The organism is Citrobacter sp. Cpo091 (assembly GCF_030332645.1).
Taxonomy (GTDB): Bacteria; Pseudomonadota; Gammaproteobacteria; order Enterobacterales; family Enterobacteriaceae; genus Citrobacter; species Citrobacter portucalensis.
The window spans coordinates 288,358-519,043 of record NZ_JAOWHL010000034.1; the positions used below are offsets into that span (position 1 = coordinate 288,358).

201 protein-coding genes, 1 tRNA gene, 1 other RNA gene, 2 pseudogenes and 1 other annotated feature (1 of these 206 cut by a window edge) are annotated in these 230,686 nt (G+C 52.3%); of the genes and pseudogenes, 98 read left to right on the forward strand and 107 right to left on the reverse strand.

The features are described 5' to 3' along the window. Positions 1-783 carry the 5' portion of a deaminated glutathione amidase gene (locus tag OGY04_RS12060; protein WP_008784083.1) on the reverse strand. The gene continues 6 nt to the left of window position 1, outside the view, so 783 of the gene's 789 nt are visible here — the first part of the coding sequence; the start codon lies at positions 781-783; the stop codon falls past the left edge of the window. Positions 784-873: 90 nt separating this feature from the next. Here OGY04_RS12060 and crcB point away from each other — a divergent pair, with 90 nt between their 5' ends. Continuing rightward, positions 874-1,257: a fluoride efflux transporter CrcB gene (gene crcB, locus OGY04_RS12065; RefSeq protein WP_286585329.1), complete on the forward strand. Its 384-nt coding sequence runs from the start codon at positions 874-876 to the stop codon at positions 1,255-1,257. 52 nt (positions 1,258-1,309) lie between these two features. Here the strand turns inward: crcB and cspE are convergent, their stop codons facing one another. Further along, entirely contained in the window at positions 1,310-1,519 is a 210-nt protein-coding gene (gene cspE / locus OGY04_RS12070) for a transcription antiterminator/RNA stability regulator CspE (RefSeq protein WP_000034825.1), read from the reverse strand. A 189-nt stretch (positions 1,520-1,708) separates the two neighbouring features. Further along, positions 1,709-2,272 (reverse strand): lipid IV(A) palmitoyltransferase PagP, encoded by a 564-nt coding sequence (gene pagP, locus OGY04_RS12075; protein WP_003831280.1) that lies wholly within the window; start codon positions 2,270-2,272, stop codon positions 1,709-1,711. A 462-nt stretch (positions 2,273-2,734) separates the two neighbouring features. Between pagP and dcuC the strand changes: the two genes are divergently transcribed. Continuing rightward, positions 2,735-4,120, forward strand: coding sequence for an anaerobic C4-dicarboxylate transporter DcuC (dcuC, locus tag OGY04_RS12080; protein ID WP_003022136.1), 1,386 nt, complete (start codon positions 2,735-2,737; stop codon positions 4,118-4,120). Positions 4,121-4,236: 116 nt separating this feature from the next. Here the strand turns inward: dcuC and dpiA are convergent, their stop codons facing one another. Both dpiA and dpiB read right to left on the reverse strand, forming a co-directional pair. Beyond that, positions 4,237-4,917: a two-component response regulator DpiA gene (gene dpiA, locus OGY04_RS12085; RefSeq protein ID WP_003831279.1), complete on the reverse strand. Its 681-nt coding sequence runs from the start codon at positions 4,915-4,917 to the stop codon at positions 4,237-4,239. Continuing rightward, a complete protein-coding gene (gene dpiB, locus OGY04_RS12090; RefSeq protein ID WP_008784080.1) occupies positions 4,886-6,547 on the reverse strand; it encodes a sensor histidine kinase DpiB in 1,662 nt (553 codons plus the stop codon). Before dpiB ends, dpiA begins: the two co-directional genes overlap by 32 nt. 391 nt (positions 6,548-6,938) lie before the next feature. Between dpiB and citC the strand changes: the two genes are divergently transcribed. From citC to rna, 8 genes are all read left to right on the forward strand, one after another. Beyond that, a complete protein-coding gene (gene citC, locus OGY04_RS12095; RefSeq protein WP_003831277.1) occupies positions 6,939-8,015 on the forward strand; it encodes a [citrate (pro-3S)-lyase] ligase in 1,077 nt (358 codons plus the stop codon). Then, positions 8,012-8,308: a citrate lyase acyl carrier protein gene (gene citD, locus OGY04_RS12100; RefSeq protein ID WP_003831276.1), complete on the forward strand. Its 297-nt coding sequence runs from the start codon at positions 8,012-8,014 to the stop codon at positions 8,306-8,308. The genes citC and citD overlap by 4 nt, the downstream gene beginning before the upstream one ends. Then, the gene (locus OGY04_RS12105) at positions 8,305-9,213 is read left to right on the forward strand and encodes an aldolase/citrate lyase family protein (RefSeq protein WP_003831275.1); all 909 of its coding nucleotides are present in this window, start codon (positions 8,305-8,307) and stop codon (positions 9,211-9,213) included. Before citD ends, OGY04_RS12105 begins: the two co-directional genes overlap by 4 nt. A gap of 9 nt (positions 9,214-9,222) precedes the next feature. Further along, on the forward strand, positions 9,223-10,755 hold the full coding sequence (gene citF / locus OGY04_RS12110) for a citrate lyase subunit alpha (protein ID WP_008784078.1): 1,533 nt from the start codon (positions 9,223-9,225) through the stop codon (positions 10,753-10,755). 3 nt (positions 10,756-10,758) lie between these two features. Beyond that, a complete protein-coding gene (gene citX / locus OGY04_RS12115; protein WP_234692203.1) occupies positions 10,759-11,313 on the forward strand; it encodes a citrate lyase holo-[acyl-carrier protein] synthase in 555 nt (184 codons plus the stop codon). Beyond that, positions 11,282-12,187, forward strand: coding sequence for a triphosphoribosyl-dephospho-CoA synthase CitG (citG, locus tag OGY04_RS12120; RefSeq protein ID WP_003831272.1), 906 nt, complete (start codon positions 11,282-11,284; stop codon positions 12,185-12,187). The genes citX and citG overlap by 32 nt, the downstream gene beginning before the upstream one ends. A 25-nt stretch (positions 12,188-12,212) precedes the next feature. After that, positions 12,213-13,676, forward strand: coding sequence for a citrate/succinate antiporter CitT (gene citT, locus OGY04_RS12125; protein WP_003831271.1), 1,464 nt, complete (start codon positions 12,213-12,215; stop codon positions 13,674-13,676). Positions 13,677-13,786: 110 nt separating this feature from the next. Continuing rightward, positions 13,787-14,593: a ribonuclease I gene (gene rna / locus OGY04_RS12130; protein ID WP_212024107.1), complete on the forward strand. Its 807-nt coding sequence runs from the start codon at positions 13,787-13,789 to the stop codon at positions 14,591-14,593. A 41-nt stretch (positions 14,594-14,634) separates the two neighbouring features. Here the strand turns inward: rna and OGY04_RS12135 are convergent, their stop codons facing one another. Beyond that, the gene (locus tag OGY04_RS12135; protein WP_032942675.1) at positions 14,635-15,258 is read right to left on the reverse strand and encodes a flavin reductase family protein; all 624 of its coding nucleotides are present in this window, start codon (positions 15,256-15,258) and stop codon (positions 14,635-14,637) included. Positions 15,259-15,354: 96 nt separating this feature from the next. Next, positions 15,355-16,185, reverse strand: coding sequence for an alpha/beta fold hydrolase (locus tag OGY04_RS12140; protein WP_234692202.1), 831 nt, complete (start codon positions 16,183-16,185; stop codon positions 15,355-15,357). A 275-nt stretch (positions 16,186-16,460) separates the two neighbouring features. Here OGY04_RS12140 and rnk point away from each other — a divergent pair, with 275 nt between their 5' ends. Further along, entirely contained in the window at positions 16,461-16,871 is a 411-nt protein-coding gene (gene rnk, locus OGY04_RS12145; protein WP_003831264.1) for a nucleoside diphosphate kinase regulator, read from the forward strand. A 183-nt stretch (positions 16,872-17,054) separates the two neighbouring features. Next, the gene (gene uspG / locus OGY04_RS12150; protein ID WP_003022101.1) at positions 17,055-17,483 is read left to right on the forward strand and encodes a universal stress protein UspG; all 429 of its coding nucleotides are present in this window, start codon (positions 17,055-17,057) and stop codon (positions 17,481-17,483) included. 69 nt (positions 17,484-17,552) lie between these two features. Here uspG and OGY04_RS12155 read toward each other — a convergent pair whose 3' ends face one another. The 6 genes from OGY04_RS12155 to ahpC form a co-directional block, all read right to left on the reverse strand. Continuing rightward, positions 17,553-18,320 carry a dimethyl sulfoxide reductase anchor subunit family protein gene (locus OGY04_RS12155; RefSeq protein ID WP_071445768.1) on the reverse strand — a complete coding sequence of 256 codons (768 nt, stop codon included), beginning with the start codon at positions 18,318-18,320 and terminating at the stop codon, positions 17,553-17,555. Beyond that, complete coding sequence (locus tag OGY04_RS12160) at positions 18,320-18,877, reverse strand: 4Fe-4S dicluster domain-containing protein (protein ID WP_008784074.1); 558 nt, start codon at positions 18,875-18,877, stop codon at positions 18,320-18,322. Before OGY04_RS12160 ends, OGY04_RS12155 begins: the two co-directional genes overlap by 1 nt. Continuing rightward, on the reverse strand, positions 18,874-21,144 hold the full coding sequence (locus OGY04_RS12165) for a molybdopterin-dependent oxidoreductase (protein ID WP_048235898.1): 2,271 nt from the start codon (positions 21,142-21,144) through the stop codon (positions 18,874-18,876). The genes OGY04_RS12160 and OGY04_RS12165 overlap by 4 nt, the downstream gene beginning before the upstream one ends. Further along, the gene (locus OGY04_RS12170; RefSeq protein ID WP_128611427.1) at positions 21,141-21,695 is read right to left on the reverse strand and encodes a TorD/DmsD family molecular chaperone; all 555 of its coding nucleotides are present in this window, start codon (positions 21,693-21,695) and stop codon (positions 21,141-21,143) included. Before OGY04_RS12170 ends, OGY04_RS12165 begins: the two co-directional genes overlap by 4 nt. 223 nt (positions 21,696-21,918) lie before the next feature. Continuing rightward, the gene (gene ahpF / locus OGY04_RS12175; protein WP_286585330.1) at positions 21,919-23,484 is read right to left on the reverse strand and encodes an alkyl hydroperoxide reductase subunit F; all 1,566 of its coding nucleotides are present in this window, start codon (positions 23,482-23,484) and stop codon (positions 21,919-21,921) included. 154 nt (positions 23,485-23,638) lie between these two features. Next, entirely contained in the window at positions 23,639-24,202 is a 564-nt protein-coding gene (ahpC, locus tag OGY04_RS12180) for an alkyl hydroperoxide reductase subunit C (protein ID WP_002894394.1), read from the reverse strand. Between the two features lie 374 nt (positions 24,203-24,576). On the opposite strand from ahpC, the gene dsbG reads away from it, so the two are divergent. From dsbG to OGY04_RS12200, 4 genes are all read left to right on the forward strand, one after another. Further along, positions 24,577-25,323 (forward strand): thiol:disulfide interchange protein DsbG, encoded by a 747-nt coding sequence (gene dsbG, locus OGY04_RS12185; RefSeq protein ID WP_048235899.1) that lies wholly within the window; start codon positions 24,577-24,579, stop codon positions 25,321-25,323. Positions 25,324-25,526: 203 nt separating this feature from the next. Further along, entirely contained in the window at positions 25,527-26,429 is a 903-nt protein-coding gene (gene citR / locus OGY04_RS12190) for a DNA-binding transcriptional repressor CitR (RefSeq protein WP_048235900.1), read from the forward strand. 165 nt (positions 26,430-26,594) lie between these two features. Next, positions 26,595-27,818 carry a phosphoadenosine phosphosulfate reductase gene (locus tag OGY04_RS12195; RefSeq protein WP_286585331.1) on the forward strand — a complete coding sequence of 408 codons (1,224 nt, stop codon included), beginning with the start codon at positions 26,595-26,597 and terminating at the stop codon, positions 27,816-27,818. Then, positions 27,803-28,420, forward strand: coding sequence for an IbrB-like domain-containing protein (locus tag OGY04_RS12200; RefSeq protein ID WP_032942666.1), 618 nt, complete (start codon positions 27,803-27,805; stop codon positions 28,418-28,420). The genes OGY04_RS12195 and OGY04_RS12200 overlap by 16 nt, the downstream gene beginning before the upstream one ends. Here OGY04_RS12200 and OGY04_RS12205 read toward each other — a convergent pair whose 3' ends face one another. Next, a complete protein-coding gene (locus OGY04_RS12205) occupies positions 28,421-29,581 on the reverse strand; it encodes a pyridoxal phosphate-dependent aminotransferase (RefSeq protein WP_128611424.1) in 1,161 nt (386 codons plus the stop codon). Between the two features lie 132 nt (positions 29,582-29,713). Here OGY04_RS12205 and OGY04_RS12210 point away from each other — a divergent pair, with 132 nt between their 5' ends. Further along, a complete protein-coding gene (locus tag OGY04_RS12210) occupies positions 29,714-30,802 on the forward strand; it encodes an oxidoreductase (protein WP_286585332.1) in 1,089 nt (362 codons plus the stop codon). Between the two features lie 111 nt (positions 30,803-30,913). Here OGY04_RS12210 and OGY04_RS12215 read toward each other — a convergent pair whose 3' ends face one another. From OGY04_RS12215 to entC, 7 genes are all read right to left on the reverse strand, one after another. After that, positions 30,914-31,111, reverse strand: coding sequence for a YbdD/YjiX family protein (locus OGY04_RS12215; RefSeq protein WP_003022064.1), 198 nt, complete (start codon positions 31,109-31,111; stop codon positions 30,914-30,916). 63 nt (positions 31,112-31,174) lie between these two features. Beyond that, positions 31,175-33,280 (reverse strand): pyruvate/proton symporter CstA, encoded by a 2,106-nt coding sequence (cstA, locus tag OGY04_RS12220; protein ID WP_008784063.1) that lies wholly within the window; start codon positions 33,278-33,280, stop codon positions 31,175-31,177. Between the two features lie 184 nt (positions 33,281-33,464). After that, positions 33,465-33,878, reverse strand: coding sequence for a proofreading thioesterase EntH (entH, locus tag OGY04_RS12225; RefSeq protein ID WP_003022055.1), 414 nt, complete (start codon positions 33,876-33,878; stop codon positions 33,465-33,467). 2 nt (positions 33,879-33,880) lie between these two features. Then, positions 33,881-34,636 carry a 2,3-dihydro-2,3-dihydroxybenzoate dehydrogenase EntA gene (gene entA / locus OGY04_RS12230; RefSeq protein ID WP_137377145.1) on the reverse strand — a complete coding sequence of 252 codons (756 nt, stop codon included), beginning with the start codon at positions 34,634-34,636 and terminating at the stop codon, positions 33,881-33,883. Further along, complete coding sequence (locus tag OGY04_RS12235) at positions 34,636-35,493, reverse strand: isochorismatase (protein WP_048226136.1); 858 nt, start codon at positions 35,491-35,493, stop codon at positions 34,636-34,638. The genes entA and OGY04_RS12235 overlap by 1 nt, the downstream gene beginning before the upstream one ends. Positions 35,494-35,506: 13 nt before the next feature. Beyond that, positions 35,507-37,117 (reverse strand): (2,3-dihydroxybenzoyl)adenylate synthase EntE, encoded by a 1,611-nt coding sequence (entE, locus tag OGY04_RS12240; protein WP_286585333.1) that lies wholly within the window; start codon positions 37,115-37,117, stop codon positions 35,507-35,509. Between the two features lie 31 nt (positions 37,118-37,148). Continuing rightward, positions 37,149-38,324, reverse strand: a complete 1,176-nt coding sequence (gene entC / locus OGY04_RS12245; RefSeq protein ID WP_048235908.1) for an isochorismate synthase EntC — start codon at positions 38,322-38,324, stop codon at positions 37,149-37,151. Positions 38,325-38,511: 187 nt separating this feature from the next. Here entC and fepB point away from each other — a divergent pair, with 187 nt between their 5' ends. Then, on the forward strand, positions 38,512-39,468 hold the full coding sequence (fepB, locus tag OGY04_RS12250) for a Fe2+-enterobactin ABC transporter substrate-binding protein (RefSeq protein ID WP_044699495.1): 957 nt from the start codon (positions 38,512-38,514) through the stop codon (positions 39,466-39,468). Between the two features lie 60 nt (positions 39,469-39,528). Here the strand turns inward: fepB and entS are convergent, their stop codons facing one another. Next, on the reverse strand, positions 39,529-40,764 hold the full coding sequence (gene entS, locus OGY04_RS12255; RefSeq protein ID WP_111465939.1) for an enterobactin transporter EntS: 1,236 nt from the start codon (positions 40,762-40,764) through the stop codon (positions 39,529-39,531). A gap of 109 nt (positions 40,765-40,873) precedes the next feature. Between entS and fepD the strand changes: the two genes are divergently transcribed. From fepD to fepC, 3 genes are read left to right on the forward strand one after another with little or no spacing between them, the layout of a single operon-like run. Beyond that, positions 40,874-41,881, forward strand: coding sequence for a Fe(3+)-siderophore ABC transporter permease (gene fepD, locus OGY04_RS12260; protein WP_032942654.1), 1,008 nt, complete (start codon positions 40,874-40,876; stop codon positions 41,879-41,881). After that, complete coding sequence (gene fepG / locus OGY04_RS12265) at positions 41,878-42,870, forward strand: iron-enterobactin ABC transporter permease (protein ID WP_008784056.1); 993 nt, start codon at positions 41,878-41,880, stop codon at positions 42,868-42,870. The genes fepD and fepG overlap by 4 nt, the downstream gene beginning before the upstream one ends. Beyond that, a complete protein-coding gene (gene fepC / locus OGY04_RS12270; RefSeq protein ID WP_286585334.1) occupies positions 42,867-43,664 on the forward strand; it encodes an iron-enterobactin ABC transporter ATP-binding protein in 798 nt (265 codons plus the stop codon). The genes fepG and fepC overlap by 4 nt, the downstream gene beginning before the upstream one ends. A gap of 46 nt (positions 43,665-43,710) precedes the next feature. Here fepC and wzz(fepE) read toward each other — a convergent pair whose 3' ends face one another. The 4 genes from wzz(fepE) to fes all read right to left on the reverse strand — a co-directional run bounded on the left by wzz(fepE) (position 43,711) and on the right by fes (position 50,427). Continuing rightward, positions 43,711-44,844 carry an LPS O-antigen length regulator Wzz(fepE) gene (gene wzz(fepE), locus OGY04_RS12275; protein WP_286585335.1) on the reverse strand — a complete coding sequence of 378 codons (1,134 nt, stop codon included), beginning with the start codon at positions 44,842-44,844 and terminating at the stop codon, positions 43,711-43,713. 229 nt (positions 44,845-45,073) lie between these two features. Then, complete coding sequence (gene entF / locus OGY04_RS12280; RefSeq protein WP_286585336.1) at positions 45,074-48,964, reverse strand: enterobactin non-ribosomal peptide synthetase EntF; 3,891 nt, start codon at positions 48,962-48,964, stop codon at positions 45,074-45,076. Then, on the reverse strand, positions 48,961-49,179 hold the full coding sequence (locus OGY04_RS12285; RefSeq protein ID WP_109421421.1) for an MbtH family protein: 219 nt from the start codon (positions 49,177-49,179) through the stop codon (positions 48,961-48,963). Before OGY04_RS12285 ends, entF begins: the two co-directional genes overlap by 4 nt. A gap of 30 nt (positions 49,180-49,209) precedes the next feature. Further along, the gene (gene fes, locus OGY04_RS12290; protein WP_286585337.1) at positions 49,210-50,427 is read right to left on the reverse strand and encodes an enterochelin esterase; all 1,218 of its coding nucleotides are present in this window, start codon (positions 50,425-50,427) and stop codon (positions 49,210-49,212) included. A 253-nt stretch (positions 50,428-50,680) separates the two neighbouring features. Between fes and OGY04_RS12295 the strand changes: the two genes are divergently transcribed. From OGY04_RS12295 to OGY04_RS12320, 6 genes are all read left to right on the forward strand, one after another. Further along, positions 50,681-52,975: a TonB-dependent siderophore receptor gene (locus OGY04_RS12295; protein WP_286585338.1), complete on the forward strand. Its 2,295-nt coding sequence runs from the start codon at positions 50,681-50,683 to the stop codon at positions 52,973-52,975. 50 nt (positions 52,976-53,025) lie between these two features. Next, positions 53,026-53,688: an enterobactin synthase subunit EntD gene (gene entD, locus OGY04_RS12300; protein ID WP_032942649.1), complete on the forward strand. Its 663-nt coding sequence runs from the start codon at positions 53,026-53,028 to the stop codon at positions 53,686-53,688. Positions 53,689-53,805: 117 nt separating this feature from the next. Beyond that, a complete protein-coding gene (locus OGY04_RS12305) occupies positions 53,806-54,747 on the forward strand; it encodes a D-ribose ABC transporter substrate-binding protein (protein ID WP_032942648.1) in 942 nt (313 codons plus the stop codon). 11 nt (positions 54,748-54,758) lie between these two features. Next, a complete protein-coding gene (locus tag OGY04_RS12310) occupies positions 54,759-55,367 on the forward strand; it encodes a DUF2291 family protein (protein WP_032942646.1) in 609 nt (202 codons plus the stop codon). Then, positions 55,367-56,893 (forward strand): sugar ABC transporter ATP-binding protein, encoded by a 1,527-nt coding sequence (locus OGY04_RS12315; RefSeq protein ID WP_172111171.1) that lies wholly within the window; start codon positions 55,367-55,369, stop codon positions 56,891-56,893. The genes OGY04_RS12310 and OGY04_RS12315 overlap by 1 nt, the downstream gene beginning before the upstream one ends. A gap of 1 nt (position 56,894) precedes the next feature. After that, a complete protein-coding gene (locus OGY04_RS12320; RefSeq protein ID WP_032942645.1) occupies positions 56,895-57,983 on the forward strand; it encodes an ABC transporter permease in 1,089 nt (362 codons plus the stop codon). A 97-nt stretch (positions 57,984-58,080) separates the two neighbouring features. On the opposite strand, the gene OGY04_RS12325 is transcribed toward OGY04_RS12320, so the two are convergent. Beyond that, complete coding sequence (locus OGY04_RS12325) at positions 58,081-59,427, reverse strand: glycoside-pentoside-hexuronide (GPH):cation symporter (RefSeq protein WP_286585339.1); 1,347 nt, start codon at positions 59,425-59,427, stop codon at positions 58,081-58,083. Between the two features lie 404 nt (positions 59,428-59,831). Here OGY04_RS12325 and OGY04_RS12330 point away from each other — a divergent pair, with 404 nt between their 5' ends. Next, positions 59,832-61,304, forward strand: a complete 1,473-nt coding sequence (locus tag OGY04_RS12330; RefSeq protein ID WP_286585340.1) for an apiosidase-like domain-containing protein — start codon at positions 59,832-59,834, stop codon at positions 61,302-61,304. A 49-nt stretch (positions 61,305-61,353) separates the two neighbouring features. Here the strand turns inward: OGY04_RS12330 and OGY04_RS12335 are convergent, their stop codons facing one another. After that, entirely contained in the window at positions 61,354-62,304 is a 951-nt protein-coding gene (locus OGY04_RS12335) for a sugar-binding transcriptional regulator (RefSeq protein ID WP_286585341.1), read from the reverse strand. A gap of 316 nt (positions 62,305-62,620) precedes the next feature. Between OGY04_RS12335 and OGY04_RS12340 the strand changes: the two genes are divergently transcribed. From OGY04_RS12340 to OGY04_RS12355, 4 genes are read left to right on the forward strand one after another with little or no spacing between them, the layout of a single operon-like run. Next, positions 62,621-63,451 (forward strand): transketolase, encoded by an 831-nt coding sequence (locus tag OGY04_RS12340; protein WP_286585342.1) that lies wholly within the window; start codon positions 62,621-62,623, stop codon positions 63,449-63,451. After that, on the forward strand, positions 63,444-64,400 hold the full coding sequence (locus OGY04_RS12345) for a transketolase family protein (RefSeq protein ID WP_103015065.1): 957 nt from the start codon (positions 63,444-63,446) through the stop codon (positions 64,398-64,400). The genes OGY04_RS12340 and OGY04_RS12345 overlap by 8 nt, the downstream gene beginning before the upstream one ends. Positions 64,401-64,426: 26 nt before the next feature. Then, entirely contained in the window at positions 64,427-65,845 is a 1,419-nt protein-coding gene (locus tag OGY04_RS12350) for an L-fucose/L-arabinose isomerase family protein (protein ID WP_032942637.1), read from the forward strand. Between the two features lie 32 nt (positions 65,846-65,877). After that, positions 65,878-67,386: an FGGY family carbohydrate kinase gene (locus OGY04_RS12355; protein ID WP_286585343.1), complete on the forward strand. Its 1,509-nt coding sequence runs from the start codon at positions 65,878-65,880 to the stop codon at positions 67,384-67,386. Between the two features lie 51 nt (positions 67,387-67,437). On the opposite strand, the gene OGY04_RS12360 is transcribed toward OGY04_RS12355, so the two are convergent. Together OGY04_RS12360 and OGY04_RS12365 are read right to left on the reverse strand one after the other, a co-directional pair. After that, positions 67,438-68,454 (reverse strand): alpha/beta hydrolase, encoded by a 1,017-nt coding sequence (locus OGY04_RS12360; RefSeq protein WP_353655330.1) that lies wholly within the window; start codon positions 68,452-68,454, stop codon positions 67,438-67,440. Further along, positions 68,446-69,135 (reverse strand): annotated as a pseudogene (locus OGY04_RS12365) (GNAT family N-acetyltransferase); the annotation flags it as partial. The gene OGY04_RS12360 and the pseudogene OGY04_RS12365, both read right to left, overlap by 9 nt. 142 nt (positions 69,136-69,277) lie before the next feature. Between OGY04_RS12365 and OGY04_RS12370 the strand changes: the two are divergent. Together OGY04_RS12370 and OGY04_RS12375 are read left to right on the forward strand one after the other, a co-directional pair. Further along, positions 69,278-70,396: a YbdK family carboxylate-amine ligase gene (locus tag OGY04_RS12370; RefSeq protein WP_234102647.1), complete on the forward strand. Its 1,119-nt coding sequence runs from the start codon at positions 69,278-69,280 to the stop codon at positions 70,394-70,396. Between the two features lie 67 nt (positions 70,397-70,463). Further along, the gene (locus tag OGY04_RS12375) at positions 70,464-70,712 is read left to right on the forward strand and encodes a DUF1158 domain-containing protein (protein WP_008784044.1); all 249 of its coding nucleotides are present in this window, start codon (positions 70,464-70,466) and stop codon (positions 70,710-70,712) included. Positions 70,713-70,733: 21 nt separating this feature from the next. Here the strand turns inward: OGY04_RS12375 and OGY04_RS12380 are convergent, their stop codons facing one another. Continuing rightward, positions 70,734-71,075, reverse strand: coding sequence for a RamA family antibiotic efflux transcriptional regulator (locus OGY04_RS12380; RefSeq protein ID WP_003021996.1), 342 nt, complete (start codon positions 71,073-71,075; stop codon positions 70,734-70,736). Positions 71,076-71,092: 17 nt separating this feature from the next. After that, complete coding sequence (locus tag OGY04_RS12385) at positions 71,093-72,205, reverse strand: MBL fold metallo-hydrolase (protein ID WP_008784042.1); 1,113 nt, start codon at positions 72,203-72,205, stop codon at positions 71,093-71,095. A gap of 190 nt (positions 72,206-72,395) precedes the next feature. Here OGY04_RS12385 and OGY04_RS12390 point away from each other — a divergent pair, with 190 nt between their 5' ends. The 4 genes from OGY04_RS12390 to OGY04_RS12405 all read left to right on the forward strand — a co-directional run bounded on the left by OGY04_RS12390 (position 72,396) and on the right by OGY04_RS12405 (position 75,428). Then, positions 72,396-72,977 (forward strand): TetR/AcrR family transcriptional regulator, encoded by a 582-nt coding sequence (locus OGY04_RS12390; protein ID WP_071445801.1) that lies wholly within the window; start codon positions 72,396-72,398, stop codon positions 72,975-72,977. Further along, positions 72,977-73,345 carry an MmcQ/YjbR family DNA-binding protein gene (locus OGY04_RS12395; protein ID WP_008784040.1) on the forward strand — a complete coding sequence of 123 codons (369 nt, stop codon included), beginning with the start codon at positions 72,977-72,979 and terminating at the stop codon, positions 73,343-73,345. Before OGY04_RS12390 ends, OGY04_RS12395 begins: the two co-directional genes overlap by 1 nt. A gap of 119 nt (positions 73,346-73,464) precedes the next feature. Continuing rightward, the gene (gene nfsB / locus OGY04_RS12400) at positions 73,465-74,118 is read left to right on the forward strand and encodes an oxygen-insensitive NAD(P)H nitroreductase (protein ID WP_003831162.1); all 654 of its coding nucleotides are present in this window, start codon (positions 73,465-73,467) and stop codon (positions 74,116-74,118) included. A 65-nt stretch (positions 74,119-74,183) separates the two neighbouring features. Then, on the forward strand, positions 74,184-75,428 hold the full coding sequence (locus OGY04_RS12405; protein ID WP_057066482.1) for a mechanosensitive ion channel family protein: 1,245 nt from the start codon (positions 74,184-74,186) through the stop codon (positions 75,426-75,428). Between the two features lie 3 nt (positions 75,429-75,431). On the opposite strand, the gene OGY04_RS12410 is transcribed toward OGY04_RS12405, so the two are convergent. From OGY04_RS12410 to OGY04_RS12435, 6 genes are all read right to left on the reverse strand, one after another. After that, entirely contained in the window at positions 75,432-76,412 is a 981-nt protein-coding gene (locus OGY04_RS12410; RefSeq protein ID WP_057066483.1) for a LacI family DNA-binding transcriptional regulator, read from the reverse strand. 77 nt (positions 76,413-76,489) lie between these two features. Continuing rightward, entirely contained in the window at positions 76,490-77,641 is a 1,152-nt protein-coding gene (locus tag OGY04_RS12415; protein WP_241176325.1) for a Gfo/Idh/MocA family protein, read from the reverse strand. Further along, entirely contained in the window at positions 77,638-78,666 is a 1,029-nt protein-coding gene (locus OGY04_RS12420; protein ID WP_057066485.1) for a sugar phosphate isomerase/epimerase family protein, read from the reverse strand. The genes OGY04_RS12415 and OGY04_RS12420 overlap by 4 nt, the downstream gene beginning before the upstream one ends. Before the next feature lie 15 nt (positions 78,667-78,681). Continuing rightward, complete coding sequence (locus tag OGY04_RS12425) at positions 78,682-79,923, reverse strand: MFS transporter (protein WP_286585344.1); 1,242 nt, start codon at positions 79,921-79,923, stop codon at positions 78,682-78,684. 180 nt (positions 79,924-80,103) lie between these two features. Then, complete coding sequence (pheP, locus tag OGY04_RS12430; RefSeq protein WP_008784036.1) at positions 80,104-81,498, reverse strand: phenylalanine transporter; 1,395 nt, start codon at positions 81,496-81,498, stop codon at positions 80,104-80,106. Positions 81,499-81,644: 146 nt separating this feature from the next. Continuing rightward, entirely contained in the window at positions 81,645-82,730 is a 1,086-nt protein-coding gene (locus OGY04_RS12435) for a YncE family protein (RefSeq protein WP_286585345.1), read from the reverse strand. 299 nt (positions 82,731-83,029) lie between these two features. Between OGY04_RS12435 and OGY04_RS12440 the strand changes: the two genes are divergently transcribed. From OGY04_RS12440 to OGY04_RS12450, 3 genes are all read left to right on the forward strand, one after another. Then, on the forward strand, positions 83,030-84,205 hold the full coding sequence (locus OGY04_RS12440) for a coiled-coil domain-containing protein (RefSeq protein ID WP_032942620.1): 1,176 nt from the start codon (positions 83,030-83,032) through the stop codon (positions 84,203-84,205). A gap of 617 nt (positions 84,206-84,822) precedes the next feature. Further along, the gene (locus OGY04_RS12445; RefSeq protein WP_286585346.1) at positions 84,823-85,401 is read left to right on the forward strand and encodes a helix-turn-helix transcriptional regulator; all 579 of its coding nucleotides are present in this window, start codon (positions 84,823-84,825) and stop codon (positions 85,399-85,401) included. A 197-nt stretch (positions 85,402-85,598) separates the two neighbouring features. Beyond that, positions 85,599-94,943 (forward strand): autotransporter outer membrane beta-barrel domain-containing protein, encoded by a 9,345-nt coding sequence (locus OGY04_RS12450; RefSeq protein ID WP_286585347.1) that lies wholly within the window; start codon positions 85,599-85,601, stop codon positions 94,941-94,943. A 144-nt stretch (positions 94,944-95,087) separates the two neighbouring features. Here the strand turns inward: OGY04_RS12450 and OGY04_RS12455 are convergent, their stop codons facing one another. The 6 genes from OGY04_RS12455 to rclA all read right to left on the reverse strand — a co-directional run bounded on the left by OGY04_RS12455 (position 95,088) and on the right by rclA (position 100,124). Next, entirely contained in the window at positions 95,088-95,855 is a 768-nt protein-coding gene (locus OGY04_RS12455; protein WP_003831149.1) for a putative bifunctional diguanylate cyclase/phosphodiesterase, read from the reverse strand. A gap of 100 nt (positions 95,856-95,955) precedes the next feature. Next, positions 95,956-96,537, reverse strand: coding sequence for a helix-turn-helix transcriptional regulator (locus OGY04_RS12460; RefSeq protein WP_003831148.1), 582 nt, complete (start codon positions 96,535-96,537; stop codon positions 95,956-95,958). A 21-nt stretch (positions 96,538-96,558) separates the two neighbouring features. Next, the gene (locus OGY04_RS12465; protein WP_103015057.1) at positions 96,559-97,254 is read right to left on the reverse strand and encodes a flagellar brake protein; all 696 of its coding nucleotides are present in this window, start codon (positions 97,252-97,254) and stop codon (positions 96,559-96,561) included. A gap of 570 nt (positions 97,255-97,824) precedes the next feature. Further along, positions 97,825-98,385 carry a reactive chlorine resistance membrane protein RclC gene (gene rclC / locus OGY04_RS12470; RefSeq protein WP_286585348.1) on the reverse strand — a complete coding sequence of 187 codons (561 nt, stop codon included), beginning with the start codon at positions 98,383-98,385 and terminating at the stop codon, positions 97,825-97,827. Between the two features lie 11 nt (positions 98,386-98,396). Beyond that, positions 98,397-98,627 carry a reactive chlorine resistance periplasmic protein RclB gene (gene rclB, locus OGY04_RS12475; RefSeq protein WP_048216347.1) on the reverse strand — a complete coding sequence of 77 codons (231 nt, stop codon included), beginning with the start codon at positions 98,625-98,627 and terminating at the stop codon, positions 98,397-98,399. 171 nt (positions 98,628-98,798) lie between these two features. Further along, on the reverse strand, positions 98,799-100,124 hold the full coding sequence (gene rclA, locus OGY04_RS12480) for a reactive chlorine resistance oxidoreductase RclA (RefSeq protein ID WP_111465958.1): 1,326 nt from the start codon (positions 100,122-100,124) through the stop codon (positions 98,799-98,801). 237 nt (positions 100,125-100,361) lie between these two features. On the opposite strand from rclA, the gene rclR reads away from it, so the two are divergent. After that, positions 100,362-101,216 (forward strand): reactive chlorine-specific transcriptional regulator RclR, encoded by an 855-nt coding sequence (gene rclR / locus OGY04_RS12485; protein ID WP_137377130.1) that lies wholly within the window; start codon positions 100,362-100,364, stop codon positions 101,214-101,216. 52 nt (positions 101,217-101,268) lie between these two features. Here rclR and OGY04_RS12490 read toward each other — a convergent pair whose 3' ends face one another. The 4 genes from OGY04_RS12490 to OGY04_RS12505 form a co-directional block, all read right to left on the reverse strand. Further along, positions 101,269-104,412, reverse strand: coding sequence for a CusA/CzcA family heavy metal efflux RND transporter (locus tag OGY04_RS12490; RefSeq protein WP_111465960.1), 3,144 nt, complete (start codon positions 104,410-104,412; stop codon positions 101,269-101,271). 11 nt (positions 104,413-104,423) lie between these two features. Continuing rightward, positions 104,424-105,716 carry an efflux RND transporter periplasmic adaptor subunit gene (locus OGY04_RS12495; RefSeq protein ID WP_008784024.1) on the reverse strand — a complete coding sequence of 431 codons (1,293 nt, stop codon included), beginning with the start codon at positions 105,714-105,716 and terminating at the stop codon, positions 104,424-104,426. A 76-nt stretch (positions 105,717-105,792) separates the two neighbouring features. Continuing rightward, positions 105,793-106,140, reverse strand: a complete 348-nt coding sequence (gene cusF, locus OGY04_RS12500) for a cation efflux system protein CusF (protein WP_048226186.1) — start codon at positions 106,138-106,140, stop codon at positions 105,793-105,795. Positions 106,141-106,172: 32 nt separating this feature from the next. Next, positions 106,173-107,555, reverse strand: a complete 1,383-nt coding sequence (locus OGY04_RS12505; RefSeq protein ID WP_100272806.1) for an efflux transporter outer membrane subunit — start codon at positions 107,553-107,555, stop codon at positions 106,173-106,175. 195 nt (positions 107,556-107,750) lie between these two features. On the opposite strand from OGY04_RS12505, the gene cusR reads away from it, so the two are divergent. The 5 genes from cusR to OGY04_RS12530 all read left to right on the forward strand — a co-directional run bounded on the left by cusR (position 107,751) and on the right by OGY04_RS12530 (position 112,090). Then, the gene (gene cusR / locus OGY04_RS12510) at positions 107,751-108,434 is read left to right on the forward strand and encodes a copper response regulator transcription factor CusR (RefSeq protein WP_003831137.1); all 684 of its coding nucleotides are present in this window, start codon (positions 107,751-107,753) and stop codon (positions 108,432-108,434) included. Further along, on the forward strand, positions 108,424-109,875 hold the full coding sequence (locus OGY04_RS12515; protein WP_286585349.1) for a Cu(+)/Ag(+) sensor histidine kinase: 1,452 nt from the start codon (positions 108,424-108,426) through the stop codon (positions 109,873-109,875). The genes cusR and OGY04_RS12515 overlap by 11 nt, the downstream gene beginning before the upstream one ends. 125 nt (positions 109,876-110,000) lie before the next feature. After that, on the forward strand, positions 110,001-110,327 hold the full coding sequence (locus OGY04_RS12520) for a PcoE/SilE family metal-binding protein (RefSeq protein WP_100272807.1): 327 nt from the start codon (positions 110,001-110,003) through the stop codon (positions 110,325-110,327). Positions 110,328-110,699: 372 nt separating this feature from the next. Next, positions 110,700-111,203 carry a hypothetical protein gene (locus OGY04_RS12525; RefSeq protein ID WP_286585350.1) on the forward strand — a complete coding sequence of 168 codons (504 nt, stop codon included), beginning with the start codon at positions 110,700-110,702 and terminating at the stop codon, positions 111,201-111,203. Between the two features lie 83 nt (positions 111,204-111,286). Then, the gene (locus tag OGY04_RS12530) at positions 111,287-112,090 is read left to right on the forward strand and encodes an MBL fold metallo-hydrolase (RefSeq protein WP_267457820.1); all 804 of its coding nucleotides are present in this window, start codon (positions 111,287-111,289) and stop codon (positions 112,088-112,090) included. A 69-nt stretch (positions 112,091-112,159) separates the two neighbouring features. Here OGY04_RS12530 and OGY04_RS12535 read toward each other — a convergent pair whose 3' ends face one another. Together OGY04_RS12535 and OGY04_RS12540 are read right to left on the reverse strand one after the other, a co-directional pair. Continuing rightward, complete coding sequence (locus OGY04_RS12535; RefSeq protein WP_286585351.1) at positions 112,160-114,604, reverse strand: trimethylamine-N-oxide reductase 2; 2,445 nt, start codon at positions 114,602-114,604, stop codon at positions 112,160-112,162. 20 nt (positions 114,605-114,624) lie between these two features. Next, positions 114,625-115,719 carry a NapC/NirT family cytochrome c gene (locus OGY04_RS12540; protein ID WP_048235934.1) on the reverse strand — a complete coding sequence of 365 codons (1,095 nt, stop codon included), beginning with the start codon at positions 115,717-115,719 and terminating at the stop codon, positions 114,625-114,627. A gap of 530 nt (positions 115,720-116,249) precedes the next feature. Between OGY04_RS12540 and uspF the strand changes: the two genes are divergently transcribed. After that, entirely contained in the window at positions 116,250-116,678 is a 429-nt protein-coding gene (gene uspF / locus OGY04_RS12545; RefSeq protein ID WP_003831130.1) for a universal stress protein UspF, read from the forward strand. A 55-nt stretch (positions 116,679-116,733) separates the two neighbouring features. On the opposite strand, the gene torD is transcribed toward uspF, so the two are convergent. The 3 genes from torD to torC are packed head-to-tail and all read right to left on the reverse strand — an operon-like array spanning position 116,734 to position 121,053. After that, complete coding sequence (torD, locus tag OGY04_RS12550; RefSeq protein ID WP_167820309.1) at positions 116,734-117,348, reverse strand: molecular chaperone TorD; 615 nt, start codon at positions 117,346-117,348, stop codon at positions 116,734-116,736. Next, positions 117,345-119,885: a trimethylamine-N-oxide reductase TorA gene (torA, locus tag OGY04_RS12555; protein WP_250671216.1), complete on the reverse strand. Its 2,541-nt coding sequence runs from the start codon at positions 119,883-119,885 to the stop codon at positions 117,345-117,347. The genes torD and torA overlap by 4 nt, the downstream gene beginning before the upstream one ends. Beyond that, the gene (gene torC / locus OGY04_RS12560) at positions 119,875-121,053 is read right to left on the reverse strand and encodes a pentaheme c-type cytochrome TorC (RefSeq protein WP_003831126.1); all 1,179 of its coding nucleotides are present in this window, start codon (positions 121,051-121,053) and stop codon (positions 119,875-119,877) included. The genes torA and torC overlap by 11 nt, the downstream gene beginning before the upstream one ends. 131 nt (positions 121,054-121,184) lie before the next feature. Here torC and torR point away from each other — a divergent pair, with 131 nt between their 5' ends. Continuing rightward, a complete protein-coding gene (torR, locus tag OGY04_RS12565; protein WP_020996565.1) occupies positions 121,185-121,877 on the forward strand; it encodes a two-component system response regulator TorR in 693 nt (230 codons plus the stop codon). Here torR and torT read toward each other — a convergent pair. After that, positions 121,850-122,881: a TMAO reductase system periplasmic protein TorT gene (gene torT / locus OGY04_RS12570; RefSeq protein WP_048214755.1), complete on the reverse strand. Its 1,032-nt coding sequence runs from the start codon at positions 122,879-122,881 to the stop codon at positions 121,850-121,852. The genes torR and torT overlap by 28 nt on opposite strands. Before the next feature lie 82 nt (positions 122,882-122,963). Here torT and torS point away from each other — a divergent pair, with 82 nt between their 5' ends. Further along, on the forward strand, positions 122,964-125,729 hold the full coding sequence (gene torS, locus OGY04_RS12575; RefSeq protein ID WP_286585352.1) for a TMAO reductase system sensor histidine kinase/response regulator TorS: 2,766 nt from the start codon (positions 122,964-122,966) through the stop codon (positions 125,727-125,729). A gap of 37 nt (positions 125,730-125,766) precedes the next feature. Here the strand turns inward: torS and OGY04_RS12580 are convergent. Together OGY04_RS12580 and OGY04_RS12585 are read right to left on the reverse strand one after the other, a co-directional pair. Next, a tRNA-Arg gene (locus OGY04_RS12580) sits at positions 125,767-125,843 on the reverse strand. Positions 125,844-125,882: 39 nt separating this feature from the next. After that, positions 125,883-126,062: a hypothetical protein gene (locus tag OGY04_RS12585; RefSeq protein WP_003831122.1), complete on the reverse strand. Its 180-nt coding sequence runs from the start codon at positions 126,060-126,062 to the stop codon at positions 125,883-125,885. Between the two features lie 34 nt (positions 126,063-126,096). Between OGY04_RS12585 and fimW the strand changes: the two genes are divergently transcribed. The 3 genes from fimW to fimZ all read left to right on the forward strand — a co-directional run bounded on the left by fimW (position 126,097) and on the right by fimZ (position 129,018). Next, on the forward strand, positions 126,097-126,690 hold the full coding sequence (gene fimW, locus OGY04_RS12590) for a fimbria biosynthesis transcriptional regulator FimW (RefSeq protein ID WP_008784010.1): 594 nt from the start codon (positions 126,097-126,099) through the stop codon (positions 126,688-126,690). Positions 126,691-127,076: 386 nt separating this feature from the next. Then, a complete protein-coding gene (fimY, locus tag OGY04_RS12595) occupies positions 127,077-127,799 on the forward strand; it encodes a fimbria biosynthesis regulator FimY (RefSeq protein WP_128612050.1) in 723 nt (240 codons plus the stop codon). 586 nt (positions 127,800-128,385) lie between these two features. Then, positions 128,386-129,018 (forward strand): fimbria biosynthesis transcriptional regulator FimZ, encoded by a 633-nt coding sequence (fimZ, locus tag OGY04_RS12600; protein WP_003831119.1) that lies wholly within the window; start codon positions 128,386-128,388, stop codon positions 129,016-129,018. A 49-nt stretch (positions 129,019-129,067) separates the two neighbouring features. On the opposite strand, the gene sfmF is transcribed toward fimZ, so the two are convergent. From sfmF to fimA, 6 genes are all read right to left on the reverse strand, one after another. Further along, a complete protein-coding gene (sfmF, locus tag OGY04_RS12605; RefSeq protein WP_187392937.1) occupies positions 129,068-129,562 on the reverse strand; it encodes a fimbria assembly protein in 495 nt (164 codons plus the stop codon). A gap of 34 nt (positions 129,563-129,596) precedes the next feature. Beyond that, complete coding sequence (gene fimH, locus OGY04_RS12610) at positions 129,597-130,604, reverse strand: type 1 fimbria D-mannose specific adhesin FimH (protein WP_048214757.1); 1,008 nt, start codon at positions 130,602-130,604, stop codon at positions 129,597-129,599. A 4-nt stretch (positions 130,605-130,608) separates the two neighbouring features. Next, positions 130,609-133,230: a fimbrial biogenesis usher protein gene (locus OGY04_RS12615; protein ID WP_057067808.1), complete on the reverse strand. Its 2,622-nt coding sequence runs from the start codon at positions 133,228-133,230 to the stop codon at positions 130,609-130,611. 7 nt (positions 133,231-133,237) lie between these two features. Then, on the reverse strand, positions 133,238-133,930 hold the full coding sequence (gene fimC / locus OGY04_RS12620; protein WP_008784004.1) for a type 1 fimbria chaperone FimC: 693 nt from the start codon (positions 133,928-133,930) through the stop codon (positions 133,238-133,240). Between the two features lie 41 nt (positions 133,931-133,971). Beyond that, entirely contained in the window at positions 133,972-134,505 is a 534-nt protein-coding gene (gene fimI, locus OGY04_RS12625) for a type 1 fimbrial protein subunit FimI (RefSeq protein ID WP_032942585.1), read from the reverse strand. A gap of 77 nt (positions 134,506-134,582) precedes the next feature. Then, a complete protein-coding gene (gene fimA / locus OGY04_RS12630) occupies positions 134,583-135,137 on the reverse strand; it encodes a type 1 fimbrial major subunit FimA (protein ID WP_032934356.1) in 555 nt (184 codons plus the stop codon). Between the two features lie 575 nt (positions 135,138-135,712). Between fimA and folD the strand changes: the two genes are divergently transcribed. From folD to OGY04_RS12645, 3 genes are all read left to right on the forward strand, one after another. Next, positions 135,713-136,579, forward strand: a complete 867-nt coding sequence (folD, locus tag OGY04_RS12635) for a bifunctional methylenetetrahydrofolate dehydrogenase/methenyltetrahydrofolate cyclohydrolase FolD (RefSeq protein ID WP_003831112.1) — start codon at positions 135,713-135,715, stop codon at positions 136,577-136,579. A 1-nt stretch (position 136,580) separates the two neighbouring features. Next, positions 136,581-136,793, forward strand: coding sequence for a ribosome-associated protein YbcJ (ybcJ, locus tag OGY04_RS12640; RefSeq protein WP_003831111.1), 213 nt, complete (start codon positions 136,581-136,583; stop codon positions 136,791-136,793). Between the two features lie 125 nt (positions 136,794-136,918). Further along, a complete protein-coding gene (locus OGY04_RS12645) occupies positions 136,919-137,443 on the forward strand; it encodes a metal-dependent hydrolase (RefSeq protein WP_057067804.1) in 525 nt (174 codons plus the stop codon). A gap of 77 nt (positions 137,444-137,520) precedes the next feature. On the opposite strand, the gene cysS is transcribed toward OGY04_RS12645, so the two are convergent. Further along, complete coding sequence (gene cysS / locus OGY04_RS12650; protein ID WP_003831109.1) at positions 137,521-138,906, reverse strand: cysteine--tRNA ligase; 1,386 nt, start codon at positions 138,904-138,906, stop codon at positions 137,521-137,523. Positions 138,907-139,079: 173 nt separating this feature from the next. On the opposite strand from cysS, the gene ppiB reads away from it, so the two are divergent. The 5 genes from ppiB to mnmH all read left to right on the forward strand — a co-directional run bounded on the left by ppiB (position 139,080) and on the right by mnmH (position 143,293). Beyond that, positions 139,080-139,574, forward strand: a complete 495-nt coding sequence (gene ppiB, locus OGY04_RS12655; RefSeq protein WP_003021875.1) for a peptidylprolyl isomerase B — start codon at positions 139,080-139,082, stop codon at positions 139,572-139,574. 2 nt (positions 139,575-139,576) lie between these two features. Then, a complete protein-coding gene (gene lpxH / locus OGY04_RS12660) occupies positions 139,577-140,299 on the forward strand; it encodes a UDP-2,3-diacylglucosamine diphosphatase (protein WP_286585354.1) in 723 nt (240 codons plus the stop codon). Positions 140,300-140,537: 238 nt separating this feature from the next. Next, complete coding sequence (purE, locus tag OGY04_RS12665; RefSeq protein ID WP_048226215.1) at positions 140,538-141,047, forward strand: 5-(carboxyamino)imidazole ribonucleotide mutase; 510 nt, start codon at positions 140,538-140,540, stop codon at positions 141,045-141,047. Then, positions 141,044-142,111, forward strand: coding sequence for a 5-(carboxyamino)imidazole ribonucleotide synthase (gene purK / locus OGY04_RS12670; protein WP_267446278.1), 1,068 nt, complete (start codon positions 141,044-141,046; stop codon positions 142,109-142,111). Before purE ends, purK begins: the two co-directional genes overlap by 4 nt. A 96-nt stretch (positions 142,112-142,207) precedes the next feature. Then, positions 142,208-143,293, forward strand: a complete 1,086-nt coding sequence (gene mnmH, locus OGY04_RS12675) for a tRNA 2-selenouridine(34) synthase MnmH (RefSeq protein ID WP_048214763.1) — start codon at positions 142,208-142,210, stop codon at positions 143,291-143,293. Here mnmH and OGY04_RS12680 read toward each other — a convergent pair whose 3' ends face one another. The 6 genes from OGY04_RS12680 to ybbA form a co-directional block, all read right to left on the reverse strand. Continuing rightward, on the reverse strand, positions 143,294-143,953 hold the full coding sequence (locus OGY04_RS12680) for a methionine ABC transporter permease (protein ID WP_003831085.1): 660 nt from the start codon (positions 143,951-143,953) through the stop codon (positions 143,294-143,296). It abuts the gene before it with no gap. Next, positions 143,946-144,962 (reverse strand): virulence-associated ABC transporter ATP-binding protein SfbB, encoded by a 1,017-nt coding sequence (gene sfbB / locus OGY04_RS12685; protein ID WP_032942581.1) that lies wholly within the window; start codon positions 144,960-144,962, stop codon positions 143,946-143,948. The genes OGY04_RS12680 and sfbB overlap by 8 nt, the downstream gene beginning before the upstream one ends. A 63-nt stretch (positions 144,963-145,025) precedes the next feature. After that, entirely contained in the window at positions 145,026-145,856 is an 831-nt protein-coding gene (locus OGY04_RS12690; RefSeq protein WP_048214765.1) for a MetQ/NlpA family ABC transporter substrate-binding protein, read from the reverse strand. Positions 145,857-146,117: 261 nt separating this feature from the next. After that, positions 146,118-147,251 carry a porin gene (locus OGY04_RS12695; protein ID WP_008783995.1) on the reverse strand — a complete coding sequence of 378 codons (1,134 nt, stop codon included), beginning with the start codon at positions 147,249-147,251 and terminating at the stop codon, positions 146,118-146,120. A gap of 186 nt (positions 147,252-147,437) precedes the next feature. Further along, entirely contained in the window at positions 147,438-149,852 is a 2,415-nt protein-coding gene (gene ybbP, locus OGY04_RS12700) for a putative ABC transporter permease subunit YbbP (protein ID WP_286585358.1), read from the reverse strand. Beyond that, positions 149,849-150,535 carry a putative ABC transporter ATP-binding protein YbbA gene (gene ybbA / locus OGY04_RS12705; RefSeq protein ID WP_008783992.1) on the reverse strand — a complete coding sequence of 229 codons (687 nt, stop codon included), beginning with the start codon at positions 150,533-150,535 and terminating at the stop codon, positions 149,849-149,851. Before ybbA ends, ybbP begins: the two co-directional genes overlap by 4 nt. Here ybbA and tesA point away from each other — a divergent pair. The 3 genes from tesA to OGY04_RS12720 are packed head-to-tail and all read left to right on the forward strand — an operon-like array spanning position 150,506 to position 152,841. Continuing rightward, positions 150,506-151,129 (forward strand): multifunctional acyl-CoA thioesterase I/protease I/lysophospholipase L1, encoded by a 624-nt coding sequence (tesA, locus tag OGY04_RS12710; protein ID WP_032932667.1) that lies wholly within the window; start codon positions 150,506-150,508, stop codon positions 151,127-151,129. The genes ybbA and tesA overlap by 30 nt on opposite strands. Positions 151,130-151,157: 28 nt before the next feature. Beyond that, positions 151,158-151,928, forward strand: coding sequence for an SDR family oxidoreductase (locus OGY04_RS12715; RefSeq protein ID WP_003835790.1), 771 nt, complete (start codon positions 151,158-151,160; stop codon positions 151,926-151,928). Positions 151,929-151,986: 58 nt separating this feature from the next. Further along, on the forward strand, positions 151,987-152,841 hold the full coding sequence (locus tag OGY04_RS12720) for a co-chaperone YbbN (protein ID WP_048226259.1): 855 nt from the start codon (positions 151,987-151,989) through the stop codon (positions 152,839-152,841). A gap of 105 nt (positions 152,842-152,946) precedes the next feature. Here the strand turns inward: OGY04_RS12720 and fetB are convergent, their stop codons facing one another. Beyond that, a complete protein-coding gene (gene fetB / locus OGY04_RS12725; protein WP_008783989.1) occupies positions 152,947-153,726 on the reverse strand; it encodes an iron efflux ABC transporter permease subunit FetB in 780 nt (259 codons plus the stop codon). After that, a complete protein-coding gene (gene fetA, locus OGY04_RS12730) occupies positions 153,713-154,390 on the reverse strand; it encodes an iron efflux ABC transporter ATP-binding subunit FetA (RefSeq protein WP_008783988.1) in 678 nt (225 codons plus the stop codon). The genes fetB and fetA overlap by 14 nt, the downstream gene beginning before the upstream one ends. A 258-nt stretch (positions 154,391-154,648) precedes the next feature. Here fetA and OGY04_RS12735 point away from each other — a divergent pair, with 258 nt between their 5' ends. From OGY04_RS12735 to OGY04_RS12750, 4 genes are read left to right on the forward strand one after another with little or no spacing between them, the layout of a single operon-like run. Continuing rightward, positions 154,649-155,566: an SPFH domain-containing protein gene (locus tag OGY04_RS12735; protein WP_003831073.1), complete on the forward strand. Its 918-nt coding sequence runs from the start codon at positions 154,649-154,651 to the stop codon at positions 155,564-155,566. Beyond that, complete coding sequence (locus OGY04_RS12740; RefSeq protein ID WP_032942572.1) at positions 155,563-156,021, forward strand: NfeD family protein; 459 nt, start codon at positions 155,563-155,565, stop codon at positions 156,019-156,021. The genes OGY04_RS12735 and OGY04_RS12740 overlap by 4 nt, the downstream gene beginning before the upstream one ends. Before the next feature lie 19 nt (positions 156,022-156,040). After that, a complete protein-coding gene (locus OGY04_RS12745; RefSeq protein WP_286585359.1) occupies positions 156,041-158,185 on the forward strand; it encodes a PA5441 family protein in 2,145 nt (714 codons plus the stop codon). Beyond that, entirely contained in the window at positions 158,155-158,871 is a 717-nt protein-coding gene (locus OGY04_RS12750) for a DUF3142 domain-containing protein (protein WP_079934839.1), read from the forward strand. Before OGY04_RS12745 ends, OGY04_RS12750 begins: the two co-directional genes overlap by 31 nt. Here the strand turns inward: OGY04_RS12750 and cueR are convergent. Continuing rightward, positions 158,868-159,278: a Cu(I)-responsive transcriptional regulator gene (cueR, locus tag OGY04_RS12755; RefSeq protein WP_008783984.1), complete on the reverse strand. Its 411-nt coding sequence runs from the start codon at positions 159,276-159,278 to the stop codon at positions 158,868-158,870. The genes OGY04_RS12750 and cueR overlap by 4 nt on opposite strands. 290 nt (positions 159,279-159,568) lie before the next feature. Between cueR and OGY04_RS12760 the strand changes: the two genes are divergently transcribed. The 10 genes from OGY04_RS12760 to ybaK all read left to right on the forward strand — a co-directional run bounded on the left by OGY04_RS12760 (position 159,569) and on the right by ybaK (position 171,115). Then, the gene (locus OGY04_RS12760; protein ID WP_286585360.1) at positions 159,569-161,713 is read left to right on the forward strand and encodes a TonB-dependent receptor plug domain-containing protein; all 2,145 of its coding nucleotides are present in this window, start codon (positions 159,569-159,571) and stop codon (positions 161,711-161,713) included. Positions 161,714-161,715: 2 nt separating this feature from the next. Then, on the forward strand, positions 161,716-162,540 hold the full coding sequence (locus OGY04_RS12765; protein ID WP_071445844.1) for a heme/hemin ABC transporter substrate-binding protein: 825 nt from the start codon (positions 161,716-161,718) through the stop codon (positions 162,538-162,540). An 18-nt stretch (positions 162,541-162,558) separates the two neighbouring features. Beyond that, positions 162,559-163,896 carry a heme anaerobic degradation radical SAM methyltransferase ChuW/HutW gene (gene hutW / locus OGY04_RS12770; RefSeq protein ID WP_008783980.1) on the forward strand — a complete coding sequence of 446 codons (1,338 nt, stop codon included), beginning with the start codon at positions 162,559-162,561 and terminating at the stop codon, positions 163,894-163,896. A 12-nt stretch (positions 163,897-163,908) separates the two neighbouring features. Beyond that, a complete protein-coding gene (gene hutX, locus OGY04_RS12775) occupies positions 163,909-164,403 on the forward strand; it encodes a heme utilization cystosolic carrier protein HutX (RefSeq protein WP_032942563.1) in 495 nt (164 codons plus the stop codon). Then, complete coding sequence (gene chuY, locus OGY04_RS12780) at positions 164,403-165,026, forward strand: anaerobilin reductase (RefSeq protein ID WP_286585361.1); 624 nt, start codon at positions 164,403-164,405, stop codon at positions 165,024-165,026. The genes hutX and chuY overlap by 1 nt, the downstream gene beginning before the upstream one ends. Before the next feature lie 51 nt (positions 165,027-165,077). Then, complete coding sequence (locus OGY04_RS12785; RefSeq protein ID WP_223121633.1) at positions 165,078-166,070, forward strand: FecCD family ABC transporter permease; 993 nt, start codon at positions 165,078-165,080, stop codon at positions 166,068-166,070. Further along, positions 166,067-166,837 (forward strand): heme ABC transporter ATP-binding protein, encoded by a 771-nt coding sequence (locus tag OGY04_RS12790; RefSeq protein ID WP_048235959.1) that lies wholly within the window; start codon positions 166,067-166,069, stop codon positions 166,835-166,837. The genes OGY04_RS12785 and OGY04_RS12790 overlap by 4 nt, the downstream gene beginning before the upstream one ends. 147 nt (positions 166,838-166,984) lie before the next feature. Beyond that, the gene (gene copA, locus OGY04_RS12795) at positions 166,985-169,486 is read left to right on the forward strand and encodes a copper-exporting P-type ATPase CopA (RefSeq protein ID WP_060682640.1); all 2,502 of its coding nucleotides are present in this window, start codon (positions 166,985-166,987) and stop codon (positions 169,484-169,486) included. Between the two features lie 153 nt (positions 169,487-169,639). Continuing rightward, entirely contained in the window at positions 169,640-170,434 is a 795-nt protein-coding gene (locus OGY04_RS12800) for a TraB/GumN family protein (RefSeq protein WP_060682642.1), read from the forward strand. 201 nt (positions 170,435-170,635) lie between these two features. Further along, positions 170,636-171,115, forward strand: coding sequence for a Cys-tRNA(Pro)/Cys-tRNA(Cys) deacylase YbaK (gene ybaK, locus OGY04_RS12805; RefSeq protein WP_003831056.1), 480 nt, complete (start codon positions 170,636-170,638; stop codon positions 171,113-171,115). A gap of 107 nt (positions 171,116-171,222) precedes the next feature. Here ybaK and ushA read toward each other — a convergent pair whose 3' ends face one another. Continuing rightward, positions 171,223-172,875, reverse strand: a complete 1,653-nt coding sequence (ushA, locus tag OGY04_RS12810) for a bifunctional UDP-sugar hydrolase/5'-nucleotidase UshA (RefSeq protein WP_057067773.1) — start codon at positions 172,873-172,875, stop codon at positions 171,223-171,225. 174 nt (positions 172,876-173,049) lie between these two features. On the opposite strand from ushA, the gene OGY04_RS12815 reads away from it, so the two are divergent. Both OGY04_RS12815 and ybaL read left to right on the forward strand, forming a co-directional pair. Further along, a complete protein-coding gene (locus tag OGY04_RS12815) occupies positions 173,050-174,270 on the forward strand; it encodes an MFS transporter (protein ID WP_286585362.1) in 1,221 nt (406 codons plus the stop codon). Between the two features lie 225 nt (positions 174,271-174,495). Continuing rightward, complete coding sequence (ybaL, locus tag OGY04_RS12820) at positions 174,496-176,175, forward strand: YbaL family putative K(+) efflux transporter (RefSeq protein WP_286585363.1); 1,680 nt, start codon at positions 174,496-174,498, stop codon at positions 176,173-176,175. A gap of 45 nt (positions 176,176-176,220) precedes the next feature. Here the strand turns inward: ybaL and gsk are convergent, their stop codons facing one another. Further along, positions 176,221-177,525, reverse strand: a complete 1,305-nt coding sequence (gene gsk / locus OGY04_RS12825; RefSeq protein ID WP_003021781.1) for an inosine/guanosine kinase — start codon at positions 177,523-177,525, stop codon at positions 176,221-176,223. Between the two features lie 152 nt (positions 177,526-177,677). Between gsk and aes the strand changes: the two genes are divergently transcribed. Beyond that, positions 177,678-178,637, forward strand: coding sequence for an acetyl esterase (aes, locus tag OGY04_RS12830; RefSeq protein WP_286585364.1), 960 nt, complete (start codon positions 177,678-177,680; stop codon positions 178,635-178,637). Here the strand turns inward: aes and hemH are convergent. The 8 genes from hemH to OGY04_RS12870 form a co-directional block, all read right to left on the reverse strand. Next, complete coding sequence (gene hemH, locus OGY04_RS12835; RefSeq protein WP_003831052.1) at positions 178,634-179,596, reverse strand: ferrochelatase; 963 nt, start codon at positions 179,594-179,596, stop codon at positions 178,634-178,636. The genes aes and hemH overlap by 4 nt on opposite strands. 163 nt (positions 179,597-179,759) lie before the next feature. Continuing rightward, positions 179,760-180,404: an adenylate kinase gene (gene adk, locus OGY04_RS12840; protein ID WP_003021773.1), complete on the reverse strand. Its 645-nt coding sequence runs from the start codon at positions 180,402-180,404 to the stop codon at positions 179,760-179,762. Positions 180,405-180,635: 231 nt separating this feature from the next. Continuing rightward, positions 180,636-182,510, reverse strand: coding sequence for a molecular chaperone HtpG (htpG, locus tag OGY04_RS12845; protein ID WP_032942554.1), 1,875 nt, complete (start codon positions 182,508-182,510; stop codon positions 180,636-180,638). A gap of 110 nt (positions 182,511-182,620) precedes the next feature. After that, a complete protein-coding gene (gene recR / locus OGY04_RS12850) occupies positions 182,621-183,226 on the reverse strand; it encodes a recombination mediator RecR (protein WP_003831050.1) in 606 nt (201 codons plus the stop codon). After that, positions 183,226-183,555, reverse strand: coding sequence for a YbaB/EbfC family nucleoid-associated protein (locus OGY04_RS12855; protein WP_003021764.1), 330 nt, complete (start codon positions 183,553-183,555; stop codon positions 183,226-183,228). The genes recR and OGY04_RS12855 overlap by 1 nt, the downstream gene beginning before the upstream one ends. A 57-nt stretch (positions 183,556-183,612) precedes the next feature. After that, positions 183,613-185,541, reverse strand: a complete 1,929-nt coding sequence (gene dnaX, locus OGY04_RS12860) for a DNA polymerase III subunit gamma/tau (protein WP_286585365.1) — start codon at positions 185,539-185,541, stop codon at positions 183,613-183,615. Then, positions 184,216-184,280 (reverse strand) — a sequence feature (DnaX frameshifting element). (Overlaps the previous gene by 65 nt.) A gap of 210 nt (positions 185,542-185,751) precedes the next feature. Then, positions 185,752-186,303: an adenine phosphoribosyltransferase gene (apt, locus tag OGY04_RS12865; RefSeq protein ID WP_003021759.1), complete on the reverse strand. Its 552-nt coding sequence runs from the start codon at positions 186,301-186,303 to the stop codon at positions 185,752-185,754. A 193-nt stretch (positions 186,304-186,496) separates the two neighbouring features. Then, a complete protein-coding gene (locus tag OGY04_RS12870) occupies positions 186,497-186,874 on the reverse strand; it encodes a DUF454 family protein (RefSeq protein ID WP_008783969.1) in 378 nt (125 codons plus the stop codon). 69 nt (positions 186,875-186,943) lie between these two features. Here OGY04_RS12870 and priC point away from each other — a divergent pair, with 69 nt between their 5' ends. Together priC and rsmS are read left to right on the forward strand one after the other, a co-directional pair. Further along, positions 186,944-187,471: a primosomal replication protein N'' gene (gene priC / locus OGY04_RS12875; RefSeq protein ID WP_008783968.1), complete on the forward strand. Its 528-nt coding sequence runs from the start codon at positions 186,944-186,946 to the stop codon at positions 187,469-187,471. A gap of 14 nt (positions 187,472-187,485) precedes the next feature. After that, entirely contained in the window at positions 187,486-187,647 is a 162-nt protein-coding gene (rsmS, locus tag OGY04_RS12880) for a pleiotropic regulatory protein RsmS (RefSeq protein WP_008783967.1), read from the forward strand. A gap of 75 nt (positions 187,648-187,722) precedes the next feature. Here the strand turns inward: rsmS and mscK are convergent, their stop codons facing one another. Then, a complete protein-coding gene (gene mscK / locus OGY04_RS12885; RefSeq protein ID WP_286585366.1) occupies positions 187,723-191,088 on the reverse strand; it encodes a mechanosensitive channel MscK in 3,366 nt (1,121 codons plus the stop codon). 128 nt (positions 191,089-191,216) lie between these two features. Further along, positions 191,217-191,867: a multidrug efflux transporter transcriptional repressor AcrR gene (gene acrR, locus OGY04_RS12890; RefSeq protein ID WP_003831045.1), complete on the reverse strand. Its 651-nt coding sequence runs from the start codon at positions 191,865-191,867 to the stop codon at positions 191,217-191,219. A 141-nt stretch (positions 191,868-192,008) separates the two neighbouring features. Here acrR and acrA point away from each other — a divergent pair, with 141 nt between their 5' ends. The 6 genes from acrA to OGY04_RS12920 all read left to right on the forward strand — a co-directional run bounded on the left by acrA (position 192,009) and on the right by OGY04_RS12920 (position 198,803). Beyond that, on the forward strand, positions 192,009-193,202 hold the full coding sequence (acrA, locus tag OGY04_RS12895; protein WP_003831044.1) for a multidrug efflux RND transporter periplasmic adaptor subunit AcrA: 1,194 nt from the start codon (positions 192,009-192,011) through the stop codon (positions 193,200-193,202). A 22-nt stretch (positions 193,203-193,224) separates the two neighbouring features. Continuing rightward, complete coding sequence (gene acrB, locus OGY04_RS12900; RefSeq protein WP_286585367.1) at positions 193,225-196,374, forward strand: efflux RND transporter permease AcrB; 3,150 nt, start codon at positions 193,225-193,227, stop codon at positions 196,372-196,374. Positions 196,375-196,862: 488 nt separating this feature from the next. Further along, positions 196,863-197,237 (forward strand): Hha toxicity modulator TomB, encoded by a 375-nt coding sequence (tomB, locus tag OGY04_RS12905; protein ID WP_003021733.1) that lies wholly within the window; start codon positions 196,863-196,865, stop codon positions 197,235-197,237. 27 nt (positions 197,238-197,264) lie between these two features. Next, the gene (hha, locus tag OGY04_RS12910; RefSeq protein WP_002892050.1) at positions 197,265-197,483 is read left to right on the forward strand and encodes a hemolysin expression-modulating protein Hha; all 219 of its coding nucleotides are present in this window, start codon (positions 197,265-197,267) and stop codon (positions 197,481-197,483) included. A gap of 181 nt (positions 197,484-197,664) precedes the next feature. After that, positions 197,665-198,216, forward strand: a complete 552-nt coding sequence (maa, locus tag OGY04_RS12915) for a maltose O-acetyltransferase (protein ID WP_003835924.1) — start codon at positions 197,665-197,667, stop codon at positions 198,214-198,216. Between the two features lie 116 nt (positions 198,217-198,332). Next, positions 198,333-198,803: a YlaC family protein gene (locus OGY04_RS12920; RefSeq protein ID WP_063941318.1), complete on the forward strand. Its 471-nt coding sequence runs from the start codon at positions 198,333-198,335 to the stop codon at positions 198,801-198,803. 78 nt (positions 198,804-198,881) lie between these two features. On the opposite strand, the gene ykgO is transcribed toward OGY04_RS12920, so the two are convergent. Both ykgO and OGY04_RS12930 read right to left on the reverse strand, forming a co-directional pair. Next, on the reverse strand, positions 198,882-199,022 hold the full coding sequence (ykgO, locus tag OGY04_RS12925; protein ID WP_005125190.1) for a type B 50S ribosomal protein L36: 141 nt from the start codon (positions 199,020-199,022) through the stop codon (positions 198,882-198,884). A gap of 1 nt (position 199,023) precedes the next feature. Beyond that, on the reverse strand, positions 199,024-199,284 hold the full coding sequence (locus OGY04_RS12930; protein ID WP_008783961.1) for a type B 50S ribosomal protein L31: 261 nt from the start codon (positions 199,282-199,284) through the stop codon (positions 199,024-199,026). A gap of 188 nt (positions 199,285-199,472) precedes the next feature. Here OGY04_RS12930 and pdeB point away from each other — a divergent pair, with 188 nt between their 5' ends. Beyond that, the gene (gene pdeB / locus OGY04_RS12935) at positions 199,473-201,026 is read left to right on the forward strand and encodes a cyclic di-3',5'-guanosine monophosphate phosphodiesterase PdeB (protein WP_286585368.1); all 1,554 of its coding nucleotides are present in this window, start codon (positions 199,473-199,475) and stop codon (positions 201,024-201,026) included. A gap of 51 nt (positions 201,027-201,077) precedes the next feature. On the opposite strand, the gene OGY04_RS12940 is transcribed toward pdeB, so the two are convergent. Continuing rightward, positions 201,078-201,431, reverse strand: a complete 354-nt coding sequence (locus OGY04_RS12940; protein WP_008783959.1) for a DUF1428 domain-containing protein — start codon at positions 201,429-201,431, stop codon at positions 201,078-201,080. Between the two features lie 64 nt (positions 201,432-201,495). Further along, positions 201,496-202,125, reverse strand: coding sequence for a membrane protein YczE (gene yczE / locus OGY04_RS12945; RefSeq protein WP_048214785.1), 630 nt, complete (start codon positions 202,123-202,125; stop codon positions 201,496-201,498). A gap of 87 nt (positions 202,126-202,212) precedes the next feature. Between yczE and yczR the strand changes: the two genes are divergently transcribed. Next, a complete protein-coding gene (yczR, locus tag OGY04_RS12950) occupies positions 202,213-203,640 on the forward strand; it encodes a MocR-like transcription factor YczR (RefSeq protein WP_286585369.1) in 1,428 nt (475 codons plus the stop codon). Positions 203,641-203,699: 59 nt separating this feature from the next. On the opposite strand, the gene OGY04_RS12955 is transcribed toward yczR, so the two are convergent. The 3 genes from OGY04_RS12955 to ffs all read right to left on the reverse strand — a co-directional run bounded on the left by OGY04_RS12955 (position 203,700) and on the right by ffs (position 204,461). Continuing rightward, complete coding sequence (locus tag OGY04_RS12955) at positions 203,700-203,918, reverse strand: hypothetical protein (RefSeq protein WP_048226283.1); 219 nt, start codon at positions 203,916-203,918, stop codon at positions 203,700-203,702. Continuing rightward, entirely contained in the window at positions 203,915-204,166 is a 252-nt protein-coding gene (locus OGY04_RS12960) for a hypothetical protein (protein WP_003831029.1), read from the reverse strand. Before OGY04_RS12960 ends, OGY04_RS12955 begins: the two co-directional genes overlap by 4 nt. 198 nt (positions 204,167-204,364) lie before the next feature. Next, positions 204,365-204,461, reverse strand: an RNA gene (gene ffs, locus OGY04_RS12965) — signal recognition particle sRNA small type. A gap of 84 nt (positions 204,462-204,545) precedes the next feature. Here ffs and OGY04_RS12970 point away from each other — a divergent pair. After that, positions 204,546-204,935 (forward strand): annotated as a pseudogene (locus OGY04_RS12970) (MGMT family protein). 31 nt (positions 204,936-204,966) lie between these two features. On the opposite strand, the gene OGY04_RS12975 reads toward OGY04_RS12970, so the two are convergent. Beyond that, the gene (locus tag OGY04_RS12975) at positions 204,967-205,536 is read right to left on the reverse strand and encodes a YbaY family lipoprotein (protein WP_008783955.1); all 570 of its coding nucleotides are present in this window, start codon (positions 205,534-205,536) and stop codon (positions 204,967-204,969) included. Between the two features lie 212 nt (positions 205,537-205,748). On the opposite strand from OGY04_RS12975, the gene tesB reads away from it, so the two are divergent. Then, the gene (gene tesB, locus OGY04_RS12980) at positions 205,749-206,609 is read left to right on the forward strand and encodes an acyl-CoA thioesterase II (protein ID WP_003831027.1); all 861 of its coding nucleotides are present in this window, start codon (positions 205,749-205,751) and stop codon (positions 206,607-206,609) included. Between the two features lie 50 nt (positions 206,610-206,659). Here tesB and amtB read toward each other — a convergent pair whose 3' ends face one another. The 5 genes from amtB to decR form a co-directional block, all read right to left on the reverse strand. Then, positions 206,660-207,946, reverse strand: a complete 1,287-nt coding sequence (gene amtB / locus OGY04_RS12985) for an ammonium transporter AmtB (protein WP_008783954.1) — start codon at positions 207,944-207,946, stop codon at positions 206,660-206,662. A gap of 31 nt (positions 207,947-207,977) precedes the next feature. Further along, complete coding sequence (gene glnK, locus OGY04_RS12990) at positions 207,978-208,316, reverse strand: P-II family nitrogen regulator (RefSeq protein WP_003021657.1); 339 nt, start codon at positions 208,314-208,316, stop codon at positions 207,978-207,980. 248 nt (positions 208,317-208,564) lie between these two features. Next, positions 208,565-210,343 carry a SmdB family multidrug efflux ABC transporter permease/ATP-binding protein gene (locus OGY04_RS12995; RefSeq protein ID WP_008783952.1) on the reverse strand — a complete coding sequence of 593 codons (1,779 nt, stop codon included), beginning with the start codon at positions 210,341-210,343 and terminating at the stop codon, positions 208,565-208,567. Then, the gene (locus OGY04_RS13000) at positions 210,336-212,108 is read right to left on the reverse strand and encodes a SmdA family multidrug ABC transporter permease/ATP-binding protein (protein ID WP_286585370.1); all 1,773 of its coding nucleotides are present in this window, start codon (positions 212,106-212,108) and stop codon (positions 210,336-210,338) included. Before OGY04_RS13000 ends, OGY04_RS12995 begins: the two co-directional genes overlap by 8 nt. Positions 212,109-212,152: 44 nt before the next feature. Then, positions 212,153-212,611, reverse strand: coding sequence for a DNA-binding transcriptional regulator DecR (gene decR / locus OGY04_RS13005; RefSeq protein WP_003831023.1), 459 nt, complete (start codon positions 212,609-212,611; stop codon positions 212,153-212,155). Positions 212,612-212,727: 116 nt separating this feature from the next. On the opposite strand from decR, the gene OGY04_RS13010 reads away from it, so the two are divergent. After that, a complete protein-coding gene (locus tag OGY04_RS13010) occupies positions 212,728-213,783 on the forward strand; it encodes a PLP-dependent cysteine synthase family protein (protein WP_286585371.1) in 1,056 nt (351 codons plus the stop codon). A 49-nt stretch (positions 213,784-213,832) separates the two neighbouring features. Here the strand turns inward: OGY04_RS13010 and cof are convergent, their stop codons facing one another. Beyond that, positions 213,833-214,651, reverse strand: coding sequence for an HMP-PP phosphatase (cof, locus tag OGY04_RS13015; RefSeq protein WP_048235970.1), 819 nt, complete (start codon positions 214,649-214,651; stop codon positions 213,833-213,835). Between the two features lie 144 nt (positions 214,652-214,795). On the opposite strand from cof, the gene OGY04_RS13020 reads away from it, so the two are divergent. After that, a complete protein-coding gene (locus OGY04_RS13020; protein ID WP_286585372.1) occupies positions 214,796-216,496 on the forward strand; it encodes an SgrR family transcriptional regulator in 1,701 nt (566 codons plus the stop codon). Positions 216,497-216,561: 65 nt separating this feature from the next. Continuing rightward, positions 216,562-217,257 carry a 7-cyano-7-deazaguanine synthase QueC gene (queC, locus tag OGY04_RS13025; RefSeq protein ID WP_286585373.1) on the forward strand — a complete coding sequence of 232 codons (696 nt, stop codon included), beginning with the start codon at positions 216,562-216,564 and terminating at the stop codon, positions 217,255-217,257. A 105-nt stretch (positions 217,258-217,362) separates the two neighbouring features. Here the strand turns inward: queC and fadM are convergent, their stop codons facing one another. The 9 genes from fadM to bolA all read right to left on the reverse strand — a co-directional run bounded on the left by fadM (position 217,363) and on the right by bolA (position 227,784). Next, positions 217,363-217,761 (reverse strand): long-chain acyl-CoA thioesterase FadM, encoded by a 399-nt coding sequence (fadM, locus tag OGY04_RS13030; RefSeq protein WP_003021636.1) that lies wholly within the window; start codon positions 217,759-217,761, stop codon positions 217,363-217,365. A 103-nt stretch (positions 217,762-217,864) separates the two neighbouring features. Continuing rightward, a complete protein-coding gene (locus OGY04_RS13035; protein WP_286585374.1) occupies positions 217,865-218,242 on the reverse strand; it encodes a helix-hairpin-helix domain-containing protein in 378 nt (125 codons plus the stop codon). Positions 218,243-218,388: 146 nt separating this feature from the next. Continuing rightward, the gene (gene ppiD, locus OGY04_RS13040) at positions 218,389-220,263 is read right to left on the reverse strand and encodes a peptidylprolyl isomerase (protein ID WP_003831016.1); all 1,875 of its coding nucleotides are present in this window, start codon (positions 220,261-220,263) and stop codon (positions 218,389-218,391) included. 268 nt (positions 220,264-220,531) lie between these two features. Further along, the gene (gene hupB, locus OGY04_RS13045) at positions 220,532-220,822 is read right to left on the reverse strand and encodes a nucleoid-associated protein HU-beta (protein ID WP_219352570.1); all 291 of its coding nucleotides are present in this window, start codon (positions 220,820-220,822) and stop codon (positions 220,532-220,534) included. 190 nt (positions 220,823-221,012) lie between these two features. Beyond that, positions 221,013-223,367, reverse strand: a complete 2,355-nt coding sequence (gene lon / locus OGY04_RS13050; protein WP_003831014.1) for an endopeptidase La — start codon at positions 223,365-223,367, stop codon at positions 221,013-221,015. Between the two features lie 184 nt (positions 223,368-223,551). Continuing rightward, positions 223,552-224,826 (reverse strand): ATP-dependent protease ATP-binding subunit ClpX, encoded by a 1,275-nt coding sequence (clpX, locus tag OGY04_RS13055; RefSeq protein WP_003831013.1) that lies wholly within the window; start codon positions 224,824-224,826, stop codon positions 223,552-223,554. A 126-nt stretch (positions 224,827-224,952) separates the two neighbouring features. Beyond that, positions 224,953-225,576, reverse strand: coding sequence for an ATP-dependent Clp endopeptidase proteolytic subunit ClpP (gene clpP, locus OGY04_RS13060; protein WP_003021624.1), 624 nt, complete (start codon positions 225,574-225,576; stop codon positions 224,953-224,955). Between the two features lie 247 nt (positions 225,577-225,823). After that, positions 225,824-227,122 (reverse strand): trigger factor, encoded by a 1,299-nt coding sequence (gene tig, locus OGY04_RS13065; RefSeq protein ID WP_003021622.1) that lies wholly within the window; start codon positions 227,120-227,122, stop codon positions 225,824-225,826. A gap of 344 nt (positions 227,123-227,466) precedes the next feature. Further along, the gene (bolA, locus tag OGY04_RS13070) at positions 227,467-227,784 is read right to left on the reverse strand and encodes a transcriptional regulator BolA (RefSeq protein WP_003021619.1); all 318 of its coding nucleotides are present in this window, start codon (positions 227,782-227,784) and stop codon (positions 227,467-227,469) included. Positions 227,785-228,090: 306 nt separating this feature from the next. Between bolA and OGY04_RS13075 the strand changes: the two genes are divergently transcribed. Together OGY04_RS13075 and ampG are read left to right on the forward strand one after the other, a co-directional pair. Then, positions 228,091-228,669 (forward strand): lipoprotein, encoded by a 579-nt coding sequence (locus OGY04_RS13075; RefSeq protein ID WP_016152050.1) that lies wholly within the window; start codon positions 228,091-228,093, stop codon positions 228,667-228,669. Between the two features lie 44 nt (positions 228,670-228,713). Then, complete coding sequence (gene ampG, locus OGY04_RS13080) at positions 228,714-230,189, forward strand: muropeptide MFS transporter AmpG (RefSeq protein ID WP_048214791.1); 1,476 nt, start codon at positions 228,714-228,716, stop codon at positions 230,187-230,189. The last annotated feature ends 497 nt before the right edge of the window (positions 230,190-230,686 follow it).

Here is a 230,686-nt window from a genome sequence, read left to right on the forward strand (position 1 = left end):
TAATTGCGGTGGAGCAAAGCGTCGGTTACTTAACACCGGGAGTTGTGCCCTAACCTGCCTCACCCGCTCGGCGGAAACCTCGGCCATAATTAGCGCGGGCGTTTCTGCCGCAGCAGCAATGGTCACACCAAAGGGGTCGATGACCCTGCTTTGGCCGATATTCTTGTTACCGCACTCTCCCGCCGCAATCAAGTAACACGTCGCGTCTAACGCTCTTGCCGCCAAAAGCGTAGCCCAGTGATGCTCTTTAAGCGATCCCCGAACCCAGGCTGCGGGTAAGACAAGAATTTCCGCTCCCTGCAATGCGTGCGCCAGCGCCAACTCAGGAAAGCGCAGATCATAACAGGTCATTAACCCTACTTTTAACCCGTCTACGTCCAGCAGCGGCGCTATGGCGTCCCCTGCATCCACATTTCGTGACTCCTGAATCGAAAAGGCATCATAGAGATGTAATTTAGCGTAATGGGCCACGACCTGACCTGCCCGTAGCGCCACCAGCATGTTAAACGCCCGGCCTGGCACAGAAGGAACATGAATCGTCAGGATTGTCGTCATCTCGTTTTGCGCGCTTTCTCGCAGCAAGCGCGTCAAAAATCCGCCCTCCAGCAGTTGAGCTGATTTCACTGACAGGTCTGGGTCCAGATCGTCACGGGCCAGAAGCGCCTCCGGTAATACCAACAGCGACGCCCCCTCCCCTGCAGCCTGTGACATCAAAAAGACGCAGGTTTCTGCATTTTTTTCCCATGAAGGTCCCACGGCAAATTGCCCTGCTGCAACGAACATATTCCCTCCAGAAAACATTGTTAGGCTCGCCAACCACGATTATTCAGCGTTACACTCATCCTATAGACAATCAAATAGCAGGATTATGCAGTGTTACAACTCCTTTTAGCGGTTTTTATCGGTGGTGGTACAGGTAGTGTAGCAAGATGGATGTTGAGCATGAGGTTTAACCCGCTACATCAGGCCATCCCATTCGGTACACTGGCTGCAAACTTACTTGGCGCATTTATCATTGGTATGGGTCTGGCGTGGTTTAATCGCATGACTAACATTGATCCAATGTGGAAGGTACTGATTACCACTGGCTTTTGCGGGGGACTAACAACGTTTTCCACTTTCTCAGCTGAGGTGGTGTTTTTGCTACAGGAAGGACGCTTTGGTTGGGCTATGGTGAATGTACTGGTTAATCTGTTGGGATCATTTGCGATGACCGCCCTGGCATTCTGGCTGGTTTCGGCCTCTCCCGCGCCCTGAAGCGAAAAAAAACCCGCAATTAAGCGGGTTTTGAATGCTTGCTGTCGTATGCTTACAGAGCGATTACGTTTGCAGCAGAAGGGCCTTTGGCACCGTTAGTGATTTCGAACTCTACACGCTGACCTTCAGCCAGAGTTTTAAAACCATTGGTCTGGATTGCAGAGAAGTGTACGAACACGTCTTTGCTGCCATCTTCCGGAGTAATGAAACCGAATCCTTTGGACTCATTAAACCACTTAACGTTACCTTTAATCTTAGACATCAAAATTACCTTTACATGAAAAATAGACACAAATGCTGTGTCGGGTATCAGTACAACAATTGTGGTGGACTTTGTCCAGTCGAACTTTATCAAAAAGTGATAAATGTCGCGTTATTTTTCAGTTAAAGTTAATATCGCACTGTTTTTAAAAGACTTTTTAATAATCCACCTGACAATACAGGTAGTCCATCAAAACTGGAAACGCATCCATGCAAAGTAGACGTTACCGTTGTTGTACGTTCCCGGAATGTAGGTCATCTGGAACGTTGCCGGACCATACCCTATCGATGCCAGCGGTAACAGCACGGGAACCGGAATGTAGTTCCAGTTATCGCGCGCGGTAAAACCAGCGGTAAAACCAAGTCCGGTATGGAAATTTTCATCTGCCAGCGGTCGCCAGGTTTTTTCCCAGCCATAACCACCAATAGGTTCCCATTTATTGTAGGAATCCTTAAAGGCCATTATATAAAGCCCGTGCCAGTTACCTTTATCATCCCAACGGGATTGACCAAAGCCCGCCCCCCATGGGCGTTCATTGTAGCGATCCGTTTTTTCTTTATCATAAGCAAAACGAGCATGCCAGGTAATAGCCGGCACGTACAGATCATAATGTTCTGGCTGCTGCCAGGTTTCACTGACGTTGTCTTTAAAAGTAGCGAACCAGCCTTTATCTTCAGCAGCGCCCTGGGGAATGAAAGCTAACTGAATAAAAAGAAATGAAAAAATGAGAAAATATCGTTTAGCGACAATCACAACTTAATTACCATCCTGGGATTTATTATTAATTGTAGCAAACCCAACCTTAATGTTAGCTTAACAAAAATGCGCAGCTAAAAAATCAGAATAATCCTCAGCCTATAATTTTTAAGATAATTATCCATGAGTTTATTGAGCCATCTAATAGGAACTATTTTCTCTTTATTGCCAATAAATTGTTCTTTCCTGCGAAAAAAGTTAAATATCATCACAATAAATTAACAATTAATATTCATCATTGCCACAAAACACACACATCAGCGCTGCGCTTCACAGTTTCTTATTGTGAGATTCTTTTTTAAACCGCGATGCTGAAAAAACGGCTTAACCATCGCTTGAATCCGTATTTTTATTGATTTTAATCAGCAAGAGTTATCGGTTTATTAGGCACATTCTGTCACCACTTTTTACTTTTTTTAGTTTTTTTACTTTCTGGGCAGCAATGCGACAGGGGAAACGATGTTGACATTTATTGAACTCCTTATTGGGGTTGTGGTTATTGTGGGTGTAGCGCGCTACATCATTAAAGGTTATTCCGCGACAGGCGTACTGTTTGTTGGTGGTCTGGTTTTGCTGATTATCAGTGCGCTGATGGGGCATAAAGTTTTGCCGTCCAGCGCGGCATCAACGGGCTATACGGCAACAGACATTGTTGAATATATTAAAATTTTGCTGATGAGCCGTGGTGGCGATCTCGGCATGATGATCATGATGCTGTGTGGTTTTGCCGCTTATATGACCCACATTGGCGCGAACGATATGGTCGTTAAGCTGGCCTCCAAGCCTCTGCAATACATCAACTCTCCTTACCTGCTAATGATTGCCGCCTATTTTGTCGCCTGCCTGATGTCACTGGCGGTTTCGTCAGCAACCGGTCTGGGCGTATTGCTGATGGCAACACTGTTCCCGGTCATGGTTAACGTTGGGATCAGCCGTGGCGCCGCAGCGGCCATTTGTGCCTCCCCTGCTGCAATTATTCTTTCACCAACATCCGGTGATGTGGTGCTGGCGGCAAAAGCTGCGGAAATGCCGCTGATCGATTTCGCCTTTAAAACCACGCTGCCAATTTCCATTGCCGCCATCATTGCTATGGCGATTGCCCACTTTTTCTGGCAGCGTTTTCTGGATAAAAAAGAGAACATTTCTCATGAAATGTTAGATGTGGCTGAAATCACCACGACTGCCCCGTCATTTTACGCCATTCTGCCGTTTACCCCGATTGTTGGCGTCCTGATTTTTGATGGTAAATGGGGTCCACAGCTGCATATCATTACGATTCTGGTACTGTGCATGCTCATCGCGGCTATTCTGGAGTTCGTACGTGGGTTCAATACCCAAAAGGTTTTCTCTGGTCTGGAAGTCGCTTACCGTGGCATGGCGGATGCCTTTGCTAACGTGGTGATGTTGTTAGTCGCTGCGGGTGTTTTTGCCCAGGGCCTGAGCACAATCGGCTTTATTCAGAGTCTGATTTCTATCGCTACCTCGTTTGGTTCGGCGAGCATTATTCTGATGATGGTGCTGGTGATCCTGACTATGCTGGCGGCAATGACTACGGGTTCCGGTAACGCCCCGTTCTATGCCTTCGTTGAGATGATCCCTAAGCTGGCGCATTCCTCCGGCATTAACCCAGCTTACCTTGTTATCCCGATGCTGCAGGCGTCAAACCTTGGACGCACAATCTCCCCGGTCTCCGGCGTGGTGGTTGCTGTTGCTGGTATGGCGAAGATTTCTCCGTTCGAAGTGGTGAAACGTACCTCGGTTCCGGTTCTGGTTGGGTTGTTGGTTGTGATTATCGCAACTGAAGTGATGGTACCAGGTTCTTCTTCAGCCGTCGTTGGCGGCTGATACTCAGAGAAATGTAGGCCGGATAAGGCATTCACGCCGCATCCGGCATTTCGATTGCAACGTTGCCGGATGTCGATGCTAAAGCATCTTATCCGGCCTACGTCAGAAATCAGCATTTAGCCGCCGTGATAGATACGCTGCGGCCTACCCACCTTACCGTGAATAATCTCCGCAATAATCAAATGACGGCTGGCACAGTACTCCAGGTAGCGTCTGGAAGTCGTTCGGCTGATGGTGAGCGCCTGGGCGATCGTTTCTGCTGTATGGTGTACCGTCGGATCGGCAAATAATTTCAACACTGCATTCAGTGTTAACGCATCAATCCCAGTCGGTAAATCCCCTTTCGGCTCGCCCCGCGCGTAGGCATTAAACATCTCATCTATCTGCTTTTGACTGGCGCTATCATTACCGGCCAACATGCGTCGCCGCTGTTGATAACGCGTCAGGGTCTGCCCCAGCCGCTCGTAGGCAATGGGTTTGACCAGGTAATCAAACGCGCCGCTGCGCACAGCTTCGGAGACTGTTTCCATGTCGCTGGCCGCCGTGGTAAACACCACACCGCCCGGATAACGCGCCTGGGTTAGCTCATGCAATAAGGTAATTCCCTTGCCGTCCGGCAAGTAGTTATCGAGCAGAATCAAACCGGGCTTAAAACGCTCAATCATCATCCTCGCCTGCGCAAGATTACCCGCCAGCCAAATCTGGCTGAAGCCGGGTATATGGCGGATATATTCAGCATGCATTTCCGCCAGTAGCGTTTCATCCTCAACGATCAATAGCGTTAATGGTTCCGTCATTGTTTTTTTTCACTTTCGGAAGAAATAAAGAAAATAAGGTGCCGCAGGGGGAGTTATCTTCGAGCGTAATCACCCCGTCACAGCGCCTCACATAACTAGCAATAAGATACAAACCGATGCCATGTTCACCTGGTTCATCGGTACGGGTGCTCACACCCTGTTCAAATATTTTTTCACGCAATGCTTCCGGCACACCGCATCCCTGATCGGCAACTTCGATGATCACGTCATCCCCTTCATCGCTCAAATAGAGTTCGACGACCTTGTTGCCTTGCTGGGTGCGCAAGCTCGCTTCAAATGCATTATCAAGCAGATTGCCAACAATTGCTGCAAACTCTGTGCTATCCAGCCCCTCGGGGAGTTGATGCAGTTGGCTGCCCGGAACAATAGTCATGGTGAGACCCAGTTCCCGCGCGCGCTGCACCTTGCCAAACAACAGACCGGCTACCTGACGATCGGCAAACGCGCCGCGCAGGCTGTCAATCAGTTGCTGTTGCGCCTGGGATTCTCCCTGCACCATGGCCAGAACCTTGTCATACTCTTTCATTTGCAGCAGACCATTGATGGTCGACATCCAGTTCAGGTGCTCATGACGCAGCGTCCTCAGGCTCTCTACATACTGTTTGATTTGCGTTAACTGCGCATTAAGAGTAGCAATTTCATCTTTACTACGAAAACTGATGATTGCCCCAAGCAGTTCGTCACCGGAGCGAATCGCCTCACGGTTGGCGATAACGCTCAGTCCATTAAAGTTGACCATCGCGTCCTGTCGTTTTTCCGCAATCTGTTGGGTGAAAAAGTCCGCTGGCTGAACCACCTCACTCACCGGTTTTCCAAGCCACTTTCTCCCAGGTGAAGACAGCCCCAGCATTTTCCTCGCACTGCGGTTTATTGCGGTGATATATCCATCAGGATCCACGGCAATCAATCCTTCATATACCGAACTGAACAACGCTTCCTGCTGACGTACCACACGCGCAATTTGTTTCGGTTCCATACCCAACATCTGCCGACGAATATGGGCAGCGAAAAACCAGGAGAGCAGCATAAGTACCAGCAACAGGAGGATAAACACGCCGGCCATCGGAAGTAAGAAGTCCGATCGCCAGCTATCGATTTTGCTGATCAGATAACCAATTGAGACTACGCCAATGATTTTGCCATCGTCATCAAAGATGGGCGTTTTAGCGCGCATTGCCATCCCGATGGACCCTTTACCGGTAATAAAGTAGCTCTCGCCTTTTTCCAGCGCACCGGGTTTGGTGAACTGCATCGGATAGCCAATCTTTTCCGGGTTCGGATGATATAGACGAATGGAGTTGGTATCCCCGATAACCACATAGTCGAAGTCAGTTCCGCTCTGCAGTTTGTCGGCAATCGTCGCCAACCGCTTGTAATCACGATGCTTAACCGCCGTGATGATACTGTCGTTAGAGGCGATGATTTTGGCCTGATTCATTGCCATATCGCGGACATGCGTTGCCAGATAATCTTCAAAGCTGGCGGTGAAGTATTGTGCCAGGGCGGCGATGATAAAAACAGAAACGACCAGAATGAGCAGAAAGATACGTAAAGGAAACGCCAGACTGCGGAAAAAAGGAAACCGTGTTTTATTTTTCTGTTCTGCCATCACATTTTTCCTCACCGACGTTAACTAAAACTAATTTCTCATTGTAGTTGTAATTAAAATGTTCTATTTACACGTTATGGTATAAAACAAGATCGTTGCAGATTCCCCACCTTAAATCAATTAAACAAATTAAAACCACACCTTATTTTAGGGTTAAATTAATTAAAAAACTTAAAACCATAAAACACATTAAAACCTTCTAACTTATTGTGAAATAAATCAAAAATTACCTCCAAAATACCCCTTACGATGTATGCAGCAGGGAAAAAAAGAAATACTCCGTAATAAAAAACCATTCCCTTCAATTGCAAACAAAACGTTATCAGGTTGCTAAACAGAGCAACAAAAACAGAAACCCAGTAACAAATATAGCATCGGGGCTCTATTCACTATGTTCGGTAATAATATATTCACGCAAGTTAAACGCTCAGAAAATAAAAAGATGGCGGCTATCGCGCAATTTCTGAAAGAGAATGATTTGAGCGTAGATACGACCGTCGAAGTATTTATCACCGTCACCCGTGACGACCGTCTGATTGCCTGCGGTGGTATCGCTGGGAATATTATTAAGTGTGTCGCAATCTGTGAATCTGTCCGCGGCGAGGGTTTAGCGCTGACGCTGGCGACTGAGTTAATCAACCTTGCCTATGAACGCCATTGTACGCACCTCTTCATCTATACCAAAACCGAGTACGAATCGCTGTTTAAACAGTGCGGTTTTTCTACGCTCACCAGCGTTCCCGGCATTATGGTATTGATGGAAAACAGCACCACACGTCTGAAACGCTACGCCGAATCACTGGCAAAACAGCGTCATGATGGGAAAAAAATTGGCTGTATCGTCATGAACGCCAACCCCTTCACCAACGGACACCGTTTTCTGATCCAACAGGCGGCCGCGCAATGTGACTGGCTGCATCTGTTTTTGGTGAAAGAAGATACCTCACGTTTTCCGTATGAAGACCGCCTGGATCTGGTGCTTAAAGGAACAAAAGACATTCCACGTTTAACCGTGCATCGCGGTTCGGAGTACATCATTTCCCGCGCCACGTTCCCGTGTTACTTCATCAAAGAACAGAGCGTTATTAACCACTGCTACACCGAAATAGACCTGAAAATCTTCCGCCAGTATCTGGCTCCGGCTCTCGGCGTCACGCACCGCTTCGTCGGTACTGAGCCGTATTGCACCGTCACCTCCCAGTATAACAACGACATGCGTTACTGGCTGGAGACCCCAACGCTTCCCGCCCCGCCGATTGAACTGGTGGAAATTGAGCGGCTGTGCTTCCAGGAGATGCCGATTTCCGCCTCCTGGGTGCGCAAGCTGCTGGTTAAAAAAGATCTCACGGCTATCGCATCCCTGGTCCCTGACGCCACGCTGCAGTATCTGCAAAGCATGGTTGAGCGAGCCTCATCGGGTGCGGCAGTCCGCCAAAATACCCCCGCATTAGCAACAGGTGAAAAATGAAAATAAACCAGGCAGCCGTCGCAGGCACACTCGAGTCCGGTGATGTGATGATTCGCATCGCCCCACTCGATTCGCAGGATATTGACCTGCAGGTTAACAGTAGCGTCGAAAAGCAGTTCGGTGATGCCATCCGGGCCACCATTCTGGACGTTCTGTCCCGCTACAACGTACGCGGCGTGCAATTGAATGTTGATGATAAAGGCGCACTGGACTGCATTTTACGTGCGCGACTGGAAGCACTACTGGCCCGCGCTGGCGGTATTCCGGCACTGCCATGGGAGGATTGCCAGTGATTTCCGAATCTTTGCAACAACGTAAAACTCGTACTCGCCGCAGCATGTTGTTCGTACCGGGCGCCAATGCCGCCATGGTCAGCAACTCGTTCATCTACCCGGCAGATGCACTGATGTTCGACCTGGAAGACTCCGTCGCGTTGCGTGAAAAAGATACCGCTCGCCGCATGGTGTACCACGCGCTGCAGCATCCGCTGTATCACGACGTTGAAACCATCGTGCGTGTAAACGCCCTCGACTCCGAATGGGGTATCAACGACCTTGAAGCCGTGGTACGTGGCGGTGCTGACATCGTACGTTTACCGAAGACCGATACCGCGCAGGATGTCATCGACATCGAAAGCGAAATTCTGCGTATCGAAAACGCCTGTGGCCGTGAGCCAGGCAGCACCGGTCTGTTAGCCGCCATCGAATCGCCGTTAGGCATTACCCGCGCGGTAGAAATTGCCCATGCTTCCGAACGTCTGATCGGTATTGCCCTGGGTGCGGAAGACTATGTACGTAACCTGCGCACTGAGCGCTCACCGGAAGGTACTGAACTGCTGTTTGCCCGCTGCTCTATTTTGCAGGCTGCACGTTCTGCCGGTATTCAGGCGTTCGACACCGTGTATTCCGATGCCAACAACGAAGCGGGTTTCCTGCACGAAGCCGCACATATCAAGCAACTGGGTTTTGACGGCAAATCGCTCATCAACCCGCGCCAGATCGAACTCCTGCACAACCTGTACGCCCCAACGCGCAAAGAACTGGCTCACGCCCGTCTGGTTGTGGAAGCCGCTGAAGCCGCTGCTCGCGAAGGTCGTGGCGTAGTTTCCCTGAACGGCAAAATGGTCGACAGCCCGGTTATCGAGCGCGCCCTTCTGGTTATCTCCCGTGCAGAACTTTCCGGCATTCGCGAAGAATAAGGCAAAAAAATGACGCAGAAAATCGAACAGTCTCAACGCCAGGATCGCGTGGCGACCTGGAGCCGTCATGCAGAAAGTGAGCTTTCCGCTTATCAGAGCACCGCAAAAGTAGAATTGCAGGCGCAAAAACCGCGCGACAAAAAGCTGTGCGCTAACCTGGAAGACGCTATTCGTCGTTCAGGTTTACAGGATGGTATGACTATCTCTTTCCACCACGCTTTTCGTGGTGGCGATCTGACGATTAACCTGGTGATGGACGCCATCGCCAATATGGGCTTTAAAAATCTGACGCTGGCCTCCAGCTCTCTGAGCGACTGCCATGCTCCACTGGTTGAGCACATCCGTCAGGGCGTGGTCAGCCGCATTTATACCTCCGGTCTGCGTGGTCCGCTGGCGGAAGAAATCTCACGTGGCCTGCTAGCCGAACCGGTACAAATTCACTCCCACGGTGGCCGTGTGCACCTGGTGCAAAGTGGCGAGCTCAGCATTGATGTGGCGTTCCTCGGCGTGCCGTCCTGCGACCAGTTTGGCAACGCCAACGGTTATACCGGTAAAGCGTGCTGCGGCTCACTGGGCTATGCCCGCGTAGACGCCGAAAACGCGAAACAGGTTGTCCTGCTGACTGAACAGCTGCTGACCTATCCGCATAACCCGGCCAGCATTACGCAGGATCAGGTAGATCTGATCGTGCAGATCGATCAGGTCGGCGATGCGGACAAAATTGGTGCCGATGCGACCCGCATGACCACCAACCCGCGTGAACTGTTAATCGCCCGTAGCGCGGCTGAGGTCATTGCTAATTCCGGCTACTTCAACGAAGGCTTCTCACTGCAGACAGGAACCGGCGGCGCCTCTCTGGCCGTTACGCGTTTCCTGGAAGACAAAATGCGCAGCCGCGATATCCGTGCCGACTTCGCGCTGGGCGGCATTACCGCTACCATCGTTGACCTGCACGAAAAAGGCCTGATTCGCAAACTGCTGGACGTTCAGAGTTTTGACCGTAACGCCGCAGAATCGCTGGCCCGCAATCCAAACCACATTGAGATCAGTGCCAACCAGTATGCCAACTGGGGCTCAAAAGGCGCATCCGTCGATCGTCTGGACGTCGTGGTGCTCAGCGCGCTGGAAGTTGATACCAGCTTCAACGTCAACGTACTGACCGGTTCTGACGGCGTACTGCGCGGCGCATCCGGTGGTCACTGCGATACCGCGGTTGCCGCTGCGCTGTCTATCATCGTCGCGCCGCTGGTTCGCGGACGCATCCCGACCCTGGTTGATAACGTGCTGACCTGCGTAACCCCAGGCTCCAGCGTTGACATTCTGGTCACTGACCACGGTATCGCCGTCAACCCTGCACGTCCGGAACTGGCAGAACGTCTGAAAGAAGCCGGTATGAAAGTGGTGTCCATTGAATGGCTGCGCGAACGTGCACAGCAGCTCACCGGTCAGCCACGCGCTATCGAATTCACTGACCGCGTGATTGCCGTTGTGCGTTACCGCGATGGTTCAGTGATTGACGTTGTGCATCAGGTGAAGGAATAAACCATGCACCTGCTCCCTGAAAACGCCACCCAACACGCGGTTTCCATTCCCGAGCTGCTAGCCAGCCGCGATGAGAGACAGGCAAGGCAACAGGAGTGGCTGACACGCCACTCTGCGCCGCTGGTCTCGTTTACCGTCGTCGCACCGGGACCGATTAAAGACAGCGAATTAACCCGTCGTATCTTTAATCACGGCGTAACCGCCTTGCTCGCGTTGGCGAAACAATCCACCTGGATTGTCAGGGAGCAAACAGCGCTGGTTTCTGCCAGCGGTCCAGAAGGTCTTTTGTCTATTGAGGCTCCGGCCCACGACCTCAAGCTCGCCACAATTGAACTTGAGCATTCACACCCGCTGGGACGGCTATGGGATATCGATGTCCTGACCCCTGAAGGGGAAATTCTGTCCCGGCGTCATTTCGCACTCCCTGCCCGCCGCTGTCTGCTGTGCGAGCAAAGTGCTGCCGACTGTGCGCGGGGTAAAACCCACGCGCTTTCCGACTTACTCACTCAGATGGAGGCACTGCTGCATGATGCCGATTCCCGCAACATCAACCAATAACGCAGTCCTTCCTCTGGATCTGCCTGATGCTTACGCAACGCTTGCGTGGCGCGCCATGTTGACTGAAGTCAACCTGTCGCCCAAACCCGGTCTGGTAGATCGTATTAACAACGGCGCGCATAAAGATATGGCGCTGGAAGATTTTCATCGCAGCGCTGAAGCGATTCAGTCATGGCTGCCACGTTTTATTGAATATGGGGCGTTTAGCGCACAGCTATCGCCTGAAGATGTATTGAAAGGACTGCGCCCGCTGGGCATGGCCTGCGAAGCCGATATGTTCCGCGCCACCGCCGGGGTGAACACCCATAAAGGGAGCATCTTTTCACTCGGACTGCTGTGTGCCGCCATTGGCCGCCTGCACCAGCTCCAACTCACTGTTACCGCTGAAACCATTTGCTCTACAGCAGCAACATTTTGCCGTGGCCTGACCGAGCGCGAACTGCGCCAGAACAATCAACAACTCACGGCTGGCCAACGTCTTTATCAGCAATTGGGATTAACCGGCGCACGGGGCGAAGCCGAAGCGGGATATCCGCTAGTCATCCAGCATGCCCTGCCGCACTACCGCGCACTGCTGACTCAGGGCCGCGACCCTGAACTGGCGTTACTCGACACATTATTGCTGCTGATGTCTATCAACGGCGACACCAACGTGGCTTCACGTGGCGGCGCAGAAGGTCTGCGTTGGCTACAGCAGCAGGCCACCGCCCTGATGCAGCAAGGGGGGATTCGTACCCCTGCCGATCTCGAATATCTACACCAGTTCGACCAACAGTGCATTGAACGCAACCTCAGTCCCGGAGGCTGCGCCGATCTGCTGATCGTCACCTGGTTCTTAGCTCAGATTTCACAAGTTCATCATTATCACAATTAAAGATCCTTTCCGGAGAATCACACACATGTCTTTAGCAAAAGATAAAATATGGAAGTTATTGGCCCCCCTGGTCGTCATGGGTGTCATGTTTCTTATCCCCGTCCCTGATGGAATGCCTCCACAGGCCTGGCACTACTTTGCCGTGTTTGTGGCGATGATCGTCGGTATGATCCTGGAGCCAATTCCGGCAACAGCGATCAGCTTTATCGCCGTAACGATCTGCGTTATCGGCAGCAACTATCTGCTGTTTGATGCTTCAGAACTGGCCGACCCGGCGTTTAAAGCGGGTAAGCAAGCGCTGAAATGGGGTCTGGCTGGCTTCTCCAGCACCACCGTGTGGTTGGTGTTTGGTGCGTTTATCTTCGCACTGGGTTATGAAGTCACCGGTCTGGGTCGTCGTATCGCGCTGTTCCTGGTGAAATTCATGGGTAAACGTACCCTGACGCTGGGCTATGCGATTGTTATCATCGACATTCTGCTGGCACCGTTTACTCCATCTAACACTGCGCGTACCGGTGGCACCGTATTCCCGGTTATCAAAAACCTGCCGCCGCTGTTTAAATCATTCCCGAACGATCCTTCCGCGCGCCGTATCGGTGGATATTTGATGTGGATGATGGTCATCAGTACCAGCCTGAGTTCCTCGATGTTCGTGACCGGCGCTGCGCCTAACGTGCTGGGTCTGGAATTCGTCAACAAAATTGCCGGTATTCAAATCAGCTGGTTGCAGTGGTTCCTCAGCTTCCTGCCGGTCGGTATTATTTTGCTGATCGTTGCTCCGTGGCTGTCATACGTTCTGTACAAACCAGAAGTTACTCACAGTGCTGAAGTTGCCGCTTGGGCCGGTGATGAACTGAAAGGCATGGGTAAACTTACCCGTAAAGAGATAACGCTGATCGGTCTGGTATTGCTCAGTCTGGGTCTGTGGGTCTTCGGTGGTAAACTAATTGATGCAACCGCAGTGGGCCTGCTGGCTGTTTCCCTGATGCTGGCGCTGCACGTTGTACCGTGGAAAGACATTACCCGTTATAACAGCGCATGGAACACTCTGGTTAACCTCGCCACGCTGGTCGTTATGGCGAATGGTTTAACCCGTTCAGGCTTCATCGACTGGTTCGCCAACACTATGAGCACGCACCTGGAAGGCTTCTCGCCTAACGCGACCGTGATCGTTCTGGTGCTGGTGTTCTACTTTGCTCACTACCTGTTTGCCAGCCTTTCCGCTCACACCGCCACCATGCTGCCGGTTATTCTGGCCGTCGGTAAAGGTATCCCGGGCGTGCCAATGGAACACCTGTGTATCCTGCTGGTACTGTCCATCGGTATCATGGGCTGTCTGACTCCATATGCAACAGGCCCTGGCGTTATCATCTACGGCTGTGGTTATGTGAAGTCCAAAGACTACTGGCGTCTGGGTGCTATCTTCGGCGTTATCTACATCGCTATGCTTCTGCTGGTCGGTTGGCCGATTCTGGCAATGTGGAGCTAATCATTCCCGTTCATGCCTGATGAAAATGATGCCAGTCAGCTAAACCTGACTGGCATTTTTTATGATTAAATAGATGATATTCAGAATTTATATAAGTGTCCGAAATCATCATGACATCAACATGGCGTTATTCTTCGTTGCTGGCAGCACTCCTGCTACCAGTTTCTGCAGCTCAGGCCGATGAACTTCAGGCAAAACAGTACGCTGATTTTGACAGCTACGTGTTGGCTCTCTCCTGGCAAACCGGATTTTGTCAGAGCCAACACGAGCGTAATCGTCAGGAGCCTGACGAATGTCGTTTGCAAAAAGAGAGCGCAGACAAAGCTGATTTCCTGACCGTTCACGGTTTATGGCCCAGCCTGCCTAAATCCATTGCTGCCCGTGGAGTAGACAATCGCCGTTGGATGCGTTTTGGCTGCGCGACTCGCCCTATTCCCAACCTGCCTGAAGCCCGCGCCAGCCGTAAATGCGCGGCCCCCGAAACCGGGCTGTCGCTGGAAAGCGCGGCAAAACTCAGCGCCGTAATGCCCGGCGCTGGAGGGAGATCCTGTCTGGAACGTTACGAGTATGCCAAACATGGCGCGTGTTTCGGTTTTGATCCCGACGCGTACTTCGGCACGATGGTACGGCTGAATAATGAGGTTAAGAACAGCGAGGTGGGCAAATTCCTGGCGGAAAACTACGGCAAAACCGTCAACCGTAACGCATTTGACGCCGCCGTTGCCAAAAGCTGGGGCAAAGAGAACGTCAAAGCTGTGAAGCTAAGCTGCCACGGCAATCCAGCGTATCTCACTGAGATCCAGTTATCCCTGAAAGCCGACAACATCAACCAGACGTTATCTGCCCAGTCATTCTTACCGCAACCGCATCCGGGTAGCTGCGGTAAACAGTTTATTATCGACAAAGTGGGATACTGAAACTTGCGACCGACGCTGCGAGCTGGCGTCGGTCCGTAAACTTAGCGTTTTGCACGGGCGTCCGGGCGAACTAAATCAAAACGATGTGTTTCACTGATCGAATAATACGCCGTTGGCCCACCTGCACGCAGTACCGGTTTCGCTTTCGCCGTCTGATAGATGCCGTCTTCCAGGAGCGTTTCATCTATGTGAATGCCTACCACTTCTCCCAACACCAGCCAGGTATCAACCGGTGAGCCATCAGCGGTAGTCAGTTGCAGGCTTTGCGATAAGCGACACTCGAAATTGACCGGGCTTTGCGCCACGCGCGGCACGTTGACTATCCGGCTATCTGCCTTGCTAAGCCCGGCGGCAAAAAACTCGTCCTCACCGTGCGGCAAGCTGGCTGACGTTTCGTTCATCGCAGTGGCCAGCTCAAGAGTCGTCAGGTTCCAGACAAATTCACCGGTTTCGATAATATTCTGCACGCTGTCTTTCCAGCCGCTGCTGGCGAAACCGATAATCGGCGGATGATAGTTAAAACAGTTAAAGAAACTGTATGGTGCCAGATTGTGCCGACCGTTGCTGTCACGCGACGCAATCCAGCCAATCGGGCGCGGTCCAATGATGGCATTTAGCGGATCATGCGGTAAGCCGTGTCCCTGTGACGGTTGATAGAAATACATAGCGTTCCCTGTTGAAGTTAACGTCAGCGCAGCACAAATTATGCTTCGCTCATCCCCCTGGAAAAAGAAGATCAGCGTAGAACAATCTGCCAACGATTACGACTGAATAAAGTTGAGCAGGTCACCGTTGATCTGTTGCTTATGGGTGGTGCAGATGCCATGCGAGCCGCCGACATATACCTTTAACTGCGAGTCCGGCAGCATTTCCGCCGCGACCTTTCCGCAGGTATCAAACGGGACAATCTGATCGTCATCACCGTGGATCACCAGCGTCGGGATGGTCATCTTTTTGAGGTCTTCACGCAGATCTGTTTCCGAAAACGCGTGTATACAGTCGTACAACGCTTTGATGGAACCCTGTAAACCTTGTTCAACAAAACTTTCCCTGACGGCTTTCGACTCTTTTGCGCCAGGACGATTGTAGCCATAGAATGCAGCGGTCAGCTCATAGAAAAAGGCGGCGCGATCGTTCACAACCCCCTCACGGATGCCATCGAATACCTCTTTCGGCACGCCATTTGGGTTAAAGTCAGTCTTGATCATAATGGGCGTCACCGCGCCAATTAACACCGCTTTTGCCACCCGCTGCGTCCCATGCCGGCCAATATAACGAGCCACTTCCCCACCGCCGGTAGAGTGCCCAACATGTACGGCATCTTTAAGATTGAGATGCGCGGTAAGTTCAGCCAGGTCGTCAGCATACTGATCCATATGATGTCCATCCCAGGGTTGGGCCGAACGCCCATGTCCGCGCCTGTCATGGGCGATCACACGAAATCCTTTCGATCCAAGGAACAGCATTTGATCTTCAAACGCATCTGCCGTCAGCGGCCAACCGTGACTAAACACAATAGGTTGTCCACTTCCCCAGTCTTTAAAATGCAAATAGCTGCCGTCTTTCAAGGTAAGTTTGTCGTACTGGCTCATGAGATCTCCTGTCGCGGAACACTGAGTTGTTTGACGCGCCCGCAGCGAGCGCTTAAAAAGCATAATGCAAATTGGAGAACGATCACGTTTTTCGGCTAAAATCACACCATATGCGACAATGTTGATGATTTACCTGAATGTGAACTAAATCACTTCAAACATGGGGTAAGTCTCAGTATCATCATAAAAGCTAAACCCTTGCCGCCTGACGGTGAGGGTTTTCTTTTGGGATTATTTACCTGCGCACCCGCAGTATCGACGACATGGAGTAATAAATGTCCAGACCAACTATCATCATTAACGACCTCGATGCGGAACGCATTGACCGCCTGTTGGAGCAACCTGCGTTTGCTGGTTTACCGATTGCCGACGCCCTTAACGCCGAGCTGGATCGTGCCCAAATGTGTTCTCCAGAAACCATGCCGCACGACGTCGTGACCATGAACAGCCGCGTGAAATTCCGCAATCTGAGTGATGGCGAAGTCCGTGTGCGTACCCTGGTGTATCCGGCCACTATGACTGACAGCAACACACAGCTTTCGGTAATGGCACCTGTCGGCGCTGCACTTCTGGGGCTGCGCGTTGGTGATACCATTCACTGGGAACTGCCAGGCGGGACCTCAACACACCTCGAAGTTATCGAGCTTGAGTACCAGCCTGAAGCTGCAGGCGACTACCTGCGCTAACTCTGTCTTATCAAAGCCACTCGCTTTATCTTACAGGGGATGCATCCGCATCCTCTTTCCGGTTAGATCTCCCTGCTCCTCGCTTTCTTTCCTGTTCGCAAAACATAAATCTGTGTCGTGACTGACAGAATCATTTTTAATACTATGCTGTTATGTGTTCATGTAATGACAAGGAGAATGTTTATGTACAACACAATCATAATGCCAGTTGATGTATTCGAAATGGAACTGAGCGACAAGGCTATTCGCCATGCAGAATTTCTGGCCCAGGATAAAGGGGTTATCCATCTACTGCATGTGCTGCCAGGCTCAGCGAGCTTAAGCCTGCACCGCTTTGCAGCCGATGTCCGTCGTTTTGAAGAGCATCTGCAACACGAAGCGGAAACCCGTCTGCAAACGATGGTCGGTCACTTCAGCATCGATCCTTCCCGTATTAAGCAACACGTCCGCTTTGGCAGCGTCCGTGACGTGGTCAACGAGTTGGGTGAAGAGTTGAATGCGGATGTCGTTGTCATTGGGTCGCGTAACCCATCAATCAGCACCCATCTGCTCGGCTCTAACGCTTCCAGCGTTGTTCGACACGCGACTTTGCCAGTGCTGGTTGTTCGTTAACAGCCACTGATTTGCTAAAGAAAACCCCTGCCAGGTTAACGCCTGACAGGGGTTTTTATTACCTCACGATTAATACAAATGACCGATATTCACGATGGAGCTGATCGTATCGCCAAAAAACGTCAGACGGCTCAGGAATATGCCAACAAACAGCAGGGCGAAAAGCGCTTTTGCGCGACGCTCGCCCTGACGGCTAAGCACAAAGGCCACCGCCAGACACACCAGACTCGCCAGATAAAGTGGCGACGTCAGCCAGGCATGCGCCGTCATCTGCATGATGGTGCCACCGCTTAGCCAGATAATGGGTGCGGCGATCATGACTGCCATACACACGACAATCCCCTGGCGCAATGCAGCAACGGCAGGTGCGAGGTTAAGCAGTGGAATCGCAGCACACCCCATCACCCACACCGTGATGAAGAACAACAGCATTGTCAGACCGTTGGCAATCGCCACCATTGCCGGGGCGGCATAGGTCATCCCCTGTACCGCCACCAGTGCGATACCGAGAACAGAGGCCAGAACAGCTGGTGCTTTGTGCCCTTTTGCCAAAAACGTCACCCCGACAGCTGCACCGTATAAAGTGGCGCCCAGAATCTCTCGGCTCAGCCAGGCGTGCTGCAGGTTGATCAAGGCATCGTAGGCGCGATCCGGATGCGCAAGGTGTAATATCGCCGCCACGGACGCCGCCGCCAGAACCAGTCCACTTACCAGCCAGTACAGGCGCTTGCTCTCCAGTTTTCCTTGCAGCACACGCAGCGTCAGAATGAGCGTGATCCCAACCGACATTTGGCTTAATACGGTAAAAATGACCAGAGGAAGTTCATACTTTTCCATTACTTGGCCTCCGGCTGCTTTGGTTGACGCGCAAGGATAAAACGCGTGCCAGGATTAAGCTGCGGCATACGCGGGAATCCCGGCGGATACTGCACCGCATTATCAGGTATAGGATCGGCATCCAGATCGATAAGCGTCAGCGCACCTACCGGACAGGCATTCACGCACGCCGGCTGCATGCCAACATCAAGACGCTCATAGCACATGCTGCATTTTTCTGCTTTTTTCGTCTCTTCATTAAAGCGCGGCGCACCGTATGGACAGTTGCGAATACAGTTTTTGCATCCGATACAACGTTCCGGGTTATGCACTACAACGCCATCCTCACGTTTGGTGTACGCCTCTACCGGACAAGCCGCCAGGCAGGCCGGATTTTCGCAGTGGTTACAGGCCAGCGAGTAGAACGCTCGCTCTTCATGCGGATAAATTTCTTTATCCAGCGGGTAGACGTAGCGCCAGAAACGTTCTGGCTCCAGCTGGTTAAAACTCTTACACGCCATCGCACAGCCACGGCAGCCGATACACTTATCGCTATTAACTAAAAACGCGCGCCTCATGCCGCTGCTCCTTTATCGATCAAAATGATGTCCGCAAACTGACTATGGATGGCCGCACCTGGCGCACCAGTTTTCATCAAGCCCATATCGGCTGGAGTATCCGCCACTACGTTTTGAACGTTGTATTTCCGTTTCGGGAACCAAGCCTCGTACATCACCAGGAAATCCTCCGGAACGTTAGCGGTTACCTTCGCACGTAACTCCACCTCACCTGCGGTGTTAAACACTTTCACCAGGTCATTTTCAGCGATGCCTCTTTTCCCGGCGGAAACCGGGTGCATATAAACAAACGGTTCAGGATAGAAGACCTGCATCCAGTCAAGGTTGATGAATTGGGAATGGATACCGAACTGGACATGCGGCGTAAACAGGTGGAATGGCAACGTGCTTTTTGCCTCCGGTTTGTATTCCGGCAGCGCCGTATGACCATTTTTCTCACACAGCTCAGATTTGAACTCAAACTTTCCAGAGGGCGTTTTAAACTTACGGTCATACCAGGCCGCAGAACTTGGCAGAATGGCTTTTTTCGGCCCTTCCAGTAAATCATCCCAGGAGGAGATACCAAACATTTTGGCCATTCCGTCATTGAACTCCTGGTCCAGCCAGCGCTTATGATCGAACTCCTGCGGGAATGTGCAAGAACCCGGCTCCAGCTTGTTGATTGTGCGGGAAAGTAAAACGGCGATTTCCAGATCGCATTTTGCCTCATACATTGGCTTAATTGCAGGCTGGTTGATTGAGAGCCAGTAGTGCCAATATGAGGCGTCTACGTTCCACTCTTCAAAGGCTGTGGTGACAGGCAAAACGATATCGGCATGCTGGACGGTCTCGTTAAAGAATTGGTCGGCGCACACCACCATTTCCAGTTTTTCGAATGCTTTTTCCATCTTGCTGCGATCAAAATCCTGAGCAAACGGGTTCTTACAGGCAACCCAAAGCATTCGGACAGGCGGCTCATTGGCTTCCAGAATTCCCTTTGCGGTCTGGTTGATATTCAACGAGCGATCGGAATACTGTGCGACTTCCCCCGCAGAACCAAACTCGCTGGTTGTGCCCGCCGCCCCCGGCATCCCAATGGAGCCTACCGGTGGCTTCTGCAACATGGCATTGTAGTTAAAGCCCCAGGTATGCAAATGACCGTAGCGAGCGCCACCGCCCTCAATGCCAATATTGCCGGTCATTGCCACAAAGGCATCGATCGCCCGTACGTTAGCGCCGCCGTTGACATGGCGCTGCATGCCGTAGCCAATCCACACAGTAGCAGGGTTAACCGCGGTAAATTCTTCCGCCAACTGGCGAATAACATCCGCCGACAGCCCGCAAATCTCAGATGCCCACTCTACGGTAACGTTATTACGCAAATACTCTTCAAATTCAGCATAACCATGGGAATAGTTGTTAACGAAATCCTGATCAACCAATCCTTTGTCCACCAGGTGGCGTGCCATGCCCAGCGCCAGAGCGCCATCTGATCCTGGGCGAACGCGTAAATAGAGATCGGCTTTCGCAGCGGTTTGGGTTAACAGTGGATCGATAACGACCACTTTTGCGCCTTTTTCCCGCGCCTGATAGATGTACTTCATGGTGTGCATAGAGCACCAGGCCGGGTTAGCGCCCCAAATAATAATGTATTTGGCTTTCACCATATCTTCCGGGTCGTTACACCACATGTCGCCCATGTCGTAGTTTTGCGCGTCGATACCGGCTGGCCAGCAAGGTGTTCCGGCAAAACGGGTGGTGTAACCCAGTGAAGACATCATCCCTTCAACGGCATAGTTCAATACACCAAATTTGCCTGAGTACTTGGTCAGCGCCAGACCCAACATTGAACCATCTTTCTTTTTAATCTCCAGCATCTTGGTCGCAATGCGCTGCATTGCTTCATCCCAGGAGATACGACGCCAGTTACCGCTGCCGCGAACATCCTGAACCATCGGATATTTAATGCGGTCCGGGCTGTATACCCTACGTGGATAGCTCAATCCCTTCACACACGGAGTTCCATGCGTAAACGTTGATTCAGGCGCGCCTTCCACAAAGGTGATGACGTCATCCTTCACCCAGGTTTTCAGGCTACAAGTGTCATAGCAGTTACGTGGACAGGCGTTACGATAGATTTTGTAGGTTTTGGGATTAAACGGAATTGGCGGTTGCGCCAATGCACAGCGTGAAGTCAGCAATCCCCCTGGCAGGGCAGCCACCGTTCCAAGGGCAATCAACCCTTTCAAAAATGAACGTCTGTTCAGAACTCCCGGTTCATTACTCATATTGATACTCTCGTGTTTAATTCATCAAGCCAAAAAGACAACCTTTCCGCGACGTTTTTCAACGTAACGGTTTGTGCATTTATATGTATTTTTTCTATATACGCGGGCACCCACATCGCTATATACTCAATTACATATCGAGTCATAACGATCTGGTATTCTGCTGATATCCTGGCATTTGCCGATAATAAAACTGCTAATTCCAATACGCAGGAAATATGATCATCTGGGATATTATTTACATGGTTTATAGATAGACCTATATTTGCCATGAATTCCCGAATGCTTAAGGTTGATTTACCCATTACGAGGGCATCTTCTTCAAGGTATACCGAAGCGAACGGCGGGGCTTTTAGCGTCTGCGGCCCAACAAATAGTGCATTGAAGTCGTACTCCGCCTCCAGCCACTCCTGCTCTGTTAGCGTTGAGGCATTTGTATCTAAAGCTGAATAAGCCGCTTTCAGCGTGTAACTATCGTGAGAGATAAAAAAATCACGTAACAATAACCCTGTCGATTCAAAGATCGTCAGGGTTTCATATATTTCACCCATGAATTAACCAACCATTTATTCACACAACAAATGAAAAAATAATGCAGGTTAATATAATAAAGATAACGCCCTCTCTTTCTTTGATGAAAATAATGATCAGGCTAATTAAGTGAATGTTTTAAACGGTTTATTGTTTCAAGAATTGACAATTTAAGTGTATGGAAATAAAAAACCGCCAGCGGATGACTGGCGGTTTTGGCATTGCAGGTGAGTCTTACTTTTTTTATGCTACTGTCGTGCGAATCAGATAATCAAACGAACTTAACGAGGCCTTCGCGCCTTCACCGGTCGCGATGATAATCTGCTTATACGGTACGGTGGTGCAGTCACCGGCAGCGAAAACGCCTTTCACGCTGGTTTCGCACTTGGCATCGATGATGATTTCACCCATACGGTTACGTTCAACGGCGCCTTCGAGCCAGTTGGTGTTCGGCAGCAGACCAATCTGAACAAAGATACCTGACAGTTCCACATTGTGAACATCGCCGCTCACACGGTCACGATACTCCAGACCAGTAACTTTGCTGCCATCGCCTTTCACTTCTGTCGTTTGCGCATTCAGAATGATGTCGACGTTTTTCAGACTGCGAAGCTTATTTTGCAGCACCTGGTCGGCCTTCATTTCAGGGGCAAACTCCAGCAACGTCACATGTTCAACAATACCTGCCAGGTCGATAGCCGCTTCAACGCCGGAGTTACCGCCGCCAATCACCGCAACACGCTTGCCTTTAAACAGCGGGCCATCACAGTGCGGGCAGTAGGTTACGCCTTTGGTGCGATACTGATCTTCACCCGGAACGTTCATGTTGCGCCATTTCGCGCCGGTGGCGATGATAATGCTACGTGCTTTCAGCACCGCGCCGGAGGCCGTTTCAATCTGATGCAAACCGCCTTCCTGCGCTGCTGGAATGAGTTTGCTCGCGCTCTGGCTGTCAATCACATCGACATCATAATCATCAACGTGTGCTTTCAGCGCGCCTGCCAGTTTCTGACCTTCAGTTTTCGGTACTGAGATATAGTTTTCAATATCAACAGTATCAAGGACCTGACCGCCAAAACGTTCGCCCATCAGACCGGTGCGAATGCCTTTACGTGCAGAGTACACCGCTGCCGCCGCACCTGCAGGACCAGAACCGACAATCAATACGTCATAAGCATCGCGCTTATTCAGCTCTTCAGCCGCACGTTTTTCTGCGCCAGTATCCACTTTCGCCACGATCTCAGTCAGCGTCATACGCCCCTGACCGAACTCTTTGCCGTTCATAAATACCGCCGGAACGCCCATCACGTTACGATCGGTGATTTCGTTCTGGAAAGTACCGCCGTCAATCGCCGTATGTTTGATACGTGGGTTCAGCACCGCCATCAGGTTCAGCGCCTGCACCACGTCCGGGCAGTTATGGCAGGAAAGTGAATAATAGGTTTCAAACTCAAAATCACCGTCGAGATCGCGGATCTGCTCCAGCAACGTCTGCGCCTCTTTTGACGGATGACCACCGGTCCACAACAGCGCCAGCACCAGAGAGGTAAACTCATGACCCAGCGGAGAACCGGCAAAACGCGGTCCCTGGTGAGAACCGGGATTGGTAATCAGGAACGATGGCTTACGCACCGCCAGAGTATTGTCTTCTTTGAAGGTGACTTTTTCTGACAGTTCAGCAATTTCAGTCAGCAGTTCCTTGATTTCTGCCGATTTAGCGCTGTCGTCCAGCGTCGCAATCAGCTCAACAGGTTTGGTCAGTTTCTCAAGGTAAGCCCTGAGCTGGGTTTTCATATTTGTGTCGAGCATTCTTCTTCCCTCTCTGAAAACATCATCATGCAAGCCGATTTTGCGGGACTGCATTAATGCAACTTGCGTCATGGTGCTGGAATGAAACAGGCGCAAATTTGCGCCTGTGGAATGCCGGATGCACTACGTTTATCCGGCCTACAAACTATGCGACTTAGATTTTACCAACCAGGTCCAGAGATGGCGCTAAGGTTGCTTCACCTTCTTTCCATTTTGCCGGGCAAACTTCACCTGGGTGGGAAGCGACGTACTGTGCTGCTTTGATTTTACGCAGCAGGTCAGACGCATCACGACCGATACCTTCAGCAGTAACTTCGATTGCCTGGATGATACCCTGCGGGTCAACAACGAAGGTTGCGCGGTCAGCCAGACCTTCATCTTCACGCATGTTGTCGAAGTTACGGGTCAGGGCGCCAGTCGGGTCGCCGATCATCGCGTATTTGATTTTCGCGATGGTTTCAGAGCTGCTGTGCCATGCTTTGTGGGTGAAGTGGGTGTCGGTAGAAACGGAATACACATCTACGCCCAGTTTCTGCAGTTCTTCGTAATGGTCTGCAACGTCACCCAGTTCGGTCGGGCATACGAAAGTAAAGTCAGCCGGGTAGAAGAAGAAGACGCTCCAGCGACCTTCGGTATCTTTCTCGGTTACTTCGATGAACTCACCGTTTTTGAACGCCTGGTTTTTGAAAGGTTTAATTTTGGTATTAATCAAAGACATCTGTACTTCCTCCGTGTTTTCGTTGAGAGATAAGTTAACGAAAATCTCTTCGCAGGGCTAATGCGTTTCCTTTATCAAATCAATAAGCGTTAACTAACAACCCACTCAAACTCATGTTGTGAACCTAAAGATAAAAGTAAAAAAGGCCCCCTTTGCAGGGAGCCTCATTACCCGAGCTACCCGCAGGTAACGTCAGTGCCAGCAGGGCTGGCTATGTGTTGCGCTCTACATTACCTTAACAAAGGTCGTAACAGCGATGGGGATTACATCACCCAACTAAAGAAAGGGCAATCGACAGACCGTCGATCTTACCTATGGCTGTGATAGGTTTTGCAATTAAGCCCACTTTCCTGCTGATTTTATAAGGAAAATCAATGTTTAAACGCACCTTACTCTTAACTCTTCTCCCCGCTATCGTGCACGCAGAGGAGCTCCCTGCCCCTGTTAAAGCCATTGAGAAACAGGGAATTACGATCCTGAAGCCCTTCGACGCACCGGGTGGAATGAAAGGCTATCTGGGAAAATACCAGGACATGGGGGTCACTATCTATGTCACGCCTGACGGTAAACATGCCATCTCCGGCTACATGTATAATGAAAAAGGAGAAAACCTCAGTAATGCGCTCATAGAAAAAGAGATCTATGCCCCTGCCGGACGTGAGATGTGGCAGCGAATGGAAAAAGCGTCGTGGATTCTGGACGGGAAAAAAGAAGCCCCGGTCATCGTTTACGTGTTTGCCGATCCCTTCTGTCCTTATTGCAAACAGTTTTGGCAGCAGGCGCGCCCATGGGTAGATTCCGGTAAAGTTCAGCTGCGTACGCTGCTGGTTGGCGTGATCAAGCCCGAAAGCCCGGCAACTGCTGCTGCGATCCTGGCATCCAAAGATCCGGCCAAAACCTGGCATGACTATGAAGCATCCGGCGGGAAAATGAAGCTGGAAATCCCGGCTTCAGTCCATCCTGAACAGATGAAAGTACTGAATATCAACCAAAAACTCATGGATGATTTAGGTGCTAATGTGACGCCCGCGATCTACTACATGAGCAAAGACGATACGTTACAACAGGAAGTGGGATTACCCGATAAAGATAAATTAAATATTATTATGGGAAATAAATAAAGGTAACAGAATGAGTGATTGTTATGGTTCTCATTTCAATCACTCTTTAAAATGTATTTTTATCGTAACCATCAAGCAATTTGTGTTATTTTAGTTTAAGTTAATTATTCATTAAGCTATAAACATAAATTCTAAGAATGATTAGAATTTAAATTATTCAAGAATTGAATTATCCTATACATTACCATCACAGGAAGGTATGCATGGCTAACCTCTATGACCTCAAAAAATTCGATCTTAACCTGTTGGTAATTTTTGAATGTATTTATCAACATTTGAGCATCAGTAAAGCTGCGGCAACACTGTATATCACCCCTTCAGCCGTCAGCCAGTCATTACAGCGACTGCGTACACAGTTTAACGACCCCTTGTTTATTCGCTCAGGCAAAGGCATTACGCCTACGGTCACAGGGGTAAACCTTCATCTTCACCTTGAAAAAAATCTCAATAATCTGGAACAAACCATCAATATCATGCACGGTTCCAGCCTGAAAAATAAATTCGTCATCTACAGTCCACAAATTACAACCAACCTGAATGTGACATCTTTAATTAATAGCCTCAGAGAAAATTCAGATATTGAAATTGAGCATCATGATATATTAATGTCAGCAGAAACGGCCGAAAACATCCTTGCCTATCGTAAAGCCGATCTGGTGATTACAACAACGCCGGTCCACAACCGTTCTATCGTATGTACTCAATTCAAGATCATTGACTGTGTTTTAGTGTGCAGTGGCAACCATCCCAGAATAAATGAGACGAGCACACTCGAACAAATCCAACAAGAGCAATTTACATATTTTTCCTCTGAAGATCAGGGTATTAAAGATTATCGTTCCCGTGCCAGCGAATCGATGGCATTCCATAAAGTAGGTTTTAGTAGCGACTCCTTACTCTCGATTGCTAACGTTATCGCCAGTACGGATATTATTGGTGTAATCCCCAGACAAATTTATGAAATTTATCAGCCAGCATTGAAATTTAAAGAAATTAAAACCGATTTTGAATTACCAAAAGTAAAATTATTCATAATGTATAACCGGGCATCATTGAATAACAAAGCCTTCGCAGAATACATAAGCAAACTATCCTTGGATAGTTAAGGATAACATGATTAAAAGCACATTATAATTCATATAAAATATACAATAACAAAATAGCATGCAAATAATGAATATATTTAAATATTGCATGTCGCAAGAAAAAGCCTATCTTATTACGGACATTTATTATGGCTGCAAATAATAAAAATTCGATATGGATTTGATATGTCTGTTTATAAAATACCGTTGGATAAAAATGTTCTGCAAGCAGCACAGGAACGCATTACCTGGACGCTTGAGACTCTACCGCGTGTCTGCGTTTCTTTCTCTGGAGGTAAAGATTCGGGGTTGATGTTACATCTGACCGCCGCCATTGCCCGTCAGTTACAGAAAAAAATAAACGTCTTATTTATCGACTGGGAGGCTCAGTTTTCCTGCACTATCGACTATGTCCAGGCGCTACGCGAGAATTATTCCGATGTCATCGAAGAATTTTATTGGGTTGCATTGCCGCTGACGACGCAAAATTCACTGTCACAATTTCAGCCTGAATGGCAATGCTGGGAGCCGGGTACTCAATGGGTTCGCCAACCGCCTGCAGATGCCATTACCGATCCCGAGTTTTTCTCTTTCTACCAACCCGGTATGACTTTCGAGCAATTTGTTCGTGAGTTCGCTGAATGGTTTTCGCAGAAACGACCGGCCGCCATGATGGTCGGGATCCGCGCCGATGAGTCATATAATCGTTTCGTCGCCATTGCGAACTCGAAAAAACAGCGTTTTGCCGATGACAAACCCTGGACCACCAGCGCCCCCGGCGGGCATACCTGGTATATTTATCCGATTTATGACTGGAAAACTGCTGACATCTGGACGTGGTTTGCGAAGTCAACGCTCCCGTGTAATTCCCTGTACAACCTGATGTATCAGGCGGGGGTTCCCACGCGATACATGCGTATCTGCGAACCCTTTGGACCAGAACAACGCCAGGGGCTGTGGCTTTACCATGTTATTGAGCCTGAACGCTGGGCAATGATGTGCTCCCGCGTCAGCGGGGTAAAAAGTGGCGGGATATATGCTGGTCAGGACAACCATTTTTACGGTCACCGCAAAATATTAAAACCCGAACATTTAAGCTGGCAGGAATACGCCATGCTGTTATTGAAGAGTATGCCGGAAACGACCGCTGAACATTACCGCAATAAAATCGCCGTCTATTTACAGTGGTATAAGAAAAAAGGCATGGAGAATATCCCACAAACCCAGGAAAGAGATATTGGTTCAGTGGATATTCCGTCATGGCGGCGTATCTGTAAGGTCCTGCTGAATAACGACTATTGGTGCCGGGCTCTCTCATTTAGTCCAACGAAACCCAAAAACTATCAACGCTACAATGAGCGCATGAAAACAAAACGCCAGGAATGGGGACTCTTATGCAACAGCGATTAACTCAGGAACTCCTCGGCTTTCTTTCTGGTTTATCAGAACCAGAGAGAATTGAAGCCATAAATGAATTCAGAAAGGCAATACACAGCGTCAGTCCCTTTCGCGAGGAGCCCGTAGATTGCGTACTTTGGGTTAAAAATGATCATATTTCACCCAATGACTACAACCCCAATAACGTTGCGCCACCGGAGAAAAAGCTGCTGCTGAAGTCCCTCGAAGCTGACGGGTTTACGCAGCCCATTGTAGTGGTTCACTCAACGGCTGAAGAATACGAAATTGTCGACGGTTTCCACCGCCACGAGTTAGGTAAAGCCAAAGCCTCACTGAGGCCCAGGCTGAAAGGATATCTGCCGGTTGCCTGTTTAGAACGCGAACGCCATGAGCGTATGGCGGCAACCATTCGCCACAACCGCGCCCGCGGGCGTCATCAAATCCACGCCATGTCCGAGATTGTCCGCGAGCTATCGCAACTGGGCTGGAGTGAAGAAAGAATTGGCAAGGATCTTGGTATGGACAGCGACGAGGTGTTACGCCTGAAGCAAATCAACGGCCTGCAAGCGTTGTTTGCTGACCGTCGATTCTCCAAAGCCTGGACTGTGAAATAGCTACAACGAAACCAGACGCTCGGCTGCCGCTAACAGCGTCGATTCTTGCTTGGCAAAACAGAGGCGAATCAGTTTATGCGGGAAAGGATCGGCGCAGAACACCGACAGCGGAATTGCCGCAACGCCCACTTCAGTGGTCAGCCACTGGCAAAACTCCACGTCGTTAAGCGAGGAAACGGCGCTGTAATCGACCAGTAAAAAGTATGTGCCTTCACACGGCAGAATTTCCAGTCGGCTGTCACGCAGCGCGTTCACTAACACGTCGCGTTTTTTCTGATAAAACGCGGGCAGTTCGCGATAGTGTGCCGGATCTTCTCGTAGCATATCCGCCAGTGCGAGCTGAGCCGGCGTGTTGACGGAAAACGTCAGATACTGGTGCACTTTTCGTAGCTCAGCGCTAATGGCGGCTGGCGCAACGCAGTATCCGACCTTCCAGCCGGTCATATGGTAGGTCTTACCAAACGATGAAACAGCAACAGCGCGTTCCCGCAGCTCTGAATGTGCCAGCACGCTGGCATGCCCCTGTTTGGCGAAACAGATATGCTCATAAACTTCGTCGCTGATGACAAAGATCTCGCGTTCTTTAATCGCCTGCCACAGCGCGTCAAAATCGGCGTGATGCCACACGGTGGCAGAAGGATTATGTGGCGTGTTCAGGATAACCAATCGGGTACGGTCGCTGAGTAAGGCACCAAACGCCTGCCAGTCGACGCGAAAAGCTGGTGGTTGCAGGGCGATACGTTTAACCACACCGCCGGATAATTCAACCGCAGGCGCATAGCTGTCGTAGCTCGGGTCGAAACAAATCACCTCATCACCAGGGCGCACCAGCGCAGTGATCGCGGCATACAATGCTTCCGTTGCCCCCGCCGTGATAGTCACCTCACTATTCGCGTCAGGTTTATAGCCGTACAGGTCTGCCGTTTTATCCGCGATGGCTTCGCGCAGCGGCTGCACGCCGGTCATCGGCGCATACTGGTTTGCGCCATGCGCGACGTGATACGCCAAACGCTCTTGCAAAAAGAGTGGACCGTCAAAATCAGGAAATCCTTGCGAGAGGTTAATGGCCTGATGCTGCTGCGCCAGCGCACTCATTTGCGTGAAGATAGTGGTGCCCAGATTAGGTAGTTTGCTTTGCGGAATCAGCGGGTTATTACTCATTATTGTTATCCCAGCGTGTGATGTTGTGGTTGAAGCCACTATAGCACGATGCTAGTATTTGGCAATCAAGACGTTCAGACGTCTATATAAAAATAACCTGCCTGGACAGGACAGCCAAAAGGACAACACAACATGAGTAATACCGAAATTCGCGTCGTCACCGGCCCAGCTAACTATTTTTCCCATCCTGGTAGCCTGTCGAGACTGAACGATTTTTTCTCTGCCGACCAACTTTCACGCGCCGTGTGGGTTTATGGTGAACGCGCCATCGATGCGGCCCGCCCTTACCTGCCAGAGGCTTTTCATCTTGCCGAGGCTAAACGCCTGCTGTTTACGGGACATTGCAGCGAAACCGATGTTGCCCAACTGGCAAAAGAGTCGGGAGAGGATCGCAGTGTGGTGATTGGCGTGGGTGGCGGTACATTGCTCGACACCGCTAAAGCGTTGGCCCGTCGTCTGGAACTGCCGTTTGTCGGTATTCCTACTATCGCGGCGACCTGCGCTGCCTGGACGCCGCTCTCTGTCTGGTATAACGATGCGGGCCAGGCACTACATTTCGAAATTTTCCCTGACGCGAACTTCCTCGTGCTGGTCGAACCCGGGATCGTTCTCAATGCGCCAGAAGAATACCTACTGGCGGGGATCGGCGACACGCTGGCAAAGTGGTATGAAGCCGTCGTGCTCGCACCTCAGCCGGAAACACTGCCATTGACAGTACGTCTGGGTATTCAAGCCGCGCAGACCATCCGCGACGTCCTGCTGGAAAGCAGCGAGCAGGCGCTGGCAGACAAACAACAAGGCACGCTAAGCCGCACATTTTGCGATGTGGTGGATGCGATTATTGCCGGAGGCGGCATGGTTGGTGGTCTGGGTGAGCGCTACACACGCGTGGCGGCGGCGCATTCTGTTCACAATGGCCTGACCGTCCTCCCACAAACCGAGAAGTTTTTACACGGCACCAAAGTGGCGTACGGCATCCTGGTGCAGAGCGCGCTGCTGGGACAAGATGACGTGCTGGCGCAGTTAATTACCGCTTATCAGCGATTCAACCTGCCAACCCGATTAGCTCAACTGGAAGTGGACATCAATAACCGCGCCGAAATCGACAAAGTGATTGCGCACACTCTGCGCCCGGTGGAGTCCATTCACGCCCTGCCGGTAACGTTAAAGCCGGAGACACTGCGCGCAGCATTCGAAAAGGTAGAGTCGTTTACGGTGTGATTATGGTGCGGGTTGCCTGATGGCGGCTTCGCCTTATCAGGCCTACGACGACAAATTACGCCAATACGATGTTGTAGGCCGGATAAGCGTCAGCGCCATCCGGCAAAAAAATCAACAGCACTTCGCGCCACCTTTCCCGCCATATCGCGCATCCTGGCGCTCGCGGAAAAATTCTTCGTAGGTCATTGGCGTCTGGTCCGGATGCGTGACGCGCATATGTTCAACATAATTGTCGTAATCCGGCACACCTATCATTAATCGGGCGGTTTGACCTAAATACTTCCCGGCTTTGGCGAGTGTTTCAAACATAGTGTTTCCCTGTCGTACAAACGCCCTCCCCGTTCAGGAGAGGGCTCGTTGGTAAAGAGAATATTAGTGCGCGCCTTTCGCCTGCGCCACGATCTCTTCGACATTCTCAGGCATCGGCTCGTACGGTGTCTCTTTCGAAGTTGGTTTGTCCTCTTTCAATGCTGCCAGCGCAGTTTTGATGGAGAACAGACCCAGCACCACAACGACGACCATGAAGAAGATGGTAAGACCCGCATCCAGGCGGTTGTTAAACACCAGTTGCGTCAGCTGCGACTGGGTGTACTGCGCCGGAATGTTACCGCTGTCGATCATCGCCTGGAACTTGTTGGCGATAGCCAGGAAGCCGATTTTCGCATCCGGGCTAAACGCTTTCTGCCAGCCAGCGGTCAGGGTACAAATCAGCAGCCAGGCGGTTGGGACCAGTGCCACCCACGCGTAGCGCTGGCGTTTCATCTTGAACAACACCACAGCACAGAGCATCAACGCCATACCGGCCAGCATCTGGTTAGCGATACCAAACAGCGGCCACAGGGTATTAATACCACCCAGAGGATCCACCACGCCCTGGTGTAAGAAGTAACCCCAGGCCAGCACGCACAGCGCTGTAGCCAGCAGGTTTGCAGGCAGCGAATCGGTACGTTTCAGGCTCGGTGATACCACGCCCAGCAAGTCCTGCAGCATAAAGCGCGCGGCGCGTGTACCGGCATCTACCGCCGTCAGAATAAACAACGCTTCAAAAAGAATGGCGAAGTGATACCAGAACGCCACATCCATCATGCCGCCCAGTGCGCCATGCAGAATGTACGCCATCCCGACGGCCAGCGTCGGCGCACCACCTGCGCGGGAGATGATGGATTGCTCACCCACTTCATTGGCGATTTGATGCAGGGTGTCTGGCGTAATGGCAAAGCCCCAACTGCTGACTACCTGTGCCGCAGAAGCCACTACGTCAACCGTGCCCGCAGGAGCCAGCACCGCCATCGGGCTGTTCATTGCAAAGTACACGCCCGGATCGATGATGCACGCGGAAACCAGCGCCATAATGGCGACAAAGGATTCCATCAGCATTCCGCCGTAGCCGATAAAGCAGGCCTGCCCTTCATTAGCCAGCATCTTCGGCGTGGTGCCGGAGGAGATCAGCGCATGGAAGCCAGATACCGCACCACAGGCAATGGTAATAAACAGGAACGGGAACAAGTTACCGGTCCAGACCGGGCCAGTACCGTCAACAAACTTGGTCAGCGCTGGCATGGTCAGCGTTGGACGCATGATCAGAATCCCTACCGCCAGGCCAACGATGGTGCCGATTTTCAGGAAGGTAGAGAGGTAATCACGCGGGGCCAGCAGCAGCCACACCGGCAGGACGGCGGCAACAAAACCGTAGCCCACCAGCATCCACGTCAGCTGTACGCCGGTAAAGTCAAAGTACGGTGCCCAGGTCGGGCTTTCAGCCACCCAGCCGCCGGAAATAATGGCAAACACCAGGAACACCAGACCGATGACCGACACTTCACCAATGCGGCCCGGGCGCAGATAGCGCAGATAAATTCCCATGAAGATCGCCAGCGGGATGGTGAACGCTACGGTGTAGGTTCCCCACGGACTGTGGGTCAGCGCTTTCACGACAATCATCGCCAGTACTGCGAGAATAATCACCATGATCATAAAACAGGCCACCAGCGCAATAACGCCCGCCGTTGGGCCCATCTCTTCTTTCACCAGTTCGCCAAGGGAACGACCATCGCGACGGGTAGAAACAAACAGCACCATGAAGTCCTGCACCGCACCCGCCAGTACCACCCCGGCGAGCAGCCAGATCATCCCCGGCAAATAGCCCATTTGCGCCGCCAGCACCGGTCCAACTAACGGACCCGCTCCGGCAATTGCCGCAAAATGGTGACCAAACAGCACTTTTTTATCGGTGGGAACATAATCCAGACCGTCGTTATGGCGCACGGCTGGCGTCATACGCGTCGGGTCAAGCGCCAGTACATTTTTCGCGATGTACAGGCCGTAGAAACGGTAAGCGATAAGGTAGACACAGACCGACGCCACGACTATCCACAACGCGTTGATCTGTTCACCACGATTTAATGCGATATAGCCGAGGGCAAATGCTCCCATAACGGAGAGCACTGTCCAGACGAGGTACTTCCCTGATTTGTTCATAGTTGTTATCCGTTGTCCGATCCAGAGAGATGTTACATTTTGTTTCTATAACATCTTTTCTGAATTTAACAACCTGACAACCATGCAAACCCGAAGTATCACTGAGTATTTACATTGCATTGTTAACTAGATCACTTCATTTACCTGTTAACTCTGCAATTTCATTTTACTTTGCCGGGTGATCTCACCCCATCACTGCAGTGCCTAAACGACAGGTGCAACAGCGTCGTCCCTGCTCATCAAAGATGACGATTTCCCAGCTTTGATTTTGACGCCCAAGGTGCAGCGGCTGGCAAACGCCGCGCACTTTCCCTTGCGATACCGCCCGATGATGCGTGGCGTTGAGTTCCGTCCCCACTACGCATTGCCCGTCTCGGGTCATCAGATAACCCGCCATTGAACCCAGCGTTTCCGCCAGGGCCGCGGATGCGCCGCCGTGCAGCAGGCCAAATGGCTGATGCGTGCGGCTATCCACCGGCATTTCGGCTTCCAGCACATCATCACCCAGCCGGGTGTAGACCATGCCTAAATGCGCCACCATCGTGTTCTGACTGGTGGCATTGAGTTCATCCAGCGTTAAATGACGCTTCCAGATCATCGTCATGCCCCCAGCGTGGAACCGCCGTCCACCACGATATCCTGTAACGTAATGTGGCTGGCCAGATCAGAGGCGAGGAATAAAATAGTGTTAGTGATCTCTTGTGGCCGGGCGATTTTCCCCAGCGGAATCCCGAGTTTAAACTGCTCGCCAAATCCACGAATGCGCTGTTGCTCCGCGTCATCGCTAACCCACAGCGTGCGCTGCATATCGGTGTCGGTCGAGCCTGGCGACACCACATTACAGCGCACACCGCTGCCCGCCAGTTCAAGTCCGACGGTCAGCGCCAGACTTTTCAACGCGGCTTTTGACGCGCCGTAAGCACTCATGCCGATACGCGGCGTGTGCGCCGCATCCGACGCGACGGTCACGATCGCCCCGCCCTGCTGGCGACGAAACTGCGCCATCGTCTGCTGAAACAGATTGAACGCCCCACCAACGTTAACCGCAAACGTCTGCTGCCACTCCTCTGCGCTCAGCGCATCGGTGGCCCCCATACGCAAAATACCTGCGGCATTGACCAACACATCTAAACGCTCGCGCGCTTTGAGGACGCGCTGGCACACTTCAGCTACCTGTCCGGCATTCGCCACATCCAGCACTTCGGTCGCAAACGGGTAGTTATCCTGAGGAAATTCGCGATCGAATCCTGTCACCTCAGCGCCAGCATTCGCAAATGCCAACGCCGTGGTGTAGCCAATCCCTTTACCCGCGCCGGTTACCCAGACGGTTTTCCCGGCAAAATCAAATCCAGCCATTACTTCACCTCGCGGGAGAGCAGCGCCCACCAAGCGTCAATGGTCGGTTTTTTCGCCAGCATCACGAAATCAATGTCACCATGAACCTTACGCCAGCGCGCCGCCAGCGCCATCATGCGCACGGAATCCAGCCCGTAGTCGATCAGGTTTTCGTCATCCATCGGCTCTTCAGACTCATCCAGCAACGGCAGAATAACGCTGCGCAACGCATCTTTACTGGTCGGGACCGGTGTCGGCAATAATTCCTGGGTCATTACCACACGCCCGGAACGTCCCGCCACGTATTTCAGCGACATCAGGTGTTCGTCACGGCTAAAGTCCGCCAGCGCATCGGCAACCATAAACGGCTTGATGTCACGCATGAAGGCGTCCGTTGCGGTGGTCATACAGCCGATATGCGCATACACCCCGGTAATGATCAGTTGATTACGCCCGGTTTCCTTGAGCATCTGTTCCAGCGGGGAACGATGAAATGCGCTATAACGCCATTTCACCAGAATGGTATCCGCTTCATCCGGCGCCAGCGCCTCAACGATCTTTTGTTGTTCCGGGGAACGCGTCAGGCCCGGTCCCCACATATCATTGAGCAGAGCGCGGTCTTCATCACTCTGTTCTTTCGGCTGAGCGGTGTAATACACCGGAATGTTATGCTCTTTGCAGTACTGGCGCAGCGCGGCGATGTTCGCGACGACCTGCTCCATCATCGGGCAGTTATTGCCCCAAAAGCCGATAAAATAATCCTGCATGTCGTGGATCAGCAGCGCGGCGCGTTCAGGGTCAAATGCCCAGTCGACTTTGTTCACCGGAACATCGAGCGCCGTTGGTAGCGCATAAGCCTGCAGTTTAGGAATTGCCATTTCTATTTCTCCTTCAGGCCAGTGAACGTGATGCCAGCCACTGACGTAATTGTTTTTTATCTACCTTCCCCACTGGAGTCAGCGGTAATGACTCAACGCACTCAACACGATCGGGTAATTTGAATTCCGCTATGCCCTGTTCGCGTAGAAAACGGCGCACCTGCACCGCGCGCAGCGGCTCTTTCACCACCAGCCAGGCACAGCTTTTCTCACCCATCAGTTCGTCTTCCATACTGACCAGCGCGGCATGGATAACCATTGGATGGCGCAGCAGCAAGTTTTCAATCTCTTCAGCGGCGATCTTCTCCCCGCCGCGATTGATCTGATCCTTTTCACGCCCCTGAACGGTGATGTAACCATCCGGATCGATAGCGATCAGATCGCCGGAACAGTAAAAGCCGTTGGCGTCAAAGGCGCTGGCATTATGCTCAGGACTTTTGAAATAACCGCGGAAGGTGTACGGACCACGCGTCATCAGGCGTCCGGTCTCTCCCTGGGCTAAAGGGTTACCGTCAGCGTCTGCTACCCAGACTTCATCATCGGGACACATCGGGCGACCCTGGGTATTGATGATGCGCTCAGGACTGTCGTCCAGACGGGTATAGTTCACCAGCCCTTCCGCCATGCCGAAGACCTGCTGCAACTGGCAGCCAATCTCGGCTGGAATACGTGCCGCAAGCGTGGCAGAAAGTCTCGCGCCACCGACCTGAAGCAGTTTCAGCGAAGCCAGTTGCGCATTACTGCCCCACTCCGCAATCGCCTGCAACCACAGGCTCACTGCAGGTGGCACCAGCGCTGTGACGTTAACCTGATGCTGTTCAATCAGCGGGAAACACAGAGTGGCACTCGGGTCAGCCGCCAGCACCACGGTGCCGCCAGCCAGGAATACGCCCAGCGCGCCTGGCGAACTCATGGCGTAGTTATGCGCCGCCGGGATTGCGCATAAATAACGAGTTTCCCCGGTGAAGCGGCAAATCTCATTGCTGCGACGCACGCTGTAGTAGTAATCGTTATGAGTGCGAGGAATCAGCTTTGGCGTCCCGGTCGTCCCGCCAGAAAGCTGGAAGTACGCCACCTCATCAGCAGGCGATGGCGTGGCGGAAAAATCTGTCGCAGGCTGGTTTATCGCCGTTTGCAGATTGTGTTCACCTTCAGCGTTGCGCAGTAACACCACGCGCACTGAATTGTGTTCGGCCACAAAAGCGTTAAGAAAATCGTCGCCGCTAAACAGCGTATGCTGGCGATCGGCCATCAGCAGTGCCGGCTCAATCTGTTTGGCGTAGGCGTTGAGTTCGTTACGCTGATGGCTGAACAGCGCCAGCACTGGAGCTACGCCCAGCTTGAGCAGCGCAAAGAAGGTGATATACAGCTCAGCCACATTGCCCAGTTGTACCAGCGCGGTTTCGCCGGGTTTGATCCCCTGGCAACGCAAACTGCAGGCAAGGTTGTCAGCGGCCTGATTTAGCTGGCGATAGCTCAGATGGCGTTCACCATCAATTACCGCCGTATGGTCGCTGTCGGCGTGACGGGTCAGAATGTCGGTCAGCGGCAAATCCTGCCAGTAACCTTTTTCACGATACCTGCGGGCAAACTCTTCCGGCCAGCGGGTGAAAGGAATACTCATTATTGCTCCTTAAAGCCAGTCCACAAGGCTGTTAATGCAGTCCAAAAACATTCAACATCGTGGAGAGCTTGGCCCCCGTTTCACGCCATTCCGCAACCGGGGAAGAGGCTGGAACAATTCCTGCTCCGGCAAAAAAACGCACCTGATTGCGCAGCAGCTTCGCACAGCGGATCGTCACCACCCACTCACCGTTACCTTCGGCATCACACCAGCCGACAATACCGCCGAACAATTCACGATCGAACGGCTCCAGCTCGGCGATAAGCTTGCGCGCAACCTGATGTGGGAAGCCGCTTAGCGCAGGCGTCGGATGCAGCAGGCACGCCAGCGTCAGGGCGTTTTCCTGCGGGTTGGCTTTACCTTCAAACGGCGTGCCGAGGTGCCAGAGCGTCGGCGTGGTAACCAGCTGCGGAGAAGAAGGCAGTTGCAATTCACGGCTGCGATCGCGCAATACCGTTTTCATCGCCTGCGTCACCAGTTCGTGCTCATGGCGGTCCTTCTCAGACGCCAGCAGGCGGATCCCTGCTTCGCGATCCAGCACATCATCAGGCTGACGACGTGCAGAGCCCGCCAGCGGCAGAGAACTGAAACGATCGCCTTCTTTGCGCAGTAGCAGTTCCGGACTGGCACCAATCAATACGCCGCCGTCTTCAATCGGTACATGGAAGTTGTAGCTCGCTGGATTTTGCGCCACCAGACGCTCCAGCAGCGCACCGCTGTCAATGTTGGCATCGGCGGTGATATCGATCAGGCGTGACAACACCACTTTGTCGACTTCCGGAGTGGACGTCAGCGCAGCCGCCCGGGCGACCATATCTTCAAAAAAGTCCTGTTCCGGGATCGATTTACGTTCAACGACGTTCAGCGACTGATGCGCGGTAAAGTAACGTGATGATTGCTGCTTCGCCGTACGAGAGAAGCTCTGCCATGATTGGGGAATAAACAGCGATGATGGCTGGCGGGTATCAAAGGGAATCGCCCCGACCATGACAGGGTTCGCGATGCCCTGCGATTTGGCATCAGCAAACAGTGCGTTCATTTTCTGTTGGAAAGGGCTGTCTGGCGAATCGCCATCAATTGCCGGTTCCGCATAGCGGGCGAAGCATCCTGACGTCGTAAAACTACGGTACGGCGACATAAAGAAAAAACTGTCGGGAGCGAGCGTCGGCATAGTCTGCGTTTTTTCCTCGGCCAGTGACGTATCCATATCATCCTCCAAAAATGATAAAGGCTCTAATAATGATTATCATTTATATTTTCGGTCGCTAACCTAAAAGTAAAGCGGCGGTATGTCAACTCTTGTGGTAGCACAATGTGCGACTTTGGCTTGCATCCTTGCTCGCTAACAATGAAAATGAGAAGCATTACTCATACTGATAACAGGAAGCCGATTCGTGAGTCTCCCCTCTTTTTGCCGCACCGTGCTCTTACTGGCAGGTTTATCTCTTTCAGGAATTTCTTCAGGTCACGCCGCCGACTGGCCGCGTCAGGTTACTGACAGCCGCGGCACGCATACGCTGGAGCATAAGCCACAGCGAATTGTCTCCACCAGCGTGACCCTCACCGGCTCGCTGCTGGCGATTGATGCTCCGGTCATTGCCAGCGGTGCCACTACGCCGAACAATCGCATCGGCGATGCACAGGGCTTTTTACGTCAGTGGAGCGAAGTAGCAAAAGAACGCAAACTGAGCCGCCTGTATATCGGCGAACCGAGCGCCGAGGCCGTCGCAGCTCAAATGCCGGATCTGATTCTGGTAAGCGCCACTGGGGGAGATTCTGCCCTCGCGCTATACGATCAGCTGTCCACCATTGCGCCAACGCTCATCATTAATTACGACGATAAAAGCTGGCAGTCGCTGCTGACCCAGTTAGGTGAAATTACCGGTCAGGAGCAACAGGCAGCTGCGCGAATTGCCGAGTTTGATAAGCAACTGCAGGCGGTTAAGCAACGTATTACCCTGCCACCACAGCCGGTCAGCGCGCTGGTATATACCGCCGCGGCGCACAGCGCCAACCTTTGGACGCCTGAGTCAGCGCAAGGCAAGCTGATGGAGCAGTTAGGTTTTACGCTGGCAACGCTGCCTGCCAACTTGCACACCAGTCAGAGTCAGGGCAAACGCCACGATATCATCCAGCTTGGCGGTGAGAACCTGGCGGCAGGCCTGAACGGCGAAGCGCTGTTCCTGTTTGCTGGCGACAGCAAAGATGCCGACGCTATTTACGCCAATCCGCTTCTGGCGCATCTGCCAGCCGTGCAGAATAAACGCGTTTACGCCCTGGGTACGGAAACCTTCCGTCTCGACTACTACAGCGCTACGCTGCTGCTGCAACGTCTGTCGGCTCTGTTTTAATGTTCAGCGCCGGATGCGGCTAACGCCTTATCCGGCCTACAACCGTAGAGCACAACGCGATCAGGCATTCACAGGGACCTGCCGGAATCGGCGCACTTCTCCCAACAACAGCAGCAGTAACAGACCGACAATCACCAGCCCAAATCCACTCACGCTTGCCGAAGCAACCGGCGTCATCATCGCGCCCAGACCACCTAACAACGCCGCGCCAATCGCATCGCCGGTGACGTTTTGCGCCGTCCACAAACCGTTAATTCGTCCGAGCATCGCTTCCGGCGTCTGCGTCTGTAACAGGGTGTACTGCAACAAAGAGCTGACCGCACTCAACCAGCCAAACAGCGCCAGACAAACCACACCAAGCTGCCAGACGGGCATCAAGCCAAACAGGCCGATAGCCAGAAATGAAGCCACGGTCGATGCCAGCATAATCAGTCCCGGGCGAACGCTGTGCGCCAGTTGTCCGCTGGTCAATGCGCCCACGGCTGCCCCCAGCGGAATAGCCGCATACAGCAGGCCAATTTGCGCACTCGACATGTGCCAGTTAATCGCCAATGCCGGATACAGCACACGCACGGCGCTCGCCATGGTTAACAGACCACCGAGCAGCGCAATGCCGCCAATCAGCGGGCTGGCAAGCAGAAAGCGAAATGCTGCCAGCAGCGATTTCAGCGGATGCTCGCGCGGCTGCGGCGGAGGCGGCAACGCAGGAAGGCTCAGCAACGGTAGTAAGGTAATGAAGGTTCCCGCCGCCGCCAGTCCGTAGTTCCAGGCCACGCCGCCAGTCGCGAGCAGCACCCCGCCAAGCATCGGTGAAATTACCGATCCCAGACGCACCGTCAGCATGGTAATCGCCCCGGCCTGCATCAAATTCTCGCGCCCAACCAGCGCTGGCGTCGCAGCCAGCAATGCGGTCACGCCCAGAGAGGCAAAGAAACCATCCCATAAGCCAAGCAGATAAATCGCCAGCAACGACGGTTCGGGCAGCAGCGCATTCAGACACAGGCCAATAAAGCCAATACCACAGGTTCCACGCGCCAGCAGGATCACTTTTTTACGCTCATAGCGGTCGGCCAGCACTCCGCCCACCATCAGGCCAATAAACATTGCGCTACCGGTCAACGTCACCGACAAACCCACCTGCCAGGTCGACTGGGTCATCATCTGGATCTGTACCGGAACCGCCACGCCGAGTAGCCCCAGAGAGACAATGGAAATAAAACGGGCGAGGAAGACAGCGCGAAATGCTGGGTGGGTCTTTAACAGGCTGAGATTGAGCAGCCAGGATTGTCGATTCATTACAGAGCCTTACCAGGTACTTTTTCAATATCCATTCGATGGCTGCACATGCTAACATATCCAAATAAGATCGATAACGATAATTACTATCATTATCAGGGAAGTTGATATGTCATGCTCTGTTTCCGCGACACGCGCCTTCGCCGTGCCCGGACTATTGTTATTACTTGTTCTCACCACGGTATTAAGTCTGGTTATTGGCGCCAAGTCGCTACCTGCCTCCGTGGTGCTGGATGCGCTCACCGGCAGTTGTCAAAGTGCTGATTGCACCATCGTGCTGGACGCGCGCCTGCCGCGCACGCTGGCGGGGCTGCTCGCCGGTGGTGCGCTGGGCCTGGCTGGCGCACTAATGCAAACGCTCACGCGTAACCCTCTCGCCGATCCCGGCATTCTGGGTGTCAACTCCGGCGCCAGCTTCGCTATTGTGCTGGGGGCCGCGCTGTTCGGCTTTTCCTCTGCGCAAGAACAGCTGCTGATGGCCTTTTGCGGTGCGCTGGCTGCATCGCTGATCGTAGCTTTTACCGGTAGTCAGGGCGGCGGGCAGTTAAGCCCGGTACGTCTGACCCTGGCGGGCGTCGCGCTGGGCGCGGTGCTGGAAGGATTATCCACCGGCATCGCCCTGCTCAACCCGGACGTTTACGATCAGCTGCGTTTCTGGCAAGCCGGCTCACTGGATATCCGCAGCCTGCAAACGCTGAAAGTTGTGCTGGTACCGGTACTGATTGCCGCGGCTGTCGCACTGTTTCTCAGTCGCGCTCTGAATAGCCTGAGTCTCGGCAGCGACACCGCTACCGCGCTTGGCAGTAAAGTCGCTCGCACGCAATTTATTGGCCTGCTGGTTATTACCGTACTGTGCGGCAGTGCGACCGCGATTGTTGGTCCTATCGCCTTTATCGGCCTGATGATGCCGCACATGGCGCGCTGGCTGGTGGGGGCGGATCACCGCTGGTCACTGCCCGTAACCCTACTGGCAACGCCTACTCTGTTACTGATTGCCGATATAATCGGTCGCCTGATTGTCCCCGGCGAGCTGCGCGTGTCGGTAGTCAGTGCTTTTATCGGTGCACCGGTGCTTATCTTTCTGGTACGCCGTAAATCGCGTGGGGGTGGCGCATGATGCACCTCTCCCGCCGCCTGATAATCAGCAGCCTGCTGCTGGTTGCAGGTTGTCTCGTCATTGGTTTGTGGAGCCTGCGTAGCGGCGTTGTTACGCTGGAAACCCAGCAAATTATTGCCGCCCTGCTCGGCGATGCGCCGCGCAGTATTACGCTGGTGGTGACCGAATGGCGTTTGCCACGCGTGCTCATGGCGCTATTAATTGGCGCGGCTCTCGGCGTGAGCGGCGCAATATTTCAGTCGCTGATGCGCAACCCGCTGGGCAGCCCGGATGTGATGGGTTTCAATACCGGAGCCTGGAGCGGTGTGCTGGTGGCAATGGTGCTGTTCGGACAGCATCTCACCGCTATCGCGCTGGCGGCCATGCTGGGTGGGATTCTGACTTCTCTGGTGGTCTGGGCGCTCGCCTGGCGCAATGGGATCGACACCTTCCGGCTGATTATTATCGGTATCGGCATTCGCGCCATGCTGGTGGCGTTCAACACCTGGCTACTGCTGAAAGCATCATTAGAAACCGCGCTGACGGCCGGGCTGTGGAACGCCGGATCGCTCAATGGCCTGACCTGGGCCAAAACCTGGCCTTCTGCCCCGCTGATTATCATCATGCTGGTGTGCGCCGCGCTGCTGGTACGCCGGATGCGCTTACTGGAAATGGGTGATGACAGCGCCTGTGCGCTTGGCGTCAGCGTTGAGCGCTCACGTCTGATGATGATGCTGGTTGCGGTGGTACTGACCGCTGCCGCCACCGCGCTGGCCGGTCCTATCTCGTTTATTGCTCTTGTCGCGCCGCATATCGCGCGACGTATAAGCGGTACATCGCGCTGGGGATTAACCCTGTCGGCGCTGTGCGGCGCGTTGCTGTTGCTGATGGCGGATTTATGCGCCCAACAGCTGTTTATGCCTTATCAGCTTCCGGTGGGCGTTGTCACCGTAAGCCTCGGCGGTATTTATCTTATCGTCTTGTTAATTCAGGAGTCCCGCAAAAAATGATCGAATCAGTAGCCCGTTTGCGTGGCGACCAGTTAACGTTGGGTTATGGCAAGTTTACCGTGGCGGAAAACCTCAATGTGTCGATTCCCGACGGCCATTTCACCGCGATTATCGGGCCAAACGGCTGCGGGAAATCAACACTACTGCGCACGCTGAGTCGTCTGATGACGCCCGTGCACGGCAAGGTCTGGCTCGACGGCGAGCATATTCAGCACTATGCCAGCAAAGAAGTCGCCCGCAGAATAGGTTTGCTGGCGCAAAACGCCACCACGCCGGGGGATATTACGGTACAGGAGCTGGTTGCCCGCGGACGCTACCCACACCAGCCGCTGTTTACCCGCTGGCGGCAAGAGGATGAAATTGCGGTCTCAAACGCCATGCAGGCGACGGGTATCACCCACCTGGCATCACAAAGTGTGGATACCCTTTCCGGCGGACAACGTCAGCGTGCATGGATTGCGATGGTGCTGGCGCAGGAAACGTCGATTATGCTGCTCGATGAACCCACCACCTGGCTGGATATCAGTCATCAGATCGATCTGCTGGAACTGCTGAGTGAGCTAAACCGGGAAAAAGGTTACACGCTGGTCGCCGTTTTGCACGACCTGAATCAGGCCTGTCGCTATGCAACACACCTGATCGCGCTGCGTGACGGAAAAATTATTGCCGAGGGTGCACCGAAGGAGATCGTCACCGCGCAGCTTATTGAAAAAATCTATGGACTGCGCTGTATGATTATCGACGATCCGGTTGCCGGAACGCCGTTAGTGGTGCCGCTTGGACGCAACAAATAACACGCGTTACAGTATGGCGGCCAGCTTGCCGCCATACGACAATTCATCACACCAGTTGCTGATCAATAAACGTCATTTTTTGCTTACGCGACATCATGGCATGGTTCAACAGAACACCACCACACGCCACCATTCCCCCCAGTAATGCGGCCAGAATAACGATCATTGATTTAGCCGGACCGTCTTTTTTCACCGGCAGCGAAGGTGAAAGTTGATATTTAAACGGCGTAAATGTTACGTCACCCACATTCATCGCTAACAGTTGCTCAACGTGGTACTGGCGATTACGTAATTCACCGTTAATTTCAGCAACATCCGTTACTGATTTTTCTATTTCTAATTTACGTTCGATGCCGTCAGCACCCAGTGAAATAGAGAAATCGGGGTCATCCTTCACCGCCTGGCCATTACTGTAGACCGGCTTTTTAATCCCGGCGGCATTGGCGATCTCCAGCGAGTAGTTCAGTCGCTGGATATTTGCTTCCAACTGGTTTTTGAGCCTGACGCGATCCATCTCCAGTCTTTCTTTTTCATAACTGGTTTTGATGGACAATTTATTGCGAATATCTTCCAGCGTTTCTTTCACCACAAGGGCAGAAATATACTGGATATATCCCTTCAGCACTGACTGGGCTTCTTCGGCCTGAGGTGCGGTAAAACTCAGTGTCCATGAGGTATACAGCGAAGTTTCGTTCTTCTTACCTTGGTTAGTATCAACCGCTTTCATTTTCTCACTGAGCCTGACAATTGCCTGATGCAACTCCATTTCATCGATATCAGCACCTTTCAATTGTTCCATTACGTAAGGCGAAGAGCGCAGATATTCTTCTAACAATGAAGGCGACTGGAATTTTTTGATAAACAGGTTAAACACATCACCACGGCTAACGCTAATATCCATATCCAGCACGCGCAATTTGGTCAGCGTATTCTCTAATCCCTGCCATTGAACCGCTTCCGCCGGCGTCACGATGGCCTGACTGGTCCATTTTTGTGGCAGCAGAAAAGAGACCAGAATACCCACACAAGCAAAGGCGAAAACGGTCGCTATAATTTTCGTTCTTGCAAGCCATAAGATTTCGATTAGATTCACTAAATCGATTTCATTTGCGTTTGCCGTTGGCTGAGGATACCCAGTAAATTCCGAAACGTTATCTTGCTTTATATTTAATGATGACATGTTGCGTGACCTGAAAACTTTCCTAAAAGAAAAACATTCCTGTGGGAGAAGTCTACCAGCTAGTCAGAATTATCCGAAACAATCTTTGTGCTTGTCGCCCTACCAAAAATTATATTCGGAATTTATTCACCCCTTTCATCACCTTGCACTGCACAAAAATAAACAACTCCATAACATATTTTTTACATCATGGAATTGTTCGATCACCGCGATAGCAATATTCGTCTTGTTACACAGATTTATTAATCAGTGCATTTATTACAGGCCCTATCGCCTCAAATGAGGCAGGGGAAATAATATCAACATGCGCGCAATCCTGGCGGTAAACATCCAGACTGGATATCCACGGAGACCAGCTGCGTTCAGGACTGACACCCGGTACTAACGTGCGCTCAGCAACGAACAGCGTAGCGTGACCTGCAAACGGCACGCTGTGTGCCGTGGTGAGCAGGCGAACCGCATCGGCATAGTTGCCTTCGATTGCGTTAAATAAAGCCTCTGACGCATTCCCCTGCTGTGCAGCCAGAAACGCTTCGCGTTCACGCTCGATCTCCGCCAGTACCGCTGGATCCAACCCATTAGCCTCTTTTTCTTGCCAGTTTTGCGTTTCTGGCGGCCAGGTATCCAACAGCCCGAGGAATGCAACCGTCTCTCCTCTGGCATGTAAGCGCGCGGCGATCCCCTGTGCCAGCGTGCCGCCCAGCGAATAACCTAATAAATAGTAAGGTCCGTGAGGCTGTTGACTGAGCAATGTTGCCAGGTGATGTTCGCATACCGCATCAAGATTTTCCGCCGTCTGCATAGGGCCATCCGGGCGCGGCGACTGAATACCTATAATCGACCACTGCGGGCTGAGATATCGCGATAGCACGCTAAACTGCCAGGCAAAACCCGACGCCGGATGGAAACAGAACAGCGTTGGGCCGTGACTTTCACGCAGCGGCAGCAGTGCCTCAAATCCCAGAAGCTGCGACTGCTCATCATCAGTGCTCTCCAACAGAGCGCTCAGTTGTTCAACAGTAGAGGCCACCATAATCTGCCCCGGCGTCACCTGACGCTCAAAAACCCGGCTCAACTGTGCCGCCAGCTTCATCGCCAGCAACGAATGTCCGCCAAGCGCAAAGAAGTCTGCCGCCACGTCATTCACCTCGCAATTCAGCAAAGCCGCAAAAGACTGCGCGATGGCGGTTTCAGTCCCTGCTCGCGGTGCGCGCCCGGAAACACGCGACGTCAACTGCGGCATCGGCAGCGCTTTACGATCCAGTTTACCGTTCGCGCTAAGCGGAAGCTCCGCCAGCTGCAACAATACCGTCGGCACCATATGCGCAGGCAGTTTTTCACGCAGCTTTTCCCGCAACGCTGACGTATCCAGCGGTAAACCCGATTGTGACACCAGATACCCCACCAGTTGACGCGCATCGCCGCCTGTCGCCGCCGCCTGGTTGAATACGCAGGCGTGGGCAACGGCATGCTCGACATCAGGCAACTGCTGCATCACCCGGTCAATCTCGCCGAGCTCAATGCGTTGTCCGCGAATTTTAAGCTGGTCATCGCTGCGTCCAAGGTATTCCACCGCGCCATTTTCCAGCCAGCGCGCCACATCCCCGGTACGGTACATTCGTTCGCCAGCGTTAAACGGATCGGCGATAAAGCGGCTTGCAGTCAGATCCGGACGGCCCAGATAACCTTGCGCCAGTTGGATCCCCGTCAGATATAAGTCACCAGCCACGCCGAAAGGCACCGGGCGCATCATGGCATCCAGAATACGTAAACCGGTATTCCATACCGGATAGCCAATCGGCACGCTGTTGCCGGTTACAGCAGCAAGGTCTTCCCCCCAGGCCGGATACCAGCTCACATCAACCGCTGCTTCCGTTGGTCCGTACAAATTGTGCAGTGGCGCATGAGTTAACTGTTCCCACTCACGGCATAAATCTGCTGGCAAGGCTTCGCCGCTGCAAAATACCCGTTTCAGAGAGGCACAACTCTCCCGCGCGGTTTCCGGCGTCAGTGAAGCGACAAAAGCGGCCAACATAGAGGGAACAAAGTGCGTGGTCGTCACACCATAACGGGCAAAGAACTGCTGCATCGCCAGCGGATCACGGTGCGCCTCAGGCTCTGCCATTACCAGCTTTGCCCCGGCAATAAACGGCCAGAAAAACTCCCATACCGAGACGTCAAAACTGCACGGTGTTTTTTGCGCCACCACATCATCTGCGGTCAGTGGATAGTGATTTTGCATCCACAGCAGACGGTTAACGATAGCGGTTTGCCCAACCATCACCCCTTTTGGTCTACCGGTAGAACCGGAAGTAAAAATGATATAGGCAGTATGATTGGGCTGAGATAGCGCCAGCGGAGCAGCATCTTCTGCTGGCAGGGGCGAGTCATAGCACAGACTTTCCAGCCCAGGAATATCGCTAAAGCGCGCCAGTTGCTCATTGGTCGCGATCAACAATTTTGGCTTCGCGTCTTCGAGCATCATCCGCAGGCGATCGTCCGGGTATCCGGTATCCAACGGCAGCCAGGCTGCACCGGCTTCAACGATACCGTGCAGCGCCAGCGTCAGGAACACGGAACGCGGTAATGCCACGGCGACGCTGTCGCCAGGCTTGACGCCGCGTGCACGCAAAAGGCTCGCCAGCGCCACGACCTGCTGGCGCATTTCGCGATAGCTAAACTGATAGCGGGCATCGGCCAACGCCGGGGCATCCGGCGTTTTATCGGCCTGCTGTACCACCAGCGCGCTCAGCGTAGTGGACGGGATCTCGACGGTGGTGTCATTAATCTTCGCCAGCCGCTCATGTTCTGTTGGCAACAGCATCCCGGCGTCGCCGCAGCATAGCGCCGGATTGTCGGCAAACTGCTCGATAAGCCCGATTAAACGCGAGGCATGCTGCGCCAGCGTTTCTGCATCGTAGCGCTGTTTATTGGCCAGAATTTCAATACTCAGCCCACCGTTTTCATCCGGGAATAACGCCAGTTCAAGATCGTTCACCGGCCCTGTCGCCAACGTGTGGGTTTGCGCCTGAACGCCGGGAATATTCAGCTGATAGTCGAATATTTTCACGTTCAGCACCGGGCCAAACAGCGGCTCTGCACCGGCTGCACGCCCGCTGTCGCGAACGATTTGTTCGGCATCATAACGTTGATGCCGACGCATTTTCTTCAACTGTCCGGCCAGTCGTTGTGCAAGTGCAGGCAAGCTTTCTGCCGCATCCAGCCTCACACCAAATGGCAGTACGTTTAAAACCGGTCCAGTGGAGGTCAACGCCGCCGACCCCATACGCCGCATAAAGATAAACCCGGCGGCATAATCCATTCGGCTGCATAAACGTCCCAGCCACAATGCCACCAGTGCGAGGGCCAGATCCGCACGCTGAACGTCAGGCATACGTGCCGCAAGCCGACGAAACGCCCCTTCAGGCGCGGTTAACTTCATACGAATAATATCCGCGCTGGCCGATCGTCCCGGCAACGGATTGTTCGACAGCGAAGCAGGAGGCGGGAGTTGCTTTCGCTGCTCGCTCCAGAAAGCGCCGTCTCGTTGCCAGGCATCGCTTTGACGGTACAGTTGATACTCTTCCACCACCTCGGCGAACGGTGTAAAAGGCGAGTCTGGCGTAGGCTCGCCGTGTAGCCATGCGCGATAAATTGCGGCTATCTGGCGGGTAATGGCCGGAAAACTGAAGCCATCGACCAGCAAATGATGGTAACGCTGATACCAATACCAACGCTTTTCTCCCACCTGTATAAGCAGGTGAAAAACCAGCGGTTTATTGCCATCAGCACGTATGTCCTGCTGCAGGTCTGCCTGCATCAACGCACGCGCCGCCTCATGTGGATTTGATTTTGCGCGCAGGTCGATAATTTCAGGTTGCGCAAAGGCGAGCGCAGAATCCACCCATTGCCAGACCTCACCGTTATCTTCGCTAAACCGCATCCGCAGGGTATCGGCCTGCTCCAGGCCCGCCACAACGGCTTTCGCCAGCAACGAAGCATCCAGTTCGCCAGTTAACTCTACGTAGTGCGCCACGCTCCACGCCGAGGGCAATGCGGAGAGTTTTTCCGCCATCCAGATCCCCGGCTGAGCCGCCACTAACGGTAAACGCTGAGTCATGGAGCCTCCTGCACATCGATGTAGTTCGCGGGCGTCAGCGTGGTCCAGTTTGCTTCCAGCCATTGTTGGCAGGCTTCCTGGGATTGAGGTTCGCAAGCAATTTGCCAGCCAGCAGGAAGCGAGCACTGCTGCGGCCAAAGGCTAAACTGACGTTGGGGATTTTGCAGAATGTAAAACTGGCCCTGCGGATTATCGAAGGGGTTACTGAATTCCATACTCAACTCCTGTCGTGGAACATCGTCCGGTTAAATCGTGTCGGTAAGCGGTTGCCAGAGCGTCATTAGCCCTTGCATCAGACCGCCGCGCCAGCAAAGCGCATCGTGTCCGCCATCAACCTGACGCCAGAAAATAGACTGTGGTGCAGAAGGTAACTGGGCATATAGCGCCTGATTAGCGCGATAAATAATGGGCTCGCGGATCCCCGCTTCCAGGACAATACGCAACCCCTGAGCGCTGACGGTCCCGGTCTTCAGTTGCTCGACGATCGCCCCGCCCTGATGACCACCACGATGCGGCCACCAGTAAGAGCCCGACTGGCTAAGCACACAGCCAAAGCGCGCGGGCCAGTTCAGCCCGGCATACAGCGATGACAACCCGCCAAAACTTTGCCCAGCCACCACGGTGCGCTGCGGATCGTCACTAAACGCGGTCGTTGTCTTCACCAGTGGTAATAGCTCCTCCTGCACCGCCAACCAAAAATCCGCATTACACGGTAGCTCATGGCTGCGGTGAGCCGTATCAATGGCATCAATCAGGAGATAAACGGCAGAAGGAAGGTGTCCGCGATGCGTGAGTGAAGTCAACGCAGGCCAGACCGGCATACTCTGTGCCCAAAACTGCCCATCCAGCAGGATAGCCAACGGACGCGTTTCGGGTTGAGCATCACCGGTGGTAAACACCCATACGCGACGCGTATTGCCGAGCCTGGCGCTATGCCATTGCAGGCAAACTGCGGGTGAATCTGGATTTTCAGGTCGATCCCATCCGGGCTGTACGGGTGCCTCCGGCATTTCCAGCGCAGACACCGCGTGGCCACGACCGCCCCGCCAGCTCTGCGGATTAAGGGGATCAGCAATGGCCTGTGGCAGCAATTGCCGCCAGCCTTCACGCAGCGCGGTTCGGTCAGGGGTGTCGCCCAGCGCCTGCGGCGCAAAAATATCGTTGCGCGCTGTTGGGATAAAACAGTAACTGCCACGCCAGTTGGCGCTGAGGGAAACACTCCAGCACCAAATATTCGTTCCATCAATGCGTCGCATCGACTGAGGGGTAGCATTTTGATGGTGGTCGGTGACGCCGGTGATATAAACCCAAACGTGATGAATGGCTGACTCTTTCTCCGTTCCCTGCGGGTCACGCCACCAGAAGGTTACCCGATAATTTCCGTTGTCTTCACGCTCCCACTCCGGGCCTTTTTTTGACTGCCACCACGCCTCGCTTCCCATCTTTAACGTCGTCACAACCATAACCCCATGTTTATTGTGAAATTTTATGATCTAGCGTGAAATATATTGATAATATTATTGATAACTATTTGCATTTGCAATAGCGTATTGTCGCGCTGTGGGAAGCGCGTACAGTTTTTCACCACTTATAAACCGACCTGGCGCTGCGTACTTTTTCTGGAATGGATAGTTTACGCAGATGCGGGCGACATCAGACCAAATGCCGCACCATGGCACATTGGTACTCGTGGCTAAAAGAACAGCAGGACATACAATGAACAACAAGATTCATTCACTGGCCTTATTGGTCAATTTAGGGATTTACGGGGTAGCCCTGCCAGCAATGGCAGAAGATCAAACCGATAGCGTCGCTGTCTCTCATGAAGACACCATCGTCGTTACCGCCGCCCAGCAGAACCTGCAGGCGCCGGGCGTTTCAACCATTACCGCTGATGAAATTCGTAAGAACCCTCCCGCTCGCGATGTGTCGGAAATCATCCGTACCATGCCAGGCGTTAACCTGACCGGTAACTCAACCAGCGGACAGCGTGGCAACAACCGCCAGATCGATATTCGCGGCATGGGGCCAGAAAACACCCTGATTCTGATCGACGGTAAACCGGTTACCAGCCGTAACTCCGTACGCCAGGGCTGGCGCGGCGAGCGTGATACCCGCGGCGATACCGCCTGGGTTGCTCCGGAAATGATTGAACGTATTGAAGTACTGCGCGGTCCTGTCGCAGCACGCTATGGCAATGGCGCAGCTGGCGGTGTAGTGAACATCATCACCAAGAAAGGCGGCGATGAGTGGCATGGTTCCTGGAATACCTATTTCAACGCCCCGGAACACAAAGAGGAAGGTTCAACCAAGCGTACCAACTTTAGTCTGAATGGACCGCTGGGCGGAGATTTCAGCTTCCGCCTGAACGGTAACCTCGACAAAACCCAGGCCGATGCCTGGGACATTAACGACGGTCACCAGTCAGCACGTACAGGGTCATATGCCGATACGATGCCTGCGGGTCGTGAAGGGGTAAAAAACAAAGATATCAACGGCCTGCTGCGTTGGGATTTTGCCCCAATGCAATCGCTGGAGTTTGAAGCTGGCTACAGCCGTCAGGGCAACCTGTATGCGGGTGACACTCAAAACACCAACAACGATAACAAAACTAACGGGCTGGTAAAAAAATACTACGGTAAAGAAACCAACCGTATGTACCGCCAGAACTATGCGCTGACGTGGAACGGCGGCTGGGACAACGGCATTACCACCAGCAACTGGGCGCAATACGAACACACCCGTAACTCCCGTTTGGGTGAAGGTCTGGCAGGTGGCCTTGAAGGGTTATTTAACAGTAATCAATTTACCGACACTGACCTGGCGGATGTCACCCTGCACAGCGAAATTAGCATTCCATTCGACCTGTTAGTTAACCAGAACCTGACGCTCGGTACCGAATGGAACCAGCAGCGAATGAAAGACATGAGTTCCAATACCCAGACCTTTATGGGCGGGAACATACCTGGTGCCAGCAGCACCGATCGTAGCCCATATTCACAGGCTGAAATTTTCTCCCTGTTTGCTGAAAATAACATGGAGCTGACCGACAGCACCATGTTGACGCCGGGTCTGCGCTTCGACCACCACAGCGTCGTTGGCGACAACTGGAGCCCGTCCCTGAACCTGTCCCAAGGTCTGGGCGACGACTTTACGCTGAAAATGGGTATCGCACGGGCCTATAAAGCACCTAGCCTGTACCAGACTAACCCGAACTATATTCTGTACAGCAAAGGCCAGGGCTGCTATGCCACCGGATCTGCGACGGGCATTGGTTGCTACATGATGGGCAACGATGACCTGAAGGCCGAAACCAGTATCAACAAAGAGATTGGTCTGGAGTTCAAACGTGACGGTTGGCTGGCCGGCGTAACCTGGTTCCGCAACGATTACCGTAACAAGATCGAAGCGGGGACTGTACCGCTAAGCAGAACGTCAATTACCCAGAAAAACCCGACTACGGGTAAAGAAACAACAACCTACACCGATATCTATCAGTGGGAAAACGTACCTAAAGCTGTGGTGGAAGGCCTGGAAGGGACGTTGAACGTACCGGTTAGCGAAACCGTTACCTGGACCAACAACATCACTTACATGCTGCAAAGTAAGAATAAAGAGACCGGCGAACGCTTGTCGATTATTCCTGAATACACGCTGAACTCAACGCTGAGCTGGCAGGCGCGTGAAGATTTGTCGCTGCAATCCACCTTTACCTGGTACGGCAAACAACAGCCGAAGAAATATGATTACCAGGGTAAACCAGTAACCGGCAGTTCAGCCCAGGAAGTGAGTCCGTACAGCATCGTCGGCCTGAGCGCAACCTGGGATGTGACGAAAAACGTCAGCCTGACCGGCGGCGTGGATAACGTCTTCGACAAACGTCTGTGGCGTGAAGGTAATGCCCAAACCACCAGCGATATCAAAACTGGCGACTATATGGCGGGCGCTGGCGCGTACACCTATAACGAACCGGGTCGTACGTGGTATATGAGCGTTAACACCCACTTCTGATAGCGTTGTTCCCTCTCCTCGCGACGGGGAGAGGGAAACGATACACAACCATGCGTACAACACACACATCGCTTCCCTTCGCCGACCACGCGCTGCATTTTGTCGAGTTTGATCCCGCCAGCTGCCATGACCACGATCTGCTCTGGCTCCCCCACCACGCCCAGCTTCTGTCCAGCGGACGCAAGCGTAAAGCTGAACACTTAGCAGGGCGGATCGCCGCAGTACATGCATTACGTGAATACGGTATCAAAACTGTACCTGGCATCGGCGGGCAGCGACAACCGCTGTGGCCACAAAAGTTGTTTGGCAGCATCAGCCACAGTGCATCAACTGCGCTGGCGGTAGTATCGACGCATCCCGTTGGGCTGGATATAGAAGCTATTTTTACGCAACAAACCGCAGTTGAGCTGGCTGACGGTATTATCGATAACCACGAACGACCGATTTTGCATCATTCTGAATTGCCCTTTCCACTCGCCTTAACTCTGGCATTCAGCGCCAAGGAGAGCCTGTATAAGGCGTTTTCCACTCAGGCATCCGGGTTACCAGGTTTCACCAGCGCAAAAATTACCGCACTCACGAATCAGCAATTAACATTGCAAATCATGCCATCATTTTCGCCTAACCTCGCCAATCAGGCAATTAACGTACATTGGTTTCAACGCGATAAAAACATCATTACCCTGTGTGCACCCACGCTGTCAGGATCGTGATCCTTTTCTCCTTTTAAGAAATTAGCTGCGCAAATCGTAGACAGTTCGATTATCTCGACTTATCGTTAACTTGAATAATAAATCATATTTGAATAAATATTCAAAGTGGAGAAAAAGATGAACAAGACCCTGATTAAATCCGTATTACTGGCCTCGATCCTTACCGCATCGGGTTCGCTGTATGCTGCCGACAACGGACTGATTGCGATTATCACCCCTTCACACGACAACCCGTTCTTTAAAGCCGAAGCCGACGGCGCGGTCGCCAAAGCGAAAGAGCTGGGATATACCACGCTGGTCGCCTCTCATGATGATGATGTCAATAAACAAAACCAACTGATTGAGACCGCCATAGCCCGAAAAGCGAAAGCCATCATTCTCGATAACGCGGGCGCCGATGCCACCGTTGGTCCACTGGAAAAAGCCAAAGCGGCGGGCGTGCCTGCATTCCTCATCGATCGTGAAATTAATAAGACCGGCATCGCCGTCGCGCAAATCGTGTCGAACAACTACCAGGGCGCGCAGCTCGGCGCAGAGAAATTCGCCAAACTACTGGATGGAAAAGGCAAGTACGTTGAGCTGTTGGGACGCCAGTCCGACACCAACGCACATGTGCGCTCACAGGGGTATCACGATGTGCTCGACGACTATCCGGATATGAAAATGGTCGCCCAGCAAACGGCGAACTGGAGCCAAACTGAAGCGTTTACCCGTATGGAAGCTATTTTACAAACCAACCCTGATATCGTCGGCGTCATTTCCGGCAACGACACCATGGCGCTGGGCGCAGAAGCTGCCCTGAAGGCTGCTGGGAAAAACAATGTCATCGTGGTGGGTTTTGACGGCAGCGACTACACCCGAGATTCCATCATCAACAAGAGCAACATTAAAGCGACCGTCCTTCAGCCCGGCTGGCAGCAGGCACAAATGGCGGTTGAGCAGGCTGATTACTACCTGAAAAACGGCAAAGCGCAGAAAGAAGAAAAACAGCTCATGGATTGCGTGCTGATTGATGAAACCAATGCCAGCAAGCTGAGTAAATTCAACCTGAGCCACTAAGCGGAGGCACTATGTCGTTAACACAATGGGGTGCTGCACTGGTTGGGTGCGCCACCCTGTTGCTGACGGCCTGCACGGTAGTTGACCTCGACGAAAACGGCAACCCCATCATCCCGGCCGACCCACAGGCCAAAGCCAGTTTCGACAATCAAACACCCGAGCAGATCGCGCAACAAACCTGGCAATCCCGCGTCCTGGATGCGGCAAAGCAACACGCTCTGGATGCGTCAGCGCTGAGCGCACGCCTGAAGACGCCCTCACCTACCGCCGAGAGCGTATTTGTGCGCCTGACCAGTCAGATTGAGAACGTCGATACCACCAATGCGCGCGAGAAAAGCATTGTGATGAGGGTCAATGACGCCCCTGTCACCATCCAAATAGGCCCGGTGATGCGCGGCAATGCCATTCGCGATGCGAGTGGGTTTAAGTTTGAAGACTTCACTAACCAGGTTCAGTTTGCCCAGCTTTCCCGGGCGTATAACCGCGAAGCGGTAAAACACTTGCCCGCAGTGGACGAAAGCTGGCAAGGGAAGCGTGCCACGGTACTGTTCGCCGTAACGCTGAATGCAGGAAAAGCGGAAAACGCAGCAGCGTTAGCGCTGGAACAGGAGGCACACTGATGAATAATTCCTCAGCAGATGACATCATCCTGCGCACACATGCCATCTCAATGCTGTTTCCCGGCACGATTGCGCTGGACAGCGTGGATTATCAGGTGTGGCGCGGTAAGGTCAACGTGATTATTGGCGAAAACGGTGCGGGGAAATCCACGCTGATGAAGATCCTCGCCGGTGTTCAGCAGCCCAGCAGCGGCGAGATGACGCTCAATGGTAACCCTGTTCGCTTCGCCAATACCCGGGACGCCGCGGCGCACGGGATTGGTATGGTGCATCAGGAACTTAACCTGTTTGAGAATCTCACCGTCGCGGAAAATATTTTCCTTGGCCGGGAGATCCAAAAAGGCATGACCCCCATTGATGAGGCCGAACAGGAGAAGCGTACTGCGGAGCTGCTAACCCGACTCGATCAGCCCATTTCACCCCGCGATCTGGTCGGCAATCTCAAAGTTGGACAGCAACAGCTGGTTGAAATCGCCAAAGCGTTGGCGGAGGACGCTGACATTCTAATCCTCGACGAACCCACCTCGGCGCTGAGTAAAACCGAAGTCGAGATCCTGTTTCGCGTGATTCGCGAACTGACTCGCCAGGGCGTTTCGATAATCTACATCTCTCATCGACTCGAAGAATTGATGGCGATTGGCGATGTGATCACCATTTTACGCGATGGCAAATTCCAGGCCGAAGCCAGAGTTAGCGATATCGATGTGCCGTGGATTGTGCGTGAAATGCTGGGCAGCGACCCGGTGAGTAATTTTCTTGAGCCAGGTCGCACGTTCGGCGCGCCGGTTCTCGAAGCGGAACATATTACCTGCGTCAATGCCGCTGGCAATGCGGTGGTCAACGACGTCACCTTTAACGTCCACGCGGGCGAAATTGTCGGTATCTATGGACTGATGGGGGCCGGAAGAACCGAATTGTTCGAGTGCTTGCTGGGTACTGAGCGCAACTACCTCGGTAAACTGTGGCTCGACAGCAAGCCAGTTCCACAACGCTTAACCACCGCCGACCGCATTCGTATGGGAATGAGTCTGGTACCGGAAGATCGCAAGCGCACAGGCATTTTTCCCATTTCTTCGGTTGCCAGCAATCTGACTATTGCCAGCCTGTGGCGTCGCCTGCAGCGCGGTTTTGCCATCGCCCGCAAAGATGAGGAGGCAGTCGTCGCCAGCACAATTGGTAATCTGTCGATCAAAGTGTCCTCACCGGATGTTGAAATCCAGGCTCTGAGCGGGGGTAACCAGCAGAAAGTGGTGATTGGCCGCTCCCTACTTACCAATCCCAAAATTCTGTTCCTTGATGAGCCCACACGCGGCATTGACGTTGGCGCGAAAGCCGATGTGTTTCGCATGATGGTACAGCTCTCACAACAGGGTATTGCCGTTGTCTTCTCCACCTCGGATTTAAAAGAAATTATGGCGGTATCTGACCGCATTCTGGTGATGTCTGGCGGCAAGCTCACGGCCGATATTATTCGCGATCGTGCCGAAGAATCGGCGCTGGTCACCGCAAGTGCTCAGGGGTTCTGACATGAAAACACTACAATCTGCCGTCGTCGCACCGCGAGCCGGTGTCACCTTCTCGCGGGAAAATATCCTGCTGCTGATCCTGAAATTACGTACCTTTATTGCGCTGTTTCTGATCGTCGGATTTTTTGCCTTCACCGTCCCCGGTTTCCTCTCTGGCGGCAGCATGGTCATTATGATCAAGCACATCGCCATTAACGCGTTTCTGGCGCTGGGAATCACCTTCGTCATTATTACTGCCGGCATTGATCTCTCGATTGGCGCTACGCTTGGGCTGTGCGGCATGATTGCCGGATGGCTGATCACCAAAGGCATTGTATTGCCCATGTTTGGCATCGCTATCTTCCCCAGCGTCTGGGTGATTGTACCTGTCGTACTGCTGATTGGCGGATTGATTGGCGCAGCAAATGGCTGGATTATTACGCGCTATAACGTCGCACCTTTTATTTGTACGCTGGGCACCATGTACGTATTGCGCGGCGCGGCGATGCTGACCTCTGACGGACAAACATTCCCTGGGCTTTCCGGCAATCCACAGTTGGGTAACACCGGTTTTGATGAAATTGGCGCGGGAACTCTGTTTGGTATTCCGTGGGCCATCTGGATGATGATTGTGCTGGCGCTGATTATTGCCTACGTTGCCCGCCGTCTGCCCTTTGGCCGTCACGTGTACGCCATCGGCGATAACGAACGCGCTGCTGAACTGTCCGGGGTAAAAGTGAGGCAGGTAAAAATCTGGGTGTACACCCTGTCCGGACTATGCGCTGCAATTGCCGGAATAGTTGTTTCAGCACAACTTTCCGCTAGTCATCCGGCCAACGGTACAGCATTTGAGATGAACGCCATTGCCGCCGTTGTACTTGGTGGTACGTCGCTGGCCGGTGGTCGAGGCACCATCTTAGGCACGTTGATTGGCGCTTTCGTTATCGGTTTTCTGGCCGATGGTCTGGTGATGATGGGCGTCAGCGAATTCTGGCAAATGGTGATTAAGGGCATCGTGATTATTGTCGCGGTCATTATCGACCAGATGCAAAACCGGATGCAGCAAAAAGCCGCAGTGGTTGCGCAAAAGGCGGCGATGGAAAGTCAGTAGCCCTGAAATTACGCCTGATGGCGCTGCGCTTATCAGGCCTACGTCGTGTATGACATATGGGCCTGATAATGCGCCGCCATCCGGCAGTGGGGAAATTTTATTTCATGACGGCTTCAGCCTGCCCTGCCGAAACCTTATCATCCAGTTTAAACATCATCAGCAACCCCAAACTAATGGCATGGAAAATGGCAGGGATCCCGGCAATTAAGAACATAATCGCCGTCATCGTTTCCGATGACACCGCCTCACCCGCTTTGTAACCGCTAAGGGAGAGCACTAGCCCAACCATCCCACCCGCCAGTGCCAGACCAACCTTCATCGAAAAGAGCGTACCGGCAGCGACAGCCCCAGACATTCTGACGCCGGATTTGTCTTCACAATAGTCGGCACAATCAGAAGGCAGCGCCCATGCAGTAATCGAGCCAAGTTCAGCCATCAATACCGACAGCACCAGTAGAACACATGCCAGTGAGATTTGTTCAGGGTTAACGAAATAGAGACATAATGCCGCCACGCCACCGCCCAGTTGCGCCACCTTCAGCGTACCTAATTTCGAGAGTTTGTTGTGCTTAATCAGTTGAATAGCAATCATCGGCGCAATGATCCCCGCAATCGCTGTGGCCGAAAGCAGACCAGAAACAAAGCCATCCCCACGATTCAGGAAATACTTCACAAAATAAATAGTCACACTGCCTTTAATTACAAAAGCAATGGAGCTGGTAATTTTGAACAGATAGAAAACAACCACCGGTTTCGCTTTCAGCATAATTCCCAGTTGTTTGGTAAACGGGACTTTATCCGTCTCCACGCTAACCTGATATCGCTCCTTTGTTCCCCAGAAACAGAGCAGCATAAACGCCGTGGCCAGCACGGCAATAAAGCTCATCGCCATCATGTAGGCGCGTGCTTCATCGGTTTTTCCATACCAGGCGACGAAAATCGGCACTACCATTGAGCAGATAAGAAAGGCCATTTTAGCCAGTGGGAAACGCCAGGAGTTGGCGCTTAAACGATCCATGGGATCGGCGGTGAGTGTCGTCAACAACGCCACATACGGTACCACCGTGGAGGCATACATCAGGATCAGAAATAGATAGGTAATCACTGCATAGACTAGCTTTCCAGTGGGTGAAAAGTCCGGCGCCAGAAAGACTAAAAAACAGGAAATACCGTAAGGGATCGCCAACCAGAGCAAAAAAGGACGATACGAGCCGTGCTTTGTCCGCGTGCGATCGGAGATATTACCGATAAATGGATCATAGAAGGCATCAACCAGACGGGCAACAATAAACAATATCCCCATCGCCGCTGCCGAAATCCCTAAAACATCGGTATAAAAATAGGGCAAAAACATCATCGTCATCCCAAGAAAAATGTTCGCTGACGAATCACCTAACCCATAACAGATCTTCTCTTTGATACTCAATTTATGCTGTTGCTTCATGAGAAACCCTCTTTATGAATATATATTCATTATCGAATTACTATTCACACAAAGGTTAAGCCCACGAATTTAGCGCTGGCAAGTGGTTAGTCGTGACATTGTTACCAGTATCACAATTAACCTCATTCTTTTGCTCCTAACCGCGCCGCCATCTAGTGGCGAAATGTCATCTTATTAATAAACAAGACGTTTATGCTGGCTGGCCGTTTCTCTCGTCATTCAGATAACGCTTACTCCTTTCAGTCTCACAGTAAAAATCTCACAGTAATCAGCAGAAATGGCGGCGTTTTTGTGATCGCATGCTCATTTTTTCGCCTTGACAGTGGAATGTTAACGGTAACCTCCTTTACTCTCATCGTGAATATAAAATCACAATGGAATATATATTCCAAAGGAGAGGTGCTATGAGCGAACAAAGTATTGCCCTGTGGGGGCGGTTTGAGTATCAGGTCACGGACGTTGACGATCCTCGCCATTTTACCGACACCGAGCTATCAGCCACCTTTACCTGCGGCGAAGAATCCCGCACGGTTTGGGGCTTTTACAACGGTAACGGTCAGTTCATACTGCGCTTTATGCCGGATATCCCCGGCGTCTGGCACTATCGCATCAGCTCAAATATTCCTTCGCAGTCCCCTGTCGAAGGAACGTTTACCTGCGTCCCTGAAACACAGTTAACCGGCCCGGTACAGCGTGATGGCGACGGGCACTTCCGCTATGCCAATGGCAACGCGTTTTATCCTTTTGGCACCACGGCCTACGTCTGGAACTACCAACCGGACGATATACAGCAACAAACGCTGGCATCGCTGGCGGCGAGTCCGTTCAATAAAATCCGCATGTGCGTATTTCCTAAATACTATCGCTACAATCTGCAGGAACCGATGCGCTTCCCCTTTCCGGGTACCCTCGACCAGGGATTTGATTTTACCCGCTTCGATACCACCTTTTTTGCCCAGTTGGAGAGTCAAATACAAAAGCTGGATGAACTGAATATTGAGGTGGATTTGATCCTCTTTCATCCGTACGACCGCTGGGGATTTTCCGCCATGTCGCAGGAGACCGATCGCCGATATCTCCGCTACGTGGTGGCACGCCTCGCATCGTTTAAAAATATTTGGTGGTCGCTGGCCAATGAGTTCGACCTGCTGAAAGAAAAACCGATGTCTTTCTGGGATGCCGCCATAGCGCAAATCAAACGCGAGGATCCCTCTTCGCACATGATCTCCATTCATAACTGGCACAACCCGCCGATCCACTACCGCTCAAATGCGCACTGGTACGATCATCACAATCCCGCGCTCACCCACGCCAGCATCCAGCACCACGATATGCACTTTGTCCCGGAATGGCGGCAGACATTTGCCAAACCCATTGTCATTGACGAATGCTGCTATGAAGGCAATGTCGATCTCGGCTGGGGCAATATCACCGGAGAAAAAATGACTGCATTGTTCTGGCATGGCGTAATACTCGGCGGCTATGTCACTCACGGCGAAACATACCTGAATGAAGATGAGATTATTTGGTGGTCACATGGCGGCACGCTCAAAGGAACAAGCATCCCGCGCATCGCTTTTTTGCGCAACATCCTTGAGGAAGGACAAGCCAAACGCCTGACACCGCTCCCGTGGGGTAGCCACTGGGATACGTCGATGGGGATAAGCTGCGAGGGCAACTGGGGACTGTTCTATTTTGGCGATCATTGCCCTGCCTACAAGATGATGACTATGTTGCCGGAGAATACGACGTGGAAGGTCGATATCATTGATACCTGGGCCATGACGATCACGCCGGTTGCGGGGGTTATCCAACACGGTGACAAGCTGGATCTACCGGCTAAGCCATGGATTGCTCTACGCTTAATAAAACTCTGATAACTACAGCCAGCCCCAGGGGCTGGCGATAACTTGACTCACCGCGGCGTCACCCTTTGACCAGATTGCGCGCTGTCGGGTAGTCGGTGATCAGTACGTCGATATAATTCCCCTGCAGCGCGCCACGGATCGCATTCTGTTTTTCTACCCCGCCCGCCAACGCTATCACATGGTTGCAGTCGCGGATCTGCGCCAGCTCCATGCCGATAACCGGGTCTTCCTCATGGCTGAGTACCGGATTGCCCGCCGCGTCGTAATAATGCAGACAGATATCCCCGACCGCGCCGCGTTCGGCCAGCAGTCGCAGCATCTCTTCGTTGTAATAGTTTCCTGAATTTTTCAGCAATTGAGAAGGTTCCAGCTCCCCGATGCCGACAATCGCCACTTCCACTTCAGCAAATTTTTCGACGACCACCGCCACATCCGGGCTGTTAACCAGCCGAGAACGTTCTTCCACCGAATGCTCAATACTTTGCGAAGGCAACAGCCAGGCCGGGCAGCCGAGGTGTGCCGCCAGCTGTTGCGTCAGAATCGTGGCCTGCACGTTGCCGTTTGGCCCCACGCCGCCCAGTAATTGGATCACGCCTGCCGCCCGGATATTTTGCGGGTGCATTTCATCAACCATGCAGCGAATGGTGCTACTCCAGGAGGAAATACCGACCAGGTCTTCGGCACGCAGACGAGTTTCAACGTAATGTGCCGCCGCGCTGCCAATGGCATGCTTAATTTGCGTACTACTGGGGTTGTCGCCAACATCCACGACAATCGCCTGGCGAAGACCAAACCGCTCTTCAATGGCTTTTTCCAGCTCGACAAAGATATTAGTCGGCTGTACAACGGTGATTTTCACCAGCCCTTCTTTCTGACAACGCGTCAAGGCACGGGAGACAAAGGACTGCGACAAATGCAGCAGCGTGGCGATTTCAGACTGTTTTTTATTTTCGGCGTAGTAAAGTGTGGCAATCTTAACCAGCAACCGCTGTTCATCCTGCTTTGACATAACATTCCCCCTGGTAAACTGCCTGTTATTTTTATTCATACCTGAATAGATAACAAGTCATCTGCGCCTTTCCGGTTATCGCGTTAGTGTGATCCTTTTCTCTTTTCGCCAAAAATTGCTGCTACAAGGCGTAGACAAACCCTCAGACAAGGCATATCTTTAATCATGAATAATAAATCAGTAGTGAATATTTATTCTAACCGATAACGACCAACTGTTTTAGCTGCATATTACGCAGTGGATAGCGAGACAGTTGCACTACTGCACCCACATGGAATATTTATTCACTAAGGATTAAACATTCAAGAGGTGTCTTATGAATCCGTTTTCGCTCTCAATACCAGAGCTAGTCAAGAAAGCACGTGCGGTACGTCGTCGCATTATCGTGTTGAATGCAGAAAGCCCGGCGGGGGGACATACCGGCGCTGACCTGTCGCAGGTCGAACTGCTGACAGCACTCTATTTTCGCATCCTGAATTGCTCACCAGAGCTTATAGCAAGCGATGAGCGCGACATCTACATCCAGTCGAAAGGTCATGCAGTGGGCGGTTACTACTGCGTGCTGGCTGAGGCTGGTTTTATTCCCGTGGACTGGCTGGCGACCTATCAGCACGCCGATTCACACCTGCCGGGTCATCCGGTGAAACACAAAACGCCTGGGATCGAACTGAATACCGGAGCGCTCGGTCACGGTCTGCCGGTCGCCGTGGGCATTGCGCTGGCAGCTAAACGTAACAACAGCAAGCGCCGGGTGTTTGTCGTTACCGGTGATGGTGAACTGGCAGAAGGAAGCAACTGGGAAGCCGCACTGGTCGCCGCCCACTACAAGCTGGATAACCTGATTATCATCAACGACAAAAATAACCTCCAACTTGCCGGCGCAACCAAAGAGATCATGAACACCGATCCACTGAATGAGAAATGGCGCGCCTTCGGTATGCAGGTCACAGAGTGCCGCGGCAATGATATGAGTGATGTGGTGCGCACGCTGGAAGGGTTAACCCCGGAAGGTAAACCGCACGTCGTCATTGCCCACACCACCAAAGGGGCCGGGATCTCCTTTATTCAAGGCCGCCCGGAATGGCACCACCGCGTGCCAAAAGGGGAAGAAGTTGAACTGGCGCTGGAGGAACTGAAAGATGCGTAATAGTGAACACCTCGCCACCGTGATGGTGAATACCTTAATTGCCGCAGTCGAGCGCGGAATGGACGTTGTACCCGTCGTTGCTGACTCCACATCTACGGCGAAAATCGCCCCGTTTATGAAGGAATTTCCCGGTCGTCTGGTCAACGTGGGTATCGCCGAACAGACGCTGGTTGGCGCCGCCGCCGGCCTGGCGCTGGGGGGCAAAATCGCCGTCACCTGTAATGCCGCTCCGTTCCTTATTTCGCGGGCTAATGAGCAAATCAAAGTCGACATTTGCTACAACAACACCAACGTGAAGCTGATCGGCCTGAACGCGGGCGCCAGCTACGGCCCCCTCGCCAGCACACATCACAGTATTGATGACATTTCCGTTCTGCGCGGTTTTGGCAATATTGAAATTTACGCCCCGTCCTGCCCAGTGGAATGCCGGCAGATTATCGACTATGCCTTAAGCCACGTCGGCCCGGTTTATGTTCGCCTCGACGGAAAAGCCTTACCGGAACTACACGACGAAAATTACCAGTTCACTCCGGGTAATATCGATATTCTGCGGAAAGGAAAAGATGTCGCTCTGGTCGCGATGGGCTCAACCGTCCATGAAATTGTCGAGGCTGCCACAGTGCTGGAACAGGCGGGTATTGATGCAAGCGTAATCAGTGTACCGTCAATTCGTCCCTGCAATACCCAACAACTGTTGGCGGCATTAGCCCACTGCAAGGCCGTGGTCAGTGTGGAAGAGCATAACATTAATGGCGGCGTGGGAAGCCTGGTGGCCGAGGTACTGGCAGAAGCTGGCTGTGCCATTCCGCTGCGCCGACTCGGCATTGGCGATGGTCAATATGCTATCGCGGCCGATCGCGCGGCAACACGTGCCCGCCACGAAATTGACGCCGCTGGCGTCGTGAAAAACGCCGCCGCGCTGTTGCAGCGCCACACGATAAAACAATAACAACAGAACACTTACTGGAGAAAGCGATGTCACGAATTCCTCAACAGTTGACCATGGCGGTGATTATTGGCAATCGGGGATTTTTCCCAAGCTATCTGGTTGCTGAAGCCCGCGAACAAGCCAGCGTGCTCTTTGCGCGACTGGGTATTAAAACCATTATGCTCGACGATACGCAAACGGAACTCGGCGGGGTAGAAACCCGCCAGGATGCGAAAGTGTGCGCCGAACTTTTCCGCGCTCACCGCGACGACATTCACGGCGTGGTAGTGCTGTTGCCGAACTTTGGCGATGAAAAAGCAATAGCGGAAACGCTGCGCCTGTCTGGCCTGAATGTCCCGGTACTGGTTCAGGCGCAGGAAGATAACCTTGATAAAATGGGGCTTGCCACCCGCCGTGACAGCTTCTGTGGAAAAATCTCCCTGTGCAATAACCTGCGTCAGTACGGCATTCCATTTACGCTCACCACCCAGCATGTCTGCGATCTGGCCGGTGAGGTTTTTGCTCAGGATCTGAAACGTTTCGAACAGATTTGCCGTGTTGTCAGCAGTATGCGTGGCGTACGCGTCGGCGCTATCGGTGCTCGCCCGGCTGGATTCAATACCGTTCGCTACAGCGAAAAATTACTCGAAAGACTGGGTATCGCCGTTGAAACGCTGGATCTGTCTGAAGTCTTTACCCGCATCAAATGTCTGCGCGATGACGATATCCGTGTGGATGAAAAACGTCGTCTGCTGCTGGATAACGCCGATGCCAGCGCCATTCCCGCCGACAAACTCGTCACAATGGCAAAACTGTTTGTCGTCATCAGCGAATGGGTCATCGCTAACGATATAGATACCACTGCGATCCAGTGCTGGACTTCGCTGCAGGAAAATTTAGGCATCAACGTATGCTCAATCATGAGCGTGATGTCCGGGCAGTTAATGCCCAGCGCATGCGAAGTGGATGTGATGGGCGCGCTGTCAATGTACGCCCTCGCCAGCAGTAATTTAAGCCCGGCTTCCATTGCCGACTGGAATAACAATTTCGGCGACGATCGTGATAAATGTGTGCTTTTTCACTGCGGAAACTTTGCATCAGCCAGTCTGGAGAGCCCCAAAATGGGTACAGCGGACATCATCGGTACCACCGTTGGGAAAGAGAACACCTGCGGTGCAGTACATGGACGCATGAAAAGCGGCACACTGACCTATTTCCGCCTGAGCACCGACGATTTAACCGGTGAAATCAAAGCGTACGTCGGAGAAGGCCAATCGGTAGACGATCCGCTGGATACGGTTGGCTGTCGTGCAGTAATCCAGGTGCCGCATCTGGAGAATTTACTGGCGTGGATCTGTCGTAACGGTTTTGAACATCACGTGGCAATGAACCATTCCGCCAGCGCCGAGGTGCTGCATGAAGCCTTCACCCGCTATCTCGGGGTGGATACGTTGTTCCATCGCTAATACTCAGGGAAACAGAGAGGCTGGAGAAAACGATGTCAGCAACGAAAGACATTATTATTGCGCTTGATGAAGGCACCACCAATGCCAAAGCCGTTGCGCTGGACGGTCGGGGAAATGTGGTCGCGAAGTTCTCCCGCGCGCTGGCGATCCACACGCCTCGCGAAGGCTGGGTTGAACAGTCCGGCGACGCGCTGCTGGAGGCCTCTCTGGCTGTAATGGCGCAAGCAGTTACCGCCGTAGGTACGCAGCGGGTGGCGGCGCTGGCGATCAGTAATCAGCGAGAAACGGCAATCGGCTGGTATCGCGCAAGCGGGCGTCCGCTCGGCCCCGCCATTACCTGGCAATGCTCGCGCACGGCTGACTTTTGCCGGGCGTTGCGCGAGCAAGGTCATGAGGCGAAAATAAAATCCATCACCGGATTGCCCGTCGCCCCGCTCTTTTCCGCCTCTAAAATGCGATGGCTTCTGGAGTCCGTCCCCAACGGCATGGCGCTCGCGCAGCAAGGCGAAATTTGCCTCGGCACTATCGATAGCTGGTTACTGTGGAATCTTACCGGCGGTGCGGCGTTTCGTTGTGACGCCTCCAACGCTTCGCGCACGCAGTTGCTCAATCTACATAGCGGCCAATGGGATAGCGAGATGCTGGCGCTGTTTGGTATCCCGCAACAGGCGCTGCCAGAAGTTTGCCCCTCCAGTCATCATTTTGGCGTGACGAAAGGTCTGGCGACCATCCCCGATGGGATCCCCATTCTGGCGATGATTGGCGATTCTCATGCCGCGCTCTTTGCCCACGGGCTAGGTGCTGAAGGTTGTGTTAAAGCGACCTATGGCACCGGCTCATCGGTGATGGCTCCGGTATCTTCAACGCAGTCTGCGGTGAATGCGCTGGCAACAACTATTGCCTGGCATGATGGCGATACCCGGGTCTATGGTCTGGAAGGCAATATTCCCCATACCGGCGATGCTGTGGCCTGGATGGCCGACAGTACCGGCTTAAGCGAACTGCCGGAGGAGCAACTGTTACATGAACTCAATACTCTGCCCGCCACGGTCGACTCGACGCTGGGCGTCTATTTTGTTCCGGCACTTACCGGGCTGGGCGCACCCTGGTGGGATGAAAGCGCCCGGGGGTTAATTCATGGCCTCAGCCGCGGCGTGAAACGCGCGCATCTGGTGCGCGCCGCGCTGGAGTCTATTACCTATCAAATTGCCGATGTGGTGCAAGCGATGCACCAGCACAGCGGTTTCAGCCTCAGCGCGCTGATGGTTGATGGCGGGCCAACAAAAAATGATTGGCTGATGCAGTACCAGTCCGATCTGCTGGGTTGCCCGGTGATGCGCAGCGACATTCCCGAGCTTTCAGCCATTGGCGCCGGGCTGCTGGCACGCAAGGCGCTGCTCGGTACAGAAACCGCTCAGCTACGCCATTTTTTGCCCGACCACATATCATTTCAGCCAAACGTAGAGCGTCACGGTCGATTGCAAAAACGCTGGCACGAGTGGCAAAGCGCCGTTGAGCGTACGCGCTGGCAAACACCTTAGCGAGTCAGCAATCATGATAAATCCGCCCGCAGCCACGACTGAGTGCGGGCGCTAATCGCGAACAAAGTCGCCAATCGCCAGATAGGTGGCTTTTGCTTCCTGCGGGACTTTATCCTCCAGCATCAGATAAGCATGCGTCATCCCAGGAAAGTGAACATGCTGTACGGGTATCCCCTCAGCTTGCAGTCTGGCGACAAAAGCAAAATTCTCATCCCGTAAAGGATCCAACCCACCACTGAATACCAGAGTGGGTGGAAAATCCTGGCTCAACGGCAGGTAAAGCGGAGACGTCTGTTTACGATCTTCTTCATTGCGGAAATATTGCTGAAAATACCAGCGTATTTTGCTTTCATCCAGTAGCTTTCCGGTACCGTTCTCCTGCACCGACGGCCAGTTCAGCGTGTAGTCCAGGCTCGGATAAATCAGCACCAGGCGATGAATAAATCCTGGCTGCTCGCGGGAAAAGTAGGCCGCCAGCGTCGCGCTAAATGCGCCGCCACCGCTGTCGCCGATAAGCGTGAGTTGGCGAGTGTAAGGAATATGCTGACTGTCGAGCAGCGACCAGACGTTTTCTATTACGGCTTTAGCATCGGAAAGACCAGCCGGATACGGGTTTTCTGGCGCAAGTCGATAATCAACCGACACAACGATATTCCCTGTCGCCATCGCCAGATGACGGGCAACCGGGTCATACACTTCCACCGAACCGCTCAGATGCCCACCGCCATGGATAAACACCACCACCTTCGGCTCTCCGGTCAGTGCCGGTCGATAAATCCGTACCGGGATGCGACGCTCTCCGGTATCCACTTCCGTATTGATAATCGCCGCCATCGGTTCTGAGGTGGACACATTTGCTTTTGTCAGTGCTGCTAACCCTGCTCTTGAGCAGAGCGTGTCGTAGCAAAGGTTGGGATTGCGAGGTTGTGCTGTGAGTAAATCAGCCAGAAGCGCAGGCGGTGTTTGCGTCAGCGAGCCATGTTCCTGTTGCCAGCGCTGTTGATACCCTTGCTGTTGCGTCTGCACAGTCTCAACGTTGGCTGTCTCACAGGAAAAGCACTCTGCCATTGACTGGCGTTGCCGACCGTTTTCATCAAAGTTCTCCGTGGCCAACCAGCGCTGTAACACGGCGTCACACTGGGGCCATTCGCTATCAATCATTGATAACCAGTCGCTGTCGCGATTACGCCCCTTGCGCACAATCTTCTGGCGAAAGCGACCTTCGAAGATAAACCCAAGACGTTCCGCTGCCCGTCGAGAAGCGGTGTTCAGAGAATCGCATTTCCACTCCACGCGACGATAGCCCAGCGCAAATGCCTGGCGTAACAGCAGCCAGATGCTTTCGGTGCCGAGAACCGTATTTTTCATACGCGGTGACCAGGTCACATGACCAATTTCGACCGAACCGTGCTCCCCTTCAATCGCCATAAAGCACACCAGTCCGACAGCTCGTCCTGAACGCTGTTCAATGACGGCATAGGGAACCAGAGATGCATCAGTAACTTTCCCCTGCACCCAGCAAACTGCGGCCTCGACGCTTGTGGGGCGAGAGCTTGCAAGCCAGGTCCAGTCGCGATCGTCCGGCGCCTGCGCGTAGGCATCAAACAGATCGGCGGCATGGCTGTCGGCATCCAGGGGAACCAGTCGACAATATTGCCCTATCAGCGTTTCCCGTGGCAGTACGGCAGCGCCATTCCAGTCCGGCACGACATCGCCGACGGTCTGCCCATAAAGATTTATTTCCGGCACGATTCAACCCCAGTAGCGAAGTAAAAAATAGTTATAACACTGGCCATTACACCTTCAAAGCGTCGCAAGGGTGATTTTGACGACGAACAGAAAATCAGCAGTCCTTCTATACTGATTAAAAATCAACGCGGAAGAGAGCCTTATGCCACTACCTGATTTTCATGTTTCCGACCCTTTTACGTTAGGCATTGAACTGGAAATGCAGGTGGTCAATCCGCCAGGTTACGACCTGAGTCAGGATTCTTCCCGGCTGATTGACGCCGTAAAACCGCAGCTCACCGCCGGAGAAGTGAAGCACGATATCACCGAAAGTATGCTGGAGATGGCGACCGGAGTTTGCCGAAATATCGACCAGGCTGATGCTGAATTGTCCGCTATGCAGCAGATAATTATGCGAGTTGCTGCAGAGCATCACCTCGCCATTTGTGGCGGTGGCACACATCCATTTCAAAAATGGCAACGTCAGGAAGTCTGCGATGACGAACGCTATCGGCGCAACCTGGAAAATTTTGGCTATCTTATCCAGCAGGCGACGGTGTTTGGCCAGCATGTGCATATCGGCTGCGCAAACGGCGATGATGCCATTTACCTGCTACACGGCCTGTCGCGATTTGTTCCCCATTTTATTGCGCTCTCGGCCACCTCACCTTATATGCAGACGTCCGACACGCGGTTTGCCTGCGCGCGCCTGAATATTTTCTCCGGATTTCCCGATAATGGTCCGATGCCATGGGTGAATAACTGGCAGGAATTCGAGGGGCTATTCCGTCGACTGGCTTACACCAGCATGATTGATAGCATTAAAGATTTACACTGGGATATCCGCCCCAGCCCGCACTTTGGCACGGTAGAGGTTCGGGTAATGGATACGCCGCTGACCCTTGATCATGCGGTCAATATGGCAGGACTTATTCAGGCTACCGCCCACTGGTTACTCACCAAACGTCCATTCAAGCACCAGGAGCGTGATTACCTGTTGTATAAATTCAATCGTTTTCAGGCCTGTCGCTTTGGTATGGCGGGAATCGTCACCGACGTCAATACCGGCGACGGTTGCCGCCTGTCAGAAGAGACATTGCGACTCCTGGAGAATATCGCTACCTCTGCAGATAAAGTAGGCGCAACCAGCGCGATTGAAGCTATACATCTGCAGGTTAAAAATGGTCATGATGAAGCACAAAACATGCGTGACTTTGTCGCCGAAGGCGGGTCACTGAGTGGACTGGTGAAAAAACATTGTGAGATTTGGGCGGGGTTGTAAGCGTGGGTATTTGCGTTGCCCGCTGAGATCCCGGACAATAGCTTTTTAACTCAAGTTTAACAATGTCATGAAACACCCGCTTGAATCACTGATGACTGTCGCAGGGATCCTGCTACTGGCTTTTTTGTCTTGCCTGCTGCTACCCGCCCCCTCGCTTGGCCTGGTGCTGGCGCAAAAACTCGTCGCCATTTTTCATCTGATGGATCTCAATCAGTTTTATACTTTGCTGTTTTGCCTGTGGTTTTTACTGCTGGGCGTGATTGAATATTTGGTGCTGCGCTTCATCTGGCGGCGCTGGTTCTCGCTGGCGGATTAGGCCCGCGAGAACCCTCTGCTGTTAATGCGTTCGGCTATGATTTTCTTTGCGATAAGCTCCCGGCGGCTGGCTGAACGTACGGGTGAAAATACGCGTAAAGGTCTGCTGCGAATCGAATCCGTATTTCAAACAGATGTCGTACACTTTCTGGTCGGTATCGCGTAGATCGCGCGCCGCCAACAGCAGCTTGCGCTCGCGGATGTAACGCCCAAGACTTTCGCCTTTGTACTGCATAAAAAGACGCTGCAGGTGCCATTTGGAATATCCCGCATGGCGTGCAATATCATCAATGCGCAATGGTTGATTCAAATTATCATCAATCCATTCAACAATCGTATCAATTACCTGAGCAGAAATCGTCATCATGCTCTCCCCTGTATTCATTGAGTCACCTGTTGCCACCAGGCCGTAAACGGTTGGTCCGGTTCGGACAGTATTACCGGTTCACCCAGCATTGGCGTCAGCAGTCGGTAATCCTGATGACGGCTGGCAAGCGCCAGTCGTTTGTAAGGATCATCCCAGGTATGTTTCGCCAGAACGAAACGGCCGGCATGCCCTGGCAACACGGCTTTCGCATGCAGATCTGCCGCAGCCTGCGCCGTCTCTTCCGGCATCATGTGAATAAACTTCCAGTCCTGGTCATACTGACCGTTCTCCATAATCGCCAAATCGACAGAGCCAAACTGCTCACCGATGGCTTTAAAATGCGGTCCATAGCCGGAATCGCCGCTGTAATAAACGTTCTGCTCCGGCGTTTCGAACATGAAGCTCGCCCATAGCGTTTGGTTGCGTTTGATACCGCGCCCCGAGAAATGACGGGCGGGCAGCACATGAACGATCAGCGAATCCGTCACTCTGACGGACTGATTCCAGTCCCGTTCTTCGATTATCTCGCTGCGCATCCCCCAGTAACGCAGATGCGACCCGACGCCAAGCGGCGTAATCACCCGCTTAATTTTCGGCATTAGCGCCTTGATAGTGGCGAGATCCAGATGGTCATAGTGATCGTGCGAGATGATGAGCAGGTCTATCTCCGGCATCGTCTGTGCGGTCCACGGATAATCACCGGCAAAGGCCTTGTTCAGGAACGAGAACGGTGCGGCATAATTGCTGAAAACCGGATCAATCAGGATACGTTGACCCGCCAGCTGTAAATACCACGAAGAATGGCCCAGCCAGACCAGGGTATCCTGCTGCGGCGAAAGCCCGGCGAGATCGGTCGCGACCATAGGTAACGGTTGTGCTGGTCGTGCATTTTCACGCTTAGCGACCAGAAACTCCCACCAGGCCGCCAGCATGCCTTTGTTGCCGGTATAGCCCGGTGTCGGCACCTGGTTATGAAACTGTCCATCACGATAGTGCGGTGACTGTTCAACCTGACTCAGTTGTGCCCCTTGCGGCGCCTGACCAAACCCGGCATTGAGTACAAACGGTAAACTTGCAGCTGCAGCAATAAGCATAATAACAACCACACAAACTGTGAGACGCTTCATATCCTGACCTTAAACGCGCCCCCTTTCCGCTGGTTTGCGCGACTGACTCTTGATTATGAGTGAGTAAGCACTCATTATAGAAATCGAAAGTTCTCCGTCAAGATGATTTTCAATCTTTGACATTCGCCGTTGCGGCGCAGCAAACGCCGTGATTCAATCATGTTTTTTACAGACTTAAGGGTAAAGTGTAGTGGCTCGTCCGAAGAGTGAAGACAAAAAACTGGCATTACTGGAAGCTGCAACCACAGCATTTGCACAATCAGGTGTTGCGGCTTCGACCGCCGTGATAGCCCGTAATGCAGGGGTTGCGGAGGGAACGTTGTTTCGCTATTTCGCGACCAAAGATGATTTGATCAACGAGCTTTACCTCTTTTTGAAGCAAGACCTTTGTCAGTCGATGATGGCAAACCTGGATCGTTCAGTGACCGATGCCAAAACCATGACTCACTACATCTGGAACAGCTACATTAGCTGGGGCCTGAACCACACCTGCGGGCATCGCACGATTCGTCAGTTGGCCGTCAGCGAGAAAATAAGCAAGGAAACCGAACAACAGGCTGACGATATGTTCCCGGAACTGCGCGATCTTTGTCATCGTTCCGTACGACCCGAGTTTATGTCTGACGAATATCGCGCCTTTGGCGACGGGCTATTCCTTTCTCTGGCAGAAACCACCATGGAGTTCGCCGCCCGCGACGCTGCCCGCGCAAATGAATATATTTCGATGGGGTTTGAAGCCATGTGGCGCGCCCTGACCCGCGAGGAACAATAATGGACGGCCAGACCCTTCCTGCCTGTGCGAAACGCCTTGCGCTCGAACTACCTTTTACCGAACACTGCTGGCCTTTCGGCCCGGAATACGATGTCTTCAAGGTTGGCGGTAAAATTTTTATGCTGGTCACGGAGCTTCGCGGACGGCCACTTATTAACCTGAAATCCGATCCGCAAAAATCACTGTTAAACCAGCAGATCTACCCCAGCATTAAGCCCGGCTATCACATGAATAAAAAGCACTGGATCTCGGTCTATCCTGGTGACGATATTACCGAGTCATTACTGGCAGAGCTGGTGAATGATTCCTGGCACCGCGTCGTCGACGGCTTGCCGAAACGGGATCAAAAACGCCTGCGTCCAGGTTGATTTATCGCTAACCCCGATAAGTGTTTTTGCATTTTCCTGTCTTATCTTTTGCCTACTAACCCTGTACCCTGCTGAAACAAAACGCACCCGCAGGGTATGGAAAATCACCAGGAGTAGTTATGGATATTGTTTCTGTCGCCTTAAAACGTTACTCCACTAAGGCATTCGATCCGAATAAAAAACTGACCGCTGAGCAGGCCGAAAAATTAAAAACGCTGCTGCAGTTTAGCCCGTCCAGCACCAACTCTCAGCCATGGCACTTTATCGTCGCCAGCACTGACGAAGGTAAGGCGCGTGTGGCTAAATCCGCAGCCGGCGGCTTTGTATTCAACGAACGTAAAATGCTGGATGCTTCCCACGTTGTGGTGTTCTGCGCCAAAACGGCGATGGACGATGCGTGGCTGGAACGCGTGGTGGATCAAGAAGAAAGCGATGGTCGTTTCGCCACGCCTGAAGCGAAAGCCGCAAACCACAAAGGCCGCACCTTCTTTGCCGACATGCATCGCAAAGAACTGAAAGATGACAACCACTGGATGGCAAAACAGGTGTACCTGAACGTCGGTAACTTCCTGCTGGGCGTTGCGGCGATGGGCCTGGATGCTGTGCCGATCGAAGGCTTTGATTCAGCTGTCATGGATGCAGAATTTGGCCTGAAAGAAAAAGGTTTCACCAGCGTAGTGGTGGTTCCTGTGGGTCATCACAGCGTAGAAGATTTCAACGCCGCGCTGCCGAAATCTCGTCTGCCGTTGGAAACGACGCTGACGGAAGTCTAATCCTCCGCATTTGCATAAGCTCCGCGCAGCGGTCATCATAGACCGCTGTTTATTAAGGAGACGTTATGCAGGAATTGATATCTCAGGTAGAAGAACTCGGCATTGAAATAAATCACACCACCTCATTGGTGATGATTTTTGGCATTATTTTTATCACCGCCATTATTGTTCACGTTATTTTGCACTGGGTGGTATTACGCGCATTTGAAAAGCGTGCCAGCGCCAGCTCCCGCCTGTGGCTACAAATCATCACGCAGAACAAGTTATTTCACCGGCTGGCATTCACCCTGCAGGGTATCATTGTCAATATACAGGCCGCACTCTGGCTACAGAAAGGCAGCGAAGCCGCAGAAATATTAGTGACCTGCGCTCAGTTGTGGATCATGATGTACGCCCTGCTGTCCCTGTTTTCCCTGCTGGACGTTATTCTCAATCTGTCGCAAAAACTCCCTGCCGCATCGCAATTACCGCTAAAAGGCATATTCCAGGGCATCAAACTCATCAGCGCAATTCTCGTCGGAATATTGATGATTTCCCTGCTGATTGGTCAGTCACCGGCAATACTGATAAGCGGTCTGGGCGCCATGGCCGCCGTGTTAATGCTGGTGTTTAAAGACCCTATTCTCGGTCTGGTTGCCGGAATACAGCTCTCCGCCAACGATATGTTAAAGCTTGGCGACTGGCTGGAAATGCCGAAATATGGTGCAGATGGCGCGGTTATCGATATTGGCTTAACCACCGTGAAAGTGCGCAACTGGGATAACACCATCACCACTATCCCAACCTGGTCACTGGTCTCAGACTCTTTTAAAAACTGGAGTGGAATGTCGGCTTCCGGTGGGCGGAGAATAAAACGCAGCATCAGCATCGATGCCACCAGCATCCATTTTCTTGATGAGGATGAGCGCCAGCGTCTGCATAAAGCCCACCTGCTGAAACCGTATTTAACCGCACGTCACCAGGAAATTGACGAGTGGAATCAGCAGTTAGATGCGCCTGAATCGGTGTTGAATCACCGCCGGATGACCAATATTGGCACCTTCCGCGCTTATCTGAACGAGTATTTGCGTCATCATCCGCGTATTCGCAAAGATATGACGTTAATGGTGCGCCAGCTTGCGCCGGACGATCATGGTTTACCGATCGAAATTTATGCCTTTACCAATACGGTGGTCTGGCTTGAATATGAAAGTATTCAGGCTGATATCTTCGACCATATATTTGCCGTAGTCGAAGAGTTTGGCTTGCGCATTCATCAGTCGCCTACCGGAAACGATATTCGTGCGCTGTCTGGCGCGTTTCAGCGATAAAGCTCAGGTACTGGCGCGTGAAATATAGCGCCAGTCCATCATCACCCTTTCCGTCTGCGCGTCAGGATTTTCTATTTTATTCAGCAATAATCCTACCGCTTTGCGGCCTATATCCCGTGAGGGCTGCTCAATGGTCGAAAGCTGTGGAGAAACCATTTCTGCCAGTTCCGTACCGTCGAAACCAACAACGGCGATATCCTGCGGGATCTGTAATCCGGCATCGAAAATAGCGCGCATCGCACCAGCGGCTAGCGTGTCCGATACGGCAAACACCGCGTCGGGTTTCACCTCTGCGGCAAGTAGTATTTTCATCGCCGCAATTCCTGCACTGGAACTTAATTCACTGGCATATTCCACAGCCTGATATTCAAGCGACAGCGCATGCAGCGCCGCTTTATAGCCGCGTTCGCGCAAACGAGCATATTTATAACTCAGGTCATGATTGATTAAGGCAATTCGTCGGTAGCCCTTATCCACCAGGTGAGATATTACCGACTGTGCGGCGTCAACATCGTTAATCCCCACGCAGGAAACCGCGCCTTTGTCAGCATATTCCGCGCACTGAACCCAGGGCGCATCGCCAATCAGCGTAGTCAGTTCCGGTAATTTGGAGAATGCATCCATGGTGATAATGCCATCGACGATTTTCCCCGACAGGAGCTTCAACGCCGATTTTGATCGGGCTGTATCCGAGCCGGAATTACACAGCAAAATGCGATAGCCATTCTTCTCCGCCTCCTCTTCAATGCCTTTAACAACCTCTGCACAAAAAGGATTGGCGATGTTGGAAACCATCACCAGAATCATCGAACTACGTGCCGTACGCAGCTGACGCGCCAGCAGGTTGGGCTGATAATTGCTTTCTTTAATAGCCTGTAGCACGCGCTCACGATTTTTGGCTTTGACGGTATCACTGTGATTCAGCACACGCGATACCGTCGCCACCGACACACCGGCAAGCTGGGCGATTTTTTGAATAGACATAACGACGACACATCCTGCGGTTTACGCTTTGCGTTGAGGCTACCATAAAATCGCCGACTGGCGAACCGGATGCGTGTTTAGCGCTGTACTGATATCCAACGCTGCTGCTGATGGCTTTTTATAATTGCATCAATAATATACATCACATCCGCACCGTCAGAAAAAGACGCAAATCGACGCTCCGCCGTCGCGGGCATTTTGCCTGCCAACACCGCCTGATAAAACTGCTGCATCATATTCTTGAACGCATCCGGCCAGCCCTCAATATGCCCACCCGGAAAGTGCGCACTGGCAGCAACATCCGCATTCATCAATCCTGGGTCGTCCGTCAGGATCTGGTTCGCCTGCTGACGGTGCCCGACCCAAAGCTGTTGCGGCGTTTCCTGATCCCAGTGCAGTGAACAGTGGCTACCGTTAATTTCAAAGCTCAGGTGATTCTTGCGCCCGGCACTCACCTGCGAAACGCTAAAGCAGCCTTTGCTGCCATCATCAAAACGTACCAGCACCGACCCACGATCTTCTGTCGTAACCGCTTTATCCTCAAATTGCACATCAGCCGTTTGCTGGCCAAACGTAGCGTTACTGGCAATGCTGGCTTTACGTACCGGCCAGACGATAGCCAAATCGGCCATCACCTCGACAATACGTTTTCCAGTCACGAATTGCACCGTATCACACCAGTGCGAACCGATATCCGCTACCGCCCGTGAATCGCCGCCCTGTGCGGCATCGACCCGCCAGTTGTAGTCAGTCTCCAGCAGCATCCAGTCCTGCAGATAGCTCCCCTGTACGGCAAACAGACTGCCCACGCTGCCGCTTCTGACCATACTGGCCGCCTGCTGCACCATTGCAAACTGGCGATAGACAAAGCTCACGCCGTGCACCACTCCAGCCTGCTGTGCCAGCGTTTCCAGTTCACGAGCCTCATCCGGCGTCATACACAGCGGCTTTTCTGAAAACACGTGCATACCCGCGCGTAAAATCTGCCGATTGATGTCGGTATGCAGATGATTCGGTGTACAGTTATGCACTACCTGTAGTCCGGGATGCGCCAGCAGCGCTTCAACGCTGCCGTACGCATGAGGAATATGAAGAGCATCTGCGCGTTCCTGGGCAACCGCCAGTGAGCTATCACAGAGCGCCACCACGTTCACACCGCCGAGTCGACGCAACGCCTCAATATGTGCAGGCCCAATAAATCCGCTGCCAATAATGCCAACCTGTATCATTTGCGTACCTCATCGCCAGCGGCGAAATCATCAAATGCACGTGCAGAAACCGGAATAATATGGCGCCGTATAAAATCACTCCCCTCACGCGCCCCGGTTTGCGCGTCTTTCAGGCAACACTCCCATTCCAGCACCGCCCAGCCAGGGAAATCATATTGTGTGAGCTTGCTGAAGATCGTTTTGAAATCGACCTGCCCGTCCCCCAAAGAACGGAAGCGCCCGGCGCGATCGAGCCACGGCTGATAACCGCCATAGACACCGCTGCGGCTACTGGCATGGTACTCAGCGTCCTTGACGTGGAACGCTTTAATACGCGAGTGATAGACATCGATAAACCCAAGATAATCCATCTGCTGCAATAACAGATGGCTCGGGTCATAGAGAATGTTGCAGCGAGGATGATTATCAACCAGCGCAAGAAAACGCTCGAACGTCATGCCATCGTGCAGATCTTCGCCGGGATGGATCTCAAAGCAAACATCCACCCCATGGTGATCAAAGCGATCGAGTATCGGTCTCCAGCGGCGCGCCAGCTCCAGAAAAGCCTCTTCAAAGCGCTGACGATTATGCGGTGGCCACGGATAAAAGAAAGGCCAGGCGAGCGAACCTGAAAACGTGGCATGTGCCGTCAGCCCCAGTCTTTGCGAAGCCGCAGCGGCCTGGTGTAGGGTTTCGATGGCCCACGCCTGTCTGGCCTGCGGATTAGCGCGTACAGACGGCGGAGCAAATCCGTCAAAAGCGTCATCGTAAGCCGGATGGACGGCAACCAGTTGACCTTCAAGATGGGTAGATAATTCGCTAATCACTAACCCATATCCGGCCAGCATCCCGCGAATATCATCACAATAGGCCTGACTTACAGCAGCTTGTTCGACATCAAACAGCGACTTGTGATTACACGGGATTTGTAATGCCTTATAGCCCAGCTCCGCCGCCCATTTTGCCACGCCTTCCAGGGTGTTAAATGGCGGGCGATCCCCAATAAATTGCGCCAGAAAAATGCCTGGCCCCTTGATGGTTTTCATAACCCCTCCTGAAAATTACGCCTGCTCTTTGTCGTCATACTTGAAAGAGAAAAGGAAAATCAGGGCAATCACTGCGGCAGCGACTGCCGGGATCCACCAGAATGTGGTCCACGCCTGAGGCACGGTTTGCCCCGCCACCAGCCGGTTGTAAAGTGCGCCTGAAATTTGCGAGCCCAGCAGCATACCGATCCCATAGGTAAACATGACGATCATGCTTTGCGCCTGACCTTTTACTTTTTCCCCGGCGATACGATCGGTGTAAATAAAGCCGACTACGAAGAAGAAGTCGTAGCACACGCCGTGCAGCAGAATGCCGAGATACAGCAGGAATCGGCCCTCTTCGCTGATGCCGAGGGCAAAGAAGGCATAACGCACGAACCAGGCGCACATCCCGATTAACAGCATGTATTTCACGCCCAAACGTCTGAACAGGAACGGGATCACCAGCATGAAGAATATTTCAGACATCTGACCAAACGACATCGCCGTACTGACGTCGCCGACGCCCGCATCAGCAAGAAACGACGCGGTATACGCGTAATAGGTTCCCAACGGTACAGAGATAAGCGTCGCGCAGAGCGAGAAGACAAAAAAGTGACGGACCTTGAGTAAAGCAAAAGCATCCGCACAAAACAGATCGCGAACTTTTACCGGCAGTCCTTTCGCCGGTGCTGGCGTGTTGGGCAGCGTGAGGCTGTAGAGCGCCAGAATCACAGAGATAATCGCCGCCAGCGTAAAGATGCCGGTGGTGTCCGAAATTCCGGTTACACCGATAAAGATCCCCGCGACAATCCAGCCAATGGTGCCAAACACCCGCACCACCGGGAAGGTTTGGTCCTTATCCGACAGGCTATGAAAAGCAATATTGTTGGTAAGCGCCAGCGTTGGCATGTAGCACAACGTGTAGCCAAACAGCAGACCAATCAACAGTGCACCGTTTTGCGCCACCAATGCCTGCGGAACAAACCACAGGATTGCCGCGCCAGCAAGGTGCATCACCGCCATCACCTTTTGCGAGGCAAAAAAGCGGTCTACCAGCATCCCTAAGACGAATGGCGACAGAATAGAGGCAATGGGCCCGGCTGAAAACGCATCGCCAATCAACAGCGACATGTTGTGCTGGCTCATCACCAGCCCCAGCGTGACGGACCAACTTCCCCAGATAAAGAACTGTAAGAACATCATTAGCGACAGCCGGGGCACCAGCAGCCGGTACTGTACGCTCTGTTTTCCACTACTTTCGGTTGTTGACACCATTTTTTGCCCCACCCTTAAAATGTAATCGATTACAAATTAGATTCAATAGAAAAGTAATCGATTACAAAATAAAGTTCCTGTCAGCAGCAACAAAATTGCGAGAACGGTCACGATAAACGTTGAGTGAGGATCCGATCCCATCCTGACGATGGGATCGGTAATAACAAGATCGGTAGAAACTTAGCGGGACTTACGACGCAGCAGTTTGAAGGCAACAAACAGGAACAGGATCCACACCGGTAGCAGGATAGCTGACAGGCGCATCTCATCCATCGTACACATCAGCACCAGAATCATGCCAAGGAAAGCAATACACAGGTAGTTCCCTGCCGGATACAGCAGCGCTTTAAACTGCGTGTCACGTCCCTTACGACGCATCGCCGCCCGGAATCGTAGATGTGCCAGGCAAATCATAATCCAGTTCAGCAGCAGCGTTGCCACCACCAGCGCCATCAGCAGGCTAAAGGCCTTTTGCGGCAGCACATAGTTGATGAGTACCACCAGCGACGTAATAGCACCGGAAAGGATCAGTGAGTTCACCGGTACGCCGCGACGGCTGACGCGGGTTAAGAACTTCGGCGCGTTACCCTGAACCGAGAGACCAAATAGCATACGGCTGTTAGAGTAGACGCCACTGTTATACACCGACAGCGAAGCCACCAGGATGACAAAGTTCAGCGCAGAAGCCACTACGTTGCTGTCGAGATTATGGAAAATCATTACGAACGGGCTGCTGTTGGATTTCACTTCCACCCACGGGTACAGCGCCAACAGCACCACCAGAGAACCGATATAAAACAGCAGAATACGGTACACCACCTGGTTTACCGCCTTTGGAATGCTTTTCTGTGGATCCTGCGCTTCCGCGGCAGTAATCCCGATAAGCTCCAGCCCGCCAAAGGAGAACATAATCACTGCCAGCGACAGAATTAATCCGTTCCAGCCGGTAGCAAAAAAGCCGTTGTAACGCCAAAGGTTATCGATGCTTGCATGTTCCCCGCCATTACCGGAAAACAGCATCCACACGCCAAAACCAATCATGCCGATAATGGCCAGTACTTTAATCAGCGCAAACCAGAATTCCGTTTCGCCATACAGACGTACGTTGACCAGATTGACGGCATTGATGATCACGAAGAATGCCGCGGCCCAAATCCAGGTCGGAACATCGGGCAACCAGTACTGCATGTAGATCCCTGCCGCTGTCAGTTCTGCCATGCCGACCAGCACAAACATCACCCAGTAGTTCCAGCCGGACAGAAAACCCGCGAACGGTCCCCAGTATTTATAGGCAAAATGGGCAAACGATCCGGAAACGGGTTCTTCGACCACCATTTCGCCCAGTTGACGCATAATCAAAAAAGCGATGATCCCTGCAACGCCGTAACCCAGTAACACCGCAGGTCCCGCCATCTGAATAGCCGGGCCAATGCCCAAAAACAGGCCGGTACCAATTGCGCCGCCCAGCGCAATTAACTGAATATGGCGGTTTTGCAACCCTCGTTGAAGCGTCGGCTCGTTCGTCGACGCGGCATCAGACACGCTGGTGTCAGATGCAGTTGACGCGTTTTTCACGCCCTTCCCCTGTGTGGTTTTTATTGAAGGGGCTTCTTTTAACATTTCAACCTGGTTGTCGCAAGGCGCAATCGATTGGATACGCCGGGCCTCCTTGCCCAACGCACCGAGGCTCGGGAGAAAAACAATAGAAAGAAGGCGAGCTGTTATTGTTTATTCAGGTCAATACGTACCACGTTATCTGGCGCAGATGTAGAGTGGTCTTTATTAAATTTCTGTTTCACGGTGACAAACAGGGTTTGCCCATCCGCCGAGAGCAGCAAGCTGTTAGGGTTAGGTGGTAAATCCCAGCTTTTCTTCACGCTGTAATCGGTCGCATTCAGGCTGAGCAATTTCCCTGAATCACGCTGGGTAATATAGATTTCGTTGCGTTTTGCGTTAAATTTCACCGCCAGCGAATCACCCACATCCAATTTTTTCAGCAGCTTACCGGTATGGATATCCAGCACCAGGGTAGTTTTCGCTTTGGAGTTGTCGGTGACAAACAGGCGACCCGTTTGTGCGTCCTCCGCCATATTCAGCAACAGCGCAGGTTGTTCCCCCAGCGGTTGCCAGCGTTTTTCTACGCGCTGATTACGCGGGTTGATAACAAGAATTTCACCGCCGCCGTTAGCTGCATAAATTCGCTGCGTCACTTCTGAATAATGCAGTCCGGTCATCCATTTACCCGTATTTTTAATGCGGGTTTTTAGCTTCAGGGTTTCAGCGTCAACCACCCAAATCAACGCTGGATCCGCCACGGCACCAATATAGAGCAAACCGTTATGCAGCAGCACCTGGCGCGCACCATACGGGAAACCTTCTGGGTTACGTTCCGGGAACAGTACGCGATTTTTCACTTTGCCGTCAGCGGTATTCAGCGCGCTCAGGCCACCATCCAGTGAGTTGGTGACATACACTGTTTTACCGTCCGGCGAGATAGCCATACCAAAGTTTTTCATATCGGTATGACTCAAGCCGAGCGTTTTAAGCGTTTTTGGATCCAGCTTGTAAACCACGCCGCCCTGCACATCTTTAAATCCTTCGGCGCTGGCAACGTACAACGCATCCCCTGCCGGGCTAAGCGCCATTTCATATAACCCATCCGCCAGCGCGCGTTGTTGCACATCACTGACGGCAGGTTGCGCTGTTTTTTCCGTAACGCTGGCGTTGCTGGCTGGCGTGGTATGCGCCGCACAACCGCTTAACGCCGCAGCAATCAGCAATGCCAGCGCGGATGTTGTTTTTTTCATTGTCGGGATCCTTACCAGAAGTAATACAGGGAGTTAATAACAAAAGAGAATGAGAACTATACGCATTATCTTTACTGAATCAAGAATAATTACCCGAGAGTAAAAAACATGAAACAGAGGTTTGAAGATGCAGACAGGTGCGCGCGACTTCCGGTTTTTCATAATTACAGTGAATTATTCTGGACGAAAAGGCATCGCAGGCCACAGAATGCGCTTTACTGTTTTTCTAACATTTTCAAACGGGTGAACCTGTTGTACTTCAGCCACTCGTTTTTTAGCCAGGCCAGGCAACGACTGTCATGAATAAGATCATCAAACGACTGGAAATCGTCAAAAGCGCTATTGAACTGGAAGATGAGGAGATTATTTTCCAGCAGGTGGCGCATCTTAAAAATGAGCCTTTGTCAGTCGTACCTGGCACCATTGTGCAGGCGATCGAAGAACGACGCTTTGGTGATGCCCTGCGTGAAATCTCGGCCTGGCTGCAATCTCAACGGGCAGTCTCTACGTGGCAGGATCCCGCCATTGCCGCCAGTAAGCTGGAACTCAAAGCTCTCGAAACACAGCTGCGTGACCTGATCGATAAGCGCAACACGCGCATTCAAATCCTCGATGATTTCAACGATCTGTATCACCTTCGTCTTGGACCGCTGATGAGCCGCATTCTCGAACTGCGTAAACAGCTCGCCGCCAGTGCCCAGCGCAAACAGGAAGCGGAGCGAAAACGCCGGGAAAAAGACTATCAATCCTGTCAGCACTATATTTCCCAGGCTGTTGATCAACTGGCCAGGCTCAAGCAGCACTGGATGAACCAGAATTCAGATTCGCGCGAATCGGTGGAAACACGCCAACGTATTCAGCAGCAAACTGAACTGATTACCGCCCTGCTGGCGGAGATTCGTGAGCTGGAAAACGACTTTTCTCGCCAGGACGACAGCGCAACCCGTCAGGCACAGGAAGAGGCCAGCCATGAATATGATGAATATCAGGAGCAGCAGCAGGATGCACAGCATCGTTTTAGCCGTGACCAGCGGCTTTCCTCTGATGAACGTAATGAGTTAAAACGCCTGTGGCGTCAGGCAAGCCGTCTTTGCCACCCGGACGTGGTAGCCGATGATCTGAAAGAGAAAGCGCATCAGATGATGGTGCAGCTTAACCAGGCGCGCCAAAATGCCGATCTTGCCGCCGTCCGGGCGCTACTGACTCAATTGCAAAGCGGCCTCGAACCGATGATGGCGAGTGACCGATTGAACGATTTGCAGCATTTACGCAGCAAAATACAGCAGCTCAGAGAACAAATTAACGCGCTGCTCAAAGAGATTACCGAACTGGAAGCCGAGAACGCCTGGCGGCTTGCCACCTCCGTGACTGATAAAGAAGCCTACTTCTCCGATCAACAACGGGCGCTTACGGAAATCCGCAATACGCTGGAACAGCAGGTGCATCAGGTTGAACAGGAACTGTTGGCGGGCTAAGCCCTATCAGCAATAGCAATCAGAAAAAATAACCTCTTCAAGTGAGTTTTTAAAATTAAGCACAAAAAGCCAAAAATAGGATAATTCCCTAAAAAATTCACAACACTAAGAATTATCAACCTGAATACTCGAGTTTCAGGTCGATAACTGCAAATTTAGCGATATTTCTCTCTTCCCCTCGACGCGCCTTCTCTTTGCCCTGGTCTTGATTAAGAATTCTCCTACCTACCAGTAAGCCCATTAAGAAAAACGGGTATCCATCTGAAATATAATGTTTTTCATATAAATCCCTTCCAAAACAGATAGGAATACCCTGTCTTTATAGAAACCACTCAATCATTATTCATGCGATTCATAAGCGAAATCTATCAATCATTTACGCAGAGCTGAAATAAACGATTTATCTTAAATTTTAACAAAGTGTAATATCTACTTTAAGAATAGTTAATGATTCTAATAAATACAGAGAATATCTGTTTAATCTGGAATTAATAAGGATACGTTCACAGCACAGAACGTAATACGAGATTTAATTAACATTTCACGCGTCGCAAGAAACTCTTTTTTAACCTACAAAAAGAGGCGGCTGCTTGCACCAAAATTTCAAGGAGATCGTTATGTCAAAGGCTATTTTTTTGGGTGACTCAATTTACCCTTGGCTAGGCATGCGAGAAATCCTACGTGGCTCATCATTATATATTGATATCGCGTATTACTCCTCCCAGACGCTCTCTGCTGTCAAAATGCTTCCTTATGAAACGGATTGCATCATCATTAATCCTGACAAATCAGATTTTTTAAAATATGCCAGGATTATCCGCAACATGGCTTTACGACCTGTCACCAAAATTATTGTTTTGGCAGATGAAGCTACTTTTACTCTTTTTCAAACCGTTTGTGGGAAGAACATGCTGTTTCTTGATCAAGATGCCAGTCTTGATCAGCTACACCATGCCGTTACACGTATCACAAAAAACAATAACCAACGAAATATCAAAGCATTACACAACAAGATCACAGCAAACGAATTCAACGTAATGATGATGCTTGCACGAGGATGGTCACTGACACAAATCGCCGGGGCATCACAAAAAAGTGAAAAAACCATCGGGGCGTACAAAAGCAATATTGCCAGAAAACTCGGCAAAAATAACACCCGGCTCAAGTACACCATTTCTCACTATAGCCAGCCGTAACTGACTTATTTAAGGACAATTATCACGGTTATTATTTAAAAAAAGTTTTCTTTCGACTCGCTTTTTAATTCCGCATCGCACGGAAGGAAACCCTATTCCCAAAAATCTATTACCGGGTAGCACATCCGCGTGCCAACCATAGCCAACAACTCAATGTATTAACACATGCATAACAGGAATGTAGACGAGGGTTATATATGAACAAAGTTTACAGCATTATTTGGAACGCGGCGCTCGGTATCTGGGTGGTCGTTTCTGAATTAACCAAAGGAAAGAAAAAAAGCAGCTCGCGTAAAACGGTTGCGGTATTGGCAGCGGGTGCATTAAGCGCTGCTTCAATGCAGGTTTCCGCTGATCCGATTATCGATATCGGTGATCACAATATTTTCACCGACTACCAGGCAGGTATTTCCGTTGGGGATTATGCGGGTATCCACGACTACGGATTCTTATATAAAGATATCACTGCTGGTCAGGCGCTCAATATCAGCGGTGCGATCCCAACGATCAGTCCGGGTCAAAGTGGCGTTGTTGAATCAACGACCATCAGAGAGCTGCTGCAAACCGGCAAAATCACTCTTAAGGCCACCAGCCCTGACCAGAGCGTAAAAACGATTACTAATGCTGAAGAGCTGGCGGAATACCTGACGTACAACCGGTCGTCGACGCCTTCACAGAGCACAGAATTCTCTATTAACGACCCGGCATTTCCTGGTGAGCCAGCATCAATTAAAGTCTTTGATACCCAGGAGTTAAGTAGCTTTCTTACCGAATCACAGATCGGCGATTCGGTATTAAACACCTACGATCCAACGTTGTCTAAAATCTATAAACAATTTGGCATCGCGCTGGCGACAAATGGCTCCATAGCCAATCTGGATATTGGCAACGATACGCTCAATGTCCGCGACAAAGCCAATACTATCGAGTTGCTGGCTAAAGACTCCTCCTTGCTGGAGGCTCAGGACGCAGGTAGCCAGGTTAACTGGCAATCCGATAACTATATAAAATTTAACGCCGCCCCAGTTATCCCTGAAAAAACGTTCGCCGGTTCAGCACAAACCTCCGTGTTTGGCGATGATGTAACACTCATGTCCTACGGCTATGATGCAGACGGTAAAGTAGTCGAAACGGGTACGCGCACATTTAACATTACCAGCACGCAGGAGCTGGCCGATTTTAACGACTGGCTGTTGGGTAAAAGCAGCGACGCAGCAGAAAACCCTGAAGGGCAAAAGGTCAGTCAACTGCAGTTGTGGCTGGATGTTGAAAACGGTGATATCACAACCGTCACCGCCGCGCAGACAAAATACGCGGAGCTGATTGATGGCTTGATCAACTCCAGCAAGTCTTCAGACGTGCTTACCTGGGATTACGACGTCTGGACCGACGGCTTGTCGCATAGCAATAACGCGACCGCTGGCCGCGGTGAGCTGCATGCTATTTACGCCAACGGTGCAGGCACCTCCGGCACCCTGAACAAAGATGCGATTATTGCCGTTGACGGCAGTATTAACGGTGTCATGAAATCCCTTAATGGCGGGGTTATCACTAACCTTGGCGAGCTGAACGCATTACGCACGTCTACCGGGCAGAGTCTGGCGATTGGCATGCTGGCAAAAGACGCAACGGCAACCAACAACGGGATCATCAACTCCGGGCTGTTTATCGACAAAGACGGCAATCAAAACGTCAACAGCTATGGCGCATTTGGCATGCAGGGGCAAGGCGCCAGCCAGATAGCAAACAACGGCACCATTAACCAGGCGATCACCACCGATAACTTTGGTACCGCGTCGGCAGCCGATCCCTGGAGTAAGGATGAGCCAGATTCTTCGCTGACGCTGGCTATTGGCATGCAACTGTCTGACGAATCGCAAGGCGTCAACAACGGCGATATCAACGTCGTGGACGGGCGCAAAAACGGTGCATCCTTTGCCAAAGGCACGGCTTATGGCGTAGAAGTCGCCGGGAATGCCACTTTCACTAACGCTCAGGATGCCTCAATTTATCTTGGTCGCGACGCAAGCGATCCGTCTAAAGATGTCACGATGGCTGGCGGCTCTAGTCTGAGCGCCGGGATCATGACCAAAAGTGCCAAAGAGGTGATTAACAACGGTCTGATCACGCTGGGAACCGGGATACGCAACGCCGCGGGAATTCTGGTCGGGAATGCCACGGGCAACGTTCTCAATACCGGCAATATCGTGATCAATGGAGGTTCTGACGGGGGCAGCAGTAAAAACTATGGCATCTCCGTACGCGACAGCGGCGCGGAAAATAATCAGGAAATCCGCAACGACGGCAAGATTAACGTAAATGGCACCAACAACGTGGGGATCCACGTTAGCGCCAATAACAAAAATGCCGAAGTCACCACCAGCGCTGCGGGCTCTATCGTGGTGGACGGAGAAGGCGGCGTCGGTAACCGTAACTACGCTATTTGGGCTGAAGGTGGCAGCAGCGGCCAGGCAGTGGTCAACGTTTACTCCAACATTACGCTGGATAAAGCCGGTAACATCGGTGTGCACGTACGTGATAACGCCATCGCTAACGTTGACAGTCTGAGTAGCCCGACATTCAACAACACCGATCAGATTGGTTATTACCTGTTTGGTAAAGGCGCTACCGCCAACATTGGTCAGGCGGTGATGAATGACAATGGTCAGGATCGTACCACCATTTTCCGTATCGCCAATGGCGCATTGCTGGCCGGTAACACGACTAACCCGAAAGATCAGTCCAGTTCCAACCTTGATCTTACCCTCAACGGTAAGAATTCCGTGGGCGTTCTCGCCACCGGCGCTGGCAGTAGCGTAGATACCGGTGAAGCTACGTTTACCGTTAAGGGTAGCGACTCAGCGGCGCTGGTTATCGAAGGCGGCGCGAAAGGAACTATCAGCGATAAAACGACCATCAATTTAACCGGCGAAAGAACCGTTGCCGGGGTTGTGGATGGTCAGGCTCACCAGTTGAATGGTGACACGCAGGGTAATCCGACTAGCACCACCCTCACCTCCAACGCGAAGATTACCTCTGAAGCTAGCGGCAATGAGGTTATCGCCTATGTGGCGAGGAATCAGGGCAACCTGATCCTGGATACCAACTCGATTATTGATCTGGCCAGCGTCGACAGCATCGGCGTTGATGTTCAAAAAGACGGGAGCTTAACCAATAACTCCTCCAGCGCCCTGCATGTCAGCAACGGCATCGGTGTTAGGGCTTCAGGTACCAGCGCGCAGATTAATAAGCTGGGCAAAGTTCAGGTTGATGATGGTACTGCTGGGGTTCTGCTCACCCAAGGAGCCAGCCTGCTGATTAACGGTATTTCTGGCGACAGTATTACTACCGATGGCACCGCTGACGGTATTCGTCTGGCCGAAGGCGCTGGCGCTCTGTCCGCGCAAAATGTGGAGATCAGTGCAAAGGGTGACGGTGCTGGCATTCAAAACGATGCTAACAATAACAATATCCTGTTACGAAACGTCACCATAAACTCCAACGATGGCGCAGGCATCCGCACCAGCGTGGCGTTGACCATGACCGATAAAGACAGCGCTGGAAATATCCTCAACGTCAACGGGAAAGGTACCGGCTTTGCCTTTGAAAAACGCGATGGCAGCTCGGTATCGGGCGATCTGACCATCGGCAAAGGCTACACCATTGAGGTGCTGAACAGCGAAGGCAGCGGTATCCGCGCTAATACCAACGGTAATGTCACCACCAATGCCGACATTAACGTGCATAACGACGCAGGCGGTTCGGCGATCATCGCGAAAAACGTCAGCGCCTTGACCAACAGCGGCAAGATTATCTCTGCCAGCACCACCTCACCGGTTATTGACGCCAGCGGCGACAGCAGTAAAACCATTACCAACACGGGAACCCTGCAGGCCATCAACGACACGGCCGTGGCCATTCAGTCCGGCAAAGGCAATGACACCATTGATATCAGCGGCGGTGTAACCAGCGGCGTAATCAATACCGGCGAAGGTGCGGACATCTTTAACTGGCGTAGTGGCTCCTATGCGGGTGAAGTGAATTTCGCCGGTACTGGCGGTAACAATAAAGCCAACATCGGCAATGTGACGCTGGATAAAACACGCCACATCACTACTGAAGCAGGTAGCGGCAACGCCCTCACCTTCACCGATACAAAAGGTGCGAAGATTGGTACGCTGGCTAGCGACAACCTGACCACTGGCACCAACATCGGCACCGGCTGGGATTCGCTGACCATCAGCGGCTCAAACGCAGATGTCCGCGTCGTAGAAAACCTGACGCTGGCAAGCAAAACCATTGCCGTAAACAATGGCGCAACCCTGAGCACCGGCGACCACGTCGAGCCGACCAGTACTGCCGCAAGCATTGGAGATTACAATGTTACGACCCAGGGCACAGGCAGCCGGGTTATCTTCGATACCCAGGGTGATGCTTCCGCGGCGCAAATTTATCGCGGTATCATCAGCGGTGACGGGAAGTTCGAACGTGCGGCGGGCGGTACCACGATCTTCACCGCTAACAATACCTACACCGGCTCTACCACTATCGCTCAAACCGGTACGCTGCAGTTGGGTGACGGCGGAAATACAGGCCAAGTCAGCGCCGTGTCAGACATTATCGACAACGGCATATTGGCGATTAATCGCGCCAACACCGTGCTGCTCAACGGCGTGATCTCCGGTATTGGCGCGCTGCAGCAAATCGGCGGCGGCATTACCCGTCTGAACGGCAATAACACCTATACCGGCGACACCACCGTTACCAACGGCACGCTGCTGGTGAATGGCGATCAAAGCGCGGCGCGCGGTGCCACCACCGTTAGCGGCACGTCCACACTTGGCGGTAATGGCACTATCGGCGGCAACGTGCTGATGAACGATGCCACGACCCTCAGCGCCGGTGACGGTGGTGCGGGTACGTTATCCATTAACGGTAATCTGCAGCTTGGTAGCAAAACGACTTCCGCTTTCGAACTGGGTCAGGCCTATACGCCAGGCGGCGCGCTAAACGATCTGATTAACGTCGCGGGCGATCTGCAACTGGACGGGACTCTGGATGTCACCACTTCACAGGGCGGTAACTTCGGACCGGGCGTGTACCGTATCTATAACTACGGCGGCACGCTGGATAACCAGACGCTGGAATTAGGCGCAATACCGGACAGTCAGGATAAGAGCAATATTTTTGTCCAGACCTCTATCGACAAACAGGTCAACCTGGTGAACGCCAACGGCGTTACCCTGCAGTTCTGGGACGGCGCAACCGTCAATCAGAGCCACGGCGCGTCGGGCATTGAAGGCGACAGCAAAATTGACGGTGGCGATGGCAAATGGATGGCAATCGGCAGCCAGGGTGATAACAACTGGACCACCGCAACCGGTGAAGGTAACGCCCCTTGGGCACAGAAGTCCTTCGCCGTCTTCACCACCAAAGGCGGTACAGTTACCGTGGACAACGCCGCGGGAGAAGTTAACTTCTCCGGAGCACAGTTTGATGCCGATGGCTATGTCGTTAAAGGCGATGCGCTTAACGCGTATGCCACCACTGAAAACGCGACCCACGCAGGCCAGACGCCGGGAACAGGCGAACTGCTGCTGCGCGTTGGCGCCGGTGGCGCGGGGCAAAACTATACCGCGACCATTGAGTCTGTTATCCGCGAAGCCAGTACTGCTGACAAGCTGACGCTGGTGAAAACCGACCTTGGCCGTCTGATCCTCAGCGGCGATAACGAGTATCGCGGCGGCACGCGCATTGATGGCGGCACGTTGCAGATCTCCTCCGACAGCAATCTCGGCCAGAGCGGAACTGACCTGGCAATCAATAACGGTTCAACGCTGCAACTGGGCGCGGACCTGACCAGCAATCGCACCATCGAGCTGGGAGCGAATGAGAACGCAGCGGTGTTCGATCTCAATTCGCACCACTTCACGCCAACCGGTGAGATTACTGGCGACGGTAAACTGAAAGTCACCAGCAGCTCTAGCGATGCGGGCAGCACCTTGTCGCTCGACCGCGCAAACAGCTACAAAGGCGACACAGAAATTGCCGGTACCGGAAACGCCAACAATGTGACGGTCAACGTCAGCAAAACCGGAGCCTTTGGCAGTAACGAAAGCAGCACCGTGAACGTCAATAAGGGCGCGACGCTCAATGTCAGCGGGACAGATACCAGCCTGAAATCCCTGACTATGAACATCGCCGACAGCCTGTTAACGCTGGCAGATAACGTCACCGCAGCGAGCGCAATGCTGAACCTGACGGGCACGGCGAAAGCGGTGTTAACCAACAACGCCACCGCGGGCAACGCGACGGTTAACGTGTCAAAAGACAGTACTCTGGCGCTGGAAGAAGACGCCAGCGGCGGTAATGCCACCGTGAACAACAGCGGACTGATGACCTTCGCTGACCAGGCGATGGCAGAAAATACCGTCGTTAAAAACCTGGCGGGCGGTAAGGTCGATATCAGCGCAGTCGACAGCGCAACATCGATCGGCTCCTTGTCCGGTGCGGGTAATGTCGAACTGGGCAATAAAGAGCTGTCGCTGGGTAATCTGCATCTTGATGACACCATCAGCGGCATTATCAGCGGCAACGACGGTAGCCTGGTGAAAATCGGTGACGGTACGTTAACGCTGACCGGCGACAATACTTACACCGGCACCACGGACGTCAATGAGGGCGTGCTGCTGGTCAACGGTAATCAGTCTGCGGCTACCGGCCAGGTGACGGTGAAATCCGGGGCAACGCTTGGCGGAAACGGAATTATTGGCGGCGCGGTTGATGTGCTGGACGACGCTCATATTACCGCAGGTGCGGCCATCAACAGCGTGGGTAAACTGACTACCGGTTCGCTGACGCTCAGTGATAACGCACAGCTGGATTATCAGTTTGGTCAGGCTTACACCCCGGGCGGTGCTTTCAACGACTTGATTGACGTAAATGGCGATCTGACGCTCGACGGTAAGCTCAACATTGAAACCTCACCGGGCGGCAGCTTTGATGTCGGCGTCTATCGCGTCATCAACTACACCGGCACATTGACCAACAATGTGATGGATATTGCTAACGCGCCGGAAGCGGCTGACAGCCTGTACGTGCAGACATCGGTGAAAAATCAGGTCAACCTGGTCAACCACGCAGGACTAACGCTGCGCTTTTGGGACGGCACCGGCGGTGAGAATGGCGAGCTGAAAAACAACGGCGTCATCAACGGCGGCGACGGTATCTGGCAATCCAGCCAGGGTAACGACAACTGGACTACCGATGAATCAACGCCGGAAGGCGCGCTGAACGCACCGTTTACCGATGCCGCGTTTGCCGTCTTCCAGGGTGAAGCAGGCAACGTGACCGTCGATAACAGCAAAGGCGATGTCATCATCAGCGGCGCGCAGTTCGCCACCGATGGTTATCGCGTGGGCGGCGAAGCCATTACCACCAATACGGCCAACACCCTGATTCGCGTTGGCGATGGCACAGTAGACGGCGCCAACTACACCGCGACTATCGACAGCGTTATCCGCGGTACCGGCGGTCTGAATAAAGGCGATCTCGGTACCCTCATCCTCACGGGCGACAACACCTACAGCGGCGGAACGACCATCACCTCCGGGACGCTGCAGGTAGCGGGCGATACCAACCTGGGTGCGGCAGATACGGGAATTACCTTTAATGGCGGTACGCTGAAGTATGGCGAAGCGTTTGATACTGCCCGTCAGGTGACGCTGGAATCCGGCGGCGGGACATTCGACACCAACGGACATGACGTTTCTCTGCTGACTGAAGTCGAAGGTAACGGTCAACTGACCAAAACCGGTAAAGGCTCCCTCACCCTGACGCTGGATAACACCTACACCGGTGGCACCACCATCGAACAAGGCGTTTTACAGCTGGGTAACGGCGGTGATATCGGCAGCATTCAGGGGGATGTCGTTGATAACGGCGTACTCAACGTCAATCGTGGCGATACCCTGGCGCTGACCGGCAATATCAGTGGTAAAGGCCAGTTGCATCAGACCGGTAGCGGCATTACCGAGCTGCAAGGCGAAAACAGCTACAGCGGCGCGACGTTGATCGCCAACGGCGTGTTGCAAGCGGGTAATGCCAACACCCTGAGTAGTGCATCGCACCACTATGTGGTCGCAGACACCACGTTGAACACTCAGGGTTACAACCAAACGGTAGCGGGCCTGAGCAACGGTGGCGATGTCTCGCTCATCGGTCAGCAGACTGGCACAACCTTAACCGTCAAAGGGGATTACACCGGCGAAAAAGGGACTATCAACATGGCGGCTATCCAGAATGGTAGCGGCTCAGGCATTGCCGACCGTCTGATTATCGATGGCGGTAAAGCCAGCGGTAGCACGCTGCTGGATGTCGATGGTTCTGGTCTCGGTGCGCCGACCATTGGGGATGGTATCGAAGTGGTGACAGCGCTCAATGGCGCAACCACCACCGCACAAACGTCGCGGGATGCCTTCCATCTTGCCGCCGATCGTATGGCTGCAGGTGCGTTTGAGTACCAACTGCATGCGGGTAATGCTCAGGGCCAGGGTGAAAACTGGTATCTGAGAAGTGAATACCGTCCAGAAACCATGCTGTATTCTGGCCTCGCCAGCGTCGTACGTCAGGGTGATCTTAGCCTGTTGGGTAACATGCACCAACGTATGGGTGACGAGGTTAAACCGGGCATTGATGAAGACAATCGCGCGTGGGCAAGAATGATTGGCTACTCCGGTAAAACCAAACTGGATGACGCGGCCGGTACACAAACCAGCTCCCATACCATGGGCATTCAGGTCGGCGTTGATATGTATGCTAACGAAAGCTGGAAAGCCGGGATGTATACCAGCATCCTTGATATCGACAGCAACGTGAAAGGCACGAAGACAGGCAGCGATGGTAAAGGCGGTAACATCGACGACAATGCATTTTACGTCGGCGGCTATGCTACCTGGTTCTCGGGTGACGGTATGTATGTTGATAACGTCCTGCAGTACGGTAACCATAAATCCCGCCTGGAGGCGACCGGTAACAACGGCTCGTATACGGTCAGAGGCAACACGCTGACGGCGTCGACAGAGGTAGGTAAATCGTTCCGTTTAGGTGCCAGCGCATGGAGTCTGGAACCTCAGGCTCAGTTGATCTACCAGTACAGCGACTTTGATAACAGCACGCTGGATGGTGTGACCCCAACGAAAGTGAAAATGGATACTGCGGATTCCTTTACCGCGCGTCTGGGCGTGCGTCTGGTCGCTGACTATGACACCAACCATGGCAAATTCCAGCCGTATGGCAGGGTAAACGTCTGGCAGGGTCTGGGTTCAAAAGACAAAACGCACTTCACCAATGCGGTAGCCACCACCACGCTGGAATCTTCACAGCAGTACTCCAGCACTGAAGTTGCAGCCGGCCTGTCATGGTCCATCGACAGAAACCTGCAGGTCTACGGTGAGCTGGGTACGCAATTCAGCAACGGCGGCAGTAAATCGCAGGTAGAAGCGCCGGTCAATGCCTCTATCGGCTTTAAGAAATCGTTCTAAGCTGACATAAACTCACCAGCCCCCTGTTCTGCAGGGGGCTTTTTTTTGCCGTTCAAAGCCGCCTGATGCGCTACGCTTATCAGGCCTACAGACTTAACAGCAACGCGGAACAACCAAGGGGTTGGGAAACGTGAAAAGGAGGGATTAACGATTATATTGTGCTAAGAGTGAAGGGATCTCTTCTGCCAGCACTGGGGGAGAAATGAAAAAGCCTTGAATTTTGTCACAACCAATCTGCATCAACCGCTCCAGCTGGGACTGGGTTTCCACCCCTTCGGCAAGAACTTCAATGCCAAAATTATGCGCCAGTGAAATAATACCCTCAACAATCTTTGTTGATCGGGTGTCGGGCTCAATACCGGTGACAAATTCCTTATCAATTTTTAAGGTGTCAAAGGGATATTTCAACAGGTAATTAAGATTAGCATGGCCGGTTCCAAAATCATCAAGTGCAAGCTTGACCCCTATCGCCTTTAATTCCGTCATATTTTTAGCCGCAATCTGGCTGTCACACAGCGGTGACGTTTCCGTGACCTCTATTTGGCATCGATGGACCGGCAGTCCGGAAGTGGCAAGATTTTGTCTGACGCGTTGGGGTAGCAGAGGATCGCAGAATTCAAGCGCGGAAATATTGACGGATAATACAATGGGGTCAGGCCAGGAAGTTGCAACATCCCACGGAGAGTGAGTAACCATATCTTCAATGGAAATAATATTGCCGCTATCTTCCAGTAAGGTAATAAAAACATCGGGAGAGATCATACCCATCTGAGGACTATTCCAACGCATTAATGCTTCAAATCCGCTTATACGCTGGGCATGCAAATTGAAAATAGGCTGATAAACCATATAAAGTTGACTGGTATTCAAAGCCTTTTCAAGCGCAGTTAGCACCTCATTGGAATTAAACATTCCCCTCTCCCTCTACAAATCATAAAATTAAAAACCAGTCAAAATCACTCCCAAATTGTATCTACTATTAGGTGTATTACATCAGAAAAGAATGGTCAGGTTAGGGTAAAAAAGACATACGATGGGTAAATCTGACAATTAACTTATTTAAATCAGAGGTATTGGTCAGGCCAAGCTTGGCGACGACTCTCATCTTATGTGCCTGAATCGTTTTATAGTTCAGGCTAACTAACTCAGAAATTTCTTTGGCTGTATAACCACTTACCAGTAAGTTCAGGATCTGCTGTTCTCTTTCGGTTAATCTCTTCTGCGAACGATACAGTCGGGGGTTCCATTTCCCGACTGATAATTTCGCCAATTGACCAAAATCGCGCAGTGAAGATTTTTCAGTCAAAACTATTGTTTTTTCGACATATAATAACTCTACGCATAATTTCGCCACCAAACTATCAGCAACAATCACCACGACGTTATTATAAAATTTGAATCGGTTTTTATTCAAAAACTGAACAATGTCTGAACACGCTTGTTCATTATCAATGATATTAAAAACCATGGTTTGATGCTGGCATAATGATGACTGATGCAACATATCCTCAAACTGGAATGTTTGTATCGGTACATGTTTGCTGGTCAGGTAGGCAAACATACCATTGCCCACAAAATTATCACTGCCACACATCAACATCCTGTTCACCGTTCCTTATAAGCTTCTAATCTTGTTACTCATTAAAAATTTAATAATGATTTTCTCGACTTCAGTCTCTTCACGACGATTTTTAAAGTCGAACTCACATGAGATCTGATGACAGGAATACAACTGGTTATCCTCATCAAATTCATTGATCGGGACGACATCGATCACTTTTAAGTCCAGTTGTAAACTGCCAAAGGTATCGAAATCCAGAGATGCATTTTTAATCACCGCATCTTTATAAAGAAAACGGGCGTTTACATCTTTAACGATTAACGCACAACCACCCTGCGAGATATTTTTAATCTTGAGAGAGTAGTTTTCTCCATTTTTGTAACGACCAAAACAGAAAAAGTCATAGCCCTTCAGGAATGAAAAACGCTGATTTTGTCTCTGCTGGGCAAAGAAAATCATATCCGGGATGAAGTAGGATAATCCTGCTTCCGCACCTGCTGACGAGGTTTGTTCGAACCTGGCAGTAAATTTTACAATCCCGCTTTCGCTGTGCAGGATAAAGTATTGGACCTTTTCAGGAACAATGTCTCCGTGTCCGGAGATGACAAACCGTTCGAAATCAATCTTCTCTAACTGCGTGATAACGCTACTGTCTCCACACAGGATTTCCAGTTTCGTTTTCTTATGAAGCTCTTCACGAAGGATAGCGATGATTTCAAACTTGTCTTCCTTTGCTAAGCCAAAGCTCATTCTAAAACCCTTATTTCCATATTTAAGATATGTCCCGCCTTTGGTTACTCACAAAACGCGAGATCAGCATCCACCCCTGGTGCTTAATTACCATAGTGGATTCCATGTCAAACAGTTGGTTAAAAATTAAGTTTTTAACTATCTTTAGTCAGTTATTGATACGTAAAAACATTTAATCAGGATTAATTCTAGCTCAAGCCAGGCCTAAAACCACGCGAACTTGCGTACTGGCTATAACAAAAGCGAATAACAAAATTTTTAAAATGAGGTTTTGAGATAACAAATAGCAAGAATTGTACAGAAAAAAATAAAGCAATCATGATGGAGGGGCTACGCAACATGCGGGTTGGCGTGCTATCGCGGGGGATAAGAGAAGATGTTTACTGCACTCTATCATTAACTAAAAATATAGCCCTGACTCGTTATGCTTCTAAATTGAATAATTGCAATTTATATATGCTTAATAAATTTACCTTAAGTCAGAAAAAAAGCCAGCATCCTGCTGGCCCGGTAAGTACCGAATCGAACTATAGTGGCTTGCTATCTTACAGAGGGCACAACGTTAAAAATTCAATACCGCTGCTTAATTATTGATCGGGATGAATCTGCGATAATCATCACTGCTCCCGCCAACATTAACGTATCTTTTAACACCAACCGCCCGGCGCCTGACAAGTACGGAAATCCGTGGTGTAAATCACCCAGCGGCATTACCCACGCTTCTGGTGTGGTTATTAAAAATGATAAGGTAACAATTGGTGTGGCAAATGCCAGAACGCCGCCAATTAATCCCAACCAACGGCTAATAGGATTAGCCAGCACCAGCAAAGCGATAAGAACTTCGACTACGCCCAGGCCATTTGAGAACGTATACGTGTTATTCGCTGTCTGCCATTCACGAGCCTGCGGTTTGAATTCACCTTCGTGGGTTAAATGTTGTTTGTATTCTTCTGGATGCTCATAAAAAAATGACATTACCGGACTATTGGCGACAAACGGCGTAATGCTGTCGGCTTCGTAAGGTACAAATTTTAATAAACCAATCCAGATAAAAACAATCGCGATACTCAGGCGAATCAAGGTTAATCCAACTCTATCGCCTTTGCCCAATATACGAAGATACTTTTCCATCCCGGCTCTCCTTACTTGTACAAAATTGCCGTTGCGTGAGTACTGCTATCAATGCGCATTGAGGTAATTTTCCAGGAAGTCGCATTCTTTTCCTGCGCCAGTTTCGCAATAGCATCTTCCACCACGGAAGGAGAGCCAGACACGGCTGATACGCTAACGTGGGCAACCTCGGTTTGCGCTAACGCGGAAAATGTCACCGGAGCAGTCAGTAACGCAGTCATTAGTAACGTAGTTTTAAGCATGTTCATTTCTATTTCCATTAACGAGTTATCTCAGTGGGAATATAATAAAACATGCCACCTTATTTTATTTCATCCGTAACGCCAGAATAACTGTCAATTAGTATCAGGAATATAAAAACAAATAAAAAAAAGCCCCACACGGGTGGGGCAAATATGCAGACTACGCTATTATTATTTTATGAGAGAAAAGAGATCGTTTAATGATTCGCTCATACTTGGATGGGTAAATATCTGGTCACGCAATGTGGTATAAGGTAACCCCGCATCCATAACCGTCTTGATGATATTAATCATTTCATGAGAATCCACGCACAGCAGCGACACGCCTAATATTTGTTTCGTTTCGCTATCCACCACCGCTTTAAGAACACCACGCGTATCATTCATCACACGTGCTCGCGGGATAGCCGCTACCGGCAACGTCACGACTTGCACCGCCGCACCGCTGGCGCGAGCCTGTTCTTCAGTCATTCCGACGCGGGAAAGCGGCGGCGTCATAAAGACGGAATACGGTACGTTTTTACGATCGCCCGTGTTACGTAACCCCTCGCCTAGCAGGTTGTCACGCACAATACGGAAGTCATCCAGCGAGATATAGGTAAATTGCAATCCACCAGTGACATCGCCCATTGCCCAAATGTTATCTGCCGATGTACGCAAATATTTATTCACAACAATGGCACCACGATCGTTTACATCCACACCCGCTTTCTGCAATTGCAGGTTTTCTGTCGCCGGTTTGCGACCTGATGCTACCAACAGCGCATCCACCGTCTGGGCACCCTCCGGCATGTGCAGCTGTACTGCACCATCATGAGAGGAGACCGACTGCACGTTGGCATTGAGGATCAGCTCGACGCCTTTGTCGCGTAAAATGTTGGCGATAGCGTCAGCAATATCCCGGTCCTCACGAGGCAAAAACTGCGGAGCTGCTTCATAAATAGTGACTTTGCTACCAAAGTTGGCAAACATCGATGCGAATTCAACGCCGATATATCCACCGCCCAAAATGCCCAGACGCTCTGGACGTTGCGTCAAATTCAACAGCCCGGTGCTGTCAAATACGCCAGGTGTCGTGGTTAATCCCTCAACGTTTGGAATCGTTGACTGGGCGCCAGTATTAATAAAGATTTTCTCGCCGCTCAGCTCAATCTCGCCTGTTGACTGCACGACTCGCACAGTATGGTTATCAACGAATTCAGCACGACCTTCAATCACATCCACATTTTCCAGATCGGCAAGATTATGGAAATTTTTATCGCGCAGAAAACTGACAACAGAGGCCTTGCGTTGCATTGCTTCGGCAAAGTCATGCTGAAGTTCAGCATCATGTACCAGGGTTTTGGTTGGGATACAGCCGATGTTGATGCATGTCCCGCCATACATGGTGTTTGACTGTTCAATAATCGCTACCCGCCAACCCGTTTTGGCCAGTGTTGCCGCCAGCGTTTTACCCGCTTTGCCAAATCCAATAATAATCGCCTGATACTGATTCATGCTGTCTCTCCGCCAAGTCACTGTTCGTTTGATGAACTGAAATATAGCTCTAACTCTGCCGAAACAATGTATCCACAACTCGCAGATAACTGTCAGATCGTCTAAATTAGCCTTAAAGATGACTAACATTTCGAGAATGAATTATTACACTAACACTTTGAAGGTATTAATATAATAATGAAATAAAGAGATAATATCGTTTCAATAAACGACAACAAAAAATGTTCAGGAGTCTCCATGGATGCCCTTAGCCGATTACTGATGCTTAACGACCCACAAGGCTCAATTGACCAAAACTGCCTACTGAGCAGGGACTGGCAACTGCCTCACGCAGCAGGTGAATTGTCCATTATCCGCTGGCATACGGTCACACAAGGGGCAGCCCAACTGGACATGCCCGATGGGACATCTTTTACTCTGCGGCCCGGTACTATCGTGATCCTGCCGCAAAACTCCGCACATCGGCTCTGCCAGTCTGGCGATGAACAAACACACATTGTTTGTGGCAGCCTTCGATTGCACGCTTCCTCACGCTATTTTTTAACTGCGTTACCGGAAGTATTGGTTCTGGCACCTGATGAAAATAGCCCTGTCAGCTATTGGCTCAAGGCCATGATTGCGTTGATGCAACAGGAATCCTTGAGTACTCTGCCAGGTTCCAGTGTAGTCTGCAGTCAACAATGCGCCACACTGTTCGCCTTAGCCGTTCGCGAATGGTTAACCAAGGCGACCCCCGTTCAGAACGTGTTAAATCTACTGCTTCATCCCAAACTAGGGGCTGTCGTCTTCATGATGCTGGAGTCACCGGCGTTTGCCTGGACCGTCGAAGAACTGGCGAAACGTGCGCATATGTCGCGGGCCAGCTTCGCGCAGCTATTTCGTGAAGTCTCAAACTCCACGCCGCTCGCAGTATTAACCACATTACGCCTGCAATTCGCTGCCCAGATGCTGTCTCGCGGGTCGCAGCCATTGGTTGTGGTGGCCGAGTCGGTGGGCTACGCCAGCGAATCGTCATTCCATAAAGTCTTTTTACGGGAATTTGGCTGCACGCCGGGCGAGTACCGCAAACGCGTGAAGGCACTGGAGGTATAACGCGGCGCCTGCTTCGGCAACAAATCCGAATGCAGGCGCGCGCTTTAGAGCATTATTTTTGACCGCGGTGTCTGTGCAGCCACATCAGCTTATACGCAGCCGGAATAATGAATAGCGACAGCAATGGCGCGGTGATCATGCCGCCAATCATCGGCGCGGCGATGCGGCTCATGACTTCTGAGCCAGCTCCCGTCCCCCACAAGATAGGTAACAGACCCGCGATAATCACCGCCACGGTCATCGCTTTTGGGCGCACGCGCAGCACGGCACCGTGATATAACGCTTCATCCAGCTTGTCCGCCGTAAAGGTTTGCGGATTTTCCAGCGCGGGTTCGGCTTCAATAGCGTGGCGCAAGTACATCAGCATCACCACGCCAAACTCCGCAGCAACACCTGCCAGGGCGATAAATCCGGTTCCGGTTGCGACCGACATATGGAAACCCATCCAGTAAAGGAACCAGATGCCGCCCACCAGCGCAAAAGGCACACTGGTGATAATCAGCAGCGCTTCGCCAAAGCGACGGAAGGCCAGATAAAGCAAGACGAAGATAATCATCAGCGTCATTGGCACCATCAACTTGAGCTTATGGCTGGCGCGCTCAAGCAGCTCGAATTGCCCTGAAAACGCCACGCTGGTCCCCGGCTTTAACTGGACCTTTTCAGCAATAGCCTTTTTCAGATCGTTCACCACTGAGACCATGTCACGATCTCGGGCGTCGATGTAAATCCAACTGGTTGGTCGCGCATCTTCGGTTTTCAGCATCGAAGGCCCCGAAACCACCGTCACATCGGCGACATCCGCCAGCGTAATTTGCTGTTTCATGGGCGTCAGAATCGGCAGATTACGCAATGCTTCCGGGCTATCACGATAGCTCTGCGCATAGCGCAGGTTGATAGGATAGCGTGCAATCCCTTCCACCGTTTCGCCCACCATTGCCCCTCCTACCGCTGAGGTCACAAACAGCTGCACAGCACCTACGGTCATACCGTACCGGGCCGCTTTTTCACGATTGATATCTACGTTGAGATAGCGTCCGCCCACCAGACGCTCGGCCAGCGCCGAAGAGACACCCGGCACGGTTCTGGCCACCTCTTCAATTTGCTCCGCCGTGGCGTCGATATCTGCCAGAACATTACCCGACACCTTAATGCCAATTGGGCTTTTGATCCCCGTAGAGAGCATGTCGATACGGTTACGAATCGGCGGAACCCACAGATTCGCCAGCCCCGGCAAGCGTACGGTTTTGTCCAGCTCGGCGATGATTTTGTCCATCGTCATCCCCGGACGCCACTGGTCCTGCGGCTTCAGTTGGATCGTCGTTTCAACCATTTCCAGCGGCGCGGAGTCTGTTGCGGTTTCTGCCTTACCGGTTTTACCAAACACGCGCGCCACTTCCGGAACGGTCATGATCAGCTTGTCGGTTTTCTGCAGCATATCCGCTGCCTGCGCCGCTGAGATCCCCGGCAATGTCGAAGGCATATACAGCAGATCGCCTTCGTTAATCTGCGGCAGGAATTCACCACCGACTTTATTCAGCGGGTAGACAACCGTCAGTATTGAAAGCACCGCCACCAGAATGGTGGTCTTGGGCCAGTGCAACACCTTCAGCAACAACGGATGGTAAATACGGATCAGAAAACGGTTAAGCGGGTTGCTACTTTCGGCCGGTATTTTTCCACGGATCCAGAATCCCATCAGGATCGGAATAACCACAATCGCCAGAAATGCCGCGCCTGCCATGGCATACGTTTTGGTGAACGCCAGCGGGCCGAACAGTCGCCCCTCTTGCCCCTCAAGCGTGAAAATGGGGATAAACGACAACGTGATGATCAACAGGCTGATGAACAATGCCGGGCCGACTTCTACCGAGGCGTCAGTAATAACCTTCCAGCGCGTTGCGTTATCGAGCTTTTCATTCGGATGCTGATGCCCCCACTCTTCCAGCCGCTTATGGGCGTTTTCAATCATCACTATTGCGGCATCAACCATCGCCCCGACGGCAATGGCAATTCCCCCTAGCGACATGATGTTGGCGTTCAAACCCTGGAAATGCATCACGATAAACGCGATACACAGCCCCAGCGGCAGGGAAATAATCGCCACCAGCGCCGAACGCAGATGCCACAGGAACAGTGCGCACACCAGCGCCACGACGATAAACTCTTCCAACAGCTTGTAGCTGAGGTTATCAATGGCGCGATCGATGAGCTGACTGCGATCGTATGTTGTAACTACCTCTACGCCTTCCGGCAGGCTGCTTTTCAGCGTGTCGAGTTTGGCTTTAACGGCAGAGATCACCTCACGCGCATTTTTACCGGAACGCAGGATAACCACCCCGCCCGCGACTTCGCCTTCGCCATTCAGTTCGGCGATCCCACGGCGCATTTCCGGTCCAATCTGTACGCGCGCCACATCGCGCAGGTAAACAGGTACACCGTCGGCCCCTGTTTTCAGGACGATGTTATTGAAATCACCGAGCGTTTGCAGATATCCACTGGCGCGGACCATATATTCCGCTTCAGCCATCTCAACAGATGAGCCGCCCGCTTCCTGATTCGACGTATCCAGCGCCGATTTCACATCCGCCAGGCTGATGCCATATTGCGTCAGCTTCATCGGATCGATAACGACCTGATACTGTTTAACCACGCCGCCTACCGAAGCGACCTCCGCCACGTTAGGAATCGTTTTTAACTCATACTTTAAAAACCAGTCCTGAAGAGAGCGTAATTCCGCCAGATCATGTTTCCCACTGCGATCCACCAGCGCGTACTCAAATATCCAGCCGACGCCCGTGGCGTCCGGTCCCATTTCCGCGCTAACGCCAGCCGGTAATTTTCCCTGAACCTGGTTGAGATACTCCAGTACGCGCGAGCGCGCCCAGTAAGGATCGGTACCATCTTCGAAAATGACGTACACGTAGGAATCACCAAACTGCGAGAAACCGCGCACGGTTTTCGCGCCGGGTACCGACAGCATGGTGGTGGTCAGCGGGTAGGTCACCTGATTTTCAACAATTTGCGGCGCCTGCCCCGGATAGCTGGTTTTGACGATCACCTGAACATCAGAGAGATCGGGCAGCGCATCAACCGGCGTATTGATGATGGTCCAGGTTCCCCAGACGCTAAGAAACAGCGCCCCCATCATCACCAGAAAACGGTTTGCCACCGAACGACGGATAATCCATTCAATCATTTATCATGTCCTCAGTGTGAATGGGTCGCCTGGGCTGGCATGGCGGCTGCGTCTTGCGCCTTACTGTTCTGGGCGCGCATACGGTCCAGTGCGCCAGAGATATTCGCTTCAGAATCAATCAGGAACAGGCCACTGGACACCACTTTTTCGCCTTCGGTCAGGCCGGAGCGGATAGCCGTCAGCCCCTGGGATTCATGGAATACCGCAACCTGTTTCGGCACAAATCGGCCTTCGTTATCAACGGTGATGACCCGCTGCTCGGTACCCGTATCAATCAGTGCCTTAGACGGGATCAGCAGCATTGGCTCGCTTTGTGTTTTCAGTTGCAGGTAAGCATTCATCCCGGGCTTGAGCGCCTCGTCGGGGTTATCGACCTGTAAACGGAGCTGGAGCGTACGCGTGGTAGCATCAACGCTTGGTAAGATACTCCACTTGCTGATGGTGAAAGGCTTATCCGGCCAGGCGGGCACGGTGATGGTAAATTGCGAGGCATCTTTAATCAGCCAGGCGATAGATTCCGGGACCGACGCGCTAACCCATACCGGGTCCATACCCTGAATTTTCGCGACCACATTGTCTTTGGAAATGTTCATACCGGTACGCAAATCGAATGCGGTGATCACCCCATCGATAGGCGCTTTCAGAGTAAAGCGGGTCTGAATTTTACGCGTCGATTTTAAGCGCTGAATATCCGCTTCAGGCATTCCAGCCAGACGTAATCTCTCCAGAATCCCTTCCACCTGCGTCGCGCTGCCGCCCGTTTCCCGCAGCAATAAATATTCGCTCTGCGCCTCAACCCAATCAGGAATAGTCAGGTCGATCAGCGGCGAACCCTTCTTAATTTTGTCCCCCACGGTCAGCGGGTAAACCTTCTCGATAAAGCCCGCAGAGCGTGCCTGGACAATAACAAACTGGTATTCGTTATAACTAACGTTGGCCGGGAAAGTTTGCGCGTAGTGCAGTGGTCCACGACGCACTGGCTCTGTTTTCAGCCCCAGGTTCTGGGTCTGTGTAGGATCGATGCGCACGCCAGGCGATGACGCGTTCGCGGTCTCTTCATCGGCATATTTCGGGATCAGATCCATATCCATAAACGGCGATTTACCCGGTTTATCAAAGCGCGTGTTCGGATACATGGGGTCATACCAGAACAACACTTTTCTGGCTTCTTTTTGCTGAACTGGCCCGGCTACAGACGATATTTTTGCCGATGAATAATAAGTATAAACACCGACAGAAATAATCCCGCCGGCAATCATGCTACCGAGAATAAGCGCGGTATTTTTAATATTTAAAGACGCCATAGTGATTTCCATTGCGCGATAGTCTCGCCCGCGTTCGCAAAAACCCGGGCAAGAATAAAAGAGACCAGCGAGAACGTTATTTACTGATGTGAATATCGCGTAACACAGAGAGATTTCCCTGCTGAACAAACGTAAACGCGACCTTATCGCCTGGCTTAATATCATCAGCCTTCGTATCAGCAACCAGCGTAAAGCGCATCGTCATGGCCGGCCAGTTCACCGCTGGAATAGGGTCATGTTTGATCGTGATTTTTTTACTCTCCATATCAACAGCTTCAATCACCCCGGTAGCGCTAATGCGTTGTTCCTGTTGAGCCGCTGGCTGCATATTCATCATCTCGCCATGCTGATTTTCATTGGCCTGGGCGTTAAACATAACCACAGAGAAAAGGCTAAACAGTACGGCTTTGGCGGTAGTATTCATACATCATGCTCCTGAAAAGTTAATATTAAGGATTACTCCACCCAACCGCCGCCTAAGGCAGCAAACAGTTTAATTTCATTAACCTGTTGGGCGTAATTAAGATCGAGCAGCGATTGCCGCGTAGCGAATAAAGAACGTTCTGCGTCTAATACTTCGATATAGCTAACTGCGCCATTCTGATAAAGCGCTCTGGCGCGCTGTAGTGTGATTTGCAATGAATCCAGATAACGCTGCTGCCCACTAATTTGATCGGCAATGCTTTGGCGTAACACCAGTGCATCCGCCACTTCTTTAAACGCGTTCTGAATTTTTTGTTCGTAATTCACTACTGACTGTTGCTGGCGAATTTCTGCCAGGTCGAGATTGGACTGATTACGTCCGGCGTTGAAGATTGGAATATCTATTTTGGGGACAAAATTCCACATGCCGCTGGAGGCATTAAATAAATTGGAAAGATCGCTACTGCTACTGGACACGGAACTTGTCAACGTTATCGACGGAAAAAATGCCGCCCGCGCAGCACCGATATTGGCATTTGCCGCCAATAATCCGTGCTCAGCTTCCATAATATCCGGGCGCTGCAACAGTATTTGCGACGAAAGCGATGGCGGCAGCGTTACCGGTTTAATATCCCCACGACTGCGCGCCTGGTCATCGGGTAATTTCCCGTATGTACCCAGCAACAGTTGCAGCGCGTTATTGGCCTGTGCCAACTCACCTTTACGCTTGGCAATTTCGCTATGCGTACTTTCAATCACACCGCGCGCTTGTTCCAACGCCAGTACGTTGGTGCTACCGGTTATCAGTTGCTTCTCTACAAAAGCATAAGAGCGCTGATAGTTTTGCAGCGTTTCTTCGGCAACTTGCAACTGCGCGTAAGCCAGACGCTGGTTGAAATAGCTTTGCGACACGTTGGAAATTAATAAGATATGCACCGCCCGACGCGCCTCTTCGCTGGCGAAGAAGTTCTGCCGTTCGGCTTCACTCATATTTTTAAGCCGCCCAAAGAAATCCAGGTCGAAACTGAGATTGAGTCCAGCTTCGAATTCACGATCGGTGCTGCTATCACCTTTTAATTTACCGCTGTAGGTACCGCTGGAGCCTGCCGTGATTTGCGGATAACGGTCAGCGTCCGTGACGCCATACTGCGCTCGCGCTTCCTGAACCTTCAGCGTCGCCATGCGTAAATCGCGGTTATTGATCAGCGCCTCACCAATCAACGCCTTCACCTGGTCGTCAACAAAAAAGGTTCGCCACCCCGTGTCCTGGTATTCACCAGGAGCCGACACCAGGGAATTCTGGCTTAAAGAAAATTGCTGTGGCACCGGCAAGGCCGGGCGCTGATAGTCCGGCGCCAATGAACAACCAGCGAGCACGAATATAGCGCTGAGAGTAAGAAGCTTAAATTTGCTCATAGTTCTTCTCGTCCTGACCGGACTGATGTCCCTAAAATAAGTAGGAATTTATAGTCTTGTACTTTAACGAAGTGACTCTGTTTAACCGGTGACAGGAAAATGACAAAACTGTCATTTTCCCAATAACAGATTGCTATCCGATCCCGCTTCCCTAGAATTGAAAGTCCGCACAACCAGTGCGAGAAGGAGAATGCGATGAAGGTTTTGATAGTCGAAGATGAGAAAAAAACCGGTGAATACCTGACGAAAGGCCTGACGGAAGCGGGTTTTGTTGTGGATTTGGCGGATAACGGCCTGAACGGGTATCACCTGGCGATGACCGGCGATTACGACCTGCTCATACTCGACATCATGCTGCCGGATGTAAACGGCTGGGATATCGTGCGGATGCTGCGTTCCGCCAACAAAGGAATGCCCATTCTTCTCCTCACCGCACTGGGTACCATTGAACATCGGGTTAAAGGTCTGGAATTAGGTGCTGATGATTACCTGGTTAAACCATTTGCCTTCGCCGAACTGCTGGCACGGGTCAGAACGCTGCTGCGCCGGGGCGCTGCGGTGATTGTTGAAAGCCAGTTTCAGGTCGCGGATTTAATGGTCGATCTGGTCAGCAGGAAAGTCACCCGTAGCGGTACGCGCATCACCCTGACCAGCAAAGAGTTTACGCTGCTTGAGTTTTTCCTGCGCCATCAGGGGGAAGTTTTACCCCGCTCGCTGATCGCCTCCCAGGTCTGGGATATGAATTTTGACAGCGATACTAATGCCATCGACGTCGCCGTTAAGCGTCTGCGCGCCAAAATTGATAACGATTTTGAGCCGAAACTGATTCAGACCGTGCGCGGTGTGGGATATATGCTTGAGGTTCCTGATGACCAGTAAACGATGGCGGCGCCCTTTTTCACTGGCGACACGACTGACCTTTTTTATCAGCCTGGCGACAATTGCTTCATTTTTCGCCTTTGCATGGATAATGATCCACTCCGTGAAAGTCCACTTCGCCGAGCAGGACATCAACGATTTACAAGAGATTAGCGCCACGCTGGAGAGGATTATTAACCAACCCAACGAGCCAGAATCACGCCGCCTGGAAACGCTAAAAAATGTGGTGGCGGGTTATTCGAACGTCATTATTTCTCTGGAAGATAGCAACCAGAAGGCCATTTTCCATTCGCCCAATGCGCCGGATCTCCGGCAGTTTATCGCCAGTGCAAGGCCGGATAAAAATGCTCATGCCAGCGATGTTTTTATTATCTCAGGCCCCACACTGCAAACCTCCAAACATATCCACGGACAGAAAACATCGTCTAACTGGCGAATGATTCGCCTGCCGGTAGGACAGCTTGCCGATGGAAAACCAGCGTATACGCTGTATCTGGCATTATCGATCGACTTTCATCTGCACTATATTAACGATCTGAAAAACAAGCTGATTATGACAGCATCGCTGATTAGCATGATGATTGTTTTTATCGTGTTGTTCGCCGTATACAAAGGTCATGAACCGATTCGTAACGTCAGTCGTCGCATCCAAAATATCACCTCGAAAGATCTCGATGTACGCCTCGATCCGCAAGCTGTTCCTATTGAACTGGAACAACTGGTGAGTTCGTTTAATCATATGATCGAACGCATCGAAGACGTATTTAAACGCCAGTCGAACTTCTCAGCGGATATTGCCCATGAGATCCGCACGCCAATAACTAACCTCGTCACCCAAACGGAGATTGCGCTCAGCCAGACCCGCAGCCAAAAAGAGCTGGAAGATGTGCTGTATTCCAATCTCGAAGAGTTTGGCCGTATGTCGAAGATGGTGAGTGATATGCTGTTTCTGGCACAGGCGGATAACAATCAGCTGATCCCAGAAAAAAAAGCGCTCAATCTGGCTGATGAGGTCGGTAAAGTGTTCGACTTTTTCGAAGCCTGGGCTGAAGAGCGTGAGGTTGGTTTACGGTTTGAAGGACGCGCATGCTGGGTTTCAGGCGACCCATTAATGTTACGCCGGGCAATGAGTAATCTGCTGTCAAATGCCATGCGCTATACGCCAAAAGGCGAGTCGGTAACCGTACGGGTGAAAGAGGCGGATGGCCAGGTGCAGATAGTCGTTGAGAATCCCGGAAACCCCATTCCCCCGCAACATCTTCCGCGACTCTTTGACCGCTTTTATCGAGTGGACCCTTCACGACAGCGTAAGGGCGAAGGCAGCGGCATTGGTCTGGCGATTGTGAAATCAATTGTGACTGCCCATCGAGGAAAAGTCTCGGTGACTTCCGACCCTCATGCCACTCGCTTTATTCTGACGCTGCCCAAGCACGCGATTTAATTTATGGTGATGACGCTTATACCCGTCATCACCTGTTGTCTGACACAACCGTCATAATCCTGTCACGCCACTGACAGCCCCTATTAATTATACTTTCTTCCGTAAACCCAAACAGGAGAAATATGATGAATAAGATGTCCTCTTTTTTAGCTATCGCGTTTTTTATTTCAGCTGGCGTTAATGCGGCAGAAACACCCAAAATGCATCAGCAGGCCGCAATGGCTCATGAAATGATGAATAACAGCGACGCTCCTGCACATCAAAAAATGGCACAAGCACACGCCGCGCAAGCAAATAATTCATCGTCAACATCAACCAATGCGCAATCATTTTCACAAATGAATGAACACGAAAAAGCGATGGTTGTTCACCAATCGGTAAACAACGGCCATTCATTTGCTCATGAGGTACAGGCCGAGCAGCACCGCGCGCAGATCTCCACTCAGGGGTAAAGACGAACTATATTGACAACGACATCCATAAATACGCGAAGTTTGAATATTGTGGACTACTCTCCCCACGCGGGCCTGTTTATATACAAGCCCGCGTCCCACTTCATCGTTAATGTCAATATTAATAATTCATTAAATCCTTCTTCTAAAAGTAAATACATCTTAGCTCTCTACCCGGATTGTATAAAATAAGTAAATAAACAGCTTATTATGTTGCGTATTACAGCATTCACCACCCCACCCTAATTATAAATTAGGATTCCCCCTGGTATGCTTCATTAATATTTAATGGGAGACTGCCGTCGTCGTAAACATGACAGTCAAAAAGTTCGCATTCCTATAAATAAATTTAATGATGATAGTGAGTAAAAAATGAATAAACGTCTGCTAACCCTCCTGGTCCTTGGCCTGACAACTGCCACAACAGCATGTGCAATTACCCCGGCAATGCAGAAAAAGTATGAACGTTCAGGTTGTACGCAGATGAGTGAACTCAATGGCTGCGATGTGAATAAATCCTATCAGTGGAACCGCGATCATGGCTTTATTGAGAACAGCAACGGCCAGCAGAATCGTCATCATCATGGTGAAAAACAGCAAAATACCACTAACACGGATAACCACGATAATGCCGGTATTGATGGCAAATTCAGCGGAAATTACGTGGCCAAATTTACCAATGGTCAACGCAGCGTTGATATTCACGTCGAAGATTCCGGCGTTTACGTCAATGGTAATGAAGTGCGTGACGTAAATATCTATAAGGATACGATGACCTTCCGTGTCGGCTATGCCACCTATACGATTAAAACAAATGGTCACGGTAGCTGGAATGACAGCGATGCAGGAAACGCAGGCAAAATTGTGCGTGAATAACGGATAACGCTAAAGAGCGCTGCGATCACAGCGCTCTCAAAAGCGATGTATTACAGTATGCCGTTTTAATACGGGAGTCAGGCATGGCTTTAACCCTCACAGTGCTGCTTGAAAACCGACGCGCTGCTGGCGCAGAAAAATCAATACTGGCCAAGCCTGGATTAAGTCTGTTAGTTCAGGATGAAACAACCACAATATTGTTTGATACCGGGCCGGATGGCAGCTTCATGCACAACGCTACGCAAATGGGCGTAGACCTGACCCAATTAACCGCCGTAGTGCTGTCGCACGGTCATTATGATCACTGCGGCGGCGTGCCGTGGCTTGCGGATAACAGCCGTATCATTTGCCATCCCCAAATAGCCTGCGAACGGTACGCCTCAGTTACGGTTGCGGGAACACCACGAAAAATTAAAAAACTCTCGCGTGATAACAACTACTCTCGATTCATAATGGAATACACCCGCGAGCCGCTGGCTATCAGCGATCGTTTTTTGTGGTCCGGGGAAATCAGTGTCCCCACGCCACAGTCCTATGGCGTGATTAGCGAGAAAACACTCCAGCCAGATTACATCAGTGACGAAGGCGTATTGATCTATAAATCTGCACGCGGGTTAGTCATCATTACCGGTTGCGGGCATCGGGGAATAGAGAACATCGTACGCCATTGCCAGAAAATCACCGGGGTTACCAAAATTCACGCCCTGGTCGGTGGCTTTCATTTACGCGCCGCCTCCCCCGCTAAGCTATGGCGGACCCGACAATTTATTCAGCAACAGCAACCCGAAAAACTGCTCGGCTGTCATTGCACCGGTTCGTGGGGGCGATTGTGGCTACCGGGAACTGACGCCCCGGCAACGGGAGATGTGATAGTGCTGGCTGAGTAACAACAGTAAAACGTTGCCCAAACAGCAATAAAAAACGGGAGCCTTACGGCACCCGTTTATCAGTCATCATTACATGGTGACAATTGCTGGCTCATCAAAGACGGTGAGTTTTGGCGCTTCACCGGTGTATTTTTCTGCGTATACCAGGCTGGTATTCCCGGCACAGCCGTTCGCCAGTCTTGAAGTCGGGATATCCGCCGTCAGCACGTTCGCGCCGCCATTTTTACAGATACCGTTTTCAATATCCGGCCATGCGCCTTCATGAATACAGATGATACCCGGTTTGATGCCGTCGCTGACGTGCGCCCCAACCAGAACCTGTCCACGAGCATTCCATACGCGGACCAGATCGCCCTCGGCAATCCCTCTGGCTTTTGCGTCATCCGGATGAATCGTCACCGGTTCACGATTGGCAATCGCGTACTCTTTACGTAGCGACGCGTAGTTCAGCTGGCTATGCAGACGATGTGCCGGGTGCGCCGTCAGTAGCTGCAGCTGATCTTTATCCGCAGTTCCTTTCCATTCATCCGGTTCAATCCAGGACGCATGCGGCGGACAGTCTTTATACTGATAGCCTTCAATCGTTTTCGAGTAGATTTCAATCTTGCCGCTCGGCGTTCCGAGTGCGTTCATCACCGGATCGCTGCGGAAATCCGCGTAGCGCACATATTTGTTATTCTTTTCATTCTCACGCATTTCGATCAGCTTATTCTGCTGCCAGAACGCGTTGAACTGAGGCATGGCAACACGCTGGGCGCGGGCGGCTTTTTGCGCGACGTCATAGAACTGCTTCAGCCACGCCATTTCGTCTTTGCCTTCGGTGTAGACAGCTTTCCCCCCCGGCTTAAGCATCTCAGCCAGATCGGCAAATACGTCAAAATCACTACGCGCTTCAAACTGCGGCTCAATGACCTGCTTCATCGGTATCAGATGCTGGTTACTGTAATCACCGGTCATGGTCAGATCGTTACGCTCAAACGAAGTGGTGATTGGCAGAACGATATCTGCGTGTTTGGCCGCAGCGGTCCAGTAGCATTCAGAGATGACAACCAGTTCAGGCTTCTGCCAGGCTTTGATTAAGCGGTTGGTATCCTGATGATGGGTAAAGTTAGCGCCGCCCGCCCACCAGATCATTTTGATATCCGGGAAGGTTTGCTCTTTACCGTTATGTTGATATTTGCCGCCTGGGTTTTCCAGCGCTTCGACAATTCGCGCTACCGGCAGGCTGGTCACCGCATCGGAAACCGCCCAGTCATTACCTGCCGATGACCCACCCTCAATTTTGGCGGAGATCGCCGGTAAAACCCCACCGATGCGCGTTGGGTTACCGCCATTGGAATAGTGATAAGAGAACCCGAAACCGCCGCCTTCGGTACCAATTTGCCCCAGCATCGCCGCCAGAGTCACCAGCATCCAGTGTTTTTGCTCACCGTATTGCTGGCGCTGAATCCCCCAACCTGCCATGAGCATGGTTTTGTTGCTGGAGAAAATTTCCGCCAGCTTTTCCAGTTGCTCAGCAGGCACGCCACACACGCCAGATGCCCATTCGGCGGTTTTCTCTACTTTATCGCTCTTGCCGAGCAGGTACTCTTCAAACTGCGGATATCCGGTGGTGTATTTTTCCAGGAAGGCTTTGTCGTGAAGGTTTTTCTTCACCAGCGTATGGGCGATCCCTAACATCATTGCCACATCGGTCCCCATATGTGGCGCAATCCAGGTCGCATTATCACCAAAGAACTCGATGGTTTCAGAACGCATCGGATCGATGGCGATGACGCTTTTCCCTGATTTCTTCAGCAGATTAAAGTATTCGATCCCTTGTTCATCCGTGCTGCTCCAGGCAATCTTAAGGGTGTTGAGCGGGTTCATCCCCCACAGCACCACGACCTGACTGTGCTCAAGCACCATCGGCCAGGTGGTTTGCTGCTCATAAACCTCAACCGATCCCACAACGTATGGCATGATCACCTGCGCGGCACCGGTTGAATAATCTCCGGTATGCCCAGCGTAGCCACCGGCCATGCTCATATAGCGTTGCAGTAAGGTTTGCGCCTTATGCAGAACGCCGCTGGATCGCCAGCCATAAGAACCGGCAAATATCGAAGCCGGACCATAGCTGCTGCGGATCCGGCTGTGCTGTTCATGAATGAGCTTCAGCGCCTGTTCCCAGCTGACCCGCACAAAGGGATCGTTACCGCGTTTGCCATCCGCTTTACCCGGGTTTTCCAGATAGCTTTTGCGCACCATCGGATACTTCACGCGGATATTGGTATGAACCTGATCTGGCGCGGTTTGCTGTAATGAGTTCGGCACCGTTTTCGGCAATGCACCTTTTGAGGAAACCACTTTTCCGTCTTTTACTTCCACGTATACCGCACCCCAACGTGCTGCCGTCAGGATTGCTCCGCCATTCTGGCCTTCGGCCCAGGCTGGCATTGGGATCACCGAAGAAATCGCCATTGTCCCGGTTGCCGCGCCAGCCGTCTTAATAAAGTCACGTCTTGTGAGTTTCATGATTTCTCCTGATTGATCGCTTATTTATTCATGTCTTTAGCGTTGTACTGGAAGTAACGGCTCAGGATATCCAGTTCGGTTTCACTGATATTGGTGCGGGCCCCCATCCCTTTGGCTACTGAAGGCCAGGCGTTGAGCGTGAAGTGATTCGCCGGAATTGGCGCATGACAGCCCGCGCAGTAAACATTGTCGAGTTTGCGCGCGTAATCCCACATAGGTTCACGGCTGGCGAGTGCGGAACCGCTCCATTCGCCCTGCAGCACGACATCTCGCCACGCATTGCCGTAGTCATCTTTTTTCCAGTCGGAGAGGATCTTCAGCGACTGTTGACCTTTTTCGCTCAGGCTGGCAAGAATCAAACGCTGCCCTGCTGCGTAGTAAATAACCTGTTCACTTCCTTGCATCTGGCTACCGCGAATCTCGACCAGTCGCGCATTGTCCGTTGTTTTCAGGACCTGCATTTTGGTTGCCGGGTAAACAGTTCCCAGATCTCCCAACGCGGTGTTGCTTACAGCATAAAGTTCAGTTGCTGAAGCTGGGGTGGAGGCTGACTGCGCTTCAAGTCCTTTAAGCGCACTGTCATCCATTTTTATTTCAGGTGGGAAATGGGCGACGCCTTTATGGCAATCAATACAGGTTTGCTTTTCCGCGATGCCCATTTTGTGCATCTTCTGAGCATCCGCGCTTTGTGCGGCAAGATCCATGGCGTCCATACTGTGGCAGCTACGGCAGGTCGCAGAATCATTAGCCTTGAGCTGTGCCCAAACGGTTTGCGCCATCTCCAGACGGTGTTCTTCAAATTTTTCCGGGGTATCGATCTTTTTGGTGATGAACTGATGATAAACATCTTTTGATGCCCGCAGCTTAGCCACCAGAAAATCCAAACCGCCCTCCGGGATATGACAGTCCGCGCACTCTGCGCGAATGCCTTTCTGATTCTGGAAGTGAACCGAGCCGGTATATTCTTCGTAGGGCGCCTGCATCGTATGGCAAGACAAACAGAATTCTGTACTCGAGGTTTTATGTAATGTCCATTGCCCTGCCAAAACAATAACTGCGCCAAGAACAATGCACAGCAGCATCGTCCATAGGATAGTTTTATTTATTTTTCTCATCTTTTATTTCCATCAGACGAATACCCTTTTAGAGGTAGACAATAAATATCCTAAAGCAGCTATTTATTGATATTCATCAAGCAAAGAGAGAAATAAGAATCAGCCAATGGGTAAGTTTGAAGGGGCTCGCATAATTAGTGAGAATGAAATGTAAATATCAAATTTCGTTTAAAATTAGAGTTTTATTCTACATGCAAGGTTTGATTATCCATTAACCACACAAACTTCAGAATAAAAATTCTATAAACAGTAAAAGTCGCTGAAGTTAATCCCGCGTTAACACTCGCTATATAATTAAATATACAATGAAAGCATATAAAAAAGAACCCTTTTCTATTTTGCGATTACACGTATTAATGAAGATACCTGTCTTACTATTTCGCTCACATATACATTACGGCCAGACATACGACACACACACATTTCATTGGCCCGCACTGATGCACACATCCTTGATCTGGTCACTTATTATACAGAAACAACTTTCGCTACACTCAGGGTAGAGGTAAAACAAACAGGAGGTAGTGAATATGTATCGCTCAATTCTGGTGCCCATTGATATCTCTGAAGCCGATCTCACTCGTCATGTTGTGCCGCAGGTCCAGGCGCATGCCAAAACCGCGAAGGTCCACTTTTTAGCCGTTATTCCTACCGTTCCGTTCTATGCCTCGCTGGGACTGGCCTACTCTACCGAGTTTCCGGACAGAAGTGGTCTGCAGGCCAAGGCCAGCGAAAAACTCGAAGAAATTATTAAGCAGTTCAATATTCCTGCCGGCAGGACTCAAACCCACGTCGTTTACGGCCCGCCGAAGGATCAGATTCTCAAGCTGGCGGAGGCGGTTGACGCCGAGCTTATCGTCATCGCCTCACACAAGCCGGGGTTTAGCACTTATTTACTGGGTTCAACGGCGGCAGCCGTAGTCCGCCACGCGAAATGCCCGGTGCTGGTTGTGCGGTGATAGGGTTAAAACGGGAGCGAATGTGCTCCCGTTTTTCTGTGGCTCAGGCCATCACTCAGTTCTGATGATCCAGCCTGACAAATGCCAGCAGCAGCTGGCTCAACGCACCGTAGAAACCAAAGTCATCATATCGGCGGCATTTAGCGGTGAACTCCGGTAACCAGCGTAACAGCCCCGCCAGCGTTTCTCTGCGCAACGCATCAATACGCTGACGGCTAACCCCTGGCTCACCAAGAGAAAAATGCAGATGGCTCAGCAGTTCGATAAAAATCGCCAGATGATCGGCTGATTCGCTAAACGTATCGCTTACCTGCATGCCCGCATCAGATAACAGTTGTTTAATGACCCCGTAGTTTGGCCCTTCTTCAAGATGAGCCGACGCATAGGGTAACGCGGCGTGTTTATCCGACATCAGGAACAGGCTGCAAAAATCAGCCGCCATTTCCAGGGTAGCGTCTTCACGTACCTTGAGCGCGGCAATTTTCGCTTCCAGCAAAAGAACATCCGCCTCAAGCGACGGTTCACCTTTGAGTACGGTGAACCACTCAGTCATTTCGCTGGACTGCAATTGCGCTAATCCCTCACCGTCACGCTCCCGGGAAAACATTTGCGCCAACCATGCATAAACACAGGCCATCTGTTCTGTCGTCAGGGAGGTGTGTTTCATCATGACGTCACCTTCTCCGCCGGGACATATTCGCACTGCGCCACCATTTTTATCGGGCCGCTGAACGCCGTCACGTTATCCACCTTACCGGTATATTTCTCAATTTCCACCAGCGTAGTATGCGCACTGGTCGCCTGCGCCAGCTGAGACGTGCCGATATCTAGGGTTAACACGTTCGGATTACCGTATTTACACAGCGCTCCGCTTTCTCCACCGTTATCAGGATCGTACCAGGCACCTTCATGGATGCGCGCCACGCCCGGCGAGTAGAGATCGGAGACAACCGCGCCGGCCAGCACTTGTCCACGCGCATTAAATACACGAACTATATCGCCGTTGCGGATCCCCCTGGCGCTGGCATCCTGCGGGTTAATAAACACCGGCTCTTTGCCACCTACCGCGTAATGCTTACGCAGCGCTTCGGACTCGCAGAGCTGTGAATGCAGACGGAAATCCGGGTGGACGGATTGCAGATGCAGCGGCCAACGCTGCGATCCAGGCCCACCGTGTGAACGTTCGATTTTCTCAAACCACATTGGATGCCCCTGACAATCGTCATATTGCATATCGGCAATAGTTTTCGAATAGATCTCGATCAAACCGCTCGGCGTCCCCAGAGGCTCAAGGTCGGGATCTTCGCGGAAGGCCTGATGACGGACAAACATCTGCGGATGTTCGAATTCAACGTACTCTTGCTGATTCCAGAAAACGTCGAAAGCCGGAAGATGAACACCGCGTCCCTTCCCTTGCTGGCTTCCTTCCTGCCAGATGCGCTTCAACCAGCCCATCTCATCCAGCCCTTCTGTGAACGCTTCTTCACGGTTAAAGCGGCGGCAAAGATCGCGGAAAATATCGAAATCATTACGCGCTTCAAACTGCGGCTGCACCAGCTGCTTCATAGCGATAATGCCGCGGTTGGAGTGGTTGCCATATTGGTCGAGATCGTTACGTTCAAACTGGGTCGTCGCCGGCAATACGATATCGGCGAATCGACAGGTCGAAGTCCACTGATTGTCGATGGCGATAACGGTTTCCAGCTTACGCCAGCCCTCAATAATACGGTTGATCTGCTGGTGACGATGGAAAGGGTTGGTCCCGGCAAAAACGCACATCTTCAACGGTGGCAGCTTGACGGTTTTACCGTTCCAGTTGATGCTCTTGCCCGGCTCCAGAATCGCATCGATAAAACGCGCGATCGGGATAGTACTGCTGTAGCCCTTATAATCGGTGCTGTCATGTACCGGTGGAACGGTGGTAGAACCAGAAAATCCGCTCAGGATAACGCCTTTACGTCCTGGGGTGCCCGCGCCGTTGTAGTGCCAGCCAAAGCCAAATCCCCCCCCGGGTAAGCCAATTTGCCCGAGCATTGAGGCCAGCACCACGATCATCCACGCCCACTGTTCCCCGTGCTGCATACGCTGCACGCACCAGCCAGCAATAATTTGCGTTCTGCCGCCCGCCATCTGCCGCGCAAGTTCACGGATTGTCTCAGCATCAATCCCGCAGATTTTTTCCGCCCACTGGGCATCTTTAGGCTGTCCGTCACTTTCTCCCAGCAGATAAGGCAGAAATTGCTCAAACCCAACGCAGTAGTTCTCGAGGAAATGCTTATCGTAGAGCTTCTCGGTATACAGCGTGTGTGCCAGCGCCAGCTGTAGCGGTACATCAGCCTGCGGATTCACGGCGATGTGCTTAACCTTGTCACGGCCCAGGTAGTCATGAGTCGAGGTGACGACCGGGTCAACGCTGATGACCGAAATCTCGCCCCGTGCCACTTTTTCCTTCAGTTGCTCGTAGTATTCATAGACATCATGATCTGGACACCACCAGTTCGCCTGCTGGTTTTTGATGAGGTCAGAACCCCACAGCACAATGGTTTTGCTGTTTTCGAGTACCAGTGGCCAGGAAGTCTGCTGCTCATATACCTCCATTGACCCGACTACGCGCGGCAGGATCACCTGAGCGGCACCGGTGGAATAGTCGCCCCCCGTACTCACGCTGTTGCCATGCAGCGCAATGGCACGCGCCAGCATCCCGGAAGCATTGTGGAACATCCCGGTCGATTGCCAGCCGCTGGCCGTTAGCAGCGCGCTCGGACCATAAGTCTTCTGAATGCGCTCCAGCTCCTGATAGAAGAAATCCAGCGCTTCATCCCACGAAACGCGCACAAAGCGGTTATCTCCACGTTGTGAGGTATCGCTCTGATGGCGTTTACGCAACCAGTCCACGCGGACCATCGGGTAGCGAATACGCGCTCCACCGTGTACGTGATCCGGGAGTCCGGCGATCATTTTTGACGGGTATTTATCGCGCTCGAACGGCCTGGCTTCAATGAAACGACCGTCAACCACGGTGGCACGAATCGCCCCCCAGTGAGAACCGGTCAGAATCCCCTCTTTGACGCCTGCCCCCTGCACCTCTGCGGCATTAGCGCTACGCGGCGTGAGCAGCGAAGGCCCTAACATACCGGCTACGGTCAAGCCGCCCAGTTGCAGCAAAAAACGTCGGCGCGATGCCTGAAAGAGATCGTTATTTTTCATTGCTTTCTCCCTTATCGCCATGCGGCTTATCCGTAGTGTCAGAGGCATTCATCTGCAAATATTTCAGCAAGGTACGTTCTTCACGTTTATCCAGACTGGTAAATCCAATCATGCCGTTCAACGTGCCAATCCAACCGTTAGCATCAAAGTGTTCTTTCTCTGGTGCACCGTGGCATTGGTTACAGGTTCCGTTATAGAGCGAGTCGGCATAAGCCCAGATAGGTTTGATATCGTTGACCATATCGCCCTTCTGCATCCAGGCAGTGGCCTGCAATTTACTCCATGGCGTATTCGTTTCCGCAACGGTGGTTTGCTCCAGCGTCTTCACGTGCTGCTGGATGTCGCCACGAATGGAAGCCACAAAAATGCGCTTGCCCGGCAGTTGCGCCAACACGCGCTGACGCCCATTACTCTCGGTCCAGCCCACAATTTCAATTTGCAGCCAGTCACCGTCACGCTTTAACACTTTCACTTCAGAAGCGGGCAGCAGTGAACCTGCAGGTTCTTTATCACCTTTGGCGGCATAAATAGGTTTGATGTCCAGAGAGTAGAGCGTCTCGCCATCGTCGTTCGCCCTGGCGCGTAACTCATCAAACTGCTTGCGGAAACCACTGCTCATATCGGGAAGCTGGTGCGCAATACCTTTATGGCAGTCGATACAGGATTGGTTGTCCTTGGCCGCAATCTTCATCTGGCGCGCAGCTTCGGGATGTTGTTTCGCGTGGTCCATCGCATCATAGTCATGACAAGAACGACAGGTCGCGGAGTTGTTCTCCTTCATTCGCGCCCATTCGCGCTCCGCCAGCTCTGCGCGTTTGGCTTCGAATTTCTCTGGAGTATCAATAGAGTGGGCAACAAAGGTTTGGTAAATATCGTTGCTGGCCTCCAGCTTACGTTTCACCATGCCTGGAATATCAGATGGAATGTGGCAGTCATGGCATTCTGCGCGCACCCCGGAGGCATTCTGAAAATGCGCAGACTGTTTATATTCTTCGTAAACCGGCTGCATACTGTGGCAGCTCACGCAAAACTCGGTAGAACTGGTTAATTTAATACCAACGTGCGGCAAGACGATCAGCGCAATACCGACCACAATCCCGATAACGACCAGCGCCAACACTGACCAACGTGCGCTCGGTCTGAGCAGCGCCCTCCATAGTTTCCGCATAATAGCCCCTGTAATCTTATGGTTTAGTTACAGAGGATCTTATTTCTCAAATGTGAACAGCAACACTGGTCAGGATGAATGGCTTACGGCACAATGTGAACAGATATGAACAGAAAGAGAACACCATCAGGATGCCGCATCACATTGTCATTGTTGAAGATGAACCCGTTACCCAGGCGAGGTTACAGGCATATTTTGAACAGGAAGGTTATCATGTCTCTGTCACCGCCAGCGGAGCTGGTCTGCGTGAAATAATGTCACAACATCCTGTCGATCTCATTCTGTTGGATATCAACCTCCCGGACGAAAATGGCTTAATGCTGACCCGCGCCCTGCGCGAACGCTCAACGGTGGGGATCATTCTGGTGACAGGTCGTAGCGATCAAATTGACCGGATCGTTGGCCTGGAAATGGGCGCTGATGATTATGTCACCAAGCCACTGGAGCTACGTGAACTGGTGGTTCGGGTTAAAAATTTGCTCTGGCGTATCGATCTTGCCCGCCAGGCACAGCCGGAGACTAAAGATAACTGCTATCAGTTTGCCGGATACTGTCTGAATGTCTCCCGGCATACCCTGGAGCTGGGAGATGAGACGATCAAACTCACCCGCGCCGAGTATGAAATGCTGGTCGCCTTTGTCACCAATCCGGGAGAAATTCTCAGCCGCGAACGTTTACTGCGTATGCTTTCGGCACGACGGGTAGACAATCCAGACTTACGCACCGTAGATGTACTGATCCGCCGTTTGCGCCACAAGCTACGGGCTGATTTACTGGTGACACAGCACGGCGAAGGTTATTTTTTAGCGGCCGACGTGTACTGATACAGATAAACCGGACGGAACCCGCCAGGAGACAGCGAGCGTTGAACATGCTGGCTGTCGGCATTTTTCGGGGTGAGCACCAGGATCGGCGGACTGATATTTTCCGGTACCGGTTGCCCTTGTAGCACCCTGATCGCCTGTTGAATCGCCAGTTCACCTTGCCAGACCATCTGATCGCTGGCAGCCATAATGATTCTTTCGCGTTTAAGTCCGCGATACACCTGATGCGACAGGTAAAAAGAGACCACGGTTAGCGGCGTCCCCGGATTCCGCTTCTCTCCCATCGCCGCTTCCGCAGCAATTGCCGTACCGGCAACCACATCGACATCCGGGTGACGCTCAAGCATCTCCTGCAACAGGTTGCGCTGAACTTCAATATCATTATCCCCCAACGCCACATCCACGATGTTCACCTGACTACCGGCAATCGCCTGACGGAATCCTGCCACCATTTCGCGGCTGCCTCCGGCGTCATCAGGTCCTGGCAATAGCAGAACCTTTAACGGTTTGCCGCCGCTCCACTTGACCAGATAGCGGCCCGGCTGATACCCCATCTGGAACCACGGAACACCGACCCGTGCTTTCACCGTCGGATCGTGTATCGCATTCACTACCTCAATGACCGGCAACGCGCCTACCTGCGCGGAAAGATCCGGGAAAGTCGTCGTGCTGCTACCCAGCAATATGGCATCTGCTCCCCATTGCTGGCACTGGGCGATTTGTGTTTTTTGCGTGGAGAACTGACGATACCCTCCCGCCTCTAACACCTTCAGACTTACTCCGTATTTTCTCGCCGCCTCAAGCATGCCGTAATTCACTGAAAGCCAATAGGAGTCTTTCAGGCTGGGATACAGCGCGCACAGTTTCCAGACTTTGTTTGCAGTAACGTCCGATTGCAGTTCCGGGACTGCCTGCTGCGTATCCTGCCAGCGCAGCAATGCGGCCCCAGCCGCATGACTCAAACCGGGAAAAAGCGTGATTAACAGGAAAACCAATACGCGCATGATAGCCTCAACATTGATAAGGCTTTATCCTAGTTGCTTTCCTCTTTTGGACTCAACCTTTTTAATCTGTGGCGACCAGACAGTGAATTTATCTCTGACCAAACGACTGTGGATAGGCTTTGCGCTGATGGCGGCACTGACTCTCATCAGTACGCTGACAGGCTGGTATAACTTGCGTTTTGTCAGCCAGGTTGAGCAGGCCAATACCCAGGCGCTAATTCCAACCATGGATATGGCACGCCAGCTCAGCGAAGCCAGCGCCTGGGAACTGTTTTCCGCACAAAATCTGACCACCGCAGACAATGAAAATATGTGGCTGGCTCAGGGGAGAATGTTAACCGCCCAGAGTCTGAAAATAACCACATTACTCAGAACCCTTCGAGAACAGGGCTTTGATACTTCTGCCATTGAACAGCAGGAGAAAGAAATCGCCCGGTCGTTAAGCCACCAGGGGGAGATGGTTGGCGAACGCCTGAAATTACGCGCTCAACAGCAACAACTCAGCCAGCAAATTACTGAGGCCACCGCTGACGTTGCCGAAATGGCACGCGGTCAGGCCAGTAATGCCGCCACGTCGGCGGGTGCGACACAGGCCAGCATTTATGATTTGATTGAGAGCCATCAGGGACAGGCCGCTGAACACGCGCTGGACAGGCTCATCGATATCGATCTGGAATATTATAACCAGATGAATGAACTGCGCCTGAGTGCGCTACGCGTGCAGCAAATGGTGATGAATCTGGGGAATAACCAGGCGCAGAATAACCTGGCTGCGCTGGAAAACCAGTTGAATGCCGCCGTCAGAGTACTTCAGCGCCGACAAATACGTATTGAAGATCCCGTGGTGCGCACTCAGGTGGCCAACACCGTCAATACGATTAGCCGTTATGTTGAGCTGCTGTCCCTGTATCGCCAGGATAATGACATCACGACCCAATTGCAGATCTTATCGCAGAATAATATCGAGCAATTTACCCGTTTCAGTAGCGAAGTCAGCCAGTTGGTGGAAATCATCGGCCAGCGTAATCAAAGCGGACTGGCACATCTCAAACAGGCCAGCCAGCGCGGGCAACACTTGCTGCTGCTGTTAGGTGGCGTGTCATTATGTTTGCTGATTCTTATACTTTGGCGTGTGGTTTATCGCTCAGTCACTCGACCACTGGCACAGCAAACCCAGGCGTTACAGCGTCTGCTTGAGGGGGATATTGACTCCCCATTCCCGGAAACCGCAGGCGTTCGTGAACTGGATACCATCGGGCGGTTGATGGATGCCTTTCGCGGCAGTGTTCACGCCCTCAATAGCCATCGCGAACATCTGGCTGCACAGGTTAAAGCTCGCACCGCCGAGCTGCGTTCTATGGTATCTGAACACCGACAGGCCCGTGCAGAAGCTGAAACAGCTAACCAGGCAAAATCGGCGTTTCTTGCCGCCATGAGCCATGAAATACGCACCCCGCTGTATGGTATCCTCGGCACTGCGCAGTTACTCTCAGACAATCCCTCCCTGGCACAGCATCGGGAAAATCTACGCGCAATCACCGACTCGGGCGAGTCTTTGCTGACCATCCTCAACGATATTCTGGACTATTCCGCCATCGAAGCCGGTGGAAAAAATGTGGCGATAGGCGATGAGCCTTTTGAACCCAAACCCTTGCTGGAAAGTACGCTTCAACTCATGAACAGCCGCGTTGCTGGTCGCCCGGTCGTGCTGGTTGCGGATTTTGCCGATGACGTTCCCGCTTCCCTGCGTGGCGATCCGCGCCGCATTCGGCAAATCATTACTAATTTATTAAACAACGCACTACGCTTTACCGATCGGGGACACATCATCCTGCGTAGCCGATGTGAGGGCAAAAACTGGTACATCGAGGTTGAAGATACGGGATGTGGTATTGACCCTGCCCGCCAGCACGATATTTTTCAGCCGTTTGTTCAGGTAAGCAGTAAACGAGGTGGAACCGGACTCGGACTAACCATCAGCGCCAGTCTCGCTCAGGCAATGCAGGGAGAGCTGAGCGTCACCAGCACGCCCGGCGTCGGGAGTTGTTTCCAGCTGCGTCTGCCATTGCGGGCAACCACGATGCCCATCATGAAACCCGCACAACGCTCCATATCGTTACAGGGCTTACGCTTATTGCTTATCGAGGATAATCCTCTTACACAACGTATCAGTACTGAAATGCTCATCCTCAATGGCGCACAGGTTACTGCTGCCAGCAGCGCCGCTGAGGCGCTAAAAATATTGCAGGAAGATACACGCTACGATGCTGCTCTGGTTGATTTCGATCTTCCTGATATCGACGGGATCACGCTGGCGCAGCAGTTAGCCCACGACTATCCGGCACTTAGCCTGATCGGCTTTAGCGCGCACGTCATCGACGAAACGCTAAGCCAAAGAACCAGCACCCTGTTCCTTGGCATTATTCAAAAACCAGTCCCCCGGGATGAACTCAGTCGACTTATTACGCATTATCTGCACGGTAGTGCGACTCTCCCGCTTGCATCAGAAAATGACAACAAACGGTTAGATTTTCAGCAATTGGCTGGAGATATCCAGGTTATGGGGTGGCAAAAGGTGCACGAATGGTTAGCGCTCTTTAAGCAACACACTCTTCCTGTATTAGATGAGATTGACGCTGCCCGCGCAGCACATGACGACGAGCGGATAAAACGTCTGACGCATCAGCTAAAAAGCAGCTGCGCCAGCATGGGAATGCGCTCAGCCAGCACGATGTGTGCAGCACTTGAACAGCAGCCGTTGGGTGATTTTTCACTCAGAGAGGAGATCCAACAAAGTCTTTATGAGGTAGAACGTTGGCTGGAAGCAGAAAAACCGTCCCGCGCGTAACGATACGTTGAAGCTGAGCATAGGGACTGACTTTGAATGGTACGCCCTGTAGGATTCGAACCTACGACCTACGGCTTAGAAGGCCGTTGCTCTATCCAACTGAGCTAAGGGCGCATTGCGAAGTGATTACTTCATGCAGATGAAACGCGTGAATTATACGGTCAGCGCCTGCTGAGTCAATGCCTTTTGTTTCAGTTGCTGGCGAAGTGAACGAATGTTGATTTTTTCTGCTTGTTCAAGGGTATCCAGGAAATCGCCTGGTAACAACTCAGCCCACGAAACGCCAGATTTAGGGATACATGTATTTAGAATATTTATGATTTTGCTTAACATTCCCTTACCCCTCCAGCGGTTCAGGAACTCTTTAATGTTAAGTATCGCCATCAAGGAAGAAAACAGTCACTTCGAACATGGACTAAAAATTATCATCTCCCATTTGGCAAATCAGTGGCATCAGGAGATTTGCTTTTTGCCTGTCGAGGATATCGATCGCGCTGACATCGCGTTTATTTCCCTGGATGAAGATTGGCTCAGCGCCGATTGCTATCAGATTCCGGTCCATACCCGCCGCCAACACCGGGTTGTCATCTGCAACAGAAACGATAAAGATAAGCTGATGTTCCGGCCCTGCCTGTACATGTTGCCACTGATCTATCGGGAAGATGACGTTGAGGAAATGACTAAAAAATTAGTCCTCATCCTGCAAAAACGTGCGCTGCGCAACAACGTGCCCGCAACTATCTGCCATTACTGCACCACTCGCAACTTTTCTATCGAAGAACGTCAGTTCTTAATGTTTCTCGCCAGCGGCTATACCTTAGCCGAAACGGCCCACTTGCTCTCGGTAAGCGAAATTCAGGCCAAAGCCACCCGTCGCAGCATTATGAAAAAGCTGCATGTGAAAAACGATCAGCAATTCTTAAGATACATCCGGGCGCATCTGAACTTTCTACAAAATTAGGTGGCATCTCTCTGCCTGATTTTTTATTGAGAAAAATCTCATCACCAATTAAGTATCGGCACCTACTGTACCTATCTCCATGCTGCCAGAATAATCCTGGCTTACTATTTCCGGGGTAACAGAAAGACACACCCGGTAATATTTTATCTAATCCCATAGAGAGGTTGAACTGGATAAAACGACTTTTTGGGCATTGAGTAAGACATCAGAAAACTTCCGGCAGATTATTCTGATGGGATACGCAATTGCCAGTCTGATGATTGCTGAAGCATTGAAACCCAACAGCACAAGGAAACTCGCCTTTACGCTGGAGAAAATTTGGGTCAGGGATGTTTATAGTCGGCAATTTATCCAGACCTGCCGCAACAGAAATGGAATGGAAAAGGATGCACAGCGCAAAACGCCGGGATCGACATCGCCGTATACGAAACACTAACTGTACCTGGCAATATCCTCACTACACATCACAGGTATTTGACCAACTTGAGTATCTGACGCAAAAACTCGAATACACATTACCGAGTGACACTATATCTCAGGCGATTATTACGACAGATTACTATCTGGCCTATGCGCTGGGTCGACATTTATTTTCAGGAGCACGTACCGCGATCTTCCAGACGATTGAATCGGCCAAAGTCAGCCTGCGAGAGTCGGTAATTAGTCAGTTAGTGGTTGATATGGAAGGTTTAACAATCTCTTATTTTGATGTTCTGGAGTATCTGCGCCAGCTAATTAAACCGCGGAATAACATCCAAATCTTCATATTGCTTTCCCGCCACGATGAAGACCTAATCCCTTTTATTTCTCTGTCCGGTCCATTTTATATCTTGTCACGTAGCCTGCGCCTCCCGGAGATGCGCCGCGCTTTATTGTCGCCAGTCCTTAACTATATTCACTCCAGGCACATAAACCAGCTCGATTGGGAGATGGTGGAATTACTTTTACAAGGTAACTCCTTAAAAGAGATTGCTTTGTTACAAGCTCGCCCCTACCACCGTATCATCTATCGCCTGAACCAGCTGATTGCGCGTCTGGGCTTAGCAAACCGGCAGCGTTTTTTGCACCTGATACATCGCCTCAGCGTTACCTCTGCTCATTTAATTTAACACCCTAACCCTATGTGCCATAAGATTTTTTAGGAAATTACTTATTTTTATATGAGATAAAAGATCTAAATTTCACAACTATTTAATATTTACAACTATTCCTGGTATTATGCTAACTTCCACCACCCCAGTAAACCATACTGATTCTGTGCATATCAGCACAAATAGCGTCATTCCCACCTTAACAAATCCTAAACAATTAGTTTATTGTATTGTTTTTACCATTTAAAAATTTTTTTCAGTCTGCCATAATTCAAACAGCAGTAAAATAATGCCAATAGTCATTAACACATCTGGATCTTTTAGAACATCCTAACTGACATTAACAACCTGAATGTTGTAAGCCTTTTCCGAAAGAACAGAGCAGGTATAATCCCCATAGTTTTCTGATTAATTGTTAGTTTTCCCAGTGTGAAATGGATTTTCCACAAATTCATTGTTCTGTAGAAGAGCAACCGAATAAACAAGGATGAAATAATATTTATTCGACTCTCCCTCAGAACAACCCTTGGCTATTTGACAATATTATAACGCCTGATGTTTTATAAAATTATCAAGATACGCATACAGTTTGAGGCATACAACAATGAAACCAGCATCCGTTATCATTATGGACGAACACCCTATTGTCAGAATGTCGATAGAAGTACTACTTGAAAAAAACAGTAATATCCAGGTTGTGTTGAAGACCGATGACAGCCGTACGGCAATAGAGCACCTGCGCACTTACCCTGTCGATCTTGTCATTCTGGATATTGAACTACCTGGTTCAGATGGATTTACATTACTCAAGAGAATAAAGTCTCTGCAGGAGAATACTCGGGTGCTGTTTCTCTCCTCCAAATCGGAGTCTTTTTATGCCGGGCGTGCTATCCGGGCCGGTGCAAATGGTTTCGTCAGTAAACGAAAGGATTTAAATGATATCTACAATGCGGTAAAAATGATTTTATCGGGATATTCTTTTTTCCCTTCAGACACCCTTAACTTCATTAACAATATAAATATGAAAAAAGGTGTATTGAATGACATGCCGCTCTCTAATCGCGAAGTTACGGTTTTGCGTTATCTGGCAAATGGGCTCTCTAATAAGGAAATTGCTGAGCAGCTGTTACTCAGCAATAAAACGATTAGTGCTCACAAAGCTAACATCTACGCCAAACTCGGCTTGCACACTATCGTTGAGCTGATCGATTACGCAAAAATGCATGAATTAATGTAATAGCACTCCCGGCGAGACTTCGTTCGGGAGCGTTTTATCCGCGCATTGATTAGTTATAGTTAATCATAAATGTGGCATCGGCCCTGGCGAGGCCTGGCTGAACCCCGTCTGCTAACGCGATATAGTTGGCGAAAAAGGTCAGCGTGGCATTGCCGTTTTCATCAATCCCTACGGTTTGGCTGGCCTGCTCGAGCGGTAATCGCGTACGGTCACTGTCATGCAGTTCGATCGCCACCTTTTGCGCCATCACCGCGTCATCAAGCGCCAGCAACGTCGTACCCGGGGCCGGAGTACCAGAAAACGTTATTGACGCGGATCCCGGCGGGCAGCCTTCCAGCTTCAGCGTAAACGCGACTGGTTGGGTAGTATCCCCGCTGGTCTGTAACTGCTTTGTTGGCCAGGTGCCCAATTCAACCGACTTATTGCTGTCGCTGGCAATCACCGCACAGGTAAAGTCCACCACGTTTCCGCGCAGTTCAATATTGATTTCGCCCAGCGATGAGGCCGCATGGCACAACGAGCTGAATGTCAGTATGGGCAGCATCACCAGAAGCGCCCATGAAGTTGGCGTTTGCTTGTTAGTCATAATCTACTCGCAGATAGCCACGGGCAGTAAAAGGCCCTTCGGTAGGTTTATTCCCCGTCACGCTGACCGGCCATGTCCGAATACTCACGTTTGCCGCGGCGTTATCATCCAGTTGAAATGGGATCGTGCTGGACAGATTATTGGGCGTCAGCGGTCTACCGGTTTTGTCGGCGACAATGAACCCTAAGTCAGGATTGTCTGATACCATCATTTGCCCAGAGGCTTTCTCGGCCTCTACCCGCATGGTTAAGTATGCCTGTGCAGCGACGTTGGTGCATTTTATCGCCACCGTTTTGGTCTGCGGATTAATGCCTTCGGGACGGTTTCCTGCCCCCGCCTTGCTGAACAACGATGCGCCAATATCGCCAAAATCAAACTCGACAATCTGCCCTGCGTTCACCTCACAGTTTTGTGGCACCTCCACCTTACCGCTGTAGCTGATGGTATAAACCGGCGTGCTTAGCGCATCTCCAGTACTGGTCGTGACATAGACTCTGAACATGGTCTGGCGCGGGATCGGCACCATGTTAATAAACGAGCGGATCACTTTGAGTTTAAACACCAGGTTTGAATCCTGTACGCCAAAAGGCTTCTGCTTCGAAACGTTCGAGTCAACGCCCATACGGATATAATTTCGCGGAGGATAAAACAACCCGGCATAGCTGTCGGTGATGCTCATGGCCCCCAGCAGGTAGTCATTGAGCTTCAGATACTGAAAACCACCCTCGGTACTTTGAACCGGAAGTTCAGTGACATAGCTTCGATAGGTGTAATTCACCGTTGTCCCAGCCGGACAGGTGGCATTAACGCCAACCCAGCCCGATTTTTCCGGTAACGTCACCACCTGCCCCGGCTGATTATTGCTGCTGTTAAAGACGTTCGACAGATCGTAAAAAACATCCGTTGGTGTGCCATTCGAGTTTTGACAGACCGTCGCCCAGGACGAATGAGCCATCAGCAGTAAAGCGCTTCCCAGTAACAAACCTGTTTGTCGTTTCATCGTATTATTCCTGTCGTGCCGTTGGAGATTCGCACGTCACGTTCGTGAGCGTCACCGCCTGTTTCAGACTCTCCTCAGGCAAGGCATAGTGCGCCACGCAGCGAGCGTTAGCGCTTTCCCCCCATTGGATCAGCAATTCGCCTTTTAGCGGTAAGCCGCTCAGGTAGATTTGTCCGTCTTCGCCCACCATACTGGTCACGCCGCTGGTGTTTTCACGCACAACGGATCCAAATGGCACAGGTTTACCTGCATATTTCGCGGTTATCAGCGCCCGCACGCCGATACGTGTATCAAACGCGGCTCGCACCAATGCCCCTTGCGTTGGCACGACGCTGCTAACGTTATTTTCCACATCGGTATTGTTGTTCATTGAATTGGTATCTAACGCGACGCGGTTATAGCGATAAACGGTGGCATACGGCATCACCGCGTATCCGCGCCAGTCGGTTTGCACGCCGGTCTGGTTTTCTATCCGCACACCCTGCGCGCCAGGTGCTTTAACCAGCACATTGGTGTCCCCCAGCGGCTGACTGAGCGTAATACCGTCCGCATGCCCCACCACGCCACCGGAGAGCTGCCAGTTATAGTCATGCTGATCGCGATCGTAGTTGTATCCCACGCCCAGCGTGCCATAAGCCGCCTGCCAGTTGGCGCTGGCGTTTCCGCTGTAACCGTTGGTGCTGCTGTGCCCCTGATTCACGCTATAGCTCAGGTTGCGTCCATCCAGTAACGTACCGCCGATCCCGCTCTGCCAGCTGTTTTGTCCGTTGCTGTTGCGGTTGGCATTAAAAGTGGCGTAGGTGCGATCGAGCGCGTTATCACGCGAGTAGCGCCGTCCGCTTAGCAGGCTGAACGGCACTGACATATTGAATGCCAGAATACGGTCGGTGTCGGAGATGCCTACCGATTCATTCCACGACCAGGAGAGTGAATAGCTAATTCCCTGCCAGCCGCTGGCATAGCCCACCTGATACCAGGTATTGGTGTCTGAGGTATTCCAGTACGTTTGCTGACTCCCCGAAACATACAGCGAGCCGTAGTCTCCCAGGTTCTGCGAAATGTTAATCTGGAAGCGGCCCTTTTTGCTGTAACTCAGGTTGTGGTAACTCTTCACATCGGGCACGTCGTGGCGATTGCCTTCGCTGTCGTATTCATACTCATACCCTTCCATGCTGCGATACGCGACATCGTCGAGGGTATAGAAGCCGCGCGTTGAGTAGCGATATCCCAACAGCTGGAAGTTTGTACCAAAGTTGTTCAGCGATTTTGCATACAGAAAACGCAAAGACTGCCCCTGATGCGTACTGTCATCCGCCAGTTGACTGCGCGCATGGGTTAAATCCACAGAAACCGCCCCCCAGTCCCCCAGGTTTCGGCCGGTGCCTAAAACTACCGCGGTGTAACGTGAGGCCAGCTGCGTACCGCCATAAGCGGTGTAGCCTTCTGGTAACCCGGCAATTAATGTTCCCTGGAAAAAGAACGGTGAAGATTGCTGGCTATTGCCGCTGCGAAAATCCCCGGCAACCACGTCGTATTTGAAACGCCCTTCTCGTTGTAACAAGGGAACCGTGGAGTACGGCACCGTATAGCGCTGCTGGCTGCCGTCCTTTTCGTCCACCGTCACCTCAAGGTCACCGCTGGATGACGTCGGGTTGAGATCGGTTATCGAAAAAGCGCCCGGTGAAACATAGCTTTGATAAATCACATAGCCATTCTGACGAATGGTCAGTTTCGCTGCGGTACGCGCAATGCCGCGAACGGTTGGCGCGTAGCCCTGTAAGCTGTCGGGATACATACTGTCTGAGGAATAGAGCCGCGCCCCGCGAAACCCGACGCTGTCAAAAACGTCGTTGCCGGTGTTGCTGTCGCCCATCACCAGTTCACCCTTCAGCGGGATAATCGCGCGCTGAAGCCATGTACCGATATTTTTCCAGCTTTGTGAGTGGTATCCGTCACCTTTGGAATAGCTCCATGCGCCGTTATTTCTCAAGCGCCAGGGGCCATAGTTCAGGCCACTGAGCATACTTAAGAAATAGCTGTCAGTGTCACTGCCGCGGCTGCCGGTAAAGCTGTAGTTGACCAGCGCAGCCGGGATCCCTTCATCCCACTCCTCCGGCGGAATATAGCCACGCGCGCTGTTTAACATTGACGCCTGCGGCAGGCTGACGTTTAAGCGCAGGGTAGAAAAATCAAATGCAATCTCACTGCCAGGAATCGCCTCAGGTAGATTGATGCAGGTATCGTTCGGATCCTTACTGAGTGCCGGAAATGCGGTGATATTGACGCCAAGGCGCTTCACCCAGTCGAGTCCAAAACACGGCATCAGCCCACCAGACTTCTCCCCGGCTTTTCCCGCGCTGGTCGTAAAACGAATATCCTGAGTGGCAACAAACTCATCGTTGCGCCAGATATCCACACGATAAACACCTTCAGGCTGATGATTGCCTTTTTCAAAACGTGATAAATCCGCCACGGTTGCCGTATCCGCAGATAAAAAGGCCGGATTAAAATAGCTTTCCCCATGGCTTAAAGAGGGAAAAAGCGCCGCCAGCGTGGACAACGCCACCCCCGCCAGCGGTGGCGTAACCCCCGGTAACAGGCCAGGAAAATACGTTGTCTTATTCATCGTTATCTCAACGCACGCTAACCGTTTGGGCCGGGGTCACGGCGCCATAATCATTGACAGTCTGGAACGTGACATTGCCCTGAACGCCCGTTGGTAGCAGGACCTGCGCATCACTTTTCGGCGCGACCATCACGTTATCAACCTTCGTTTTCCCCACGTTGAGATTGACCAAGGTGACGTAATACGCTGACGGATTATTGATTTTCAGGTGGTTGCCGGTACGGGAGAATTTCAGCATCCCGGGCGCATCTTCCGGAATTTGCGGCAGATTATTCGGACGGACAAAAAGCTTGATGCGGGACAGAATCGCCAGTTGCAGAACGTTTTTACCCTCAAGGCTGTTTTTATTGACTGACGGAATGGCTTTCACATTCATCCAGAACAGCGATTCACGGTCTTTGGGCAGCGGAACACCTGCATAGATGATACGCAGCGTGTTTTCGCTTTTGGGTTCGCTGACGAACAGCGGAGGCGTAACCACAAACGATTTTTCTTTAACGCCTGCGCTATTCTCGATCCATGAATTGACCAGGTAACGTTCTTTGGTATCACTATTGCTAATAGACAGGGACGTTTGTTTGGCATCGGCTGGATAAATAACGCGGGTGGCGCCTAATGCAATGCCTCCGGCAGCCTGAACACTGGCAGCAGAAAATAAGGCCAGTAAAAGGATAAAACCTGATTTTAGATAATTAAACATAGCTACAAATACCTTTGGTGTGATTATCGTTGGGAAATTAATCAGGGATAAACCAACGTAAACCACACGTCTGAACGAAGCGTTCCCGGCGTTATATTTTCCGAGACAGCCCGATAACGAGCAGTGAAATGAAACGTCATCTCTTGCGTTATAATCGGTGCATAATGAAGCGGCAGCGCATTCGGAATAATTTGCCGTTGGCGCTCATCAAATAACGCCAGACCGATCCCCGAAGCCGCAGACGCATCACCACTGGCAAGAAAAACCTGCGGATCTTCTGCTGGTGTCACACCTGCAAACGCAATCCCAACGTGGTCATAAACATCGGAGCTGCATGACGTTAAGCGCAGTGAAAACGGCACGCTGGTAGAGGCAAAGCTTCCCGTCCCGGAGAAAGCATTAGTGCGATACTGCCCCATTTGCACCCGCAAATTTTGGCTGTCGGTAGCGACCGTACAGGCACCATTGACGAGCTGCCCCCGTAAGTGAAGGCGACCACTTTCCAGTATTACCGTATGTGCAAACACAGGCAGTACGCACAGCATCCCCGCCAGCGCCACGCCTTTCCCTATCATCTGCCGCATCCTTCATCATCCCCGGAAATTGCCTCATCCAGTGAGGCGAACGTCATCCTTGCGCAAATCAGAACGGCTTATTCGTACTTCATGATGAACGTCGCGTCGGCATTTGCCTGACCCGGCGTAGCGCTGGTGGCAGTGGCTTTGTAACGCGCAGAGAAACGCAGGGTGTTGGTCCCTTCTACCAGCGCCTGAGCGGTAGAGAAGGTAGCTCCATCCGGCTTCAGCGCGGTGGACGTATTGTCCAGGATCTCAATCCCGACACCGCTGGCAGTGGTACCGTTATCTGCAGAAGTGACAGCCAGCAGGTTGTTGTTGGTAATATCGGATTGACCAGAGAAAGCCACGGCTGCGGTTGCGGCAACTTTCGGGTCACAGTCATTTAGCACGATGGAGAACGGAATTTGCGCCGTTGTATCGCCAACTGCGGTAAAACTGGCGGTACGATACTGGCCTAAGGTGACAACCTGATCGGATGACTGAGTACTGACTGCACAGGCTGCATTGACCAGTTCACCTTCAAAATGCACAGTACCGCCGCTAACGCTTACCGGATCGGCTGCAACCGCTGCACCTGCAACTAACATCAGGCTGGCAATAACAGAAGAGGTCATTAATTTACGTTTCATGGATTTCCCTTGAATTACACACATCCGGCTCCGGCGTCCTGCGGGATCCGTTTGAATCATTATCGACATTAAATGTCAGGCTAATTATCTCTGCATCCTGTAAAGATATATATCGCAAGAGAATTAGCTAACCTTTTACTCCAACTCTCCTGAGTATTTGATTCACTAATTAATCTTCGCGAATATGACTATTCGTCACAGGGTTAAATTAAACATTTCAATTAATGAAAAATACCTGCAAATCCTTTTATTGACCCTGGCCAATTCTTATTGGGACCTAAGAAAAATCTGGGTGAATATTACTTAAATGCTTCCATAAAGGTACGTAACAGACTGGTTTATGGCGCATTACCCCTGAAAACACCAGGGTGATGAATTGTTTCATTCACGTTAATTTTAATTCGCATGCTCATTAATTATCCGGGGGACTTCAGCCTCTGTGCTGATCCGATTCTCTGACCATGACACCCGTTATCGCACGTAAAAACGCAAACGAAAACTGACAGCACGCCCCGCTTCTGACAAAATAGTGACATCCCCTTCGGTTTAACGTAACAGACGGAATTCTCTCTCTGATGGCAGCAAAGATTATTGACGGTAAAACGATTGCGCAGCAGGTGCGCTCTGAGGTTGCTCAAAAAGTTCAGGCGCGTTTAGCGGCTGGATTACGCGCCCCAGGCCTGGCTGTTGTGCTGGTAGGTAGCAACCCGGCTTCGCAGATTTATGTTGCGAGTAAACGCAAAGCCTGTGACGAAGTGGGGTTTGTCTCCCGCTCCTATGACCTGCCTGAAACCACCAGCGAGGCGGAGCTTCTTGAGCTGATCGATACGCTCAATGCAGATACCACTATCGACGGTATCCTGGTACAACTGCCTTTGCCGGCGGGTATCGACAACGTGAAAGTGCTGGAACGTATTGCGCCAGATAAAGACGTTGACGGTTTCCACCCGTATAACGTCGGTCGCCTGTGCCAGCGCGCACCGCGTCTGCGCCCATGTACTCCGCGCGGTATTGTTACCCTGCTTGAGCGTTACAACATCGATACCTACGGTCTGAATGCCGTGGTCATTGGTGCCTCGAATATTGTCGGTCGCCCAATGAGTATGGAGCTACTGCTGGCTGGCTGCACCACCACCGTCACCCACCGATTCACCAAAGATCTGCGCCGCCACGTAGAAAATGCTGACCTGCTGATTGTTGCCGTCGGTAAACCGGGCTTTATTCCTGGTGAGTGGATCAAAGAAGGTGCGATTGTGATTGATGTCGGCATCAACCGTCTGGAGAATGGTAAGGTTGTTGGCGATGTGGTCTTTGACGATGCGGCCGCACGAGCGTCATATATCACGCCGGTCCCCGGCGGCGTAGGACCAATGACGGTCGCCACACTTATCGAAAACACGCTGCAGGCGTGTGTTGAATATCATGATGTAAAGGACGTTTAAGATGGCCACATTTTCACTGGGTAAACACCCACACGTTGAACTCTGCGATTTGCTGAAGCTGGAAGGCTGGAGCGAAAGTGGCGCCCAGGCAAAAATTGCTATTGGCGAAGGGTTAGTGAAGGTCGATGGCGTTGTTGAAACGCGTAAACGCTGCAAAATCGTTGCCGGACAGACCGTCAGCTTTGAAGGCCACAGCATTAACGTCGTGGCGTGACCCTAAGTGCCGGATGAGGTTAACACCGTATCCGGCCACTTCCCCCTCTCGTTTTCAGATAATGACTTCATCCCCACTTCACAGTGAACTGATAGCATGTTGTTTTTCCATACGAAGCGATCATCATGCCCACTATCGTTACCCACGCGGCCGTTCCGCTCTGTTTAGGGTTAGGTCTCGGACTTAAAGTCATCCCCCCACGATTACTGTTTGCTGGCATCGTTCTGGCCATGCTGCCAGATGCCGACGTGTTGTCATTTAAGTTCGGCGTCGCCTACGGCAATGTGTTTGGCCACCGGGGATTTACCCACTCACTGCTGTTCGCCTTCGTGGTACCGCTGCTCTGCGTCTTGATTGGCCGACGATGGTTTAAGGCGGGATTGATTCGCTGCTGGCTATTCCTGACGGTTTCACTGCTGTCGCACAGTCTGCTGGATTCTGTCACCACCGGCGGTAAAGGCGTCGGCTGGCTGTGGCCGTGGTCGGATGAGCGCTTCTTCGCGCCATGGCAGGTGATTAAAGTCGCCCCGTTTGCGTTATCACGCTACGCCACGCCGTACGGGCACCAGGTGATCATGTCGGAGTTGATGTGGGTATGGCTGCCGGGAATCGTAATGATGGGTGTGCTGTGGTGGTATCGGAAACATTAATCTGCCGGATGCGACGCGCTGCGTCTTATCCGGCCTACACGGCCCGGTAAGCGTAAGCGCCACCGGGCATTACAGAGTTACTTACGACGCCAGGTGGTACCCTGCGGACCGTCTTCCAGCACGATGCCCATCTCGTTGAGACGGTCACGCGCGGCGTCAGCTGCCGCCCAGTCTTTCGCCTTACGTGCATCCAGACGTTGTTGGATTAACGCTTCAATTTCAGCAACTTCACCGTCATCTGCCTGCGCACCACTTTGCAGGAACGCTTCTGGATCCTGTTCCAGCAGGCCCAGTACGCTGGAAAGCTTACGCAGATGCGCAGCCATGCCGTTAGCCGCCGCCATATCTTCACCCTTCAGACGGTTAACCTCACGTGCCATATCAAACAGTACGGAGTAGGCTTCCGGGGTGTTGAAGTCATCGTCCATCGCTTCAATAAAGCGCGCTTCAAAGGCTTCGCCACCGGCTGGCGCAACGGATTTGTCGGTGCCACGCAGCGCGGTATACAGACGCTCCAGCGCAGAACGCGCCTGCTTGAGGTTCTCTTCGCTGTAGTTTAACTGGCTACGGTAATGACCGGACATCAGGAAGTAACGGATAGTTTCGGCATCGTAGTATTTCAGCACGTCGCGAACGGTAAAGAAGTTGCCCAGCGATTTGGACATTTTCTCGCGGTCAACCATCACCATCCCGGAATGCATCCAGTAATTAACGTACTCACCGTCATGCGCACAGGTGGACTGAGCAATTTCGTTTTCATGGTGCGGGAACATCAGGTCCGAACCGCCGCCGTGAATATCGAAATGGTTGCCCAGCTGTTTGCAGTTCATCGCCGAACATTCGATGTGCCAGCCCGGACGGCCCGCGCCCCACGGAGACGGCCAGCTCGGCTCGCCTTCTTTGGACATTTTCCACAGCACGAAGTCCATCGGGTTGCGTTTCACATCAACCACGTCAACGCGTGCGCCTGCCTGCAGCTGATCCAGATCCTGGCGCGACAGCTGGCCGTAGTTCGGGTCAGTCGGCACGTCGAACATCACGTCGCCGTTATCAGCAACGTAAGCGTGACCTTTGGCAATCAGTTGTTCAGTGATTTCGATAATTTCAGCGATATGGTGCGTAGCACGCGGCTCCAGATCCGGGCGCAGAATATTCAGCGCATCGAAATCGCTGTGCATTTCCGCGATCATTCTGTCGACCAACGCCACAAAGCTTTCGCCGTTTTCATTCGCGCGCTTGATGATTTTGTCATCGATATCGGTAATGTTGCGCACATACTTCAGCTTATAGCCGAGGAAGCGCAGATAACGCGCAACGACGTCGAAAGAAACGAAGGTACGTCCGTGGCCAATATGACAGAGATCGTAAACGGTAATACCACACACGTACATGCCGACTTCCCCGGCATGAATAGGTTTGAATTCCTCTTTTTGGCGCGTCAGTGTATTAAAGATTTTTAACATCGAAGATTCCGTGTAGACGTGTGTGGATAGTAAAGTCTGTATAATACCCATAATTTAGACCGGAAGCAGCACACTTTGCGAGGTGATCGCAGCTTGCGGTTATGCTATAACACACCCCTAACTCTGACCCTTGACGGGGTCGAAGCACCAATCTATCGGAACAGGATGCAAAAATGGTTACTTTCCACACTAATCACGGCGATATCGTAATCAAAACGTTTGATGATAAAGCGCCTGAAACAGTTAAAAACTTCCTGGACTACTGCCGCGAAGGTTTTTACAACAACACCATTTTCCACCGTGTTATTAACGGTTTCATGATCCAGGGCGGCGGTTTCGAGCCAGGCATGAAGCAAAAAGCCACGAAAGAAGCGATCAAAAACGAAGCGAACAACGGTCTGAAAAACACCCGTGGTACGCTGGCGATGGCGCGTACTCAGGCTCCGCACTCCGCAACCGCACAGTTCTTCATCAACGTTGCAGACAACGACTTCCTGAACTTCTCCGGCGAAAGCATGCAGGGTTGGGGTTACTGCGTGTTCGCTGAAGTTGTTGAAGGCATGGACGTGGTTGATAAAATCAAAGGCGTTTCCACTGGTCGCAGCGGTATGCATCAGGATGTGCCAAAAGAAGACGTTATCATCGAAAACGTGACCGTCAGCGAGTAATCGTGGCGACACTGTTTATTGCAGATCTTCACCTCTACACAGAAGAACCGGCGATCACCGCCGGTTTTCTGCGTTTTTTAGCCGGTGATGCGCGAAAGGCCGATGCGCTATACATTCTTGGCGACCTGTTTGAAGCCTGGATTGGCGACGACGATCCTAATCCGCTGCATCGTGAAATGGCCGCGGCGATAAAATCACTGACTGATTCCGGCGTTCCCTGCTTTTTTATTCACGGCAACCGTGATTTTCTGCTCGGTAAACGTTTTGCCCGTGCGAGCGGCATGACCTTGCTTCCCGAAGAAAAAGTGCTCGACCTGTATGGCCGCAAGGTGCTGATCATGCATGGCGACACCTTATGCACCGACGACGCAGGCTATCAGGCATTTCGCGCCAAAGTGCATCAACCCTGGTTACAGAAGCTGTTCCTCGCTCTGCCGCTGTTCGTTCGCCAGCGAATCGCTGCGAAAATGCGTGCCAACAGCAAAGCAGCCAACACCACCAAATCGCTGGAAATCATGGATGTGAATCAGCAGGCCGTGATTAGCGAGATGGAAAAACATCAGGTTCAGTGGTTAATTCACGGCCATACCCACCGCCCTGCCGTCCACAAACTTACGGCCAATGAGCAACCCGCTTTCCGCGTGGTATTAGGCGCATGGCACACCGAAGGTTCGATGATCAAAGTCACCCCTGACGACGTTGAACTGATCGCATTTCCGTTTTAATTCTGCAGATACTCAGTTCCTCTTTACACAAAATTATTCGAGTTGCATCGAGGCGGCAAATCTGTGAGTCCTCTGGAGCTTACAAAAGTAAGTGACTGGGGTGAGCAGATGCAGCCAACAAAGAGGCAGCTTGAAGAGTGAAGTGCAAAGCGCGCAATCGTTTTCCTTGGCGGTGAATTATGCTATTCTCTGTGGCCTCAAAAGTCGAGTGTAGTGCACCACAGGAGTTTTCAGACGCATGTCTTCCCGCAATAATCCGGCGCGTGTCGCCATCGTGATGGGGTCCAAAAGCGACTGGGCTACCATGCAGTTCGCCGCCGAAATCTTCGAAATCCTGGACGTTCCGCATCATGTTGAAGTCGTCTCCGCCCACCGCACCCCAGACAAACTGTTTAGCTTCGCCGAAAGCGCTGAAGAGAACGGTTATCAGGTGATTATTGCCGGGGCCGGTGGCGCAGCGCATTTGCCTGGCATGATTGCGGCGAAAACGCTGGTGCCAGTTTTGGGCGTTCCGGTGCAAAGCGCAGCGCTGAGCGGCGTAGATAGCCTCTACTCTATCGTTCAAATGCCGCGCGGTATTCCGGTCGGCACGCTGGCGATCGGCAAAGCGGGGGCGGCAAATGCGGCCCTGCTGGCAGCACAAATTCTGGCAACACACGACAAAGAACTGCATCAGCGTCTGGCTGAGTGGCGCAAAGCGCAAACCGATGAGGTGCTGGAGAACCCGGACCCGCGAGGTGTCGCATGAAGCAGGTCTGCGTACTTGGCAACGGACAGCTAGGGCGCATGCTGCGCCAGGCCGGTGAGCCACTGGGCATAGCGGTCTGGCCAGTCGGGCTGGACGCTGAACCGGCTGCGGTCCCTTTTCAGCAAAGCGTGATCACCGCTGAGATTGAGCGCTGGCCGGAAACGGCACTCACCCGCGAACTGGCACGCCACCCGGCGTTTGTTAACCGCGACGTCTTCCCGATTATTGCCGACCGTCTGACGCAAAAGCAGCTTTTTGACAAGCTCGGTCTGGCGACCGCGCCGTGGCAACTGCTGGCAGATAAAAGCGAATGGTCTGCGATATTCGACAAACTTGGCGAGCTGGCGATTGTGAAACGTCGCGTCGGCGGCTACGATGGACGTGGACAGTGGCGCTTGCGCGCAAATGAAACTGGGCAACTGCCGGACGACTGCTACGGCGAGTGCATCGTCGAGCGGGGAATCAACTTCTCTGGTGAAGTCTCATTGGTTGGCGCTCGTGCGCACGACGGCAGCACCGTTTTCTATCCGCTGACCCATAACCTGCATCAGGACGGCATTCTGCGCACCAGCGTGGTGTTCCCGCAGGCTAACGCCAGACAGCAGGAACAAGCTGAAGCAATGCTCTCTGCCATCATGCAGGAGCTGTGCTATGTCGGCGTGATGGCGATGGAGTGTTTCATCACCCCGGAAGGTCTGCTGATTAACGAACTGGCTCCGCGCGTGCACAACAGCGGGCACTGGACGCAAAACGGCGCCAGCATCAGCCAGTTTGAGCTGCATCTACGTGCCATTACCGACCTGCCGTTACCGACGCCGGTGGTGAACCATCCTTCGGTGATGGTAAACCTGATTGGTAGCGACCTGAACTACGACTGGCTGAAGCTGCCGCTGGTGCATCTGCACTGGTATGACAAAGAGGTGCGTGAAGGGCGTAAGGTGGGTCACCTGAACCTGAGCGACAGCGATACCGCGCGCCTTAGCGCGACGCTGGAAGCGCTTATCCCCCTGCTGCCGCCGGAATATGCCAGCGGTATTATCTGGGCGCAGTCAAAGCTGAAATAAGCCAATAATGCCGGGGAGTTGATTTTATCCTTCCCCGGCCCCTCCTCTGGCGCGTAAAATCCCCTCCATTGCTGTTTTGTATTTTCAGGATCAAACATGAACGATGGAACGGACTACCGCGCAATTTTGCTTGCCGGTACGCCTTTAATCGATGTACGCGCCCCCGTGGAATTTCAGCAGGGCGCAATGCCGGGCGCAATCAACCTTCCCTTAATGAACGATGACGAACGTGCCGCCGTGGGTACCTGTTACAAACGCCAGGGGCCCGAAGCCGCCCTCGCGCTCGGCCATCAACTGGTCTCGGGGGAGACCCGCCAACAGCGCATGCATGCCTGGCAGGATGCCTGCCGTCAAAATCCTGCAGGCTATTTATGCTGCGCGCGTGGCGGTCAGCGTTCGCATATTGTGCAGCAGTGGCTGCATGAGTCCGGCATTGACTATCCGCTGATTAAAGGCGGTTACAAAGCCCTGCGCCAGGCAGTGATACAGCTGACTGAAGAATTAGTGCAAAAGCCGATCGTCTTAATTGGCGGCTGTACCGGGAACGGCAAAACCCAACTGGTGCAACAACAGCCAAACGGTGTGGATCTCGAAGGTCTGGCGCACCATCGCGGCTCCTCGTTTGGGCGCACCGTTGAACCTCAATTGAGTCAGGCGAGTTTTGAAAACCTGCTGGCGGTTGAAATGCTCAAAACCGATAGCCGTCAGGATTTACGTCTGTGGGTACTGGAAGATGAAGGCCGCATGATCGGGGCTAATCATCTGCCCGAATGCCTGCGCGAGCGCATGACCCAGGCATCAATTGCAGTGGTGGACGATCCTTTTGAGCGTCGTCTGGAGCGACTACGCGAAGAGTATTTCGTGAAGATGCACCACGATTTTACCCACGCTTATGGCGAGAGCCAGGGCTGGCAGGAGTACAGCGAGTATCTGCACCACGGCCTGTTTGCTATACGCCGTCGTCTGGGTTTACAACGTTTTGCCGAGCTGACCACCCTGCTCGACGAGGCTCTGCGCGAACAGCAGGCAACGGGCAGCACCGACGCCCATATGGGCTGGCTGGTACCGTTGCTCAACGAATATTACGACCCGATGTATCGTTATCAGCTGGAAAAGAAAGCCGCGAAAATCGTTTTTCGCGGCACATGGCAGGACGTTGCCGACTGGCTTAACGCACAGTGATCAGTGTCTGTCGCGCTTATCTGCGCGTTTTGCCAGCCAGTCACCCAGCACCTGAACGACCTGCACCAAAATAATCAACGCCACCACGGTGACGATCATGACCTGGGTTTCGTAGCGGTAATAACCAAAGCGAATCGCCAGGTCGCCGACTCCACCGCCGCCAACGATCCCGGCCATCGCGGAGTATCCGATCAGACTCACCAGCGTTATCGTCAACCCACGCAGCAGACCCGCGCTCGCTTCAGGTAACAGAACGGTGCAGATGATGCGCATCGGGCTGGCACCAAACGCTTCCGCCGCTTCAATAATCCCTTTATCGACTTCACGTAGCGCGCTATCAACCAGACGGGCATAGAAGGCGATTGCCGCCACTGAGAGCGGGACCGACGCCGCAATCGGGCCAATGGTATTCCCGAGCAAAAACTGGGTTAGCGGCAGCAGCAGGACCAGCAGGATCACAAACGGTACCGAACGAATGATATTCACCAGCACGGAGCTGAGCAGATACACAAAACGGTTTTGCCAGAATAAATGCCGGTCGGTGACGAAAATCAGAAAACCGAGCGGCAGACCACCAATAATTGCCAGCACCGTAGAGATGCTCAGCATCTGGAAGGTTTCATTAAACGCCAGCGTCAAATCCGGCAATAAATCATCCACGAATCACCTCCACCTGTGCAGTACGTTGACGAATATGTTCCACGGCGACTTCCACCGCTGAAGGGTTATGCGGCGCGGTCAGTTGCACGACCAGAATCCCCAGCGCACGTTCGCCAATATATTCAATTTTGCCGTGCAGAATGTTCACCGCCACGCCAAATTTAACCGCGACTTCTGACAACACCGGCTGTTCCGCCGAATCGCCGATGAACAGAATTTTTAGCAACTGACCAGGCAGATGCTGGCGCAGACGCTCGGGCAGCGTCAAATTGAGGGTATGCGACACCAGCTGCTGCGTGAACGCGTGCTGCGGGTGAGCAAAAACGTCAAACACCTCACCAGACTCCACCACCTTGCCGCCAGACATTACCGCCACGCGATCGCAAATCGATTTGATCACGTTCATCTCGTGAGTGATCAGCACGATCGTGATCCCCAACTGTTGGTTGATCTGCTTAAGCAACGCCAGAATCGTGGCTGAGGTTTCGAGGTCCAGCGCCGAGGTAGGTTCATCACACAACAGCACATCCGGGTGATTGGCAATCGCGCGGGCAATACCCACACGCTGCTTTTGCCCACCGCTGAGCTGAACCGGAAAGCGGTTCGCCTTGTCTGACAGCCCCACCAGCGCCAGGATTTCGCTCACGCGCGGGCCAATTTTACTGCGCTCCCATCCGGCTGCCTTCAGACTAAAGGCGACGTTTTGCGCCACGGTACGGGTATGCATCAGGTTAAAATGTTGAAAAATCATCCCGATACGCTGACGGGCTTTACGTAGATGCCCCCCTTCCAGCGCGGAAATTTCTACGCCGTTCACCTTCACGCTTCCCTGGCTCGGACGCGTTAAGGCGTTCAGGGTACGCAGCAGCGTACTTTTCCCCGCGCCGCTGGTCCCGACAATGCCAAATATCTCACCTGCGCCAATGCGCAAGCTAACGTCATCAACCGCCCGGGTTGATGGTCCACGGCCCGCGCTAAAATCCACGCAAACTTTCTCAATCTCAATCATAGCCACCTCAGAAATGCGAAAAGGGCAGTCGTCGCTGCCCCTGTTAACCCTTGTGCGCAGCGATTATTGGGCTGTCGACATCCATTCCGGTTTCTGGAAGGCGCTGTAGATATTTTGCGGATCGTCGATCACCGCGCGATACGCCGGAGATTTCACCGCCTCAACAATATCTTTCGCGAACGGTTTATCCGCATCTTCACTGCGTACCGCGATGATATTTTTCAGATTTTCGTCCAGGTGCTCTTGCTTGATGGCGCTGGAAAGATCCAGTTTTGCCGCCACGGCAAAGTTACCGTTGACCAGCGCGCCGGTCACACCGTCCAAAGTGCGCGGCAGTTGTGCCGCTTCCAGTGGTTTAAATACCAGTCCTTTCGGGTTGCTGGCGATATCGCGCTCGGAGGCTTTCGTAGGATCGATATTATCTTTGATGGTGATAAGGCCAATGGATTGCAGGAAACGCAGACCGCGGGCCAGGTTGGTCGGATCGTTGGACAACGTGATCACATCCCCTTTTTTCAACTCATCCAGGCTTTTGATTTTGTGCGAGTAAAACCCCATCCCGGCCGTCGGGACCACAATCAGCTTGCTCAGCTTCAGGCCTTTATCGGCGGTGAATTTGTCAAAATAGAGCGAATGCTGGAACAGGTTAGCATCAATGCTACCGTTGGAGAGCGCCATGTTTGGCTGCACGTAATCGCTGAATTCGCGCACCACTACCTTGTAACCTTTCTCTTTCAGCGTAGGGGCAATGGCCTGTTTCACCATATCGCCGTATGGCCCAGGCGCGACGCCAAACACGATGGTATGCGGGTCACTGTTCGCATGAGCAAATTGTAAGCCACAGGCCAGTAACAGCGCCCCGGTCGCGACGCGTAAACTCTGACGCAATCCCATATTTTCTCCATTTTAACGTTGTGGTGTCATGTCTCACGCCGTTCTTGCGACGTTGTTCTTGTTGGCCCGTTAACAGGCTGATTGTTAACATGACACAGATCACAACCTGCTGTCCTTGAAATTATTTCATGATGTTGCAGAGTATGTTTTTAAATGAAAGAAGGTATGAAAAAGCCGGATGTCGGCACAAGTGCCTTATCCGGCCTACAACAGCTTTCTTAGGCCCGATAAGCGCAAGCGTATCGGGCGGCAGGCGTTCGATTAGAAGTCGTAACGCAGACGAACCAGGTTCATGTCACCCAGATTGTCGGTGCTGGAGGTAAAGACGTGTTCGTAGTCAACACGGAAACCGTAATCCAGCTGGAAGCTGATCCCCACGCCGTTGTCGGTACGCAGATAGTTACGGCCATTCACGTACTCAATACGGTCGCCCATAAAGTACGGCTGAACGGATTTCAGCGCATATTGACCCACCGGGAAGGTGTAACCGGCGAAGTATTCCAGACCCCAGGCGTCACCGGCAAAGTAGTCGTTAACAGAGACTTTTTTGGTGGTCATGAAGTTTTGATACCAACCGCCGCCCATCGAGAAGGTCCAGTTGTCCGGTTTCCAGCTCAGCGCGGTACCGACGATGTTTTGATCGTAGGTTTTGCTGGTGTTGCCACGCATTTCCGCGCGAGTGTAGTTCCACGCCGTACCCCAGGTCAGGTCATCGGTAATGTGATAATCCACACCCAGTGAGCCGCCGCCTTTACGCTTGTAGCGCAGACCGTTGTTCGGGTTGTAATCATCACTGAACAGATAAGAGGCGTAGAGATCCACATCACCAACGGTATTCTTATACTTCAGTGATTTACGCGTACGATAGGAACCATCATAGTCGCCATTAATACCGTTACCTGGCGCCTGACCGATCATGTCGTAGTCCCAGATATCCGTTTTCGCACCGACTACATCATAGTAAATACTGTTTTGTTGACCGAAGGTCAGCGTACCCCAGGTTGCACTCTTCAGACCGGTGTACAGCATACGACGCGTGGTATCGTTGGCACCGTCAGCGTAGTGGTTATCCCAGTTGAACATCGCCGGGAAGTTAACGCCCAGCTCGTAGTAGCTCACCCAACTGATATCATCAAACAGATAGTAGTCAGCGGCGAAGCGGAAACGTGTACCGCCATCGAAGCCATTACGTTTGTAGCCATTCTTACCATCGTCACCGGCCATATTCTGGAACTGCGGACGAATACTGCCGCCGACGGTGAAGTTAAGACGGCTCAGCGGGTTGCCCGCCTGCGGATCTTGTTTCAGGACCGTGATTTCCGCCTGTGAAGCGAAAGTCGTTAATGCCACTGCTGCGCCGATCGATACCGCCAGCGCTGTTTTTTTTATAGTCATTATTTATACCTTGATAGATAGCCTGCCAATTATTCAGCACACAAATATTAACGTTTATTAATACTCTCGTGTTGTTGGGTTTTTATTGTTCTGTGCTGTTAAATATCAAGGAGTTATCAATTTGTGCTACATAGAAAAAAAGACGCACCGATTTTAAAACCGGTGCGTAATCATCACGAATATAAATTAACTACTGAACTGACGGAACAGCGCTTTACCTTTTAGCAGACGTGAACCGAGCCATCCGCCGCATAAAGAGAGCAGCAATGCTCCACTAAATGGTAATACTACCCACAGTCGCCAGTCTGGCTCCCACGGGAAATCAAACACTTTGGTTTGCAGTACCGCCAACGCTGTTTCCGCACCGATGGCCGCCACCAGTCCGGCAACCATCCCGAGCATGGCGAACTCGCACCACAGCGTGGTACGCAGCAGCTTCTTACCTGCTCCCAGCGTGCGCCAGACCACCAACTCCTGATGACGCTGACGCATCCCGACCTGGACCTGCGCCAATAGCAGCAGCATGCCACAGGCGGTGACCAGTACCACCATCACCTCCAGTGCGCGGCTCACCTGATCCAGCACCTGGCTCACCTGTTTGAGGATGGCGCCAATATCCAGCAGGCTGATGGTCGGGAATTCGCGGTTAAGCTGCGTTAGCATGCCGTTGCCGTTCTCCCAGCGAAAGCTGGTTAACCAGCTTTGCGGCTGAGCATCCAGCGCGCCGGAGGGGAAGATAAAGAAGAAGTTGGGCCGCAGGCTTTCCCAGTCCACTTTACGCAGACTGCTGACCGTGGCGCTGAAATCCTGGGTATCGCCCATAAAAGTCACCCGATCGCCGAGTTTGACGTTCAGCCGTTTCGCTAACCCCTCTTCCATCGATACTTCGCCCGCTTTTGGCGGCCAGCTTCCGGCGGTTATCGGGTTATGATCCGGTCGGGTATCCTGCCAGGTCAGGTTAAGCTCGCGGTTCAGCGCCTCATCCTGATTGCCTTCGGTCGGCTTCTCATTGATCGCCGTCAGACGCGCCCGCACAATCGGATAGAACGATTCCGGGATCACCTGATGCTCAGACAAGAAAGCCTTCAGCGGAACCACCTGCTCGGTGGCAATGTTGATCAGGAAATAGTTCGGGCTTTCCGGTGGCATTTGCTGCTGCCAGCGGTCGAGCAGATCGCCGCGCAGTACCAGCAGCAGCGCCAGCAGCATAAAGGAAAGCGAAAATGCCGATAGCTGGCTGAGCGTTGACCACGGCTGGCGTAACAGTCGACTGACCGCCAAACGCAGCGGCAGTGAGGAGAGCGTCAGACCACGCAGCACGTTGAGCAGCATCCAGCCGAGCACCCCGCACAACAGCGCCAGTACCACCGCACCAGCCAGTACCGCCCACAGCAGCGGACTTCCGCCCATCAGTCCAGCAAGCAGTGCAATCACGACTATCACTACCACCGGCAAATAAAACTTCAGCGGCCAGACGTTTGCCACCACGTCACGGCGCAGCACCCGCAGCGGCTGCGTCGCCAGCAGCAGGCGGTAAGGGCGTAACCCGACCAACAGCGAAATCACCGTCATGGTGCCTAGTGCCCATAGCCACGGCCAGGGGCTGGCAGGCGGTAGTTCTCCAGGCAGAACCGGCTTGAGCAGCAGCACCAGCACGCGCTCAAATAGCAGTCCGAACAGCCCGCCGGTCAAGCCAGACAGCGCCAGCACCATCAGCCATTGACCAACAATCAGCCTGCGCAGTTGCGCTCTGCCCGCGCCGAGGGTTTTCAGTATAGCCACCAGATCGTAACGGCTGCGGCAATAATGGCTCATCGCCACAGCAACCGCGGCGACCGCCAGCAGCAGCGTTAACAGCGCCGACAGCAGCAAGAACTGTTGCGAACGCTCAAGTGATTTCCCCAGCGCCCCTTCATCCTGCTCCAGCCCGTACCAGCGCTGTTCAGGCTTTAGCTGCGGCAACAGCCATTTTTCGTAGGCGTCCAGTTGCTGCGGCGTTCCGCCAAATTTATAGCGCCAGGTCACGCGGCTTCCCGGCTGGACCGCCGCCGTTTTTTCGACATCCGCCATGCTCATCATCAGACGCGGTGCTATCTGGAACGGATTAAAACCAGAGTCCGGCTCCTGCACCACCTCCCCGGCAATGCGCAGCGTGGCATCACCGACGTCAATAGAATCACCGATTTTTAGATTGAGCAGCGCCATCAGACGCGGGGCCAGCAACACCATGCCCGGCTGCGGTTTCAGTCCCGGCGGGTTGGTTTGCAGTGTGCCGTACATCGGATACACGTCATCTACCGCTTTGACGTTCGCCAGCTGCGGCGTATCCCGGGCAAAAGTCATGGTGGCAAAGGTGAGCTGTTCGCCCACCTTCAGGCCACGCTGTCGCGCCTCGTCAATCCACGCTTTCGGCACGGTACGCGAACTTTGTAGCGACCGATCTCCCGCCATAAACTCGCGGCTTTGCTGGCTCAGCCCTTTTTCCATACGATCGCTGATATTGCCCAGCGCCAGCACACAGGCTACCGCCAGGCTTAGTGCCAGCCAGACAATCAGTAATGAAGGCGAGCGCCATTCGCGCCAGAACCAGCGTGCAATCATGCCTCCTCCTGCAACTGTCCATTCACCAGACGTAAGCGCCTGTCGCAACGCGCCGCCAACTGCGGGTCATGCGTCACCAGAATCAGGGTGGTGCCGTGTTCCCGGTTCAGAGAAAACAGCAGGTCGGCTATTTTGTCTCCGGTCTGGCGATCGAGGTTGCCTGTCGGCTCATCGGCAAACAGCACATCCGGACGCCCGTTAAACGCTCGCGCCAGCGCCACGCGCTGCTGCTCCCCGCCGGAAAGCTGGGCCGGAAGATGATCAAGACGTTTTCCCAGTCCCAGTTGTTCCAACAGCGTTTTTGCCCCGTCACGACTTTTTCCGCTATTTTCGCCGCGCAACAGCGCGGGCAGTTCGACGTTTTCCAGCGCGTTGAGGGTCGGAATTAACATGAATGACTGGAAGACAAAACCCACGTGCCGCGCCCGCAGCTGCGCCCGGGCTTCTTCGTCCATGGTGTGCAGCGCCTGCCCCACCAGGCTGACTTCACCGCTGGTGCCATCGTCAAGCCCGGCGAGAATCGCCAGCAGCGTGGATTTCCCCGATCCCGACTCGCCAATCAGCGCAATGGTCTCGGCGCGTTTGACAACCAGTTCAACTCCGGTAAGGATGGATAGCTCATGATCACCCTGACCGACGGATTTCTTAAGATGATGAACTTCAACAATGTTTTCCGCTGGCATTGGCCTTTCCTGTTCCTGGTCCTGTTAACTTTCCGCGCCGCCGCAGCGGACACGTTATTAATTCTGGGTGACAGCCTGAGCGCCGGATACCGAATGTCCGCCAGCGCCGCGTGGCCTGCGCTACTTAATGATAAATGGCAAACCAAAACGCCGGTGGTGAATGCCAGCATTAGCGGCGACACCTCGCAGCAAGGTCTGGCCCGTCTGCCTGCATTACTCAAGCAGCACCAGCCGCGTTGGGTACTGGTCGAACTTGGCGGCAACGATGGCCTGCGCGGCTTTGCGCCTGCGCAAACCGAACAAACCCTGCGCACGATTTTGCAGGACGTGAAAGCGGCAAATGCCGAACCGCTATTAATGCAAATTCGTCTGCCGGCAAACTACGGTCGCCGTTATAATGAAACCTTTAGCGCGATTTATCCAAAGCTCGCCAAAGAGTTTGATATCCCTCTGCTGCCCTTTTTTATGGAAGAGGTTTATCTGAAACCCCAGTGGATGCAGGATGATGGTATTCATCCTAACCGTGACGCCCAGCCGTTTATCGCCGACTGGATGGCGCAACATCTCACACCTCTAGTAAATCACGACTCATAAAACAACGGAGATCCTGACAGGTAAAGTTATGCAAAAATCGGTCTTAATAACAGGATGTTCCAGCGGAATCGGCCTGGAAAGCGCGCTTGAGCTAAAGCGCCAGGGTTTTCAAATTCTGGCAGGCTGTCGCAAACCTGACGATGTCGCGCGTATGAACAGCATGGGATTCACTGGCGTGTTGCTGGATCTGGATTCACCCGAAAGCGTGGATCGTGCCGCCGATGAAGTGATCGCCCTGACCGATAATCGTTTATATGGGATCTTTAACAACGCCGGATACGGTGTCTATGGTCCACTGCCCACCATCAGCCGTGAACAGATGGAACAGCAGTTTTCCGCCAACTTCTTTGGCGCACATCAGCTTACCATGCGCCTGTTGCCTGCCATGTTACCCCACGGCGAAGGGCGCATTGTGATGACCTCCTCGGTGATGGGATTGATCTCAACGCCGGGACGCGGCGCCTATGCCGCCAGCAAATATGCACTGGAAGCCTGGTCCGACGCACTGCGTATGGAACTGCGCCACAGCGGGATTAAGGTCAGCCTGATTGAACCCGGCCCCATCCGTACCCGCTTTACCGAAAACGTCAACCAGACCCAGAGCGATGCTCCCGTGGAAAATCCCGGCATTGCCGCGCGTTTTACGCTGGGACCAGAAGCGGTTGTCGCCAAAGTGCGTCATGCGTTTGAGAGCGATAAACCAAAGCTACGTTATCCGGTTACGCTGGTGACCTGGGCAGTGATGCTGCTTAAACGCCTGCTGCCAGGCCGCATAATGGACAAAATTTTACAGGGTTGAGTTGAAGCTCGCGCGTCAGCCCCCATGTAACAAGAAATCGACAAAAGAGAGTAACTCCATGTCCACACAGAATATTGTTAACATTAACGAATCGAACCTACAGCAGACCCTCGAACAGTCGATGACCACCCCGGTCCTGTTCTATTTTTGGTCTGAGCGCAGCCAGCATTGTCTGCAATTAACGCCGGTACTGGAGAGCCTTGCCGCCCAGTATAACGGTCAGTTTATTCTCGCTAAGCTGGACTGCGACGCCGAGCAGATGATCGCCTCCCAGTTTGGTCTGCGCGCGATCCCTACGGTTTATCTGTTCCAGAACGGCCAGCCGGTAGATGGATTCCAGGGCCCGCAACCGGAAGAGGTTATTCGCGCGCTGCTGGAGAAAGTGCTGCCGAGCGAAGAAGAGCTGAAAGCACGCCAGGCTATCGAATTCATCGAAGCTGGTAATCACGCGGATGCGCTGCCGCTGCTGAAAGAAGCCTGGCAGATCTCCAACCAGAGCAGCGAAATCGGTCTGCTGCTGGCGGAAACGCAAATCGCCCTGAACCGTTCTGATGAAGCCGAAGCGGTACTGAAAACCATTCCGTTGCAGGATCAGGACACCCGCTATCAAGGGCTTATCGCACAGATCGAATTACTGAAGCAGGCCGCTGATACACCGGAAATCCAACAGTTGCAGCAGCAGGTCGCCAGCAATCCACAGGATGCGGCGCTGGCAACGCAGTTGGCTATTCAATTGCACCAGGTCGGACGTAACGAGGAATCGCTGGAATTACTGTTCAGCCACCTGAAGAAAGATCTTACGGCTGCCGATGGTCAGGCACGTAAGACTTTCCAGGAGATCCTTGCCGCACTGGGTACCGGTGATGCGCTGGCCTCGAAGTATCGCCGCCAGCTGTACGCGCTGTTGTACTAATTGGTTCATCATGCCCGATGGCGCTACGCTTATCGGGCTTACAAACACAACCAACACCTCATTCCCGTCGGCCGGATATGGCGGTAGCCGTCATACGGCATCACATCACGGTTTCTTTAATGGCGTCACCACCAGTTGGTGGCGCGAATTATAGAACTTCCGATAGGTTAAATAGCAGGCAATAATGGTCGACAGGCTGGCGGTTGATAGCAGCATAAACGTCACCATAATCTGATACTTAATCGCTTTTACCGGGTCAATACCTGCAAAGATCAATCCTGACATCATTCCCGGTAAACTCACCAGCCCCACGGTCTTCGCTGAATCAATCGTCGGGATCAGCGAGGCGCGAATGCTGTCGCGAATAAGCGGTGCAGAAGCCACCTTCGGCGTCGCGCCGAGGCTGAGTTTTTCCTGAATTTGCTGCTGCTCGCTGTTAAACCGCTGCCCCAAATTGTTGTAACACAGCCCCACCGCCACCATCGCATTGCCTGCAATCATGCCGGAGATCGGGATGACCTGCATCGGCGTGAACTCGATAGAGCCTGAAAGAACCAGCACCGAAAGCGTTAGCCCCGCTCCCACCGTAATAGCAATAAACGACGAGAGAAAAGCTTTATCAATATATTTACTGCGTTTTTGCGCGTTATAGGCCGCATTAAAGCAGATAAACAGCACCATCAATAAGGTCAGAATGCTATGGTTGACGCCGAAAATATATTTCAGCACGTAGCCCACGATAATAAGCTGAACCACTGCCCGGCAAACGCTCCAGAGAATATCTTTTTCCAGCGCCAGCTTTTCTTTGTTGCTGATCAGTATCGCGACCACCACCAGCATCATCGCTAACGCCAGGGATTCATTGGTAATATTATGCTCGTTCATTACTTACTTCCTGCATTTCACCGGCGTGCGGTTGAAGGGTTATGACGTTATCCGCATGATCAATTTCATCTTTGTCATGCGTCACCCACAGCACAGCAATATTCTTATCGCGAACATAGTGGTGAATTAATTCGTTCACATTACGCTTGTTGGATTCATCCAGCGCGCTGGTGATTTCATCAAGCAGCAGAATTTTCGGCAGAAACTGCAAATTACGAATTAACGAGACGCGCTGCTTTTCGCCGCCGGATAGCTCATTGATATTTTTTTTGAGGATCGTCTCGGGTAACTCAAAGCGGGCCAGATCGGCCAGAAACACATCCGGATCCGGACGTTTGTCGCGAATTTGCCAGGGGAAAATGAGATTGTCGTAAACGGTGTCACCAAACAAAGCGGGCGTTTGCGCGCAATAAGAGACCTGCTGGCGATAAGCTTCAGGCTTAAGCGTTGATATCTCCTTACCCTCAAAAAGGATTTCACCAGAACTCGGGCTAATTAACGACGCGACTATCTTGAGTAACGTACTTTTACCGCAGCCGGACTGGCCGGTAATCAGCTTAAATTCTCCGGCGCGGAGATCAAAACAGATGTTATTAAGAACCTGCGTCGCCCCTGCCTGCCATGCGACATTTTTTAACTGAAGCAGAATGCTGCTTTCTTCCATTACCAATCCCTTTTTACATCTTTCGTGCAGACAGTGTATACCCAAAATAATTCGAGTTGCATGAAGGCGGCAAGTGAGTGAACCCCCGGGAGCATAGCTAACTATGTGACTGGGGTGAGCAAACGCAGCTAACGCACATGCAACTTGAAGTATGACGGGTATATCCCTGTAATTTATTATAGGGGAGCTCACCTTGATAAATCGGGTATAATTTGACTAATGAGGCAGTAAAGGACAGCACAACAGGAGGTTTCATCAATGCTCATTTTTATTCCTATTCTTATTTTTGTCGCGCTGGTGATCGTCGGCGCAGGCGTCAAAATCGTCCCGCAGGGATATCAGTGGACGGTAGAGCGTTTTGGCCGTTACACCAAAACCCTGCAACCGGGTTTAAGCCTTGTTGTACCGTTCATGGACCGCATTGGTCGTAAGATCAATATGATGGAACAGGTGCTTGATATCCCCTCTCAGGAAGTCATCTCCAAAGATAACGCCAACGTCTCGATTGATGCTGTGTGCTTTATTCAGGTGATCGACGCGCCGAAAGCCGCGTATGAAGTCAGCAACCTGGAACTGGCGATCATCAACCTGACCATGACCAACATTCGTACTGTTCTCGGCTCGATGGAGCTCGATGAAATGCTCTCCCAGCGTGACAACATCAACACGCGCCTGCTGCATATTGTTGATGAGGCCACCAATCCCTGGGGCATCAAAATCACCCGTATTGAGATTCGTGACGTGCGTCCACCGGCGGAACTGATTGACGCCATGAACGCGCAGATGAAAGCCGAACGTACCAAGCGTGCCTACATTCTGGAAGCCGAAGGGATCCGCCAGGCGGAAATCGTCAAGGCCGAAGGTGAGAAGCAGTCGAAAATCCTCATCGCGGAAGGTGAACGTCAGTCCGCATTTTTACAGGCTGAAGCGCGTGAACGTTCCGCAGAAGCAGAAGCCCGCGCAACACAGATGGTGTCTGAAGCCATTGCCGCCGGGGATATTCAGGCCGTGAACTACTTCGTGGCACAGAAATACACTGAAGCGCTGCAGCATATCGGCTCGTCGAATAACAGCAAAGTGGTGATGATGCCGCTGGATGCCAGCAGCCTGATGGGCTCCATTGCCGGGATCGCCGAACTGGTTAAGGACAGCGCCAGCGAGCGGAAAAAATCATGATAGCGATGATTCTGGTGCACCCGCATATTTTCTGGCTCAGCCTCGGTGGTCTGTTACTGGCCGCCGAGATGCTGGGCGGCAACGGTTATCTGCTGTGGAGCGGCGTGGCAGCGGTGATTACCGGTCTGGTCGTCTGGCTCGTTCCGCTAGACTGGGCGTGGCAGGGGGCGATGTTCGCCGCCCTCACCCTGCTGGCGGCCTGGCTGTGGTGGAAGTGGCTGGCAAGACGCGTTCAGGAGCAGCAGCCGGCCGACAGCCATCTTAACCAACGTGGACAACAGTTAGTTGGCCGTCGATTTACTCTGGAAACTAACCTGGTCAATGGTCGCGGACATATGCGCGTCGGCGACAGTTCCTGGCCCGTTAGCGCCCGTGACGATTTGAGCGCCGGAACGCAGGTTGAAGTCATTGCCGTTGAGGGAATCACCCTGATTATAAAAGCGGTATCACACTAAAAAGACAGGAAATAAGACTATGGTCAGGAAGACACCCCTTGCCTTTGCCCTTTGCACATTGCTGACCGCCGCCCCGCAGGCATTCGCTTCGTTCGATATGGAAGACTGCAAATGGAGCGACGACAGCTGCCTGCTGAAGGGAACGCCGACCTTTAACCCTGAAAACGACAGCCGCGACAACCTGCTGCGGCTGCTGAGCCAGGAAAAATCATTTGTTCTGCCCGTACAGTCGATGCCCGCAGATATCACCCGCTCCCGAGATTTCTATTTTGCCTATCACCCGCAATGGGATGAGGCTGCCCCGCATACAGCGGCAGCTCAGGTATCCGCCGCGGACAGCCCTCTCTCCCGACAGATGGCCGAGCTGAACATTAGCGCCGACGAAATAAACATCAATGACGCTGAGCTAGAGAACCGTCATGTTTCGAATAACGCCGGGAGCGTTAGCGCCTTTTTTGCCGCGCTGTTGGCCGATTCCACATTAACAGCGGAACAGCGTCAGGCTTTAGCCCTGGCGCGTATGGGGCTGCTCTCTGGGGCAACCCGCGAGCAAATTGAGTCTTCTCTTGCCACCTTCCCGGCAGATTCTCAAGCTCTGCCCTATAAAAGCTATCTGGCAGCAGCCGCCAGTTTCTATGCTGGTGATTATGCCAGTGCCGAACGGGATTTCACTCAGCTTGCTACAAGCGACCGTCCGTGGTTAGCAGAGACCGCGCAATACATGCTGATGCGCACGGCGTTGAACAAGAGCAGTCAGAACAGCGTGGGCGAGTACGGCGATTTTGATATTGCGAAAATTAACCACGAGGATGCCACTCAGGCTCAAGAGTTGGCGCAGGCCTATCTGCAGCGTTTTCCCCAAGGACTCTACGCTGACTCTTCACGAGGCATGTTGCGTCGAATCAACTGGTATTTACAGTCATGGCCGCAGCTGGCCGGGTTGTATGAACAGACTTTGCAGCAGTCGGCAGACGCACGGCAACTGCGCGAAAATGTCATCGAATACGATAATGTCTATGGCATGGCGTTCTACGACCAGTCCGTCGTTGAGTCCTTCCCCGACGCGCCGCGAGTTAGCTATATCGAACTACTACGCGCGCTGCGCCTGGATAACAATAACAAACCGACACTGACGCAGGCACAGCTCGACGCCAGCAAACCGGTGTTTGAACAAAGCCAAAAACTGCCGCTATGGCGCGATCTGCAACTGAATCTGTGGCTGGCAACGGGCAACTACGCGGCAATTATTCAGGCAGTTACGCCAGCGCAGAAACTTTCCGCTCACGATACCCTCGCCTTCAGCGAACAGGTGCTGTACGGCGAAGCGTTGATGGGCCAGAAGAAATGGGCCGAGGCGCGCGATTTTTGGCAGCAGTTGTTAAAACTCAGCCAGGATAACGAACAGCAGCAATATGTGCAGGTTAAGCTTGCCGCCACGCTGGTATATAGCGGCGATGTGGCGGCAGTTTTCGCACCGAATAGCGCGGTGACCAACCTGCGCTTTCGCTCGCAGGTGCTGAAAACGCAGGCCACGCCAGAACTGCTGCGCCAGCAGGCCGTTCATGGCCCGAATAACGAAGAGCGTACCATTGCGCTGCATACGCTGCTGGTGCGGGATCTTACAGAGAATCGTTTTGGCGACTGGCTTACTGACAGAAAACTGGCCAGCGCGATTACATCACCGGTCATTGGCGAAGCGTTTGATGACGTTAACCTGAGCATATTCGACTGGGATGGCGACACGGCGCAGGCGGGTTATACGTGCCGCAGCCTCAATGAAACGGTAACGGTATTGAGCAAAAAAGCGGATGATGCTCACGCGCTGAACTGCCTTGGCGAATTCTTCCGCACCACGCAAACACATGTTGATCTGTGGAAAAACAGCGCTGGCAACGATGTGCTTGAATCAGCTATCTCGCGCAAGAAACCGTTCGGCCAGTTCGACAGACAGAGCTACTACCAGCAGGTAATCACCTCACCCACCGCAGAAGTCGAAGATAAGAGCTTCGCGCTGTATCGCGCCATCATGTGCTATGCGCCATCAGGCGCTAACGAATGTGGCGGAGAAGACGTGGACAAATTGCAGCGTAAGGGCTGGTTCACCCAACTGAAAACGCAGTATCCGGGAAGCCCGTGGGCGCAAAAACTCAAATATTACTGGTAACCGCACTGCTTCTCGGCCAGGCACAGGCGGCGGATATCGTCGCCGCCCGTGAACATTCAGCCTTCTGGCTGTGGTCTGGGGTGAAGGCCAGTGACGAGCTGAAAGACGCGCAAACGGTTTATCTGCACCAGGGCGAGGTACTGGTTCGTTCCGGTAACGTGGTGTTCCAGCGCCTCGGACTGCCGGTCAGTCGTCTGTCTTTTCCCTCAATCTGGCTGACCGTACGCTTTACAACCCTCGACGTACCGGAAGAGATCCCGGCGCGTATCATACGGTTGATGCAGCGCTGGCAGACCGCCGGGAATAACGTCGTCGGCCTGCAGGTTGATTTTGACGCAGCGACCCATCAACTGACCGACTACGCCCGCTTTCTGCAGCAACTGCGCCAACAGCTCCCGGCCGAGTTTGCGCTAGGGGTAACCGGACTACTGGATTGGGCAAAAACGGGCGACGTCGCTACGCTGAACGCGTTGGCGGTCGATGAACTGGTGGTGCAAAGCTATCAGGGGCGTCGCACGGTGACGAATTATCAGGCGTATCTACCCGCGCTGAGCCGCCTGCGCATTCCATTTAAGCTGGGACTGGTGCAAAACGGTAGCCGAGATCCACTGGCTGAAGCGCAGCTTGAGAAATCTCCGTGGTACCGCGGTACGGTGGTGTTTATGCTTAATCCTTCTCGCCGTTAAGCCTTCGCTTTGTGATGGCAGCAGCCGGAGAGATTATCCATAATCGGACATTCAGCGCTGTCATCACCCGGGCAACTGTCCGCCAGCGCCAGTAAATGCAAGCGCATGGCCTGCAGCTCACTGATATGCCGCTCAATATCAGCCACCTTTTCCAGGGTGCGCTTTTTCACATCCGCGCTGTGACGCGCCGGATCGTTAAACAGGTTTACCAGCTCGCCGCACTCTTCCAGATTAAATCCAACCTGCCGCGCCTGACGCAGCAACGTCAGTTCATTCAGATGCTGTTGGTTGTAAGTGCGATAGCCATTGTCACTACGCAGCGGCGGCGTCACCAGTCCTTTCTCTTCATAAAAGCGAATGGCTTTGCTGGTTAAACCGGTTTTTTTCGCAACATCGCTAATATTCACATTTCCCCCGCGGTGCTTGTTGGTGCTGAGCCACATTATAGCCCAGATTGCCGTAATCATTTACCCGAGAACTCTGCACATTATAAGCCAACAAAGAGATGAATAAATCCTTTCTATTCACATTGTTATACCCGATACAGATCACATTTCAGTATTTATTGACCGTACAAAATTGACTCAAATCAAAAGATATATTGGTTATGCATCTTTCATATTGAACAAAGGGAAACATTTTTATATATAAATGCGAATGATAATGATGATCATTTACATTTAATAAAGGTTCTCTTATGTTGCCACGGATTAACCAAAGGCCATTTATTCTTTCAGCCCTGACATTATGCATGTCCGGCGCTGCTTCTGCAGCTACCTCTACAACACACGCTTCAACGCCCGACGATGATACGGTGATCGTCACGGCTAACCGCTCTGAAAGTAGTCTCTGGGATAGCCCGGCAACTATTCAGGTTATCGATCGCCAGACGCTGCAAAACTCCACCAGCGTTTCTATTGCTGATGATTTACAAGATATTCCCGGTGTCGAAGTCACCGATAACGCCCTCGCTGGCCGGAAACAAATTCGTATCCGTGGCGAAGCCTCTTCGCGGGTGCTGATTTTGATCGACGGCCAGGTCGTCAGCTACCAGCGCGCCGGGCAAAACTACGGAGCCGGTTTGCTGATTGACGAATCCGCGCTGGAACGGATTGAAGTAGTAAAAGGCCCCTACTCTGTCCTTTACGGTTCGCAGGCGATTGGCGGTGTCGTAAACTTTATTACCAAAAAAGGCGGCGATAAGCCTCTCGGCGGCAGCGTTAAGGCCGTTTATAACTCCGCAACGGCAGGATGGGAAGAATCAGCAGCAGCCTGGGGCAGCATCGGAAACTTTGACTACCGCATCAATGGCAGCTATTCCGACCAGGGGGACCGCGATACACCTGACGGGAGATTGCCCGACACCAATTTCCGTAATAACGGCCAGGGCGTGTGGCTTGGCTACAATTTCGATCGCCATAAAATCGGACTCTCCCTCGATCGTTACAAACTGTCTACCCAAACCTGGTTTGACGATCCAGAGGGCCAGTTCGACGACTTTAGCGTCAAAATACCTAAGCTGGAACGCGAGAAAATCGGTCTTTTCTACGACTACGCGGCTGGCGGGGATTACCTGAGGAAAATCCATGTTGACGCATACACCCAGACAATAGAGCGCAAATTTGAAAACCGGGTCAAAACGACTCAGGTAATCCCCAGCCCGGCGATTAAAGCGCTGACGATAAACAATCAAACCAATACCAACGACAAACAGTATACCCAGGGGGTAACGCTGCAGGGCAATTTCTCCCTTCCCGCGAACAACGAGCTGGTGATTGGCACTCAATATCAGCATGACAAAATCAAACAGGACACAGACGGCAGTACGCGCCAGACCGCAGCTACCGGCTTCTTCGATACGCAAACCCGCACCCTGTCATACAACGAAGCGGAGCAAAGCAACACCTCATTGTTCGCGCAAAACGACTGGCGCTTTGCCGATGACTGGACCTGGACCGTAGGCGCACGCCAGTACTGGCTGTCTTCGAAGCTCAATCGCAACGATACGCAAACCCTGCAAAGCAGCGGCAGCACCTGGCATTCCACCGGGGGAAATTCAGTACACGATGATGAACTGGTGACCTCAACCAGCCTACGCTATTCCGGTTTTAAAGATCTTGAACTCCGGGCAGCATATGCCCAGGGCTATGTTTTCCCCACGTTGACTCAGCTGTTTATGCAGACGTCCGCAGGCGGAAGCGTGACCTACGGCAACCCAAACCTGAAGGCGGAACACTCGAATAACTATGAGCTGGGCGCACGGTATAAAGGGAATATGTGGCTGATTGACGGCGCCATTTATTACTCCGAAGCCAAAGACTATATCGCCAGCCTGGCCTGTTCAGGCCAACCCGTTTGCAGCGGTAATACCACCTCTTCACGGGGCGGCTATTACTACTACGAAAACATCGATCGGGCCAAAACCTGGGGCATGGAACTCACCGCAGAATACAACGGCTGGGCGGTTTCACCTTACCTGAGCGGTAATCTCATTCGCCGTCAGTACGAAGGCAATACCCTAAAAACCTGGGATACCGGCGAACCCACGCTGACCGGGCGTGTCGGCCTGAAACATACCTGGTTGATGAATGTCGCTAACGTGACGTCCGATGCCTTTATCCGCGCGGCGTCCAGCGCTAAAGATAATACCGGCACCACGGAAATCAACTACCCAGGCTGGGCCACACTTAACCTCGCATTCAACACCGAGTTCGGTCCGCAGGACCAGTATCAGGTCAACCTCGCGCTCAACAACCTGACCGATAAGCGTTACAGAACCGCACATGAATCTATTCCAGATGCTGGTTTCAATGCCGCCGTTGGCTTTGCGTGGAATTTCTGACGATGAAAAAACTCATGATTGGCTTACTGAGCCTCGCCTGCGTTTTCAGTGCCCAGTCCGCCGACCGCCTGGTGGTGGCGGGCGGCTCGCTTAGTGAACTGGTATACGCCATGGGCGTCGGCAACCGGGTGGTTGGCGTTGATGAAACCACCTCGTATCCGCCCGAAACTGCCGCACTCCCGCATATCGGCTACTGGAAGCAGTTAAGCAGCGAGGGCATTTTGTCGCTCCATCCGGACAGTTTTATCACCTGGCAGGATGCAGGTCCCCAAATCGTGTTGGATCAGTTGCGGGCGCAAAAGGTTAACGTCGTGACGTTGCCGCGCGTACCGGCCACCGTCGAACAGATGTACGCCAACATTCGAGAACTGGCTACAACACTGCACATTCCTGACCAAGGTGAGGCGCTAGTCAATCGCCTGCAGCAACGTCTGGAGCGTATTAAGCACAGCGTGGCGGCGAAAAACGCGCCGGTCAAAGCCATGTTCATTCTCTCTGCTGGCGGCAGCGCACCTCAGATCGCCGGAAAAGGCAGCGTTGCCGATGCCATTATGGCCCTCGCAGGCGCACAAAATGTCGCCACCCATGCGCAGTATAAAAGCTACAGCGCGGAGTCACTGATCGCCGCCAACCCGGAGGTGATCGTGGTGACGTCACAAATGGTCGATGGCGGTCTGGCTCGCCTGAGCGCGATTGCCGGTATTACCCACACTGCGGCCTGGAAAAACCAGCGCATTGTGGCGGTAGACCAGGCGCTGATTCTGGGAATGGGACCACGCGTCGCCGATGCGGTTGAAGCCCTGCACCAGCAATTCTGGCCTCACTAACTGGATTTATTAAGAAGAATGAAAACTGAACACTCGCTGGATCTCACCGCGCATTTTGCGCTCGAGGGAAGTCAGCCATTTAAGGATCGCCGCGCCACGATGCCCTGGCGTGGGGCGATCCCGGTTGCCAAAGAGCTATTGTCACAGACCTGGCAGGAGGTCATCAACCAGCCAACCCCACCGCGTAAACGGCTGGTGTACTTGCATATTCCTTTTTGTGCAACACATTGTACTTTCTGCGGTTTTTATCAAAACCGATTTGAAGAAGACAACTGCGCCCTCTACACCAACGCGCTGTTGCGCGAAATAGAGATGGAAGCTGATAGCGCATTACATCAGTCGGCCCCCATTCACGCCGTCTATTTTGGCGGCGGTACGCCTTCTGCGCTGTCTGCACAGGACCTGGCCAGAATCATTACCGCGCTGCGTGACAAGCTACCGTTGGCGCCGGACTGCGAAATCACCATTGAGGGACGGGTGCTCAATTTTGACGATGCGCGAATTGATGCCTGCCTTGACGCTGGCGCCAATAGATTTTCAATCGGTATTCAGTCTTTTAACAGCCGAATCCGCAAGAAAATGGCGCGTACTTCGGACGGCCCGACCGCGACGGCCTTTATGCAGGGACTGGTAAAACGAGATCGTGCCGCTGTGGTGTGCGATCTGCTGTTTGGTCTGCCAGGACAAGACGCAAAACTGTGGGGCGAGGATCTGGCGATTGCCCGCGACATCGGCCTCGACGGCGTAGATCTTTATGCGCTGAATCTGATCCCTAATACACCGCTTGGCAAAGCGGTTGAAACCGGGCGCACAACCGTTCCCTCTCCCGCCGAACGCCGCGATCTCTATCTTCAGGGCTGCGATTTCATGGACAGCGCGGGCTGGCGCTGCATCAGCAACAGCCACTGGGCGCGTACCACACGGGAACGCAATCTGTACAACCTGCTGATTAAACAGGGTGCAGACTGTCTGGCATTCGGCTCTGGCGCAGGAGGGTCAGTCAATGGCTATTCCTGGATGGTCGAGCGCAACCTGAATACATGGCATGAATCTATCGCCGCCGGAAAAAAACCGCTAATGATGATGATGCGCACCGCCGAGCGTGGTTTCCAGTGGCGACACACTCTCCAGGCCGGTATTGAGACGGCCCGCATTCCGCTGGATGAGCTGACGCCTCATGCACAAAAACTGGCCCCGCTACTGACCCAATGGCATCACGCAGGACTGACGCGAGATGCCAGCACCTGTGTACGCCTGACCAATGAAGGGCGTTTTTGGGCGAGCAATATTTTGCAGTCTCTTGATGAACTGATTCAGGAACTTAACGCGCCGCGCATTGCGGTAGAGCAACCATAAAAGGAGTGAATAATGAGCCATGTCTCTTTACAGGATTTTTTGAAAACTGAGCCGGACGGTACGCTGGAAGCTATCGCAGCCCAGTACAACACTACATTGCTGGAGGTGGTGAAAAACCTCCCTTCCCCAACGCTGGTTTCCGGCAGTCAATTTGATACCGTCTGGGAAACCGTCTGCGAATGGGGCAAAGTCACCACCCTGGTCCATACTGCTGATGTCATTCTGGAATTCACCGGTGAATTACCTTCCGGATTCCACCGCCACGGTTACTTCAACCTGCGCGGCAAAAAAGGCATGACCGGTCATATCAAGGCAGAAAACTGCACGCATATTGCCCTGATTGAACGCAAATTTATGGGAATGGACACTGCGTCCATTCTCTTCTTCAACCAGGCGGGTAGCGCTATGTTCAAAATTTTCCTCGGTCGCGATGAGCATCGACAGCTGCTGGCCGAACAGGTCAGCGCCTTTCACACGTTGTCTTCATCTTTAAAGGAACATGCCTGATGGCTCCATGGCTTATTTTTGGTGCAGGTGGAAGCGGCGTCGGCGCGAAAACGCTGGAGCTCGCACTGGCGGAGCATCGTCTGGTGATTGCTGTCGTTCGCAATCCCCAGGTTGCTGCCGGGCTGCAGGAAAAAGGTGTGCAGGTCTTTATTGGCGACGCCTGCGACAGCCAGGTCACCGCCTGCGCCTGTCGCGCAGCGGGTCAGCATGCCACGGTGATCTCCTCCATGGGCGGTGCCCAGGATTATCTGGCGCACAGAACCGTCATTGATGAAGCAGAAAAAGCTGAGATCAAACGCATGATTCTGGTTACCTCTCTGGGCTGTGGCGACAGTTGGCTCTTTTTGTCCCCACGCGCCAGGGCCGCATTTGGCCAGGCCGTACGGGAAAAATCGTTGGCTGAAAGCTGGCTACAAACCAGTCTACTGGACTACGCCATTCTCCGCCCCGGCGGTTTGCTGAATGGTGAAGCCACAGGTCTGGCGCAACGCATACAGGCCGAGGAGTGTCATGGCTTTGTGATGCGCGCGGATGTTGCTAGGCACATTCACGAACTGGCCACGGCGCCGACACTCAATAACCAGATTTACAGTTTAGTTGAGCCGGGACTGAAACCCGCGTAAACCCCTCGCGGCGCGGAAACTTCGCGCCGCAAAGACGTTATGGAGCGTTGCGTGCTTAAGGACTCGCTTTCTTCCGTCAGCATTCTGACGGGCCTTTCTCTCTTGCTGGTCGCTCTGATGCTGTTCGGTGCCAGCCAGGGGGCGTTGAACATTAGCTTCAGCGCCCTGTTCAACGACGAATACCGAGATATCTGGTTGAACATCCGCCTGCCCCGCGTACTGCTGGCCGTTTTGGTCGGTGCTGCGCTGGCTACGGCAGGGGTCATTATGCAGGGACTTTTTCGCAATCCAATGGCCGATCCCGGCCTGCTTGGCGTCAGCAGCGGCTCCGCGCTGATGGTCGGCATCGCGATAGTTATCCCATTTTCATTCCCCGTAGTGCTGGTGTTGTATGAGCAGATGATTTTTGCCGTCGCGGGCAGCATGGTGGTCTGCACGATTATTTTCCTGATAAGTCAGCGTCATAACCACGGCGGAATGATGCAACTACTGTTAGCAGGTATCGCTATCAATGCTCTGTGCGGTTCGGCTATTGGTGTGCTGAGCTATGTGGGCGACGAACAGCAGCTACGTCAACTTACGCTGTGGATGATGGGGAATCTCGGCCAGGCCCAGTGGCCAACGCTGCTGGTTGCCAGCACGTTTGTTCTTCCAGCCATTGCAGTCACCGTCTGTATGGCGGGAACGCTTAATTTGCTGCAGTTGGGTGATGAAGAGGCGCATTACCTCGGCGTAAACGTCAAACGTAAGCGCCAGCAGTTACTGTTGCTCAGCTCGCTCCTGGTTGGCGCTGCCGTTTCCGTCAGCGGCGTGATTGGCTTTATTGGCCTGGTGATCCCGCATCTGATCAGAATGACTACCGCCGCCGATCATCGCTGGTTGATTCCCTGCTCTACGCTGGCCGGCGCCTGTTTACTTCTGATTGCCGACACGCTGGCCCGCACTCTTGTTCAGCCTGCCGAAATGCCCGTTGGTCTGTTAACCAGCCTGATCGGTGGACCGTATTTCCTGTGGTTAATACTGCGTAGCCGGAGGATGTCATGATCGTCGCTGAAAATCTGGTCTACCACATTCAGGGCAGACGACTGACCGATGACGTTTCCGTGACGCTACCTGATGGAGAAATCATCGCGATTCTTGGCCCGAATGGGGCCGGAAAATCGACGCTGCTTCGCCAGCTTACGGGCTATCTGCAGCCCCACAGCGGGCGTTGTAGCTTGTTTGGCAAGCCGCTGAACGAGTGGTCAATCACCGAGCTGGCAAAAACCCGTGCCGTGATGCGCCAGAACAGTCATATGGCCTTCCCGTTTAGCGTGCAGGAGGTCATCCGCATGGGCAGGCATCCGTATCGTACGCGCAACACGGGCGATGAAACGGAGCACATCATGACGTTGTGTGACTGCCAGGCGCTGGCCGCGCGCGATTACCGGCACCTGTCGGGAGGAGAACAACAGCGGGTACAGTTGGCGCGTCTGCTGGTTCAACTTTGGGAGCCCGAACCCAGGCCAAAATGGTTGTTTCTCGATGAACCCACCTCCGCCTTGGATATTCACCACCAACAGCATCTTTTTCGTCTGCTGCGTCGTCTGGTAGGTGAACGACAGTTCAGCGTCTGCTGCGTCCTGCACGATCTCAACCTTGCGGCGCGCTATGCTGACCGCGTTGTATTAATGGAACGCGGCAGGATAGTTGATAACGGTCGTCCGCAGGATGTTCTGCAGCAATCGTCACTAAATGCACTGTACGGCGCCGATCTCACGGTGATGAATGAACCGCAGCATCGAACGCCGCTTATCGTTCTCAATCAATAACAGACCGGGAACGTGCTGACCTGACGTTCCCGTTTTTCTTCCTTTACGCCCTTTTTGCACCTTTTCTAAAAACTCCCTTGACCTTCCCCTAGATGGAAGGTTTAACCTTTATCACAGTCAGTTAATCCTGCAATAAAGGAGTTGGTTATGTCTCAAACAATCGATCTAACCTTGGACGGCTTGTCCTGTGGTCACTGCGTAAAACGCGTTAAAGAAAGTCTGGAGCAACGCCCGGACGTTGAGCAAGCGGATGTCACTGTGACTGAAGCGCACATCACCGGGAGCGCCAGTGCTGAAGCGCTGATTGAAACCATCAAACAAGCCGGTTACGGCGCGGAGTTAAGCCACCCAAAGGCTAAACCGCTGACGGAGTCATCAATCCCGTCGGAAGCACTGGCAGCGGTCCCTTCCGAGCTTCCGGCAGCTACGGCTGATGATGACAGCCAACAGTTGCTGTTAAACGGCATGAGCTGCGCCAGCTGTGTTATCCGCGTACAAGATGCTCTGCAAAGCGTACCGGGTGTCACGCAGGCACGGGTAAACCTGGCGGAACGTACTGCGCTGGTAATGGGCAGTGCGTCCGCCGACCAGTTAGTGAAAGCGGTGGAAAAAGCGGGCTACGGCGCAGAAGCCATTGAAGATGATGTTAAGCGCCGCGAGCGTCAGCAAGAAACCGCCATAGCAACCATGAAACGTTTTCGCTGGCAGGCGGCCGTCGCGCTGCTGCTGGGTATCCCTGTCATGGTATGGGGAATGATTGGCGAAAACATGATGGTCACTGCCGACAACCGTAGCCTGTGGCTGACGATTGGTCTGGCAACGCTTGCCGTGATGGTTTTCGCGGGCGGTCATTTTTACCGCAACGCGTGGAAAAGCCTGATGAACGGCACCGCGACCATGGATACGCTGGTGGCGCTGGGTACGGGGGTGGCATGGCTTTATTCCATGAGCGTCAACCTCTGGCCGCAATGGTTCCCGATGGAAGCGCGACACCTCTATTATGAAGCCAGTGCGATGATTATCGGTCTGATTAACCTCGGGCACATGCTGGAAGCGCGGGCTCGCCAGCGTTCGTCCAAAGCACTGGAAAAATTACTCGATCTGACGCCGCCGACCGCGCGTGTTGTTACCGACGAAGGTGAAAAGAACGTGCCGCTGGCAGACGTTCAGGCGGGAATGTTGCTGCGTCTGACCACCGGTGACCGCGTTCCGGTAGATGGCGAAATCACTCAGGGCGAAGCCTGGCTGGATGAAGCCATGCTGACCGGAGAGCCTATTCCGCAACAAAAAGGCGAAGGCGATAGCGTCCACGCCGGTACGGTCGTACAGGACGGCAGCGTGCTGTTCCGCGCCAGTGCCGTTGGCAGCCACACCACGCTGTCACGCATTATTCGTATGGTGCGCCAGGCGCAAAGCAGTAAACCGGAGATTGGTAAACTAGCCGACCGTATCTCCTCAGTGTTCGTTCCGGTCGTCGTCGTCATTGCGCTGGTGAGTGCGGCAATCTGGTATTTCTTCGGGCCGGCACCACAAATTGTTTATACGCTGGTGATTGCCACTACCGTACTGATTATTGCCTGCCCTTGTGCGCTGGGCCTGGCTACACCAATGTCGATTATTTCCGGTGTAGGTCGTGCCGCTGAGTTTGGGGTTCTGGTACGTGATGCCGATGCGCTGCAGCGCGCCAGTACGCTTGATACCGTCGTATTTGATAAAACCGGGACATTGACTGAAGGTAAACCGCAGGTTGTCGCCATCAAAACGTTTGGCAACACCGATGAAGCACTGGCAATTCGTCTGGCAGCAGCCCTTGAACAGGGGTCCAGCCACCCGCTGGCCAGAGCGATACTGGACAAAGCCGGTGATGTTACGCTGCCACAGGTCAATGGTTTCCGTACGCTGCGCGGTTTAGGCGTAAGCGGTGAAACGGAAGGTCATACGCTGCTGCTGGGCAACCAGGCGCTGCTCAATGAGCAACAGGTAGATACCACTGAAATGGAAGCTGAAATCACCGCTCAGGCATCCCAGGGGTCAACCCCGGTCCTGTTGGCGATTGATGGTAAAGCGGCGGCGCTGTTAGCGGTGCGTGATCCACTGCGTAGCGACAGCGTGGCAGCACTTCAGCGTCTGCACCGCAACGGGTATCGTCTGGTGATGCTTACCGGTGACAACCCGACCACGGCTAACGCTATTGCCAAAGAAGCCGGTATTGATGAGGTGATTGCCGGTGTTCTGCCGGACGGTAAAGCCGAGGCGATTAAACGTCTGCAAAGCCAGGGGCGTCAGGTTGCCATGGTGGGTGACGGTATCAACGATGCACCTGCGCTGGCTCAGGCCGATGTAGGGATTGCCATGGGTGGCGGCAGCGATGTGGCGATTGAAACCGCCGCGATTACGCTGATGCGCCATAGCCTGATGGGCGTCGCGGATGCGCTGTCTATCTCCCGGGCAACGTTGCGTAATATGAAGCAGAACCTGGTCGGCGCGTTTATTTATAACAGCATCGGTATTCCCGTTGCCGCGGGGATCCTGTGGCCGTTCACCGGAACACTGCTGAATCCAGTCGTTGCCGGGGCGGCGATGGCGCTCTCCTCCATTACTGTGGTGAGCAACGCTAACCGACTGCTGCGCTTCAAACCGAAAGAGTAACCCTCTGCCGCATGGCGCTCACGCTTATCCGGCCTACAAAGTGCAGGTAACATTGTAGGCTGGATAAGACGATTTCGTGTAGCCATCCGGCGATTCTCGCATTGCACCTTCCTGGACCACGCGCTAGCATGAAAGTCTACTTAGGGAGGTCGTATGGATCTGTTATACCGGGTAAAAACATTTTTCACCGCGCTACGCGGCAACCACTATACCTGGCCTGCCATCGACATTTCATTGCCCGGCAACCGCCATTTTCATCTGATTGGCAGTATTCACATGGGCAGTCGCGATATGGCACCTCTGCCTGCCAAATTACTCAAAAAACTCAACCATGCCGACGCGCTGATTGTCGAAGCGGATGTTTCCGGTGACGACGCGCCGTTTGCTAACCTTCCTACATTTGCCGCACTCGAAGAACGAATCAGCCCGGAGCAGTTAGAAAACCTGCGTAAAGTCACCAACGAACTGGGCATTTCCCCATCGCTGTTATCTACTCAGCCGTTGTGGCAAATCGCCATGGTATTACAGGCGACACAGGCACAGCAGTTGGGTCTACGGGCAGAATACGGGATTGATTACCAATTGCTGAAAGCGGCAAAACAAGCGCATAAACCCGTTATCGAGCTGGAGGGCGCATCCAGTCAAATCGAGCTGTTATGTCAGTTGCCTGATAACGGACTGGCTCTGTTGGACGATACTCTGACGCACTGGCATACCAATGCCAGATTGTTGCAACAGATGATGGGCTGGTGGCTTAAAACACCGCCACGCAATAGCGAACTGGCGCTTCCCAATACCTTTAGCCAGTCGTTGTATGACGTATTGATGCATCAACGCAACACAGCCTGGCGCGATCGGCTCAGGGCGATGCCTGCTGGTCATTACGTCGTGGCCGTTGGCGCGCTACATCTGTACGGAGAGGGAAATTTGCCGGAGATGTTACGGTAAAAAAAATGGCCAATATTTCTATTGGCCCGTCAAAGAGGAATTTCATCATTATTATGATCCCAATGCTTAAAGCATCGGTGTAGTTCGATTGTCGCTCAAAGTCATCATCCTGCCAATACTATTGCGCAAGATGGTACTATTTTTTAGACAGACATCAGGCGTATGCTTGAGTCGTATTTTGTCTGGTCCAGGAAAATTGCTATGACACCCGCCGTTAAATTACTCGAAAAAAACAAAATTTCTTTCCAGATCCACACCTACGATCACGATCCGTCCGAGACGAACTTTGGTGATGAAGTGGTGCGCAAGTTAGGTCTGAATGCGGACCAGGTCTACAAAACGCTGCTGGTTGCCGTGAATGGCGATATGAAGCATCTGGCAGTTGCGGTCACGCCTGTAGCCGGTCAATTGGATCTCAAAAAGGTCGCTAAGGCTCTGGGGGCTAAAAAGGTTGATATGGCCGATCCAATGGTTGCGCAACGAACCACCGGTTATCTGGTGGGGGGGATCAGCCCATTAGGACAGAAAAAGAGATTGCCAACGCTCATTGATGCCCCTGCCCAGACGTTTGACACCATTTATGTTTCCGGCGGCAAACGCGGGCTGGATATCGAACTGGCAGCGGGCGATCTGGCGAAAATTCTGGATGCGAAATTCGCCGACATCGCACGCCGCGATTAAGCGGTTATAGAATGATTGCCTGATGGCGCGCAGCTTTAAGGCCTACAAATCGCACTGACCTGTAGGCCGGATAAGGTGCCCGCACCGCCATCCGGCACTCCGCCCTGTTACTGCCAGGTAACTTCCCCCTTCGGCTCATACACACTGGCATCCAGCGGTGAGTTCTTCTGCACAAACTCTTTCAGTACTTCCGCATCAATAAACCCGGTATTCACATAGCCTGGTTTGTTATCAATTCGCGGATAGCCATCGCCGCCGGTTGCGTTGAAGCTTAGCGTTGCCATACGATAGTTTTTGGCTGGGTCAACGGGTTCGCCTTTAATTTTCAAATCGTTAAGCTTGCCGTCTTTCGCCACAAAGCTGACGTTGGCAAACTGTGGATAGGCCCCGGAGTCCGGCTTCATTTGCGCCACGGCGGTCAGATAGTCAATCACCTCTTTCCCGCTCATGTCGGCATACACCACGATGTTTCCGAACGGCTGTACTTTCAGCACGCTCTTATAGGTGATATCGCCGCCTTCGATAGAATCACGGATGCCGCCGCCGCTCATCACGCCAAAATCAGCACTGGTTCGCGCCATTTGCGCAGCCAGCAGCAAATGTCCCATGTTGGTTTGCACGAAACGGACTTTGCTTCGGTCGCCTTCGAGGCGCGCATTGACGCTACCAATTTTCACGTCGAGCTGCGCTTTACCTTTATTCTGGAACGGCGTCAGCAGCGAGAGCATTTGCTGATTTTCAGCTATTTCCGGGGTATAGAGTACGCGCTCACTTTTACCGTTGTCCCAGGTCACTTTTTTCTTCAGGTTGACGGGAATGAGCTGGTAGTTGACCATTTTCATTTCGCCGTTACGGAACTCAAAGTCCGCCCGGCCCACATATTTCCCCCACTCGTGCGCCTGCACAATCCAGATCCCATTTTGCTTGTCTGGCGCACACGGCGTACCCGGTACGTAATCAACCTGCTTCTTGTTCTCTGAAGCCATACACACCGGATCCTGCGAGTGACCACCGACAATCATCGCCAGCGATCCCGCCGGCAGGCTACGCGCCATTTCGACATCGCCAGGGGCGTTCGAGCCGTGGTTGCCGTTGTCATAATGTCCCATATGGGTGGTCGCGATAATGATGTCTGGCTTTTCACCCATATTCAGTTCCTGGATAACCAGTTTGGCTTCATCAGCAGGTTTACGGAACTCAATATCGGTAAAGAACTCGGGGTTGCCTATTTTCGCCGTATCGTCGGTGGTTAAACCGAGTACAGCAATTTTTAAATCCTGGCGCTTAAAGATGGCCCACGGCTTAAACAAACGCTCGCCGGTGCTTTTCTGATAGATATTGGCCGAGAGAAACGGAAATTTGGACCATTTTTCCTGCTGACGCAGTACGGTCATGGGATTATCAAACTCGTGGTTTCCGACCGCCATCGCGTCATAGCCAATCAGGTTCATCCCACGAAAATCAGGTTCCGCATCCTGCAGATCGGACTCCGGTACACCGGTATTAATGTCGCCACCGGAAAGCAGCAGTACGCTGCCCCCTTCCTCTGCCACCTCTTTACGAATACCGTCCACCAGCGTTTTTTGCGCCGCCAGTCCGTATTCTCCGTATTCGCTGCGCCAGAAGTGACCGTGATGATCGTTGGTATGCAGAATGGTAATTTTGTAGGTTTTATCTTTTTCGTACGCTTGTGCAGGCTGACCTGCCAGCGTAAATGCGGCTAATAACGCCAGCGCCACGCCCCGTTTTAAAAACTTCATATTTCTCTCCCTGAGCCAAAATCAACGACTGAAATTACAATGATATGAAATAATAGTCGAAAATGTTTTCAGAAATGAGACTTCCTTCAAACACCTTCCGCAGGTATGTTAGTCAGGTAATAATAACAAAATAGATTACCCTCATAATCGCAACCCAAACAGAAGTGACTTTCTATGGCAATAAGTGAACCAACCCAGCCTGTGGCTGGCGCGTCAGCGTCGGTTGCTAAAGCACGCACCTCATTTGGCATTTTAGGAGCGATCAGCCTCTCCCATCTGCTAAACGATATGATTCAGTCGCTGATCCTGGCGATTTATCCGCTATTGCAGTCAGAGTTCTCGCTAACGTTCATGCAGATCGGGATGATCACCCTAACCTTCCAGCTTGCTTCTTCGCTGCTGCAACCGGTGGTGGGTTACTGGACGGACAAATACCCGATGCCGTGGTCGCTGCCCATTGGGATGTGCTTCACGCTGAGTGGGCTTGTTTTGCTGGCCATGGCCGGCAGCTTCCATATGGTGTTGCTCGCCGCGGCGCTGGTTGGCACCGGCTCTTCGGTATTTCATCCGGAATCGTCCCGCGTGGCGCGCATGGCCTCCGGCGGTCGTCACGGCCTGGCGCAGTCAATTTTCCAGGTTGGCGGCAACTTCGGCAGCTCTCTGGGACCCTTGCTGGCAGCTGTCATCATCGCGCCATATGGTAAGGGTAATGTGGCCTGGTTTGTTCTGGCTGCGTTATTAGCGATTGTCGTCCTGGCACAAATCAGCCGTTGGTATGCCGCGCAGCATCGGATGAGTAAAGGAAAACCGAAAGTCGCCATCGTCAATCCGTTACCGCGCAATAAAGTGGTGCTAGCGGTAAGCATCCTGCTGGTGCTGATTTTCTCCAAATACTTCTATATGGCGAGCATCAGCAGCTATTACACCTTTTATCTGATGCAAAAATTCGGATTATCGGTACAAAACGCCCAGTTTCACCTGTTTGCCTTCCTGTTTGCCATCGCGGCCGGGACGGTGATTGGCGGACCATTAGGCGATAAAATTGGCAGAAAATATGTTATTTGGGGGTCTATCCTCGGCGTTGCGCCATTTACCCTCGTTTTACCCTACGCAACGCTGGAATGGACCGGAATTTTAACCGTGATCATTGGTTTTATCCTCGCATCGGCGTTTTCTGCTATTTTGGTGTACGCGCAGGAGCTGCTTCCTGGGCGTATCGGCATGGTTTCTGGGCTATTTTTCGGTTTTGCCTTCGGTATGGGCGGCTTGGGAGCCGCGGTGCTAGGGCTGATAGCCGACCATACCAGCATCGATTTGGTCTACAAAATATGTGCTTTCCTGCCACTTCTGGGGATACTGACCATATTCTTACCTGATAACCGACACAAAGCCTGATTTTCTGACGGCCAAAAGTAAATTTTGGCCGTCATTACTTGCAGTAGCCATCAGCCTTTACCTCTCACATATCACCATACTTTTCCGATCCGTGCTTTTTTACGCTTAAAATCCCGTTTTCTTCAAAATTCAACAATTATTCATAAACATAAACATTAAAATTGTCATAAACTATTACTCGTAGTTTGGGTTTTCAGGATCATCACAGCAACCAAAGGAGACGGAATGCATCACGCCACCCCGCTTATCACCACCATTGTCGGCGGCCTTGTGCTCGCTTTTATATTAGGCATGATTGCCAATAAACTGCGTATTTCTCCTCTGGTGGGATATCTGTTAGCGGGCGTTCTGGCCGGTCCATTTACACCTGGTTTTGTTGCTGATACTAAGCTCGCGCCTGAGCTGGCCGAGCTTGGCGTTATTCTGCTGATGTTTGGCGTGGGGCTGCACTTTTCGTTGAAGGATTTGATGGCGGTAAAGTCTATCGCCATTCCCGGCGCGATTGCCCAGATAGCGGTGGCAACGCTGCTGGGTATGGCGCTTTCCGCCATATTGGGCTGGTCACTGATGGTGGGTATCGTGTTTGGTCTGTGTCTTTCAACCGCCAGTACCGTGGTGCTACTGCGTGCGCTTGAAGAACGACAGCTCATTGACAGCCAGCGCGGGCAAATCGCCATTGGCTGGTTGATTGTCGAAGATCTGATGATGGTGCTGACGCTGGTTCTCCTGCCAGCCGTCGCCGGGATGCTGGAAAAAGAAGACGTCGGCTTTGCCTCGCTGGCCGTCGATATGGGTATTACCATCGGTAAGGTGGTGGCGTTTATCGCGATCATGATGCTGGTGGGTCGTCGCCTGGTACCGTGGATTATGGCCCGCAGCGCCGCAACCGGTTCACGCGAACTGTTTACCCTCTCTGTCCTCGCCCTCGCCTTAGGTATCGCCTTTGGCGCAGTAGAGCTGTTCGATGTCTCCTTTGCGCTGGGCGCGTTCTTCGCCGGTATGGTGCTGAATGAATCTGAACTAAGCCACCGTGCGGCGCATGATACTCTGCCGCTGCGCGATGCGTTCGCCGTGCTGTTCTTCGTTTCCGTCGGGATGCTGTTCGATCCGTTAGTTCTGATCCAGCAGCCGTTGGCGGTACTGGGCACGCTGGCGATTATCATCTTTGGTAAATCCCTTGCCGCCTATTTCCTGGTGCGCCTGTTTGGTCACTCCCAACGCACAGCGCTCACCATTGCCACCAGCCTGGCGCAGATTGGTGAATTTGCCTTTATCCTGGCGGGTCTGGGAATGGCGTTGAACCTGCTGCCGCAGGCCGGACAGAATCTGGTGCTGGCCGGGGCAATCCTGTCCATCATGCTCAACCCGGTGCTGTTTGCGGTGTTAGAAAAATACCTCGCCAAAACAGAAACGCTGGAGGAGCAGACGCTGGAAGAGGCTATCGAAGAAGAGAAGCAAATTCCGGTGGATATCTGCAATCATGCCTTGCTGGTTGGCTTTGGTCGCGTCGGCAGCCTGCTGGGTGAGAAATTGATGGCTGCGGGGATCCCGCTGGTGGTGATCGAAACCTCACGTACCCGGGTGGATGAACTGCGCGAGCGTGGGATCAGCGCGGTACTGGGAAATGCCGCCAACGAAGAGATTATGAATCTGGCGCATCTGGATTGCGCGCGCTGGCTGCTGCTGACCATTCCCAATGGTTATGAAGCGGGTGAAATTGTCGCTTCTGCACGTGAGAAATGCCCGTCGATTGAGATTATCGCCCGCGCGCATTATGACGATGAGGTGGAATATATTACCGAACGCGGCGCCAACCAGGTCGTCATGGGTGAGCGTGAAATCGCCCGCACCATGCTGGAGCTGATTGAAACGCCGCCTGCAGGTGAAGTTGCTACGGCCAGTTAATGTCCGTGCCGGATAGCGTTATCGCTTATCCGGCCTATGCAAGATTTAACGGTCCCAGTACGACTCTTCGAGACTGTCTTCACGTTCCGGTAAACCGCGCGTCAGGCGCGGTGAATGCTGGTTCAGCACCTGATAACTCACGCGATTAGCATACTTACACACCTGGGCTAACGACGAATAGGTCAGCCAGGTGAACTTGTGCTTGCTGGAGTTAGGCACGTTGCTGCGGTGATAGCTGTTGGCGGTAATATCATGCAGCAATGCCGCCAGCGCGCCGTCACCTGCGCCGTTGGTGTTCATTATCTTCTCAGGCCCGCCCATATACGGTGCAATGTGCGAATACACGCGCAGCGGATTGGTACAGTCTTTATGGCGCATGGCGCGGCTGAATTCGTACTGGTTAAATTCGGCAATAGCACCAGGGAGCAGCGGATGCTGGGTTTTACGTTTAACTTCTTCTTCCGTAAAGCCCGCCATATACAGACCCGCCGGACCCGCCGTGCACAGCACCAGATCCACCCAATCCAGCGCCTTGTCAGATGCCAGCAGAGGGTCGTTCTCGCCGGTCAGCGCTTCAGCCTCTTCTTCATTCATCGCCAGAATAGAGACATGCTCTTTCAGGAATGCCTGCCACCACTGTGGGTTATCGGCAATAACGAATTTGGTGCCCAGGGTCAGAACCACCGGCACATTGTGCTTTTTGGCGTATTCAATCGCCTTCATGGTCGCTTCCGGCATCGGCTCACCCGGTTCGCAGCGCACCAGATAAGACGTCAGCACCAGCGCGGACGCTCCGGCAATCACTGATTCAGGGATGCTATCCGCTCGTAGCTTATTCATATGCCCAGGGCTGATTGCGAAGGTACGCTCACCTGACTCGCCAATCAGTGTAAAGCAGCGGCCAATCGGTCCGTTAACGCCTTGCAGGTAATTCAGGTCGGTACGGCTGGAGGTATTGCATAAATAGCGGTAAGCATAGCTGCCAATCTCGATATTGCTGCACATCACGCCCAGCAGCACCGAGCGGTCATCCGCCAACACAGAGTAGTTGTGCATCGTGTTACCGATAGTACCGCCCGCAAACTGATGGGTGATCAAATTTTCACGCACCAGTTCCTGGTAGAGCGCTTCTGCGACATCATCGGCAATCACCAGAGAATGCCCTGCGCTTAATCCATAACGTTTTACAAAGTCATCATCCACTTTGGCTTCAATATCCACCAGCGTCTGGTCGATACCTACCACCCAGGCTGCGCTGGTTTCATTTTCTGGCTGAATTTGTTGCAGCAACGGATCGCGCGCGCTGACGGGAAAATAGTGTTTGGATTTGCGTTTACCGGGAAATTTCATGGTCGATTTTACGGGTGGTTAACTGAGCGATGCATGGTAGCACATTCCCTGCCACGCATGCGATGCGGCGCTAAGTTTCAATATCAGACGGTGAGATCGCAGTTTATACGGGATTAATTTCTACAATAACTCACCTTCACAAGGAGCGTTTTATGAAGCCGGAAAACAAGATCCCCGTACTCGACAGAATTTCGGATGAAATGAAAAGCGTGGTGAATTTTCATCGCGACGATCTGCCGCCGTGGCCCGCTGCAGATGACTTCGTGGCCCAGCGCCAACACTACATTCATGAACGGCAGCTGTGGAATGCCGATGCCCCAGAGATGAATACCCGCGAATGCGTTATTTCTACCGCATGCGGCCCCGTGGCCACACGTATTTACTCACCGCAGCCTCATAGCCTGGCAACGTTGTATTATCTGCATGGCGGCGGTTTTATTCTCGGTAATCTGGATACCCACGACCGTATTATGCGCTTGCTGGCGCGCTATACGCAGTGCACGGTAATTGGTATCGACTATTCGCTTGCGCCAGAAGCCCGTTTCCCGCAAGCCATCGAAGAGATTGCCGCCGTCTGCCAGTATTTTCATCAGCACGCTGGCGACTATTCTCTTAATGTGAATCATATCGGTTTTGCGGGCGATTCCGCCGGAGCCATGCTGGCGCTTGCCAGCGCGCTGTGGCTACGGGATAAACGCATTGCCTGCGGCAAGGTGGCTGGAGTGCTGTTGTGGTATGGGCTTTACGGCCTGCAAGATTCACTGAGTCGACGGCTGATGGGCGGAGCGTGGGATGGGTTAACCCGCGAGGACTTGCAGATGTACGAAAACGCGTACCTGCGTAGCGCTGACGATCGCGAGTCACCGTATTATTGCCTGTTTAATAACGATCTGACGCGTGACGTGCCACCGTGTTTTATCGCTGGCGCTGAGTTTGATCCGCTGATTGACGATAGCCGCTTACTATTCCAGACGTTGCAGGCGCATCAGCAGCCCTGCCAGTACAAAATGTACCCCGGTACGCTACACGCCTTCCTGCACTATTCGCGAATGATGAAAACCGCCGACGATGCGTTGCGGGAAGGCGCTCGTTACTTCAGAGCCCAGCTTTAACGGTAAGCGTCGGTCAGTTTAACCATCATTTCGATATGTTCCGGTGCGGCATTAAGCGCCGGAATATACTCATATTGCTTACCGCCAGCTTCGAGGAAAATCTCCCGGTTTTGTACCGCTATCTCTTCCAGCGTTTCGAGGCAATCTGCCGAGAAGCCCGGACACATAACCTGGATATGTTGTGTCCCTTTCTCCGCCAGCATTTTTAACGTTTCGTCGGTATACGGCGTCAGCCACGGTTCGCGACCAAAGCGAGACTGGAAGGTCATCATTACTTTTTCTGGCGGCAGGCCAAGCGCTGAAACCAGCTCTCGGGTGGTATCGCGACAGCGCTGCGGGTAGTCATCGCCTTCATCGGCGTAACGCTGCGGAATGCCGTGATAGGAGAGCAGCAGCAAATCAGGTTCACCGTGTTGAGCAAATGAATCCCGGGCACTCTTCGCCAGCGCATCGATGTAGCTGCTGTCATCGGCGTAATCACGAATAAATGAAACGCCAGGAATACCGCGTTTACGCGCTAAGATACGCGCCAGCTCGTCCCAGACTGCCGCCACCGTCGAACAGGAATATTGCGGGTACAGCGGTAACACCACCATGTGTTCAACCCCGCTTGCCAACAGTTCATCGACCGCGCTTTCAAGCGACGGCGAACCGTAGCTCATTCCCAGCGCAACAGGGGTATTTGGTAGACGCTCTGCCAGCGCACGCTGTTGTGCCTTGCTATAAACCATCAGCGGGGAACCGTCTTCCATCCAGATTGACTGGTACAGCTTGGCTACGCGTGGCGCACGCAACGGTAAAATCACCCCGCGCAGAAGCGGCCACCACAGTGCAGGTGACGTATCAACTACGCGTGGATCGCTTAAAAACTGGCGCAGGTAGCGCTTAACGGCTTCGGGGGTTGGGGCATCGGGAGTGCCGAGGTTTGCCAGCAGGATACCGGTTTTCGTCTGACGCATTACCGCCTCTTATCGATTCAAATTGTTGATAATTGTAGCGGAAAAGCGATAAAGAAGAACTAATTGCTGTGAGAGGTAAGACGAGAATTTGCCTGATGGCGCTACGCTTATCAGGCCTACGCGATAATGGCAGGCCTGATAAGAGGTTTAATACGCGAAAAAATTAGCCGAGGATTTTTTCCAGCGCTGCGCGCACGTCAGCAACGGCCTGAGTGCCATCAACTTTCGCGTATTTGGTGTTACCCGCCTGCGCTTCTTTAGAGTAGTAGCCGATCAGCGGAGCGGTCATCTGATGGTATTCCACCAGGCGCTTACGTACAGTTTCTTCCTGATCGTCTTTACGGGTGGTCAGCTCTTCGCCAGTCACGTCGTCTTTACCTTCAACCTTAGGCGGGTTGAATTTGATATGGTAAACGCGGCCAGAAGCAGCGTGTACGCGACGACCCACGATACGGTCAACGATCAGTTCGTCAGGAACATCGAACTCCAGAACGTAGTCCACGTTGATGCCCGCTTCTTTCATGGCGTCTGCCTGCGGAATAGTACGCGGGAAGCCATCCAGCAGGAAACCATTACGGCAGTCTTCCTGAGCAATACGCTCTTTTACCAGCGCGATCACCAGCTCATCAGTCACCAGCTTACCGGCGTCCATGATGTCTTTCGCTTGTTTGCCCAGCTCGGAGCCAGATTTCACGGCAGCACGCAGCATATCACCGGTGGAGATTTGCGGAATACCATACTTCTCCATGATGAACTGAGCCTGAGTTCCTTTACCCGCGCCCGGAGCGCCAAGCAGAATGATACGCATTACGAAAATCCCCTTAAAGGTTGTCGATATTTTTTAAAAAGCGCTAAACGATACCACCATCACGCAATTGGCTCAAGAAAGACGCCCGACGCTGAAACGGTTAACGGTGGGAAAATTAAAAATAAGGCGAGAAAATGCCGGATGGCGGTGGAAACACCGTATCCGGCATACTATTACGAGATGCTGTAGGCCGGATAAGCGTTAACGCCATCCGGCATTACATTACGGGTATCAGGACACCAGCAACTGGTTCATACGACGGATGAACTGGTTAGGGTCTTCCAGCGTGCCGCGCTCAGCAAACAGCGCCTGATCCAGCAGCAGTTCGACCCACTCTTTGAACTGCGCTTCGTCCTGGGTATCTGCCGTGCGTTTTACCAGCACGTGGTCCGGGTTGAGTTCAAAGATATATTTCACTTCCGGTACGGCCTGGCCCGCAGCGGCAAACAGTTTCGCCATCTGGGTGCTCATTTCATCCGCATCGGTGGTGACGATGGCTGGCGTGTCGGTCAGACGGTGAGTCAGACGCACTTCTTTCACGCGGTCGCCCAGCAGGGTTTTCACGCGCTCAACGAACGGCGTCAGCGCTTTTTCCGCTTCTTTTGCCGATTCATCAACTTCATCCGCCAGCTTGTCGATGGACTCGTCAGCTTTGGCAACAGACTGGAATGCCTTACCGTCGAACTCGGTCAGGTAGTTCATCATCCACTCATCGATGCGGTCAGAAAGCAGCAGCACTTCGATGCCTTTCTTACGCAGCAGTTCCAGGTGCGGGCTGCTCTTCGCTGCCGCATAGCTGTCTGCGGTGATGTAGTAGATTTTCTCCTGCCCTTCTTTCATCCGCGACACGTAGTCTTCCAGCGACACGGTCTGTGCGGAGGAGTCAGTGTGCGTAGACGCGAAGCGCATCAGCTTAGCGATCGTTTCCTGGTTGGCGTGATCTTCCGCCGGGCCTTCTTTCAGTACCAGGCCGAACTGTTTCCAGAAGGTCTGGTATTTTTCCGCGTCGTCTTTCGCCAGTTTTTCCAGCATCTGCAGTACGCGTTTGGTCAGCGCGCTGCGCAGGTTACGGGTGACGGTGCTATCCTGCAGGATCTCACGGGAAACGTTCAGCGGCAGATCGTTGGAATCTATCAGACCGCGCACAAAGCGCAGGTAGTTCGGCATGAACTGCTCGGCGTCGTCCATAATAAACACACGCTGGACGTACAGTTTCAGACCATGCTTGTGATCGCGGTTCCACATATCCCACGGAGCCTGGGACGGGATGTACAGCAGGCTGGTGTACTCCTGCTTACCTTCCACACGGTTATGGCTCCAGGTCAGCGGGTCAGTGAAGTCGTGGGCGATGTGCTTGTAGAACTCGTTGTATTCGTCGTCTTTGATTTCCGACTTGTTACGGGTCCACAGCGCCTGCGCTTTGTTGATCTTTTCCCAGGAAACCACGGTCTCGCCGTCTTTTTCTTCGGATTTTTCGATCTCTACCGGCAGCGCGATATGGTCGGAATATTTGCTGATGATGGAACGTACGCGCCAGTCATCAAGGAACTCATCTTCGCCTTCACGCAGATGTAGGGTGATTTCGGTGCCGCGATCGTCTTTGGTGATATCGGCAACGGTGTACTCACCTTCGCCCGCAGATTCCCAGAACACGCCGTTTTCCGGCTTATCGCCCGCAGCGCGGGTACGCACGGTGACTTTGTCCGCCACGATGAACGCAGAGTAGAAACCCACCCCGAACTGGCCGATCAACTGGCTGTCTTTCGCCTGATCGGATCCCATGGATTCGAGGAAAGATTTAGTACCGGATTTCGCAATGGTCCCCAGATGATCGATAACGTCATCACGGTTCATCCCCACGCCGTTATCGGCAATGGTCAACGTACGTTTATCTTTATCGAAGGAAACACGTACACGCAGCTCACCGTCGCCTTCATACAGGTCCGGGTTAGACAGGGCGCGGAAACGCAGCTTGTCTGCCGCATCCGAGGCGTTAGAGATAAGCTCACGCAGGAAGATTTCTTTATTGGAATACAGAGAATGGATCATCAGGTGCAGAAGTTGTTTTACTTCTGACTGAAAACCACGAGTTTCTTGTCCTTTCATGTAGATCTACCTCAACAATGCCATTTTCAATGGTAAAAACACGTTGAGGGTGAAATGGGGACAAGCGGGAAGGATTTCAAGCGGAAGCCGCCGTCGCGGCCTCCGTTTGTTCAGAATTTAATCTTGTGTCGCCCTGCCAGAGAGTGCGACAGCGTAGTGCCATCGACCATTTCCAGCTCGCCGCCTACCGGAACGCCATGGGCGATACGGCTGGCTTCAACGCCATATTGCATGCAAAGCTCAGCAATATAGTTGGCGGTCGCCTCTCCTTCGACCGTAGGATTGGTCGCCAGGATCAGTTCGTTGATTTGCTCAGACTCCAGTCGCTGTTCGAGACGATCCAGCCCGATATCATCAGGGCCAATACCATCCAGCGGCGACAGGTGTCCCATCAGCACGAAGTAACGTCCGGAAAACTGCCCGGTTTGCTCAATGGCGTAGATGTCCGCCGGACTCTCCACCACACAAATCTGACCGTTTTCCTGGCGACGCGGGTTCGAGCAAATGTTGCAGACGTCTTGCTCTGTGAAGGTGCGGCAATCGGCACAGTGGCCGATTTCCGACATTGCCTTCGTTAACGCCTGTGCCAGACGCATCCCGCCGCTGCGATCGCGCTGAAGCAGCGTGAACGCCATGCGCTGCGCCGACTTCGGGCCAACGCCCGGCAGACAGCGCAGTGCTTCCATAAGCTGAGTTAACAGCGGGCTGGTTTGCATCAGAACGGCATCTTAAAGCCAGGCGGCAGCTGCATTCCGGAGGAAACAGAGGCCATCTTCTCTTTCTGCGTCTCTTCAATGCGACGCGCCGCGTCGTTGAATGCCGCAGCAACCAGATCTTCCAGCATCTCTTTGTCGTCTTCCAGCAGGCTTGGATCGATCTCCACGCGACGGCAGTTGTGCGCGCCGTTAATGGTCACTTTTACCAGACCCGCGCCAGATTCGCCGGTCACTTCCAGCTTGGCGACTTCTTCCTGCATCTGCTGCATTTTTTCTTGCATCTGCTGGGCCTGTTTCATCAGGTTACCCAGACCGCCTTTACCAAACATAGGCTTCTCTCTCAATCACGTTAAGGGATGACGACCGTCAAACCATTAGGCTCACGATCAAATGGGGCGAATACTCTCTTCGTCCAGCTCCGCATCGAAAAAACGACGCAGCGTCTGAATGTTATTATCCGCAATAATCGACTCACGCGCCTGCGCGAGTTTCTCTTCATAAATGGCCTGACGCCACTCCAGCGGCGTACGCACCGCTGGATTATCATCTTCAACGATGGTCAATTCAACCGTTGACCCCGTTAAGGAACTCAGTGCTTCAGCCAGTTTTTGCTGCGCGCCGCTGGAATTTAGGTGTCGCTGCGTGGAACGCAGGTGCAGGCAAACTACGTTGCCATTCTCTTCTTTCCAGGCATTAAGCGCTACCTGCTCCACCAGTTTAGGCAGCGAGAGCTGACTCACCTGGGCGGCCCACGGGTCGCGTTCAATGGCTTCAGCCGCAAGCTTTGCCGCCAGTTCCGGCGTTTTTTCATGCTCAAGCGCTTTTTTCAGCGCTTTCGGCGTGGCAACGACTTCTTTAACTTCTGCAACAGGATTGGTCGCTTTCCAGCGATACGCTTCTTTCTTCGCCGGTGCTTTTTCCAGCGCAGAGACCGCCGGACGCGCCTGAACACGTTCCGACACCGAAGCCAGTCTTTCCAGCGCAGCATTATTCACCGGCCGCGCGCGGGAAGCGGCTGCCGGTTCACTCTTTTTTGCTTTGGTTGCTCCCTGAGCGCGTTGCAACTGGCTACGCGCCGCCAACACCTGACTGGTGGCATCGGAGAGCGGCACATTCTGTTGCTGTTGTGCAGGCGCAGGCTGCTGCTGCACCTGCGTCGGGGTCATCACCGCAGTGGGTGCGACCGGGGCAAACGACTGTCGTGGAACTTCAGGTTCCGGGAGCGGCGTGCGCGGATGAAAAGCCAGCGCACGCAGCAGCGTCATTTCGACGCCCATTCGCCTGTCCGGTGCATACGGCAGTTCTTTGCGGCCGATTAACAAAGTCTGGTAGTAAAGCTGCACATCGGTTGGCGGAACAATTCGCGCCAGTTCACGCATACGCTGTTCAATGGCGGCCATATCGCTGCCGAGCGCGGCAGGCGAAAGCTGAACCATGGCAATACGATGCAGCAAAGCCGACATCTCAACCAGCAGCGCTTCCCATTCGATACCGCGCGCGGCGGCGTCGTTTACCAGCGCCATAACGCGTTCGCCGTCCGCAGCCACAACCGCTTCAACGAGCGAGAGCGCCTGGTCGTCGTCCAGCGTGCCGAGCATGGTGCTGACCGCCTCGGTCGAGACCTGACCATCGCCGCTGGCGATCGCCTGATCGGTCAGGCTCAGCGCATCACGCAGGCTACCGTCCGCGGCGCGAGCCAGCAGTTGCAGTGCACGTGGTTCATGGGCGATATGCTCTTCTTTGAGGATATGCTCAAGCTGATGGCGAATCTGTTCGACATCCAACGCTTTAAGATGGAATTGCAGACAGCGCGACAGGATAGTCACCGGCAGCTTCTGCGGATCGGTAGTCGCCAGCAGGAACTTAACGTGCGCGGGCGGCTCTTCGAGCGTTTTCAGCAAGGCATTAAAACTGTGGCGCGACAGCATGTGCACTTCGTCGATCAAGTAGACCTTAAAGCGACCGCGCGCAGGCGCATACTGGACGTTATCCAGCAGGTCACGGGTGTCTTCGACTTTGGTGCGTGAGGCGGCGTCGATTTCAATCAGATCGACAAAACGCCCCTGCTCGATTTCCCGGCAGTTATCGCACACGCCACACGGCGTGGCGGTGATGCCGGTTTCACAGTTTAATCCCTTCGCCAGCAAGCGGGCGATAGAGGTTTTCCCGACGCCACGGGTGCCGGAAAACAAATAAGCATGATGAATACGCCCTAGCGACAAGCCGTTCGCCAGTGCCGTCAGCACATGTTCCTGGCCGACGACGTCAGCAAAGGTTTGTGGGCGCCATTTTCGGGCTAAGACCTGATAACTCATTGGCAGGCTCTGAAAGGCTGGAGGGTGGATTCACAGGGGGATAATGCTAACACAACCTCGCAGCGACGGCGAGGTTGACACGTTATATTCGGGCGTTATCGTTGCAGTCAGTTTGGTTTCGGGCAGCGCACAGAAACCGGAGCGTACACGCAGTACGTGAGGATTTCGAGCACTGACCGGGGCCAAAATGGCAAAAAAGATAGCCCTAAATTAGTGGCCCGGGAATGGAACCAGGCTATAACAGGTAAGCCCCTGTTTTTCCAGACGCTGTTCGCCGCCCAGATCAAACAGGTTAATGATAAAAGCAGCATCGGTAACTTCACCACCCAGACGGCGGATCAGCTTCACGGTCGCTTCAATCGTGCCGCCAGTTGCCAGCAGGTCGTCCACAACCAGCACTTTATCGCCAGGTTTGATGGCATCAACGTGGATTTCCAGCTGATCGGTGCCGTACTCCAGCTCATAGGTCTCAGCAATAACTTCACGCGGAAGCTTACGGGGTTTGCGTACCGGAACAAAGCCGACGCCCAAACCCAACGCTACCGGCGCGCCAAACAGGAAGCCACGCGCTTCGGTGCCAACCACTTTAGTGATACCCGCATTTTTGTAGCGTTCAACCAGCAATTCAATGCTGAGGGCGTAGGCTTTCGGGTCTTCCAGTAAACTGGTGACATCACGAAAGAGAATGCCCGGTTTTGGGTAGTCGTGGATGCTTTTGATGCTATTTTTGAGAAACTCAAGCTGCTGTGCTGTCGCGGTCATAAGTTTGTGCCTGATTAATACAGTATTACTTCACGGCGCACTAAACACTTCATCCTCGACGAATCTTGAATGATTTTGTGTCTATATAAGAGTCAAGGTTACACTTGCTTAACCTTTGACCACCTGCGCCTGTGCTCGAAAACGGTCGAATTTACTGGCTGTGAGAGACAATTGCAACAGCGATTATTGCGCTTTACTGCTTTTGTTGTTTTTCATCAATCACCGGGATCCGCCACATAAAAATCAGTAAACAGGCGAGAATAACCAGCAGCAGGCCGCGCACCCACATCATATTGACCAGCCAGAGCGAAATACCAAACGTCACCAGAATCAACAAAATAGCGCGCGGTTTTGCTCCCGGCGGCATCGCACGGTGTTTTTGCCAGTGGCGCAAATACCCGCCGAACCACGAACGGTAAAGCAACCAGTCGTGAAAACGCGGCGATGAGCGGGCAAAACACCAGGCAGCCAGCAGTATAAACGGCGTCGTCGGCAACAGAGGCAATACTACGCCCAGCGTACCTAGCACTACCGCTATCCAGCCAATGATGATTAGAATAATGCGTTGCATAATATGAGTACTTAACACAGAGAATCGCTACTTTAGCATAACGGTTCTCATTTTCATCGGAGTGTTGTTGTGAAAACCGCCATGCTGTTACAGACGCTCGAAAACCAGCTTAACCGCTTGCGACAACATTGCGCCCCGCTGGCGCACCACACAACGCTTAGCGCCCGCTTTGACAGGCATCTGTTTCACACGCGCAGCACGTTGCTGCAGGCCTGTCTGGATGAGGCTGACGATAATCTTACTGCCCTGCGTCGCGCCGTTGAGCAGCAACAACTCCCACAAATCACCTGGCTTGCGGAACACCTTGCCTCACAGTTAGAGGCGATTTCACGTGAAACCGCCAGTTGGTCCCTTCGAGAGTGGGACAGCGCTTCTCCAGGTCTGGCGCGCTGGCAGCGCAAGCGGGTCCAACATCAGGAATTTGAACGCCGTCTGGTTGAAATGACGCGTGAACGCAAAGAGCGTCTGGCTCAGGCTACCGGCTTTGAAGAACAGCAAAAACTGCATCGTGAAGTAGAAGCATTCGAGGCGCGACTGGCGCGTTGTCGCCATGCTCTGGCAAGAATAGAAAACGTGCTGGCGCGTTTAACCCGCTAATCCCCGGAGAATTTATGTCATTAGAGAACGCCCCGGACGAGGTCAAACTGGCCGTCGATTTGATTGTTTTACTTGAGGAAAATCAGGTTGCGCCTGAAACCGTACTGAAGGCGCTGGAGATTGTTAAACGGGATTACGAAAAGAAACAGCTCTCTTGTTCAAAAAACGCGATATAGCTGGAATGCCTGAAAGCGTTGCACTTATCAGGCCTACGAATGAATCGAAGCTCGCAGGCCAGATGAGTTTTTCTATTAACCTACCGAAGGCGTCGGATCATCACCTTTAATGATGTCACGCTTAACCTCGGTCACGGTATCACCTTTCGCGTTATGCAGGTGCACTTCGAGCTGGTTAAAGGCGATATCAATGTCGTTTTCACGGCACAAACGATCGACCGCACGGTTCAGTTCATCAACCGTGTGGCTACGATCGCGCAGTTCACGCACGTATAAACGCAGTTCATGATCCAGCGTGCTGGCACCGAAGGCGGTAAAGAACACCGCAGGCTCTGGATCGTGCATCACTTTCGGGTGTTCCATCGCCGCCTGCAGCAGCACTTTCTTCACTTTATCCAGATCCGAACCGTAGGCCACGCCGATGCGGATCACCAGACGCGTGGTGGTATCGGAAAGCGACCAGTTGATCAAACGCTCCGTCACAAATGCTTTGTTCGGGATGATCACCTCTTTGCGATCGAAGTCGGTAATAGTGGTGGCACGGATACGGATCTTGCTGACCGTTCCTGAGAACGTACCGATAGTCACGGTATCGCCGATGCGGACCGGGCGTTCAAACAGAATAATCAGACCCGAAACAAAGTTACCGAAGATTTCCTGCAAGCCAAAACCAAGACCAACCGACAGGGCTGCTGCCAGCCACTGTAGCTTATCCCATGAAACACCGAGCGATCCGAAGACCGTCATCGCGCCGATGGCGATGATCGCGTAGTTAAGGATCGTGGTGATCGCATACGAAGCGCCCTGACGCATCTTCAGCCGCGACAGCACCAGCACTTCCAGCAGGCCGGGTAAGTTACGGATCAGCGCCCACGCGACCATTGAGGCAATAATCGCAAACAGCAGGCTGCCCATGGTGACGTCTTTCACCACCGCAGCTCCCGCTTCGGTGCCGTTGTAATGCCAGAGCGTAATGCTATCGAGATAACTGAACACGGTGATTAGATCGGACCAAATTGCCCAGAACAGAATACCAAACAGCGCAACCATCACCAGCATTGTTATACGCAGCGTTTGCTGGTTAACCTGCTCAAGCGCAATGGTCGGTTCTTCCTGCGGCTCGGCTCCTTCCGCCCCTTCTTTCACCAGGTTCTGACGACGCGCTAAGGCACGGCGCCAGGCGATACGACGTGCCGCCACGCTCAATCCACGCAGTACCGTCTGATACAGCAGGTTCCAAAGGATAACCAGATAGACCGTTTCAATCCAACGACCGGCCAGGCGCAACGTGGTGTAGAAATACCCTGTCGCCGTCAGCACCATTAATGCAATCGGGATAATTGAGAGGACAGTAATGGTAACCAGACGCAAGCCATGCGACTCTTTGTCACGCCAGCTTTCACGACACATTGGCCATACCAGGAAGGCGATCAGCAGCAGGTTGAGGAAAATAACTACCTGACCCAGCACATCATCCATCAAATTAAGCGGCGACAGCTCAGCAATGACCGACCAGAAGTTGAGCGGTAACAGCGCCAGGCTAATACGCACGATCTGGCGGCGCCAGTGGCTTGTCTGTTTCGCTGGCATACCAAAATGACGAATTGCCACGCCATCTTTTTCCAGCACCTTCCAGCACAGACCAAACACCAGCCAGAAGACTGTCATCTTCTTACTGAACGCCCACAGCAGGTCGCTGATATTCAACTGCATGGTAAGCAGAATCAGGCCCAAGGCGAGGATAATCAGGCACGCAGGTAACGCTCGGATCAGATCGATCAGAATCGCTTTTGGTGTATTGAGCTGACTGTCATTACGCAGATTCCCTACTGCGGCGGCTAATTTCGCCTGATACTCTTTCAACCATTTCAAACGCCAGCGGATTAACCCAGCAATAAGCAGTAGTGGCAGCCCCGCCAGGAACGCAATAAAGACGGCGGGCCAGGCTTTTTCCCAGTTCACCGTGATTTTCATCGACTTAAACTGGTCTTTTAACGTTTGTGGGAAGGCTTTGATCCAGTCCCAGTCCATCGGACGGTTACTATTTACCCAGAAGATTTGCTGCGTGAGGATCCCTTTCAGGTTCTTCGACACGCTCATTAGCTGCTGTTGATTGATTTGCAGGTTAATCGCCATCATCAACTGGTTGCCCAGCTGCTTGTTCAGCTGATCCAACAGTTCACGGCGCATATCCACAACCTGCAGCAGGGCATCATGGACTTCACCATTCACTTCGTTGCTGTGCCCTTCTTCCAGTTTGGCGACAAACGCATCGTTCTGGAATAGCGCATCACGCTGCTGGTTTATCTCAAACTGTTCCAGACGCAAATCGGCGATCCGGTTGGTCATATCGGCAAGTTCATCCGCCGACGGCAGCGTTTGTTGTTGCTGATACAGAATACGCGACAGCAGCAGGCTGCCTTTCAGGACGGCAATCTGTTCTTTAATGTTGCGTTCGGATTGCAGCGCGCGGTCAAGCCAGTTTTTGACTTTGATATTCTGCTGCATCAGGTTGTTGCCGTTTTCGGTCGCGGCAATCAGACGCTGACTTAGCTGATGGTTAACGTCCAGTTCCTGCTTCACTAACGGATTTGACTGAATACGCTCGGCTTCATCCGGCGTTACCGCTTCCTGAGCTGTCTTTTCGGTTAACGTCAGTCGTTTGCTGTTCACCGCTTCTTGCAGAAGCTGGAGCTGATGTTCAAGCCGGTTACTGTTAGCTGTTACGTAATCACGTTGTTTTTGCAAGGTATCCTGCAAAACAGTATTACCTTCGAGGCTCTTACGCTGTTGGTCGATCTGCGCACTCAGCAGCGCCTGCTGTGCCTGCAGCAACACCTGCTGGCTGGGGCGTAACGCAGCCTCTCCCACATTGTTGCCATCGAGTCGATTACGAATTTGCTGCATTTGCTGCGACGCGGTGTACATCGCATTCTGCACACGCTCTGGCTGCGTCTGGAGCGACACCAGTTGGCTGTTGTAAGCGGCAAGATCGTTTTGCGCACTTTGCAGGTCATCCAAAATCTGTGCCACGCGCGACTCAAGCTGTCGCAAGGAGAGTGTACTCAGCGTTTTTCGCGTTTCATCGTCGTTATCGACATCGCTGAGCGAATTTAACGCATCCGTCGCCTGACGCATTTTCTCCGGTGCCTGGGCAACTTTCTGGCGAAGCTGTACGGTCTCATCTTTCACGCGATCGATTTTATCCAACGTGGCGATGGTATCGATGAGATCCTGTTGGACCAGCTTATCCTGCGCGGAGAGATCTTTTTGTTTACTCAGCGCGTCCAGTTGGCTCTGAATATCCGCTTTCGTCGGCAGTTCACCACTCTGTTGCGCCCGCGCAAAAGCAGACGACTGGCAAGATAGCAAGAGAATGAAGAAAAGAATGGTAATAGCAATAAGATGCTGTGAACGTTTATAGAGCTGCAACATAGTCATGAGAGTGAACGTTTCTGAACCGGAAAAGTGACCGAAAATAGTCAAGCGGCAAGAATATCACGGCTGTGACCGGCAGAATAGCAGCAGGCAAAACGACCAGGAGAATTCCTGGTACAGGCCCAAAACGTTTAGTGGATTTCCGCCACGCCAAGCCGCAGAGTTGGGCACATAAGGCACATCTCCAGCAGCACAGCGACGTATTCCCGAGCTTCTTTTTTCAGATCAAACGATTCGGGGGCAAATAACCAGTTTTCTATGATTCCGGTAATATAGCTGCGCAACAGGACCGCCACGCGACGGGTGTTCAGGTTTTCCGGCAGCATATTGGCATCCATACAGTGCCGCAATGTTTGTTCGATACGATCGTAATTTTCAATACAAAGATGGCGTTGAGCTAACTGAACAGAGGCCATTTCCCCGACAAATTCGCATTTGTGGAATATAATTTCCAGCAACAAACGTCGGCGTTCTTCTGTCACGGTAGCTTCAAGAACGTAAATTAAAATTTCTCTTAATACTGATAGTGGATCGTCGGGGAATTTTGCCTGATACTCAGTCTCTAACTCATCAATGTTAGGTTTTGCTAGCTCCCAGATTTCACTGAATAAATCCGACTTGTTTTTGAAATGCCAATAGATTGCGCCGCGCGTGACACCAGCGGCTTTTGCGATCTCCGCAAGCGAGGTGGATGATACCCCTTGTTGCGAAAACAAATGCAGAGCAACATCGAGAATATGCTGTCGTGTTTCCTGTGCTTGTTGTTTGGTTTTTCGTGCCATATGTCAGTGAATTTACAGGCGTTAGATTTACATACATTTGTGAATGTATGTACCATAGCACGACGATAATATAAACGCAGCAATGGGTTTATGGGCTTTAAGCCATTGATCAATTTGAAATCGGACACTCGAGGTTTACATATGAACAAAAACAGAGGGTTAACGCCTCTGGCAGTCGTTCTGATGCTCTCAGGCAGCTTAGCGCTAACAGGATGTGACGACAAACAGGCCCAACAAGGGGGCCAGCAGATGCCAGAGGTTGGAGTTGTTACGCTCAAAACTGAACCTCTACAGATAACAACTGAGCTTCCGGGTCGCACCAGTGCGTTTCGCATTGCAGAAGTTCGTCCTCAGGTTAGCGGTATTATCCTGAAGCGTAATTTCACGGAAGGTGGCGATATCGAAGCGGGTGTATCTCTCTATCAGATTGATCCTGCAACTTACCAGGCCGCTTATGAAAGCGCAAAAGGCGATCTGGCCAAAGCACAAGCCGCAGCAAATATCGCTCAACTGACGGTTAAACGTTATCAGAAACTGTTGGGTACCAAGTACATCAGTCAACAGGACTATGATAGCGCGCTGGCAGACGCACAGCAGGCAAACGCCGCCGTTGTCGCCGCGAAAGCCGCGGTAGAAACTGCACGCATCAATCTGGCCTATACCAAAGTGACGTCGCCGATCAGCGGCCGCATTGGTAAATCATCCGTTACGGAAGGTGCTCTGGTGCAAAACGGTCAAGCGACCGCGCTGGCGACCGTTCAACAGTTGGACCCGATCTACGTGGACGTGACGCAGTCAAGCAACGACTTCCTGCGCCTGAAACAAGAGCTGGCCAACGGCACGCTGAAGCAAGAGAACGGCAAAGCGAAAGTCGAACTGGTAACCAATGACGGCATTAAATTCCCGCAGTCCGGCACGCTGGAATTTTCTGATGTGACGGTTGATCAAACTACCGGGTCGATTACGTTACGCGCCATCTTCCCTAACCCGGATCACACCTTACTGCCGGGTATGTTCGTTCGCGCACGTCTGGAAGAAGGGATTAACCCAACGGCATTACTGGTTCCACAGCAAGGCGTTACCCGTACACCGCGTGGCGATGCCAGTGCATTGGTTATCGGTGCAGACAACAAAGTTGAAACTCGTCAAATTGTCGCCGCACAAGCGATTGGCGACAAATGGTTAGTCACTGATGGACTTAAGCCGGGCGACCGCGTGATTGTCACTGGGCTGCAGAAAGTACGTCCTGGCGCGCAGGTAAAAGCGCAGGAAATCACCGCTGATAACAACCAGCAAGGCCAAAGCGGTAGCCAGCCTGAACAGTCCAAGTCTTAACTTAAACAGGAGCCGTTAAGACATGCCTAATTTCTTTATCGATCGCCCAATATTTGCGTGGGTGATCGCCATTATCATCATGTTGGCAGGGGGGCTCGCGATCCTCAAATTGCCGGTAGCGCAATATCCGACTATTGCACCGCCAGCAGTGACGATCTCCGCGACCTACCCTGGCGCTGATGCCAAAACAGTACAGGATACTGTTACGCAGGTTATCGAACAGAACATGAACGGTATCGATAACCTGATGTACATGTCCTCTAACAGTGACTCCACGGGTACCGTGCAGATCACCCTAACCTTCCAGTCTGGTACTGATGCGGATATCGCGCAGGTACAGGTGCAGAACAAACTGCAGCTGGCCATGCCGTTGCTGCCTCAGGAAGTACAGCAACAAGGGGTTAGCGTTGAGAAGTCATCCAGCAGCTTCCTGATGGTTGTCGGTGTTATCAACACCAACGGCACCATGACGCAGGAGGATATTTCCGACTACGTTGGCGCCAACATGAAGGATGCCATCAGCCGTACTTCAGGTGTGGGTGATGTTCAGCTGTTCGGTTCTCAGTACGCGATGCGTATCTGGATGGATCCGAACAAACTGAACAACTTCCAGCTGACGCCGGTTGATGTAATCAGCGCCATCAAAGCGCAGAACGCCCAGGTTGCAGCCGGTCAGTTAGGTGGTACACCACCGGTGAAAGGCCAACAGCTTAACGCGTCAATCATCGCGCAAACCCGTCTGACCTCCGCTGATGAGTTCAGCAAAATTCTGCTGAAAGTGAATCAGGATGGTTCCCAGGTTCGTCTGCGTGACGTGGCGAAAGTGGAACTGGGCGGTGAGAACTACGACATCATTGCGAAGTTCAACGGTAAACCGGCATCCGGTCTGGGTATCAAGCTGGCGACAGGTGCTAACGCCCTGGATACAGCAAACGCTATCCGCGATGAACTGAAGAAGATGGAACCGTTCTTCCCGTCAGGTCTGAAGATCGTTTACCCGTATGACACCACACCGTTCGTGAAAATCTCTATTCACGAAGTAGTGAAAACGCTGGCGGAAGCAATCATCCTCGTGTTCCTGGTAATGTATCTGTTCCTGCAGAACTTCCGCGCGACGCTGATTCCGACTATCGCCGTGCCGGTGGTGCTCTTGGGTACGTTTGCCGTCCTTGCGATTTTCGGCTTCTCGATAAACACCCTGACGATGTTCGGAATGGTGCTCGCCATCGGCCTGCTGGTGGATGACGCCATCGTTGTGGTCGAGAACGTTGAACGTGTAATGGCTGAGGAAGGACTACCGCCGAAGGAAGCAACGCGTAAATCAATGGGCCAGATTCAGGGCGCACTGGTGGGTATCGCGATGGTACTGTCAGCGGTATTTATCCCAATGGCGTTCTTCGGGGGTTCTACCGGTGCAATTTACCGTCAGTTCTCCATCACCATTGTTTCCGCGATGGCGTTGTCTGTACTGGTGGCATTGATTCTGACCCCTGCCCTGTGTGCGACCATGCTCAAACCGATTGCTAAAGGCGATCACGGAGAAGGCAAAAAAGGCTTCTTCGGCTGGTTTAACCGCATGTTCGATAAGAGTACGCACCATTACACCGATAGCGTAGGCGGTATTCTGCGCAGCACCGGTCGTTATCTGGCGCTGTATCTGATCATCGTTGTGGGCATGGCCTATCTGTTCGTTCGTCTGCCAAGTTCGTTCCTGCCAGATGAAGATCAGGGGGTATTCCTGTCTATGGCTCAGCTGCCTGCGGGTGCAACGCAAGAGCGTACCCAGAAGGTGCTGGACGAAATGACGGATTACTATCTGACCAAAGAAAAAGCGAACGTTGAATCGGTGTTTGCTGTTAACGGCTTCGGTTTTGCAGGTCGTGGTCAGAACACCGGTATCGCATTCGTCTCTTTGAAAGACTGGAGTGAACGTCCAGGTAAAGAGAACAAAGTTGAAGCGATTACTCAACGTGCAATGGGCGCATTCTCGCAGATCAAAGACGCGATGGTCTTTGCCTTTAACCTGCCAGCGATTGTGGAGTTAGGGACCGCAACCGGTTTTGACTTCCAGTTGATTGACCAGGCAGGTCTGGGCCATGAGAAGCTGACTCAGGCGCGTAACCAACTGTTTGGTGAAGTCGCGAAGCATCCTGATCTGTTGGTCGGTGTTCGTCCTAACGGTCTGGAAGATACGCCGCAGTTCAAGATCGATATCGATCAGGAAAAAGCGCAGGCTCTGGGCGTTTCCATTAGTGATATTAATACAACGCTGGGTGCAGCATGGGGCGGAAGCTACGTGAATGACTTCATCGACCGTGGTCGTGTGAAGAAAGTTTACGTCATGTCTGAAGCGAAATACCGTATGTTGCCGGAAGATATTGGAAACTGGTATGTCCGCGGCAGCGATGGACAGATGGTACCGTTCTCCGCCTTCTCTACCTCACGTTGGGAATACGGTTCACCGCGTCTGGAACGCTATAACGGTCTGCCGTCCATGGAAATCTTAGGCCAGGCCGCTCCGGGTAAAAGTACCGGTGAAGCCATGGCCATGATGGAGCAACTGGCCAGCAAACTGCCATCCGGTATCGGTTATGACTGGACCGGTATGTCCTACCAGGAACGACTGTCCGGCAACCAGGCCCCTGCCCTGTATGCCATTTCACTGATCGTCGTGTTCTTGTGTCTGGCAGCGCTGTACGAGAGCTGGTCAATTCCGTTCTCCGTAATGCTGGTTGTACCGCTGGGTGTTATCGGTGCATTGCTGGCAGCAACGTTCCGCGGCCTGACCAACGACGTTTACTTCCAGGTAGGCCTGCTCACAACCATTGGGTTGTCGGCGAAGAACGCGATACTTATCGTCGAATTCGCCAAAGACTTGATGGATAAAGAGGGTAAAGGTCTGATAGAGGCGACGCTGGACGCAGTACGCATGCGTTTACGTCCAATCCTGATGACGTCACTGGCCTTTATTCTGGGCGTAATGCCGCTGGTCATCAGCTCCGGCGCAGGTTCCGGTGCACAGAACGCCGTTGGTACTGGCGTAATGGGCGGGATGGTGACGGCAACCGTGTTGGCGATCTTCTTTGTTCCGGTGTTCTTTGTGGTGGTACGCCGCCGCTTTAGCCGCAAAAATGAAGATATTGAGCATAGGCACTCAGTAGAGCATCATTGATACATCTCTAAAGATAAGGCCGCGCAAGCGGCCTTTTTTCTGGAAAAATCATAAAAATCACTTATTGCCATTCCGTTTATTTTCTATCGGATAAATAAGCGATATAATCCTTGCAGCCTTAAAGGCTATTCTTAAAAAAACAGCGAGAGTTCTTATTTACTTTAATAAATATTAAGATTAATCCTATCCACTGGTTCACATTGTCGGTTGTTGCCTTTCGTTGCTAAACCTAAACAAGATAACCCGATGATTGCCCGAAGAATAAAGAAATTGTCCCATTTCGAATAGCGGCATTTATCTGTTAAAATGTAAAAATGACGTAGCATCATAATTTTACATAATTGTAATTTTTCGTGATATGACGATGAAATCTTTTTTAGAGTAGATTATAGTTAAATCATCAGGAGTCGCGGGCAAGTTCCAGGTAGTTGTTGTATCCATCCCGAAAGGTGTTCGGTTAGTTTAAGCCACTAAGAAGGGGATGCGTTATGGATGAATACTCACCCAAAAGACATGATATCGCGCAGCTTAAATTTCTCTGCGAAACTCTGTATCATGACTGTCTTGCAAACCTTGAACAAAGTAACCATGGCTGGGTTAATGACCCTACCTCTGCAACCAGCTTGCAGCTCAATGAACTGATAGAGCATATTGCAACCTTCGCACTTAATTATAAAATTAAGTACAATGAGGACAATAAGCTGATCGCGCAGATAGATGAATACCTGGATGACACTTTTATGTTGTTCAGCAGTTATGGTATTAATACGCAGGATCTGCAGAAATGGCGGAAGTCAGGTAATCGACTGTTTCGCTGTTTTGTCAATGCCACCAGGGCTAATCCTGTTAGTTTGTCTTGTTAAAAATTATTACAATCATAGGTAAGAGTTATGTCCGATAAACCATTAACTAAAACAGATTATTTGATGCGCCTGCGACGTTGCCAGACAATTGATACGCTAGAGCGCGTTATTGAAAAAAATAAATATGAATTGTCCGACAACGAACTGGCTGTATTTTACTCAGCAGCAGATCATCGCCTTGCTGAATTGACCATGAATAAGCTTTACGACAAGATTCCAACTTCTGTTTGGAAATTCATTCGCTAATTGCACTCAAGGTTAAGTCAGGTATAGCGGTACCGTTGTCTGGCTGACCATTTTCGTATTTACAATGGTTATTTAATTCAAATCGCGTGACTATGATCACAGCAAAGAAGCGGGAACGTTCCCCTTTTTTGCATTACGTTTTACTGTGCTGAAATAACCTTCAGTACACAGGGAATTCGTAATGCGTAATGAAAAGCAAAAAATGATCGCCGGCGAATACTATCGCCCGGCAGATGAAACGCTGCGCAGTGACAGACTACGCGCTCGTCAGTTGATCCATCGCTACAATCTCACCGCACCCGATGAAAAAAATGAGCGTCAGGCAATCCTGCACGATCTGTTAGGTCAGAGTGAGGGAGCCTATATTGAACCCTCTTTCCGTTGTGATTACGGTTATAACATCTATCTTGGTAAAGACTTTTACGCTAATTTCGACTGCGTTATGCTCGACGTCTGTCCAATTCATATTGGCGACAACTGCATGCTGGCACCAGGCGTTCATATCTATACCGCGACCCATCCGCTGGATGCTACCGAGCGCAACAGTGGCCTGGAGTTCGGGAAGCCCGTGACTATCGGCAATAATGTCTGGATAGGTGGCCGTGCAGTGATCAATCCCGGCGTCACGCTGGGCGATAACGTGGTTGTGGCATCAGGCGCAGTGGTCACTAAAAGCGTTCCGGCAAACACCGTGGTTGGGGGCAATCCCGCAAGGATCATCAAAACGCTGTGATCTTAAATGTAACTGTTATGCTAAATTGCGGTTAATCTGTTACTTTCTTCAAAGGGTATCCCCTTTTAAAATAGGGCGATCCCTCCTGAATTTTGCAGATATCACGAAGGCAAGAGATGACAGAAATACAGCGCCTGCTTACTGAAACAATCGACGACTTAAATATTCGCGAGAAGCGCGACAACAAACCGCGCTTTAGCATCAGCTTTATTCGCAAACACCCAGGGCTGTTTATCGGCATGTATGTTGCGTGGTTTGCCACGCTGGCGGTGATGCTACAGTCAGAAACGTTAGTCGATTCGGTATGGCTGCTGGTGGTACTGTTCGTTGTACTCAACGGCTTTTTCTTTTTCGACGTTGCGCCACGATACCGCTTTGAAGATATCGACGTTCTGGATTTTAGAGTTTGCTATAACGGAGAATGGTACAACACGCGCTTTGTCCCCTCCTCGCTCATCGATACTATCCTGCACTCACCGTCCGTGGATAGCGAACATAAAGCACAGTTGCAAAAGATGATATCGCGCAAAGGCGAACTCTCGTTTTACGATGTCTTTACGCTTACCCGCGCCCAGAACAGCCAGTAACGGCATCTCAGCACAGATAAAAAAAGTGCGTTCCTGCGAAGGTAACGCACTTTAATCCCTGAAATGCTGGCAAAGAAACTAACGTCTTTTTTTACGCCCCTGTACTGCTTTAAAGCGCGGATTCGTTTTGCAGATAACGTACAAACGCCCTTTACGTTTCACTATCTGGCAGTCAGGATGACGCTGTTTTGCGCTGCGAAGTGAATTGAGTACCTGCATTTTAACCCCGCTTAACGCCAATAAAATGACCAAAACGTTTTTGGAAACGTGCTGCACTACCTTCATTATCAAAGGTTTTTTGTTTCCCGGTATAGTACGGATGTGATTTAGAAGAGATATCGAGGGTCACGTACGGGTACATTTTCCCCTCAAACTCAATCTCACGCTCAGTCTTGATGGTCGAGCCGACCTTAAAGAATTCATTGGCACTGGTATCGTGAAACACTACGGTACGGTAAAAAGGATGAATATCCGGTTTCATGGCAACCTCAATTTGTTACGTTATAACATAACCATCAAAATACACCACTCTTGTACAAACCACAACCTGATTTACGCTACAGAGATTTAAACGGGATGATAAATGGCCGTAAATATATGATGCCAATCGAATAGCTTTTTGGGGTTTCGGATATACTTTCCCTACGCTGTGTAAATAAGGATATCACTGTGACAACACGACATTTGATAAGCCTGGTGACTGGGGTACTGTTCCTTTCCATCCTCGCGCCTGTAGGTTTAAGCCTGTGGCTGGCACATCGTCAGGTCGAAACGAAATTTATCGATGAACTCGACATGTTCTCAACTCGAGTCGCATTACGTACGGAACGCGTAGGCGAGCAGGCGAAAAAAGCATTACGCAATATTGAAGCTTTTCAGGGAGTGCCTTGCAGTGACGAGCATTTGCTGGAAATGCGTCGTTTGTCCTATAGCTACCGCTATATTCAGGAAGTGCTGTACCTCAAAGATAATGTTCCGCAATGCTCATCTCTGGAAAAAAGAAGCCAGGCAGACGCATTTCCACCCGCAATGAAAGTCACGCCTGATGGATATCGCGCATGGCTTACCACGCAAAATGATTTGGGCATCAAGCGCTTTATGGCAGCATTAGGGAGCGAACATTATGTTGTGATGGTCGATCCGGGTTCTTTCATTGACGTCATCCCTTTTGGCTCATGGCCGATTGAAGTGACTATCATTGGCACCGTGCGCAACGTTGTTGTTGCCAGTAGCGCCGATCTGCCATCGGACGTTTTGCAGCATGTACAGCAAGAAAAATCGATTACTCATTTTAAAAAAGATGGCAGCATTTATAACGCCCGCCCCTTTCCTGAGTTGGGTATTACGATCGTAACCTGGGCATCTACCCTGCCGTTACAAAAAATCTGGCACCGACAGGCGCTGATCTGGCTTCCGGCAGGCATCCTTATCGGCTTGCTCACCGCCGCCTTTGTTTTGCGCATTTTGCGCCGCTTACAGTCGCCCCATCACCAGTTACAGGACGCTATCCAGCATCGGGATATCAAGGTCTACTACCAACCGATTATCTCGCTCAAAACGGGAAAAGTCGTCGGGGCTGAAGCACTGGCTCGCTGGCAACAGGCTGACGGAAGCTATCTGTCGCCAGAAATTTTCGTCGCGCTGGCGCAAGAGACCGGGCTGACAGAGCCTCTCACACGGTTGATTATTGAAAGCGTATTTGAAGATTTAGGTAAATGGCTGCGTCAGCATCCGGAGCAGCATATATCCATCAATCTTGAGTCAGCCGATCTCGCCTCCGAAACGCTTCCTGCTCTGTTAAGCCAGAAAGTGAACCACTGGCAACTTAAGCCTACGCAAATCGCGCTGGAACTAACCGAACGCGAGTTTGCCGACCCGAAAAACAGCGCGCCGTTTATTGCTAAATACCGTCAGGCAGGCCACTCGATCTATATCGATGATTTTGGCACCGGCTATTCCAGCCTGAGCTATTTACAGGATCTGGATGTCGACATCCTGAAAATAGACAAATCGTTCGTTGATGCACTGGAGTACAACAACGTGACGCCACATATTATCGAGATAGCGAAAACGTTGAAGCTGGAGATGGTGGCGGAAGGTATCGAAACCGAGAATCAGGAAGCCTGGCTACGCCAGCACGGCGTCCAGTACGGTCAGGGCTGGCTTTACAGCAAAGCGCTGCCGAAGGCGGAATTTATTCTGTGGGCAGAAAAACGGCTTTAACATTGCTGTTGATGTTGAGATGGCTGGCGGCACGCCGCACAGCCAGTCACATCACTCTTCCATAATGGGCGCAAATCCACCGTAGATCATTCGCTTGCCATCAAATGGCATAGATTCACCGAACTCCTTCATACGGGGATCGGACATCATCTTCTGATTCGCCGCATCGCGGACCTCTTTGGAAGGGTATTCAATCCAGCTGAATACCACTTCTTCATGCTCCTGTGCTTTCACAGCCATGCGAAAATCGGTCAGTTTGCCGTCGGGGACATCATCTGCCCAGCACTCCACTACGCGCAATGCACCGAACTCCTTGAAAAGCGGAGCTGCTTTTGCCGCCATCGCAATGTACGCCTCCTTGTTTTCAGCGGGTACGGCAACCACAAAGCCATCAACATACTTCATGAGAAAAACCTCCGAAGTGTACTGCGCGGCAAGCCGATTCCGGCCGCGTCAGTCGAGGTTAAGTTTAGTCGCCAGTAGGCGATCGCGCCCCAGGTGCATTCCTGATACGCGTACGTGACTGCGGCTGATGCCGAAACCACGGCAGGCAAAGCTGAATCAACGGTCCGATAGCCAAGGCATACAGCACCGTACCAACCCCCACGGTTCCCCCCAGCAGCCAACCGATAAGCAGCACCGACACTTCGATTGCGGTTCGAATTCGTCGTACTGGCCAGCCGGTACGCGCGTGGATACCGGTCATCAGACCATCACGCGGACCGGCGCCAAAACCTGCGCCAATGTACAGGCTGGTTGCTAACGCATTCAATATTACCGCTGACACCAGCAGCCCACTGCGCGCCAGCAGAGATTCAAATCCAGGAATCACCAGCAGCGCGGCATCTGCCGCCAGCCCGATCATAATCACGTTGCTCAGCGTGCCAAAGCCTGGACGCTGGCGCAGCGGTATCCACGCCAGCAACACCAACACGCCCACGGCAATAATCACCACGCCGATATTCATCGACAATAAATTGGCTACACCCAGGTGAAACACGTTCCACGGATCGGCCCCTAAATCAGCACGGACAAACATCGCAGTCGATACACCGTACAGTGTCAGCCCGATAAACAGCTGAAGCAAACGACGCAGCATGCTTTTCCCCTCTCACTCTCAGATAACTTTCATCTTCACCGCAATTGGCACTATGATTAATGTCCAGTTTTCAAAAAGTGGACTGCTATGTCATCTCGCCGTTATGGAAGTCAGTCTTTGCAACGCCTGCTCGGACACTGGCTGGAAAGCCCCTCGCGAACGCCCATCTGGCGACAGCTGGCAGAAGCGTTACGTCTGCTTATTCTCGATGGTCGACTGGCGCTGGATAGCCGCTTACCGGGTGAACGCGAGCTCGCCGTCGTCCTGCAAGTAAGTCGAACTACCGTCGCCAGCGCTATGGCGCAACTGCGTGAAGAGGGATATCTGGAAAGCCGTCATGGTAGCGGCTCACGGGTGATCCTGCCGGAACATATTCGCCATGTGCCAACCCGGACCAGCACCGGCACAGCGCTTGATTTGTCCACGGCGGCACTAAGTGCCGGTCCCGAAATTCATCAGGCTTACCAGCAGGCGCTGTTTGCTATGCCACAGCATTTGCTGAGCTCCGGGTATTTGCCGCAGGGGCTGTCGGTATTGCGTGAGTCCATCGCTCAGCATTATTGCGATCGCGGGCTCCCGACGCAGCCCGATGAAATCATGGTCGTGAATGGTGCAGTCAGCGGCCTGGCGCTGATCCTGCGTTTGCTCACCGGCCCCGGCGATCGCGTAGTGGTCGATCACCCCACTTATCCGCTGGCGATTGCCGCGATTCAAGGCGCATCCTGTCGCCCCGTCGGCGTGTCGCTACCCGAGCACGGTTGGGATACCGCGGGTCTGGTCGCCACCATCGCGCAAACCGCACCGAGAATGGCCTACCTGATGCCGGACTTTCACAATCCGACCGGGCGTTGCATGGACGCTGCAACTCGCCAGGTCGTGGCGGATATTGCCGAACGAACCCGCACTACCCTGGTGGTCGATGAGACGATGGTGAACCTGTGGTATGACGCCCTGCCGCCGCCGCCGCTTGCCGCATTCAATCGCGACGCGCCGATCATTCTATTGGGTTCAGCCGGGAAAAGCTTTTGGGGGGGATTACGTCTGGGCTGGATCCGGGCGTCGGCGCGAACCATTGCGGCGCTGGTACAAACCCGCGACACCTTCGATTTAGGCTCCCCGGTGCTTGAACAACTTGCCACCAGCTGGCTGCTGGATAACGCCGCCGACTTTCTTCCTGACAGAAGACGGCTACTCACATCGCAGCGCGATCTGTGCTCGAGCCTGATGAACGCACATTTCCCGGAGTGGCAGTTTACCCAGCCACAGGGAGGACTCTCTTTTTGGGTTGAACTGCCCGATACGCTGGCAACGCTATTCGCTACGCGCGCCGAAAGCGTAGGCATTCAATTAGGAACCGGTACGCGGTTTGGGCTTGATGGCGCATTCGATCGTTTTTTGCGTATGCCTTTCACGTTGCCGGATGACACAGCGCGTGCCGCCTTCAGGGTGTTACAACCCATTTGGGATAACCTGCGTTTGCAGGCCAGCAGCGGGAAAGTACGCAAAATAATCTAAGCGACGAGTCAAAGGACTCGCCCTTATAAGCCGGGATGGATGAAAGAGTCCCGGTGATATTACCGCTGAGGGGGAACCGGAAAACCCTTCAGTGAAATCACGAAATTTTCACCGTCTTTCTTAATTTTTGCCCCGGCATCACACCAGTCTGAGGCAATACGGAAGAACTCGTCGCTGCCGACGTTCCAGCTCAGACGAACATGTTTCACATAACCGGAGCGTAGTAAATCACAAGCTTCGCCGTAATTACAGGCAGTTGAGAGCGGTTGTTGTTTCATTTTTTCTTCTTCAGTAGTCTGCGCAACGCTTTGATTTCTTTAGGAGTCAGTGCTTCAACTACGGACTCTTCCGTATGCTGGCTATCGATATCTTCAGCGGAGACTCCCGCCTCTTCAACGGCGGTAAACGCAATCAGCAGCAGTTTTTCCGTCGCAACACTTAAATTTTCGTTATGCACTTCAGCGTAATGGCGAAGCTTTTCTTTTAGCGCCTCATCAATTTTGACATTCAATACAGCGGTCGACATCGTAGAAAATCCTTGTGGTCAGCCAAAACACACCGAATGTAAGACCCTGTCGTTACAGCGCGATGGCGGCGGCAAAAGCATCAAATTACATCCCCGAAACACATTGACAGCATTTGATGACAATAAAATGACAATACGATGACAAAGAAAAGAAGATAAGCAGAAGGGAAATTGCCGGACGGCAGAATTGGGTGGGGGCCCTGCCAGCTACATCCCGGCACACACGTCATCTGCCTTGGCTGCTTCCTTCCGGACCTGACCTGGTAAACAGAGTAGTGTTGCGGGAGAACCAACAGAGCCCCCATTGAGAGCGTTGTTAACCAACGCGCAGGCGCATTATCACTGCTGCACCCCGTAATTGCAACCCATCCAGCATCGGATGCTGTTTTCTTGTGCAATGCGGCTTCACTCCCTCGCCATTCGGCATTATGCTGGAGGATTAGCGCAGGAATAAATAATGGATATACAAGACACTTTCCCCCAACGCGTCTGGCAAATCGTCGCGTCAATCCCCGAAGGTTTCGTCACCACGTATGGCGATGTTGCCAGGCTTGCCGGTTCGCCGCGCGCTGCGCGCCAGGTCGGCGGCGTGCTTAAGCGTCTCCCCGAAGGCAGCACTTTGCCCTGGCATCGGGTGGTTAATCGTCATGGTGCCATTTCGCTGACCGGCCCCGACTTACAACGGCAGCGTCAGGCGTTGCTGGCAGAAGGAATTGTGGTTTCAGGAAGCGGGCAGATAGATTTACAGCGCTATCGCTGGGTGTACTAACCCTCTCCAGGCGGAGAGGGTCACGACTGCCTTAGTACTGCGTGGGAGCAGGAACGGCAGAAGAAGGATTCACCTGGGTTGGTGACGTTGACGGCACCGTGGTGGTTGCCCCACCGCTTGCCTGAACCGGTACTGCTGTTTGCTGTACAGGGACCAGCGTCAGGTCAGCTTTCGTACCACCCTGATTAATGACCGTCTGAACGGTATCAGTAATAAAGACCAGTTTGTCATTAACCGTAATTGCCGCACTCAGCAGAATACGGGCGTTAGGCTGAATATCTGCCGGGTTAAATGGTAATACAAAGCTGAATGGCGCCTGCTTACCTTCAGTACGGACCGCTTTTTGCGACAGCACTTTTGACGGTGCATCGGCCAGCGACGCATCTGACAGCGTGACGGTCAGCACCGCATCGGGTGGCAAGGCCACTTTCTGGCGGATCCATACTGTACCGGAAACATTGGGCTGCTGAATTTTAGACTGTGTGTCAGCAATTGACGTATTAGGGCTTGGCGCAGGTGTCTGAATATCCGCACTTTTATCAGCACAGGCTGCCAGAGCGACCGCAACCGCTAAACCACTTACCATGTGCACGAGTTTCATTAAATTCTCCTTATCATCTATGCACCAGCGAGAACTTTCCTCGCCAGAAGAGTGGTTAACAAAAACATAACGTGACTAAGTGTGGCACAAGACAGCTGTTTTTGCCTGTAATAGGCCTTTAATTCAGACAATTGCACCCATCGGACCACTTTCAAAATTGCGTTATACTCTGCCTACCTCGCTGCGAGATCGATATAACCTGGAGAGCACGTATGAGTCTGGCGCTGAAAAATTTGCTGACATTGTTAAATCTGGAAAAAATTGAAGAAGGACTCTTTCGGGGCCAAAGTGAAGACTTAGGATTACGTCAGGTTTTTGGGGGACAGGTTGTCGGTCAGGCGCTGTATGCAGCCAAAGAAACCGTACCGGAAGAGCGTCTGGTGCACTCCTTCCACAGCTATTTTTTACGCCCCGGCGATAGCCAAAAACCCATCATCTATGATGTAGAAGTCTTGCGTGATGGTAACAGCTTCAGCGCGCGCCGCGTTGCCGCAATTCAGAATGGTAAACCCATTTTTTACATGACCGCCTCTTTCCAGGCACCGGAAGACGGATTTGAGCATCAGAAAACCATGCCGGATGCGCCGGGTCCCGATGAGCTGAAATCAGAAACAGAAATTGCCCGCTCAGTGGCGCATTTGCTGCCGCCGCTGTTGAAAGAAAAATTTATCAACGATCGTCCGTTGGAAGTGCGCCCGGTTGAATTTCATAACCCCTTAAAAGGTCACGTCGCACCTCCGGCGCGCCAGGTATGGATCCGTGCAAACGGCGAGCTGCAGGACGATCTGCGCGTCCATCAATATCTGCTGGGTTATGCCTCAGACCTGAACTTCCTACCTGTAGCGCTGCAACCGTACGGGATTGGTTTTCTGGAAAAAGGGATTCAGATCGCCACCATTGACCATTCAATGTGGTTCCACCGTCCGTTCAATATTAATGAGTGGCTGTTGTATAACGTCGAGAGTACTTCGGCCTCCGGTGCCAGAGGTTTTGTACGCGGGGAGTTTTATACGCAGGACGGCGTGCTGGTCGCCTCTACCGTGCAGGAAGGGGTAATGCGTAATCGCAATTGAGAATTACCGGATGGTGGCGCAAAAGCGTTACCATCCGGCAGATTGAAACATCAAGCGTTGTAAGCGTTCTCGCCGTGACTGTTCACATCCAGACCTTCGCGTTCCTGCTCTTCCGGTACGCGCAGACCCACCGTCATATCCGCCAGCTTATAGCCAATGAAGGCCACCACGCCGGACCAGACGATGGTGATCGCCACGCTTTCCAGTTGCACCAGCAGCTGATGCCCCATGGTAACGCCCTCAGCAAATCCCACGCCGCCCAGAGAGCTGGCAGCGAAAACCCCGGTCAGGATGCAGCCAACAATACCGCACACGCCGTGCACGCCAAACACGTCACACGGATCGTCCACGCGCAGAAAACGCTTCAGCATGGTTACGCCCCACAGACCAGCCAACCCCGCAACCACACCGATAATCAGCGCCCCGCCGACACCGATGTAGCCACATGCAGGTGTTACGCCCACCAGACCTGCAATAGCACCGGAACAGGCGCCCAGCAGAGACGGTTTACCACGCAGCGCCCATTCACCGAAGATCCATCCGAGGATGGCGGCAGCGGTGGCGACCACGGTATTGACGAAGGCCAGTGCAGCAATTTCATTCGCCGTTCCCGCTGAACCGGCGTTAAAGCCAAACCAACCAATGTAGAGAATAGCGGTACCGGTGAAGACCATCGGCAGGTTATGCGGTTTAAAGGCTTCTTTGCCAAAACCGACGCGTTTGCCAATCAGATACGCGCCAACCAGACCGGCAATCGCTGCGTTGATGTGCACGACCGTCCCGCCCGCAAAATCCAGTGCGCCGTGAGAAGCCAGCAATCCGCCGCCCCAGACCATATGTGCAATGGGGATGTACGACAGCGTTAACCACACCACCACAAAAATCAGCACCGCAGAGAAACGAATACGCTCAGCCAGCGCCCCGACAATCAGCCCAACGGTGATGCAGGCAAAAGATCCCTGAAAAGCAACGTGAATGTACTGGTAGAAGCTCCCCGTGACCGCCGTCAGCGCGATGTTCTTCAGCAATACCCAGTTGAAGTTGCCGAAGAAATTATTCCCTTCGCCAAAGGCCAGTGAGTAGCCATAAACCACCCATAGAATACAAACCAGAGCGAATGTCACCGTCACCTGAGTCAGCATCGACAGCACGTTCTTACCGCGAATCAAACCGCCGTAGAACAACGCAATGCCAGGGATAGTCATAAACAGCACCAGCGCGGTACAGATCATCATAAAAGCGTTATCTGCTTTATCCGCAACCGCCGGTGCCGCCATTGCCAGTCCCGGCAGTAGCGCCAGTGAAGCAATACCCGTTTTCATCGTTGCTATCTTCATTTTTTGGTTTCCTATCACTGTGTGCCAGAAGTTACAGTGCGGCTTCGTCGGCTTCGCCGGTACGAATACGAATCACACGTTGCAGCTCGGCGACGAAGATTTTGCCGTCGCCAATTTTTCCGGTGTATGCCGCCTTACTGATGACATCAATCACGCCATCCAGTTGGTCGTCGGCAATCGCCACATCAATCTTCACCTTTGGCAGAAAATTGACGCTATATTCAGCCCCACGGTACAGCTCAGCATGACCTTTCTGTCGGCCAAACCCCTTCACTTCGGTGACGGTCAGCCCCTGAATACCAATAGACGACAGTGCTTCACGGACGTCTTCCAGTTTGAACGGTTTGATTACCACGGTAACCAGCTTCATAGATCCCCTCCAGTCAGAATTCAGTAGTGGCTGCAGATACACGAGAGGAATATTGCAAGGGGTGTGCCAGGAATGAAAAACGCGGAATGATTCAGGTTCGCCGGGTACTATCGGGAGAGAAAAAGAAAAAACGCACTATAACGGTGCATAGTGCGTTACATTTTTGCACCAGATTGTTGATTGCCGGATGGCGGCGTAAACGCCTTACCCGGCCTACGATACCGCGTGGCCGGATAAGCACTGCGCCGTCAGGCGATAACAGAATCCTCTTGCGTGCTGGCGGCTAACTCTTCGCCCGCCAGCTGCAGCTGATACATCTGCCAGTAACGGCCTTGCGCCGCCAGTAATTGCTGGTGCGTACCACGCTCAACCGCCTGACCGCGATGCAGCACCAGAATGGTATCCGCATCGACAATCGTCGATAACCGATGCGCAATCACCACCAGCGTAGTGTGTTCACGGACCGCCGCCAGCGCGTGCTGAATGGCCTGTTCAGTACCGGAATCAATACTGGCCGTGGCTTCATCGAGGATCAGCACCTGCGGCGTTTCAACCAATACCCGCGCCAGCGCCAGCAGCTGTTTCTGCCCAACGGAGAGATTATTGCCCTGCTCGCCCAGCCGGGTATGGATCCCCTCGCTCAAACCCCGAGCCAGTTCTGCCAGTTGCACAGTCTCCAGCGCCTGCCAGACCCGCTCTTCTGAGATATCGCGACCCAGCGTGACGTTTGCCAGGAAGGTATCCGCCATCACCACCGGATCCTGCTGCACCATCGCGATGCCCTGACGTAACGCACCGTGGCTCAGAGAAGACAACGGACGTCCGTCAAGGCGGATTTCCCCCTGCGTCAGCGGGTAATATCCCATCAGCAGGCTGGCCAGCGTGCTTTTGCCGCTGCCTGTGTGTCCGACCAAAGCCACAAAGCTGCGCGAAGGCACGGACAGACTGATGTTTTGCAGCACCAGATTGTCGTCGCGATAGGCAAATGAAACGTTATCCACCTCAATGTCTCCGCTTTTGAGCGGGCGATCGTCTTCACCATAGCGCTGACGAGGCCCGTCCATCAGTTCGAACACTCGCTCACCAGCGACAACCGCCTGCTGCAGCATTGATTGCTGGGTGGTCAACTCGATCAGCGGTTCGTTCAAACGGCCGAGGTAGCTGATGAACGCGTACAGCACGCCAACCTCGATGGAGGTGCCAGAGGTAAAACTGAACAGCATCAGCAAACCGCAGAGGATCAGCGCCGAGAACAGGCTCAGCAGCGGACGCAGCAAAAAACCATCCAGTCGCAGGGTTTGCATACGCGCCATATAGTGCGAGCGGCTGGCCTCGCCCATTCTCTCGCCAAACCTTGCCTGCTGGCGGAACTGCTGGATAACGCTCATGCCGTTGATGACTTCGTTAAAGCCATCGTTAATATCCGCCAGATAAGCGCGCACCCGACGCACAATCGGGGTGCTGTAGCGTTGGTAAATCACCATCACCACCAGCACGGCCGGGAAAATGGCCATTGCCACCAGCGCCATGCGCCATTCCAGGCTGAACATTGCCACTAACATCGCGCCGATTAAGGCCGCGCTGCGCAGGACCGTTGCGACCACCGTCACGTACAGGTCGCGAATAACTTCAGTATCATTGGTCACGCGGGAGATAAGCTGCCCGACGGGCTGAGTATCAAAAGCACTGAGCGGCTGGCGCAGCGCAGCGTCCATTACGTCGGTGCGTAACTGTTGTACTACGCCAACCGCCGCCTGGTTAAACAGCAATGACTGCGCGTAATGCAGACCTGCCGCCAGCAGTTGCAGACCGACATAGGCCGCAACCAGCCCGGCAACCATCGCCAATGGCAGATTGTTCTTCGCCACCATGTTATCGATAAAATAGCTAATCAGCAGCGGACCGCTGACTTCCGCCGCAGCCGCCACCCACAGCATAACTACCGCAATCGCCAGCTGTTTTCGCCATGGGGAACCATACGCCAGCAGTCTTTTCAGAGTTGGCCATAATTGCCCGAAACTACGCATTAGCCGCCTCCTCGTTTATCTCTGGTGCATCAGACAGCGCCGCTTCAAGTTGCTGATAGCGGTACATGTCGCGATACCAACCGGGCTGTTGCACTAAAGATTCATGCTCACCGTGCTGAGCAATATGCCCATGCTGCATCACGATAATCTCGCTGGCTTCCGTCAGAGCCGATAAACGGTGTGCGCTGATAATCACGGTTCTGCCTTCGCCCCACTGGCGCAGGTTATGTAGGATCTGATGTTCGGTACGACCATCCACCGCCGACAGCGCATCATCCAGAATCAGAATTTCAGCGTTCAGCAATAACGCTCGAGCGATAGAAATACGCTGTTTTTGCCCGCCAGACAGCATCACCCCGCGTTCGCCCACTTCGGTGTCGTAGCCCTGAGGAAGACGTAAAATATCCTCATGAACGCTGGCAAGGCGCGCCACATGCTCGATCTCTTCCTGCGTGGCCTGCGGGCGTCCTAAGGCGATGTTATTACCGACGGTATCGGAAAACAGGAATGGCGTCTGGCTGACAACCGCCAGTCGGCTGCGCCAGCTATCCAGCTGTAAGCGCGTTAATGGGATATCATGAAAGCGCACATCGCCCTGGGTGATATCAAAATGACGCTGGATCAGCGACAGTACCGTACTTTTTCCCGCACCGGTCGGACCACAGATGCCCAGCATCTGTCCAGGTTTGAGCTGGAAATTCACATTTTCCAGCGCCGGGTGGGTGGTTTGCGGGTAACAAAATTCGCGAATCGCCACCGCCAGCTCGCCGCGTCCTTCCGGCACCGATTCAGTACCGTCATCCACTACCGGCGCTTCTGCCAGCATGGCGCGAATTCGGCTATACGCGGCGCTGCCGCGTTCGACGATATTAAACATCCAAGCCAGCGCCAGCATCGGCCAAATCATCAGACCGAGATACATCATAAAGCTGGTGAGCTGCCCGAGCGTCAGCGAGCCGTGAACCACCATCCAGCTTCCCCCGGCAATCGCCAGCAGGTTAGCCATACCAATGGCGATATAAATCGTAGGATCAAAGCGGGCGTCAATGCGCGCCACACGCAGGTTTTTCTTACCGGTATCTTCAGCATCAGCGGCAAATAATGCCGACTGCCGATCCTCCAGCCCAAAGGCCTTGATCATACGAATACTGGTCAGGCTTTCCTGAGTACGATCGTTGAGACTGGAAAACGCCGCCTGCGCCAGCTTAAAACGGTTATGGAGTCGATCGCCGTAACGTTTGATCATCAACGCCATCACCGGCATCGGCAGCAGCGCAATGAGCGTCAGTTGCCAGCTTATCTGCGTTGACATCACGATCAGCACCGCACACCCCATTACCAGCGAATCCACCAGCGTCAGCACCCCTTCTCCGGCGGCAAATACGACGCGATCGACATCGTTGGTTGCCCGCGCCATCAGATCGCCCGTACGGTGACGCAGATAAAATTCTGGATGCTGGCGACTCAACTGACGGTAATAATCTTCCCGCAGCTCAACAGCCAGTTGGTAGGATGCGCCAAACAGCAGCACGCGCCAGACATAACGCAGCAAATAAACCACCACGGCAATCAGGGCAATTGTCCCCACCCACATCAGCAGCCGCTCGGTGGTGAAGCGTTGAGTCGTCACGCCATCCACAATGATCCCGACCACTTTCGGCGGAATAAGCTGAAGGATAGCGATGATGATAAGCAAGGCCACTGCCCCGAGGTAGCGACGCCACTCCCGGCGGAAGTACCAGCTTAATTGAGCAAATAATCGCACGCGTTATGTCCTGACAAGATTTCCGGCAATAAGCGCCGGGAGAATTATTCAATAGGTAGAGCAGTTGTGTATTTAATCTGTTCCATGGCAAAGCTGGAGGTGACGTCAGACAGGCCCGGTACGCTGTTCACCAGGCGCTTATAGAATTCATCATAGCTTTTCATATCAGCAACCTGCACTCGCATCAGGTAGTCATACTCCCCTGCCATACGCCAGAACCCCAGAACCTCGGGCATTCCGGTCACTTCAGTGACAAAGCGGCAATACCATTCGCTGCTGTGATGCTGAGTTTTGATCAGCACAAACGCGGTGAGTCCCAGCCCCAGTTTTTCTGGATCCAACAGGGCGACTCTGCCCAGCAGGATACCGTCATCCTCAAGTCGTTTGAGACGTTTCCAGCAAGGGGTGGTAGTCAGATTAACGGCATCTGCTAATGCCTGCAAAGAAAGGGTGCAGTCCTGTTGCAGTAAGCCGAGTAGCTTGCGGTCAATTTTGTCTAACATATCCACTCCACAGAGAAGAATTTTCTCCTTACATTCTATTTTAAAGGCTAAATGGCAACAATTTTTTCCGTGCTTTTCGCTATTCTGGGCACAAAATGACAAATGGATATCTATTAATGATGAATAACTCCTGGGTTAAAAACGCCATCAATGAAATCAACGCGGATTATCAGCGTTCTGCGGATACGCATCTCATTCGCCTGTCGCTACCGGCGTTCCCGGGCATTCAGCTCTATTTAAAAGATGAGAGCACGCATCCAACCGGGAGTCTGAAGCATCGTCTGGCGCGCTCACTGTTTCTGTACGGATTGTGCAATGGCTGGATCAAAGAAGGCACCACCATCATTGAATCATCGTCCGGTTCAACGGCGGTCTCTGAGGCTTATTTCGCTCGACTGTTAGGGTTGCCATTTATTGCCGTCATGCCTTCCTGTACGGCAAAACGTAAAGTTGAACAGATTGAATTTTACGGCGGTCGCTGTCATTTCGTGGAAAGCGCCTGCGAAATCTATGCAGCCTCTGAGCAACTGGCGCGTGAGCTGAACGGTCATTACATGGACCAGTTCACTTACGCTGAGCGCGCCACCGACTGGCGCGGCAATAATAATATCGCCGACAGCATCTTTCGTCAGATGCAGTGCGAGCCCAACCCCGTTCCCCGCCATATTGTGATGAGCGCCGGAACCGGTGGCACCTCAGCAACCATTGGCCGCTATATTCGCTGTCAGGGCTACGATACTCAACTGATGGTGGTAGACCCGGAAAACTCGGTCTTTCTGCCCTTCTGGCAGGATCGCGATGCCACGTTACGCAGTCCGGTAGGAAGTAAAATTGAAGGCATTGGCCGCCCGCGTGTCGAACCGTCTTTCATTCCTGACGTGGTCGATGAAATGCTGCGCGTGCCGGATGCCGCAAGCGTGGCCACCGCACACTGGCTGGAAACGCAGTTGGGCCGCAAGGTCGGCGCCTCTACCGGCACAAACATGTGGGGAACGCTACAACTTGCCGCCCGTATGCGCGATGCAGGCGTTACCGGTTCGCTGGTGACACTGTTGTGTGACAGCGGCGAACGCTATCTGGAAACCTACTACAACCCACGGTGGGTCGACGCGCACATCGGTGATTTAACGCCGTGGAAAGCGGAGCTTGCCCAACTACTGAACACCCATTAATGGGATAAAAAAAGCCAGACGCGAAGCCTGGCTTGCTGGAAGGGATCTCTCATTCGGGGGAATAAGGTAGATGTGGATTGTCCAGCCAATGCGTCAAAAAGTGTGACACTGCCTGATTACGGCAATGCCCAATCACCGATAAATGAGGCAGTTCAGCAATCAGTTGCGGCATCGCGTTACCCATAATCAGGCCGCGCCCAACGCTGCCTAACATTTCGCGATCGTTCATGGCATCGCCAAACGCCATACACTCGGCCATTGAATAACCTAAATGGTCGCTCAACACCGCCAATGCCGATCCTTTATTACAGCCCAGCGGCAGCACCTCAAGGCAATCAAACGCGGAAAAACAGAGATTCGCCTGTTCACCCAGCGCTTCATTCAGTTGAATTCGCAATTGGATCAGAGAGTCATGATCGCCGCAGAAACAGACTTTCGTAACCTGATGCGCCGGAATACGTTTCACATCGACGATCTGGTAGCGAAATCCGCTATACACATGCGCCTGCAGCAGCGAGGGGATCTCTTGTCCGGTGAACCAGCCATTGTCATTAAAGACATGCATGCTGGCGGTAGTGTCCCACTTCTGATGCAACACAATATCCGCGACATTCGGATCCAGATCCTGACGGTGTAACACATCGCCCTCAAGAGAGTGAATGCGCGTGCCATTACCCGTGATCAAAAAGGCGTCCAGTGAGATCGAGCCTAAAATATGGCGCATTTCAAGCACATGGCGACCGGTAGCAAATGTCAGAGTAATATCGCGTTCACGCAGGCGCGACAGCGTTGAAAGCGTTTCGTCACCTAAATGGTGATTCGGCATCAAAAGGGTGCCATCCATATCAAATGCAGCCAGACGAGCCATTTCTTTCTCCACACTGTGACGCGGTTAACTTGTGATCCAGTATCACCTGAGATATACGGAAGTAATAGTGAATAGATAAAATGAATTGTTCCGGGTTTCTCTACGCATACACCGTTAACGAACATCCTGAAGGAAAAAGTATTAATGCGTCTGCTTAATCGCCTGAACCAGTACCAACGCCTGTGGCTGCCCTCGAACGGCGAACCGCAGTCGGTGACCGTCGGGGAACTGGCCGAACGCTGTTTTTGTAGCGAACGCCATGTACGTACCCTGCTAAAGCAAGCGCAGGATGCGGGCTGGCTGGAGTGGCATGCCCAGTCGGGGCGCGGGAAACGCGGGCAGCTGCGGTTTCTAGTGACGCCAGATTCACTGCGCAACACCATGATGGAACAGGCGCTGCAAAAGGGAGAGCAGCTTGGCGTACTGGAACTGGCTCAGCTGGCGCCGGGTGAATTAAGAACACTGTTACAACCGTTTATGGGCGGTCAGTGGCAAAACGACACGCCAACCCTACGTATTCCCTATTACCGCCCGCTCGACCCCTTGCACCCCGGATTTCTCCCCGGTCGCGCAGAGCAACACCTCGCTGGACAAGTTTTCTCTGGCCTGACCCGGTTTGACAGCACTACGCAACGTCCCTGTGGAGACTTAGCCCACCACTGGAATATCTCCGCTGACGGCCTGCGCTGGGATTTCTATATTCGTTCCACCCTGTACTGGCATAACGGCGATGCGGTCAGCAGCACACAGCTACATCAGCAGTTGCTGAAGCTGTTAGAACTCCCCGCGCTGAATAAGCTGTTTATCAGCGTAAAGCGCATTGAGGTGACGCATCCCCAGTGTCTGACCTTTATTCTGCATCGTCCCGACTTCTGGTTGGCGCACCGTCTGGCAAGCTACAGCAGTCACCTGGCGCATCCTGAGCACCCGTTTGTGGGTACCGGCCCGTTCCGGCTGACGCTGTTTACTCCTGAGCTGGTGCGTATCGAGAGCCACGATCACTACCATCTGAGTCATCCGCTGCTAAAAGCCATTGAATACTGGATAACCCCGCAGCTCTTCTCCCAGGATTTGGGCACCAGCTGTCGCCATCCGGTGCAAATTGCGATTGGTAAACCCGAAGAGTTGCCTATGCTAAGCCAGGTAAGCAGCGGGATCAGTCTTGGTTTTTGCTATCTCACGCTCAGAAAAAGTGCGCGCCTGAATACGCAGCAGGCCCGTAGACTGATCAATATCATCCACCGTTCTTCCCTGCTACAAACGCTTGAAGTGGATGAAAATCTGATCACGCCAAGCAATGCACTGCTCCCCGGATGGACTATCCCGCAATGGGATGAACTCGACGAGGTAGCATTACCGGAAAAGCTGACGCTGGCTTATCACCTGCCGGTAGAACTTCACGCTATGGCTGAACAGCTTCGCCAGGCGTTGGCGTTGCTCGGCTGTGAATTAACGCTTATTTTTCATAATGCTAAAAACTGGGATGGCGATCATCCCTTAGCCCAGGCCGACCTGATGATGGGCGACAGGCTGATTGGTGAGGCACCTGAATATACTCTCGAACAGTGGTTGCGCTGCGATCAGCTCTGGTCACATGTATTGAATGCGCCAGCATACACACATTTGCAAACGACCCTGGATGCCCTACAAATCCAGACCGATGAGGACGATCGCCACGCGGCTTTACAACAAGTTTTCGCCACGCTAATGCATGACGCTACCCTGACGCCACTGTTCAATTATCACTATCGCATCAGCGCGCCACCGGGCGTGAACGGCGTACACCTGAATCCTCGTGGCTGGTTCGAGTTTACCGAAGCCTGGCTGCCACCTCCTTCCGCGTGAAGAAGCTGGTCGACGGCACGCCCAGGCGCTACCATAAGGGCTTCGTTATTTTGTCAGGAAAAGCCATGAAACGTGCCGTTGTTGTATTCAGTGGAGGTCAGGACTCCACGACTTGTCTGGCGCAAGCGCTGCATCAGTATGATGAAGTGCACTGCGTGACCTTTGATTATGGTCAGCGCCATCGCGCTGAGATTGATGTCGCACGTGACCTGGCCTTAAAACTTGGCGCGCGCGCGCACAAAGTGCTTGATGTCACATTGCTCAGTGAACTGGCTGTCAGCAGCCTGACCCGCGATAACATTCCGGTACCCGATTACGAACCGGATGCGAACGGCATTCCCAATACCTTTGTGCCAGGACGCAATATTCTGTTCTTAACGCTGGCAGCAATTTACGCGTACCAGGTGCAGGCAGAGGCGGTCATTACCGGCGTTTGTGAGACCGATTTCTCCGGCTATCCGGACTGTCGCGATGAGTTCGTTAAAGCCCTGAACCATGCTGTAAGCCTGGGGATGGCGGAAGATATTCGCTTTGAAACCCCACTGATGTGGATCGATAAAGCCGAAACCTGGGCACTGGCCGATTATTGGGGCAAGCTGGACCTGGTACGCGAAGAAACGCTGACCTGCTATAACGGCATCAAAGGTGACGGTTGCGGTCACTGTGCGGCGTGTAATCTGCGTGCCAACGGCCTGAACCATTATCTGGCGGATAAATCGGCAGTGATGGCGGCAATGAAGCAGAAAACCGGGTTAAAGTGATTGTATTGCCGGATGGCGCTTTGCTTATCCGGCCTACATGCAGTTGCAGCAACTCTTGTAGGCCGGATAAGACGCTTGAGCGTCGCCTTCCGGCAGTCGCAGCCACTACTGCACCATCTGCTCCAGTTTTTCGCGCAACTCCCCTTCCAGCGGCAACGCTTTTTGCGTTTTCAAATCAATACAGACGAACGTAATCAGCGCGTCTGCCACCACCTGCCCTTCCGGCTCCAGAGTAATGGTCTGATTTAACACACCACTTTTGCCATTTAACTGTTGAACCTGACTGGTGATAGTCAGCAGGTCGCTCAGCACCGCAGGTCGTCGGTAGTTGATATTAATATTCACGACCACAAAAGCGATGTTATGTGCTGTCATCCACTGAAAGCTGTCGCTGTTTTCCAGACCATCCCAGCGGGCTTCTTCCAGAAACTCCAGATAGCGGGCATTGTTAACGTGCTGATAGACATCAAGATGAAAACCACGAACTTTGATTTGTGTTTGCATAGCGCAGGAGCCTTACGTTGTTTTTATAGGAACAGATTTTTGGGTAAAGAGGTCATAACTGGTATGACCTCTACAGTCTGGCAAACTTTCAGCGCTCTGCAAGTTATTGAAGTGTTAAAACTGCCAGGTTACGCTCAACCAGTGAACTGCCCATGCCCGGCACCTGCTTTAAATCGTCCACCGTTTTAAACGGCCCGTACTCCTCACGATAGCTCACAATCGCCTGCGCTTTCTTTAGACCCACGCCATTCATAACTCGCGCTAAATCCTCCGCAGAAGCGTTGTTGATGCTTACCCTGGTGCCCTCATCGTCGCTTGCTTTAGCGGGCTGTGTGGCTTTGCTTTGTGCCGCCCCTGGGTTTTCCGCTTTGGTTTGAGTCGCCTGGCTTTTGGCGACAGGCTCAGCCGCCAATGTGGTTTGGGCCATACCAGCGCAGGTCAATGAAAGAGTGATAAGCAGAGCTTTGATTCCATGTTTCATACTGTTTTCTCCTTGTTTGTTAACAGTGGAATCACGATAGCGAGGTGCAGAACGGCAGACAAACGGCAAATATCAGAAATGGAAAAGGCCGCGAAAGCGGCCTTTGGTAGATACAACTTTTTGCAATTTTTTGCGAACTGCCTCGGTTATTGCTGCTGTTCCAGCGCATCCCCGATTTTAATTTTTGCGGCTTTACGCAGGTTGCTCATCAGCGCTTCGAAGACAATCTGCGCGTTGTTCTGAGTGATCCCCTGAACCATCGCTTTCTTCTGCGCTTCAGGCATAGAACCGGCTTTCACCTCGTCCAACGCCAACAGAACAACGTTACCCTGCATGTCGTTCGCGACGCCGTAGCTCGGTTTGTCTTTCGCCGGCAGGCTCAGACCAAAGGCAGCCTGGCTCAGCGGATCCTGACCCGTACGGCTCAGCGTTTTCGCCTCGCCAAAGCTCAGACCCGCCGCTTTCATCGCTTCATCGCCTTTACCGGCTTTCAGATCCGCCAGCAGTTTATCGGCATCAAGCTTCGCCTGCTGCTCTGCTTTATTGTGCTTAACGAGCGCAGTTACCTGCTCTTTCACTTCAGCCAGTGGCTTCACGGCTTCGGCTTTGTGCTCTGCAATACGCAGCACGAACGCACGATCGCCGTCCACGGTGATGATATCGGAGTTACTGCCAGGCGTACCGTTCTCACCAACCAGACCACCATTGAAAATGATGTCAGCGACTGGTTTGAAATTCAGTTCTTCCGGCAGGCTGTCACGGCTAAACCAGCCCGTTTCAACCGCTTTCATACCCGCAGCCTGCTCTGCACCCGCCAGAGATTCGTTATCATTGCTGGCCGCGTCGCTGACTTTCTGCTGCAGCGCATAGTACGCATCCAGCGCTTTTTCCTGCTTCACTTTTGCCGCAATCTCGTCACGGGCTTCGCTCAGCGGTTTAACTTGCGCAGGCTGTACGTCGTCAAGACGTGCAACGAGGAAACCAACGGAAGACTTAATTACGCCAGACAGTTGACCTTTTTCTTTCAGACCAGCATTTTTCAGCTCATCCGGGGTGGTGGAATCTTCCAGCCATCCCATATCGCCGCCTTTACGGGCAGAGATGATATCGGCAGATTTTTCTTTCGCCAGCGCAGCAAAATCACCGCCTTTGTTCAGCTCGTCCAGTACCGCTTTGGCTTCATCTTCCGTTTTGGTCTGAATGATGCTGTAGCGGTTACGCTGCGGCTGAGTGAACTGATCCTGATGCTGGTCATAGTAAGACTGAATATCAGCATCGCTGGCCGTCTCCTGCATTGCAGCAGCGTCCAGCTTGATGTAGCTCACGCGGAACTGTTCCGGCGTCATAAAGTTGTTTTTATTCTGCTCGTAGTAGCTGGCAACTTCCTGCTCGGTAACAGACTGCTTCGCGGCCAGTGCGTTAACGTCAATCGTCGCCTCGCGCACGATACGCTGCTGTGCGACCAGCGCCGCCAGTTCGTCCGTTTCACCTTTCAGCATGAAGTCCGTACCGGCAACACCGTTAATCAGCTGCTGTGTCGTAAGCTGATTACGTAATGCCTGAGCGTACTGGTCTGCAGTCATTCCCATTTGATTGACAATCGCGTTGTAGCGGTTGTTATCAAACTTGCCGTCCACCTGGAACGCAGGCGTGGCGAAAATGGCCTGTTTAACCTGATCGTCGCTGATGTTGAGCTTAAGCTCGCGGGAATACTGATCCAGCAGTGCTTCGTCAACAAGACGATTCAGCACCTGCTGACGCAGCGTTTTCATATAACCTTCGTTCGCGGCCAGCTCGGAGTATTGATCGCCCAGCTGTTGCTGCATGCGGTTACGTTCGCTGTTGAACGCATTCTCGAACTGCCCGCGGCTGATCTCCTGGCCATTCACTTTGGCGGCGAAGTTATTGCCTCCGCCAATCAGGTAACCACTCACGCCGGTCAAAATGAACGACACGATAATGATACCGAAAATAATCTTGAGCACGAGACTGTTAGCAGCCGTGCGTAAGCTGTCCATCATGGTGTAACCACACTCCGCTGTAGATGACTATACGCGTTATCCTCTCTGCTGCCCCCGCGTTGATGACAACAACGGCAACAAGGATTTTGAGTATATATGCTTCACGCAGCATAGCGTTTCCTGAACGCTGCGCACAAAGGTCTATTGTGACAAGAAACAGGGGCAATTGTCAGCCCACAACGCGTAGAAAGTACCGGAATTACAAATAAAAAAGGCACATCAGTCGATGCGCCCTTGTACTTCGTCACATCCCCAAAGGGGAAATCACTTAGTTTACCGCGTCTTTCAGTGCTTTACCTGCACGGAAGCCCGGTACTTTAGCCGCGGCGATGGTGATCTCTTTACCTGTTTGCGGGTTGCGACCAGTACGGGCAGCACGCTCTTTAACGGCAAAAGTACCAAAACCTACCAGCGCTACGTCATCACCTTCTTTCAGAGATTCGGTAACAGAAGCAATAATTGCATCTAACGCACGTCCAGCCGCAGCTTTAGAGATATCAGCCCCTGCAGCAATTTTGTCGATCAGTTGAGATTTATTCACTCTTCTCTTCCTCTTTATAATTTATATCGCACCTGAATCCTTCAAAGTGCGACCGCGCAGCAGTTATATCAGGCCTGCCATGCCCTTACAACACCCGTTAATGATGGCAAGCCCAATCCGTTATCTAAATTAGCTATACAAAAAAAGGCTGGCAAGCCCGAAATGGCCTGCCAGCCCTGTTTTTATTAATGCTCTTTGCGCGAGGTCACTATTTTGCCGTCACAACCTGCATTCCAGAGGGTTCATTTTGCAACGCAAGAGTCAGAACTTCCTCAATACGTTTCACCGGGTGAATATTAAGATCGGCAATTACGTTGTCCGGAATCTCTTCCAGGTCACGTTTGTTCTCATCGGGAATTAAGACCGTCTTAATGCCGCCACGGTGTGCCGCCAGCAGTTTTTCTTTCAAACCACCGATAGGCAGAACCTGACCACGCAGAGTGATCTCACCCGTCATCGCCACGTCGGCGCGAACTGGGTTACCGGTAAGACAAGAAACCAGCGCAGTACACATAGCAATACCCGCACTTGGACCGTCTTTCGGCGTCGCCCCTTCAGGTACGTGAACGTGGATGTCGCGTTTTTCGTAAAAGTCCGGGTTAATACCCAGTTTTTCCGCACGCGCACGCACCACGGTCAGCGCAGCCTGAATCGACTCCTGCATGACTTCACCCAGAGAACCGGTGTAGGTCAACTTACCTTTACCCGGTACGCAGGCGGTTTCGATAGTCAGCAGATCGCCGCCAACTTCCGTCCACGCCAGCCCCGTCACCTGACCAACGCGGTTTTCGTTGTCCGCGCGGCCATAGTCAAAGCGCTGTACACCCAGATAATCGTGCAGGTTGTCGCCATTGATCTCAATATGTTTCAGCGATTTATCCAGCAGCAGCTGTTTCACCGCTTTACGGCACAGTTTAGAGATTTCACGTTCCAGACTACGTACGCCTGCTTCACGGGTGTAGTAACGAATAATGCCCACAATGGCGCTATCGTCGACCGTCAGCTCACCTTTTTTCAGCGCATTACGCTCAATCTGTTTCGGCAACAGGTGACGTTTGGCAATGTTCAGCTTTTCGTCTTCGGTATAACCGGACAGACGGATCACTTCCATACGATCCAGCAACGGTGCCGGAATATTCATGGAGTTAGAGGTCGCAACAAACATTACGTCGCTGAGATCGTAGTCCACTTCCAGGTAGTGATCGCTGAACGCCACGTTCTGCTCTGGATCCAGCACCTCAAGCAGTGCGGAAGCCGGATCGCCACGCATGTCGGAAGACATTTTGTCGATCTCATCAAGCAGGAACAGCGGGTTTTTAACGCCCACTTTGGCCATTTTCTGGATCAGTTTACCCGGCATAGAACCGATATAGGTCCGGCGGTGACCACGAATTTCGGCTTCATCACGCACGCCGCCCAGCGCCATACGGATGTATTTACGCCCAGTTGCCTTCGCGATGGACTGCCCCAGAGAGGTTTTACCTACCCCCGGCGGTCCAACCAGACACAGGATCGGCCCCTTGATTTTATTTACACGGCTTTGAACCGCGAGGTACTCAAGGATACGGTCTTTGACGCGCTCCAGACCATAATGGTCGGTATCGAGGATTTCCTGCGCCTGACGCAGGTCTTTTTTGACCTTGCTACGCGCATTCCACGGCACCTGTACCATCCAGTCGATGTAGCCACGCACCACAGTCGCTTCCGCCGACATAGGAGACATCATTTTCAGCTTCTGCAGTTCTGCTTCCGCTTTCTCTTTTGCCTCTTTCGGCATTTTCGCCGCGTCGATTTTACGCTTCAACGCTTCGTTTTCGTCCGGTGCATCGTCCATCTCACCGAGTTCTTTCTGAATAGCTTTCATCTGCTCGTTCAGATAGTACTCGCGCTGAGATTTTTCCATCTGCTTTTTCACACGGTTGCGAATGCGTTTCTCAACCTGCAGCAGATCGATTTCAGACTCCATCATCGCCATCAGATATTCCAGACGTTCGTTAACGTCGGACATCTCCAGCACGGACTGCTTGTCAGCCAGCTTCAGCGGCATGTGTGCAGCGATGGTATCCGCCAGACGTGCAGGATCGTCAATGCTGTTCAGCGACGTCAGCACTTCTGGTGGGATTTTCTTGTTCAGCTTGATATAGCCTTCGAACTGGCTGATAGCGGTACGCACCAGCACTTCCTGTTCGCGCTCATCAATAGCAGGCGAGTCAAGGTACTCTGCTTTCGCAGAGAAATGCTCGCCGTTGTCAGACAGCGCAGAAATACGCGCACGCTGTAACCCCTCGACCAGCACTTTTACGGTGCCGTCAGGCAGTTTCAGCATCTGCAAAATTGAGGCCACGGTCCCGACGGTGAAAAGATCGTTTACACCCGGCTCATCCGTTGACGCTTCTTTCTGTGCGACCAGCATGATTTTTTTATCATGGTCCATAGCCGCTTCCAGACAACGGATAGATTTTTCCCGCCCTACAAATAAGGGTATGACCATGTGCGGATAAACCACCACATCGCGCAACGGCAATACGGGGATTTCAATGCGTTCAGAACGCTCAGGATTCATAGAGCTCTCTCTTAGTTTAGTTTCCGCCAGGTAATCAGATGGTACGACTGTGCTTCACACCACCTTTAACATGTATGTCAGTATATGGGGATGTTTCCCACACATTCAACGCCATGTTTACGGAAAAATAAAAGGGGAGATAAAATCCCCCCTTTTTAATTAAATGTCTGTATGAATTGATGAATTATTCGCCAGATGCCTGCTGCGCTTCCGGCTTACCGTAAATCAGCAATGGCTTGCTCTGACCGCCAATCACCGACTCATCGATCACCACTTTTTCGACGTCTTCCATAGAAGGCAGATCGTACATGGTGTCGAGCAGCGCGGCTTCGACGATAGAACGCAGACCACGAGCACCGGTTTTACGCGCCATCGCTTTCTTGGCGATCGCATCCAGCGCTTCCTCACGGAATTCCAGATCGACACCTTCAAGATTGAACAGCGCCTGGTACTGCTTGGTCAGGGCGTTTTTCGGCTCTTTGAGGATCTGGATCAACGCTTCTTCGCTCAGCTCGCTCAGCGTTGCCACAACCGGCAGACGACCGATGAACTCAGGGATCAGACCAAATTTGATCAGATCTTCCGGTTCGACCTGCGACAGCAGTTCACCTTCGCTGGCTTTATCAGACTGTGCTTTTACCGTTGCGCCAAAACCAATGCCGGAGCCGGTTTCAACACGGTTAGCAATGACTTTATCCAGACCGGCAAATGCACCACCGCAGATAAACAGGATCTTGGAGGTATCAACCTGCAGGAATTCCTGCTGAGGATGTTTACGACCACCCTGTGGCGGAACGGCAGCAACCGTCCCTTCGATCAGTTTCAACAGCGCCTGCTGTACGCCTTCGCCGGAAACGTCACGGGTAATAGATGGGTTATCAGACTTACGAGAAATCTTGTCGATCTCATCGATATAGACGATCCCACGCTGTGCTTTCTGCACGTCGTAATCGCACTTCTGCAACAGCTTCTGAATAATATTTTCAACATCTTCACCCACATAACCGGCTTCGGTCAGCGTGGTGGCATCAGCCATGGTGAACGGAACGTCCAGCAGGCGCGCCAGCGTTTCAGCCAGCAGCGTTTTACCGGAACCCGTCGGGCCAATCAGCAGGATGTTACTTTTGCCCAACTCGACGCCATTGCTGGTGTCGCCATTGCGCAGACGTTTGTAATGGTTGTATACCGCGACCGCCAGCACTTTCTTCGCCTGCTCCTGACCGATAACGTAATCGTCCAGGTGGTTGCGAATTTCATGTGGCGTCGGCAGCGCACTGCGTTCACGGTGCGGTGCTACTTCCTTAATCTCTTCGCGAATGATGTCGTTGCATAAATCAACACATTCGTCGCAGATATACACGGATGGACCGGCAATCAGCTTACGCACTTCATGCTGGCTTTTGCCGCAAAAAGAGCAGTACAACAATTTGCCCGAGCCATCTTTGCGTTTATCTGTCATGGGTCAAAACCTCTTCTTTGTTCTTTGTGCCGCACACGACGACGCAAATGCCATTCTCAGGCGCAAGACGCTAGTCAGCGTTGTGCCGCTCCAGGTAATTATAGCGGCACACCTGCGCACTGGGCATTAATTACGATGGGTCAAAATCGAGTCGACCAGACCGTACTCTACCGCTTCAGAAGCGGAGAGGAAGCGATCGCGCTCGGTATCACGTTCAATCTGCTCAAGAGATTGACCCGTATGATGCGCCATAAGTTCGTTCATGCGCCCTTTTACCTTCAGGATTTCACGGGCATGAATTTCAATATCCGTTGCCTGGCCCTGGTAACCGCCCAGAGGCTGGTGGATCATGACGCGAGAGTTAGGCAGGCAAAAACGTTTGCCTTTCGCCCCGGCGGTCAGCAGGAACGCACCCATTGAGGCCGCCTGGCCCATACAAATGGTGCTGACGTCCGGCTTAATAAACTGCATGGTGTCATAGATAGACATCCCGGCAGTGATCACTCCACCAGGGGAGTTGATGTACAGGTAGATATCTTTTTCTGGGTTTTCTGCTTCCAGGAACAGCATCTGCGCCACGATCAGGTTAGCCATATGGTCTTCGACCTGGCCGGTCAGAAAAATGACGCGTTCCTTAAGTAGACGAGAATAGATATCAAAAGAGCGCTCACCACGTGAGGTCTGTTCAATGACCATCGGCACCAGCGCCATATGGGGTGCAAAGTTATCTCGTTCGCCGCTGTATGACATTTCCGTCTCCTGGATAAAATTTGAAAAAACCTGCTGTGCTGATTGTAACCTTATGGACGGATTATCAGCTAGTCCCTCAGTAATGGGTACGACATCGCCATAATTCAAGCATAACAATCTTTTGTTGTAACGCTAACACTGAAACGCTGTTTTCGCACTCTTCCCATGCAAAATGCGTGACAAAAAAAAACCCGCCACCAAAAGGTGACGGGCTTGCGTACGAAATTCGAGCTAAAAAAGCGACGAATTACGCCTGCTGGTTCATCAGTTCGTTGAAGGAAGTGGCTTTTTCAGTCACTTTCGCTTTCGCCAGAACGGCTTCAACAGCCTGCTCTTCCAGAGCGACGTTACGCATGTTGTCCATCAGCTCTTTGTTTTTGCTGTAGAACTCAACAACTTCTTTCGGATCTTCGTAAGCAGAAGCCATCTCTTCGATCAGGCCTTTAACGCGATCTTCGTCAGCTTTCAGTTCGTTGGTACGAATCACTTCGCCCAGCAGCAGACCAACAACTACGCGACGCTTAGCCTGTTCTTCGAACAGTTCACGCGGCAGTTCCAGAGCTTGTTTCTCGTTGCCGCCGAAACGTTGTGCAGCCTGACGACGCAGAACGTCGATTTCGCTGTCGATCAGAGCAGCCGGAACGTCGATGTCGTTAGCTTTTACCAGACCTTCGATCGCCTGAGACTTAACGCGGTTACGCACAGCGCCTTTCAGCTCGCGTTCCATGTTTTTACGGACTTCAGCGCGCAGACCTGCTACGGAACCATCTTCAACGCCGAAACGTTTGATGAATTCTTCAGTCAGTTCCGGCAGTTCGCGTTCTTCAACTTTCTTCAGGTTGATAACGAACTTCGCAGCTTTACCTTTCAGGTTTTCAGCGTGGTATTCTTCCGGGAAGGTCACGTCGATAGTGAACTCTTCGCCAGCTTTGTGGCCTTTAACGCCTTCTTCAAAGCCCGGGATCATACGACCCTGGCCCATCGCCAGTACGAAGTCAGACGCTTTGCCGCCTTCGAACTCTTCGCCGTCTACAGAACCGGTGAAGTCGATGGTTACACGGTCTTCTGCATCAGCAGCGCCGTCTTTGTCTTTCCAGGTAGCCTGCTGCTTGCGCAGGGTGTCCAGCATTACGTCAACGTCAGCGTCGGTAACTTCAACAACCGGTTTTTCAACTTCGATTGCTTCCAGGCCAGTCAGCTCAACTTCCGGGTAAACTTCAAACTCTACCGCGTAAGTAAAATCTTCACCCAGTTTGTATTCGCCCGGAACGTAGTTCGGTGCGCCAGCCGGATTGATTTTTTCTTTGATGATCGCGTCAACGAAGTTGCGGCTCATCAGGTCACCCAGAACGTCCTGGCGAACAGACGCGCCATAACGCTGAGCAACAACATTCATCGGTACTTTTCCTTTGCGGAAACCGTCAATACGCACTTTCTTCGCTACGTTGACCAGCTCGCTTTTCACAGCGGTCTCGATGCTGTCAGCAGCGATAGTAATCGTTACACGGCGGCCAAGGCCTTGAGTGGTTTCAACTGAAACTTGCATCTTGTTACCTCAAAAAATCACAGTGCTCGGTCAACTCTTCTCCGCAAGCACAGGTTGTTGGCTTCGCGGAACTGGGATGTTCTCATAAGCAATCACATTCCCTGTCGTCAGAATCATCCCGAAGACATTCCGAAAAATAAGACGCGCATTATAGCGGCATCACTTTTATGAGTCGAGAACGGTTATCGCGCGTTGCTGCGGCTTTTTTCACAATTCCCGGCTAATTTTTGTCTGAATACTGTACGACTGCCCCAGAATTCAGACAAAACAAAACGGCCCGCAGGCCGTTTTCACATAATCTGTAGCAACATACTGGAAAAGCGTCGGTTGTTGCAAATCCGTTTTTACGCGATGCTTCCCGCCCCACGACACGGAGGCGATGCAAAAATCGTATCCTGCAACGCTTCCCACTCCTTAATAGTGTAGGTATGCAGGGCAAGCGCATGAACGGTTGTGGAAAGCTCCGCCGTTAACGTGCTGTAAATCATCCGATGACGATTAAGAAAACGTTCACCTGTAAAGCGATCGCTAACCAGTACAACCTTAAAGTGGCTTTCAGAACCAGCCGGGACATTGTGACGATAGCTTTCATCCACAACTTCGAGGAACACGGGTTCGAACGCTGCCCTTAATTTTTCTTCTATTTGCTCACGAATCATCATGAAATTTTTCCTCCGACAACGCTGAGATGTCACCCATCCCTTTAAATACTAGCCGCTTTTACCGTTTTCATTACACCTTAGCAACAAAAAATTAGCGCTTGTCTGATTTTCTCATTCAAACGGATGAAGTTCACTGATTCCTCACTCCAATTTATTGCAAAAAGTCCGTTTATAGTCTCCACAAAGTCATAAAACGGACAACACAATGAATTTACATGCGTTACCCACTTCCCCTCATCGTTGGCGATGTTATGATGGCGGGAATTTTCTCTAACCATACAATTTAGATTCGCTGAGAGCCCTGGCATGTTTAAAAAAATCCTCGTCCCGTTTGTCGCGCTGTTTATGTTAGCTGGATGCGCAACACCGCCGACCACTATTGAAGTCTCCCCGAAAATTACCCTGCCGCAGCAGGACCCAAGCCTGATGGGTGTGACCGTTAGCATCAACGGAGCCGACCAGCGCCAGGATCAAGCACTGGCAAAAGTCACCCGCGACAACCAGTTGGTGACCCTGACCGCGTCCCGCGACCTGCGTTTCCTGCTGCAAGAAGTACTGGAAAAACAGATGACCGCACGTGGTTATATGATTGGACCGAACGGTGCAGTCAACCTGCAAATCATTGTTAGCCAGCTGTATGCTGACGTGTCTCAGGGTAGCGTGCGCTATAACATCGCCACCAAAGCAGACATCGCCATCATTGCGACCGCCGCCAACGGCAACAAGATGACCAAAAACTACCGCGCAAGCTATTCTGTTGAAGGTGCACTGCAAGCCTCTAACAAAAATATCGCTGATGCCGTTAACAGCGTGCTGACCGACACCATCGCTGATATGTCTCAGGACACCAGCGTTCACGATTTCATCAAGCAGAACGCTCGTTAATTTCTGCCCATATGGCCCGGCGTTCGTCGGGCCTATAGAAGCCCATGTCCAGTCAATACTTACGTATTTTTCAGCAACCACGTTCAGCTATCCTGCTCATTCTGGGGTTCGCCTCCGGTTTACCGCTCGCACTCACCTCCGGTACGCTTCAGGCGTGGATGACAGTCGAGAATATCGATCTTAAAACCATCGGTTTCTTTTCCCTGGTCGGTCAGGCCTACGTATTTAAATTTCTCTGGTCCCCATTGATGGACCGTTACACGCCACCGTTTTTAGGTCGACGTCGCGGCTGGCTGCTGGCGACCCAGGTGCTGTTGTTAATTTCTATCGCTGCGATGGGCTTTCTGGAGCCTGGCACACAGTTACGCTGGATGGCCGCACTCGCAGTAGTGATCGCTTTTTGCTCGGCATCGCAGGATATCGTCTTTGATGCCTGGAAAACCGACGTATTGCCCGCAGAAGACCGCGGCACCGGCGCGGCTATCAGCGTGCTGGGCTATCGATTAGGGATGCTGGTTTCAGGCGGATTGGCCTTGTGGATGGCCGATCGCTGGCTGGGCTGGCAAGGGATGTACTGGCTGATGGCTGCGCTGTTGATTCCCTGTATCATCGCCACTCTGTTAGCACCTGAACCAACTGACACCATTCCGGTGCCTAAAACGCTGGAACAGGCAGTTGCGGCTCCGCTGCGAGACTTCTTTGGTCGTAACAACGCATGGCTGATCCTGCTGCTTATTGTGCTGTATAAGCTCGGGGATGCTTTCGCCATGAGCCTGACCACCACCTTTTTAATCCGCGGCGTTGGGTTTGATGCGGGTGAAGTTGGCGTGGTGAATAAGACGCTGGGGCTACTGGCGACCATTGTTGGCGCGCTGTACGGTGGGATCCTGATGCAGCGCCTCTCTCTGTTCCGCGCATTGCTTATTTTCGGCATCCTGCAAGGGGCATCGAATGCGGGCTACTGGCTACTGTCCATCACTGACAAACACATGTTCAGCATGGCGGCGGCCGTCTTCTTTGAAAACCTGTGCGGCGGAATGGGCACGGCGGCATTTGTCGCTTTATTAATGACGCTGTGCAATAAGTCCTTCTCAGCGACCCAGTTCGCCCTGCTCTCCGCGCTTTCAGCCGTTGGTCGCGTTTACGTTGGCCCGGTAGCGGGTTGGTTTGTCGAAGCACACGGCTGGCCGACGTTTTATCTGTTCTCCGTATTTGCCGCGATCCCCGGCCTGATACTGCTGCTGGTATGTCGCCAGACCCTGGAACATAGCTGGCAAAATGAAAGCTTCATTCCGCGCACGGAATTTCGTGGAGCATACAGTCTGGCATTAATGACGCTAGTTGCGGGCTGCTGCCTGCTGCTGGTTTGGCTGCTGCTGTTAACCATGAACGCGCTGGATTACACCAACTTCTCCTTCCTGCCGGAACTGCTTGAAGTCTCAGTGGTAGTCGCGGTCTGCGGGGTCGTTTTTGGTGGATTGCTTGATTATCTGGCATTGCGCAAAACCCGTCTGGCATGATGTTGCATATTTATGCTCTAAATAATTCGAGTTACGGGACAAAAGGCGTGAGCGTTTTGAACAGCGCTTGCGCTGGCCCCGTAGGGGAGAGGCCGAGAGGCCGAATCACGCGGCGACGCAGCAAATCCCCAGGAGCTTACATAAGTAAGTGACTGGGGTGAGCGAGGAAAGCCAACACACCCGTAGCTTGAAGTATGACGAGCATATTTGGTCGTTGTAATCACCCTGCGTAATTATAACGGCGAAATAAGCAACAACTGCTAAAAATAATATTTGTTATTTTGTGCGCCAAAGAATTTGGAAATTATTGACGCCTTTTATATATACTATTTTCCTTACTCGATTCAGCCAAGAAAGATTTATTTTTTGTTCCTCAATTGTCCTTTTATTGATAATCAATTGTTAAGCAATTGTTTTATTTTCGTATTGGTTATACCAATTGCCCTCAGTACGCCCCCCACCTGCCCGCTTTCGTTATAACGTGATGTTGCAACAGG

Excerpts from the sequence above, each read along its gene's own strand:
- cspE (WP_000034825.1), bottom strand. The coding sequence starts at position 1,519 with ATGTCTAAGATTAAAGGTAACGTTAAGTGGTTTAATGAGTCCAAAGGA.
- dcuC (WP_003022136.1), top strand. The coding sequence starts at position 2,735 with ATGTTGACATTTATTGAACTCCTTATTGGGGTTGTGGTTATTGTGGGT.
- dpiA (WP_003831279.1), bottom strand. The coding sequence starts at position 4,917 with ATGACGGAACCATTAACGCTATTGATCGTTGAGGATGAAACGCTACTG.
- dpiB (WP_008784080.1), bottom strand. The coding sequence starts at position 6,547 with ATGGCAGAACAGAAAAATAAAACACGGTTTCCTTTTTTCCGCAGTCTG.
- citC (WP_003831277.1), top strand. The coding sequence starts at position 6,939 with ATGTTCGGTAATAATATATTCACGCAAGTTAAACGCTCAGAAAATAAA.
- citD (WP_003831276.1), top strand. The coding sequence starts at position 8,012 with ATGAAAATAAACCAGGCAGCCGTCGCAGGCACACTCGAGTCCGGTGAT.
- citF (WP_008784078.1), top strand. The coding sequence starts at position 9,223 with ATGACGCAGAAAATCGAACAGTCTCAACGCCAGGATCGCGTGGCGACC.
- citX (WP_234692203.1), top strand. The coding sequence starts at position 10,759 with ATGCACCTGCTCCCTGAAAACGCCACCCAACACGCGGTTTCCATTCCC.
- citG (WP_003831272.1), top strand. The coding sequence starts at position 11,282 with ATGATGCCGATTCCCGCAACATCAACCAATAACGCAGTCCTTCCTCTG.
- citT (WP_003831271.1), top strand. The coding sequence starts at position 12,213 with ATGTCTTTAGCAAAAGATAAAATATGGAAGTTATTGGCCCCCCTGGTC.
- rna (WP_212024107.1), top strand. The coding sequence starts at position 13,787 with ATGACATCAACATGGCGTTATTCTTCGTTGCTGGCAGCACTCCTGCTA.
- OGY04_RS12135 (WP_032942675.1), bottom strand. The coding sequence starts at position 15,258 with ATGTATTTCTATCAACCGTCACAGGGACACGGCTTACCGCATGATCCG.
- OGY04_RS12140 (WP_234692202.1), bottom strand. The coding sequence starts at position 16,185 with ATGAGCCAGTACGACAAACTTACCTTGAAAGACGGCAGCTATTTGCAT.
- rnk (WP_003831264.1), top strand. The coding sequence starts at position 16,461 with ATGTCCAGACCAACTATCATCATTAACGACCTCGATGCGGAACGCATT.
- uspG (WP_003022101.1), top strand. The coding sequence starts at position 17,055 with ATGTACAACACAATCATAATGCCAGTTGATGTATTCGAAATGGAACTG.
- OGY04_RS12155 (WP_071445768.1), bottom strand. The coding sequence starts at position 18,320 with ATGGAAAAGTATGAACTTCCTCTGGTCATTTTTACCGTATTAAGCCAA.
- OGY04_RS12160 (WP_008784074.1), bottom strand. The coding sequence starts at position 18,877 with ATGAGGCGCGCGTTTTTAGTTAATAGCGATAAGTGTATCGGCTGCCGT.
- OGY04_RS12165 (WP_048235898.1), bottom strand. The coding sequence starts at position 21,144 with ATGAGTAATGAACCGGGAGTTCTGAACAGACGTTCATTTTTGAAAGGG.
- OGY04_RS12170 (WP_128611427.1), bottom strand. The coding sequence starts at position 21,695 with ATGGGTGAAATATATGAAACCCTGACGATCTTTGAATCGACAGGGTTA.
- ahpF (WP_286585330.1), bottom strand. The coding sequence starts at position 23,484 with ATGCTCGACACAAATATGAAAACCCAGCTCAGGGCTTACCTTGAGAAA.
- ahpC (WP_002894394.1), bottom strand. The coding sequence starts at position 24,202 with ATGTCTTTGATTAATACCAAAATTAAACCTTTCAAAAACCAGGCGTTC.
- dsbG (WP_048235899.1), top strand. The coding sequence starts at position 24,577 with ATGTTTAAACGCACCTTACTCTTAACTCTTCTCCCCGCTATCGTGCAC.
- citR (WP_048235900.1), top strand. The coding sequence starts at position 25,527 with ATGGCTAACCTCTATGACCTCAAAAAATTCGATCTTAACCTGTTGGTA.
- OGY04_RS12195 (WP_286585331.1), top strand. The coding sequence starts at position 26,595 with ATGTCTGTTTATAAAATACCGTTGGATAAAAATGTTCTGCAAGCAGCA.
- OGY04_RS12200 (WP_032942666.1), top strand. The coding sequence starts at position 27,803 with ATGCAACAGCGATTAACTCAGGAACTCCTCGGCTTTCTTTCTGGTTTA.
- OGY04_RS12205 (WP_128611424.1), bottom strand. The coding sequence starts at position 29,581 with ATGAGTAATAACCCGCTGATTCCGCAAAGCAAACTACCTAATCTGGGC.
- OGY04_RS12210 (WP_286585332.1), top strand. The coding sequence starts at position 29,714 with ATGAGTAATACCGAAATTCGCGTCGTCACCGGCCCAGCTAACTATTTT.
- OGY04_RS12215 (WP_003022064.1), bottom strand. The coding sequence starts at position 31,111 with ATGTTTGAAACACTCGCCAAAGCCGGGAAGTATTTAGGTCAAACCGCC.
- cstA (WP_008784063.1), bottom strand. The coding sequence starts at position 33,280 with ATGAACAAATCAGGGAAGTACCTCGTCTGGACAGTGCTCTCCGTTATG.
- entH (WP_003022055.1), bottom strand. The coding sequence starts at position 33,878 with ATGATCTGGAAGCGTCATTTAACGCTGGATGAACTCAATGCCACCAGT.
- entA (WP_137377145.1), bottom strand. The coding sequence starts at position 34,636 with ATGGCTGGATTTGATTTTGCCGGGAAAACCGTCTGGGTAACCGGCGCG.
- OGY04_RS12235 (WP_048226136.1), bottom strand. The coding sequence starts at position 35,493 with ATGGCAATTCCTAAACTGCAGGCTTATGCGCTACCAACGGCGCTCGAT.
- entE (WP_286585333.1), bottom strand. The coding sequence starts at position 37,117 with ATGAGTATTCCTTTCACCCGCTGGCCGGAAGAGTTTGCCCGCAGGTAT.
- entC (WP_048235908.1), bottom strand. The coding sequence starts at position 38,324 with ATGGATACGTCACTGGCCGAGGAAAAAACGCAGACTATGCCGACGCTC.
- entS (WP_111465939.1), bottom strand. The coding sequence starts at position 40,764 with ATGAATCGACAATCCTGGCTGCTCAATCTCAGCCTGTTAAAGACCCAC.
- fepD (WP_032942654.1), top strand. The coding sequence starts at position 40,874 with ATGTCATGCTCTGTTTCCGCGACACGCGCCTTCGCCGTGCCCGGACTA.
- fepG (WP_008784056.1), top strand. The coding sequence starts at position 41,878 with ATGATGCACCTCTCCCGCCGCCTGATAATCAGCAGCCTGCTGCTGGTT.
- fepC (WP_286585334.1), top strand. The coding sequence starts at position 42,867 with ATGATCGAATCAGTAGCCCGTTTGCGTGGCGACCAGTTAACGTTGGGT.
- entF (WP_286585336.1), bottom strand. The coding sequence starts at position 48,964 with ATGACTCAGCGTTTACCGTTAGTGGCGGCTCAGCCGGGGATCTGGATG.
- OGY04_RS12285 (WP_109421421.1), bottom strand. The coding sequence starts at position 49,179 with ATGGAATTCAGTAACCCCTTCGATAATCCGCAGGGCCAGTTTTACATT.
- fes (WP_286585337.1), bottom strand. The coding sequence starts at position 50,427 with ATGGTTGTGACGACGTTAAAGATGGGAAGCGAGGCGTGGTGGCAGTCA.
- OGY04_RS12295 (WP_286585338.1), top strand. The coding sequence starts at position 50,681 with ATGAACAACAAGATTCATTCACTGGCCTTATTGGTCAATTTAGGGATT.
- entD (WP_032942649.1), top strand. The coding sequence starts at position 53,026 with ATGCGTACAACACACACATCGCTTCCCTTCGCCGACCACGCGCTGCAT.
- OGY04_RS12305 (WP_032942648.1), top strand. The coding sequence starts at position 53,806 with ATGAACAAGACCCTGATTAAATCCGTATTACTGGCCTCGATCCTTACC.
- OGY04_RS12310 (WP_032942646.1), top strand. The coding sequence starts at position 54,759 with ATGTCGTTAACACAATGGGGTGCTGCACTGGTTGGGTGCGCCACCCTG.
- OGY04_RS12315 (WP_172111171.1), top strand. The coding sequence starts at position 55,367 with ATGAATAATTCCTCAGCAGATGACATCATCCTGCGCACACATGCCATC.
- OGY04_RS12320 (WP_032942645.1), top strand. The coding sequence starts at position 56,895 with ATGAAAACACTACAATCTGCCGTCGTCGCACCGCGAGCCGGTGTCACC.
- OGY04_RS12325 (WP_286585339.1), bottom strand. The coding sequence starts at position 59,427 with ATGAAGCAACAGCATAAATTGAGTATCAAAGAGAAGATCTGTTATGGG.
- OGY04_RS12330 (WP_286585340.1), top strand. The coding sequence starts at position 59,832 with ATGAGCGAACAAAGTATTGCCCTGTGGGGGCGGTTTGAGTATCAGGTC.
- OGY04_RS12335 (WP_286585341.1), bottom strand. The coding sequence starts at position 62,304 with ATGTCAAAGCAGGATGAACAGCGGTTGCTGGTTAAGATTGCCACACTT.
- OGY04_RS12340 (WP_286585342.1), top strand. The coding sequence starts at position 62,621 with ATGAATCCGTTTTCGCTCTCAATACCAGAGCTAGTCAAGAAAGCACGT.
- OGY04_RS12345 (WP_103015065.1), top strand. The coding sequence starts at position 63,444 with ATGCGTAATAGTGAACACCTCGCCACCGTGATGGTGAATACCTTAATT.
- OGY04_RS12350 (WP_032942637.1), top strand. The coding sequence starts at position 64,427 with ATGTCACGAATTCCTCAACAGTTGACCATGGCGGTGATTATTGGCAAT.
- OGY04_RS12355 (WP_286585343.1), top strand. The coding sequence starts at position 65,878 with ATGTCAGCAACGAAAGACATTATTATTGCGCTTGATGAAGGCACCACC.
- OGY04_RS12360 (WP_353655330.1), bottom strand. The coding sequence starts at position 68,454 with ATGGCAGAGTGCTTTTCCTGTGAGACAGCCAACGTTGAGACTGTGCAG.
- OGY04_RS12370 (WP_234102647.1), top strand. The coding sequence starts at position 69,278 with ATGCCACTACCTGATTTTCATGTTTCCGACCCTTTTACGTTAGGCATT.
- OGY04_RS12375 (WP_008784044.1), top strand. The coding sequence starts at position 70,464 with ATGAAACACCCGCTTGAATCACTGATGACTGTCGCAGGGATCCTGCTA.
- OGY04_RS12380 (WP_003021996.1), bottom strand. The coding sequence starts at position 71,075 with ATGACGATTTCTGCTCAGGTAATTGATACGATTGTTGAATGGATTGAT.
- OGY04_RS12385 (WP_008784042.1), bottom strand. The coding sequence starts at position 72,205 with ATGAAGCGTCTCACAGTTTGTGTGGTTGTTATTATGCTTATTGCTGCA.
- OGY04_RS12395 (WP_008784040.1), top strand. The coding sequence starts at position 72,977 with ATGGACGGCCAGACCCTTCCTGCCTGTGCGAAACGCCTTGCGCTCGAA.
- nfsB (WP_003831162.1), top strand. The coding sequence starts at position 73,465 with ATGGATATTGTTTCTGTCGCCTTAAAACGTTACTCCACTAAGGCATTC.
- OGY04_RS12405 (WP_057066482.1), top strand. The coding sequence starts at position 74,184 with ATGCAGGAATTGATATCTCAGGTAGAAGAACTCGGCATTGAAATAAAT.
- OGY04_RS12410 (WP_057066483.1), bottom strand. The coding sequence starts at position 76,412 with ATGTCTATTCAAAAAATCGCCCAGCTTGCCGGTGTGTCGGTGGCGACG.
- OGY04_RS12415 (WP_241176325.1), bottom strand. The coding sequence starts at position 77,641 with ATGATACAGGTTGGCATTATTGGCAGCGGATTTATTGGGCCTGCACAT.
- OGY04_RS12420 (WP_057066485.1), bottom strand. The coding sequence starts at position 78,666 with ATGAAAACCATCAAGGGGCCAGGCATTTTTCTGGCGCAATTTATTGGG.
- OGY04_RS12425 (WP_286585344.1), bottom strand. The coding sequence starts at position 79,923 with ATGGTGTCAACAACCGAAAGTAGTGGAAAACAGAGCGTACAGTACCGG.
- OGY04_RS12435 (WP_286585345.1), bottom strand. The coding sequence starts at position 82,730 with ATGAAAAAAACAACATCCGCGCTGGCATTGCTGATTGCTGCGGCGTTA.
- OGY04_RS12440 (WP_032942620.1), top strand. The coding sequence starts at position 83,030 with ATGAATAAGATCATCAAACGACTGGAAATCGTCAAAAGCGCTATTGAA.
- OGY04_RS12445 (WP_286585346.1), top strand. The coding sequence starts at position 84,823 with ATGTCAAAGGCTATTTTTTTGGGTGACTCAATTTACCCTTGGCTAGGC.
- OGY04_RS12450 (WP_286585347.1), top strand. The coding sequence starts at position 85,599 with ATGAACAAAGTTTACAGCATTATTTGGAACGCGGCGCTCGGTATCTGG.
- OGY04_RS12455 (WP_003831149.1), bottom strand. The coding sequence starts at position 95,855 with ATGTTTAATTCCAATGAGGTGCTAACTGCGCTTGAAAAGGCTTTGAAT.
- OGY04_RS12460 (WP_003831148.1), bottom strand. The coding sequence starts at position 96,537 with ATGTGTGGCAGTGATAATTTTGTGGGCAATGGTATGTTTGCCTACCTG.
- OGY04_RS12465 (WP_103015057.1), bottom strand. The coding sequence starts at position 97,254 with ATGAGCTTTGGCTTAGCAAAGGAAGACAAGTTTGAAATCATCGCTATC.
- rclC (WP_286585348.1), bottom strand. The coding sequence starts at position 98,385 with ATGGAAAAGTATCTTCGTATATTGGGCAAAGGCGATAGAGTTGGATTA.
- rclB (WP_048216347.1), bottom strand. The coding sequence starts at position 98,627 with ATGCTTAAAACTACGTTACTAATGACTGCGTTACTGACTGCTCCGGTG.
- rclA (WP_111465958.1), bottom strand. The coding sequence starts at position 100,124 with ATGAATCAGTATCAGGCGATTATTATTGGATTTGGCAAAGCGGGTAAA.
- rclR (WP_137377130.1), top strand. The coding sequence starts at position 100,362 with ATGGATGCCCTTAGCCGATTACTGATGCTTAACGACCCACAAGGCTCA.
- OGY04_RS12490 (WP_111465960.1), bottom strand. The coding sequence starts at position 104,412 with ATGATTGAATGGATTATCCGTCGTTCGGTGGCAAACCGTTTTCTGGTG.
- OGY04_RS12495 (WP_008784024.1), bottom strand. The coding sequence starts at position 105,716 with ATGGCGTCTTTAAATATTAAAAATACCGCGCTTATTCTCGGTAGCATG.
- cusF (WP_048226186.1), bottom strand. The coding sequence starts at position 106,140 with ATGAATACTACCGCCAAAGCCGTACTGTTTAGCCTTTTCTCTGTGGTT.
- OGY04_RS12505 (WP_100272806.1), bottom strand. The coding sequence starts at position 107,555 with ATGAGCAAATTTAAGCTTCTTACTCTCAGCGCTATATTCGTGCTCGCT.
- cusR (WP_003831137.1), top strand. The coding sequence starts at position 107,751 with ATGAAGGTTTTGATAGTCGAAGATGAGAAAAAAACCGGTGAATACCTG.
- OGY04_RS12515 (WP_286585349.1), top strand. The coding sequence starts at position 108,424 with ATGACCAGTAAACGATGGCGGCGCCCTTTTTCACTGGCGACACGACTG.
- OGY04_RS12520 (WP_100272807.1), top strand. The coding sequence starts at position 110,001 with ATGAATAAGATGTCCTCTTTTTTAGCTATCGCGTTTTTTATTTCAGCT.
- OGY04_RS12525 (WP_286585350.1), top strand. The coding sequence starts at position 110,700 with ATGAATAAACGTCTGCTAACCCTCCTGGTCCTTGGCCTGACAACTGCC.
- OGY04_RS12530 (WP_267457820.1), top strand. The coding sequence starts at position 111,287 with ATGGCTTTAACCCTCACAGTGCTGCTTGAAAACCGACGCGCTGCTGGC.
- OGY04_RS12535 (WP_286585351.1), bottom strand. The coding sequence starts at position 114,604 with ATGAAACTCACAAGACGTGACTTTATTAAGACGGCTGGCGCGGCAACC.
- OGY04_RS12540 (WP_048235934.1), bottom strand. The coding sequence starts at position 115,719 with ATGAGAAAAATAAATAAAACTATCCTATGGACGATGCTGCTGTGCATT.
- uspF (WP_003831130.1), top strand. The coding sequence starts at position 116,250 with ATGTATCGCTCAATTCTGGTGCCCATTGATATCTCTGAAGCCGATCTC.
- torD (WP_167820309.1), bottom strand. The coding sequence starts at position 117,348 with ATGATGAAACACACCTCCCTGACGACAGAACAGATGGCCTGTGTTTAT.
- torA (WP_250671216.1), bottom strand. The coding sequence starts at position 119,885 with ATGAAAAATAACGATCTCTTTCAGGCATCGCGCCGACGTTTTTTGCTG.
- torC (WP_003831126.1), bottom strand. The coding sequence starts at position 121,053 with ATGCGGAAACTATGGAGGGCGCTGCTCAGACCGAGCGCACGTTGGTCA.
- torR (WP_020996565.1), top strand. The coding sequence starts at position 121,185 with ATGCCGCATCACATTGTCATTGTTGAAGATGAACCCGTTACCCAGGCG.
- torT (WP_048214755.1), bottom strand. The coding sequence starts at position 122,881 with ATGCGCGTATTGGTTTTCCTGTTAATCACGCTTTTTCCCGGTTTGAGT.
- OGY04_RS12585 (WP_003831122.1), bottom strand. The coding sequence starts at position 126,062 with ATGTTAAGCAAAATCATAAATATTCTAAATACATGTATCCCTAAATCT.
- fimW (WP_008784010.1), top strand. The coding sequence starts at position 126,097 with ATGTTAAGTATCGCCATCAAGGAAGAAAACAGTCACTTCGAACATGGA.
- fimY (WP_128612050.1), top strand. The coding sequence starts at position 127,077 with ATGCACAGCGCAAAACGCCGGGATCGACATCGCCGTATACGAAACACT.
- fimZ (WP_003831119.1), top strand. The coding sequence starts at position 128,386 with ATGAAACCAGCATCCGTTATCATTATGGACGAACACCCTATTGTCAGA.
- sfmF (WP_187392937.1), bottom strand. The coding sequence starts at position 129,562 with ATGCTGCCCATACTGACATTCAGCTCGTTGTGCCATGCGGCCTCATCG.
- fimH (WP_048214757.1), bottom strand. The coding sequence starts at position 130,604 with ATGAAACGACAAACAGGTTTGTTACTGGGAAGCGCTTTACTGCTGATG.
- OGY04_RS12615 (WP_057067808.1), bottom strand. The coding sequence starts at position 133,230 with ATGAATAAGACAACGTATTTTCCTGGCCTGTTACCGGGGGTTACGCCA.
- fimC (WP_008784004.1), bottom strand. The coding sequence starts at position 133,930 with ATGTTTAATTATCTAAAATCAGGTTTTATCCTTTTACTGGCCTTATTT.
- fimI (WP_032942585.1), bottom strand. The coding sequence starts at position 134,505 with ATGATAGGGAAAGGCGTGGCGCTGGCGGGGATGCTGTGCGTACTGCCT.
- fimA (WP_032934356.1), bottom strand. The coding sequence starts at position 135,137 with ATGAAACGTAAATTAATGACCTCTTCTGTTATTGCCAGCCTGATGTTA.
- folD (WP_003831112.1), top strand. The coding sequence starts at position 135,713 with ATGGCAGCAAAGATTATTGACGGTAAAACGATTGCGCAGCAGGTGCGC.
- ybcJ (WP_003831111.1), top strand. The coding sequence starts at position 136,581 with ATGGCCACATTTTCACTGGGTAAACACCCACACGTTGAACTCTGCGAT.
- OGY04_RS12645 (WP_057067804.1), top strand. The coding sequence starts at position 136,919 with ATGCCCACTATCGTTACCCACGCGGCCGTTCCGCTCTGTTTAGGGTTA.
- cysS (WP_003831109.1), bottom strand. The coding sequence starts at position 138,906 with ATGTTAAAAATCTTTAATACACTGACGCGCCAAAAAGAGGAATTCAAA.
- ppiB (WP_003021875.1), top strand. The coding sequence starts at position 139,080 with ATGGTTACTTTCCACACTAATCACGGCGATATCGTAATCAAAACGTTT.
- purE (WP_048226215.1), top strand. The coding sequence starts at position 140,538 with ATGTCTTCCCGCAATAATCCGGCGCGTGTCGCCATCGTGATGGGGTCC.
- purK (WP_267446278.1), top strand. The coding sequence starts at position 141,044 with ATGAAGCAGGTCTGCGTACTTGGCAACGGACAGCTAGGGCGCATGCTG.
- mnmH (WP_048214763.1), top strand. The coding sequence starts at position 142,208 with ATGAACGATGGAACGGACTACCGCGCAATTTTGCTTGCCGGTACGCCT.
- sfbB (WP_032942581.1), bottom strand. The coding sequence starts at position 144,962 with ATGATTGAGATTGAGAAAGTTTGCGTGGATTTTAGCGCGGGCCGTGGA.
- OGY04_RS12690 (WP_048214765.1), bottom strand. The coding sequence starts at position 145,856 with ATGGGATTGCGTCAGAGTTTACGCGTCGCGACCGGGGCGCTGTTACTG.
- OGY04_RS12695 (WP_008783995.1), bottom strand. The coding sequence starts at position 147,251 with ATGACTATAAAAAAAACAGCGCTGGCGGTATCGATCGGCGCAGCAGTG.
- ybbP (WP_286585358.1), bottom strand. The coding sequence starts at position 149,852 with ATGATTGCACGCTGGTTCTGGCGCGAATGGCGCTCGCCTTCATTACTG.
- tesA (WP_032932667.1), top strand. The coding sequence starts at position 150,506 with ATGAACTTCAACAATGTTTTCCGCTGGCATTGGCCTTTCCTGTTCCTG.
- ybbA (WP_008783992.1), bottom strand. The coding sequence starts at position 150,535 with ATGCCAGCGGAAAACATTGTTGAAGTTCATCATCTTAAGAAATCCGTC.
- OGY04_RS12715 (WP_003835790.1), top strand. The coding sequence starts at position 151,158 with ATGCAAAAATCGGTCTTAATAACAGGATGTTCCAGCGGAATCGGCCTG.
- OGY04_RS12720 (WP_048226259.1), top strand. The coding sequence starts at position 151,987 with ATGTCCACACAGAATATTGTTAACATTAACGAATCGAACCTACAGCAG.
- fetB (WP_008783989.1), bottom strand. The coding sequence starts at position 153,726 with ATGAACGAGCATAATATTACCAATGAATCCCTGGCGTTAGCGATGATG.
- fetA (WP_008783988.1), bottom strand. The coding sequence starts at position 154,390 with ATGGAAGAAAGCAGCATTCTGCTTCAGTTAAAAAATGTCGCATGGCAG.
- OGY04_RS12735 (WP_003831073.1), top strand. The coding sequence starts at position 154,649 with ATGCTCATTTTTATTCCTATTCTTATTTTTGTCGCGCTGGTGATCGTC.
- OGY04_RS12740 (WP_032942572.1), top strand. The coding sequence starts at position 155,563 with ATGATAGCGATGATTCTGGTGCACCCGCATATTTTCTGGCTCAGCCTC.
- OGY04_RS12745 (WP_286585359.1), top strand. The coding sequence starts at position 156,041 with ATGGTCAGGAAGACACCCCTTGCCTTTGCCCTTTGCACATTGCTGACC.
- OGY04_RS12760 (WP_286585360.1), top strand. The coding sequence starts at position 159,569 with ATGTTGCCACGGATTAACCAAAGGCCATTTATTCTTTCAGCCCTGACA.
- OGY04_RS12765 (WP_071445844.1), top strand. The coding sequence starts at position 161,716 with ATGAAAAAACTCATGATTGGCTTACTGAGCCTCGCCTGCGTTTTCAGT.
- hutW (WP_008783980.1), top strand. The coding sequence starts at position 162,559 with ATGAAAACTGAACACTCGCTGGATCTCACCGCGCATTTTGCGCTCGAG.
- hutX (WP_032942563.1), top strand. The coding sequence starts at position 163,909 with ATGAGCCATGTCTCTTTACAGGATTTTTTGAAAACTGAGCCGGACGGT.
- chuY (WP_286585361.1), top strand. The coding sequence starts at position 164,403 with ATGGCTCCATGGCTTATTTTTGGTGCAGGTGGAAGCGGCGTCGGCGCG.
- OGY04_RS12790 (WP_048235959.1), top strand. The coding sequence starts at position 166,067 with ATGATCGTCGCTGAAAATCTGGTCTACCACATTCAGGGCAGACGACTG.
- copA (WP_060682640.1), top strand. The coding sequence starts at position 166,985 with ATGTCTCAAACAATCGATCTAACCTTGGACGGCTTGTCCTGTGGTCAC.
- OGY04_RS12800 (WP_060682642.1), top strand. The coding sequence starts at position 169,640 with ATGGATCTGTTATACCGGGTAAAAACATTTTTCACCGCGCTACGCGGC.
- ybaK (WP_003831056.1), top strand. The coding sequence starts at position 170,636 with ATGACACCCGCCGTTAAATTACTCGAAAAAAACAAAATTTCTTTCCAG.
- ushA (WP_057067773.1), bottom strand. The coding sequence starts at position 172,875 with ATGAAGTTTTTAAAACGGGGCGTGGCGCTGGCGTTATTAGCCGCATTT.
- OGY04_RS12815 (WP_286585362.1), top strand. The coding sequence starts at position 173,050 with ATGGCAATAAGTGAACCAACCCAGCCTGTGGCTGGCGCGTCAGCGTCG.
- ybaL (WP_286585363.1), top strand. The coding sequence starts at position 174,496 with ATGCATCACGCCACCCCGCTTATCACCACCATTGTCGGCGGCCTTGTG.
- gsk (WP_003021781.1), bottom strand. The coding sequence starts at position 177,525 with ATGAAATTTCCCGGTAAACGCAAATCCAAACACTATTTTCCCGTCAGC.
- aes (WP_286585364.1), top strand. The coding sequence starts at position 177,678 with ATGAAGCCGGAAAACAAGATCCCCGTACTCGACAGAATTTCGGATGAA.
- hemH (WP_003831052.1), bottom strand. The coding sequence starts at position 179,596 with ATGCGTCAGACGAAAACCGGTATCCTGCTGGCAAACCTCGGCACTCCC.
- adk (WP_003021773.1), bottom strand. The coding sequence starts at position 180,404 with ATGCGTATCATTCTGCTTGGCGCTCCGGGCGCGGGTAAAGGAACTCAG.
- htpG (WP_032942554.1), bottom strand. The coding sequence starts at position 182,510 with ATGAAAGGACAAGAAACTCGTGGTTTTCAGTCAGAAGTAAAACAACTT.
- recR (WP_003831050.1), bottom strand. The coding sequence starts at position 183,226 with ATGCAAACCAGCCCGCTGTTAACTCAGCTTATGGAAGCACTGCGCTGT.
- OGY04_RS12855 (WP_003021764.1), bottom strand. The coding sequence starts at position 183,555 with ATGTTTGGTAAAGGCGGTCTGGGTAACCTGATGAAACAGGCCCAGCAG.
- dnaX (WP_286585365.1), bottom strand. The coding sequence starts at position 185,541 with ATGAGTTATCAGGTCTTAGCCCGAAAATGGCGCCCACAAACCTTTGCT.
- apt (WP_003021759.1), bottom strand. The coding sequence starts at position 186,303 with ATGACCGCGACAGCACAGCAGCTTGAGTTTCTCAAAAATAGCATCAAA.
- OGY04_RS12870 (WP_008783969.1), bottom strand. The coding sequence starts at position 186,874 with ATGCAACGCATTATTCTAATCATCATTGGCTGGATAGCGGTAGTGCTA.
- rsmS (WP_008783967.1), top strand. The coding sequence starts at position 187,486 with ATGTCATTAGAGAACGCCCCGGACGAGGTCAAACTGGCCGTCGATTTG.
- mscK (WP_286585366.1), bottom strand. The coding sequence starts at position 191,088 with ATGACTATGTTGCAGCTCTATAAACGTTCACAGCATCTTATTGCTATT.
- acrR (WP_003831045.1), bottom strand. The coding sequence starts at position 191,867 with ATGGCACGAAAAACCAAACAACAAGCACAGGAAACACGACAGCATATT.
- acrA (WP_003831044.1), top strand. The coding sequence starts at position 192,009 with ATGAACAAAAACAGAGGGTTAACGCCTCTGGCAGTCGTTCTGATGCTC.
- acrB (WP_286585367.1), top strand. The coding sequence starts at position 193,225 with ATGCCTAATTTCTTTATCGATCGCCCAATATTTGCGTGGGTGATCGCC.
- tomB (WP_003021733.1), top strand. The coding sequence starts at position 196,863 with ATGGATGAATACTCACCCAAAAGACATGATATCGCGCAGCTTAAATTT.
- hha (WP_002892050.1), top strand. The coding sequence starts at position 197,265 with ATGTCCGATAAACCATTAACTAAAACAGATTATTTGATGCGCCTGCGA.
- maa (WP_003835924.1), top strand. The coding sequence starts at position 197,665 with ATGCGTAATGAAAAGCAAAAAATGATCGCCGGCGAATACTATCGCCCG.
- OGY04_RS12920 (WP_063941318.1), top strand. The coding sequence starts at position 198,333 with ATGACAGAAATACAGCGCCTGCTTACTGAAACAATCGACGACTTAAAT.
- ykgO (WP_005125190.1), bottom strand. The coding sequence starts at position 199,022 with ATGCAGGTACTCAATTCACTTCGCAGCGCAAAACAGCGTCATCCTGAC.
- OGY04_RS12930 (WP_008783961.1), bottom strand. The coding sequence starts at position 199,284 with ATGAAACCGGATATTCATCCTTTTTACCGTACCGTAGTGTTTCACGAT.
- OGY04_RS12940 (WP_008783959.1), bottom strand. The coding sequence starts at position 201,431 with ATGAAGTATGTTGATGGCTTTGTGGTTGCCGTACCCGCTGAAAACAAG.
- yczE (WP_048214785.1), bottom strand. The coding sequence starts at position 202,125 with ATGCTGCGTCGTTTGCTTCAGCTGTTTATCGGGCTGACACTGTACGGT.
- yczR (WP_286585369.1), top strand. The coding sequence starts at position 202,213 with ATGTCATCTCGCCGTTATGGAAGTCAGTCTTTGCAACGCCTGCTCGGA.
- OGY04_RS12955 (WP_048226283.1), bottom strand. The coding sequence starts at position 203,918 with ATGAAACAACAACCGCTCTCAACTGCCTGTAATTACGGCGAAGCTTGT.
- OGY04_RS12960 (WP_003831029.1), bottom strand. The coding sequence starts at position 204,166 with ATGTCGACCGCTGTATTGAATGTCAAAATTGATGAGGCGCTAAAAGAA.
- OGY04_RS12975 (WP_008783955.1), bottom strand. The coding sequence starts at position 205,536 with ATGAAACTCGTGCACATGGTAAGTGGTTTAGCGGTTGCGGTCGCTCTG.
- tesB (WP_003831027.1), top strand. The coding sequence starts at position 205,749 with ATGAGTCTGGCGCTGAAAAATTTGCTGACATTGTTAAATCTGGAAAAA.
- amtB (WP_008783954.1), bottom strand. The coding sequence starts at position 207,946 with ATGAAGATAGCAACGATGAAAACGGGTATTGCTTCACTGGCGCTACTG.
- glnK (WP_003021657.1), bottom strand. The coding sequence starts at position 208,316 with ATGAAGCTGGTTACCGTGGTAATCAAACCGTTCAAACTGGAAGACGTC.
- OGY04_RS12995 (WP_008783952.1), bottom strand. The coding sequence starts at position 210,343 with ATGCGTAGTTTCGGGCAATTATGGCCAACTCTGAAAAGACTGCTGGCG.
- decR (WP_003831023.1), bottom strand. The coding sequence starts at position 212,611 with ATGTTAGACAAAATTGACCGCAAGCTACTCGGCTTACTGCAACAGGAC.
- OGY04_RS13010 (WP_286585371.1), top strand. The coding sequence starts at position 212,728 with ATGATGAATAACTCCTGGGTTAAAAACGCCATCAATGAAATCAACGCG.
- cof (WP_048235970.1), bottom strand. The coding sequence starts at position 214,651 with ATGGCTCGTCTGGCTGCATTTGATATGGATGGCACCCTTTTGATGCCG.
- OGY04_RS13020 (WP_286585372.1), top strand. The coding sequence starts at position 214,796 with ATGCGTCTGCTTAATCGCCTGAACCAGTACCAACGCCTGTGGCTGCCC.
- queC (WP_286585373.1), top strand. The coding sequence starts at position 216,562 with ATGAAACGTGCCGTTGTTGTATTCAGTGGAGGTCAGGACTCCACGACT.
- fadM (WP_003021636.1), bottom strand. The coding sequence starts at position 217,761 with ATGCAAACACAAATCAAAGTTCGTGGTTTTCATCTTGATGTCTATCAG.
- OGY04_RS13035 (WP_286585374.1), bottom strand. The coding sequence starts at position 218,242 with ATGAAACATGGAATCAAAGCTCTGCTTATCACTCTTTCATTGACCTGC.
- ppiD (WP_003831016.1), bottom strand. The coding sequence starts at position 220,263 with ATGATGGACAGCTTACGCACGGCTGCTAACAGTCTCGTGCTCAAGATT.
- lon (WP_003831014.1), bottom strand. The coding sequence starts at position 223,367 with ATGAATCCTGAGCGTTCTGAACGCATTGAAATCCCCGTATTGCCGTTG.
- clpX (WP_003831013.1), bottom strand. The coding sequence starts at position 224,826 with ATGACAGATAAACGCAAAGATGGCTCGGGCAAATTGTTGTACTGCTCT.
- clpP (WP_003021624.1), bottom strand. The coding sequence starts at position 225,576 with ATGTCATACAGCGGCGAACGAGATAACTTTGCACCCCATATGGCGCTG.
- tig (WP_003021622.1), bottom strand. The coding sequence starts at position 227,122 with ATGCAAGTTTCAGTTGAAACCACTCAAGGCCTTGGCCGCCGTGTAACG.
- bolA (WP_003021619.1), bottom strand. The coding sequence starts at position 227,784 with ATGATGATTCGTGAGCAAATAGAAGAAAAATTAAGGGCAGCGTTCGAA.
- OGY04_RS13075 (WP_016152050.1), top strand. The coding sequence starts at position 228,091 with ATGTTTAAAAAAATCCTCGTCCCGTTTGTCGCGCTGTTTATGTTAGCT.
- ampG (WP_048214791.1), top strand. The coding sequence starts at position 228,714 with ATGTCCAGTCAATACTTACGTATTTTTCAGCAACCACGTTCAGCTATC.